At 28.4% G+C, this 230,686-nt stretch carries 234 protein-coding genes, 2 tRNA genes and 1 pseudogene (2 of these 237 cut by a window edge); 119 read left to right on the top strand and 118 right to left on the bottom strand.

What is annotated here, in order from left to right:
* The 24 genes from QML81_RS08255 to QML81_RS08140 form a co-directional block, all read left to right on the top strand.
* Nucleotides 1-1,048: the final stretch of an efflux RND transporter permease subunit gene (locus QML81_RS08255; protein WP_281950956.1), read on the top strand. It extends 2,042 nt beyond the left edge of the window; only the last 1,048 of its 3,090 coding nucleotides appear in the window; its start codon lies beyond the left edge, outside the window; the stop codon is at nt 1,046-1,048.
* 140 nt (nt 1,049-1,188) lie between these two features.
* On the top strand, nt 1,189-1,470 hold the full coding sequence (locus QML81_RS08250; RefSeq protein ID WP_281950955.1) for a DUF2018 family protein: 282 nt from the start codon (nt 1,189-1,191) through the stop codon (nt 1,468-1,470).
* Nucleotides 1,471-1,662: 192 nt separating this feature from the next.
* Complete coding sequence (locus QML81_RS08245) at nt 1,663-2,553, top strand: polyprenyl synthetase family protein (RefSeq protein WP_281950954.1); 891 nt, start codon at nt 1,663-1,665, stop codon at nt 2,551-2,553.
* 2 nt (nt 2,554-2,555) lie between these two features.
* The gene (gene hemA, locus QML81_RS08240) at nt 2,556-3,881 is read left to right on the top strand and encodes a glutamyl-tRNA reductase (RefSeq protein WP_281950953.1); all 1,326 of its coding nucleotides are present in this window, start codon (nt 2,556-2,558) and stop codon (nt 3,879-3,881) included.
* Complete coding sequence (locus QML81_RS08235) at nt 3,868-5,574, top strand: proline--tRNA ligase (RefSeq protein WP_281950952.1); 1,707 nt, start codon at nt 3,868-3,870, stop codon at nt 5,572-5,574. The genes hemA and QML81_RS08235 overlap by 14 nt, the downstream gene beginning before the upstream one ends.
* A 10-nt stretch (nt 5,575-5,584) precedes the next feature.
* On the top strand, nt 5,585-5,977 hold the full coding sequence (locus tag QML81_RS08230; RefSeq protein ID WP_281950951.1) for an FxsA family protein: 393 nt from the start codon (nt 5,585-5,587) through the stop codon (nt 5,975-5,977).
* A complete protein-coding gene (locus QML81_RS08225) occupies nt 5,946-6,791 on the top strand; it encodes a DsbA family protein (protein WP_281950950.1) in 846 nt (281 codons plus the stop codon). Before QML81_RS08230 ends, QML81_RS08225 begins: the two co-directional genes overlap by 32 nt.
* Nucleotides 6,792-6,800: 9 nt before the next feature.
* On the top strand, nt 6,801-7,742 hold the full coding sequence (hemC, locus tag QML81_RS08220) for a hydroxymethylbilane synthase (RefSeq protein WP_281950949.1): 942 nt from the start codon (nt 6,801-6,803) through the stop codon (nt 7,740-7,742).
* 96 nt (nt 7,743-7,838) lie between these two features.
* Nucleotides 7,839-9,644 carry a menaquinone biosynthesis decarboxylase gene (locus QML81_RS08215; protein WP_345741173.1) on the top strand — a complete coding sequence of 602 codons (1,806 nt, stop codon included), beginning with the start codon at nt 7,839-7,841 and terminating at the stop codon, nt 9,642-9,644.
* Between the two features lie 10 nt (nt 9,645-9,654).
* Entirely contained in the window at nt 9,655-10,131 is a 477-nt protein-coding gene (locus tag QML81_RS08210; protein WP_281950947.1) for a methylated-DNA--[protein]-cysteine S-methyltransferase, read from the top strand.
* The gene (locus QML81_RS08205; protein ID WP_281950946.1) at nt 10,110-10,355 is read left to right on the top strand and encodes an RNA-binding S4 domain-containing protein; all 246 of its coding nucleotides are present in this window, start codon (nt 10,110-10,112) and stop codon (nt 10,353-10,355) included. Before QML81_RS08210 ends, QML81_RS08205 begins: the two co-directional genes overlap by 22 nt.
* Nucleotides 10,356-11,549, top strand: a complete 1,194-nt coding sequence (locus QML81_RS08200; protein ID WP_281950945.1) for a cation:proton antiporter — start codon at nt 10,356-10,358, stop codon at nt 11,547-11,549.
* Nucleotides 11,546-12,535, top strand: a complete 990-nt coding sequence (trpD, locus tag QML81_RS08195; protein WP_281950944.1) for an anthranilate phosphoribosyltransferase — start codon at nt 11,546-11,548, stop codon at nt 12,533-12,535. Before QML81_RS08200 ends, trpD begins: the two co-directional genes overlap by 4 nt.
* A gap of 5 nt (nt 12,536-12,540) precedes the next feature.
* A complete protein-coding gene (gene tsaE, locus QML81_RS08190) occupies nt 12,541-12,948 on the top strand; it encodes a tRNA (adenosine(37)-N6)-threonylcarbamoyltransferase complex ATPase subunit type 1 TsaE (protein WP_281950943.1) in 408 nt (135 codons plus the stop codon).
* Nucleotides 12,941-13,663, top strand: a complete 723-nt coding sequence (gene lptB, locus QML81_RS08185) for an LPS export ABC transporter ATP-binding protein (protein ID WP_281950942.1) — start codon at nt 12,941-12,943, stop codon at nt 13,661-13,663. The genes tsaE and lptB overlap by 8 nt, the downstream gene beginning before the upstream one ends.
* A 123-nt stretch (nt 13,664-13,786) precedes the next feature.
* Nucleotides 13,787-14,530 carry a TIGR02757 family protein gene (locus QML81_RS08180; RefSeq protein WP_281950941.1) on the top strand — a complete coding sequence of 248 codons (744 nt, stop codon included), beginning with the start codon at nt 13,787-13,789 and terminating at the stop codon, nt 14,528-14,530.
* Between the two features lie 101 nt (nt 14,531-14,631).
* The gene (locus QML81_RS08175; RefSeq protein ID WP_281950940.1) at nt 14,632-15,312 is read left to right on the top strand and encodes a F0F1 ATP synthase subunit A; all 681 of its coding nucleotides are present in this window, start codon (nt 14,632-14,634) and stop codon (nt 15,310-15,312) included.
* A gap of 8 nt (nt 15,313-15,320) precedes the next feature.
* Nucleotides 15,321-15,584: a hypothetical protein gene (locus tag QML81_RS08170; RefSeq protein ID WP_281950939.1), complete on the top strand. Its 264-nt coding sequence runs from the start codon at nt 15,321-15,323 to the stop codon at nt 15,582-15,584.
* Nucleotides 15,577-16,149, top strand: coding sequence for a thiamine phosphate synthase (locus QML81_RS08165; protein WP_281950938.1), 573 nt, complete (start codon nt 15,577-15,579; stop codon nt 16,147-16,149). Before QML81_RS08170 ends, QML81_RS08165 begins: the two co-directional genes overlap by 8 nt.
* A gap of 222 nt (nt 16,150-16,371) precedes the next feature.
* Nucleotides 16,372-17,802 carry an Asp-tRNA(Asn)/Glu-tRNA(Gln) amidotransferase subunit GatB gene (gene gatB / locus QML81_RS08160; RefSeq protein WP_281950937.1) on the top strand — a complete coding sequence of 477 codons (1,431 nt, stop codon included), beginning with the start codon at nt 16,372-16,374 and terminating at the stop codon, nt 17,800-17,802.
* Entirely contained in the window at nt 17,799-19,391 is a 1,593-nt protein-coding gene (locus QML81_RS08155) for an ion transporter (RefSeq protein WP_281950936.1), read from the top strand. The genes gatB and QML81_RS08155 overlap by 4 nt, the downstream gene beginning before the upstream one ends.
* Nucleotides 19,372-20,094, top strand: a complete 723-nt coding sequence (locus tag QML81_RS08150; protein ID WP_281950935.1) for an NAD-binding protein — start codon at nt 19,372-19,374, stop codon at nt 20,092-20,094. Before QML81_RS08155 ends, QML81_RS08150 begins: the two co-directional genes overlap by 20 nt.
* The gene (locus tag QML81_RS08145) at nt 20,091-20,978 is read left to right on the top strand and encodes an NAD(P)H-dependent glycerol-3-phosphate dehydrogenase (RefSeq protein ID WP_281950934.1); all 888 of its coding nucleotides are present in this window, start codon (nt 20,091-20,093) and stop codon (nt 20,976-20,978) included. The genes QML81_RS08150 and QML81_RS08145 overlap by 4 nt, the downstream gene beginning before the upstream one ends.
* A complete protein-coding gene (locus tag QML81_RS08140; protein WP_281950933.1) occupies nt 20,975-21,721 on the top strand; it encodes an HDOD domain-containing protein in 747 nt (248 codons plus the stop codon). Before QML81_RS08145 ends, QML81_RS08140 begins: the two co-directional genes overlap by 4 nt.
* Here QML81_RS08140 and QML81_RS08135 read toward each other — a convergent pair.
* Nucleotides 21,716-22,675: pseudogene (locus tag QML81_RS08135) on the bottom strand (NAD(P)-binding domain-containing protein). The gene QML81_RS08140 and the pseudogene QML81_RS08135 overlap by 6 nt on opposite strands.
* A 121-nt stretch (nt 22,676-22,796) precedes the next feature.
* On the opposite strand from QML81_RS08135, the gene QML81_RS08130 reads away from it, so the two are divergent.
* The gene (locus QML81_RS08130) at nt 22,797-24,032 is read left to right on the top strand and encodes a glutamate-5-semialdehyde dehydrogenase (protein ID WP_281950932.1); all 1,236 of its coding nucleotides are present in this window, start codon (nt 22,797-22,799) and stop codon (nt 24,030-24,032) included.
* A 39-nt stretch (nt 24,033-24,071) separates the two neighbouring features.
* On the opposite strand, the gene QML81_RS08125 is transcribed toward QML81_RS08130, so the two are convergent.
* Both QML81_RS08125 and QML81_RS08120 read right to left on the bottom strand, forming a co-directional pair.
* Nucleotides 24,072-25,160: an SO_0444 family Cu/Zn efflux transporter gene (locus QML81_RS08125; RefSeq protein WP_281950931.1), complete on the bottom strand. Its 1,089-nt coding sequence runs from the start codon at nt 25,158-25,160 to the stop codon at nt 24,072-24,074.
* Between the two features lie 9 nt (nt 25,161-25,169).
* Nucleotides 25,170-25,580: a c-type cytochrome gene (locus QML81_RS08120; RefSeq protein WP_281950930.1), complete on the bottom strand. Its 411-nt coding sequence runs from the start codon at nt 25,578-25,580 to the stop codon at nt 25,170-25,172.
* 84 nt (nt 25,581-25,664) lie between these two features.
* On the opposite strand from QML81_RS08120, the gene QML81_RS08115 reads away from it, so the two are divergent.
* From QML81_RS08115 to QML81_RS08080, 8 genes are all read left to right on the top strand, one after another.
* Nucleotides 25,665-25,964, top strand: a complete 300-nt coding sequence (locus QML81_RS08115) for an ArsR/SmtB family transcription factor (protein ID WP_281950929.1) — start codon at nt 25,665-25,667, stop codon at nt 25,962-25,964.
* Nucleotides 25,958-26,257 carry a hypothetical protein gene (locus QML81_RS08110; protein ID WP_281950928.1) on the top strand — a complete coding sequence of 100 codons (300 nt, stop codon included), beginning with the start codon at nt 25,958-25,960 and terminating at the stop codon, nt 26,255-26,257. The genes QML81_RS08115 and QML81_RS08110 overlap by 7 nt, the downstream gene beginning before the upstream one ends.
* 117 nt (nt 26,258-26,374) lie before the next feature.
* Nucleotides 26,375-26,683: a PepSY domain-containing protein gene (locus QML81_RS08105; RefSeq protein ID WP_281950927.1), complete on the top strand. Its 309-nt coding sequence runs from the start codon at nt 26,375-26,377 to the stop codon at nt 26,681-26,683.
* A complete protein-coding gene (locus QML81_RS08100) occupies nt 26,680-27,828 on the top strand; it encodes a TolC family protein (RefSeq protein WP_281950926.1) in 1,149 nt (382 codons plus the stop codon). Before QML81_RS08105 ends, QML81_RS08100 begins: the two co-directional genes overlap by 4 nt.
* On the top strand, nt 27,821-28,921 hold the full coding sequence (locus QML81_RS08095) for an efflux RND transporter periplasmic adaptor subunit (protein ID WP_281950925.1): 1,101 nt from the start codon (nt 27,821-27,823) through the stop codon (nt 28,919-28,921). The genes QML81_RS08100 and QML81_RS08095 overlap by 8 nt, the downstream gene beginning before the upstream one ends.
* 9 nt (nt 28,922-28,930) lie before the next feature.
* Entirely contained in the window at nt 28,931-31,966 is a 3,036-nt protein-coding gene (locus QML81_RS08090) for an efflux RND transporter permease subunit (RefSeq protein WP_281950924.1), read from the top strand.
* Nucleotides 31,967-32,006: 40 nt separating this feature from the next.
* Nucleotides 32,007-32,342 carry a zinc ribbon domain-containing protein YjdM gene (locus tag QML81_RS08085; protein WP_281950923.1) on the top strand — a complete coding sequence of 112 codons (336 nt, stop codon included), beginning with the start codon at nt 32,007-32,009 and terminating at the stop codon, nt 32,340-32,342.
* Nucleotides 32,342-32,920 carry an ATP-binding cassette domain-containing protein gene (locus QML81_RS08080; protein WP_281950922.1) on the top strand — a complete coding sequence of 193 codons (579 nt, stop codon included), beginning with the start codon at nt 32,342-32,344 and terminating at the stop codon, nt 32,918-32,920. Before QML81_RS08085 ends, QML81_RS08080 begins: the two co-directional genes overlap by 1 nt.
* Here QML81_RS08080 and QML81_RS08075 read toward each other — a convergent pair.
* From QML81_RS08075 to QML81_RS08050, 6 genes are all read right to left on the bottom strand, one after another.
* Complete coding sequence (locus tag QML81_RS08075) at nt 32,910-33,599, bottom strand: lysophospholipid acyltransferase family protein (RefSeq protein WP_281950921.1); 690 nt, start codon at nt 33,597-33,599, stop codon at nt 32,910-32,912. The two genes, QML81_RS08080 and QML81_RS08075, sit on opposite strands and share 11 nt — an antisense overlap.
* The gene (locus tag QML81_RS08070) at nt 33,577-34,470 is read right to left on the bottom strand and encodes a hypothetical protein (RefSeq protein ID WP_281950920.1); all 894 of its coding nucleotides are present in this window, start codon (nt 34,468-34,470) and stop codon (nt 33,577-33,579) included. The genes QML81_RS08075 and QML81_RS08070 overlap by 23 nt, the downstream gene beginning before the upstream one ends.
* Before the next feature lie 181 nt (nt 34,471-34,651).
* On the bottom strand, nt 34,652-35,323 hold the full coding sequence (gene purQ / locus QML81_RS08065) for a phosphoribosylformylglycinamidine synthase subunit PurQ (protein WP_281950919.1): 672 nt from the start codon (nt 35,321-35,323) through the stop codon (nt 34,652-34,654).
* Nucleotides 35,320-35,562 (bottom strand): phosphoribosylformylglycinamidine synthase subunit PurS, encoded by a 243-nt coding sequence (gene purS, locus QML81_RS08060; protein WP_281950918.1) that lies wholly within the window; start codon nt 35,560-35,562, stop codon nt 35,320-35,322. The genes purQ and purS overlap by 4 nt, the downstream gene beginning before the upstream one ends.
* Before the next feature lie 140 nt (nt 35,563-35,702).
* The gene (gene purC / locus QML81_RS08055) at nt 35,703-36,413 is read right to left on the bottom strand and encodes a phosphoribosylaminoimidazolesuccinocarboxamide synthase (RefSeq protein ID WP_281950917.1); all 711 of its coding nucleotides are present in this window, start codon (nt 36,411-36,413) and stop codon (nt 35,703-35,705) included.
* Nucleotides 36,414-36,415: 2 nt separating this feature from the next.
* Entirely contained in the window at nt 36,416-37,735 is a 1,320-nt protein-coding gene (locus tag QML81_RS08050; protein ID WP_345741143.1) for a S41 family peptidase, read from the bottom strand.
* Nucleotides 37,736-38,086: 351 nt separating this feature from the next.
* On the opposite strand from QML81_RS08050, the gene QML81_RS08045 reads away from it, so the two are divergent.
* The 10 genes from QML81_RS08045 (at nt 38,087) to mnmE (ending at nt 47,938) form a co-directional block, all read left to right on the top strand.
* Complete coding sequence (locus QML81_RS08045; protein WP_281950915.1) at nt 38,087-40,675, top strand: ATP-dependent Clp protease ATP-binding subunit; 2,589 nt, start codon at nt 38,087-38,089, stop codon at nt 40,673-40,675.
* Nucleotides 40,676-40,814: 139 nt separating this feature from the next.
* On the top strand, nt 40,815-42,308 hold the full coding sequence (locus QML81_RS08040) for a DUF1538 domain-containing protein (RefSeq protein ID WP_281950914.1): 1,494 nt from the start codon (nt 40,815-40,817) through the stop codon (nt 42,306-42,308).
* Nucleotides 42,305-42,655, top strand: a complete 351-nt coding sequence (locus tag QML81_RS08035; RefSeq protein ID WP_281950913.1) for a hypothetical protein — start codon at nt 42,305-42,307, stop codon at nt 42,653-42,655. The genes QML81_RS08040 and QML81_RS08035 overlap by 4 nt, the downstream gene beginning before the upstream one ends.
* A 231-nt stretch (nt 42,656-42,886) precedes the next feature.
* Nucleotides 42,887-43,276, top strand: coding sequence for a CBS domain-containing protein (locus QML81_RS08030; protein WP_281950912.1), 390 nt, complete (start codon nt 42,887-42,889; stop codon nt 43,274-43,276).
* 60 nt (nt 43,277-43,336) lie between these two features.
* Entirely contained in the window at nt 43,337-43,471 is a 135-nt protein-coding gene (rpmH, locus tag QML81_RS08025) for a 50S ribosomal protein L34 (protein WP_281950911.1), read from the top strand.
* On the top strand, nt 43,459-43,788 hold the full coding sequence (gene rnpA / locus QML81_RS09210) for a ribonuclease P protein component (protein ID WP_345741171.1): 330 nt from the start codon (nt 43,459-43,461) through the stop codon (nt 43,786-43,788). Before rpmH ends, rnpA begins: the two co-directional genes overlap by 13 nt.
* On the top strand, nt 43,789-44,142 hold the full coding sequence (yidD, locus tag QML81_RS08015) for a membrane protein insertion efficiency factor YidD (RefSeq protein ID WP_281950909.1): 354 nt from the start codon (nt 43,789-43,791) through the stop codon (nt 44,140-44,142).
* Nucleotides 44,135-45,724: a membrane protein insertase YidC gene (gene yidC, locus QML81_RS08010; RefSeq protein WP_281950908.1), complete on the top strand. Its 1,590-nt coding sequence runs from the start codon at nt 44,135-44,137 to the stop codon at nt 45,722-45,724. The genes yidD and yidC overlap by 8 nt, the downstream gene beginning before the upstream one ends.
* Nucleotides 45,724-46,599: a Jag N-terminal domain-containing protein gene (locus tag QML81_RS08005; protein ID WP_281950907.1), complete on the top strand. Its 876-nt coding sequence runs from the start codon at nt 45,724-45,726 to the stop codon at nt 46,597-46,599. The genes yidC and QML81_RS08005 overlap by 1 nt, the downstream gene beginning before the upstream one ends.
* Nucleotides 46,592-47,938: a tRNA uridine-5-carboxymethylaminomethyl(34) synthesis GTPase MnmE gene (gene mnmE, locus QML81_RS08000; protein ID WP_281950906.1), complete on the top strand. Its 1,347-nt coding sequence runs from the start codon at nt 46,592-46,594 to the stop codon at nt 47,936-47,938. Before QML81_RS08005 ends, mnmE begins: the two co-directional genes overlap by 8 nt.
* On the opposite strand, the gene QML81_RS07995 is transcribed toward mnmE, so the two are convergent.
* Both QML81_RS07995 and QML81_RS07990 read right to left on the bottom strand, forming a co-directional pair.
* A complete protein-coding gene (locus tag QML81_RS07995; RefSeq protein WP_281950905.1) occupies nt 47,927-49,324 on the bottom strand; it encodes an FAD-dependent oxidoreductase in 1,398 nt (465 codons plus the stop codon). The genes mnmE and QML81_RS07995 overlap by 12 nt on opposite strands.
* Nucleotides 49,321-49,974, bottom strand: coding sequence for a phosphoglycolate phosphatase (locus QML81_RS07990; protein WP_281950904.1), 654 nt, complete (start codon nt 49,972-49,974; stop codon nt 49,321-49,323). Before QML81_RS07990 ends, QML81_RS07995 begins: the two co-directional genes overlap by 4 nt.
* 97 nt (nt 49,975-50,071) lie before the next feature.
* Here QML81_RS07990 and ruvX point away from each other — a divergent pair, with 97 nt between their 5' ends.
* From ruvX to htpX, 4 genes are all read left to right on the top strand, one after another.
* The gene (ruvX, locus tag QML81_RS07985; RefSeq protein WP_281950903.1) at nt 50,072-50,464 is read left to right on the top strand and encodes a Holliday junction resolvase RuvX; all 393 of its coding nucleotides are present in this window, start codon (nt 50,072-50,074) and stop codon (nt 50,462-50,464) included.
* On the top strand, nt 50,461-50,775 hold the full coding sequence (locus QML81_RS07980) for a hypothetical protein (protein ID WP_281950902.1): 315 nt from the start codon (nt 50,461-50,463) through the stop codon (nt 50,773-50,775). The genes ruvX and QML81_RS07980 overlap by 4 nt, the downstream gene beginning before the upstream one ends.
* A 72-nt stretch (nt 50,776-50,847) precedes the next feature.
* Complete coding sequence (metE, locus tag QML81_RS07975) at nt 50,848-53,106, top strand: 5-methyltetrahydropteroyltriglutamate--homocysteine S-methyltransferase (RefSeq protein ID WP_281950901.1); 2,259 nt, start codon at nt 50,848-50,850, stop codon at nt 53,104-53,106.
* A gap of 123 nt (nt 53,107-53,229) precedes the next feature.
* Nucleotides 53,230-54,108 carry a protease HtpX gene (gene htpX / locus QML81_RS07970; protein ID WP_281950900.1) on the top strand — a complete coding sequence of 293 codons (879 nt, stop codon included), beginning with the start codon at nt 53,230-53,232 and terminating at the stop codon, nt 54,106-54,108.
* Here htpX and QML81_RS07965 read toward each other — a convergent pair.
* Both QML81_RS07965 and QML81_RS07960 read right to left on the bottom strand, forming a co-directional pair.
* Nucleotides 54,105-55,967 carry an EAL domain-containing protein gene (locus QML81_RS07965; RefSeq protein WP_281950899.1) on the bottom strand — a complete coding sequence of 621 codons (1,863 nt, stop codon included), beginning with the start codon at nt 55,965-55,967 and terminating at the stop codon, nt 54,105-54,107. The two genes, htpX and QML81_RS07965, sit on opposite strands and share 4 nt — an antisense overlap.
* Nucleotides 55,968-56,038: 71 nt before the next feature.
* Nucleotides 56,039-57,118, bottom strand: a complete 1,080-nt coding sequence (locus tag QML81_RS07960; RefSeq protein ID WP_281950898.1) for a M20 family metallopeptidase — start codon at nt 57,116-57,118, stop codon at nt 56,039-56,041.
* Between the two features lie 61 nt (nt 57,119-57,179).
* Between QML81_RS07960 and QML81_RS07955 the strand changes: the two genes are divergently transcribed.
* The 4 genes from QML81_RS07955 (at nt 57,180) to purL (ending at nt 64,340) form a co-directional block, all read left to right on the top strand.
* Nucleotides 57,180-58,082 carry an ATP-grasp domain-containing protein gene (locus QML81_RS07955; protein WP_281950897.1) on the top strand — a complete coding sequence of 301 codons (903 nt, stop codon included), beginning with the start codon at nt 57,180-57,182 and terminating at the stop codon, nt 58,080-58,082.
* A complete protein-coding gene (locus tag QML81_RS07950) occupies nt 58,079-59,506 on the top strand; it encodes an ATP-grasp domain-containing protein (protein ID WP_281950896.1) in 1,428 nt (475 codons plus the stop codon). Before QML81_RS07955 ends, QML81_RS07950 begins: the two co-directional genes overlap by 4 nt.
* Nucleotides 59,490-62,066 carry a M14 family zinc carboxypeptidase gene (locus QML81_RS07945; protein ID WP_281950895.1) on the top strand — a complete coding sequence of 859 codons (2,577 nt, stop codon included), beginning with the start codon at nt 59,490-59,492 and terminating at the stop codon, nt 62,064-62,066. Before QML81_RS07950 ends, QML81_RS07945 begins: the two co-directional genes overlap by 17 nt.
* A 66-nt stretch (nt 62,067-62,132) precedes the next feature.
* Nucleotides 62,133-64,340 carry a phosphoribosylformylglycinamidine synthase subunit PurL gene (purL, locus tag QML81_RS07940; RefSeq protein ID WP_281950894.1) on the top strand — a complete coding sequence of 736 codons (2,208 nt, stop codon included), beginning with the start codon at nt 62,133-62,135 and terminating at the stop codon, nt 64,338-64,340.
* Nucleotides 64,341-64,418: 78 nt separating this feature from the next.
* Here the strand turns inward: purL and QML81_RS07935 are convergent, their stop codons facing one another.
* Genes QML81_RS07935 through QML81_RS07865 form a run of 15 tightly spaced genes read right to left on the bottom strand, consistent with a single transcriptional unit; the run spans nt 64,419 to nt 80,900 of the window.
* Entirely contained in the window at nt 64,419-65,378 is a 960-nt protein-coding gene (locus QML81_RS07935) for a 6-phosphofructokinase (RefSeq protein ID WP_281950893.1), read from the bottom strand.
* 1 nt (nt 65,379) lies between these two features.
* Complete coding sequence (gene gap / locus QML81_RS07930; RefSeq protein WP_281950892.1) at nt 65,380-66,393, bottom strand: type I glyceraldehyde-3-phosphate dehydrogenase; 1,014 nt, start codon at nt 66,391-66,393, stop codon at nt 65,380-65,382.
* Nucleotides 66,394-66,404: 11 nt separating this feature from the next.
* Nucleotides 66,405-68,351, bottom strand: a complete 1,947-nt coding sequence (gene acs / locus QML81_RS07925) for an acetate--CoA ligase (RefSeq protein WP_281950891.1) — start codon at nt 68,349-68,351, stop codon at nt 66,405-66,407.
* 12 nt (nt 68,352-68,363) lie between these two features.
* Nucleotides 68,364-69,191, bottom strand: coding sequence for a lipoyl synthase (locus tag QML81_RS07920; RefSeq protein ID WP_281950890.1), 828 nt, complete (start codon nt 69,189-69,191; stop codon nt 68,364-68,366).
* Nucleotides 69,172-69,747, bottom strand: coding sequence for a lipoyl(octanoyl) transferase LipB (gene lipB, locus QML81_RS07915; protein ID WP_281950889.1), 576 nt, complete (start codon nt 69,745-69,747; stop codon nt 69,172-69,174). Before lipB ends, QML81_RS07920 begins: the two co-directional genes overlap by 20 nt.
* Nucleotides 69,744-71,132 carry an MBL fold metallo-hydrolase RNA specificity domain-containing protein gene (locus QML81_RS07910; RefSeq protein ID WP_281950888.1) on the bottom strand — a complete coding sequence of 463 codons (1,389 nt, stop codon included), beginning with the start codon at nt 71,130-71,132 and terminating at the stop codon, nt 69,744-69,746. The genes lipB and QML81_RS07910 overlap by 4 nt, the downstream gene beginning before the upstream one ends.
* 9 nt (nt 71,133-71,141) lie before the next feature.
* Nucleotides 71,142-71,831, bottom strand: a complete 690-nt coding sequence (locus QML81_RS07905) for a 2,3-bisphosphoglycerate-dependent phosphoglycerate mutase (RefSeq protein WP_281950887.1) — start codon at nt 71,829-71,831, stop codon at nt 71,142-71,144.
* Entirely contained in the window at nt 71,828-74,224 is a 2,397-nt protein-coding gene (ppsA, locus tag QML81_RS07900) for a phosphoenolpyruvate synthase (RefSeq protein ID WP_281950886.1), read from the bottom strand. Before ppsA ends, QML81_RS07905 begins: the two co-directional genes overlap by 4 nt.
* Complete coding sequence (locus QML81_RS07895) at nt 74,217-75,155, bottom strand: LOG family protein (protein ID WP_281950885.1); 939 nt, start codon at nt 75,153-75,155, stop codon at nt 74,217-74,219. The genes ppsA and QML81_RS07895 overlap by 8 nt, the downstream gene beginning before the upstream one ends.
* On the bottom strand, nt 75,152-76,093 hold the full coding sequence (locus tag QML81_RS07890) for an L-lactate dehydrogenase (protein ID WP_281950884.1): 942 nt from the start codon (nt 76,091-76,093) through the stop codon (nt 75,152-75,154). Before QML81_RS07890 ends, QML81_RS07895 begins: the two co-directional genes overlap by 4 nt.
* 9 nt (nt 76,094-76,102) lie before the next feature.
* Nucleotides 76,103-77,422: a dihydrolipoyl dehydrogenase family protein gene (locus QML81_RS07885; protein WP_281950883.1), complete on the bottom strand. Its 1,320-nt coding sequence runs from the start codon at nt 77,420-77,422 to the stop codon at nt 76,103-76,105.
* The gene (locus QML81_RS07880) at nt 77,415-78,641 is read right to left on the bottom strand and encodes a 2-oxo acid dehydrogenase subunit E2 (RefSeq protein WP_281950882.1); all 1,227 of its coding nucleotides are present in this window, start codon (nt 78,639-78,641) and stop codon (nt 77,415-77,417) included. The genes QML81_RS07885 and QML81_RS07880 overlap by 8 nt, the downstream gene beginning before the upstream one ends.
* Nucleotides 78,631-79,608, bottom strand: coding sequence for an alpha-ketoacid dehydrogenase subunit beta (locus tag QML81_RS07875; RefSeq protein ID WP_281950881.1), 978 nt, complete (start codon nt 79,606-79,608; stop codon nt 78,631-78,633). The genes QML81_RS07880 and QML81_RS07875 overlap by 11 nt, the downstream gene beginning before the upstream one ends.
* The gene (locus QML81_RS07870; protein WP_281950880.1) at nt 79,595-80,566 is read right to left on the bottom strand and encodes a thiamine pyrophosphate-dependent dehydrogenase E1 component subunit alpha; all 972 of its coding nucleotides are present in this window, start codon (nt 80,564-80,566) and stop codon (nt 79,595-79,597) included. Before QML81_RS07870 ends, QML81_RS07875 begins: the two co-directional genes overlap by 14 nt.
* Nucleotides 80,559-80,900: a carboxymuconolactone decarboxylase family protein gene (locus tag QML81_RS07865; RefSeq protein ID WP_281950879.1), complete on the bottom strand. Its 342-nt coding sequence runs from the start codon at nt 80,898-80,900 to the stop codon at nt 80,559-80,561. Before QML81_RS07865 ends, QML81_RS07870 begins: the two co-directional genes overlap by 8 nt.
* 86 nt (nt 80,901-80,986) lie before the next feature.
* On the opposite strand from QML81_RS07865, the gene purH reads away from it, so the two are divergent.
* The 9 genes from purH (at nt 80,987) to QML81_RS07820 (ending at nt 91,877) form a co-directional block, all read left to right on the top strand.
* Nucleotides 80,987-82,507: a bifunctional phosphoribosylaminoimidazolecarboxamide formyltransferase/IMP cyclohydrolase gene (gene purH / locus QML81_RS07860; RefSeq protein WP_281950878.1), complete on the top strand. Its 1,521-nt coding sequence runs from the start codon at nt 80,987-80,989 to the stop codon at nt 82,505-82,507.
* Nucleotides 82,508-82,545: 38 nt separating this feature from the next.
* Entirely contained in the window at nt 82,546-83,259 is a 714-nt protein-coding gene (locus tag QML81_RS07855) for a DUF72 domain-containing protein (RefSeq protein ID WP_281950877.1), read from the top strand.
* On the top strand, nt 83,246-84,811 hold the full coding sequence (locus QML81_RS07850) for a hypothetical protein (protein WP_281950876.1): 1,566 nt from the start codon (nt 83,246-83,248) through the stop codon (nt 84,809-84,811). Before QML81_RS07855 ends, QML81_RS07850 begins: the two co-directional genes overlap by 14 nt.
* Nucleotides 84,812-84,907: 96 nt before the next feature.
* Nucleotides 84,908-86,722 carry a molecular chaperone HtpG gene (htpG, locus tag QML81_RS07845; protein ID WP_281950875.1) on the top strand — a complete coding sequence of 605 codons (1,815 nt, stop codon included), beginning with the start codon at nt 84,908-84,910 and terminating at the stop codon, nt 86,720-86,722.
* Nucleotides 86,722-87,930 (top strand): amidohydrolase family protein, encoded by a 1,209-nt coding sequence (locus QML81_RS07840; RefSeq protein WP_281950874.1) that lies wholly within the window; start codon nt 86,722-86,724, stop codon nt 87,928-87,930. The genes htpG and QML81_RS07840 overlap by 1 nt, the downstream gene beginning before the upstream one ends.
* Nucleotides 87,920-88,270, top strand: coding sequence for a gamma-glutamylcyclotransferase family protein (locus QML81_RS07835; protein WP_281950873.1), 351 nt, complete (start codon nt 87,920-87,922; stop codon nt 88,268-88,270). Before QML81_RS07840 ends, QML81_RS07835 begins: the two co-directional genes overlap by 11 nt.
* A gap of 61 nt (nt 88,271-88,331) precedes the next feature.
* Entirely contained in the window at nt 88,332-89,204 is an 873-nt protein-coding gene (locus QML81_RS07830; RefSeq protein WP_281950872.1) for a J domain-containing protein, read from the top strand.
* Nucleotides 89,204-89,581, top strand: a complete 378-nt coding sequence (locus tag QML81_RS07825) for a heat shock protein transcriptional repressor HspR (protein ID WP_281950871.1) — start codon at nt 89,204-89,206, stop codon at nt 89,579-89,581. The genes QML81_RS07830 and QML81_RS07825 overlap by 1 nt, the downstream gene beginning before the upstream one ends.
* 64 nt (nt 89,582-89,645) lie before the next feature.
* On the top strand, nt 89,646-91,877 hold the full coding sequence (locus tag QML81_RS07820; RefSeq protein WP_281950870.1) for a sensor domain-containing protein: 2,232 nt from the start codon (nt 89,646-89,648) through the stop codon (nt 91,875-91,877).
* Here QML81_RS07820 and murA read toward each other — a convergent pair.
* Nucleotides 91,866-93,128, bottom strand: a complete 1,263-nt coding sequence (gene murA / locus QML81_RS07815; protein ID WP_281950869.1) for a UDP-N-acetylglucosamine 1-carboxyvinyltransferase — start codon at nt 93,126-93,128, stop codon at nt 91,866-91,868. The two genes, QML81_RS07820 and murA, sit on opposite strands and share 12 nt — an antisense overlap.
* 100 nt (nt 93,129-93,228) lie before the next feature.
* Here murA and QML81_RS07810 point away from each other — a divergent pair, with 100 nt between their 5' ends.
* The 3 genes from QML81_RS07810 to rnz are packed head-to-tail and all read left to right on the top strand — an operon-like array spanning nt 93,229 to nt 95,175.
* Complete coding sequence (locus tag QML81_RS07810) at nt 93,229-93,651, top strand: hypothetical protein (RefSeq protein WP_281950868.1); 423 nt, start codon at nt 93,229-93,231, stop codon at nt 93,649-93,651.
* Nucleotides 93,644-94,204 carry a class I SAM-dependent methyltransferase gene (locus QML81_RS07805; protein WP_281950867.1) on the top strand — a complete coding sequence of 187 codons (561 nt, stop codon included), beginning with the start codon at nt 93,644-93,646 and terminating at the stop codon, nt 94,202-94,204. Before QML81_RS07810 ends, QML81_RS07805 begins: the two co-directional genes overlap by 8 nt.
* Complete coding sequence (rnz, locus tag QML81_RS07800) at nt 94,195-95,175, top strand: ribonuclease Z (RefSeq protein ID WP_281950866.1); 981 nt, start codon at nt 94,195-94,197, stop codon at nt 95,173-95,175. Before QML81_RS07805 ends, rnz begins: the two co-directional genes overlap by 10 nt.
* On the opposite strand, the gene QML81_RS07795 is transcribed toward rnz, so the two are convergent.
* Complete coding sequence (locus tag QML81_RS07795) at nt 95,165-95,794, bottom strand: TetR/AcrR family transcriptional regulator (RefSeq protein WP_281950865.1); 630 nt, start codon at nt 95,792-95,794, stop codon at nt 95,165-95,167. The two genes, rnz and QML81_RS07795, sit on opposite strands and share 11 nt — an antisense overlap.
* Nucleotides 95,795-96,046: 252 nt before the next feature.
* On the opposite strand from QML81_RS07795, the gene QML81_RS07790 reads away from it, so the two are divergent.
* Together QML81_RS07790 and QML81_RS07785 are read left to right on the top strand one after the other, a co-directional pair.
* The gene (locus QML81_RS07790; RefSeq protein ID WP_281950864.1) at nt 96,047-97,111 is read left to right on the top strand and encodes a tyrosine-type recombinase/integrase; all 1,065 of its coding nucleotides are present in this window, start codon (nt 96,047-96,049) and stop codon (nt 97,109-97,111) included.
* 15 nt (nt 97,112-97,126) lie between these two features.
* Nucleotides 97,127-97,420, top strand: a complete 294-nt coding sequence (locus tag QML81_RS07785) for a chorismate mutase (RefSeq protein ID WP_281950863.1) — start codon at nt 97,127-97,129, stop codon at nt 97,418-97,420.
* On the opposite strand, the gene QML81_RS07780 is transcribed toward QML81_RS07785, so the two are convergent.
* From QML81_RS07780 to QML81_RS07765, 4 genes are all read right to left on the bottom strand, one after another.
* On the bottom strand, nt 97,414-98,118 hold the full coding sequence (locus tag QML81_RS07780; protein ID WP_281950862.1) for an OmpA/MotB family protein: 705 nt from the start codon (nt 98,116-98,118) through the stop codon (nt 97,414-97,416). The genes QML81_RS07785 and QML81_RS07780 overlap by 7 nt on opposite strands.
* Nucleotides 98,119-98,126: 8 nt before the next feature.
* Nucleotides 98,127-98,825 (bottom strand): OmpA/MotB family protein, encoded by a 699-nt coding sequence (locus tag QML81_RS07775; protein WP_281950861.1) that lies wholly within the window; start codon nt 98,823-98,825, stop codon nt 98,127-98,129.
* Between the two features lie 2 nt (nt 98,826-98,827).
* Nucleotides 98,828-99,586, bottom strand: a complete 759-nt coding sequence (locus QML81_RS07770; protein WP_281950860.1) for a motility protein A — start codon at nt 99,584-99,586, stop codon at nt 98,828-98,830.
* A gap of 66 nt (nt 99,587-99,652) precedes the next feature.
* The gene (locus tag QML81_RS07765) at nt 99,653-99,913 is read right to left on the bottom strand and encodes a hypothetical protein (RefSeq protein WP_281950859.1); all 261 of its coding nucleotides are present in this window, start codon (nt 99,911-99,913) and stop codon (nt 99,653-99,655) included.
* A gap of 40 nt (nt 99,914-99,953) precedes the next feature.
* Between QML81_RS07765 and QML81_RS07760 the strand changes: the two genes are divergently transcribed.
* Entirely contained in the window at nt 99,954-100,157 is a 204-nt protein-coding gene (locus tag QML81_RS07760; RefSeq protein ID WP_281950858.1) for a hypothetical protein, read from the top strand.
* Here the strand turns inward: QML81_RS07760 and QML81_RS07755 are convergent.
* Both QML81_RS07755 and dksA read right to left on the bottom strand, forming a co-directional pair.
* Nucleotides 100,141-100,641, bottom strand: a complete 501-nt coding sequence (locus QML81_RS07755) for a type 1 glutamine amidotransferase domain-containing protein (protein ID WP_281950857.1) — start codon at nt 100,639-100,641, stop codon at nt 100,141-100,143. The genes QML81_RS07760 and QML81_RS07755 overlap by 17 nt on opposite strands.
* A 4-nt stretch (nt 100,642-100,645) precedes the next feature.
* Nucleotides 100,646-100,990 carry an RNA polymerase-binding protein DksA gene (dksA, locus tag QML81_RS07750; RefSeq protein WP_281950856.1) on the bottom strand — a complete coding sequence of 115 codons (345 nt, stop codon included), beginning with the start codon at nt 100,988-100,990 and terminating at the stop codon, nt 100,646-100,648.
* A gap of 119 nt (nt 100,991-101,109) precedes the next feature.
* On the opposite strand from dksA, the gene QML81_RS07745 reads away from it, so the two are divergent.
* Nucleotides 101,110-101,556, top strand: a complete 447-nt coding sequence (locus tag QML81_RS07745) for a GatB/YqeY domain-containing protein (RefSeq protein ID WP_281950855.1) — start codon at nt 101,110-101,112, stop codon at nt 101,554-101,556.
* A 1-nt stretch (nt 101,557) separates the two neighbouring features.
* Here the strand turns inward: QML81_RS07745 and trpC are convergent, their stop codons facing one another.
* From trpC to QML81_RS07725, 4 genes are read right to left on the bottom strand one after another with little or no spacing between them, the layout of a single operon-like run.
* Nucleotides 101,558-102,346 (bottom strand): indole-3-glycerol phosphate synthase TrpC, encoded by a 789-nt coding sequence (gene trpC, locus QML81_RS07740; RefSeq protein WP_281950854.1) that lies wholly within the window; start codon nt 102,344-102,346, stop codon nt 101,558-101,560.
* On the bottom strand, nt 102,343-103,635 hold the full coding sequence (locus QML81_RS07735; protein ID WP_281950853.1) for a tetratricopeptide repeat protein: 1,293 nt from the start codon (nt 103,633-103,635) through the stop codon (nt 102,343-102,345). Before QML81_RS07735 ends, trpC begins: the two co-directional genes overlap by 4 nt.
* Entirely contained in the window at nt 103,611-103,997 is a 387-nt protein-coding gene (locus tag QML81_RS07730; RefSeq protein WP_281950852.1) for a YkgJ family cysteine cluster protein, read from the bottom strand. The genes QML81_RS07735 and QML81_RS07730 overlap by 25 nt, the downstream gene beginning before the upstream one ends.
* Complete coding sequence (locus tag QML81_RS07725) at nt 103,985-104,677, bottom strand: tRNA1(Val) (adenine(37)-N6)-methyltransferase (protein WP_281950851.1); 693 nt, start codon at nt 104,675-104,677, stop codon at nt 103,985-103,987. Before QML81_RS07725 ends, QML81_RS07730 begins: the two co-directional genes overlap by 13 nt.
* Nucleotides 104,678-104,747: 70 nt before the next feature.
* Between QML81_RS07725 and kdsB the strand changes: the two genes are divergently transcribed.
* From kdsB to QML81_RS07710, 3 genes are all read left to right on the top strand, one after another.
* Entirely contained in the window at nt 104,748-105,461 is a 714-nt protein-coding gene (kdsB, locus tag QML81_RS07720) for a 3-deoxy-manno-octulosonate cytidylyltransferase (RefSeq protein WP_281950850.1), read from the top strand.
* A gap of 286 nt (nt 105,462-105,747) precedes the next feature.
* A complete protein-coding gene (locus QML81_RS07715) occupies nt 105,748-106,101 on the top strand; it encodes a hypothetical protein (RefSeq protein WP_281950849.1) in 354 nt (117 codons plus the stop codon).
* Between the two features lie 283 nt (nt 106,102-106,384).
* Nucleotides 106,385-106,822: a hypothetical protein gene (locus QML81_RS07710; RefSeq protein ID WP_281950848.1), complete on the top strand. Its 438-nt coding sequence runs from the start codon at nt 106,385-106,387 to the stop codon at nt 106,820-106,822.
* A 135-nt stretch (nt 106,823-106,957) separates the two neighbouring features.
* On the opposite strand, the gene QML81_RS07705 is transcribed toward QML81_RS07710, so the two are convergent.
* The 4 genes from QML81_RS07705 to rsmD form a co-directional block, all read right to left on the bottom strand.
* A complete protein-coding gene (locus QML81_RS07705) occupies nt 106,958-107,116 on the bottom strand; it encodes a hypothetical protein (RefSeq protein ID WP_281950847.1) in 159 nt (52 codons plus the stop codon).
* 449 nt (nt 107,117-107,565) lie between these two features.
* On the bottom strand, nt 107,566-108,393 hold the full coding sequence (locus tag QML81_RS07700) for an aspartoacylase (RefSeq protein ID WP_281950846.1): 828 nt from the start codon (nt 108,391-108,393) through the stop codon (nt 107,566-107,568).
* Nucleotides 108,390-109,199 (bottom strand): ABC transporter permease, encoded by an 810-nt coding sequence (locus tag QML81_RS07695; RefSeq protein ID WP_345741170.1) that lies wholly within the window; start codon nt 109,197-109,199, stop codon nt 108,390-108,392. Before QML81_RS07695 ends, QML81_RS07700 begins: the two co-directional genes overlap by 4 nt.
* The gene (gene rsmD, locus QML81_RS07690) at nt 109,192-109,773 is read right to left on the bottom strand and encodes a 16S rRNA (guanine(966)-N(2))-methyltransferase RsmD (RefSeq protein WP_281950844.1); all 582 of its coding nucleotides are present in this window, start codon (nt 109,771-109,773) and stop codon (nt 109,192-109,194) included. The genes QML81_RS07695 and rsmD overlap by 8 nt, the downstream gene beginning before the upstream one ends.
* Nucleotides 109,774-109,876: 103 nt before the next feature.
* Here rsmD and QML81_RS07685 point away from each other — a divergent pair, with 103 nt between their 5' ends.
* On the top strand, nt 109,877-111,094 hold the full coding sequence (locus tag QML81_RS07685) for an argininosuccinate synthase (RefSeq protein ID WP_281950843.1): 1,218 nt from the start codon (nt 109,877-109,879) through the stop codon (nt 111,092-111,094).
* Nucleotides 111,095-111,197: 103 nt separating this feature from the next.
* Here QML81_RS07685 and QML81_RS07680 read toward each other — a convergent pair whose 3' ends face one another.
* A complete protein-coding gene (locus QML81_RS07680; RefSeq protein WP_281950842.1) occupies nt 111,198-111,797 on the bottom strand; it encodes a DUF502 domain-containing protein in 600 nt (199 codons plus the stop codon).
* Nucleotides 111,798-111,850: 53 nt separating this feature from the next.
* Here QML81_RS07680 and QML81_RS07675 point away from each other — a divergent pair, with 53 nt between their 5' ends.
* The 14 genes from QML81_RS07675 (at nt 111,851) to QML81_RS07610 (ending at nt 125,375) form a co-directional block, all read left to right on the top strand.
* The gene (locus QML81_RS07675; protein WP_281950841.1) at nt 111,851-112,582 is read left to right on the top strand and encodes a ferredoxin-thioredoxin reductase catalytic domain-containing protein; all 732 of its coding nucleotides are present in this window, start codon (nt 111,851-111,853) and stop codon (nt 112,580-112,582) included.
* Between the two features lie 110 nt (nt 112,583-112,692).
* Nucleotides 112,693-113,139: a 50S ribosomal protein L9 gene (gene rplI / locus QML81_RS07670; protein WP_281950840.1), complete on the top strand. Its 447-nt coding sequence runs from the start codon at nt 112,693-112,695 to the stop codon at nt 113,137-113,139.
* On the top strand, nt 113,139-113,675 hold the full coding sequence (hslV, locus tag QML81_RS07665) for an ATP-dependent protease subunit HslV (protein ID WP_281950839.1): 537 nt from the start codon (nt 113,139-113,141) through the stop codon (nt 113,673-113,675). Before rplI ends, hslV begins: the two co-directional genes overlap by 1 nt.
* Nucleotides 113,675-115,006 carry an ATP-dependent protease ATPase subunit HslU gene (gene hslU / locus QML81_RS07660; protein WP_345741169.1) on the top strand — a complete coding sequence of 444 codons (1,332 nt, stop codon included), beginning with the start codon at nt 113,675-113,677 and terminating at the stop codon, nt 115,004-115,006. Before hslV ends, hslU begins: the two co-directional genes overlap by 1 nt.
* A gap of 149 nt (nt 115,007-115,155) precedes the next feature.
* Nucleotides 115,156-116,037, top strand: a complete 882-nt coding sequence (gene era / locus QML81_RS07655; protein ID WP_281950837.1) for a GTPase Era — start codon at nt 115,156-115,158, stop codon at nt 116,035-116,037.
* Between the two features lie 178 nt (nt 116,038-116,215).
* On the top strand, nt 116,216-117,733 hold the full coding sequence (locus QML81_RS07650; RefSeq protein ID WP_281950836.1) for a hypothetical protein: 1,518 nt from the start codon (nt 116,216-116,218) through the stop codon (nt 117,731-117,733).
* On the top strand, nt 117,730-118,371 hold the full coding sequence (gene pilO / locus QML81_RS07645; protein WP_281950835.1) for a type 4a pilus biogenesis protein PilO: 642 nt from the start codon (nt 117,730-117,732) through the stop codon (nt 118,369-118,371). The genes QML81_RS07650 and pilO overlap by 4 nt, the downstream gene beginning before the upstream one ends.
* Nucleotides 118,353-118,766 carry a hypothetical protein gene (locus tag QML81_RS07640; protein WP_281950834.1) on the top strand — a complete coding sequence of 138 codons (414 nt, stop codon included), beginning with the start codon at nt 118,353-118,355 and terminating at the stop codon, nt 118,764-118,766. Before pilO ends, QML81_RS07640 begins: the two co-directional genes overlap by 19 nt.
* 16 nt (nt 118,767-118,782) lie before the next feature.
* Complete coding sequence (mshL, locus tag QML81_RS07635) at nt 118,783-120,273, top strand: pilus (MSHA type) biogenesis protein MshL (protein WP_281950833.1); 1,491 nt, start codon at nt 118,783-118,785, stop codon at nt 120,271-120,273.
* A gap of 1 nt (nt 120,274) precedes the next feature.
* Nucleotides 120,275-121,087, top strand: coding sequence for an ATP-binding protein (locus QML81_RS07630; RefSeq protein WP_281950832.1), 813 nt, complete (start codon nt 120,275-120,277; stop codon nt 121,085-121,087).
* On the top strand, nt 121,080-121,841 hold the full coding sequence (locus QML81_RS07625; protein WP_281950831.1) for a CDC27 family protein: 762 nt from the start codon (nt 121,080-121,082) through the stop codon (nt 121,839-121,841). The genes QML81_RS07630 and QML81_RS07625 overlap by 8 nt, the downstream gene beginning before the upstream one ends.
* Nucleotides 121,838-122,389, top strand: a complete 552-nt coding sequence (locus tag QML81_RS07620) for a hypothetical protein (RefSeq protein ID WP_281950830.1) — start codon at nt 121,838-121,840, stop codon at nt 122,387-122,389. Before QML81_RS07625 ends, QML81_RS07620 begins: the two co-directional genes overlap by 4 nt.
* Nucleotides 122,390-122,397: 8 nt before the next feature.
* Nucleotides 122,398-124,134 carry a GspE/PulE family protein gene (locus QML81_RS07615; RefSeq protein WP_281950829.1) on the top strand — a complete coding sequence of 579 codons (1,737 nt, stop codon included), beginning with the start codon at nt 122,398-122,400 and terminating at the stop codon, nt 124,132-124,134.
* Nucleotides 124,131-125,375 (top strand): type II secretion system F family protein, encoded by a 1,245-nt coding sequence (locus tag QML81_RS07610; RefSeq protein ID WP_281950828.1) that lies wholly within the window; start codon nt 124,131-124,133, stop codon nt 125,373-125,375. The genes QML81_RS07615 and QML81_RS07610 overlap by 4 nt, the downstream gene beginning before the upstream one ends.
* Here the strand turns inward: QML81_RS07610 and QML81_RS07605 are convergent.
* On the bottom strand, nt 125,372-127,384 hold the full coding sequence (locus tag QML81_RS07605) for an ATP-dependent helicase (RefSeq protein ID WP_281950827.1): 2,013 nt from the start codon (nt 127,382-127,384) through the stop codon (nt 125,372-125,374). The two genes, QML81_RS07610 and QML81_RS07605, sit on opposite strands and share 4 nt — an antisense overlap.
* Nucleotides 127,385-127,675: 291 nt before the next feature.
* Here QML81_RS07605 and QML81_RS07600 point away from each other — a divergent pair, with 291 nt between their 5' ends.
* Both QML81_RS07600 and QML81_RS07595 read left to right on the top strand, forming a co-directional pair.
* On the top strand, nt 127,676-130,294 hold the full coding sequence (locus QML81_RS07600) for a valine--tRNA ligase (protein WP_281950826.1): 2,619 nt from the start codon (nt 127,676-127,678) through the stop codon (nt 130,292-130,294).
* A gap of 55 nt (nt 130,295-130,349) precedes the next feature.
* Nucleotides 130,350-131,828 carry a SulP family inorganic anion transporter gene (locus QML81_RS07595; protein ID WP_281950825.1) on the top strand — a complete coding sequence of 493 codons (1,479 nt, stop codon included), beginning with the start codon at nt 130,350-130,352 and terminating at the stop codon, nt 131,826-131,828.
* 53 nt (nt 131,829-131,881) lie between these two features.
* Here the strand turns inward: QML81_RS07595 and QML81_RS07590 are convergent, their stop codons facing one another.
* Entirely contained in the window at nt 131,882-133,432 is a 1,551-nt protein-coding gene (locus tag QML81_RS07590) for a PAS domain-containing hybrid sensor histidine kinase/response regulator (protein ID WP_281950824.1), read from the bottom strand.
* Between the two features lie 102 nt (nt 133,433-133,534).
* Between QML81_RS07590 and QML81_RS07585 the strand changes: the two genes are divergently transcribed.
* Complete coding sequence (locus tag QML81_RS07585) at nt 133,535-134,236, top strand: dUTP diphosphatase (RefSeq protein WP_281950823.1); 702 nt, start codon at nt 133,535-133,537, stop codon at nt 134,234-134,236.
* Between the two features lie 48 nt (nt 134,237-134,284).
* On the opposite strand, the gene QML81_RS07580 is transcribed toward QML81_RS07585, so the two are convergent.
* From QML81_RS07580 to QML81_RS07540, 9 genes are all read right to left on the bottom strand, one after another.
* Nucleotides 134,285-134,446, bottom strand: a complete 162-nt coding sequence (locus tag QML81_RS07580; RefSeq protein WP_281950822.1) for a hypothetical protein — start codon at nt 134,444-134,446, stop codon at nt 134,285-134,287.
* Entirely contained in the window at nt 134,443-134,637 is a 195-nt protein-coding gene (locus tag QML81_RS07575) for a hypothetical protein (protein WP_281950821.1), read from the bottom strand. The genes QML81_RS07580 and QML81_RS07575 overlap by 4 nt, the downstream gene beginning before the upstream one ends.
* A 72-nt stretch (nt 134,638-134,709) precedes the next feature.
* A complete protein-coding gene (mog, locus tag QML81_RS07570) occupies nt 134,710-135,243 on the bottom strand; it encodes a molybdopterin adenylyltransferase (RefSeq protein ID WP_281950820.1) in 534 nt (177 codons plus the stop codon).
* A gap of 109 nt (nt 135,244-135,352) precedes the next feature.
* The gene (bioV, locus tag QML81_RS07565) at nt 135,353-135,859 is read right to left on the bottom strand and encodes a pimelyl-ACP methyl ester esterase BioV (protein ID WP_281950819.1); all 507 of its coding nucleotides are present in this window, start codon (nt 135,857-135,859) and stop codon (nt 135,353-135,355) included.
* Complete coding sequence (locus QML81_RS07560) at nt 135,846-137,525, bottom strand: AAA family ATPase (RefSeq protein WP_281950818.1); 1,680 nt, start codon at nt 137,523-137,525, stop codon at nt 135,846-135,848. Before QML81_RS07560 ends, bioV begins: the two co-directional genes overlap by 14 nt.
* Entirely contained in the window at nt 137,482-138,720 is a 1,239-nt protein-coding gene (gene mtaB, locus QML81_RS07555) for a tRNA (N(6)-L-threonylcarbamoyladenosine(37)-C(2))-methylthiotransferase MtaB (RefSeq protein WP_281950817.1), read from the bottom strand. Before mtaB ends, QML81_RS07560 begins: the two co-directional genes overlap by 44 nt.
* A 3-nt stretch (nt 138,721-138,723) precedes the next feature.
* Nucleotides 138,724-140,325 carry a mechanosensitive ion channel domain-containing protein gene (locus QML81_RS07550; protein WP_281950816.1) on the bottom strand — a complete coding sequence of 534 codons (1,602 nt, stop codon included), beginning with the start codon at nt 140,323-140,325 and terminating at the stop codon, nt 138,724-138,726.
* Between the two features lie 8 nt (nt 140,326-140,333).
* Complete coding sequence (gene aroB, locus QML81_RS07545; protein WP_281950815.1) at nt 140,334-141,377, bottom strand: 3-dehydroquinate synthase; 1,044 nt, start codon at nt 141,375-141,377, stop codon at nt 140,334-140,336.
* A gap of 65 nt (nt 141,378-141,442) precedes the next feature.
* Entirely contained in the window at nt 141,443-142,846 is a 1,404-nt protein-coding gene (locus QML81_RS07540) for a COG3400 family protein (RefSeq protein WP_281950814.1), read from the bottom strand.
* Between the two features lie 53 nt (nt 142,847-142,899).
* On the opposite strand from QML81_RS07540, the gene tgt reads away from it, so the two are divergent.
* From tgt to pdxA, 3 genes are read left to right on the top strand one after another with little or no spacing between them, the layout of a single operon-like run.
* Nucleotides 142,900-144,021 carry a tRNA guanosine(34) transglycosylase Tgt gene (gene tgt, locus QML81_RS07535; RefSeq protein ID WP_281950813.1) on the top strand — a complete coding sequence of 374 codons (1,122 nt, stop codon included), beginning with the start codon at nt 142,900-142,902 and terminating at the stop codon, nt 144,019-144,021.
* Nucleotides 144,018-144,800 carry a pyridoxine 5'-phosphate synthase gene (locus tag QML81_RS07530; RefSeq protein ID WP_281950812.1) on the top strand — a complete coding sequence of 261 codons (783 nt, stop codon included), beginning with the start codon at nt 144,018-144,020 and terminating at the stop codon, nt 144,798-144,800. The genes tgt and QML81_RS07530 overlap by 4 nt, the downstream gene beginning before the upstream one ends.
* 3 nt (nt 144,801-144,803) lie before the next feature.
* Nucleotides 144,804-145,745 (top strand): 4-hydroxythreonine-4-phosphate dehydrogenase, encoded by a 942-nt coding sequence (gene pdxA / locus QML81_RS07525; protein ID WP_281950811.1) that lies wholly within the window; start codon nt 144,804-144,806, stop codon nt 145,743-145,745.
* Between the two features lie 150 nt (nt 145,746-145,895).
* Here the strand turns inward: pdxA and QML81_RS07520 are convergent, their stop codons facing one another.
* Nucleotides 145,896-146,204 (bottom strand): MTH1187 family thiamine-binding protein, encoded by a 309-nt coding sequence (locus tag QML81_RS07520; protein WP_281950810.1) that lies wholly within the window; start codon nt 146,202-146,204, stop codon nt 145,896-145,898.
* Between the two features lie 52 nt (nt 146,205-146,256).
* Between QML81_RS07520 and QML81_RS07515 the strand changes: the two genes are divergently transcribed.
* Nucleotides 146,257-147,369 carry a pyridoxal phosphate-dependent aminotransferase gene (locus tag QML81_RS07515; RefSeq protein ID WP_281950809.1) on the top strand — a complete coding sequence of 371 codons (1,113 nt, stop codon included), beginning with the start codon at nt 146,257-146,259 and terminating at the stop codon, nt 147,367-147,369.
* On the opposite strand, the gene QML81_RS07510 is transcribed toward QML81_RS07515, so the two are convergent.
* The 7 genes from QML81_RS07510 to QML81_RS07480 all read right to left on the bottom strand — a co-directional run bounded on the left by QML81_RS07510 (nt 147,355) and on the right by QML81_RS07480 (nt 153,475).
* Entirely contained in the window at nt 147,355-148,122 is a 768-nt protein-coding gene (locus tag QML81_RS07510; RefSeq protein ID WP_281950808.1) for a hypothetical protein, read from the bottom strand. The two genes, QML81_RS07515 and QML81_RS07510, sit on opposite strands and share 15 nt — an antisense overlap.
* A gap of 34 nt (nt 148,123-148,156) precedes the next feature.
* On the bottom strand, nt 148,157-148,498 hold the full coding sequence (locus QML81_RS07505) for a nucleotide pyrophosphohydrolase (RefSeq protein WP_281950807.1): 342 nt from the start codon (nt 148,496-148,498) through the stop codon (nt 148,157-148,159).
* A complete protein-coding gene (locus tag QML81_RS07500) occupies nt 148,488-148,985 on the bottom strand; it encodes an HIT family protein (RefSeq protein ID WP_281950806.1) in 498 nt (165 codons plus the stop codon). The genes QML81_RS07505 and QML81_RS07500 overlap by 11 nt, the downstream gene beginning before the upstream one ends.
* 9 nt (nt 148,986-148,994) lie before the next feature.
* Nucleotides 148,995-150,848, bottom strand: a complete 1,854-nt coding sequence (locus tag QML81_RS07495; RefSeq protein WP_281950805.1) for a TRAP transporter large permease subunit — start codon at nt 150,846-150,848, stop codon at nt 148,995-148,997.
* Between the two features lie 206 nt (nt 150,849-151,054).
* The gene (locus QML81_RS07490) at nt 151,055-152,485 is read right to left on the bottom strand and encodes a Mur ligase family protein (RefSeq protein ID WP_281950804.1); all 1,431 of its coding nucleotides are present in this window, start codon (nt 152,483-152,485) and stop codon (nt 151,055-151,057) included.
* An 8-nt stretch (nt 152,486-152,493) separates the two neighbouring features.
* Nucleotides 152,494-152,763 (bottom strand): acylphosphatase, encoded by a 270-nt coding sequence (locus tag QML81_RS07485; RefSeq protein ID WP_281950803.1) that lies wholly within the window; start codon nt 152,761-152,763, stop codon nt 152,494-152,496.
* A complete protein-coding gene (locus tag QML81_RS07480) occupies nt 152,750-153,475 on the bottom strand; it encodes an alpha/beta fold hydrolase (protein WP_281950802.1) in 726 nt (241 codons plus the stop codon). Before QML81_RS07480 ends, QML81_RS07485 begins: the two co-directional genes overlap by 14 nt.
* A gap of 104 nt (nt 153,476-153,579) precedes the next feature.
* Here QML81_RS07480 and QML81_RS07475 point away from each other — a divergent pair, with 104 nt between their 5' ends.
* On the top strand, nt 153,580-154,755 hold the full coding sequence (locus tag QML81_RS07475) for an OmpA family protein (protein ID WP_281950801.1): 1,176 nt from the start codon (nt 153,580-153,582) through the stop codon (nt 154,753-154,755).
* Nucleotides 154,756-154,793: 38 nt separating this feature from the next.
* Complete coding sequence (locus QML81_RS07470) at nt 154,794-155,585, top strand: DUF4197 domain-containing protein (protein ID WP_281950800.1); 792 nt, start codon at nt 154,794-154,796, stop codon at nt 155,583-155,585.
* A gap of 20 nt (nt 155,586-155,605) precedes the next feature.
* Here the strand turns inward: QML81_RS07470 and QML81_RS07465 are convergent, their stop codons facing one another.
* The 6 genes from QML81_RS07465 to QML81_RS07440 all read right to left on the bottom strand — a co-directional run bounded on the left by QML81_RS07465 (nt 155,606) and on the right by QML81_RS07440 (nt 160,313).
* Nucleotides 155,606-156,760, bottom strand: a complete 1,155-nt coding sequence (locus QML81_RS07465) for a BaiN/RdsA family NAD(P)/FAD-dependent oxidoreductase (RefSeq protein ID WP_281950799.1) — start codon at nt 156,758-156,760, stop codon at nt 155,606-155,608.
* The gene (locus QML81_RS07460) at nt 156,747-157,070 is read right to left on the bottom strand and encodes a hypothetical protein (RefSeq protein ID WP_281950798.1); all 324 of its coding nucleotides are present in this window, start codon (nt 157,068-157,070) and stop codon (nt 156,747-156,749) included. Before QML81_RS07460 ends, QML81_RS07465 begins: the two co-directional genes overlap by 14 nt.
* 79 nt (nt 157,071-157,149) lie before the next feature.
* Nucleotides 157,150-157,755, bottom strand: coding sequence for a trimeric intracellular cation channel family protein (locus QML81_RS07455; protein ID WP_281950797.1), 606 nt, complete (start codon nt 157,753-157,755; stop codon nt 157,150-157,152).
* A 243-nt stretch (nt 157,756-157,998) separates the two neighbouring features.
* Complete coding sequence (locus QML81_RS07450) at nt 157,999-159,033, bottom strand: D-alanine--D-alanine ligase (protein WP_281950796.1); 1,035 nt, start codon at nt 159,031-159,033, stop codon at nt 157,999-158,001.
* A gap of 156 nt (nt 159,034-159,189) precedes the next feature.
* Entirely contained in the window at nt 159,190-159,741 is a 552-nt protein-coding gene (gene ruvA / locus QML81_RS07445) for a Holliday junction branch migration protein RuvA (protein WP_281950795.1), read from the bottom strand.
* A 68-nt stretch (nt 159,742-159,809) separates the two neighbouring features.
* Nucleotides 159,810-160,313, bottom strand: coding sequence for an endonuclease V (locus tag QML81_RS07440; RefSeq protein ID WP_281950794.1), 504 nt, complete (start codon nt 160,311-160,313; stop codon nt 159,810-159,812).
* 95 nt (nt 160,314-160,408) lie between these two features.
* On the opposite strand from QML81_RS07440, the gene murJ reads away from it, so the two are divergent.
* From murJ to QML81_RS07390, 10 genes are all read left to right on the top strand, one after another.
* The gene (gene murJ, locus QML81_RS07435; RefSeq protein WP_281950793.1) at nt 160,409-161,815 is read left to right on the top strand and encodes a murein biosynthesis integral membrane protein MurJ; all 1,407 of its coding nucleotides are present in this window, start codon (nt 160,409-160,411) and stop codon (nt 161,813-161,815) included.
* Nucleotides 161,802-163,199 carry a cysteine--tRNA ligase gene (gene cysS / locus QML81_RS07430; protein WP_281950792.1) on the top strand — a complete coding sequence of 466 codons (1,398 nt, stop codon included), beginning with the start codon at nt 161,802-161,804 and terminating at the stop codon, nt 163,197-163,199. Before murJ ends, cysS begins: the two co-directional genes overlap by 14 nt.
* A complete protein-coding gene (locus QML81_RS07425; RefSeq protein ID WP_281950791.1) occupies nt 163,200-164,915 on the top strand; it encodes an ABC transporter ATP-binding protein in 1,716 nt (571 codons plus the stop codon). It abuts the gene before it with no gap.
* Between the two features lie 9 nt (nt 164,916-164,924).
* The gene (locus tag QML81_RS07420; RefSeq protein WP_281950790.1) at nt 164,925-165,983 is read left to right on the top strand and encodes a quinone-dependent dihydroorotate dehydrogenase; all 1,059 of its coding nucleotides are present in this window, start codon (nt 164,925-164,927) and stop codon (nt 165,981-165,983) included.
* Nucleotides 165,980-167,281 carry a M16 family metallopeptidase gene (locus tag QML81_RS07415; protein WP_281950789.1) on the top strand — a complete coding sequence of 434 codons (1,302 nt, stop codon included), beginning with the start codon at nt 165,980-165,982 and terminating at the stop codon, nt 167,279-167,281. The genes QML81_RS07420 and QML81_RS07415 overlap by 4 nt, the downstream gene beginning before the upstream one ends.
* On the top strand, nt 167,278-168,165 hold the full coding sequence (dapA, locus tag QML81_RS07410) for a 4-hydroxy-tetrahydrodipicolinate synthase (RefSeq protein WP_281950788.1): 888 nt from the start codon (nt 167,278-167,280) through the stop codon (nt 168,163-168,165). Before QML81_RS07415 ends, dapA begins: the two co-directional genes overlap by 4 nt.
* A complete protein-coding gene (locus tag QML81_RS07405; protein ID WP_281950787.1) occupies nt 168,162-168,929 on the top strand; it encodes an enoyl-ACP reductase in 768 nt (255 codons plus the stop codon). Before dapA ends, QML81_RS07405 begins: the two co-directional genes overlap by 4 nt.
* Nucleotides 168,907-169,470: a CDP-diacylglycerol--glycerol-3-phosphate 3-phosphatidyltransferase gene (gene pgsA / locus QML81_RS07400; RefSeq protein ID WP_345741141.1), complete on the top strand. Its 564-nt coding sequence runs from the start codon at nt 168,907-168,909 to the stop codon at nt 169,468-169,470. Before QML81_RS07405 ends, pgsA begins: the two co-directional genes overlap by 23 nt.
* A gap of 151 nt (nt 169,471-169,621) precedes the next feature.
* Nucleotides 169,622-170,686, top strand: coding sequence for an RIP metalloprotease RseP (gene rseP / locus QML81_RS07395; RefSeq protein WP_281950785.1), 1,065 nt, complete (start codon nt 169,622-169,624; stop codon nt 170,684-170,686).
* Nucleotides 170,679-171,356 carry a YggS family pyridoxal phosphate-dependent enzyme gene (locus QML81_RS07390; RefSeq protein ID WP_281950784.1) on the top strand — a complete coding sequence of 226 codons (678 nt, stop codon included), beginning with the start codon at nt 170,679-170,681 and terminating at the stop codon, nt 171,354-171,356. The genes rseP and QML81_RS07390 overlap by 8 nt, the downstream gene beginning before the upstream one ends.
* A 2-nt stretch (nt 171,357-171,358) precedes the next feature.
* Here QML81_RS07390 and QML81_RS07385 read toward each other — a convergent pair whose 3' ends face one another.
* The 4 genes from QML81_RS07385 to QML81_RS07370 all read right to left on the bottom strand — a co-directional run bounded on the left by QML81_RS07385 (nt 171,359) and on the right by QML81_RS07370 (nt 174,637).
* A complete protein-coding gene (locus QML81_RS07385; protein ID WP_281950783.1) occupies nt 171,359-172,165 on the bottom strand; it encodes a ferritin-like domain-containing protein in 807 nt (268 codons plus the stop codon).
* Between the two features lie 8 nt (nt 172,166-172,173).
* Complete coding sequence (locus tag QML81_RS07380; protein WP_281950782.1) at nt 172,174-172,401, bottom strand: hypothetical protein; 228 nt, start codon at nt 172,399-172,401, stop codon at nt 172,174-172,176.
* Between the two features lie 214 nt (nt 172,402-172,615).
* Nucleotides 172,616-173,698, bottom strand: coding sequence for a tRNA pseudouridine(13) synthase TruD (gene truD, locus QML81_RS07375; protein WP_281950781.1), 1,083 nt, complete (start codon nt 173,696-173,698; stop codon nt 172,616-172,618).
* A 120-nt stretch (nt 173,699-173,818) separates the two neighbouring features.
* Entirely contained in the window at nt 173,819-174,637 is an 819-nt protein-coding gene (locus QML81_RS07370; RefSeq protein WP_281950780.1) for a thiamine-phosphate kinase, read from the bottom strand.
* Nucleotides 174,638-174,767: 130 nt separating this feature from the next.
* Between QML81_RS07370 and sdhA the strand changes: the two genes are divergently transcribed.
* From sdhA to QML81_RS07335, 7 genes are all read left to right on the top strand, one after another.
* A complete protein-coding gene (gene sdhA / locus QML81_RS07365) occupies nt 174,768-176,480 on the top strand; it encodes a succinate dehydrogenase flavoprotein subunit (RefSeq protein WP_281950779.1) in 1,713 nt (570 codons plus the stop codon).
* A 12-nt stretch (nt 176,481-176,492) separates the two neighbouring features.
* The gene (locus QML81_RS07360; protein ID WP_281950778.1) at nt 176,493-177,452 is read left to right on the top strand and encodes a succinate dehydrogenase/fumarate reductase iron-sulfur subunit; all 960 of its coding nucleotides are present in this window, start codon (nt 176,493-176,495) and stop codon (nt 177,450-177,452) included.
* An 11-nt stretch (nt 177,453-177,463) separates the two neighbouring features.
* Nucleotides 177,464-178,342 (top strand): CoB--CoM heterodisulfide reductase iron-sulfur subunit B family protein, encoded by an 879-nt coding sequence (locus QML81_RS07355; RefSeq protein ID WP_281950777.1) that lies wholly within the window; start codon nt 177,464-177,466, stop codon nt 178,340-178,342.
* A gap of 51 nt (nt 178,343-178,393) precedes the next feature.
* Nucleotides 178,394-179,278, top strand: coding sequence for a hypothetical protein (locus tag QML81_RS07350; protein WP_281950776.1), 885 nt, complete (start codon nt 178,394-178,396; stop codon nt 179,276-179,278).
* Between the two features lie 86 nt (nt 179,279-179,364).
* The gene (locus QML81_RS07345; protein ID WP_281950775.1) at nt 179,365-179,748 is read left to right on the top strand and encodes a class II SORL domain-containing protein; all 384 of its coding nucleotides are present in this window, start codon (nt 179,365-179,367) and stop codon (nt 179,746-179,748) included.
* A 60-nt stretch (nt 179,749-179,808) separates the two neighbouring features.
* On the top strand, nt 179,809-180,468 hold the full coding sequence (locus tag QML81_RS07340) for a uracil-DNA glycosylase (protein WP_281950774.1): 660 nt from the start codon (nt 179,809-179,811) through the stop codon (nt 180,466-180,468).
* On the top strand, nt 180,465-181,703 hold the full coding sequence (locus QML81_RS07335) for a hypothetical protein (protein ID WP_281950773.1): 1,239 nt from the start codon (nt 180,465-180,467) through the stop codon (nt 181,701-181,703). Before QML81_RS07340 ends, QML81_RS07335 begins: the two co-directional genes overlap by 4 nt.
* On the opposite strand, the gene QML81_RS07330 is transcribed toward QML81_RS07335, so the two are convergent.
* The 4 genes from QML81_RS07330 to QML81_RS07315 are packed head-to-tail and all read right to left on the bottom strand — an operon-like array spanning nt 181,663 to nt 186,573.
* Complete coding sequence (locus QML81_RS07330) at nt 181,663-182,031, bottom strand: YbgC/FadM family acyl-CoA thioesterase (protein WP_281950772.1); 369 nt, start codon at nt 182,029-182,031, stop codon at nt 181,663-181,665. The two genes, QML81_RS07335 and QML81_RS07330, sit on opposite strands and share 41 nt — an antisense overlap.
* A gap of 8 nt (nt 182,032-182,039) precedes the next feature.
* Nucleotides 182,040-184,709, bottom strand: coding sequence for a cation-translocating P-type ATPase (locus tag QML81_RS07325; protein ID WP_281950771.1), 2,670 nt, complete (start codon nt 184,707-184,709; stop codon nt 182,040-182,042).
* Entirely contained in the window at nt 184,696-185,517 is an 822-nt protein-coding gene (locus tag QML81_RS07320; protein ID WP_281950770.1) for a hypothetical protein, read from the bottom strand. The genes QML81_RS07325 and QML81_RS07320 overlap by 14 nt, the downstream gene beginning before the upstream one ends.
* Before the next feature lie 33 nt (nt 185,518-185,550).
* Complete coding sequence (locus QML81_RS07315; RefSeq protein ID WP_281950769.1) at nt 185,551-186,573, bottom strand: bifunctional 3,4-dihydroxy-2-butanone 4-phosphate synthase/GTP cyclohydrolase II; 1,023 nt, start codon at nt 186,571-186,573, stop codon at nt 185,551-185,553.
* A gap of 145 nt (nt 186,574-186,718) precedes the next feature.
* Here QML81_RS07315 and QML81_RS07310 point away from each other — a divergent pair.
* Together QML81_RS07310 and QML81_RS07305 are read left to right on the top strand one after the other, a co-directional pair.
* A tRNA-Gln gene (locus QML81_RS07310) sits at nt 186,719-186,793 on the top strand.
* A gap of 9 nt (nt 186,794-186,802) precedes the next feature.
* Nucleotides 186,803-186,879: transfer RNA gene (locus QML81_RS07305), tRNA-Met, on the top strand.
* Between the two features lie 77 nt (nt 186,880-186,956).
* Here the strand turns inward: QML81_RS07305 and QML81_RS07300 are convergent.
* The 5 genes from QML81_RS07300 to QML81_RS07280 form a co-directional block, all read right to left on the bottom strand.
* A complete protein-coding gene (locus tag QML81_RS07300; protein ID WP_281950768.1) occupies nt 186,957-187,823 on the bottom strand; it encodes a KaiC domain-containing protein in 867 nt (288 codons plus the stop codon).
* Between the two features lies 1 nt (nt 187,824).
* Nucleotides 187,825-188,376 (bottom strand): archaemetzincin family Zn-dependent metalloprotease, encoded by a 552-nt coding sequence (locus QML81_RS07295; protein ID WP_281950767.1) that lies wholly within the window; start codon nt 188,374-188,376, stop codon nt 187,825-187,827.
* Nucleotides 188,369-189,070, bottom strand: a complete 702-nt coding sequence (locus QML81_RS07290; protein WP_281950766.1) for an anaerobic ribonucleoside-triphosphate reductase activating protein — start codon at nt 189,068-189,070, stop codon at nt 188,369-188,371. The genes QML81_RS07295 and QML81_RS07290 overlap by 8 nt, the downstream gene beginning before the upstream one ends.
* On the bottom strand, nt 189,052-189,222 hold the full coding sequence (gene nrdD / locus QML81_RS07285; RefSeq protein ID WP_281950765.1) for an anaerobic ribonucleoside-triphosphate reductase: 171 nt from the start codon (nt 189,220-189,222) through the stop codon (nt 189,052-189,054). The genes QML81_RS07290 and nrdD overlap by 19 nt, the downstream gene beginning before the upstream one ends.
* Before the next feature lie 185 nt (nt 189,223-189,407).
* Nucleotides 189,408-191,537 (bottom strand): ribonucleoside triphosphate reductase, encoded by a 2,130-nt coding sequence (locus QML81_RS07280; protein WP_281950764.1) that lies wholly within the window; start codon nt 191,535-191,537, stop codon nt 189,408-189,410.
* Nucleotides 191,538-191,630: 93 nt separating this feature from the next.
* Between QML81_RS07280 and QML81_RS07275 the strand changes: the two genes are divergently transcribed.
* Nucleotides 191,631-193,319, top strand: a complete 1,689-nt coding sequence (locus QML81_RS07275; RefSeq protein WP_281950763.1) for an autotransporter assembly complex protein TamA — start codon at nt 191,631-191,633, stop codon at nt 193,317-193,319.
* Nucleotides 193,316-196,006, top strand: coding sequence for a translocation/assembly module TamB domain-containing protein (locus QML81_RS07270; RefSeq protein ID WP_281950762.1), 2,691 nt, complete (start codon nt 193,316-193,318; stop codon nt 196,004-196,006). Before QML81_RS07275 ends, QML81_RS07270 begins: the two co-directional genes overlap by 4 nt.
* Nucleotides 196,007-196,153: 147 nt before the next feature.
* Here QML81_RS07270 and QML81_RS07265 read toward each other — a convergent pair whose 3' ends face one another.
* Together QML81_RS07265 and ahbA are read right to left on the bottom strand one after the other, a co-directional pair.
* Nucleotides 196,154-196,507 carry a hypothetical protein gene (locus tag QML81_RS07265; protein ID WP_281950761.1) on the bottom strand — a complete coding sequence of 118 codons (354 nt, stop codon included), beginning with the start codon at nt 196,505-196,507 and terminating at the stop codon, nt 196,154-196,156.
* A complete protein-coding gene (gene ahbA, locus QML81_RS07260) occupies nt 196,500-197,489 on the bottom strand; it encodes a siroheme decarboxylase subunit alpha (RefSeq protein WP_281950760.1) in 990 nt (329 codons plus the stop codon). Before ahbA ends, QML81_RS07265 begins: the two co-directional genes overlap by 8 nt.
* Nucleotides 197,490-197,601: 112 nt before the next feature.
* Here ahbA and QML81_RS07255 point away from each other — a divergent pair, with 112 nt between their 5' ends.
* The gene (locus QML81_RS07255; protein WP_281950759.1) at nt 197,602-198,183 is read left to right on the top strand and encodes a precorrin-2 dehydrogenase/sirohydrochlorin ferrochelatase family protein; all 582 of its coding nucleotides are present in this window, start codon (nt 197,602-197,604) and stop codon (nt 198,181-198,183) included.
* Nucleotides 198,176-198,553: a hypothetical protein gene (locus QML81_RS07250; RefSeq protein ID WP_281950758.1), complete on the top strand. Its 378-nt coding sequence runs from the start codon at nt 198,176-198,178 to the stop codon at nt 198,551-198,553. Before QML81_RS07255 ends, QML81_RS07250 begins: the two co-directional genes overlap by 8 nt.
* Before the next feature lie 214 nt (nt 198,554-198,767).
* Here the strand turns inward: QML81_RS07250 and QML81_RS07245 are convergent, their stop codons facing one another.
* The 20 genes from QML81_RS07245 to QML81_RS07150 form a co-directional block, all read right to left on the bottom strand.
* Nucleotides 198,768-199,238, bottom strand: coding sequence for a nitrous oxide reductase accessory protein NosL (locus tag QML81_RS07245; protein WP_281950757.1), 471 nt, complete (start codon nt 199,236-199,238; stop codon nt 198,768-198,770).
* Between the two features lie 8 nt (nt 199,239-199,246).
* Nucleotides 199,247-200,074, bottom strand: coding sequence for an ABC transporter permease (locus QML81_RS07240; RefSeq protein ID WP_281950756.1), 828 nt, complete (start codon nt 200,072-200,074; stop codon nt 199,247-199,249).
* A complete protein-coding gene (locus QML81_RS07235; RefSeq protein ID WP_281950755.1) occupies nt 200,074-200,529 on the bottom strand; it encodes a hypothetical protein in 456 nt (151 codons plus the stop codon). The genes QML81_RS07240 and QML81_RS07235 overlap by 1 nt, the downstream gene beginning before the upstream one ends.
* Nucleotides 200,516-201,154 (bottom strand): ABC transporter ATP-binding protein, encoded by a 639-nt coding sequence (locus QML81_RS07230; protein ID WP_281950754.1) that lies wholly within the window; start codon nt 201,152-201,154, stop codon nt 200,516-200,518. Before QML81_RS07230 ends, QML81_RS07235 begins: the two co-directional genes overlap by 14 nt.
* Nucleotides 201,151-202,062 (bottom strand): NapH/MauN family ferredoxin-type protein, encoded by a 912-nt coding sequence (locus tag QML81_RS07225; protein WP_281950753.1) that lies wholly within the window; start codon nt 202,060-202,062, stop codon nt 201,151-201,153. The genes QML81_RS07230 and QML81_RS07225 overlap by 4 nt, the downstream gene beginning before the upstream one ends.
* 63 nt (nt 202,063-202,125) lie before the next feature.
* Nucleotides 202,126-202,617, bottom strand: a complete 492-nt coding sequence (locus QML81_RS07220) for a c-type cytochrome (protein ID WP_281950752.1) — start codon at nt 202,615-202,617, stop codon at nt 202,126-202,128.
* Nucleotides 202,614-203,174, bottom strand: coding sequence for a c-type cytochrome (locus QML81_RS07215; protein ID WP_281950751.1), 561 nt, complete (start codon nt 203,172-203,174; stop codon nt 202,614-202,616). Before QML81_RS07215 ends, QML81_RS07220 begins: the two co-directional genes overlap by 4 nt.
* Nucleotides 203,175-203,176: 2 nt before the next feature.
* The gene (locus QML81_RS07210; protein WP_281950750.1) at nt 203,177-203,962 is read right to left on the bottom strand and encodes a 4Fe-4S dicluster domain-containing protein; all 786 of its coding nucleotides are present in this window, start codon (nt 203,960-203,962) and stop codon (nt 203,177-203,179) included.
* Entirely contained in the window at nt 203,959-205,185 is a 1,227-nt protein-coding gene (locus QML81_RS07205) for a nitrous oxide reductase family maturation protein NosD (protein ID WP_281950749.1), read from the bottom strand. The genes QML81_RS07210 and QML81_RS07205 overlap by 4 nt, the downstream gene beginning before the upstream one ends.
* Nucleotides 205,185-205,982 (bottom strand): cytochrome C, encoded by a 798-nt coding sequence (locus QML81_RS07200; RefSeq protein WP_281950748.1) that lies wholly within the window; start codon nt 205,980-205,982, stop codon nt 205,185-205,187. Before QML81_RS07200 ends, QML81_RS07205 begins: the two co-directional genes overlap by 1 nt.
* A gap of 225 nt (nt 205,983-206,207) precedes the next feature.
* Nucleotides 206,208-208,817 (bottom strand): Sec-dependent nitrous-oxide reductase, encoded by a 2,610-nt coding sequence (gene nosZ / locus QML81_RS07195; protein WP_281950747.1) that lies wholly within the window; start codon nt 208,815-208,817, stop codon nt 206,208-206,210.
* 282 nt (nt 208,818-209,099) lie between these two features.
* Nucleotides 209,100-209,837, bottom strand: a complete 738-nt coding sequence (gene cobA / locus QML81_RS07190; protein ID WP_281950746.1) for a uroporphyrinogen-III C-methyltransferase — start codon at nt 209,835-209,837, stop codon at nt 209,100-209,102.
* A gap of 71 nt (nt 209,838-209,908) precedes the next feature.
* A complete protein-coding gene (locus QML81_RS07185) occupies nt 209,909-210,976 on the bottom strand; it encodes a cytochrome D1 domain-containing protein (RefSeq protein ID WP_281950745.1) in 1,068 nt (355 codons plus the stop codon).
* A gap of 127 nt (nt 210,977-211,103) precedes the next feature.
* The gene (locus QML81_RS07180) at nt 211,104-212,207 is read right to left on the bottom strand and encodes a radical SAM/SPASM domain-containing protein (protein ID WP_281950744.1); all 1,104 of its coding nucleotides are present in this window, start codon (nt 212,205-212,207) and stop codon (nt 211,104-211,106) included.
* On the bottom strand, nt 212,207-213,901 hold the full coding sequence (locus QML81_RS07175; RefSeq protein WP_281950743.1) for a cytochrome D1 domain-containing protein: 1,695 nt from the start codon (nt 213,899-213,901) through the stop codon (nt 212,207-212,209). Before QML81_RS07175 ends, QML81_RS07180 begins: the two co-directional genes overlap by 1 nt.
* Before the next feature lie 110 nt (nt 213,902-214,011).
* On the bottom strand, nt 214,012-215,676 hold the full coding sequence (locus QML81_RS07170; protein WP_281950742.1) for a cytochrome D1 domain-containing protein: 1,665 nt from the start codon (nt 215,674-215,676) through the stop codon (nt 214,012-214,014).
* A 57-nt stretch (nt 215,677-215,733) separates the two neighbouring features.
* On the bottom strand, nt 215,734-215,886 hold the full coding sequence (locus QML81_RS07165) for a hypothetical protein (protein ID WP_281950741.1): 153 nt from the start codon (nt 215,884-215,886) through the stop codon (nt 215,734-215,736).
* A gap of 54 nt (nt 215,887-215,940) precedes the next feature.
* Nucleotides 215,941-217,365, bottom strand: coding sequence for a cbb3-type cytochrome c oxidase subunit I (locus QML81_RS07160; RefSeq protein ID WP_281950740.1), 1,425 nt, complete (start codon nt 217,363-217,365; stop codon nt 215,941-215,943).
* A complete protein-coding gene (locus QML81_RS07155; protein ID WP_281950739.1) occupies nt 217,352-218,047 on the bottom strand; it encodes a c-type cytochrome in 696 nt (231 codons plus the stop codon). The genes QML81_RS07160 and QML81_RS07155 overlap by 14 nt, the downstream gene beginning before the upstream one ends.
* A gap of 12 nt (nt 218,048-218,059) precedes the next feature.
* Nucleotides 218,060-218,398: a hypothetical protein gene (locus QML81_RS07150; RefSeq protein WP_281950738.1), complete on the bottom strand. Its 339-nt coding sequence runs from the start codon at nt 218,396-218,398 to the stop codon at nt 218,060-218,062.
* Nucleotides 218,399-218,652: 254 nt separating this feature from the next.
* Between QML81_RS07150 and QML81_RS07145 the strand changes: the two genes are divergently transcribed.
* Nucleotides 218,653-219,291: a Crp/Fnr family transcriptional regulator gene (locus QML81_RS07145; RefSeq protein ID WP_281950737.1), complete on the top strand. Its 639-nt coding sequence runs from the start codon at nt 218,653-218,655 to the stop codon at nt 219,289-219,291.
* 18 nt (nt 219,292-219,309) lie between these two features.
* Here the strand turns inward: QML81_RS07145 and QML81_RS07140 are convergent, their stop codons facing one another.
* From QML81_RS07140 to QML81_RS07095, 10 genes are all read right to left on the bottom strand, one after another.
* Complete coding sequence (locus QML81_RS07140) at nt 219,310-219,840, bottom strand: PAS domain-containing protein (protein WP_281950736.1); 531 nt, start codon at nt 219,838-219,840, stop codon at nt 219,310-219,312.
* Between the two features lie 9 nt (nt 219,841-219,849).
* Nucleotides 219,850-220,200 carry a chaperone NapD gene (locus QML81_RS07135; protein WP_281950735.1) on the bottom strand — a complete coding sequence of 117 codons (351 nt, stop codon included), beginning with the start codon at nt 220,198-220,200 and terminating at the stop codon, nt 219,850-219,852.
* Nucleotides 220,197-221,150, bottom strand: coding sequence for a WD40 repeat domain-containing protein (locus QML81_RS07130; RefSeq protein ID WP_281950734.1), 954 nt, complete (start codon nt 221,148-221,150; stop codon nt 220,197-220,199). Before QML81_RS07130 ends, QML81_RS07135 begins: the two co-directional genes overlap by 4 nt.
* Entirely contained in the window at nt 221,147-221,623 is a 477-nt protein-coding gene (locus tag QML81_RS07125) for a 4Fe-4S binding protein (RefSeq protein ID WP_281950733.1), read from the bottom strand. Before QML81_RS07125 ends, QML81_RS07130 begins: the two co-directional genes overlap by 4 nt.
* Complete coding sequence (locus QML81_RS07120; protein ID WP_281950732.1) at nt 221,624-222,205, bottom strand: nitrate reductase cytochrome c-type subunit; 582 nt, start codon at nt 222,203-222,205, stop codon at nt 221,624-221,626.
* The gene (gene napH, locus QML81_RS07115; RefSeq protein WP_345741140.1) at nt 222,192-223,040 is read right to left on the bottom strand and encodes a quinol dehydrogenase ferredoxin subunit NapH; all 849 of its coding nucleotides are present in this window, start codon (nt 223,038-223,040) and stop codon (nt 222,192-222,194) included. Before napH ends, QML81_RS07120 begins: the two co-directional genes overlap by 14 nt.
* Nucleotides 223,018-223,830 carry a ferredoxin-type protein NapG gene (gene napG, locus QML81_RS07110; protein ID WP_281950730.1) on the bottom strand — a complete coding sequence of 271 codons (813 nt, stop codon included), beginning with the start codon at nt 223,828-223,830 and terminating at the stop codon, nt 223,018-223,020. The genes napH and napG overlap by 23 nt, the downstream gene beginning before the upstream one ends.
* A gap of 47 nt (nt 223,831-223,877) precedes the next feature.
* Nucleotides 223,878-226,685, bottom strand: a complete 2,808-nt coding sequence (napA, locus tag QML81_RS07105) for a nitrate reductase catalytic subunit NapA (protein WP_281950729.1) — start codon at nt 226,683-226,685, stop codon at nt 223,878-223,880.
* Nucleotides 226,686-227,065: 380 nt separating this feature from the next.
* On the bottom strand, nt 227,066-228,391 hold the full coding sequence (locus QML81_RS07100; RefSeq protein WP_281950728.1) for a type IV pili methyl-accepting chemotaxis transducer N-terminal domain-containing protein: 1,326 nt from the start codon (nt 228,389-228,391) through the stop codon (nt 227,066-227,068).
* 9 nt (nt 228,392-228,400) lie between these two features.
* Nucleotides 228,401-229,063: a Crp/Fnr family transcriptional regulator gene (locus QML81_RS07095; RefSeq protein WP_281950727.1), complete on the bottom strand. Its 663-nt coding sequence runs from the start codon at nt 229,061-229,063 to the stop codon at nt 228,401-228,403.
* 78 nt (nt 229,064-229,141) lie between these two features.
* On the opposite strand from QML81_RS07095, the gene QML81_RS07090 reads away from it, so the two are divergent.
* A complete protein-coding gene (locus QML81_RS07090; RefSeq protein ID WP_281950726.1) occupies nt 229,142-229,741 on the top strand; it encodes an FmdE family protein in 600 nt (199 codons plus the stop codon).
* 94 nt (nt 229,742-229,835) lie between these two features.
* Here QML81_RS07090 and QML81_RS07085 read toward each other — a convergent pair whose 3' ends face one another.
* The 3 genes in view from QML81_RS07085 to QML81_RS07075 are tightly spaced (at most 1 nt apart) and all read right to left on the bottom strand, a layout consistent with a single transcriptional unit that may run on beyond the window.
* A complete protein-coding gene (locus tag QML81_RS07085) occupies nt 229,836-230,336 on the bottom strand; it encodes a DUF1858 domain-containing protein (RefSeq protein ID WP_281950725.1) in 501 nt (166 codons plus the stop codon).
* A complete protein-coding gene (locus tag QML81_RS07080; protein WP_281950724.1) occupies nt 230,327-230,557 on the bottom strand; it encodes a hypothetical protein in 231 nt (76 codons plus the stop codon). Before QML81_RS07080 ends, QML81_RS07085 begins: the two co-directional genes overlap by 10 nt.
* Before the next feature lies 1 nt (nt 230,558).
* Nucleotides 230,559-230,686 carry the 3' end of a metal-sulfur cluster assembly factor gene (locus QML81_RS07075; protein WP_281950723.1) on the bottom strand. The gene runs 181 nt beyond the window's last position, so only the last 128 of its 309 coding nucleotides appear in the window; its start codon lies off the right edge, out of view — the gene reads right to left on this strand; it ends in the stop codon at nt 230,559-230,561.

Raw genomic sequence — 230,686 nt, 5'->3', positions numbered from 1 at the left:
AAAAAGTGATATAGAGCTATCTTTAGTTTATCAAAACAATGAAGATGTTTTAAAAGCAATAGAAATTATTGAAAAAAATATGAAAAATATAGATGGAGTTTTTAATATAACAGATGATGCTTATGAAGGAGAAAAAGAGTTAAAACTAAAATTAAATAGATACGCTCAAGAGCTTGGAATTGATGAAAATTATCTTTATCTTTGGTTAAGACCTCTATATTTAAAGGGTGAATTTTCAAAAATGTTTAAAGATGAAAAACTTTTTAGAATACGTTTTGAATCATTAAATAAAGATAAGTTTGAAAAATTTAAGAATCTTGAAATTGACATTCCAAATAGTAATCAAAAAGTATTTCTTAAAGATATAGCCGAATTTGTTTATAAAAAACATTTTTATACATTAATAAAAGAGAATGGAGATAAAATAAGAACAATTTATGCAAGTTTAGATAAGAAAAAGATAACTTCAGATGAATTTTATGACAAGATGTCTCCAATATTAAATGAAGTTAAAAAAATGGGAATCAATATAATCATAAAAGGTGAGCAAAAAGAGAATAAAAAAGTAAAAAGAGAGATAGGTGAAGCTGCAATAATTGCTCTATTTTTAATTTTTATATCTTTAGTTTGGATGTTTAATTCAGTAATTAAATCTTTAATAGTTTTAAGTTCTATTCCTCTTTCCATTTTTGGAGTTTTACTAGGACATAAACTTATGGGTATAAATCTAACAATGCCAAGTTTAATAGGAATAGTAGGATTAGCTGGTGTAGTTGTAAATGATGGTTTGATTATGCTTGATTTTATAAAAAATTGTAAAAATATTTCTTGTGTAGTTGAAAAAGCAAAGTTAAGACTAAGACCAATACTTTTAACATCAATAACAACAATTTTAGGTCTGTCTACTTTGATGTTTTTTGCATCTGGTCAAAGTCTAATTTTACAACCCATGGCAATAACACTTGGTTTTGGACTTGCTTGGGCAACAATTATAAATCTTTATATTGTTCCACTGTTTTTTAGTTCTATTTATAGGATAAAAGGATAAAATACGATAGAATTTTGTTTTAATTAATAGGAAAAGGTGAGTAAAGCATAGAAAGTAAGGGGATAAGTTGTGAAGCTGGGAAGCAGTGAAGTGGCTAATTTCCAATCACGAATAACGAATCACGAATTTAAGGAGGGGAAATGTTTAATGATGTTGATGATTTTATGATGGGTACACCAAGCAGCAAATTTAAAGATATTGTTTTTAATGCAAATAGAAATGTTGTAGAAAATGAGCTAGATAGATTGATTGAATGGATGGCAGCTCTTGAACTTATTTTAGAGAAAGAGTGTGGAGTTGATGATGTTGAAAAAAAGGTAAAATATTTTATAGCAAATGAGGAAAATAAAGATGAATTGGAAAATAAAAAGAATTCATTATATATAGAATCTATGGGAAATATTTTAAGCGAATCGGAGTAAAGTAAAATTGTTATTTGGTTATTGGTGTATTGGTTATTAGTTATTGGATTAAGGTTGAAGGATTTAAGGATATAGTGGATAGTAAAAACTTAGTACTCATTGCTCAGGGCTTAAATCTCATACTCATACTTAATACTAATTTCCAATATATCAATATACTAATTACTAATGTCTAATATATAAGGAGCACTTTTGTTAGATCTTGTTGAAAATAGAATTGAAAAATATATTGATGAACTTCAAGACTCTTATATAAAAGAATTATTTAAAAGATTACCGGTAGGAAAGAGACTTAGGGCAAAACTAATATTAAAAATTGCAAAAAAAGATGAAGCTATTGATTTAGCAGCAATTATAGAGATGATACATGCTGCAAGCTTATTGCATGATGATGTAATTGATGATGCAATGACTAGAAGAGGTGCTCCTTCAATAAATGCTCTTTATGGTAATAAAACTTCTATTATGTTTGGTGATATATTATATTCAAAGGCCTTTTTTGAGCTTGCAAAATTTGAAAGCGAAATTGCGAAGATAGTTTCAAATGCAGTAACTCAATTAAGTATAGGTGAATTATTAGATGTAAATTTGACAAAAAATTTCAATACCGATATTGACATTTATTTAGATATGATATATAAAAAAACTGCATCATTGATTGAAGCAAGTGCAGAATGCGCTGCAATATTATCTGATAAAGATAAGGATGCTTATGCTATTTATGGCAAAAATTTAGGTTTAGCTTTTCAAATAGTTGATGATATTTTAGATATTGTGGCTGATGAAAAAAAGCTTGGTAAACCTACAATGAATGATTTTAAAGAGGGAAAAGTCACTTTGCCATATATATATTTATATAATGCATTAGAAGAAAAAGATAAGGAAAAATTGAAATCTCTTTTTAAAAAAGAGGTAAATGCTCAAGAAAAAGAGTGGATAAAAAATAAAATGATACAAACAAACTCTATTCAAAAGGCTATAAATTACGCTCAAAAATTAGGTAATGAGGCAATTAATGCTATTGATTCTAAAGATGAAGAGTTAATTGAAATTATGAAAAATCTAATTTATAGGGAATATTAAGAATGCAATATTTAGTAGTCAGCTTTTCTCATAAAAATACAGACCTTCAAACTCGTGAAAAACTTGCTTTAAATGATGAAAAAACTAGAGAAGCAGTATATAAAAAACTAATTCAAAATAGTGTAATTAATGAACTTATAATTCTATCTACTTGTAATAGAGTAGAATTAATTGCAAGTGTAAAAGATCCATTTAAATCAAGTGATCTTATATTAGAAGAGTTGTCAAAAATATCTGGTATAGATTTTGATGAACTTGAAGGAAGAGCTGATATTTATGAAGATAATGGAGCAATTCATCATATCTTTAGTGTTGCATCTGCTCTTGATAGCCTTGTAATTGGTGAGACTCAAATATCAGGACAGCTAAAAGATGCATTTAAGGAAGCGTTTGAGAAGGGATATGCTTCTCAAAAATTGGCAAGAGTTATGCATTTTGCTTTTAAATGTGCAGCGGAAGTTAGAAACTCTACTGACATTTCAAAAAGCCCTGTTTCTATTGCAAGTGCAGCTGTAGCACAAGCAAAAGATATTTTTGAAAATTTGGGTGGAATGAGTGCTCTTGTTTTAGGAACAGGAGAGATGGGAAAATTGGCAGCTAAACATTTAATATCAAATGGATGTAATGTAATACTAATTGGAAGAAATATAGAAAAAACAAAAAGAGTTGCAAAAGATTTAGGAGAAAATGTTGAAGCACAATCAATAGAAAATCTTAAAAATCTTATAAATAGATATAGACTACTTTTTAGTGCTACCTCTTCAAAAGAGCCAGTAATAACAAAAGATATGGTAGAGGAAAAAGATTTTAATCGTTATTGGTTTGATATGGCTGTTCCAAGAGATATAGATGATTTTTATATAGAAAATATTAAAGTTTTTGTAGTCGATGATTTAAAAGCTATAGTAAATAAAAGTTTAGCTTTAAGAGAAGCTCAAGCAAAAGAGGCATATAGAATAGTTGGAAAATATACAAAAGAGTTTTTTAAATGGCTTCAAACTCTATCAATTGAGCCAATAATAAAAGGTATAAGAGAGAAGGCAAAAGAAGCAAGTATTAGTGAAATTAAAAAGGCTATAAAAAAAGGGTATATTCCAAAAGAGCTTGAAGAAAATGTAACAAAGATTTTACATAATGCTTTTAATAGATTTTTACACTCTCCAACGAAAAATATAAAAGCTATAGCAGATGATCCTAGCGGAGATACTATAATTGAATCTGTAAAATATCTATTTGATTTAAATGGTGAAGAGTATAATCATTTAAATAGATATAAATGTGAATATTATATGAATATGATTGAAGGAGAAAATAGTGAAATTCAGTAATGCTTTTATTCCAACAACTAAAGAGACTCCAAAAGATGCAGTTTTACCAAGTCACATATATTTAATTAGAGGCGGTTTTATCAATCAAGTAGCAAGTGGAATATACAATTTTTTACCTCTTGGAAAGATTGTTTTAGAAAAAATTAAAAATATAATCAAAGAAGAGTTAGATAGCTCTGGTTGCCAAGAAGTTCAACTTGGATTTATTACTCCATGTGAATTATGGGAAAAAAGTGGTAGATTTTCAAAATATGGAAAAGAGCTTTTAAGATTTAAAGATAGGAAAGAGAACTGCTTTGTACTTGGTCCAACTCATGAAGAGATGATGGTAGAGCTTGTTAAAAATAGAGTAACAAGTTATAAACAGCTTCCTTTAAATCTATATCAAATTCATCTTAAATTTAGAGATGAGGCAAGGCCAAGATTTGGGCTTTTAAGAGGAAGAGAGTTTGTAATGAAAGATGGATACTCTTTTCATGCAGATGAAGAAGATATGAAAAGAGAGTATCAACTTATGGAAGATACTTATAAAAAGATATTTAATAGACTAGGACTAAATTTTAGAGTTGTAGAAGCCGATGTTGGTGCTATTGGAGGGAGTGGTAGTAAAGAGTTTATGGTTTTGGCAAATAGTGGTGAAGATACCATAGTAATTTGCGAGCAGTGTAATTATGCTGCAAATATTGAAGCTGCTAAAAGGAAAAAAAGAGTTCCTCCTACAGAAGCTCCTGAGTTTAGTGGTTTTAGTAAATTTCATACACCAAATGTTACAACTATAGAAGATTTAAGTAAATTTTTTCATATAGACCCATACTATCTTTTAAAAGCAGTTGCTAAAAAGGCAATTTATGATGATAAAGAAGAGATTGTTGTTTTCTTTTTAAGAGGTGATGATGAATTACAAGAGACAAAAGCTGCAAATGCAGTTGGAGCTAATGAATTAGTTGATGCAAGTGAAGAGGAATTAAAAGATGCTGGACTTGTTCCTGGATACATAGGACCATATGATTTAAAAGTAAAATATATTATTGATATTGATTTAAAAGATGAAAAAAATCTTATATGTGGTGCAAATGAAAAAGATTACCATTTAATTGGTTGTGACCTTGAAAAACTTGAAAATGTTATCTATAAAGACATAGCTGCAATAAAAGAGGGAGATTTGTGTCCAAAGTGTGGAGGAAAATTGACTTTAACAAAAGGTATAGAGGTTGGACATATTTTTCAGCTAGGAACTAGATATAGTGAGCCTTTAAATGCTCTTTTTTTGGATGAGAATGGAAAAAGTAAACCATTTGTAATGGGAACATATGGAATAGGTGTAAGTAGATTGATAGCTGCAATTATTGAACAATCACATGATGAAAAAGGGTGCATTTGGCCAAGAAGTGTTGCTCCATATTTAGTCGATATTGTAGTTTCAAATATAAAAGATAATGAGCAGATGGAATTTGCAAAAACTTTATATGATGACCTTTTGAATGAAAATATAGAAGTTATATTAGATGATAGGAATGAGAGATTTGGTTTTAAGATGAAAGATTTTGAGCTTATAGGATTTCCTTTTGCAGTAATTGTAGGTAAAAGCTTGAATGAGGGCAGCGTTGAAATAGTTGATAGAAAAACTTTAGAAAAAATTCAAATACCTAAAGAAGAGGTTTTGGAATATTTATTACACAAACTAAATCGTTAAAGGTAAAAAATTGATCTATTTTTTATTGTATCTTTTTATTGAGACCTTTGTTTCAGTAGAAATTGCAAGTGCAATTGGTCCTATCTGGACTTTTATTGAAATAATTGTTAGTGCAGTTGCTGGTTTTTATATCTTAATGAATTACCAATATAAAATAAATGAATACCTTTTTGCTGTAGCAAAAAGAGAGATAACTCTTGATGAGTTTGAAAGTATGAGTATATATACATTAATTGGTGCGATTTTACTAATAATTCCAGGATTTTTTACAGATATTTTAGGAATTCTTTTACAATTTCATAATGTTGCACTATTTTTTGCTAAAAAGATTTTAAAATTAAAAGAAAAGGAAAAGAAAAAAGGAGAAGAAGATGTCATCGATGTTGAGATTATTGAGCATTAGTACAGCTTTAGCTATATTTAGCTTTGGAGCAACAGATGCTCAAATTATAAAATTTGTAAAAAGAGGATTAAGTAAAAATCCATCTTTAAAAGTAAATAGTGTCAAAATTGTAGATAAACAAATTTTAGATAAACCAAAAGGATGGCAAGCATATTTTATAAAATTCAATTTAACTCTAAAAAGAGGCAATAAAAATATAAATATTTCACAAAGTGATATTATATTTGCAAAAGATGGTTATATTAGTCCTGATTTTATAAATATTAAAACAAATAGAAGTATAAAACATGATTTGTCACCAAAAGTTGATGAGAGTTTTTATGATGATAAACATCTTCTTCTAGGAAATAAAAATGCAAAACATAAAATATTAATTTTTTCAGACCCAAACTGTCCTTTCTGTAAAGAGATAGTACCAGAAGTTATTGAAATTGTAAGTAAATATCCTGAAATATTTGCACTCTATTATTACCATTTACCACTTTTAAAACTTCATCCAGGATCTTTAACATTATGTAAAGCTATGATTTTACTTCAAAAGGATAAAAAAGTTGATCTTATAAAAAAGATTTATGAAGTAGATTTTGATTATGAAGAAAAGGATGAAAAAAAGGTATTGGATGAGTTAAATAAAAAGCTTGGCTTAAATCTTACTTTAAAAGATATAAATCAAGAGTGGGTTAAAAAAGAGCTTGAAAATGATATGAAAAGAGCAGAAGATCTTTTAGTAAATGGTACTCCAACCATGTTTTTAGATGGGAAAAAAGATCCAAGTAGAGAAAAATATAAAGATTTTATTCCAAAGAAAAAGTAAAGGTTTTAAATGAAAAAATTCATAATAGCTACAAGAGGAAGTAAACTAGCCCTTTGGCAATCAAATCATATTAAAAATGAATTAGAAAAGAAATTTGATGGATTAAGTGTTGAATTGAAAATATTTAAAACAAAAGGGGATAAAATCCTTGATACTCCTTTAGCATTGATTGGTGGCAAAGGACTCTTTACAAAAGAGCTTGAAGATGCAATGTTAAAAGGAGATGCTCATATCGCAGTTCATAGTTTAAAAGATGTTCCAACAATATTGCCAGATGGTTTAATATTAGGAGCTATTACAAAAAGAGAAGATCCAAGAGATGCTATTTTAAGTCAGGAGTATACTTCAATCGAGGATCTTCCTCCAAATGCTGTAGTTGGTACAACAAGTCTTAGAAGAAGAATGCAAATTTTACATATAAGGCCTGATTTAAAAATAAAAGATTTAAGAGGAAATGTTGATACAAGAATAAAAAAGTTAAAAAACAAAGAGTTTGATGCAATAATTTTAGCATACGCTGGCCTGAAAAGACTTGGCCTTTTAGATGAAGTAAAATATATAACTCCTATAGATGAAGAGATTATGATACCTGCTATGGGACAAGCTGCTCTTGGAATAGAGTGTATAAAAGATGATGAAGTTTTAAATATAGTTAAATCTTTAAATGATGAAAAAAGCGAAATAGAAACAACAATAGAGAGAGATTTTGTGGATACTCTTCAAGGTGGATGTCAAGTACCAATAGGTGTAAAAGCGACACTTCTTGAAAATGGGGATATTATAACAAGAGCAGTAATAGGCCTTCCAAACGGAAAAGAGCTTTTAAAAGATAAGATTTATGGAACAAAAGAAAATTATAAAGAGCTTGGAAAAGAGCTTGCAGACTCTATGATAGAAGCTGGAGCAAAAGAGCTTTTAAAAAGAGCTGAGGAGATAGCATTTAAAGATTAGTAATAGGCATATAACAAACTTGATATTTGTCAATTAGATGTTTTGAAAAATCACTTATATACAAATTTGATTCCAAATCTTGGAGTAAAAATGAAAATAAAAAATGTTATAGACTTTTTAAAAAAAGAGGGAAATTTAAAAATAATAGAAGATGAATTAGATGTAAATCTTGAGATTCCGCATATTGCTTATATAGAGGTAAAAAAAAAAGATTCACGCCCGCTTCTTTTTACAAATCCAGTAGATAAAAAACTGGGTATAAAATACAGATATCCAGTATTAATGAATATTTTTGCAAATTATGATATTACTACAAAAATACTTGGCAAACATCCCGACTTAATTGCAAAAGAGATTGAAGAGCTTTTGCATCTAAAACCTCCAACAAAATTTAGTGAAAAAATTTCTCTATTTATGAAACTATTTAAACTTAAAAATGTTTTTCCAAAAAGAGTAAATTCAAAAGGGATATCTCAAGAAGTTGAGATAAAAGATCTTGATGAGTTGCCAATCTTAAAGACTTGGGAAGAAGATGGCGGAAAATTTATAACAATGGGTCAGGTTTATACAAAATCTTTAAATGGGAATATCCAAAATCTTGGTATGTATAGATTGCAAAAATATTCAAAAAATAGACTTGGTATGCATTGGCAGATACATAAAGATGGAGCCCATTTTTTTCATGAGTATAAAAAAGCGAACAAAAAGATGCCAGTAACTGTTGCAATAGGAGGAGATCCTTTATATATATGGTGTGGTCAAGCTCCTCTTCCTCATGGAATATTTGAGCTTTTGATGTATGGATTTATAAGAGAAGAGAGATTAAATTTAGTAAAATCATTAACTAATGATATCTATTTTCCAGAAGATGTTGATTTTGTTATAGAAGGGTATGTTGATCCAAACGAGTTTGAAATAGAGGGGCCATTTGGTGATCATACTGGATATTATACATTGCCAGAGCCTTTTCCTGTTATGGAAGTTACAAAAATAACTTCAAAAGAAAATCCTATATTTGCTGCTACTGTTGTTGGTAAACCACCTTTAGAAGATAAATATATGGGATGGGGGACTGAGAGGATATTTTTGCCTCTTTTAAAAACCACTGCTCCAAATTTGATCGATTATCATATGCCAGAAAATGGAGTATTCCATAATCTAATATTAGCTAATATGAAAGTTATGTATCCAGGACATGCAAAGCAGTTTATGCATGCATTTTGGGGAGTAGGGCAGATGAGTTTTGTAAAACATGCAATATTTTTAGGAGAAGACTCTCCAAGATTAACCGATTATGAAAATGTTGCAACATATGTTCTTGATAGATTAAAAAAAGAGGATATTTTAATAAGTGAAGGAGTAGTTGATCATTTAGACCATTCAAGTCCAAAGCAGTTTGTTGGAGGAAAACTTGGAATCGATGCTACAGGAGAGCCTTTAAAAGAGCTTGGAATTGAGCTTTTAAAAGATAATGAACTTCTTGAGAAATTAATTAAGATTGATGAAGATATAACTGGATTAAAACAGTACAAAATAGAGACAAAAAATCCAATAGTTGTTATTAGTTACAATAAAAAAAGATCAGTAAAAGGGCTATTTGAAAAATTGGAGCCTTTGAAAAAATATATAAAAATATTAGTTGTGGTTGATGAAAAAAATAACGATTTAAATAATCCTTATATGCTTATATGGAGAGTTGTTAATAATATAGATGCAAAAAGAGATGTTTTACTTGATCCTTTTATTATGATAGATGCAACAAATAAAGATCCAGATATTGATAATTTTGATAGAGAGTGGCCACCAGATGTAGTTTGTAGTAAAGAGGTGATAGATGATTTAAGAAAAAGAGGACTTTTGGATATTGATGATGAGTTTATTAAAAAGTTTGGTATTTTATAATTAATAAAGAATGTTAGAAAAAGAAAAGATATATATTGATTATTTCCCATCTTTTTTGGGAGATATTGAAATAATATCAAATGATAAATATCTAATAAGTGTTGGTGTAGCAAAAGATAAAAAAGAGATAAAGACAAACAGTATCACCCATTTAACAAAAACATGGTTTGAAAATTACTTTTATGAAAAGAGAGTTACAATAATTCCTCCATTAAAACCTGCAAAAAGTCTGTTTGCCCAAATAGTTAGAAATGAAGTATTAAAAATTGGATTTGGAGAGTGTAAAACATATGGAGAGATTGCTAAAAATATAGGCAAACCAAAGGCATATAGAGCAGTTGCTCAAGTTTTAAAATATAATCCATATATGATAATTGTTCCTTGCCATAGAATTATTTCAAAATCAGGTATTGGTGGATATAATGGTGGTATTGAAATAAAGAAAAAATTGTTGGAGTTTGAAAATTGCGAATTGATAAATTTTTAAATGCTGTAAATATTGTAAAAAGAAGAGCAATAGCTCAAGATATGATTGCAAACAGAGTTGTTTTTATAAATGATAAAGTTGCTAAGGCAAGTAAAGATGTTAAAATTGGTGATAAAATTACCATAAAATATCTTGAATATGAAAAAAATTATATAGTTTTAGATATCCCAAAAACAAAAACAATTCCAAAAAGTAAAATGAATGAATATGTAAAAGAGATTTAGATGCATAGTGAGGATATTTTTTTAATTTTATTAATTATTCTTTTTAGTGCAAGAGTTTTTGGAGAAATTTTTAGAAAACTTTCATTTCCCTCTGTTTTAGGTGAGCTTTTAGCAGGTTTAATTTTAGGTCCTTCTTTATTTGGAATAGTTGAGCTAAATGAAGTTATAAAACTATTAGCTGAAATTGGAATAATTTTGCTTTTATTTGATGTTGGTCTTGAGACAGATTTAAAAAAGCTTTTACATACAGGATGGATGGCTACATTTGTAGCAACTGCAGGATTTATATTGTCTTTTATTTTTGGCTCATTGATATCATATTATGTTTTTGGATTTAATGAAATTGAATCTATGTTTATTGGAGGAACAATAACAGCTACAAGTATAGGAATAACTATTAGAGTATTACAAGATTTAGATAAGAGAAATACTCAAGAGGCTGAAGTTGTTATTGGGGCAGCAGTTTTAGATGATATTTTTGGAGTAATACTTTTGGCAATTTTATATGAATTTTCAAGTAGTGGAAAAGTTAGCTTTATTTATGCTTCAAAGGTTTTTATTTTTATTCTTGGTTTTTTTATTATTGCTCCAGTGGCAGCAAAAATTATTGCAACTCTAATAAAAAAATATCATGATACAAATAAAATTCCTGGACTTTTGCCAACATCTGTTTTTATGTTGGTACTTTTTTTTGCATGGCTTGCAAAAAAAAGTGGTGCTCCTGAAATTGTAGGAGGTTTTGCTGCAGGATTAGCATTATCTCGAAGATTTTTTCTTCCATTTGGCTTAGCTTTATCTTATGATGTAAAATTTTCCCAGAAATTGGAAAATGAGATAAAACCTCTTATATATGTTTTTACTCCTTTTTTCTTTGTTGCTGTTGGATTATCTATGAATTTAAAAGAGATAGCTTGGAATGAAGCTTTTATTTGGTATCTTTTTTTCTCTATATTTTTTATTGCAATTATTGGTAAAATATTAGGAGCACTTTTTATTCCAATAGATTTTAAAAGAAGGTTAATTGTTGGTATCTCTATGGTTCCAAGAGGAGAGGTTGGTCTTATTTTTGCTGAAATGGGAAGAATTTCAAATATATTCACTAATGAAATTTATGCAGCTTTAATTTTAGTAATTGTTTTTACAACAATTATCCCTCCATTTGTAATAAAATTTTTATATAAGGAAAATTTATGAATTTTAATGAAGCTTATGAAAAATTTACAATACTTTTTGAAAATAAAATGAGCGAAGATGAGGCTAAAAATTTTTTAATAGAGCTTTACGAAAAGGGTGAAAGTGCCCAAGAGATTGCAGCTGCAGCAAAAGTTATGAGAGAGTACTCTATAAAACTTCCTGTTTCTAAAGACCTTCAAGAAAAGCTTATAGATGTTGTGGGAACAGGCGGAGATAAAAGCGGAAGCTTTAATATTTCAAGTACAGTAGCAATAATACTTGCAAGTCTTGGAAGTTATGTAGCAAAACATGGTAACAGAAGTATAACAAGTAAAAGTGGCAGTGCAGATATGTTAGAAGCGCTTGGGATAAATTTAAATCTATCTCCTGAAAATCAAGTAAAAATGTTAGAGGTATGCGGTTTTTGTTTTATATTTGCACAAAATTTTCATCCAGCAATGAAATATATTATGCCTATCAGAAAATCTTTGCCACATAGAACAATTTTTAATATATTAGGACCTTTAACAAATCCCGCTGGAGCAAAAAAGTATTTACTTGGAGTATTTGATAAAAACTATATTGAAAAAATTGCAAAGGCGTTAACTTTAATAGATACAAAAAGAGCAATAGTTGTAAGCAGCCGTGATGGAATGGATGAGATAAGTATAAGTGATATTACATATGCATGCGAGGTAAAAAATAAAAATATATATGAATTTATAATCGATCCAAGAGAGTATAATATACCTTATTCTCCATTTAATGCAATATTGGGTGGAGATGCAAAAGAGAATGCTAAAATTACAAAAAATATTTTAACTGGAGAATTAAAAGGAGCAAAAAGAGATATTGTAGTTTTAAATGCAGCTGCTGCTTTGGTTGTTGATGAAAAAGCATCTTCAATTGAAGAGGGAATTGATTTAGCAAATGAAGCGATAGATTCTAAAAAAGCTTATAATAAATTAAATGAAATTATAGAGATTTCAAATAAACTCTCAAAGTAGATAAAATGGAAAAAAAATTTATTTTGTCAGAGAATGAGTTAGAAAAATTAGTTGATTTTATTTTGAAAAAAGATATTAATATTATTCTTTTAAAAGGAAATCTGGGTAGTGGAAAAACTACTTTAGTTAAAGCTTTAGCTAAGAAACTTGGCATTAATGAAGTCTCTTCTCCTACATTTTCAATTTTACAAATTTATGGAGATAAAATTTATCATTATGATCTTTATCAGACTTCATTTGACAAATTTATGACTTTAGGACTTTTCGAAGAACTTGGAAAGAGTGGTTATCATCTTATAGAGTGGCCAGATGAGAATCTTGAAAAGTTTATTCAAAATTTGGGATTTAAATATATGATAATTGAGATAAAACCAGTTGATAGTAAAAGAGAATACAGGATTATATATGCATAAATTAGTTGCTAAAAATTTAAAAAAAGTTATTAAAAATCATATAATTGTTGAAAATATCAATCTTGAAGTAAAAAGTAAAGAGGTAGTTGGACTTCTTGGACCAAATGGTGCCGGAAAAACAACTACCTTTTATATGATTTGTGGTCTTATAGGTGCAACAGATGGAAAAGTTTTTTTTGATGATAAAGATATTTCATCTTATCCTCTTCATAAAAGAGCTAAAATCGGTATAGGATACTTACCACAAGAATCAAGTATTTTTAAAGATTTAAGTGTTGAAGAAAATCTCTACCTTGCAGCAGAAGCTGGAGTTTTAGATAAAGAAAAGAGAGAAAAAAGAGTAGAAGAGTTATTAGAGCTTTTTAATATTGAACCTATAAGACATAGAAAAGGTATTAGTTTAAGTGGTGGAGAGAGAAGAAGATGCGAGATTGCAAGAGCTTTGGTAAATGAGCCAAAATTTTTACTTTTAGATGAGCCATTTGCTGGTGTTGATCCTATTGCTGTTATTGATATTCAAAATATTATACAGCAGCTTATCGAAATAGATATAGGTGTTTTGATAACGGACCATAATGTAAGAGAGACATTAAGTGTCTGTGATAGAGCCTATGTTATAAGAGATGGAAAATTACTAGCTCAAGGTACAAGCGAAGAAATAGCAGAAAATCCTGAAGTTAGAAAACATTATCTTGGAGAGCATTTTAAGTTTTAGAAAATAGTCATTAGTCATTAGTCATTAGTCATTGGGAATTAGGTTTAAGGCTGAAAGAAAAAGTAAATAATAAAAAATCTTAACTCTTAGTACTTAATGCTTAACTCTAATAGAAGGAGAATTTTGAATTTTGATAGATTAAAAGAGTTGCTTGATAAAGAGGTTGAAAAGAGAGACAATTTTTTTGAAGTAAATTATGAAAATCCAGATCCAATTTTAGTAGCAAGAAGATATAAAAATGAAAAAATAGCTCTAATTTGTGCTCTTTTTGCATATGGCAATGCAAAAGCAATTGTGAAATTTTTAGATTCTTTAGATTTTTCTTTATTGAAAGAGAGTGATAAAGAGATATTAAAAATAGATAAATATTACCGTTTTCAAAAACCATTAGATGTGGCAAATCTTTTTTTAACTCTAAAAAGAGTAGACAATTTAGAGGATATCTTTTATGAAGGATATAAAAAAGAAGAAAATGTTCTTGATGGAATAAGTAATTTAATAAAAGCTTTCAAAAAGGAAAATAGTTATTCTTCATATGGATACAATTTTTTAATAGGAAAAGAACCAAAGAAAAAATATAAAGGTGAATCTTGTTATAAAAGATGGAATATGTATCTTAGGTGGATGGTGAGAAAAGATAGTATCGATTTTGGGCTTTGGAAAAAGATTGATAAAAAAAATCTCGTAATTCCATTGGATACTCATACATTTAATGTTTCAAAAAAGATAGGATTGTTAAATAGAAAAAATTATGATCTTCAGGCTGCAATTGAGTTAACACAAAATTTAAAAAAATTTGATCCAAATGATCCTGTTAAATATGATTTTGCGATATATAGGCTTGGACAGGGTAAAAAATATGTGTAAAAAATAAATATATTAAATTTTTATAAAAATTTTTTGAAAAATTAATACACCATTAATCAAAAAAAAGATAAAATTTATCAAAATATTTATTAGGAGATGAAATGGAGGGAATCTTTACTTTTTTAGGTACTATTTCTCATGACCATACATTTATCTTTGTAGCTCATACAATACTTGCAGCTATTATTGTTTTAATATTGGCAAAAGCAGCTACAAAATCTTTAAGAGTAGTTCCTCAAGGTGTACAAAATATAATGGAAGCCTATCTTGAAGGCGTTATTGCAATGGGCAGAGATGTTATTGGTGAAAGTAATGCAAAAAAATATCTGCCATTAGTTGCTACACTCGGACTTTTTATATTTGTTGCAAACATGATAGGTATCATTCCTGGCTTTGAATCACCTTCAGGGAATATTAATTTTACTTTAGCGTTAGCATTAATTGTTTTTATCTATTACAACTATGAAGGTATAAGAAAAAATGGTGTTGTTCACTATTTTGCTCACTTTGCAGGACCTGTAAAATTACTTGCACCATTGATGTTTCCTATTGAGATAGTTTCTCATATTTCAAGAATTATATCTTTGTCATTCAGGCTTTTTGGTAATATAAAAGGTGATGATCTATTTTTATGGGTTCTTTTAATGCTTGCACCTTGGATAGTTCCTCTACCAGCTTTTGCATTGCTACTTTTTAGTGCATTTTTACAAACATTTATATTTATGATACTTACTTATGTTTATCTTGCTGGAGCAGTATTGTTGCATGAGGAATCTTTATAGGATTTAAATTGAAAAAAACTTTGTTAGAAAATGTTATAAGTTTTCTACTTGGAATTTTCTGGGCGCTTTTAATTTTAAGCGCCTTTTTCTTTTTCCAATCTTTTATTAATCTAGGCTTTCTTCCAGCTCTTGTTGCTGTTATATTATCTTCAGTTTTTTGGCTTTTATTTATTGTGTTTTTAGAAATTGCAAATATTCAGGTTGAGAAAATAAAAGAATTAAAAAAACAGACAAGAATTTTGGAGTCTATAAAACATAAAATAAATGAATAAACTTCTCTCCTATCTTATAACTGATCCTAAATTTTATACAGATAATCCAACAAAGCTAAAAAAATTTTTAGAAATTGCTGTCAATAAACATAAAGTAGATATGATATGTTTTAGAGATAAAAAAAGTAAAAATTTTAAATCTTTATCTATCCATTTTTTAAAAAAATCTAAAAATCTAAAAATTTCAAAAATCTTGATAAATTCTAATATAGATATAGCATATAGATATAAATTTGATGGAGTCCATCTTCCTTCCTCAAAGATGAATCTTATCAAACAAGCAAAAAGAAAAAAGCTTTTTGTAATTGCAAGTACACACAATTTTTATGAGATAAAAAAAGCAATTGATTTAGGGGCAGATATGATTACATATAGTCCCATTTTTTATACTCCAAATAAGGGTGAGCCAAAAGGATTAAAAAATCTTAGAAAAGTTGTTTTAAAATCAAAAATTCCAGTTATTGCTTTAGGAGGAATAATTACTAAAGAACAGATTAATAAAATAAAAATAAGAAAAGCTGCTGGATTTGCTTCTATTAGATATTTTGTAAATAAATATTGGTAATTAGTATATTGGTGTATTAGTGTATTAATAATTTTACATTTAACTATAATAAATTTATTCGAATTATTCGAGTTCCGAACTCGAAGTTTTATTAGCAGTGTAATGAAAGTTTCAATTTTAAACATCCAATTACCAATTACCAATTACTAATTACTAATCTCCATTTAACCCTCTTTTTATCAATAATTTTGTAAAATCAAAAGAAAAAATCAAAGGAATTTTATGGAATTTGAGGTAGTTATAGGTTTAGAAGTTCATGTTCAATTAAATACTAAAACAAAAATGTTTTGCTCTTGTCCCACAAGTTTTGCTGATATTCAAAATAAAAACACTTGTCCTACATGCTTAGCTCTTCCAGGTGCTTTACCTGTTATTAATGAAGAAGCTGTGAAAAAAGCCATGATGTTTGGTTGGGCTATAAATGCAACAATAAATAAAAAATCTATTTTTAATAGAAAAAACTATTTCTATCCTGATCTTCCAAAAGGTTATCAAATAAGCCAATTTGAAGTTCCAATTGTTGAAAATGGTTATCTTTTTATTGATAAAGAGGATGGGTCAAAAAGAAAAATAGGCATTACAAGAGCCCATTTAGAAGAGGATGCAGGAAAAAACATTCATGAAGGTGAAATAAGTAAAGTTGATCTAAATCGTGCTGGCACTCCTCTTTTAGAGATAGTAAGTGAGCCAGATATTAGAAGCAGTGAAGAGGCAGTACAATACCTAAAAAAGCTTCATGCAATAGTAAGATATCTTGATATTAGTGATGCAAATATGCAAGAAGGATCTTTTAGATGTGATGCTAACGTATCAATCAGACCAAAAGGTGATGAAAATCTTTATACAAGAGTTGAGATTAAAAATTTAAACTCTTTTAGATTTATACAAAAAGCAATTGATTATGAAGTACAAAGACATATAGAAGCATGGGAAGATGGAGTATATGAAAAAGAGGTGGTTCAAGAGACAAGGCTTTTTGACTCTCAAAAAGGTGTTACAAGAAGTATGAGAGGAAAAGAAGAGAGTGCAGATTATAGATATTTTCCAGATCCAGACCTACTTCCTGTAATTATTCCAGAGAGTTTTTTTGAAGAGACGAAAAATATTCCAGAACTTCCAGATGAAAAAGAGGAAAGATTTATTAAAGAGTATAAGATAAAGCCATATGATGCAGCTTTGATTGCCTCTTCAAAAGAGATGGCAGAGTTTTTTGAAGAGATGATGGAAGAAAATATTGAAGCAAAAAACGGTGTTACATGGCTTACAGTTGAGCTTGCAGCAAGACTCAATAAAGCTGGCCTTGATATAACAGAATCACCAGTTGATGCTAAAAAATTGGCAAAACTTGTAAAAAGAATAGAAGATAAAACAATAAGCGGTAAGGCTGCTAAAGATGTACTTGATTTTCTTATGGAAAATAGAGTTGAGGTTGACGAAGCTATTGAAAAATTGGGACTTAAACAGATAAGCGATACTGGTGCAATTGAGGCTATGATAGATGAAATTCTTTCTAAAAATGAAGATAAAGTAGCTGAATATAAAGCAGGAAAAGAGAAGCTTTTTGGATTTTTTGTTGGTCAAGTAATGAAAGCAAGTAAGGGAAAAGCAGACCCAAAACTTGTAAATGAAATATTAAGGAAAAAACTATCTTGAAATTTTCGCAGATTTTAGTTGATATAGCTTTTTTGCTTGAGGGATCACAAAGATATAAAAAAGTAAAACTTTTTTTTAAAAATTTATTGGAAAATGAAAATTATCCTTTAAAAAGATACTTTGACTATTTTATGATTTTTCTTATTCTCTCAAGTGTTATTATAATAATAGAAGAGGTAAAAACACCTATTTCTAAATGGCTTTATTATTATGATGTATATTTTGTAACTGGTGTTTTTATTGTTGAATATTTGTTAAGGCTTTGGGTTTATAATGATGTTGGAAAAATTATTATAGAGGAGTTTGAAAATTCTGTTTTTTTAGAAAAAGAGTTTGACACAAAGAGTGTTTTAAAAGAGATATTGAAAAAAAAGTTAGAATATATTACTTCACCTTTGGCAATAATTGATCTTTTAGCAATTTTACCAAGTTATAGAGAGTTAAGAATTTTAAGAATTTTCGTGCTTTTTAGAGTATTTAAACTTTTGAGATATTCTCAAAGTGTTACTCATTTTTTACAAGTTCTTGCATCAAAAAAGCTTGAACTATTTACCCTTTTATTATTAGTTGCATTTGTTGTTTTAATATCTGGCATTAGTATATATGTATTTGAAGAGCAAAAAAATCCAAATATTTCTACACTTTTTGATGCCTTTTACTGGGCATTAGTTACAATTTCAACTGTTGGATTTGGTGATATTACTCCAGTTACTAATGAAGGCAGAGGTATAACTCTATTTATTATTTTAACTGGAGTAGGACTTATCTCATTTGCAACTTCAATAATTGTATCTGCTTTTAATGAGAAAATGCATGAAGTAAAAGAGAATAAAATATTAAATACAATAAATAAAATGGATAATGTTTATCTTATTTGTGGTTATACTCACATTTCAGATTTAATTGCAAAAAGATTTAAAAAAGATAATAAAAATTTTTTAATAGTAGATTTAGATGAAACAAAAGTAGAGGAGGCTTTAAAAAAAGGTTATTATGCCATAAAAGAGGATGCTTCAAAAAAAGATTTATTTAAAAAATTGGATTTTGAAAGAATAAAATCTGTTCTAGCAATGACAGATAAGGATATGCATAATATTTTTATCTGTTTAAATGTTAGAAGTTTTAGCAAAGATATATTTTTAATTTCAAGGACTGTTGATAAAAACTCATATAAAAAATTAAAACTTGCAGGAGCTAATTATCTAATTTCACCATATGATACTGCAGGAGTTTATGCTACAAAAATTATTGAGCAACCAATAGCAATAACAGCAATTAATGATATTTTAACTGCTAAAAAAAATGCTTTATGTGATCAGGTAGAGGTTTTAAAAGGCTCTTTTTTGGAAAACAAAAAAATAAAAGATTTGGATTTTGCAAAATATAAAATAATTCTTCTTGGAGTTATCAGACACTTTGAAAAAGAGTTAGAGCCTAAAATCGATAGAAAATTTTATTTTAATCCAGAAGATGATTTTCAATTACAAGCAAATGATATATTAATTATACTTGGTTATAATCTCTCTATCAACAATTTTAAATCACAAATTACAGAAAGTACATTGAGCCATGCAAGAGAAAAAAGATAAAATATTACTTTTTGGATATGGAAGATATGGTGAACAGATAGGTAAATATCTATTAAATAATGGATATGATGTTTATATTGCCGAATCAGATAAAAAAAATTTAAAGCATGCATCTGTAGACGGTTACGAACATATATTGATAGTAGATATTGAAAATGATGAAGATATTGCAAATACTATTTTTGATAATGGAATTAAAAAAGTATTTTGTGCATATGATGATGAAGAGGTAAATATATATCTTACAATTACATTAAAAGCAATTTTTAGCAAAATTGAAATAATTTCAATTTGTGAGTCAAAAGAGACTGAGAGAAAATTAAAACTTGCAGGGGCAGATAAAGTTATTGATACAATGGAAGTTGCAGCAAATAAAATATACTTTATTCTTGAAAAACCTGCTGTAGCAGAAGCTATTGATAATATTTTACAAGACCCAAATATAGCATTTTATGAGATTGAAATTCCAAAAAACTCTTTTTTAGATGGAATTGATATAACTGATGCAAAAATAAAAAAAAGATTTGATATTATTGTAATTGGGATAGTAGATATAGAGCTTGGAAATAGGTTTACTTTTATAACTAAGGGTATAAGACACAAACTTGATGCAGGTGATATATTGGTGGTTATTGGTAAAAAAGATAATATTAAAAAATTTCAAGAAGAACTTTTGAATTCATCTATAAAAGGCAATGAATGAAAATAGGTATAATTGGTGCAGGAAAATGGGGACAGGCATTGCAGTATGCCTTATCTCAAAAAAATAGTGTATATATAACATCAAGACATAAAAAAGAGATTCCAAATTTTACAACTTTAAAATATTTACTTGAAAATTTTGAATATTTAGTTATTGCCCTTCCAGCCCAAGTTACAAGAGAGTGGCTTGAAAAAAATGGACTTGATAGAGATAAAAAAGTTTTAGTTGCTTCAAAAGGGATAGATGTTAAAAGCGGAAAATTTTTAAATCAAATATATGAAAAATTTTTACCAAAGGAGCATATATCCTTTTTAACTGGGCCATCTTTTGCTAAAGAGGTAAAAGAGGGATTACCTACAGCTTTAGTTGTAAATTCATTAAATCAAGAGTTAGCTCTAAAATTTGCAAATGCTTTTCCAGATTTTATTAAAACATATATAAGTGACGATGTAATAGGTGCCGAAATTGCAGGAGCATATAAAAATGTTATAGCTATTGCATCTGGAATATGTGATGGATTGAAACTTGGAAATAATGCAAGGGCAGCTTTAATGGCAAGAGGCTTAGTTGAGATGGAGAGATTTGGAAAATTTTTTGGTGGAAAAACTGAAACTTTTTTGGGTTTGAGTGGAGCAGGGGATCTCTTTTTAACTGCAAGCAGCAATCTTTCAAGAAATTATAGAGTAGGGTTTGGACTAGCACAAGGGAAAAATTTAGAAATAATATTAAAAGAGCTTGGAGAGGTTGCAGAAGGGGTATATACGAGTGAGGCTATTATAAAAATAGCTCAAAAAAATGATATATATACTCCAATAGCAAAAGAGGTATATGAAATATTAAATGGTAAAAATCCACATATCAGCCTAAGGGATTTATTAAGATGAGTATAAAAGATTTTATTATTAATGAAATTGACAAACTTCCTCCTCTTCCAAAGACAGTTCAAGAACTAAAAATATCCTATGAAGATGATAATTCAACAGCTCAAGATCTAGAAAATATAATAAAAAAAGATCCAGTTTTAGTTGTAGATATTTTAAGATTAGCCAATTCACCATATTATGGTTTTTCTCATGAGATACATGATTTAAGACATGCAATAGTTCTTTTTGGATTTGATGAAATTATAAATTTTGCTATTTACTCAGCTTTAGAGAAAAGTTTTGAATTTGATCTATCTCCATATTCTATAAATGAATTAGATTTTTTAAATTTATCTATATTAAAACAAAATATTTCAAAAAAATTTTTTAAAGAAAATAAAAATTTATCAATATTACTAAAAAGCTCTTCTTTTTTATCAGACATTGGAAAAATTGTATTAGCAAAATATGCTAAAGAAAACAGTATTTTAATTGTTGAAGAAGAAAAAAGTTTAAAAGATATTGACAATATTGAAAAAGAGCGTTTAGAATATGATACTATTGATGTATCTTGTTTAATATTTGAAAAGTGGAATTTTGATAAAAAATTTATAGATATAATTTATAATTCAAAAAAATGTTCTCAAAATGAGGTTTCTAACTATTTAAATTCAATTAGAAACATTGTAACAATTAAAGCCAATATTTTAGATACTGAAAATGTGGAGTGCATTGACAAAGAAATTATTGCCAATGCTTTATGATTTTATTTTTTTGGTTATGTAAGAAGCTATTTTATAGCCATGATTTAAAGCAATTGCTATTGAACCTCCAGTTTCTGTAACTATATCTCCAGCTGCAAAAAGTCCAGGAGTTTTGGTTTCAAAATTTTCATCAACTTCAACTTTGCCTTTTTTAACTTCAATACCACACTTTTTTAAAAATTCTGTTGGAGTTGTTCCTCCAATAGCATAAATTATCCTATCATATATTTGGCTTGAGCCATCTGTAAAATTTACTTTTGGTTTTCCATGCTCACTCTCAAGTGATATGATATCAACTCCAAGTTTTAATTTTAATTTTTGATTTTTTATATATTCATTTACAATTTTTTCATTTTCTGGATTTAATCTTGTAAATTTTTCTCTTCTATAATTTAAAGTAACATCGTTAGTATCAGCTAAGAAATAGGCTTATTCGGCTGCAGAGTTTCCTCCACCAACAACTAAAATCTTTTCTCCTTTTGAGCATTTATCAAGATTAAAATTTACAAACTGTTTGATAGATGGTGGGATTTTATATGAGGGCTTATTTGGTTTTCCCATTTTTCCAATAGCTATTACAACATTTTTTGCTAAAAATTTATCATTATTTGTAGTAAATATTTCAAAAAAATCGTTATTTCTTTCAACTTTTTCTACTTCAGTTTTAAAAAGAGTATCTATTTTATGTTTATCAAGAAGTTTATCAAAAAGATCTAAAGTTGTCTCTTTAGTTCCATCCATAAAAATGATTCTTCCTTCACACTCTACCTTTTGGCCCATCCAATCTTTATCTACTCTTTTATTATCTTTGTAAAAATTTCTAATTGTTGCTGAGTGATTATCTGCTTTTTCTATTAATAAAATATTTTTAATTCCAAAAATAAAACTCTCAATAGCTGTTCCAATTCCAGCAGGTCCAGCACCTATAATAGCAATATCATAAATTTTTTCCATATTTATCCTTTATAAAAATTTCTTATATTATTTTATTATTGAACTTAAAAGCCTATTAAATAAAAATTTAATTACATAAAAAGCAGTTTATAGATAAAATAAAATAAAAAAGAGGTGGGTTATGGAGGAGTTTTTAAAAAGAGCTAAAAAAAGTGCTTCAATTTTATCAACAATTAATGGAGAAAAAAAGAAAAAAGTTTTATATGATATGGCTGATGAGCTTGAAAGAAATATAGATACTATTTTAGAAGCAAATGCATTAGATATGAAATATGCTGAAGAAAATGCTTTGTCTTCGGCTTTAAGAGATAGATTACTACTTAATAAAAATAGAGTTACTGCAATGGCTCAATCTATTAGAGAGATTGCTTTGTTAAAAGACCCAGTTGGAAGAGTATTAGATGGATGGGTTTTAGATAATGGTCTTAGAATAGAAAAAGTATCTATTCCAATTGGTGTAATAGGAATAATATATGAATCAAGACCAAATGTTACAAGTGATACTGCTGCTCTTTGTTTTAAAAGTTCAAATGTATGTATTTTAAAAGGTGGCAAAGAGGCAAAAAATTCAAATGAAGCAATTGCTAATATTTTAAGAAATGTTTTAGAAGAAAATGGTCTTCCAAAAGATATTATTTCATTATTACCTAATTATAGTAGAGAAGGAGTTAGTAAACTAATAAAGATGGATAAATATGTTGATTTGATTATTCCAAGAGGAGGAGAGGCTCTTATTAGATATGTTAGTGAAAATGCTACAGTACCTGTAGTAAAGCATGATAAGGGTCTTTGCCATACATATATAGATAAAGATGCAGATTTTGAAAAGGCAATAAAAATAGCTGTAAATGCAAAGGTTCAAAGACCCGGCGTTTGCAATGCTATGGAGACATTATTGGTAGATTATGCTATCAAAGATGAGATGCTATTAAAACTATATGAAGCATTTAAACCTCATTTAACAACTTTAAAGGGTTGTGCACTAACAAGAGAGGTTATAGATGTAGAGGAGGCAACTGAAGAGGATTTTCATACAGAATATCTTGAAAATATTTTATCAATAAAAGTTGTTGATGGAGTTGATGAAGCAATTGAGCATATAAGAAAGTATGGAAGCGGACACAGTGAGGCTATTGTTACAGAGAATTACACAACTGCAGAAAAATTTTTAAATGAAATCGATGCAGCTTGTGTATATGTTAATGCTTCAACAAGATTTACTGATGGTGGAGTTTTTGGTTTTGGAGCAGAAGTTGGAATCTCCACAAATAAACTTCATGCAAGAGGACCAATGGGTATAAATGATTTGACAACATATAAATATAAAATTTATGGAGAGGGGCAGATTAGAGAGTAGCCTCTCTCTTTTTATCATTTTTTAAAAATTTTATATTTATTAATTACAACAACTTTTTTTGGTAAGTTTATCTTTTAAAATATGATATGAAATAAGTATCCATAAAATTATAGAGCTTGCAATCATTAAAATAGATGCTTTCTCTTCTATATGGACAATAGTTTTTACATCTATATCTTTAAATATAAAATCAAGTCCTAACCCAAAAATAACTGAGCCAATAGCTATAACTCCAAGATAAATAAATACTGCTTTATTGCCTAGCATCTTTTTAACAACTCCTATTGTTACTGTATTTGTTGCGGGACCAGCGCTTAAAAATACAAAAGCAGCGCCAGCACTTACTCCATTTAACATCAAAGCTGCTGCTATTGGAAGTGAAGCTGTGGCGCAAACATACATAGGAATAGCAATTATAACAGCTAATATATATGATAGCCACACATACTCACTCAAGAGTGCACTTAAGTTTTGTGGAATTGCTACAGTTATTGCAGCTCCTATTATAAGACCCCAAAAAAGGGGTTTTGCAATATCTCCTAAAAGGGTTATAAAACCATATCTTAAAGCATTAATAAATGAAAATTTTCTCTTTTCTTCTTTGCATTCACAACTACTTGAGCAGCAAGAGTTTTTATCTGAATTAATAGAAAAATTGATTGGATTATTATTGTTAATATTGAGTGTAAATTTAGGTTTTTCTATTGTTGAATTGTTTATATCTTGTTTCTCTTTTTGTATATTTACCAATAATCCTGCAATCATTGCCATAATAATTGAAGTTACTATCCTATATATGGTAAATACCCATCCAAACATACCAAAAGTAGCCAAAATTGAATCGATTCCAGTTATTGGAGTTGATATTAAAAAGCTAAGAACACTTCCTCTGCTTGCACCACTTTTTTGCAAAGCTGTTGCTAATGGTATAACTCCACATGAGCAAACTGGAATGGGAATACCAAATAGTGTAGCTTTGATAACTGAGCCAAATGAGCTTTTCCCTAAATGCTTTTTTATAAAATCTTGCGGAACTATCTCATGTAAAAATCCAGCAATCAACAGACCAAAAAGAATATATAATGCCATTGCATTTGATAGTTCAATCAGTGCTTGAACAAAAGCCATTTTTCTCTCCTATTTTCTCATTTTACAAGCTTGACAAGTAAAATTTAATGTATATATAAAGTTTGCAACTTTTTCTTTCTCTTTATCACTTAAACTTTTTCCAATAGGCGGCATAGTTCCAAACCTTTTATATGCCATAGGCATACAAACTCCCTTTTCTTTAGATGGATTTTGAATATAATCAACAACAAAACGCACAAAATCCTCTTTTTTGGGATAAAACATCTTAACTCTTTTAGATACAGCTGCCATAGGAGGAGCTTTTATATTGTCAAAATGTTGCATTTTTTTATTTTTCATAAATCCCATAGGCGGTTTTAATATATGACAGGAAGCACAATATTTTTTATAAATATCTTTTCCTTCTTGTGCATAAATTAATCCAAATAGCATAAAGGAAACAAATATTAGTTTTTTCATAACAGATCCTTTTCAATATTGACTTATATAACAAAAATGTTATATAATGAAAGTGTTATATATTTTTACTTTGAGGAAGGTTAATTGAAAAAGTTAGTAAAAGTAGCTAAAGCTTTAGGTGATGAGAATAGATTAAAAGTTTTAGCTTTTATAGAAAAAAACAAAGAGGTGTGTGTCTGTGAAGTAAGTGAGAGTTTGGGATTTTCTCAGCCTCTTAGCTCAAAATATCTAAAACAGTTAAAAGAAGCTGGTATAATTGATAGTAAAAAAGTTGGTAAATGGAGTATATATTTTATAAAAGAAGAAAATCCATTGATTAAGCCCTTTTTAGAAGAGCTTAAAAAAGTAAAATTACCAGATATTAAAAAGTGTTTAAAATGTTAAAAAAGATATTAGCTATATTTTTATTACTTGGATTTTTTGTTAATATCACACATGCATATTTTATAGAGCGTGACCATAAACATACAATAAAAGAGTTCTCTATTGAGACTGAAAAACCTACCAAATGTGATGATTTATGTAAATATCATTTTTTCTTCCATCAAAATTTTGTATTAAAAAATAGTTTCTTTCGTATTCAAAATATCTCATATTCTAAAAAAATAGAAACAAAACTTCCTATATATTTCTCAATATATCTTAAATCACCCCCAAAGCCTCCAAAACAGATATAACTTTCCAACTAACAATCTAATATCTTATTTTTAAAAACTTAGTTATTAAAGAGTGGCTTTAAATTTCTAAAGCTTTAGTTGATAAAAAATCAAATTTAAATAATTAAAGGAGACATTATGAAAGTTATATCTGTTATAGGCCTATTTGTAGTAATTTTATATTCATCTGAAATTGAGCATATGAAAATTCATCAATACAATAAGAAAGCAACTGTAAAACTACAAAAAGAAAATCTTATGAAAAAATATGCAAAAGTTGATGAGGAAAAGTTAAAAGAGATTGTAAAAAAAGCTACAAATGAAAAGATAATCTATAAAAAAATAAAGCATCAAAACACAACTATATACTATAAGGTTTTAACAAAAAGTTACATATTAAAAATTGATGCCATAAGTGGGGAGATACTTAAAAAGGAGAAAAGATGAGAACTCTTTTTTTATTGATGATATGTTTTGTCTTCTCATTTGCTATAAGTTTTGATGAGTTTAAAAATGAGGCAATTAAAAATAGTTTTGAATTGAAAAAAAGCGATTTTCAGATAGAAAAAGATATTTTGCAAAAAGATATAGAATTAAGAGGGCTAAATCCTGAAATTGAGGCAAATATAGCAAAATATGAAAAAAATAGTGGATTTGAGACAACTTTAAAAATCCCTTTTAGACTAATAGACTATAAAAATGAATTAAAAAGTAGTTTAGATAAAAAGATTTTAGTTTCAAAAAATTTTAAAAAGGTTCAAAAAGCAAAATTTATAAAAGATTTAGAGACGCTTTATACAGAGTATATATATCAAAAAAATCTTATCTCAAATATCCAAAAAGAGATTGAGATAAATGAAAATCTATTAAATATTGCCAAAATGAAATATGAAAAGGGGTTTGGTAAAAAAATAGATGTTTTAAGGCTTCAAACAAAGCTACTTGAATTACAAAGCTCTTTAGCAAAACAGCAAAAAAAAGCTCAAACTGCTCTTTTTAAACTATATAGATATGCAACAATTAATAAAAAAGTAGATGAGAGTAGATTTTTATACAAAATTGATGATTTTAAATTGGAAAATATTGATTTTTCCTATTTTAACTATTTAGATAGAAAAAAGGAGCTCTTTTTGCAAAAAGCAAAAGTAGATTCAAAAAATTTTACTAAAGTTGATTTTATTTTAAATTATGAAAATGAACCAGAGCAAGATATCTTTAGAGCCGGAATATCTTTTGAACTTCCATTTTTTAAAAAAGATGCTGAGAAAAAGAGAAATCTTGTTTTAGCTAAAGAGGTTGAGGAGAAAAAAAGATATCTGAAAAAAGAGTTAAATATCTATAAGGATGAGTTGAAAAAAAAATATGATCTGTTAAAGAGTAGATATTTTATTTTACAAAAAGCTAAAAATGAGCTTCAAGAGCTTTTAAATCTATATATTCAAAGCTATAAAATTGATAAAAGCTCACTTTTAGAGCTTTTTCAGACAAAAAATGAGCTAATTGGAGTTAATAACAAACTTTTACAAACCATTTATGAAATAAATCTATTAGTTATAGAATCAAACTATTTAAAAGGGAGATATGATGATTAAAAAAATCTTTTTAATAACATTTTTAATTACTCTTTCATTTTCTTATGAAAAGGTTAAAAAAATAGATTTTGGAAAAATATATAAAACAAGCGCAAAGGTTGAAGTTTTTAAAAATCAGACACAAAATATAGTAGCTCAAATCCCAGGACATATAGAGAAATATTTTGTAAAAGAGGGAGATAGTGTTAAAAAAGGAGAGAAAATAGCAAAAGTTAAATCTTTTTATATAACAGAGCTAAGCAGTAATTATTTGAAATTAAAAAAGGAGATAGAGGTATTAGAAAAAAGATTAAAAAATGCAAAAGAGCTGTATAAAAAAGGTTTAATTACTTTAAATGATCTAAACAATATAAAAATCAAGCTTCAAAGCTTAAATTCAAAGCTTTCCTCAATAAAATTAAAACTAAAAATTCTTGGAATCAAAGATATAAAAAAACCTATAGAATATTTTTATATCACTTCTCATGCAGATGGAGTAATACAAAAGATTTTAACACCTCTGCATTCAAATATAGAAAGTTCAACGCCAGTTGTAAAAATTGTAAATCAAAAAAATTATTATGCAATAGCCTATTTAAATGTGGATGACGCATTAAAACTTAATAATGTAAAAGCTTTTTTTAAACTTTCAGATTTTATTTATGATACAGAGTTTATAAAAGTTATGCCTCAAGTAGATAGTGAAACTTTTCAAGCAAAACTCCTTTTTCATATAAAACCATCAAATAAACCTTTATTAATAGGAGCTTTTGGGGATATGGTAATTGAGAGTTCTCCATATAAAAAAGCATTGGCTGTAAAAAAGAGTGCATTAACTATGTTAAATGGGGATTTTGTAGTGTTTGTGCCAAAAGAGGGCGAAGAACATAAAAAAGAAAATGTAGAACATAAACACAACGAACATGAAGAAGAGGGTGAAGAGCATGAGCATGAAGAGTTGAATTTTGAACCAAGAGTTGTAAAAGTTGTTGAGTTTTTAAAAGATTTTGCAGTAGTAGAGGGTTTAGAAGAGAATCAAGAATATATAGATAAAGATGTATATTTTTATAAATCAAGACTTTTAAAGAATAGTCTTGGAGAACATGGTCATTAGGAGAAAAAGATGAAAATTTATGAAATATTTATTAAATATAGGTTTTTAATAATAGCTCTTTTTATAGCTATTGTAGCCTTGGGTTATAAAGCTTATAAAGATATTCCTGTTGATGCATTTCCAGATATTACACCAAAGCAGGTTGTTATATATACAGAAAGTCCTGGAAATAGCCCAGAGATTATAGAAAAACTCATAACCTATCCCATAGAATCAGCAATGGCTGGACTTCCCGGAGTTAAGCTTATTATGTCAAACTCTATTTTTGGACTTAGTTATGTAAGTATATTTTTTGAAGATGATTATGATATCTATTTTTTAAGACAGCTTGTAAGTGAAAGACTAAATAATGTAGATATTCCAAAAGGGTTTGGAAAACCAGTAATTGGTCCAAATACTACAGGACTTGGGCAGGTTTTTTGGTATGCAATTGAAGGGAATTTGCCATTAACTAAATTAAGAGAGATTCAAGATTTTATTATAAGACCAATGTTTAAAACGGTTGATGGTGTTGAAGAGGTTATTAGTTGGGGTGGTTATGAAAAACAGATAGAGGTTTTAATTGATCCTAAAAAACTACAAGCTTTAAAAGTTACCCATGAAGATATTATAATAGCTCTCCAAAATACAAATAAAAGCGCAGGTGGACAGTATCTTGAATTTAATAAAGAGCAGTATTTAATTAGAGGTTCTGGATTTTATGAAAATTTAGATCAAATCAGAAAAACTGTAATTAGATCAAATGAGATAAGATCCATAAAGATTGAAGATATAGCACAAGTAAGAGAGGGGAAAAAACTTAGATTTGGAGCAGTAACAATCGATGGTAAAGAGAAAATGTTTGGAATGGTTTTGCAAAGAAGCTCTACAAATGCAGCTAAAGTTGTAGAGAGGTTAAAAGAAAAGATTAAAGAGATAAAAACTGCTCTTCCAAAGGGTGTGGATATTAAAACGATTTATGATAGAAGCGAAATAACAAAAAAAGCTGTAAATACAATGAGCTCATCTTTAATTACAGGAGCAATTTTAGTCAGTGTAATTTTATTTTTGTTTTTATTTGAGATAAGAAGTGCTTTGATTGTTGTTTTATCTTTGCCAATCTCTCTTTTGATGGCATTTTTATTGATGAGATATTTTGGAATGAGTGCAAACCTTATGAGTCTTAGCGGGCTTGCTATTGCTATTGGTATGATTGTTGATGCTACAATTGTTGTTGTGGAAAATAGTTTTAGACTTATTCATGACAAACCAAATGAGTCTAAAATAGATATAATTTCTCAAGCAGCAAGTGAAGTTACTAAACCTGTAATTTTTGCTATTTTTATTATTGCTGCAACATTTATCCCTCTTGTTAGTTTGCAAGGTTTAACTGGTAAACTATATTCTCCTATGGCGATAAATATAGTTTTTGTAATGCTCTCTTCAATCATTGTAGCATTGATTTTGGTTCCGATTATGAGTTATTATTTTTTAAAATCTGTAAAATTTTCTGATAGTCCTATTATGGTTTTTATTAAAAAGATATATACACCTATTTTAAAATTTGCCATAAAATATTCAAAGAGTGTAGTTACTTTCTCTTTTTTAACATTTTTTGCTCTTAGTTTTTTACTTTTACAGCAGGGAAGAGAGTTTATGCCAAAGCTAAATGAAGAGTCCATTATGTATAGAGTTATTGCAATTCCAGGTACTGCTCTAAGTCAAAGTGTAAATTTGAGCAAAAATATAGAAAATTTGATAAATAAAAAATATTCAAATTATGTAGATAATGTTGTAGCTATGATAGGAAGAAGCGAAAAGGGTGAGACTGCTGGAGCTAACTATATGGAGGTTTTGATAAATCTAAAAAGAAAAGATTTTGATATAAAAAATCTTGAGAGTAAAATCACAAAGGATTTAAAGAAAAATTTTGATTTTGTTCAGTTTGTTCCTACCCAACCTATAGCTATGAGAATAGAAGAGCTTTTAGAGGGGGTAAAAGCAGAACTTGCCGTTAAGATTTTCGGAGAGGATCAAAAGATTTTAAACTCTTTAGCTAAAGAGATAAAAGATGTTTTATCAAAAATTGATGGATTGGAATCGATAGAGATAGAGTCTCAGCTTGGACAAGGAGAGATTTTGATAAAGCCAAACTATCTTGCAATGGCAAGATACTCGATAAAACCTCAAGAGCTAATGGATGTTATAAAATATCTTTTAGGAGAAGAGAGAGTTACAGATAAGTTTGAGGGTATAAAAAGATTTCCTATTGTTGTAAAACCTGATGAAAAAAAAGATATAAAAACTATTCAAAATCTTCTCATTAGAAGTGAAAATGGAAAGGTTGTTAAGTTAAAAGAGATTGCGGATATAAAGATATTGCAAGGTCCATCATTTATAAAAAGAGAAAATCTAAATAGATATATTGTTATATCTTTTGATGTAGAAGGAAGAGATATAGCCTCTTTTGTGAATGAAGCAGATAAAAAGATAAAAAAGCTTATCAATTTTCCAAGCGGATATTATATAAGTTGGGCTGGAGATTTTAAAAATATGCAAGAGGCTTTAAAAAATCTATCTATCATTATCCCATCTACTTTGATTTTAGTCCTTCTTCTATTATATACTGCATTTAATAGCTTTAAAAAGGCAATTTTGATTTTACTTGGAGTTCCTCTTGGAATAATTGGCTCAATCATTGCTTTGCTTTGGGCAGATATATATATCTCAATTGCTGCAATAATAGGATTTATTATAATTATTGCAATTGCCGTTTTAAATGGTATAGTTTTAGTTAGTTTTATAGAGAGTTTACAAAAAAGATTTCCAGATGTTAAAATGGATATATTGGTAAAAGATGCAACTCTACTTAGAATAAGACCTGTTTTAATGACAGCTTTAACCACACTATTTGGAATTTTACCACTTCTTTTTGCAAAAGGAGTTGGAAGTGAAATTGAGTATCCTTTGGCCGTTGTTGTAATTGGAGGGATAATAACATCAACTCTGATTACGCTTTTAGTATTGCCATCACTTTATTATCTTTTTTATAAAAAGAGTAGCTAAGCTACTCTTTTGTATAATAAATAAAAAAATAAGGAAAAGTATGAGTTTGCCAAAATGTCCAAAATGTGGTAGTGAATATGTTTATGAAGATGGAAATTTACTTATTTGTCCAGAATGTGGTTATGAATTTACAAAAGAAGAAGCCGAAAAGAAAGAAGAGGGATTAGTTGTAAAAGATGCTCATGGAAATATTTTGAAAGATGGTGATGATGTTATAGTTACAAAAGATTTAAAAGTTAAAGGTAGCTCTTCTACAATAAAAGCAGGAACAAAAGTTAAAAATATAAGACTTTGTGAAGGTGATCACAATATTGATTGTAAGGTTCCTGGAATTGGTGCTATGAAACTAAAAAGTGAATTTGTTAAAAAAGCTTAATGGAAAAAGTTTTAAAGATAAAAAATTTAACCTTTGGATATACAAAAGATAAACTTTTGTATAAAAATTTTTCTTTAGAGATAAAAAGAGGTGAAATTGTATCTATTGTAGGACCAAGCGGTATAGGCAAAAGCACACTTTTTGAGTTAATTGCTGGATTTTTAAAACCTATTTCTGGAGAAATAGAAGTAAAAAAATTTTCTCAAATTTATCAGGATCCTTATACATCATTTCATCCCACATACAAAATAATAGATCAAATTGCTGATGTATGTGATATAAAAGATATTGAAAAAAATGCTTTAAAAATGAATATTGAAAAAGAGCTTTTATATAAAGTACCTCATGAGCTATCAGGTGGACAGCTGCAAAGATGCTCAATTTTAAGAGCAATCATGATGAAACCAGATCTTATCTTAGCAGATGAGCCAACATCTGCTCTTGACAATATTATCCAGCTTCAAGTTATGAAGTTATTAGTATCTTTACTTGATAAAGTAGGAATATTGCTTATAACTCATGATTTGAATTTAGCAAAATGGTGTAGTGATAATATAATTATGCTGGTCAGAGATTAGCTTTTTCTTTATTTATCTCTTTTTGCATCGTCTCTCTTAACTCTTTAAGCCACTCTTTTTTAGGATCTGGATAAAAACTATCTAAATATTTAACTTTTATAATACCGGGATTTAGTTCTAATTTTTTACTATCAAATCTATCTCTTGCACATATTATTATTACAGGTTGGATTTTCAGTTTTAGTTTTTCAGCAATTATTTTTGCCCCTGGTTTAAATGGTAAAAGTTTTTCTCCTCTTGCTCTTGTACCTTCAGGAAAAATAGCAATAGTTTTATTTTTTGTTTTCTCTTTTGCTTCTTTTAGCAAAAATATTAAAGATTTTCTATCTTCTCTATCAAGTCTAATATTTTCAGGAAGTTTTAGAAGTAGTCCAAAAAAAGGAATATCAAAGAGCTCTTTTTTTGCTATCCATACCATATCATATGGATAAGTTGCTTCTATTACTGGAATATCAATAAAACTTGAATGATTCATTATTATCATCTTTGCTTCTTTATCTGGTTTTCCCTCAGTTACTATTTTTATTCCAATAAGTTTCAATATAATTTTTGTAAAAAATATTTTGATTTTTTTATAATATTTTTTTGGAAAAATTAAAAAAGCAAAAATATTAAATGTAACTAATATAATAATTACTATTGCTGCATATAAACCTCTAATTTTGGCAAATATTTTCATCTTTTACCCATCCTATTTTCCCATTTGGTAGCTCAATCTTAATATATCCATTTACTTGATTTAATTTTTTTGTTTTAAAATTAGCGTCTGTTTTATAAAAAATTGTACTATTTTTGGTAGGTAGAAGTCTTACCTCACTATCTTGCTTTACGCATACCTCTTCTAAAGGTATTGCTAAATAGGTTGCATATCCAGCAAACAAAAGAGCAATAAGTATTGAAAAAATAGATTTTTTAAATATTGCAATTATAAGAAAAATAACCGCAATAGATAAAAGAATAATAATTTTTATATTTTTATGTGAAGATTCATTTGGTTTTATGTCTGATTGAGTACTTACTGTTTCATCTTTTACATTTATAAATTTTTTAAATTTTTCAAACACATTTTTATTATTATTAAAATATGAAAATTCAAAATTTTTCATATCTTTAGGAATTTTAGCAAAATAGGTCATTTTGGAAAAAGTTGCACTTCTATTAAAATCTTCAATTTTTTCATCCTCAACAAAATTTAGATGAAAATCTTCAAGGTTTGATAGATTTGCATCAATATCCATAATTATAAGATTTTTCTCTTTATCATATTGAAGTGCTTGAAAATTTTTAACTTCAAGATTTTTTGCTATTACATTACAGTAATTTTCTGGAGGATTAAGTTTTATTACTTTAATTTTTTTTCCAGATAAAATCTCCTTTTTAATTGGAGAAAAATCATCAATTTTTAAATAAACAACTATATTTGGGATTGTAATATCGGTTGAAAGAGCTTTAAAATAGAAAGTTTTGTAAATATAAATACCTTCGACTTTTTCAGGTTCATCTGTATATATTGGCAAGATATTTTCGCCATTTTCAAAATTGTAAGACAACTCTTCATAATTATCTTCAGTTACTATTATCTTTATTGAAATTGGAAAAATTTGGTTTACAAAAATTTTTTTAGGTATTTTATGATAAGAGAGATAGAGGTATTTTTCATTTGAAGAAAAATCCTCTGCTGCTAAATGATAAATAGATATAATAAATAGTGATAAAAATAAAATAACTCTTTTAATCTATAAATCCTTTTATCATTTTTATTCCATCTTCGCTACCAAGTATCTTTTCACAAGCCCTCTCAGGATGCGGCATTAAACCAAAAACATTTTTGTTTTCATTGCATATACCAGCAATGGAGTCAATACTTCCATTAGGATTATCATAATCTCCATTTTCATCACAATATTTTAATATAATTTGCCCATTATCATACATCTTTTTCAATTTTTCTTCATTAACAAAATAGTTTCCTTCTGCATGAGCAATAGGAATATTTAATATATCATCTTGATTTAGTTTAGATAGAAATTTATTATTGTTATTTACTACTTTTATATATTGAAATTTAGAGATAAAATGTAAATTCTCGTTTCTTTTCATAGCACCAGGTAAAAGATGAGACTCTAATAATATTTGAAATCCATTACATATACCTAATACATATCCACCACTATTGGCAAATTTGCTTACTGCTTTCATAATTGGGCTAAATCTTGCAATTGCGCCACTTCTTAGATAATCTCCATAGCTAAATCCACCTGGAAGCACTACTAAATCTGTATCTTTTGGTAAGGATTCATTTTTATGCCAAATAATCTCAGTTTTTGCACCAATTAATTTAAAAGCATAATCTGTGTCAAATTCACAGTTTGTACCTGGAAATCTAATAATAGCTACTTTCATTTTTCAATCTCTATCTTGTAATCTTCAATTACTGTATTTGCAAGAAGAGTTTCACACATCTCTTCAACTCTTTTTTTTGCCTTTTCTTCATCTTCTTCATTTAAAGTAAGAATTATCTGTTTCCCAACTCTTACATCTTCAACTTCATTAAATCCAAGAGATTGTAAAGCATGATGAACTGCTTTACCTTGAGGATCTAACACTCCAGGTTTTAAATAGATATCTACAATAGCTTTCATATTTATCCTTTAATATAATTTGATATTGGTCATTAGGAATTAGATGCTTTATAGCTTCTTTGCTTTCCTCTTTATAACTTTTCGATATAAATTTTTTAACTAATAATACTAATGACTAATGACTAATGACTAATAACCCTTTACTCAACTATCCTTCTAAGTACCTCTTCATAAGCAACTTTTACATTTCCCAAATCTTGTCTAAATCTATCTTTATCAAGTTTTTCACCAGTTTTTTTATCCCAAAATCTACAACTATCAGGGCTAATTTCATCAGCCAAAATAATTTTCCCCTCTTTGTCTCTTCCAAATTCAACTTTAAAATCAACTAATATTAAATCTCTTTTATCAAAAAAAGATTTTAATATAACATTGATTTCTCTTCCTAATCTTTTTAGTTCTTCAAGTTCAGCTTCATCTTTTGCCAATTCTAAAATTAAAGCATGTTCATCATTTATTAATGGGTCATGAAGTTCATCATTTTTATAATAAAATTCAACTAAAGCAAATGGAAGCTTTTTCCCTTCAGGAATTCCGAGTCTTTTAGTTAATGATCCAGTGGCTATATTTCTTACAACTACTTCAATAGCAATCATATCTGCTTTTTTTATAAGCATCTCATTATCACTAAGTTTTTTAACAAAATGAGTTGGGATTCCATTTTTTTCCAATAATTCAAAAAGTTCTGAACTTATTTGACAATTCAATGCACCTTTTCCCTTTTCAAAACCCTTTTTTGTTGCATCAAATGCTGTTAATTCATCTTTAAATTCAGCTATTAAAAAATTATCATTATCAGTTAAAAATATCTTTTTTCCTTTTCCTTCATATAAAAGCTCTTTTTTTTCCATTTTTATCCTTTTGATTTTAGAATTATTAATGCTTTTAGTATATCAGTTGCCTCTTTTAATTGAGCATCTTTATAAAGATCTTTTTCTAAAATTAAACCATCTTCACTTTTTTTCTTCTCTTTTTTCTTTTTCTTTTTACCTTCAATTTTTTCAAGTTCGCTTTTTAGATGTTTTTTAAGTTCAGCTTCTTTTAGCATAAATTCATCCTCTTTTATTTTTAATTCTCCAGGATGAACGATTACATCTGGTGTAACACCTAAAGCTTGTATTGTTCTGCCACTTGGTAGATAATATCTTGCAATAGTAAGTTTTATCGCTTCATCTTTATCGATTGGCAATATTACTTGTACACTACCTTTTCCAAAAGTTTTTTCTCCAACTAAAATAGCACGTTTGTGATCTTGAAGTGATCCACTTACAATTTCACTTGCACTTGCACTTCCACCATTTACAAGTACTACCAAAGGAATATTTTTGTAAGTTCCAGATTTTGTTGCTTTATACTCTCTATTTTCAGATTTTATTCTTCCTTTTTGTGAAACAATAACTCCTTTATCAACAAAAAGATTAACTAATCCTACAGCTTGATCCAAAAGACCACCTGGATTGTTTCTTAGATCTAAAATTATACCTTTAGTTTTATCTTCATTTTCTTTTATATATTTTTTTACATCATTAACAACTTTTTTGTCAAAAGAGACAACTCTAAGATACAAAATATCATCATTTAATATATGTTTTGCATAAACTGAATCGATTTTAATGATATCTCTTACTATTTCAAATTTTAATGGTTTGTTTTCACCTTTTCTAACTATTGTTAAAACTATTTTTGTACCAGGTTTTCCTCTCATAAGGCTAACGGCCTCATCAAGAGTCATATCAATTGTAGATTTGTCATCTATTTTTAATATTATATCCCCAGCTTTAAGTCCAGCTTTATATGCAGGAGTTCCCTCAATAGGTGCTATTACAGTTAATGCCCCGTCTCTGATACCAACTGTAATACCAAGACCGCCAAATTCACCTTCAGTTTGAATTTTTAACTCTTTATAATGTTTTTTATCTAAAAAAGATGAATGAGCATCAAGATTACTCAATAGTCCAGCAATAGATTTATCTATAATCTCTTCAATTGTTAAAGGATCAACATAATATTTTTCAACTGTTCCAACTACTTTTGTAAATTTTGCAATTGATTGAAGTCTTGAAGTAATATTTAAATCATTTTCACTTTTTGCATGCAAATCTGTTTGAATAAGAGAATAACTTAAAACTAAACTTCCTAAAAAACCAGCTGTTAAATATCTCATTTTTATCATTATTTGTTTCTCCAATATTTAAAAAGATACCTTTAAAAAAGTTTTTATGATTATAATTAATATTTAATAAAAATTGGCTAAACTCTATTATTAGTTTAAAGAGAGAAGGCATAAAGATATAAGAGGATAAGCCGTAAAGCAGTGAAGCTGTGAAGAGGGATAGTTGATAAGTTAACAAGAGCGAAATGAAACAAGTATGCAGTTAGAATTAAAGTATAAAGCTGAAGGAAGCAGAAAGTAAGAAAAGTAAGTGCAAATAAATTTACTATATAACAATACAACTAAATAAACTTGACAACAATAGACTAAAGTTGTATAATAACACAAAACTAAAATTAAAGGAGAAAGGGTATGAGTAATATATTTGAAAAACTTACCCACAAAATGACTGAGACTATTGATAGTGCAGTTAGCTTAGCACTTCACAATAAAAATCCAGAAGTTGATGTTGCACATATGATTTGGGCTATGCTAACAGATAGCTCATCAATTTTAACCCAAGCATTAAATAAAATGAATATTGATAGGGCTCCAATTGAGCTTGAAGCAAAAAGTGTTGCTGATAAACTTCCAAAAGTATCAACTATTACAAAAGAGAATATTAAAATATCAAGAAATTTAGCTGAAAGCCTTCAAAAAGCTGAAGGTCAAATGGTAAAAAATGGAGACTCATATTTGGCAGTTGATACTTGGATAGAAGCAAATATAGATAACTCTACTTTTAAAGAAATTCTTGGAAAATATGTTGATCTATTTGAGCTTAAAAAGACTCTTGAAGCTATGAGAGGTGGTAAAAAGATAGATAAGCAAACAGCTGATGAAACTTTAGAAGCATTAGAAAAGTATGGAATAGATTTAACAAAAAAAGCTGCAGAAGGCGAACTTGATCCTGTTATTGGTAGAGATGAAGAGATTCATAGAGTAATGCAAATTTTAATAAGAAAAACAAAGAATAATCCTATTTTACTTGGTGAGCCTGGTGTTGGTAAAACTGCTATTGTTGAAGGACTTGCTCAAAGAATTGTAAATAAAGAGGTTCCAATAAGTCTTCAAAATAAAAGATTGATTAGCCTTGATATGACAGCTTTAATTGCAGGAGCAAAATATAGAGGCGAATTTGAAGATAGATTAAAAGCTGTTGTTGATGAAGTAAAACAGAGCGGTGATATTATACTTTTTATAGATGAGATTCATACAATAGTTGGAGCTGGAGCAGGTGAGGGCAGTATGGATGCTGCAAATATACTAAAGCCAGCTCTTGCAAGAGGTGAACTTCATACAATTGGTGCAACTACTTTAAAAGAGTATAGAAAATATTTTGAAAAAGATGCTGCACTTCAAAGAAGATTTCAACCAGTAAAAGTTGAAGAGCCAAGTATAAATGAGGCGCTTCAAATATTAAGAGGATTAAAAGAGAGGCTAGAAGCTCATCATAATGTTCAAATACTTGATAGTGCACTAGTTGCAGCTGCAAAACTTAGTGCAAGATATATTACAGATAGATATCTTCCAGATAAAGCAATAGACTTAATAGATGAGGCTGCAGCTGAACTTAAGATGCAAATTGAGTCTGAACCATTTGAACTTAGTAAAGTAAAAAGAGAGATTCAACAACTTCTTGTTGAGAAAGAGGCTCTTTTGATGGAGAAAAACAAAAAAAATGAAGAGAGACTAAACGAAATAGAAAAAGAGCTTGCCAATTTAGAAGAGAAAAAAAGAGCATTAGAGAGCCAGTTTGAAAATGAAAAGAAAGTTTTTAAAGAGATAGCAAAAATTAAAGAAGATATTGAAAAGAAAAAATTTGAAGCTGAAAAGGCTAAAAGAGAGGGTGATTACAATAAAGCAGCTGAAATTGAGTATGGTCAAATTCCAGCTTTAGAAAATAAACTTAAAGAGTTAAATGAACAATGGAATAAGATGCAAGAGGCTGGAACTCTTCTTAAAAATGCTGTTGATGAAGAGATGATTGCTGCAATTGTTAGCAAATGGACAGGAATTCCTGTAACAAAAATGCTTCAAAGCGAAAAAGAAAAAATCTTGCATGTTGAAGATGAGCTAAGAAAATATGTTGTTGGACAAGATGAAGCATTGAAAGCTGTTTCAAGAGCTATAAAAAGAAATAAAGCAGGACTATCTGAACCAAATAGACCAATTGGTAGTTTTATGTTTTTGGGACCAACAGGTGTTGGTAAAACTGAAACAGCTAAAACATTAGCAAGATTTCTATTTGACACTGAAAAATCACTCATAAGAATTGATATGAGTGAATATATGGAAAAACATGCGGTTTCAAGACTTGTTGGTGCACCTCCTGGATATGTTGGATATGAAGAGGGTGGTCAGTTAACTGAAGCTGTTAGAAGAAAGCCATACAGTGTTGTTTTATTTGATGAGATTGAAAAAGCTCATCCAGATGTATTTAATATCTTGTTACAGGTTCTTGATGATGGAAGATTAACTGATAATAAGGGTGTTACAGTTGATTTTAGAAATACTATTATTATAATGACAAGTAACATTGCAAGTGATAAAATTATGGAGTTTCGTGATCCAGAGGATAGAGAAAAAGCTGTTAAAGATGAGCTAAAAAGATATTTTAAACCTGAATTTTTAAATAGACTTGATGATATTGTAATATTTAATCCTCTTGGAGAGCAAGAGATTGTGAAAATTGTAGATATTATGTTTGAAAAAATAAAAGATAAATTAAAAGAGAGAGATATAAAAATAGAGTTAACTGAAGGTGCAAAAAGATTAGTTGCAAAAGCTGGATTTGATCCAGTTTATGGTGCAAGACCATTAAAAAGAGCTCTTTATGAACTAGTTGAAGACACATTGGCTGAACTTATCTTAGAAGATAAAGTCAAAGAGGGTGATAATGTTAAATTTGATGCTGAAGGTGATCAAATAGTGACTATCGTTAATGGTCAAAGAGTTTAATAAAACAACCTACCTTTTGGTAGGTTGTTAATATGTAACAATATTTTTAATCTATCTCTTCTACTATTAAAACTCTTCCTTTTTAAATCATAATTTATATAAAATCTTTCATAGCATAGTTATTAAATGAGGAATTTTTATGGATATTCTCCGTATATTTTTACTTGATTTAAAAAACTCTTTCAAAGATTTATTGCCCATAGTTATAGTAGTGGCTATTTTTCAATTTTTTATTATTGGACAAATTCCTCAAAATTCTCTCTCAATTATTATAGGATTAATTATAGTTGCTTTTGGATTGGCAGTTTTCATTAGAGGCTTAGAACTTGGAATTTTTCCTATTGGTGAAAATCTCGCAATTGAATTTGCTAAAAAAGGTAGTCTATTTTGGCTTTTACTTTTTGCATTTTTAATTGGATTTTCAACAACAATTGCTGAGCCTGCTCTTATCGCTATTGCTCAAAAATCTGAGGTTATTAGTCAAGGTAAAATTGATGCATTTTTTTTAAGGCTTACTGTTGCATTCTCTGTTGGTTTTGCAATAGCTTTGGGAGTATTTAGGATAATTATAGGACATCCTATTCAATATTACATAATTATAGGTTACATTTTAGTTGTTCTTATAACTTTTTTTGCTCCAAAAGAGATTGTTGGGCTTGCATATGATAGTGGTGGAGTAACAACTTCAACAGTTACAGTTCCTCTTGTTGCTGCTCTTGGTATTGGACTTTCATCAAGTATAAAAGGAAGAAACCCAATTATTGATGGATTTGGGCTTATTGCTTTTGCATCATTAACACCTATGATATTTGTTCAAATTTATGGAATTATTGCTTCATATTTTGGCTCACAAACCACTGAAATTATCACAATTGCAAAAGCTATTTCTCAAGAAGTTGTAAGTGAGAGCCATTTTGATATTAAAAAAATATTTTTTGATTTAATTTCTGTTATAAAAGATATTTTGCCAATTCTTGGTGTAATTCTGTTCTTTCAATATTTTATTATAAAAAAACCTCTTCCTCATATTCATAAAATATCTTTTGGAATAATCTTGGTTATTATAGGATTATATGCTTTTATTTTAGGACTTGAGATTGGGCTTTTTCCAATAGGCGAAACATTGGCATTTCAATTAACCTCTACTGGAAAAATCTTTTTAATTTATATTTTTGCCTTTTTAATTGGATTTTCAACCACAATGGCTGAACCAGCTTTATTAGCCATAGCCATAAAAGCTCAAGAGGTAAGCGAAAACAAAATTAACTCTTTACTTCTTAGAGTTTTCGTAGCTTTAGGAGTTGCTATTGGAATAGCTTTAGGTGCATATAGAATTGTAACAGGTGGGCAGTTGCACTACTATATAATTGCTGGATATATAATTGTTATAGCTCTTACATATTTTTCTCCAAAATATATTATTCCAATTGCATATGATAGCGGAGGAGTTACAACATCAACAGTAACAGTACCACTTGTTGCTGCTCTTGGTTTAGGACTTGCGCAAAATATTCCAGAAAGAGATCCTTTGATTGATGGATTTGGACTCATAGCTTTTGCTTCGCTTTTTCCGATGATAACTGTTATGGGTTATGGGATTTATGCAGAATTTAAAAGAAAGGATAAAAGATGAAATTTGTGGCACTTGTTGCAATTATTCCAAATGATATGGAAGAAAAAGGAGTAGAGATTGCTAAAAATGCTGGAGCTGGGGCAGTAACGATTCTTAGTGGTAAAAATATTGGGCTTAAAGAGAAAAAGATATTTTTTGGAGTAACTTTAGAAGAGGCTATGTCAGTTTTACTCTTTATTTTGCCAAGAAAACTATCTTTAAAAGTTATGCGAGCATTAAAAGATGGATTAAATGTTGAAGATACCGAAAATAGCTCTGTCATTTTTACTCTTCCTTTAGAACACGTAATAGGAATAAATAAAGAGGAGTTGCATAAATTTGAAAGTGAAATAAAAACGATACTTTAGGTGAGGGAGGAGTCTTTAGTCATTAGTCATTAGTCATTAGTCTTTAGTCATTAGTCATTTGGTCAGTGGTAGGATTTAATAATAGTTAATTGAGAAATTGAGAGAGTTGGAAAGTTAGAAATTGGAGAATTAAGATAATAAATGGGATAAGAAGTAAAGCAACCAATTACTATTGACTATTGACTAATGACTAATGACTATTGTCTAATGTCAAATTTAAAAGGAGAGATTATGTTAGTAGAAGAGATTATGACACCAAAGGATAAGCTTGTTATAGTGGACCAATTAGCTCCTGTTAGAAAAGCTCTTGAGCTTATGAAAAAATATAATATAAAATCAGTGATTGTTGATAAAAACTCGCCAAATGGAGCTTATGGGCTTTTGACATTTAAAAATATACTTCAAGCTATTGTTGCTCAAGAGGGAGATATTGATCTATTAAATGTTTATGATATAGCAACAATACCAGCCATTAGCGTTACAAGAAAACTGGAAATGAGATATGTCGCAAAAATGATGGTACAACATAGTATAAAAAGAGTTTTGGTAGTAGATGATAATGAATTATATGGAATAATCACAATGAGCGATATTATTGGTGTATTATTGGAAGATATTTAAAAGAATTTAAGCTAATATTTAGTAAACTTTGCCTTCAAAAATATTTAAGAAGGGGAAAGTATGAAAAGAACATATCAGCCACACAATACAAGAAGAAAAAGAACACACGGTTTTAGAGTTAGAATGAGAAGTAAAAATGGAAGAAAAGTTATAAATGCAAGAAGAAGAAAAGGAAGAAAAAGATTGGCAGTTTAAAAAATTTTATAACTTTAAAAAGCAGTAAAGAGTTTAATTATATCTATAAAAATTCAAAAGCTGTTCATTCACAATATTTTGTAATTTTTTATAAAAAAACCAGAGATAAAAAAGTTGGTTTTGTTTCCAGTAAAAAAATTGGAAATGCTGTTAAAAGAAACAGAGCTAAAAGAAGACTTAGGGCTCTGTTTCTTTTATATTCAGATAAAATTCCTACTGGAACATATATATTTGTCGCTAAAAAAGATATATTAGATGCAGATTTTAAAAAATTGAAAAAAGTTTTTGAAAAACTTATTTTTAAAGTAACCAAATAGATGCTAAAAAAGTTTTTTATTTTATTGTTGCATTTTTATCAGCGATATTTATCGATTTTATCGCCAGGTAGTTGTAGATACTATCCTACATGTTCAGAATATGCAAAATGGAGAGTTGAAAACGAAAATATAATAAAAGCTCTTTTTTTTATCATTTTGAGAATTTTAAGATGTAATCAGTTATTTAGTGGTGGGATAGAATATCCGATTGTAATCAGAAAGTTAGAAAGTGAGAAAGTAAAAAAGTTAAAGAGTAAGAGAGTTAAAATAAAATATTGGTTAGTACCTACAAATAAAAAAGACCATTTTTATCTTATTAAAAATATTTATCTCAAAAAGGAAAAAGATGTTTGAAAAAATGGATACCAATCAAAGGGTTATTCTTGCTATAGTTTTATCTTTGGGAGTTTTTTTGATTTATGACTATTTTTTTATGCCAAAGAATGAAAAAAATACAAAATTATCTGAAAAAAATACCACTATTGAAAAATCTGCTCCAACTGCGAAACAATCAACAAATAAAGCCTCAATGGAAAAAGAGAAAGTCCAAGAAAATTTATCAAATAGTAGCGAGTTCGATAAAACTTTAGTAAAAGTTGAATCTAAACATTTTACAATGTTTATTGATAAAATAGGAAGAATTAAACAGATAATATTAAAAGATAAAAGATTTGTTACTGAAAGTGGTGAACATATAAAACTTTTTGATGATAAAAAACTTCCAAAACCACTTGAGATTAGATTTTCTGATGAAAGTTTAAATAGTGAAGCATTTAAAACTCCTTATATTAGTGATAAAACTTCTATAAATATTGATAATACTCCGGTTTCAATAAAACTTACACAAAAGCTATCATCAACAACTGTAAACAAAGAGATAAAAATATATCCTGATGGCCATTACGATTTAAAAGTGAAATTAAGCAGTGATAAAAAATATTTTATTTCACCTGGATTTAGACCAAATGTTAGAGTTGATGGATATACATTTCATGGTGTTCTTATAAAAGAGGCTGATGATACTATTACAATGATAGATGATGGAGATGCAAAAGGAACTGAAAGTTTTAGAAAAGCAAAAATTGCGGCTGCTGAGGATAGATACTATACAACATTTCTTTATGATTTAAAAAATGGCTTAGATGTTATCGTTTCCAAGGATGAAGAGGAAAATCCAATATTATTTGTTGAGGGTAAAAAAGAGTTTGATATAAACGGTTATGTTGGTCCAAAAGATTATAAAATATTAAACTCAATCAATCCAGAATTAACTTCAGTTATAGAGTATGGATTTTTTACATTTATTGCAAAACCTATGTTTAAAATTTTATTAGCTATATATAATGCAGTTGGTAACTGGGGATGGGCAATAGTTATTTTAACTATTCTTATTAGAATTGTTCTGTTTCCTTTAACTTTTAAAGGAATGGTCTCTATGCAAAAATTAAAAGAGCTATCCCCTAAAATAAAAGAGTTACAGCAAAAATATAAAGGTGACCCACAAAAACTTAATGCTCATATGATGCAATTATATAAAAAGCATGGTGCAAACCCGATGGGAGGGTGTTTGCCGCTTCTATTGCAAATTCCGGTATTTTTTGCTATATATAGAGTACTTTTAAATGCTATTGAATTAAAAGGTGCTGAGTGGATATTGTGGATAAAAGATTTAAGTGCAATGGATCCATATTTTATTTTACCAATTTTGATGGGTGCAACAATGTTTATACATCAAAAGATAACACCAACAACTATTACAGATCCAATGCAGCAAAAAATCTTTCAATATTTACCGATTGTTTTTACATTTTTCTTTATTACATTTCCAGCAGGTTTAACTTTATATTGGTTTGTAAATAATATATTATCAATCATTCAGCAACTTATTGTAAACAAAGCATTTGAAAATAGAAAAGTTGTTAAAAAGGAAGCTTAATGAGCAAAAGAATTGAAGCTCCTACTTTAGAAGAAGCTTACAAAAAAGCTTCAAAAGAGCTTGGTTGTTCTATAACAGATTTGGAAATTGAAGTAATACAGCGTCCCTCAAAAGGTTTTTTAGGTTTCGGAAAGAAAAATGCAGTTATCTTAGCTTCATGTAAAGAAAAAGTAGTTGAAGAATCTGTAGAAAAAATTGAAAAAGAAACTATTAAAACAGAAGAAAAGCCTATTGAAAAAGAGGTAAAAAAAGAGATAAAACAGACAATAGAAGAAAAAAAAGAGATAAAAGAAGAGGTTAAAATTCCTAAAGAGGAAAAAATAGAAAAAAAGATAAAAGAAGAGAAAAAAAGTGAACTTCCAAAAATAAAAGAGGAATTCGAAGAGTTTTATACTGAAAAAGAGACAATTGAAGATATTGCTCAAAAAATAGAAGAAGAGATTAATGACCTTTTTAAAGAAGCATGTTTTGATATAGAAAAAATTATTGTAAAGCCATTTGATGAAAATACTCTTTTAATAGAATTTAAAGGACCAGATTCAGCACTGCTTATAGGAAAAGAGGGATACAGATATAAAGCTCTTTCATATATGCTTTTTAATTGGATAAATTCAAAATATAATCTACAAATTAGACTCGAAATAGCTGAATTTTTAAAATCTCAAGAAGAGATGATTAAAAATTATTTAAAGCCGTTAATAGAAAAAATAAAAAAAGAGGGCAGAGGGCAAACAAAAGTGCTTGATGGAGTTTTAGTTCAAATTGCATTAAAAGAGTTAAGAGAAACATTTCCAAACAAATATGTTGCTATTAGAACAACAAGAAATGGAGAAAAATATATAATAGTAAACGAGTTTAACAAAAAAAATGAATAATGACACAATAGTAGCTATAGCCACAAGTCATGGAATAGGCTCAATTGCAATTGTTAGAGTAAGTGGAAAAAAATCTTTAGAAATTGCAAAAAAAATCACTAAAAAAAGTGACTTCAAACCCAGATATGCTACATTATCAACTCTATATAATGAAAAAAATGAAATAGTTGATCAGGCTATTGTTATATATTTTAAAGCACCTTTCTCTTTTACTGGCGAAGATATAGTTGAATTCCAATGTCATGGCGGTATAGTTATTGCAAAAAAAATTTTAGATCTTGTTATAAAAAATAAAGCAAGATTAGCTGAGCCTGGAGAATTTAGTAAAAGAGCATTTTTAAATGGAAAAATTGATTTAACTGAAGCTGAAGCTATTGCAAAACTTATCGAAGCAAAAAGTGAAGATGCGGCAAAAATTTTAGCAAAACAGATAAAAGGTGAGTTAAAAAATTATATAGAAGATATACGAGAGTCCCTTATTAGAATACTTGCATATACTGAAGTAAATATTGATTATGCTGAAGAGGATTTGCCTCAAGATTTAGTAGATTCTATAAAAAATCAATTAAATGATTTACAAAAAAAGCTACAAAATACTTTAAATGCAAGTAAAAGAAGAAGCGGTTTAATTGAGGGTTTTAAGATATCAATTATAGGAAAGCCAAATACTGGTAAAAGCTCACTTTTAAATAAGCTATTAAGTTATGAGAGAGCTATTGTTAGTGAAATTGCAGGAACAACAAGAGATACTATAGAAGAGAATGTAAAGATAGGTACCCATCTTGTTAGGATGGTTGATACTGCAGGAATAAGAGAAGCAAAAGATGTAATAGAAAAAATTGGTATTGAGAGAAGTATAAAAGCAATAGAAGATAGTGATATTATTATTGCTATGTTTGATGCAAGTAAAGAAAAAGATGATGAAGATGAAAAAATAATAGATTTAATTAAAAAATATAAAGATGAAAAAGATTTTATTATAGTTTTAAATAAATCTGATTTGCCTCAAAAATTTTTCGATGAAACTGTTGAAAAGTTAAAACCTATAAACCTAAGTGTTAAAAAAGATATTTCTCCACTTATAAAAGTTTTAGAAAATCTTTTAAATTCTTACTCATCTTATGATGAAGTATTGCTGATTTCAAAAAGACAAACAGATGCTGTTGAAAATGCGCTTATTTCTATTCAAGAAGCATTTTTACCGCTACAAAATGGTGAATTAGAAATTTTTGCATACCATATCAATGATGCAATAAAAGCTATCTCTTCTATTACAAGACCAATGGAAAGTAGCGAACTTTTAGATAAAATGTTTGGTGAATTTTGTTTAGGAAAATAGTCTATTTGAAGTTGTAATATCTCCTAAATCTTGAGGATAACCTCTCCCTTTAGCTATCTCTTTTGCTTTTTTCTTTAGTTTTTTTAAATCTAAATCTTTTAAAAATTTATCTATATTTTCAATCTCCAATCCAAACTCATTTGCTATATTTTTTACCATTTGGATAGCTGATGAGACTTTTACTATTTCACATCTTGCACAATTTTTTTCAAAACTAACTTCTGCAGCTCTTAATTCTGGGTCATTTCCTGGAATTTGCTGTGCTCCAAAAAGAGGCTTTTTTGTGGCTTTTGCTTCATTTGAAAATTTTTTGATAAATTTTTCAAAATGTTTAATCGCATTTTCACCTCTTAGTATTGCTATTTTTTCATCCCACCCTTTTTCAATTTTTTCTAAAAATACTCTTTTTAATTTTGGTTGAGAACTACTCTCTGAGCTTTTAGCTAATCCCTCATTAAATAGAGTTATCTCCTTATTCATTCCATGTAATTGAAAGTATCCATTAGGATATGGGGTAAATTGAGCCATTCCTTTTGGCGTCCCTCTTTTGCCATGAAATATAATCTCAGGCCATTTTATACTACTGTCCCATTTTGTTACATACGCAGCTTTGAATTCTACAAATCTTTCTCTTTTTAGTTTCAATAAATCATCAATCTCTCCACTTCTAAATCCGGCAGCATTTATTATAAAATCAAAAGTTTCAGTTTTTATACTGCCATCATTTAAAAAAGAGACAACAAATCTGTTATCTTTTTGCTTTATATCTATTACTTTTGTATTTAATTTTAAATCTACATTATCTTTTTTCTCTAAAATCATTTTTGTACCGGCAGCTAATCTAAAAATATTTAATCCAAACTCATTAACAATAATTACTGGATATTGTAAATTATCTAAATCTACATATTTTGCAAATGGAATAATCCAATCATCAAAATTTTTAGGATTTTTTACGATCTCTTTTTTGCTTAATTTTTCTAAATCTTTTTTGTGATATAGCTTAAAATACTCTCTTGAATCACCTAAAATACTGTTTTTTTCATCTAAATTTATCAATTTTTTATACTCTTTTTGCAAAATCTCTAATCTTTTTATCTGAAAAGTTGGCTCTTTTTCATAATCTTTTGGAAAAGCAATTATAGTTGGTCTAAAATCTAAACAAAATGGATATGTTTTTGCAAAATCGATAGACTCTTTTAAAAGCTTTATACATTGATTTATAGAGATATCTGGATATAGGTTTCCTCCTGCATGTAGATGGCAAAATGGAGGTCCACTTATTAAACTTTTTTCTTTTTCAAAAAGAGTAATTTTTGCATTTTTAAGTAAAATAGCTGCACTCACCCCTGCAACACCACCACCAATAATGGCAACTTTTTTCAAACTAATTCTCCTATCTTTTTAAATTCATCAATTTTAAATTTTCCAAGATCTTCATCATTATATCCATATGTCAAGGCTAAAAAATCTATATTTGCATTTTTTGCGGCCAATTTATCATTTATAGAATCGCCAACCATCAATGTATTTTGATTTTTTACTTTAAAAAAATCGCATATCTTTATAAGCATTTGAGGATCTGGTTTTTTCCTTTGAACGCTATCCCCTCCAAGATAGATATCAAAATATCTTTTCATATCAAAATATTCTAAAATTGGCTCAATAAATCTTGTAGGTTTATTTGTAGCAATTGATAGCTTTTTATCTTTTTCTTTTAAAATTTCAAGAGTCTCTTTAACATCTGGATAAAGAGTTGTTCTGTTTGTTAGATTTTTTTCATAATATTCTAAAAATATTTCTAAAGCCTCTTTAAAAATTTTCTCATCAACATTTTCATAATCTTTTTTGCCACACAATGCTCTTTTTACCAAAATTTGAGCACCATTACCTATCCATGACCTTATAATATCTTCACTAAAAGGCTCTCTATTTAACTTTTTTAACATAAAATTGACTGAATCCGCTAAATCTAAAGCACTATCTATTAATGTTCCATCTAAATCAAATATAATAATATTTTTATTATAAAACATATAACTCCTATTAAAAAAGATTTAAGTTTTTATCAAATATTTACTTAAAATATGTTTTATTTTTTGATACAATTTCCCAACTAAAAAGAGGATAAATATGAAAATAGCTGCGATAGATGTTGGAGAAAAAAGAATAGGACTTGCAATCTCATTAGATAAAAAAATAGTACTACCTCAAAATGCAATAATAAGAAAAAATAGAGAACAAGCTGCAAATGAGGTAAAAAAGTTTTTAAAAGAGTGGCAAATTGATACTCTTGTTGTTGGTGTTCCCCTTGGTGGTAGCAGTGAAGAGGTAATGAAAAAAAAGATTGAACATTTTGTAAAACTTTTAGATTTTAAAGGAGAAATTTTTTATATTGATGAGAGTTTTACTTCCTATGAAGCAAAAGAGATGACAAAAGGGCAGTTTCGTCATAAAAAAGATGGGAAAATTGACTCAATCGCCGCAAGTTTAATACTTGAGAGATTTCTTGAGAGTAAGAAATGATAGCAACTGGATTTAAGAAAAAATATTTCTCTTTACAGGCAATTACAGCAACTGTAAGTTTTATAAAACAAAAAAAGAGAAAAGTAATAATATGTTCATATAAAAATCCGCTTAAAATATTATCTTCAAATGATGATCCACCTCCTTGTGAAGAGATAAATTTAGATGAAAATAGTAAACCTTGTTATTGTAATATCTTTTTTTCAGTAAGAGCTAAAAGAGTACTTTCATATTCTCGTATTCATAAACCAAAACTTTGTTCTTGCAGATATACAAAATCTGGTCTTGCTCCTCCAAATATATCATATTAAAAAATATTAACTTAGAGTTCCGAACTCGAACAATTTTTAACAAAATTAAATTATATAATGGAGGAGAATATTATGAGTTATGTTATTGGATACCCAAGAATTGGTGAAAAGAGAGAATTAAAATTTGTTTTAGAAAAGTATTGGAGAGGAGAAGTAGATTTTAGTGAAGTTGAAAAAGTTGCAAAAGAGTTAAAAACTCGCCACTGGAATTATCAAAAAAAAGCAGGCATAAAATATATTAGTTCAAACGATTTTAGCTATTATGACCAGATGATAGATATGATTGTTATGCTTGGTTGTGAACCAGATGAGTATAAAGATATTGATGGAATAGATAGATATTTTGCAATGGCAAGAGGAGATAAAAATCATAAAGCTCTTCCTATGACTAAATGGCTCAATACCAATTATCACTATTTTGTGCCACAGCTTCAAAAAAATCAAACTTTTAAACTAAATCTAAAAAAAGTTTTAAATGAATATTTTGAAGCAAAAGAGCAGGGAATTGAGACTAAAGTTAACTTAATAGGTCCAGTTACATTTCTTAGCTTTTCAAGGACTATTGATGGAAGCGATCCATTAGATCTCATTGAAAAACTTGTTGATATATATAATGAAGCCATTATTAAACTTAAAGAAAATGGTGTAGAATATATTCAATTTGAAGAGCCAGCACTTGTAAAAGATCCAACTCCTAAACAGCTTGAGGCTTTAAAAATTGCTTATAATAAACTTAATTTTAATGAAATAAAAAGTTTTGTTATAACTTACTTTGAAAGAGCAAATGAAGCAGTGGAAATTCTGCTAAATAGTTCAATATATGGAATAGGTCTTGATTTTGTTCATGGTCCAAAAAATATTGATAGTGTTGAAAATATTGCAAAAAGCAATAAGATACTGATTGCTGGTGTTGTTGATGGCAGAAATGTCTGGATAAGTGATATTGATAAGAAAATTGCTTTTTTAAATACTCTACCAATAGAAAAAGATAGAGTGATAGTTTCAACAAGTTGTTCACTATTGCATGTGCCATATACATTAAAATATGAAAAAAAGATAGATAAAAATATAAAAAGCTGGCTTGCTTTTGCAAATGAAAAGCTTGATGAAATTAGAATTATTGATAAACTATATAGAGAAATAGAACTTAAAGAGGATAAAGAGCTTTATGAAAAAAATAAAATAGCAAATGCAAAAAGAGTCACTTCTACTCAAATCCACAATAAAGAGGTTCAAGATCGTTTAAAAAATTTAACAAAAGAGCAACTTGAACGTTCAATGCCAGCTTTAGATAGATTAAAAATTCAGCATGAAATATTAAAATATCCAATATTACCTACAACTACAATAGGAAGTTTTCCACAAACTCATGATGTAAGGAAGGTAAGAAAAGATTATAAAGAGGGCATTATCTCTAAAGAGGAGTATGAGAATAAAATTAAAGAGTTTATTGAGTATTGTGTAAAAATTCAAGAAGAGATAGGGCTTGATATACTTGTACATGGAGAGTTTGAGAGAAATGATATGGTTGAATATTTTGGAGAAATGTTAAATGGTGTTACTTTTAGTGAAAATGGATGGGTACAAAGTTATGGAAGTAGATGCGTTAAGCCTCCAATTATATTTGGTGATATAAGTAGGCCAAAACCTATGACAGTTAAATGGATCAAATTTGCACAAAGTTTAACTTCAAAAATTGTGAAAGGAATGTTAACAGGTCCAGTTACAATGCTAAATTGGTCATTTGTAAGAGATGATTTAGATAAAGAAGATGTTTATAAACAGATGGCATTGGCAATTTCTGATGAAGTAAAAGATCTTCAAGAAGCAGGAATAAAAATAATTCAGGTAGATGAAGCAGCTTTTAAAGAGGGCTATCCCCTAAGAAAAGAAAATAGAGAAAATTATGAAAAAGTGGCAGTTACAAGCTTTAAAATTGCAACAGCTCCTACAAAACCTCAAACACAGATTCATACTCACATGTGTTATAGCGATTTTAATGATATTATGCCTACAATTGATGCTATGGATGCAGATGTAATATCAATAGAAACTGCAAGAAATGGCAATAGACTCCTTGAAGCTTTTAGAAAATATAATTATAAAAAAGAGATTGGAGCAGGTGTATATGATATTCATTCACCAAGAGTCCCAACAAAAGAGGAGATTGTAAAAGAGATTGAAGATAGATTAAAAGTTTTACCAGCTAAGCAGCTTTGGATAAATCCAGATTGTGGCTTAAAAACAAGAAAGTGGGAAGAAGTCATTCCATCTCTTAAAAATATGGTAGAAGCTACAAAAGAGATAAGAGATAAAATCTTTAAAATTTAAATAACAAAGGGGATTTTCCCCTTTGATGACTAAAAACTCTTTTAATACTTTTTATTAATACTACATTTGTTGTAAAAATTAACCATTTTTTTCGATAAAATTATAAAAAAATTAGGAGGGGATATGGGTATAGTCCTATTTTTGCTGATGAATATTGCCGTAATGGCATCAATTTATTTAACTATTTTTATACTTGAAGCTGTTTTTGGCTTAAGGCTTGATCAACAAACTATTAGTGGCTTATTGATACTATCTTTTATAGTGGGATTTAGCGGAGCTTTGATAAGCCTATTTATGTCTAAAACTATGGCTAAAATGGGAATGGGAGTTAGAGTTATAGATGAGCCTGCAAATCCAATAGAAGGCTGGCTTGTAAAAACTGTTGAAAAACTTGCAAAAGAGGCTGGTATTGGAATGCCAGAAGTTGGTATTTTTGATGGTCCACCAAATGCATTTGCAACTGGATGGAATAGAAATGATGCACTTGTAGCAGTATCAAGTTCTATGTTTGATCTGATGGAAAAAGAGGAGATTGAAGGAGTTTTGGCTCACGAGATTAGCCATGTTAAAAATGGCGATATGATAACAATGACGCTATTACAAGGAGTTTTGAATACATTTGTATTTTTCTTCTCAAGACTCATTGCACAAATTATTGCACCAAAAGATGAAGAAGGTAATGTTTCACCAATGGCATATATGGCTATAAGTTTTGCTCTTGAGATAGTTTTAACAATTTTTGCAACTATGCTTGCTATGTGGTTTAGCAGATATAGAGAGTATAGAGCAGATGAGGGAGCTGTTAAACTCGATGGTCCTCAAGGGATATATTATGCTCTTGCTAAACTTGGACAAATCCCAAAAGAGCAGGTTGCTCTTCCAGCTAATATGAAAGCATTTGGGATTGTTGGATTTTTAGATCTTTTTGCTTCTCATCCACCTATTGAAAAGAGGCTTGAAAATATAAAAAGATATGCAAGAGAATTAGGCTATAAAATCTAATTCTCTTGTAATTTTGGCTCAGGTTTTCCTATAAAATATCCTTGAGCCAAATCAACATCACTATCTTTTAAAAATTCAAAAATCTCTTTATCAGATACAAATTCAGCAACCGTTTTTAAATTCATACTTTTTGCAAGATCTAAAATAGAATAAAATATTTTTTTCACTTTATCATCATTTAAAATATTTGAAATTATAGACCCATCAATTTTTACATAATCTAAATCAAGCTTTGATATCTGTGAAAAATTTGAAAATCCTGTACCAAAATCATCCAAAGAAATTTTTACTCCGTAATTTTTAATCTCTTTTATAAAATTGTTAATAGTTTTATAGTTTTTAATGGCTTCTGATTCAGTTATCTCAATTGTTAATCTATTTGCAACTTCTGGATACTGCTTTATTAAAGCTTTTAAATAAGAAACAGTGTACATATTTTCTATATCTAAAACAGAAAAATTTACTGAAAATTCATATTTTGTATTTTTAAATGTTTCAAAACTTTTATTTAATATTGTTTTAGTATATTCTGAATAGATTGGCATCTTTTTTAAATCATCTAAAAATTGGCCTGGATTTAATATTTTATCTTTTTCAATAACTCTCATTAAACACTCATATTTATTAATCTTACCTTTTTTATAATCAAATATCGGCTGAAAAAATGGGACAACTGAATCGGTTGTTAAAGATGCTTTTAAAATATTAGTTAAAGAGAGTTCATTTTTGTATTGGTTTATCAAATCTTTTATCTCATCAGCATTAACAAGTTTTTTCTCTTTAGCATTAATTAGAGCATATTCACACTCTTCAAGAGCAGTTTCACTCAATTTTTTATATGCACCATAAAAAGAGACTGTATATCCTATCTCTTTTAAAACAATTTTCTCATCAAGATCATTAAATACTTTTTTTGCGAGTTTATCACTGTCTACAAGAATAGCAAACTCATCTGCAAAAATTCTATAAACTTTTATAATATCTAATGTTTCAATAAATTTAGCAACTATTTTTAATACACTATCTCCAAATCTATTTCCATAAATTGCATTTATTTTAGAAAAATCTCTAATATTTACCAAAAGCAGAGTTGGATTTTTAAAAATTTTAAAATCTTTTTGAAGTTGAAATCTATTTGGAATTTCAGTAACTGGATCAATATATAAAGATAGAAGTTTTTCCTCAAGAAACAGTGAACTTAAAAGTCCTTGCAATTGAAGCGCAAAAGAGAGCATATCAAGATATAACAAAACAAAATAAAAATATTCTTTTTCATGATAAAAAAATATTGCATCCGCAGCTGTATGATGCATTGACGAGCTAAGAGTTATAAAATGTTTTTTTATCTTTTCATCATCAAAATATACACCTTTATACTCTTTTAGCCATTTGCCAAAATCGCTTTTCTTTTCCGAAGTTTCTGGAGCAGGTGTATGATATAAAATATGCTCTATAAACTCTATAAGCCAGAAAGTCAAATATTTTGAGATAATAATTTTATCTTTTGATACAAAAATTCCATTATTGTGAACTTGATTTGTAAAATTTATTATTTCATTTGGAAGTCTTGCATCAATATACCCTTTTGCAAAACTATTTTTGTTTTTATCAAGATTTTTTTTCTCATTTTCACTTAGCTTTTTGGAAAAAATATCTAAAAAAATTGAAATCTCTCCAAAAGGAATAGAGTTTTCATAACACTCTTTACCAAATTCTTCCAGTTCACCTGCTTTTGGCTTATTTTTAAGAAGTGATTTTAACCCTTTATAAAGAAATTTCCAATTTTTCTTTACTATCCAAAATCTAAAATACTCTTTTTTTATCTCTTTTTTTATAAAACCTTTAATATCAACCCCCATTCTGTCCTTCCACGAAAAAAGACTAATACAAAATTATTTAAATATAAATTTTAATAATATATTCTATATTATTAATTTTTTATAAATTCTGAAAATATTTTACTAACTAATTCTATTCTATCAATATAACTTTTTTTGCTTGCTCTTTCATGAATAGTATGATCTCCATCTCCATATGGACCAAATCCATCTAAAGTAATACATCCAGCACTGGCTGCAATGTTTGCATCACTTCCTCCGCCTCTTTTTTCTGTGAGTAGTTTCTTTCCACTCCATTTTTCTAACTTTTTTATAAAATTTAACTGCTCACTAGTTTCTTCCATAACATCTCTTTGAAGTCCGCCACTTAATGTAGAATTTGTATCTTTAATAAAAGATGTGTTAACTATCTCATTTATCTCATCAAAGACTCTATCTCTCTCTTTAGCACTTACAAATCTTGCTTCACAAATCAATTTTGCATATGGACTTATAGTATTTGCTCCAATTCCACCCTCAATTTTCCCAACATTTACAGTTGTATGATTATTTAAATCTGTTAAATGAGAAAGTGCTAAAATCTTATGAGCTGCTTCTTGATTTGCATCTGCTCCTTGAGTATAGCAGTTTCCAGCATGAGCAGCTTTTCCAATTATATCTATATAAAATGTTGCTATTCCTTTTCTTGCGGTAACTATCTCATCATTCTTTCCAGCAGCTTCAAAAACTAAACAGTAATCGTAATTTTTCGCTAAATTATATGTAAGATTTTTTGAATCCTCACTTCCTGTCTCTTCATCACTAACAAGCAAAACATCTATATTAAAAATTTCCTTCTGCCTTCTTAACGCTTCAACCATAACCATATTTCCGCCTTTCATATCGCAAACCCCAGGCCCATAAATCCACTCTTCATCTTCACTAAACTCTTCAAAACTTCCAAGCGGAAATACAGTATCTAAATGACCAAGTAAAAGCATTTTTTTTCCATCTTTTTTTGGAGATTGAAAAAGAAGATGATTTCCAATATTTTCTCTTTTATAAACAGTTGTTTTAAATCCAAGTTTTTCAAACTTTTCTCTCATTATTTGTCCATTTTTATCAACTCCATCTTTATTTTTTGTATATGAGTTTATATTTATAAGTTCAGCTAATTCACTAAAATCATACATACTTTAAACCTTTTTAAATATCATTTTAAGTATTATAAGAAAAAAATCTTAAAGGATTTATATGGCAAATGTTGGCATATGGATGTATCAAAATGGGGGAGGAGATATTATTCAAAAAAAGCTTGTAAATAGACTCCAAGATTATTCTCATAAAGTATTTACAGGATTAAATTTACGATATGCCATAGCGGAAAATGGAAAAATATTATTAAATGGAATAAATATGTATGAGCTTGACTGCTTTTTTAGTTATAACGCAGGTGAGCAGACAAAATATCAAGTATACATGTATGAACAGTTAGATAAGCATATCACATGTATTAATAATTTTAGTGCATTTAGTATCAGTGAAGATAAATTTAAAACAAATGATATATTAAGAAAAAATGGTATTAAAACAGCAGACTATTTTTTATGCCATAGAGAAGATATAGAAACTATTCGAAACAAAGTTTTAGAATGGGGAAAAGCTGTTTTTAAAACTGTTGACGGATGGGGCGGTTTAGGAATGGCTCTTGTTGATAGTAAAGATAAACTTGATATGATTTTACCTTTTTTAAATCAGACAGATTTGAGATTTTTCTATATAGAAAAGTTTATTGATTATGATGGTAGTGATTTTAGAGTAGATTTAGTTGATGGAGAATTTATTGCTTGTTATGGAAGAAAAGCAAAAAAAGGTGATTGGAGAACCAATGTTACAAGTGGAGGAAGTGTTATTGTAAGAGATTGCGATGAAGAGGTAATTAATTTAGCAAAAAGAGCTGCAAAAGCGCTAAATATCGAAATTGCAGGGGTAGATATTATTTATGATAGAGAGCATGAAGAGTATGTTGTTTTAGAGGTAAATGGAATTCCTGCATTTGCAACTCCAGAACAAGAAAAATTGGGTTTAAATTTTAATGATAAAAAAATAGAAAAAATAGTTGAATTGATAAATAAAAAAATAAAGGATAAAAAATGAAAAAGCTTCCTAAAATAGGGCTATTATATCTAGATTATGTGCTTAGATTTTTTGATAGGAGCAACTTTAGAGGTTGGCCGGATAAAATAGAGACAGTTGTCTATCACTGGAAAGGTGATGAAGAGCGATTTATAAAAGAGGTGAAGAAGAAAAAGATTGATGTTTTAATTGGAAATATTCCAGCAACGGCATATGAGACCTTTAGAAAAATTGCTAGAGAGCTTCCAAACGTAAGATTTATCCCAAGCCTTGATGCACAGTTTGCCAATAAAAGTAAAGAAAATGTTACAAGATTTTGTTGGAAATATGATATTCCGGTGCCAAAAACCTATATCTTTTATGATAAAAAAGAGGGGATGGAGTTTTTAAAAAATACAACATATCCAAAAATTATAAAAAGAAGTTATGGTCCAAGCAACTATGGTGGATATTATGTACATAAGGTTGACAGTTTTGAAGAGGCTAAAGAGCTTTTAGAGAGTAAAAAATATTGTCCAATTTATGTTCAAGATTTTGTTCCTATGAGTGCAGATATTAGAGTGATGTTAATCGGACATAAACCGGTTTGCGCATTTTGGAGAAGACCTCCAAAAGGGCACTGGCTGACAAATACAAGCCAAGGCGGCAGTATGGATTATATGGATGTTCCAAAAGGGGTTTTGGATCTGGCTGTAAAGGTTAGCAAAGCTGCAAATGCAGAGTATTGGGCTTGTGATATAGCCGTTGGAAAAGAGGATGGTAAATATAGAATACTTGAGTGTGCTACTGCATTTGCTGCATTTCCATATATTAGAGATTGGATAGGGCAATATTTGATGTGGAAACTAAGTAATGGTAGATTTCCAAAGCCAAATATTCCTGTTTATAACTGGGAAGAGCTTGGAAAGATAGATAGCTCGCTTCTTAGAACAATGAGATATATAACTTTTGGAAGATATACGCCAAGTTTTGATGGAGCATACTTTTTAAATAAACAAAAAATGGATGAGAGCGGAGAGACTCATAAAATATGGGAGCTTGATGAAGAGTATCCTATGCTCAATACTGAAGATAGAGATTATGAAGAGTGGCCAAGTGAAAAGTATGATTTTACAAAAAAATGCAAAGGCTTTTGGAATGAAAAACCAAAAAAAGAAAAAAAAGCAAGACTGCAATCTAGCGAAGAGCATATTTTTGAAGAGGTAAGTGATGAGGAGCCTATAAACTATACTGAAGAAGATATTAAAGAGTTTTTGAAAGAGAGTCTTGGTAAGAAAAAATATAAAAAAATTTTAGAGCAAATTGATGCTTTTAATATAGCTTTTGAACTTGATAATAATCCAGATAGTTTATTAGAGATTAAAGGTATAAAGGATAAAACTCTCTCAAAACTTTTAAAAGCCTGGGAAGAATTTAAAAAGGAGAAAATTGAAACATCAATATAAATCATACCAAGACACTATTGATTTTTTAGAAAAAAAAGTAAAAGAGTATCCACACCTTATAAAAATTCAAAGTATAGGAAAAACTTGGGAAAATAGAGATATTATTTTAGCAACTATTAGCTTAGATGTTGAGTTTGCAGATTTAAAACCAGCCCTTTTATATACAGGAACAATTCATGCAAGAGAGTGGATAGGAAATGAATTGGCGGTTGCTTTTATAGATTATATTTTAAAAAATCATAAAAAAGACCCAAGAGTAATAAGTGCTCTATCTAAAAACACTCTATATATCGTTCCTGTATTAAATCCAGATGGATTTGAGTATTCAAGAAATCATTATTCATTTTGGAGAAAAAATAGAAGAAAAAATCCTGATGGAAGTTATGGTGTGGATTTAAATAGAAATTTTAGTGTAGGATGGGTAAAAAGCACAAACTATTCATCAAATATCTATGGAGGACCTGAGCCTTTTAGTGAGCCTGAAACAAAAGCTATAAAAAAGTTTGTTGATTCTCATCCAAATATTACTATTGCTCTTGATTACCACTCTCAAGGAAATGTGTTTTTCCCAGCTCATAAATTTAACCACGAAGCAGAAATTGAAGGGACAGATTTAAATGTTTTATGTGCAAATATGAATTTTGAAATAAGCAAAGTTACTAAAAGAAAATATGGTATCCACAGAGGAAAACCTCCTGCAAAACTTATAAGTGGAAGTGGAAGAGAGTATTACTATTCAAAAGGGATTTTAGCTAGTGTTGTAGAGGTTGGAACAAGAAATATTCCAGATTTCTTACAAAATATGAGTGAATCGATTGATGAGAATATTCCTGCACTTTTATATGCATTAAATGAGGCTCACAACTACTCAAAAAACGCTCCACCCAGAGTAGAAAATTTTTCAATAAAAGAGGTAATTAGCAACTGTGTTCATTTAAAATGGGATTATGATTTACAAAATTATCCTGATGTATATTTTGAAATATATAGAACAGATGAGCATAAAGAATCATGCCGTGAGCACTCATTGATAGCAACAACAAAAAATTTGGAGTTTTTAGACAGAGATAGAGAGAGTGGAAAACTATATTTTTATTATATTAGAGCAGTTGATAGCTTAACTAAAATCAAAGGCCCTTTTGCTCCTCAAATAAAAGTTATGACAAATTTAGAAAGAGATGAGTTTTTTAGAAACATTTTTCCAAATCCAAACGATATTGGTTATGTTGCTCAAAACTCTACTAAAAATCCTGAACATTTTGGAAAAAACTCTTTATTTGTTGGAGTAAATAAAACGCTTGGGGTTAGTTATGGAGTAATGAAATTCAAATTAAACTCTATTCCAAAAAATGCAATTATTAAAGAGGCAAAAATTAGTTTATACCCATTAAATAGAGTAAATGTAAAAATAGAAAAGTATGGAGAGTGGAGTATAAGTTTTATAGAAGATATAAAAAATTTAAGCGATTTTGAATCTATTCATAATGCAAAAATTATCCAAACACTTGGCGAAACTGTTCCATCACAAAAACTAACTCAAGGAATATGGAATACTTGGAATTTTAATGAATATGAGAGAAAACTATTACAAGAGCAGATAAAAAAAGGCGAAGTAATTTTTAGAATGCAAGGACCAAAAAAGCTGCCTCTTGGAGCTGATTCTCAAATGATGATGTTTGATTTGGGATATGGTCCTTTTGGCGGAGGAATACATTATAGGCCACATCTTGATATAAAATATACAATTCCTTCTACAACCCTTGAAATAGAACCACTCAATCTATCAACAGTTTATGAAAAAGAGATAGTTGTAGATAACCTATCTTGTGGATTTGATAAAGATGGAAAAGTTGTATATGGATATATGGAGTTTGACCTATCAACTCTTCCTGAAGCTGATAAAACAGTTATAACTGAGTCTTATATAAAAATACACAATATAGGAATTAAAAAAAGTGGTGAAGATATAAGATATTTGATAGAGTTTGTGGATCTAAAAGATATAAATTATGAAAATATTCAAAAAAGAAAATCTTTGGGATTTATTGATTATGAAGTAAGTGAAGAGGAGTTACAAAAAGAGAGTACAAGTTACTTTCTTTTTGATAGTGCAAGCAAAATAGAGCTTGAAAACCTACATAAAAAAAACCAAGTTGCATCATCTATAATAAGACCAACAAAAGCATCCTTTACAAAAAATCATATTATAAACTGGTTTGATAAGAATAGTCCAAATGTTGTAAAACTGGTTATAAAATATATTAAAAAGAGAAAAAATCCTGTAGATAAAATTAAAAATCTAAAAGCAAAAATTGAAAAAAATATGGTGAAATTAACTTGGGAAAATCCAAAAGATGAAGATTTTGTTGGAGCTTATGTTGTAAGAAATAGATTTCATCCACCGCGTAATCCATATGATGGTGTAAAACTTTATGCTGGACGTGATAATTATACATATGATAAATTTGGAAATACAAAAATAGCAAAATATTATGCAGTTTTTACATATGATGATGTGCCTAACTTTTCTGAGCCAGTGATTTTATATTATGAGCCTTAAATTGTATGTTTAGCTTAACTAAATATATATTTTTGTAAAATATAGAAAAATTTTTAAGGGATAAAGATGGAAAATATTGATGAGATTTTAAAAGCCCATAAATTAACAAAAGAGGATTACAAACATATAAAAGATATATTAGGTAGAGAGCCAAATCTTGTAGAGATTGGTATATTTAGCGCAATGTGGAGTGAACACTGCTCATACAAATCTAGCAAAAAATATCTAAAAGGTTTTCCTACCAAAGCTCCTTGGGTCATCCAAGGACCGGGAGAAAATGCAGGTGTTATTGATATAGGTGATGGAATAGCTGCAGTTTTTAAGATGGAGAGCCACAACCATCCAAGTTTTATTGAGCCATATCAAGGGGCTGCAACTGGAGTTGGTGGAATTTTAAGAGATGTTTTTACAATGGGAGCAAGACCTGTTGCAAATCTAAATGCTCTAAGATTTGGCGATGTAAAAAGAGATGATAAAATTGGAGCTCATCAAAGATATTTAGTAAGAGGTGTAGTTGAAGGAATTGGCGGTTATGGCAACTGTATGGGAGTACCAACCATTGGAGGGGAAACTACATTTGATGAGTGTTATAATGGCAATATTTTAGTAAATGCTTTTACTCTTGGAATCTGTAAAAAAGATGAGATTTTTTATGGAAGAGCGGAAGGTGTTGGAAACCCAGTTATCTATGTTGGAAGTAAAACTGGGCGTGATGGGCTTGGTGGAGCTGTTATGAGTAGTGATAGTTTTACTGAAGAGTCAAAATCTCTTCGTCCAACAGTTCAAGTAGGAGATCCTTTTACAGAAAAACTTTTACTTGAAGCATGTTTAGAGCTATTTAAGACTGATTTCGTTGTTGGTATCCAGGATATGGGAGCAGCCGGTCTTACTTCAAGCAGTTTTGAAATGGCTGGTCGTGCTGGAAGTGGAATGAAGATGTATCTTGACAGGGTCCCTATGAGAGAAGAGGGGATGACTCCTTATGAACTTATGCTGTCTGAATCTCAAGAGAGAATGTTAATTTGTGCTAAAAAAGGAACAGAAGAAAAAGTTTTAGAGATTTTTAGAAAATGGGATTTAGATGCTGAAGTTATTGGAGAGGTTACTGATACTGGTTTAATGGAGCTTTTTTGGCATGGAGAAAAAGTGGCAGAAGTACCAGTTGTTCCAGTTAGTGAAGAGGCTCCAGAACTTGATCGTCCAACAAAAAAACCGGAGTATCTTGAATATATTAAAGAGGTATCTATTGATACAGTACCTCATATTGATAATCAAGAAGCATTTGAAAAACTTTTTAGCTCTTTAGAAGTTGTTAATAAAGCTTGGATTTATGAGCAGTATGACTCTATGGTTCAAACAAACACTGTAAAACATCCAGGAAGTTTAGATGCAAGTGTTATAAGAGTTAAAGAGAATAAAAAAGCTATAGCAATGAGCAGTAAATGTAATCCAAGATATTGTTATATCGATCCAAAAGGTGGTGCAGCTGCAGCTGTAATGGCAGCTGGTAGAAATGTTGCAATGAGTGGAGCAAAACCACTTGCTATAACAGATTGTCTAAATTATGGAAATCCAGAAAATCCTGAAGTTATGTGGCAATTTGCTCAAGGAACAGAAGGTATTAAAGAGGCTTGTAAAGCTTTGAATACTCCAGTTGTTAGTGGAAATGTGTCACTTTATAATGAAACAAATGGTGTAAGTGTCTATCCAACACCAACAATAGCAATGGTTGGAGTAAATGACTATCAAGAAAAAGTATTGCCTTCTATATTTCAGAAAGAAGAAGATATCGTTTATATAATAGGAGATACCGAAAAAGAGTTTGGAGGAAGTCTTTATTTAAAAGAGCTATTTGGAAAAGTTGCAGGAGTTTTACCAAAAATTGATTATGAAAAAGAGTTAAAACTTTGGCAATTTGTTTTAAAAGCAAATGAAAAAGGATTATTAAAAGCTGCAAAAGATGTTGGAGTAGGGGGGATTGCAATCTCTTTAGCAAAAATGTCTGCAATAAGTGGATATGGATTTTTAGGAAATTTCTGCTTTGAAGATAGCAGAGAAATTTTTAGCGAGACTTTTTCTAGAGCTTTAGTTGAGATTGAACCAAAAAATATGCATGCTATTGAAGAGCTTGCAAATGAGATAGGTATTAGTGCTATTCCTCTTGGAACTATAGGTGGCAATAAATTTACTCTTTGTGATATTGAGATGGATATTGAAAAATTAAAAGATATCTATTTTAATACATTTAAAAAAGAGATAGAAAGAGATTTATAAAACTTATAAATAATCGCAAGGAGATTTTGCTACCCTTGCGGTTACTTATTCTAACTAAATTTTCTGCATTATTTATCTTTATTCCATCATATCTTTTGCTAAATGAATCAATCTTTCATCAATTTTATAGGTATTAGAAGTGACAATTTTTGAATCAATACTATTAAATTTTGAGTTTTTATAAACTACAATTTTTCTTTTTTCTCCTTTTATTGCTAAATCTATAGCACATGAAACAAATTCAAATGCTGCAAGTCTATCAAAAACTGTAGGATTTCCTCCTCTTTGAATATGGCCAAGAACTGTCATGCGGCTCTCAAATCCAATCTCTCTTTCAAACCACTCTTTTATCTCTTTACTTATTTTCAGCCCTTCTGCAACTATTGCTATAAAATATTTTCTACCTTCATTAATCTGTTTTAAAAACTTCTTTTTCAAACTATCAAGATTATAACTAGCTTCAGGTATCAAACACATCTCAGCACCACTTGTTAAAGCAGTAATAAGCGCTAAATAACCACACTCTCTGCCCATAGTCTCAATAACAAAAGCCCTATTGAAACTACTTGCAGTATCTCTAATATCATCAACAGCACTTCTTATAACATTCAAAGCTGTATCAACTCCAAGACAATATTCAGTTCCATAAATATCATTATCTATGGTAGCTGGAATACCTATAAAATTTATTCCAAACTCATCTGATAGTATCTCAAGTGCTCTAAAACTTCCATCTCCTCCCATTACTACTACCGTATCAATGTTATATTTTAAAAGATTTTCATATGCTTTTTTTCTATACTTTTTTTCATAAAATCTTTTAGATCTTGAAGAGCGAATTATGGTACCACCACGATAGATGATTCCTGATACATCAGTATAAGAAGCCTTTTTTATTTTTCCATCAATTAGACCTTCTAAGCCTTCATAAATGAAATATGGGGTTATATTTTTTTCTAAAGAGTACTCAACAAATCTTTTTGTAGCGGGGTTCATGCCAGAACAATCCCCGCCACTTGCCATTAAAGCTATATTCATTTTACATCTTTGAAGCAACCATATCAGCAAGTTCTAAAAGTCTGCCTGCATATCCAAACTCATTATCATACCAAGCTAAAACTTTTACCAATTTTCCGCCAATTACTTGAGTAGATAAACCATCAATAATAGAAGAGTGAGGATTTCCAAGAATATCAGAAGAGACAACCTCTTTATAAGTTATCTCTAAAATACCTTTTAATTCACTGTTCATAGCATTTTCAAAAGCTTTATTAACTTCTTCTTCAGTTGCCTCTTTTTTAATATTTGCAACTATTTCTGTTACTGCACCATCAGGAACAGGAACTCTTAGAGCCATTGCATTCATTTTGCCTTTAAGTTCAGGTAAAACCTCTGTAGTAGCTTTGGCAGCTCCTGTTGTTGTTGGTATAATATTTACTGCAGCTGCACGACCACGTCTATGTTTACCTGGTTTTTTTCTATCTATAGTAACTTGGCTTGAAGTATATGCGTGAACTGTTGTAACTGATGCAAATTCTACTCCAAAATTTTCCTCCAATACTTTCATAGCAGGAGCTAAAGAGTTTGTTGTACAGCTTGCATTAGAGATGATATTATGTTTATTTGGATCATACCAGCTATCATTTACTCCCATTACTACAGTTAAATCAACATCTTTTCCAGGAGCAGATATTAAAACTTTTTTTGCTCCAGCTTCTATATGTTTTGCAGCATCAGGTCCCTTTGTAAATTTACCAGTACATTCTAAAACTATATCTATGCCTTTTTCAGCCCAAGGAAGTTTTAAAGGATCTCTTTCATCAACAATCTCTATTTTTTGATCTCCAACTGTTAAAGAGTTTTCATCATAGCTAATCTTAGTAGGAAATTTTCCATGAACTGAGTCAAACTCAAGCATATATGCTAAATCTTCAGGAGTCCCACTGCCACCATTTGCTATAACTATCTCAACATTTTTTGGCCTATTTGTAATATAGTGCCAAAGAACCATTTTTCCAATTCTACCAAGACCATTAATCGCAACTTTTTTCATTTATGCTCCTATTATATCGGTTTTGCTTCTTTTAATTTCTCAACAATTTCAGGATTTTCAAGAGTCGAGATATCCTGTTTTATCTCTTCGCCTGCAGCTATTGCTCTTAAAATCCTTCTCATAATTTTACCACTTCTTGTTTTAGGTAAAGCTTCAGTTAAAACAATCCAATCAGGTTTTGCAATAGGTCCAATTTCATTAGTTACTACTTCATTAATGCTATTTTTAAACTCTTCTAAATTTTCTGGCCACTCTCTTGGCACTATAAAAGCAAAAATCCCTTCACCTTTTATTTCATGGTGTTTTCCAACTACTGCTGATTCAGCAACATTTGGATGTTTATTTATTGCTGATTCTATCTCCATAGTCCCAAGTCTATGTCCACTAACATTTATTACATCATCTGCTCTTCCCATTATCCAAATATATCCATCTTCATCAACTCTTGCATCATCACCTGTTAAATATATATTTCCTTTGAAACTAAAATATGTCTTTTTATACCTTTGTGGATTTCCCCATACATCTCTTATCATACTTGGCCAAGGTTTTGTAATACATAAAAATCCACCCTCATTTACACCCGCTTTACTTCCATCTTCTAAGAAAACTTCAGCAAAAATTCCAGGAAGAGGTTTTGTTGCTGAGCCTGGTTTCATTGGAGTAGCTCCTGGAAGAGGACTTATCATGTGGCCACCAGTTTCAGTTTGCCACCATGTATCAACGATTGAACATTTTTTATTTCCAACATTTTCATAATACCAAAGCCAAGACTCTGGATCTATTGGCTCACCAACAGTACCTAATATTCTAAGTGAACTTAAATCATATTTTTTTGGCTCATCTGGAGCAACTTTTTTTAAGATTCTAATAGCGGTAGGTGCAGTGTAAAATTTTGTAACTTTATATTTTTCTACCATTTTCCACCATCTACCAGCATCTGGATAAACTGGAACACCTTCATACATAATAGATGTAGTTCCAACAGCCAATGGACCATATACTATATAAGTGTGTCCAGTTATCCAGCCAATATCAGCAGTACACCAAAACATATCATCATCTTTAATATCAAATACCCACTCCATTGTTAAAATTGCCCAAAGTAGATATCCTCCAACTGCATGTTGTACACCTTTTGGTTTTCCTGTACTACCTGAAGTGTATAAAATAAATGCGATATCTTCACTATCAAGTATCACAGGCTCACACTCTTTTTCCATCTCTTTTAGTTCACTATTTATAACTACATCTCTATTATCTATTAATTCAAATTTTTGAATACCTCTATCATAAATCAAAACTTTTTCTACACTATCAAGTGGTTCTTTTAGAGCTTCATCAACAACAGATTTGATATTGTGAACTTTTCCTTTTCTATATCCTCCATCACAAGTAATTACAAGCTTTGCATTTGCATCTTCTATCCTATCTCTTAAAGCATTTGCTGAAAATCCTGCAAATACAACTGAATGAATAGCTCCAATTCTTGCACAAGCAAGCATAGCAATAGCAAGTTCAGGTATCATTGACATATATAAAACAACTCTATCTCCTTTTTTGACTCCATATGCTTTTAAAAGATTTGCAAATTGATTTACTCTTTCATATAACTCACCATATGTAATCTCTTCAACATTTCCCATCTCATCTTCAAACAAAATTGCGACTTTATCTTTTTTTTGAGGTAAATGTCTATCTATGCAGTGTTGAGTTATATTTAATTTTCCATCAACAAACCATTTATAATGAGGAGCTTTGCTATCATCTAAAACTTTTTTATAAGGCTTTATCCAATCTATTTTCTCTTTTGCAAAATGATCCCAAAATCCTTCAAAATCATTTTTTGCCCATTCAACTAACTTTTCATATTCATCCATACTTTTTATTCTTGCCTCTTTTGAAAGTTCTGGATTTGGATAAAAAACTCTTTTTTCCTTTAATACTGACTCAATCATATTTTTCTCCTTTTACATTTTATCTGCATAATAACTGCTTCTAACTAATATACCACTTTGAACTGAATCAAATCCGATATCTAAGGCAATTTCTTTTAATTCATCAAACTCTTTTTTATTATAATATTTAATTACTAAATGGTGCTTAAAAGAAGGGGATAGATATTGTCCTATACTTATTTGTTTTACTCCACAATTGAATAAATCATAAAAAGTTTTTATAAGTTCTTCTTTTTTTTCACCAAGTCCAACCATTATAGATGATTTAGTTAAAATACCGGTTTTTGCGTAATATTCCAAAACTTTCAAGCTTCTTTTATAACTACATCCTGGCATAATATTTTTATATAAAGATTCTACTGTTTCAATATTGTGAGATAATTTATAAGGATTTGAATTGATTATTTTATCCATTAGCTCTTTTTTTGCATGAAAATCTGGAGTTAAAAGCTCAATTTTTATATTTTTGTTGATTTTTTTTATCTCTTTAGTAACTTTTACATACTGACTTACTCCATAATCTGATAAATCATCTCTATCTACTGAAGTTATAACCACATATTTTAAACCAAGTTCATTTATAGCATTAGCAACTCTTTTTGGTTCACTACTATCAACAATATTAGGCTTTCCATGTTTAACGTTGCAAAATTTGCATTTTCTTGTACAAATATCTCCAAGAATTAAAAAAGTTGCACTATTTCTTGAAAAACATTCACTAATATTTGGACAAGCTGATTCTATACAGATTGTATTAACACTATATTTATCAATTATATTTTTTGTTTTATGAATAAGCTCATAAGATGGGGCTTTAACTTTAGGCTTTTGAAAATTCATATTTTATTATCTCAATCAACTCTTTTTTTACTTCTTCAAAAGTTATATGAATATTTTCTTTTCTAAAAGATGTTGCAACAACTCCTTCTAAATTACAGGGCTTTATTTTATTAAAATTTTCAAGATTTGAATTTATATGTATAGCTACTCCATGTTTTGAAATACCTTTTTTATATCTAAACCCAAGTGAAGCAATTTTTCTATTTTCTATATAAAAACCTGGTCTTTTATAATCATAAAATATATTTTTATCAACTTTTTCAAAAAATTTTTTAAATGATTTGACAACTTTTTTATAAAATAGAGCAGGGGAATTTATCTTAAATATAAAATAGACCATTAAAGTCCCCTCATCATGATATGTTATAGAACCTCCTCTATCAGTTTTTAAAACATCTACATCTATATCAATTTTATCACTTCCAACTGTATAAACTGGATAGTGCCTGCAAAAAAACAGTATATTTTCTCTATTTTTTTCAACATCATCTATATATTTATCCATCAAATTTAAAGCTTTTTTATATTCAATCAAATCTAAATCTACTATTTTCATATATAAATTTTCTCTTTTGGCTCAACAATATGAGCTCTTATTTTCATATAATTTTTAATCACCTCTTTAAATATTAACTGTTTATCCTCTTCACCATGAATTAAAAATATCTTTTTTAAATCTTGAATCTCTTCCATCCATTCTAACAACTCTCTTTGGTCTGCATGTGCAGAAAATCCATTTATTGTATAAATTTTTGCTCTAACAATAATATCTTCATCAAAAATTTTTACAAATTTTGCCCCATCTACTATCTCTCTTCCAAGAGTTCCTTTAGCTTGAAATCCAACAAAAATAACACTATTTCTTCTATTCCATAGCCTATGTTTAAAATGGTGAAGAATTCTTCCTCCATTACACATACCACTACCAGCTATAATAATATTACCAGACCATAAATCATTGATTTTTTTAGAGTCTTCAACTTTTGTAACAAGTCTTAACTGTGGAAAATTAAAAGGATTTCCAAAACTTTTGCAATGTTTTGAGAGAAGATTTTTATATTTTTTGTAAACTTTAGTAGTTTTTATAGCCATAGGACTATCTAAAAAAACTTTTACATCTCTTGATAGTTCTCTTCTTTCATCCATCTCTTTTAAGATACATAAAATCTGTTGTGTTCTCTCTATCGCAAAAGATGGAATTAATACATTTCCTCTATTTAGAAGAGTTTCAATTATGGCTTTTTTAAATTCTACTACACTATCTTCATAAGATTTATGAACTCTATCCCCATATGTTGATTCTATAAAAAGATTTTGAGCAGCATCTGGCTTTTTAGGAGGAGGGAGAACACCATTATTTCTGTTTCCTAAATCACCGCTAAATATAACACTATTTTTTGTATGAAATTCTGGATATGAAATTTCAATAAAAGCTGAACCAATTATGTGTCCTGCATCTTTAAAAACAGCATTGATTTTCTTTGATAGTTTTATTTTCTGATTATATTTAACTTTTATTTTTTTAAGTTTGTATATTTTTTTTACATCTTCATCTGTATAAAGAGGTTTTCTTACCTCTTTTTCTTTTCCTTTTCTTTGAGCTTTTCTATATCTTGTCTCATACTCTTCTTTCATAAGCTTTGCACTATCTAAAAGAACTATTTTCATAATATCAAATGTAGCAGGTGTTGCTACAATAGTACCTTTAAATCCCTGTTTTACAAGCAGAGGAACTCTTCCAACATGGTCTAAATGGCCATGAGTTAATAAAAGATAATCAATCTCTTTTGGATTAAAACCAAAAGGCTCAAAATTTCTATCTTCTTCTAAGCCTTGAAACATACCACAATCAACTAAAATTTTTAAACCATTTTCAAATTCTATCAAATGACAGGAGCCAGTTACTGTTTTAGCAGCTCCATGAGAGGTTACAGTTACCATTGTAAGCCTTTAATGTTTATAAATTTTTTTGTTTTTAATATTTAATTCTTGATCCATTTCATAAACTATAGGTGTTCCTGTAGGAATCTCTATCTTATTTACATCTTTGGGGGATACTTTTTCTAAAAACATAATCAAAGCTCTTAGAGAATTTCCATGAGCTGCTATTAAAACTGTATCATAAACAATCATCGATGGAAAAATCTCTTCAAAGAAATACTCAACAACTCTTTCTCTTGTATCTTTTAGTGATTCACTTTTTGGCATTTCAATATTTTCAAATTTTTTATCAACAGGGAGTCTTTTTTCAAAATCTTCATCTGTAGGTTCAATTGGTGGAGGAGGGGTATCATAACCTCGTCTAACTGCCATAAAAAGCTCCTCACCATATTCAGCTTTTACTTCGTCTTTATTTTTACCTTGCCAATTTCCATAATGTCTCTCATTTAGTTTCCAACTTCTAATAACATCAATATGCTCCCAATTTAGAGTATTTAAAGCAATTTGTGCAGTATGGATTGCTCTTTTTAAAAAAGAAGTAAAGCAGATATTTGGATAAAGATTTGCCTCTTTTAAAAGCTCTCCAGCTTTTTTAGCTTCCTCTTTTCCTTTCTCACTTAATTCAACATCTATCCAGCCAGTGAAAAGATTTTTAGCATTCCAGATACTTTGTCCGTGTCTAAGAAGTATTAGTTTCATTTCTCCTCCATTTTTGAAATATCTTTGATTATTTTTAATACACTATCTGGATTTAGACTCATACTTTCTATTCCTATTTTAACCAAAAACTCGGCAAATTCTGGATAATCAGATGGGGCTTGACCACAAAGTCCAGAATATTTATTATTTTTTTTTGCACCTTCAACAGCCATTTTTACCATTTTTTTAACACCTTCATCTCTTTCATCATAATCAAATGAAACAATTTCGCTATCCCTATCAACTCCTAGAGTTAATTGGGTCAAATCATTTGTTCCTATACTTATTCCATCATATATTTTTAAAAATTCATCTATCAAAATAACATTATTTGGTATTTCACACATCATATATATTTTTACATTTTCAAGCCCATTTTCTATCATTGCCGCTTTTACTCTTTTTGCCTCTTCAACTCTTCTACAAAATGGAATCATTAAAACTATATTATCAAATCCCATCTCAAAAATAGCTCTTTTCATCGCTTGACATTCAAGAGCAAATCCATCTGCGTAATTTGGATGTGTATATCTTGCTGCTCCTCTAAATCCAATCATAGGATTATCTTCAATTGGTTCAAAGTGTCTTCCTCCAAGAAGATTTGCATACTCATTTGATTTAAAATCGCTCATTCTAACAATACATTTTTTAGGATAAACACTACTTGCTATAGTAGCAACACCTTCGCTTAATGTTTTTATAAAAAAATCTTTTGCATCACCCTCATAAGCAAAAGCAAGTTCATCAATTAATGCTCTTTCTGTTTCACTTAGTAGTTCTGGATGTCTTATAGCCATAGGATGAGCTTTAATATAGTTATTTATGATAAATTCCATTCTTGCTAAACCTATACCATCAACAGGAAGTTTTGCTAATGAAAAGGCGATATCTGGATTTCCAAGATTCATCATTATTTTTGTTTTTGGGCGGGGAAGTTTTGAGATATCAACTTTTTCTATCTCATATTTAAGTATTCCATCATAAATCTTTCCTATTTCACCTTCAGCACAGCTAACAGTAACTCCTTGATTATCATGAAGTATCTTTGTAGCATTTTTTGCTCCAACAACTGCTGGTTTTCCAAGCTCTCTGCTAACTATTGCAGCATGACAGGTTCTACCGCCAGTTTCAGTTATAATAGCACTTGCTTTTTTCATAACAGGTTCCCAGTCTGGACTGGTTGTCGGAGCAACTAAAATATCACCATCTTTAAATTTGTCAGCTTCAGCCATTGAAAACATTATCTTTACTTTTCCAGCTCCAATCTTTTCTCCAACAGCATTACCTGTTAAAATCACTTTGCCTTTCTCTTTTAGTCTATATATCTCAAACTGGGTTGATTTTTCTTGTGAATGAACAGTTTCAGGTCTTGCCTGAACCATATATAAATTACCATCTATTCCATCTTTTGCCCATTCCATATCCATTGGAGTATATCTGTTATTAACTTTACTGTAATGCTCTTCAATTTTTATAGCCCAATCTGCAAGCTGTAAAATCTCTTTATCTGTTATAGAAAATTTCATTCTTTTTTCTATAGGGGTTTTTATATTTTTTGTAAATTGCTCAGCCAAATTTGCCTTTTCTAATTCTTCGCTAAAAACCATCATTTTATTTTTATCGCCTCTTTTTCTTTTTAATACTGCACGATAACCTTTTTTAAATGTTGGTTTATGAACATAAAAAGCATCTGGATCTATTGTTCCTTGAACGACGTTTTCTCCAAGCCCCCACGCTGCATTGATAAAGACAACATCTCTAAAACCTGTTTCTGTATCTATGCTAAACATAACCCCGCTACTGCCTTTATCACTTCTAACCATTTTCATAATTACAACTGATAGATAAACTTTTAAAGGATCAAATTTATGAGTATATTTATAACTAATACTTCTATCAGTAAAATTTGAAGCTAAACACATTTTATATGCCCAGATTAGATTATCTTCACCTTTAATATTTAGATATGTTTCATTTTGTCCTGCAAACGAGGCAGTAGGGGAATCTTCAGCAGTTGCAGAACTTCTAACAGCAAGGCTAATATCTTCACCATACTCTTTTTTTAGTTGCTTATATCCATTTAAAATCTCTTTTTTCAAATCATCTGGAACTTCACTTTTCATTATCAAATCTCTTGCACTTTTTCCAACAAATTTGAGTCTATCTATATCATCTGGATTAAAATTTTCAAAAAGTTTTTTAAGAGGTTCCCACAAATTGTTAAAATCCAAATAATGTTTATATGCTGTTGCAGTTACTGCAAAACCATTTGGCACATTTACACCAAGTGGTGCAAGATGAGAATACATTTCACCAAGACTTGCATTTTTGCCGCCAACCTCATCAACATCTTTTATGCTTATCTCTTTAAACCATTTAATATATCTACTCATTTCTTTCCTTTTCACTATTTTTAAAAAGAGGTCTTTTTTTCTTTTTGTGCCAATTTAAAATATATTCCCATGCATCTTTTGCATTCTCTTTAATTGTAAAAATTTCAATATCATAACAATCTATAACACCTTCATCTTTTAAAAAATCAAAATCAACTGCTTTTTGCCAATACTCTTTTCCAATTAAAACTATAGGAATAGCTTCTGTTTTTTGAGTCTGAACTAATGTTAGAGTCTCAAAAAGTTCATCAAAAGTACCAAAACCTCCTGGATAGATAACTAAAGCTTTGGCGCGATGCAGAAAATGAAGTTTTCTAATAGCAAAATAGTGAAATCTAAAACAAAGTTCAGGTGAGATATATGGATTTGGATACTGTTCATGCGGAAGGTCAATATTTAGACCAATAGATTTTGCTCCAACATCAAAAGAGCCTCTATTGGCTGCTTCCATTATTCCTGGGCCTCCACCTGTCATTATAACTACTCTACAATCCTCTGGTCCTTTACCACTTTTTCCAACAAGTCTTCCAAATTCTCTTGCATCATCATAATATTTACTTTTTTCAACCATTCTCTCAGCAACTAAGAGTTTATGCAAAAGAATTTTATCAGTTGGATTTTTTTCAACCTCTTTTTGAATCTCTTTTAATTTTTTTATAGCTGTTTTTTGCTCCATGATTCTGGCACTTCCAAACACTACTATAGTGTGTTCTATACCCATTTCTTTCATTTTAAGTTCAGCTTTTAAATAATCAAGCTGAAGTCTAACACCTCTTGTTTCATCTGATTGTAAAAAATCTACATCTTCTTCAGCTAATTTGTAGTTTGGACTATTCATAAGCTCTTTTATTAATGAATGAACTCTTGGTTCTTCTGATTTTAATTTTGGTCTTTGCCAAGGAAATCTTCTTTTAAATATCTTTTTTTTCATTCTGTTTCCTTTGCAATTTCTGCATAAATTTTGTCAAGTTTTTCTGCACTTTGTTTTAAAAGCTCAAATTCTAATTCACTACACTCCATTAAAAGTTTTTTTTCTATACCTTTTTCCCCTAATACACATGGGATAGATAAACAAACATCTTTTCTTATACATCCACATGATTTTTCAATAGGTACCGAAACTGTGAATATCTTTTTCTCATCTAATATAATTGATTTAATAATATTAGCAACACTTACTCCAATTGCTTGTTTTGTAAAACCCTTTTTTTCTATTATTTTATAAGCCCTTTTCTTAACTCTTAAAGCTATCTCTTTTTTGAAATTATCAAAATTTTTGATATTAAAATCTTCAAGTTTTAAGGGGCCAATATGCGTTGCAGACCAGAGTGGAAATTCACTATCTCCATGCTCGCCTATAATATATGCATGTATATTTTTTCTATTTATATCTATTTTTTCTCCTATTGCTTCTCTAAATCTTATACTGTCTAAAACTGTTCCACTACCAAAAATTAAATTTTTATCTCTTTTTGATATATTTATAGCTACTCTAGTTAAAATATCTACAGGATTTGTAACCATTATAATAATTGCTTTTTCATTTATTTCATCAAGATTTTCAACTATATTTTTAATAATTTTTAAATTTTCATTTAAAAGATCCATTCTGCTTTGTCCAGGCTTTTGTTTTATTCCTGCAGTTATAGCTATAATATTACAATCTTTTAAATCTTTTAAATCATCTGTAGCATGAAATTCTATATTATTTTCCAATAGTGGAATACAATCGCTTAAATCCCATATTTCGCCTAATGCTTTATCTATATGTCTATTAAATAGTGTAATTTTTTTACCTATTCCAAGATATGTTAATGCATCAGCGATTCCAACTCCTACATTTCCAGCTCCGATGATTCCTATATGCATAATTTTTCCTTATAATCTTCTAACTACTCTATCAATACTCTCACTAAATGTTGGATGAGCAAAAACAGTTTCTAAAAAGCTGTTTTTATCAAGCTCTGCATTTAGGGCTGTTGAAATAATTCCTATCAACTCTTGAGCATTTGGCATAAAAAGTTCAGCTCCAATTATAAAATCATTTTCATCTGCATAAAGAATAACAACTCCTTCAGTTGTATCTAATAGATGTGAAATAGCAAGAGCTTTTAGTGGAAAAAGTGACTCTTTATAATGTATACTATTTTTATCAAGATATGTCTTAGTTAATCCCACAGCAGCATATTGTAGGGGCAGGGTATAGATAAATTTTGGAATATTCATTAAATTTAATATTTTTTTATTTCCTGTTATATTTTCAACAACATTTAAAACTTGTGCTCTTGCAGCATGAGCAAGCATTAGTTTAGCATTACAATCTCCTATTGCAAAATGATTTTTCAAACTTGTTTCAAAAAAATCATCTGTAACAACTCCTTTTGACGTTTTAATAAGATCTGTTTTTATTACATCAATATTAGGAACTCTTCCTGTAGCAACAAGTAGTTTTTCAAAATCAAAAACACCCTCATTTGTGGTAACTCTTGCACTTTTTTCAAAATCACGTGCTTCTAAAATTGTTGTATTTGGCATAAGTTTTACACCAAGTTTTTTAAGATTTTCTTCTATTTTTTGAATAATTTGAGGATGAATTTTGTTTGATATATGCTCGTGTCTATATATTAATGTGACATCAACTCTATTTGCAGCAAAAAATGAGGCAAATTCAAGCCCAATTGCACCGCTTCCATAAATTGCAATATTTTTTGGAAAATTTTTTAATTTTAAAATCTCATCACTTGTTACAATGCTTTCTTTATTATATTCAATTCCATCTGGAATAAAAGGGTGTGAGCCAGTACCTATTACTATATATTTTGCCTCATATATATCTTTATCTATTTGAACTTGTTTTTTATCTATTAAATATCCCTCTCCCTCTATTAATTCCACTCCAGTAGAACTACACTGAATTTTTATAGATTTTGTAGATTTTCTTAAAACTTCATCTATATGTTTTTGAGCAATTTCAAGTTTTATTTTGTCATTTTTTATTCTAAAAGCCTCATTTTTTAGCTCACAATTAATATCTGCAAGATGCAAAAGATATTTTGAAGGTATACATCCTTCATGCAGACATGTTCCACCAAGATGAAAAAGATCTTTTTCAATCAATGCAACTTTTAAACCTTTTTTTGCTGCAACAACTGCTCCGGCATAATTTAATCCACCACCAATAAAAATAATATCATACATCTTTTTTAAACTCCTCTTTTAAATCATTGACAAACTTCGCAGCCTCTATACCATTTAATATTCTATGATCAAATGTAAAAGTTACATCTATTTTGTTATTTTTTAATGCTCCAAATGCCGCAATTGCTGAGTCATTTTGATAAATCATAGCACTAAATCTTTCAATTCCAAACATTCCAAGATTACTAATGCCAAAAGTTGAACCAACAAGTTCATCAGCACTATATTCTCTTTTTTTAATTCCTCTTACCCAACTATCAATCTCCTCTAAACTCTTTTCCTCAACATTTTTACATACAACCATATATAATTCACTATTTTTTGCTACAGCAACACTAATATTTGAATGTGGGTAGATTTTGTAAGTATCATTTTCTATAATAGCTCTTGTTTTTGGATGCTTTTGCATAACATCACCAATCTTTTTTAAAATAATTGTAGTTAACTTTAATCCCTCATATTTTTTAATATCAAATGTCTCATAAATAAAATATACAGGTTTTTTTGCAGATTCTTCTACACTCTTTTTAACGGCTTTTTCATTTTTAGATAGATAAATTATTTTTGGAATATTATTTTTTAATATGTATTCTTCAATTTCATCTGAATCTATTTTATGATTTAACTCAAAATTTTCTATATTCAAATGATACTCTTTTAAAAGTTTTAAAGCTTTTGGAGTGAAATATCTTTTTAAAACTTCCTCTTGAATATCTTTTAAATGGGCTGGAGTTGGTAGTATTTTTTCTTTTTGAAGTTTTAAAATATCAATATTTTCTTTTTGCGCCAATATTTTAGCTGCAGGTGATGCGCTTCCCTTTGGAAGAGGCTCTTTTTTTGGTTTTTCTAATATCTCTTCTATAACTGGAGGAATCTCCTCTTTTTTCTTCTCTTTCTTTCCTTCTACCTTCAGCCTTCTACCTTCTTCCTCTTCCTCTTTTTTTTCCTCAACCTTCTCCCTTCTACCTTCTACCTCTTCAATACCTGTCTCGATAATGGCAATTGGATTTTTTACAGGGATTTCATCTCCCTCTTTTGCTAAAAGTTTTTTAACTACTCCATTTTTAAATGTTTGAACCTCCATAATAGCTTTATCACTTTCAACATCAGCTATAACATCACCTTTTTTTACAAAATCTCCCTCTTTTACATGCCATTTTATAAGTTTTCCCTTATCCATAGTATCTGAAAGTATTGGCATTTTTATCTCATAATCCATTTTCTCTTCCCCAATCTTTTATTTTTGAGATAATTTTTTCTGGAGTTGGAATAGAAGCAAGTTCTAATCTTCTGTTATATGGAACCGGAACATCCTCTCCTGCAATTCTAAGAGGCGGTGCATCAAGCTCGTAAAACATCTCTTCTGAGATTTTTGAAATAACTTCAGCTCCATATCCCCCAGTTTTATGATCCTCTTCAACCAAAACAACTCTTTTTGTCTTTTTTATTGAATTAAAAATAGTCTCAGTATCTAAAGGTCTAAGTGAATTTAGATCAATTACTTCAATACTAATTCCCAAATCTTTTTCTATTCTTGGGAGCGCTTCTAAAACATCATATCTCATTTTAAGATAGGTGAGAATTGTCAAATCTTTTCCCTCTTTTATAACCTCAGCCTTAAATGGATCAAAATCTTTTATCTCTTTAAAATCCATATCAATTGGATATAAAAGTTCATGCTCTAAAAAAATTACTGGATCATTTATAAAAATAGCCTTTTTCAAAGCATGATAAGCATACGTTGCATTACTTGCAGCTAATACTATAAGACCAGGAATACTTGAGTATAAAGTCTCATAACTTTCACTATGTTGAGCAGCAAGCTGTCTTGAAACTCCGCCTGGCATTCTAACAGTCAAAGGAATAGTCATTTTTCCACCACTCATATATCTAAATTTTGCTGCATGGTTGACAATTTGATCCATAGCAAGGAGGCTAAAATTTACTGTCATAATCTCAGCTATTGGTCTTAGACCAGCTATTGCCATACCTATTGCATTTCCAACAATGCTAAGTTCAGCTATTGGGGTATCAATTACTCTTTTTTCTCCATATTTTGCAAAAAGACCCTCACTTACCCTATAGCTTCCTCCATATCTTCCAACATCTTCGCCTAAAATCACAACACTCTCATCAGCTGCCATTGATTCATCAATAGCTCTATTTAACGCTTCACGGTACAACATTAGCACACTCCTTGCAATATACATCTTTATACAGCTCTTTAATTTCTGGCTCATCTGCATTTGTTGCAAAATCTACTGCATCTTTTATCTCTTTTTGGATCTTTTTATCAATCAATTCAAAAAACTCTTCATCTACTATGTTTAACTCTAAGGCTTTTTCTTTTAATTTTTTTATTGGATCACGAGATTTAAATATCTCCATCTCCTCTTCGCTTCTATATTTACCGCTATCACTCATAGAGTGTCCCTCATATCTATATGTTTCAGCCTCTATTAAATATGGTCCAAGACCATTTTCAATATGCTCTTTTGCTTTTAAAACTGCATCATAAACTTCAAAAACATCCATTCCATCAATTCTTATACTTGGCATATAATTTTTTGTTTTGTTATAAAGTTCTACAAATGGGCTTACCCAATTAATCCTTGTTCCAATAGCATAATAGTTATTTTCAATAAATAAAATCAAAGGCAGTTTCCAAGCACTTGCAATATTTACTGTCTCAAAAAATGCTCCCCCATTTGTTCCACCATCTCCAAATATTGCAAAAACTCCGGCATTTTCACCTTGAATCTTTCTTGCATAAGCACAACCTGCTGCAATTGGCAAATGGCCTCCCACAATTGCATCTCCACCATAAAAATTCAAACTTGGATCAAATAGATGCATTGAGCCGCCTTTTCCTTTACTAACTCCGCTTACTTTTCCAAAAAGCTCAGCCATAATTAGTTTAATATCCATTCCTCTTGCAATTGCCAAAACATGCTCACGATAATGGGTAAAAACATCACCTTTATCAAAAGCTACCATACTTCCAACACTGCAGGCTTCCTGTCCAATATCAAGATGCAAAAACCCTGCAATGTTTCCCTTCATATACTCCTCTTTGGCCGCAAGCTCAAATTCGCGGCCAAGCTTCATTAGATAATAAAATTTTTTCGCAAGCGCACTATTCATTGCCAAACTCCTCTAAAGCTTCTTCAACTGGAGTCATATACATTAAAGCTGGTCCTCCATGCATTAAAACAGCCTGCATTGCAGCTTCTAAAATCTCATCTTTAGTTGCTCCTGCATCTAAAGCACCTTTTACATGCAAAGCAATGCACCATTCACACTGAGCTGCAACAGCTAAACCAACATTCACAAGCTCTTTTTGTTTTGTTGTAAGAGCTCCCTCTTTCTCAACACTTGTCATAAAGGTTAGGAAATTTTTTATATTTTCAGGTTGCTGCTTTTGAAGTTTTCCAATCAATCTTTTAATTTGTTCTAATTTTTCACTCATTCTTCCCATTTTAGCCTCCTTTAGCTTTATTAATCAATTTTACATCTATTTAACTTAAATTAGTTATAATTTGAAAAAAATTTTAAAGGATAGGAATGAGAGCTCTTTTAAGCGTTAGTGATAAAACAGGAATTGTAGAATTTGCTAAAGAGTTAAAAGCTCTTGGATATGAGATAATAAGCACAGGCGGAACCTGGAGAGTTTTGAAAGATGCAGGTATTGATGTTATTGAGATTAGTGAAGTGACAAATTTCCCAGAGTGTTTTAATGGAAGAGTAAAAACATTAAATCCATATATTCATGGAGGAATTCTATTTAGAAGAGAAAAACCTGACCATGTAGATGAGGCAAAAAAACTTGGAATTGAACCGATAGATTTGGTTTGTGTTAATCTATATCCTTTTAAAGAGACTATTGAGAGAACTGATGATTTTGAAGAGATAATAGAAAATATTGATATTGGCGGACCTACAATGGTTAGAAGTGCTGCTAAAAATTTTGAAAGTGTTATTATTGTAACTGACCCAAACGATTATGAAAATGTAATTGATGCATTAAAAAATGATAAAAACAGTATTGAATTTAGAAGAGAACTTATGATTAAAGCTTTTGAGCATACTGCAAATTATGACTCTATGATTGCAAATTATATGAATAAAAGATTTCATGAAGGATTTGGAAATAAACAATTTATTGTAGGAAGTAAAGTTTTTAATACAAGATATGGAGAAAATCCTCATCAAAAAGGGGCACTTTATCAGTTTGAAGATTTTTATAGCAACTTAAATATTTTAAAAGGTGAGCCAAGTTTTAACAATTTAACAGATATCAATTCAGCTATGAAAATAGCAGTAAGTTTAGGAGAGGGGAGTGTAGTTATAGTAAAGCATGGAAATCCATGTGGTGCTGCTATGAAAGAGGATTTAATAACTTCTTGGCAAAAAGCACTTGAGTGTGACCCAGTAAGTGCTTTTGGTGGAGTTGTTGCAGTAAATGGAGTAGTAGATAAAGAGTTGGCTCAAGAGATGAATAAAATATTTGTTGAAGTATTGATTGCTGGAAAAATAACTGATGAGGCTAAAGAGGTTTTTGCTAATAAAAAAAGGATTAAACTTTTTGATTTGGGACAGGCAAGACTTGAGATTAGTGGAGACCTTTTCGATTTTAAACATGTTGAAGGTGGATTTGTATATCAAGATGCAGATATTGTTAAAGATGAAGAGGTATTAAATGCAAAACAGGTTAGCAATATTGGAGTTGAAGATAAAAAAGATCTTTTAATGGCATACAAAATTGCTGCATTAACAAAATCTAACTGTGTTACATATGTAAAAGATGGAGCTTTGGTAGCAATAGGTATGGGAATGACAAGCAGAGTTGATGCTGCAATATGTGCTTTAAGAAAAGCAAATGAATTGGGACTAGATGTAAGAGGCTCATCTATGGCAAGTGAGGCATTTTTCCCATTTAGAGATAGCATTGATGCTGCAGCAAAAGCTGGAGTAAAAGCTGTAATTGAGCCAGGCGGAAGTATAAGAGATGATGAAGTTATTAAAGCAGCAAATGAGCATGGAATTGCGCTTTATTTTACAGGAGTAAGACACTTTCTTCATTAAAAAGCCAAAGATTTACTCTTTGGCCAAAAAGAGTTAACATGATATATATTGGCATTGCAGGATGGAATATACCTAAAGAATATAAAAATTTTTTCCCAAATGAGGGAACTCATCTTGAAAGATATTCAAAAATTTTTAATATAACAGAGATAAACAGAACTTTTTACTCTTTGCCTAAAAAAAGTACTTTGGAAAAGTGGTTTAACTCCACACCAGAAAATTTTAAATTTAGTGTAAAAATGCCAAAAAAAATAACACATATTTCAAAGATTCAAGATATTGATTCTTTACAAGATTTTTTATCATATATATCTATTTTAGATAACAAGCTTCTTTCTATTTTAGTTCAACTGCCTCCATCTTTAAAATATGAAGAAAATATTGCTGAAAAATTTTTTTCTAATTTTAGAAAATCATATAATGGTTATATAGCATTAGAAGCAAGAAGCAGTTCTTGGATAGAAGCTGAAGAACTATTGAAATTCTATAAAATTTCTACTGTAGCAGCAGATCCTAGTAGATTTGATTTTGACAAAAAGCCAGGAGGTTGGAAAGATTTTTCTTATTATAGATTACACGGCTCTCCAAAAATTTACTATAGTGAATATGATAAAAATTTTCTTTTAAATATTGCAAAAACTGTTAAAAAATCAAAAGCAAAAGATACAGTTATAATATTTGATAATACTGCTAGCGGAGCAGCAATAAAAAACGCTTTAGAATTAAAAGAGCTATTTGATGAAATTAAATAAAATTGAAAAATTAAAAATAGAGCTATCGCCTTTTGAATATTACAAAAATATAAATAATTTAAAAATTGAAAATATTAAAGAGAGCGATAGATTTTATTTAAAAAATTTTGGTATCTATAATACAAAGCTAAATCCTGAAAAATTTATGTTAAGAATCAGAATAGCAGGGGGAAGAGTAAAAAATGAATCACTTTTAAAAATTATTCATTTAGCAAAAAAGTATGAAGCAAAGATTTTAATCACAGCAAGAGCGCAGATTGAGCTTCATAATCTATCTTTAGAAAATGTGATAAAAATACATAAAAATTTAGAAGAAAATAAAATTACCACATTTCAAACATTAACCGATAATTTTAGAAATATCATTACTGACCCACTTGATGGAATAGGTAAAGAGAGTGTTTTTGAAGTTTATCCTATTATTTTGAAAATGCAGTCTCTATTTTTAAAAAACCCTGAATTTATAGGAATGATTCCTAGAAAATTTAATACTGCAATAAGTGCAAATATAAAGAATATCTCCTCTTTTTTTGGAAATGATTGCTACTTTGCTTTAGCTAAAAAGAATGGAGTTTTTGGATTTAATATCTATTTGGGCGGGAAAAATACAGAGTTTGCAAAATCTGCTGATATTTTTGTTAAAAAAGAGGAAGTCATTCCTATGTATGATGCAATAATAAAAGCATATAAAAAATATGGTCTAAGAGAAAATAGAACAAAAGCTAGACTTTTTCATTTAATTGAAAAAATATCTATGGAGGGATTTAAAGAAAAGATTGAAGAGTTTTATAATAAAAAATTGCAAAGTAGTGGAGAGTTAATATCAGAAGATTTTAAAACAGATGATGATTGGTTTGAATTAAAGAACAAAAAATTTGCATATAGATTTAAAACAGATTTTGGTGAAATAGATATTGAAACATTTGAAAATTTAATAAAAGAAGCAAAAGATAAAGAGATAAGATTAGGTGTTGATCAAAATATCTATATAATTGGCTTTAGTGATAAAAATTTTTCTATAAAACCTTTATCAAATAATCAAAATATAACTGTATGCGCAGGAAGTAGATACTGTATCTATTCTCTTTTTGATACAAAAAAGGAGTCTCATAATTTAATATTAAAAGAAATTAATAGATACAGGATAAAAGTTGGCTACAGTGGCTGTTTGAAAGGATGTGGAAGACATATATTGGCTGATATTGGATTTGTTGGAATTAGAACAAATCTTTTTGGCAAAGTAGAAAGAGGAGTAAGATTATATCTTGGAGGATTATATACAAAAGGAGAAATCCCAGCAAGACTTATTTTTTGGGCTGTACCACTTAGAAAATTAAATGATGTTTTAAAAATAATAATTGATGATTTTAAAAATAGCGGATATAAAAGATTTGAAGAGTATAGTAAAAATATTCTTTTGAAATTTAATGAGCAAGAAATTGCTTATATGATTTTATCTAAACTAAGAAATGAAAAAATAGAAAAACTACCAGATGATGAAAAGATTTTTGAAAAATTGAAAAATTTGGAAAAAGAGGCTTTTTCTCAATAAATTTTTATTCTTCTAAACTCATTAAATCTTACATAAATAAACTCAACTTTATTAACTATTTTGCTATAATAATAAAAAAATTTTCAAGGAGGCAAAATGGCTAAACACCATTTTGAAGCAGAGGTAAGTAAGTTATTACATTTAATGATCCACTCATTATATTCAAATAAAGAGATTTTTTTAAGAGAGCTTATTTCAAATGCAAATGATGCTATTGATAAATTAAATCTTTTAAGATTAAAGGATGAAAAATTTAAAGATTTTGTATTTGAGCCAAAAATCACAATAACTATCGATGAGATAGAAAAAAGATTGATTATAAGTGATAATGGAATAGGAATGGATGATGTTGATTTGGTTGAAAATCTTGGAACAATAGCAAAAAGCGGAACAAAAAAGTTTTTAGAAAATTTAAGTGGGGATGCTAAAAAGGATGCAAAACTTATCGGTCAATTTGGTGTAGGTTTTTATAGTGCATTTATGGTTGCAGATAGGGTAGAAGTAGTATCAAAAAAAGCTGGTGATGAAAAGGCATGGATTTGGAGGAGTAGTGCAAAAGATGAGTTTGAAATTGATGAAGCTAAAAAAGATTCTCAAGGGACAGATGTAATTTTATATGTAAATGATGAAAACAAAGAGTTTTTAGATGAGTGGAGAATAAAAGATATAGTAAAAAAATATAGCGACCATATTCCATATAAGATATTTTTAAAAAAGGGTGACAAAGAGGAGCAGATAAACAAAGCAAGTGCCCTTTGGAAACTTAATAAATCAGAGATAAAAGATGAAGAGTATATAGAGTTTTATAAAACAATATCTCATGATAATAGTGATCCACTATATTGGATTCATACAAAAGCAGAAGGAACTTTAGAATATACCACTCTATTTTATATCCCATCAGTTAGACCATTTGATCTTTTTAGAGCGGATTTTGAACCGGGAGTTAAACTGTATGTAAAAAATGTTTTTATAATGGAGGATAAAGAGTTAATTCCAATATATTTGCGATTTATAAGAGGTATTATAGATTCAGAAGATCTTCCATTAAATATTAGTAGAGAGATGCTACAACACAATATAGTTTTATCAAAAATAAAAAAAGCTTCTGTAAAGAAAATATTAAATGAGCTAAAAAAACTTAAAGAAAAAGATAAAGATAAATATATAAAATTTTGGGAGCTTTTTGGAAAAGTCTTAAAAGAGGGGCTTTTAAGCGATTATGAAAATAAAGATTTACTGCTTGATCTAATCATGTTTAAAACATCGAAAAGCGATGAATATATCGATTTTAAAACATATATAAATAGGATGAAAGATAATCAAAAATCTATCTATTATTTAGTGGGAGAAAAGGAGCTTAAAAACTCTCCGCTTCTTGATAGATTTAAAAAAGAGGATTTTGAAGTAATATTATTTAATGATGAAATAGATAGTTTTGTTATTCCATCAATTAATGAATATAAAGATAAAAAATTAAAATCAATTAGTAGTACAGAAGTTGATGAGGATTTTGGTGAAATTAAAATTGATGAGGAAAAATACAAAGATTTAGTAAAAGCAATAAAAGATAGTTTAAAAGATGAAGTCAAAGATGTAAAAATTACTTCAAGATTAACAGAAAATCCAGCATGTTTAGTTTTTGATAAAAATGATCCAGAATTTCAGACATATCAAATGATGAGACAGGTGGGAAATTTTGATATACCAGAGCCAAAAGCGATACTTGAAATCAATCCAAATCATGAGATTTTTTCAAAAATGGTTTTGAAAAATGATTTTAGTTTGGCTAAAGATATAGCTATTGTAATTTTTAACGAAGCAAGAATGTTAGAAGGTATGGATATAAAAAATATTAGTGAATTTAGTAATTCACTAAATAAATTAATTAAGAAAGCTTTGGAGAAATAATGATAATAAAGGCAACAACTTTATATGATGGTTTTACAAAAAACAAAAATTTATTTATAAAAATAGAAGATAATAAAATAGTTGATATATTTAAAAGTAAAAAATCAAAATATGATTTTGAAGGGGTTGTTACCCCTGCATTTATTGATGCTCATAACCATATCGGGATGTTTAGAGAAGGGGAGCCCTCAAGTGAGAGCGAAGGAAATGAGCAGCTTAGTCAATTTCAAATTTTAAATGATCCTATAAACTCAATCTATACTGATGATGAATCTTTTAAAAATGCTGTTGATTTTGGAGTTTTATATAGCTGCGTTGTTCCAGGAAGTGGAAACTTAATAGGTGGAAAAGCAAAAATAATTAGAAATTTTTCAAAAAATATAAAAGATATCGAGATAAAAGATTATGGCTATAAAATGGCTCTTGGTTTTAATCCAAGGTCTACAACTTCTTGGAGAGGAGAAAGACCCAATACAAGAATGGGCGCTTATGCCCTTCTTGAAAAAAAATTTGATGAGATTTTAAAAAAAGAAAAAGATGCTAAATTAAAATATGAAAAATCTTTATACGAATTAAATAAAAAAAATATATCCCAAAAAGAGAAAAAAATCGAAAAAGATTTTATAAAAAAAGAGTATGAGTTAACATTCTCTAAAGAAGATAGAGAGTTTTTAAAGCTTTTAAAAGGTGAAAAAATTGCAAAGGTTCATGTTCACAAAATTGATGATATTATATATCTAATAAATTTGAAAAAAAGATACAATTTAAGAGTTACAGCTGAACATACCATTGATGTAAATGATATAGAGATTTTTAATTTATTAAGAAAAAATGATATAGATATAATTTATGGACCTATTGGAAGTTTAGGTTATAAAACAGAGCTTAAAAATTACAGCTACAAAAATGTAAAATCTCTTATAAAATCAAATGCAAACTTTGCTCTTATGACTGACCATCCAGTTATAAATATCCATAATTTAAGAGATTTACTCAAATATTTTTTAATTCAAGGAATGGATGAAGTAGAGGCTTTAAAGCTTATTACAATTAATAGTGCAAAAATATTAAAAATAGAAAATATTTTAGGCAGTATAGAAGTTGGCAAATGGGCAAGTTTACTCGTTTGGAATAAAGACCCATATTATCTTGGTGCATTTCCAAAAGTTGTAATAGGGGAAGGTGAGATATTAAAAAATGAGATATGAGTATCTTTTTGTTTATGGTACTTTAATGAGTAAATTTAATAATAGATACTCAAAATTTCTAAGAAAATATTCTAAATTTATCGGTCCTGGCTATATAAAAGGAGAAATTTTTCAAATTTCATGGTATCCTGGGGTTAAAAAATCTTTATATTTCAAAAATAGAGTAAAGGGAGAGTTATATCTGATAAAAAATCCTAAAAAGGTTTTTAAAATTCTTGATAAATATGAAGATGCATCAAAATTTAATCTAAAAAATTATGAATATAAAAGAGAAAAATATTGTGTAAATATAAATAGAAAAATAGTTAATAGTTGGGTATATTTTTATAAAAATAGTTGATTGACTAAGACTAAACTTTTGTGATATAATTATTGTAACAAAAAGATTATGGAGGGCAAAATTGAGTAAAAGTTTATATGATACTTTAGGAGTAAGCCCTAATGCTTCTGCTGATGAGATAAAAAAAGCTTATAGAAAACTAGCAAGAAAATATCATCCAGATATTTGTAAAGATCCTGAATGCGAAGAGAAATTTAAAGAGATAAATGCAGCTTATGAGATTTTAAGTGATCCTGAGAAGAGAAAGCAGTATGATCAATTTGGTGACTCAATGTTTGGTGGCCAAAATTTCCACGATTTTGCACAACAAAATTTTCAAGGTGGCGTGGATTTAGATGAGATATTAAGAAATATTTTTGGTGGTGGTTTTGGTGGTTTTGAAAGAGCAGGTGGATTTGGATTTGGTGGATTTGAAGAGTTTGCACAGCCAGATTTAGATATTCATGCAAAAATAACTATTCCTTTTAGAACTGCAATTTTGGGAGGAGTTCATTCAATAACAATAAATGGTGAAACTTTTGATGTGAGAATTCCGGCTGGTTTAAAAGATGGCGATACTCTAAGAATTAGAGGAAAAGGTAAAGCTTATCAAGGTAGACGAGGAGACCTGTTATTAAAAGTTGAAGTTGCTCCAGATCCAGAATATGAAAGAGTAGGAGATAATCTTTATAAAACAATTGATATTCCTTTAAAAACTGCTCTTTTTGGTGGTAAAATAAAAGTAAATACTTTAGAAAAAGAGATCACCTTAAAGGTTCCAAAAAATACCAAATGTGGACAAAAATTTAGAGTGAAAGGGCTTGGAGTATTAAACAGAAAAACAAAATTAAAAGGAGACCTTTATTTAAAAGCTAATATTATTTTGCCAAAAGTAGAAGAGCTTGATCCAGAGCTTGCAAAATTGATGGAAGAGAGACTACCAGGAGGTGAATAATGTACGGATATGATGAACCAGTGTTTTTGATAAGTGTTGTTGCAAAAGTTTTAAATATACATCCACAAACTCTTAGACAATATGAGAGAGAAGGATTAATTGCTCCTTCAAGAACCGAAGGGAAAATGAGACTCTATTCTCAAAGAGACATAGATAGAATTAAAATGATATTAAGACTTACAAGAGAGCTTGGCGTTAACTTAGCAGGAGTAGATATAATTTTAAGATTAAAAGAGCAGATTAATGAGATGGAAAAAGAGATAGAAGAGTTAAGAGAAGAATTAAATGAGTGCAAATCTCAAGGTTATGTACCAAAGAATAGGGCAGTTGTTCAAAGAAAAAACAATTATGAAATAATTATTTTTGATGAAGATTAAAAATTTTGGCATAATTCAAGCTTCGTAAGAATTATGATTTAATTTAAAATAAAAGAGTTTGATTTTGTTTAAAGAAAAAATTTTTAAAGAGCAATTAGATGAGCTTTTTCTAAATTTAAAATATTCTCTGCCTTCTCTTGTTATCTTATCTTTTATTGCTGCTATAGTTTTATATTTTTACGAAAAAAAAGAGATTGTAATTTATTGGTTTTTTTTAATTTTAATTATTAACATAATAAGACTTTTATTAAAAAAAGAATATTTTCACTCTAAAAATTACACTAAATTTTTTAAGTCTTTTATATTTTTGACTTTTTTATCTTCAATAGTATTTTCTTCAATATTTTTTATCGCATTTCCAAAAAGTGAGATTTTACAATCTTTTTTAATATTTTTAATTGCTGGAATTAGTGCTGGTGGAATATCTTCACTTTCATATTCAAGAGTTGCTCTTACTCTTTTTCAAATAGGGCTAATTTTGCCCCCTGCAATTAAATTTTTTATTTTAAGCAATGAAATATATAAATTAATGGCTATTATTTTAATAATGTATCTTTTAATGATTTTAAAAATTTCTTTAAAAACTTATAAGCATTATTTAGAGGTAATTAAATTGAAAATAGATTATTTAAATAAATCAAAAGAGTTAAATGTTCAAAATCAGCGTTTCTTTCACCTGTTTAATAATATTCCAATAGGTATATTTTTTTATAATGATAAATTAAATTTAATTGATTGTAATAACTATTTTTCACAAACTCTTAATGTAAATAAGAATACATTAATCGGTTTAAATATGAACAAATTAATAGATAAAAGGATTATTCCTGCACTTAAATATGTTTTTAGAAAGAAAAATGGCTTTTATAGAGGAGAGTATAAATCAACATTTTCAAAAAAAGATTTTTTTATTGAACTTTACACCTCTTTTGTTGAGTTAAACAATAAAGTTATCGAAGGGGTAGGGGTAGTTATTGACTTAACAAAATTAAAAAAGTCACAAAAACAGATAGAAAGGCTTGCTTATTATGATGAACTTACAAAACTTACCAAAAGAGCAATTCTATTTGAAAATATAAAATTAGCTATTAATAGATTAAAAAGAGAAAAAGTTTATAGTGTTTTTTTATATATAGATATTGATAATTTTAAAGATATAAATGATTCTTTAGGTCACAATATTGGAGATATTTATCTAAAAAGTGTAGCCGATATTTTAAAAAAATCTATAAGAGATATAGATATTGCATCAAGAATTGGTGGAGATGAATTTGGTATATTGTTGCAAAATATTTCCGATAATAAACATATAGCTTTAAAAGAAGCTGTTGAAATTGCAAGTAGAATCTCTAAAGAGATATCAAAATCAATTGAAATAAAAGGACACATTGTAAATTCAACTGTAAGTATTGGAATTGTAGTAATAGATGAACATATAAAAAATGTTTATGATATTTTAAAGTTTGCAGATAGTGCAATGTATAAAATAAAAAAAGAGTCTAAAAACAGTATCAAAGTTTACGATTTGAAATTGAAAGAAGAGATAGATAGAATTTATGAAATAAAAAAAGATTTAGAGATTGCTTTAAAAGAAAAACAGTTTATTCTATATTTTCAGCCTCAATTTGATAAAAATAAAAAAATTGTTGGAGCAGAAGCTCTGATAAGATGGAAACATCCAAAAAAAGGGCTTATATATCCAAATGAATTTTTAGATGTTGCTACTGAGTTTAATATGCTTCAAGATATAACCAACGAAGTATTAAGATTAGCAAAAAATGCTTTTCATAAAATTCCTAAAAAAATTCCAATTGGTGTAAATATATCTGGATATGATATTTACAGCGATCAATTGATAGATAGATTGATAAAAATTATAAATAGTTCAGATTTTTATAAATATCTAAATCTTGAAATTACAGAACAGGTATTTATAAAAAATATAGATAAAGCAGTTGAGATAATTTCAATATTAAATAAAAAATATGGAATAGAACTAAGTATAGATGATTTTGGTACAGGTTATTCCTCTTTGCAATATCTAAAAAAACTTAATGTTAATTATTTAAAGATAGATAGAAGTTTTATTAGAGATATGCTAATAGATAATAATGATTATGTTATTGTTAATACCATAGTAAATATGGCAAAAAGTATGAATTTAAAAACTATTGCAGAGGGAGTTGAAACAAAAGAGCAATTTAATGCTCTAAAAAAGATGGGAATTGATTATTTTCAAGGATACCATTTTAGTAAACCTGTTGAATTTGAAAAGTTTGTTAGACTATTCTTTTAATCTCTCTATAGATGCTCCAAGATTTTTAAGTTTTTTCTCAAGATTTTCATAACCTCTATCAAGATGATAAATCCTATGCACTTTTGTTGTTCCTTTAGCTGTTAATCCAGCTAATACTAAAGCACTACTAGCTCTTAAATCAGTTGCCATCACATCAGCCCCATAAAGCTTACAAGGACCATTAATTGTTGCAATATTTCCCTTTAGATGTATATTTGCTCCAAATCTCATAAGTTCACTAACATGCATAAATCTATTTTCAAAAAGTCTCTCTTCAATTATTGATGTACCATCTGCTTTTAGGGATAGAGCCATAAATTGAGCTTGCATATCAGTTGGAAAGCCTGGATATTCAGATGTTATTATCTCTATAGGATAAATTTTTTTTGCAGGCAATATTGTAATTTCATTATCTTTTATTTTTAAATCAAAGCCCATCTGGGTAAATTTTGTTAATATTGCATCCATATGATTTGGATCACATTTTTTTATTGTTATCTTAGAATTTGTTATCGCTCCAGCACAAAGATAAGTTCCAGCCTCAATTCTATCTGGTATAACACTAAAATCTTCAAAATTAAGAAGTTCTCTGTCAGTCCCAACAATTTTTAGCTCATCTGTACCAATTCCTTCTATATCAACTCCGCTCTTTTTTAAAACTTCACAAAGTTGAATAACTTCTGGCTCTTTAGCAGCATTTACAATAGTTGTAGTTCCTTTTGCCAAAGCTGCGGCCATTACAATATTTTCAGTTCCTGTAACTGTTATTTTGTCAAATATTATATGTGTCCCTTTAAGAGCTTTTTTTGCTTTTGTTAATACATAACCATTTTTTATCTCTATTTCAGCACCCATTAAACTCAAAGCTTTCAAATGTAGATCTATTGGTCTTTGGCCTATTGCGCAACCGCCAGGCAAACTTACTTCACAATGACCAAACCTTGCAAGCAAAGGCCCAAGAACAAGAATAGAGGCTCTCATTGTTCTAACAATATCATAAACTGCTGTGGTGCTAGTTATAAAGGAGGTATCAATTTTTGCTCTATTTTTTTCATACCAAAAGTTTGCACCTAAAATATTGAGTAGATTTAAAAGAGTTCTTATATCTTTAACATTAGGAATATTGGAAATATTTACTACATTTTTTGATAGAATTGTTGATGCTATAAGAGGAAGTGCAGCATTTTTAGCTCCAGATATTTCAACAGTTCCACTTAATTTTTTACCACCTTCTATTTGAAGATAATCCATAGATAACCTTTAAGTTTTTATAATACATTTGCAATTATACTAAAACATAATTAAAGATATTTGTTATATTATTTAATATGTATTTTTCAAAAGGATAAAAATGGATTCAAAAATCGAAAAATTAAAAAAACTTACAGATAAATTAATCTCTTTAGAAGTTATTAGAAAAAATAACATTGAGAAATTAAAAAAAATTTATAATGATTTAAAAATTGATGAGAAAGTTAAAAATTTTGATGAAATATTTTTATTTAAAGCTATGAATTTAAGTGGAATTTCTCTAAATGAAAATGAATTTGCAAAAATACAAGAGGGAAAATATGTTCAAATTATAGGAATTAAAAAAGAGGATAAAAAATTAAAAAATATTAATCTAAGATATTTTGGTAGAGCTGAAAAAATAGAAAAGGAGCAATTAGAAAAAATAGTTGAATTTGTTATAAGATGGAGACTTGAAAAAAGTTTTTTGCAAGTTGAACATTATAAAAACTTTTTAAAAAAGTTAGAGGAAAAAAATGTTTGAAGATAAAATTAAATGGGATAAAAAATACAAAAATTTGGTTGACATACCAACTCTTCCTTCTGACATTGTTAAAAATTATTATAATTTAGCTAAAAAATCAAAAGCATTAGATATTGCTTGTGGAAATGGTAGAAATAGCAAATTTTTAGCCAATAAAGGATTTATTGTAGATGCTATAGATATATCAAGCGAGGCACTAAAATATTTAAAAAATACAAAAAATATCAATCCAATAGAGGCAGACCTTGATAATTTTGATTTTAAAAAAAACTGTTATGATTTGATTATATGTGTAAATTATCTAAATAGAAATCTTTTTTATAAAATAGATGAAGCTCTAAAAAAAGATGGTATATTAATTTATGAGACCTTTGTATACGATAAAAATTTAAAAAATAGTATGAAAAGAGAGTATCTGCTAAATTCAAATGAGCTACTTCACAATTTTATAAAATATGAGATTATCTATTATGAAGAAAAAGATATATTAACACATAAAAATGAGAAAGCTAAAAAAGCAAATCTTGTATGTAAGAAAATATCATGCAGATAATTTTTTTAGGAACAAGTGCTGGAAAACCAACAAAAAATAGAAATGTTTCCGCTCTATCTTTAAAATTTAAAAACAGAAAAGATTGGATGCTTTTTGATTGTGGTGAAGCAACCCAGCACCAAATTTTAAAAACCAATCTATCTTTGGCGAAATTAAAAAATATATTTATAACCCATCTTCATGGTGATCATATTTATGGAATTTTTGGATTGCTTGCATCAAGGAGCATGATTGAAGAGTGCTCAAAACTTACAATTTTTGGACCCAAAAATATAAAAGAGCTTATAGATTCTGTATTAAAATATACTCAGCTAAATCTCTCTTTTGAATTAGATATTATTGAGGTTGAAAATAATAAACTGTATAAATTTGATAATTTTTCTATTTATACTCTATTATTGTCTCATTCTATTCCTACTTTTTCATATACAATAATTGAAAAAGATCATGTAGGAAAATTAAATGTAGAAAAATTACTTCAAGATGGAATAAAGCCTGGACCAATTTATAAAGAGATTAAAAATAGAAGTAAAGTTTACTATGAGGGAAAAGTTATTGAATCAAAAGATTATCTTGAAAAACCAAAAAAGGGAAGGGTGGTTATTATTGCTGGAGATAATGATAATCCTTTTTTATTCGATGAAATTAAAAGAAGATTTAAATATATAGATCTTTTAATTCATGAGGCAACTTATACCCAAGATGTATATGACTCTTTAGGAGTTAAAATAAAACATTCAACAGCAAAAAATGTAGCTATTGCTGCTGAAAATTTAAATATTAAAAATCTTATTCTTACACATTTTAGTCCAAGATATACTGAATCTCATGATAAACAAAAACATAATATCAAAGAAATTTTAGAAGAGGCAAAAAAATATTATAAAAATAGACTTTTTCTTGCAAATGATTTTGATATTTATGAGTTAACTATCGATAAAAATCTAATATTAAAAAATATCAACCAATAGAGATGCTTTCCCAAAAGAAATCAACATGTTTTTCAAATATTGTTGAAAGCATTGTTGTATGCTTACCATCAAGTCTAAGCAATGTAACTTGCAATCTATAATAAAAAAGGGGAGCAAAAAATTCTTGAGCCATAAGCATTGGATCAGATGTTCTAATCATACCTTCTTGCATCATAATAAAAAAAGCTTTTGAGAGATTTTTTATATTATCCTCATAAAAATATTTCAAAAACATATCTCTAACATTTTTATTTTGCATTAATTCAATCAATATAATTTTAAAAAATTTCTCATTTTTAACATCAAATGTAATTAATTTAATTGTTGCAGCATACTCAGATAAAAATCTTTTTCCTCTTAAAGCATTTGTTTCTATAGGTTTTTTTTCAAAATACTCATCAAAAGGGGTAGTAAAAAGAGTTTTCATTATCTCTTTAAAAATCTCTTCTTTATTTTTAAAATGGTTATAAATGGCACTTTCTCTAATGCCAACAACTTTTGCAATTTTTCTAACTGATGCACCTTTATATCCATAAACAGAAATTAGCTCCAATGCAGCATCTAAAATTTTCTCTTTTGTTGTCTTTTTATTTTTTACATCTTGTTTTCCCGAATTCATGGCATTCCTTTCTATATTATTAACAATTGTTCATAATAAAAATTCCATAAATTAACAATTGTTCACATTTATTTTTATAAATATTAACAAATGTTCATATTAACTTGGGAGTAATATTAACATCTGTTAACTTAATAAAAAATTTGATTAAAAATTTATCTAATTCTTTTTTTAGTAAAATAGTGTGAAACAAAAAAGATAAAAGTTTGAAAATTATAGTTTTCAATACTTACAATATATTAGGATGAATTAATGAAATATCCATTGGATTTTAAAGAGAATTTTAATGATACGCTTCTATTTTGGATAGAAAGATATATAAGATATAAATTAACTTCTCTGTCAAATAGACAGGTAAAAGATCAAAAAACTATTGCAGAAGTTATTGAAAAATTAACAAAAGGTGTTCAAAATATTGAAGAGTTATCAAATCTTTCAAAAAAAGCAAGAAATGCAGGAATAATTGGAATAAATACATACTATAAACCTTTAGAAAAGCTTTATAACTATCTTACATATCTGGGTCTAGCATCTATGAAAGAGATTGATGAAGAGATGATTATAGACTTTCTAACCTCTTCTACCGGTGGTCTAAGCGATGCAACAAAAAAAAATTATAGAATCTCTATGATAAACTTCTTTAAATATATTGATAAACAAAATATTGAAAATGATGGAAAATCTCATGTATATGGAATTGAATTGAAAAATTGGGGAGGTTTAAGAGGGAAAGCTGGTGTTAAACTACCTGTATATATGACTGAAGATGAAATATCAAAATTTTTAAATTCTATTGAAAATTATCCTTTTAAACAAGATATAGCAGCAAGAAACAGGCTTTTGATAAAAATAATTTTATATACTGGAATACGTGTATCTGAGGCAATTAATCTAAAAATAAAAGATATAATAGATGAAAAAGATGTATATTTATTAAAAATTGTAGGAAAAGGAAATAAATCAAGAATTGTTATGATAAAATCTAAACATATAAATAAGGATTTACAAGAGTGGCTTTTGTTTAGAAGATGCGAAAATGATTTTCTATTTTGCAATAAAAAAGGCACTCCCCTAACCCAAGCTTATGTTAGTAGAATTGTTGAAAAGATATTGATAAATGCAGGCATTAGAAAAGAGAAAAATGGAGCACATATGCTAAGGCATACTTTTGCTACGCTTCTTTATATAAAAAGTAAAGATCTTGTATTAGTACAAGAAGCTCTTGGTCATGCAAGTTTAGATACTTCAAGAATTTATACACATTTTGATAAAGAGAGATTAAAAAAAGCTGCTAGTGTTATGGATGATATTAAATAATATGGAGGAAAAAAAATGAAAGAATGCAAAACACTTGAGGAAGTTAGAAAAGAGATAGATAAAATTGATGAAGAGATAGTAAAACTTATAGCTCAAAGAAGTAAATATGTAAAACAGGCTGCAAAATTCAAAGTTAGTGTAGATGAGATAAAAAGTGATGAAAGAATTAATGATGTTTTAAATCATGTAAGACATTTAGCAGGCACTCTTGGAATTTCTCCAAATTTAGTGGCTGATATTTTTAAAATATTGATTGACAAAATGGTTGAGATGGAGATTGAAGAGTTTAAGCATGGAGGAGCTTATTGAGTTTTCTTCTCTGCTTCAACTTTTATAAATATCTCTACTCTGCTATTTCTTCTTTGGAGCATAGGATGTCTCCATTTATATAATGGTTTTGTATTTCCATATCCTGTAACAGAAATCATAGATGGATCTACTCCATTTGATATTAAAAATTCAGCAACTGCTGTAGCTCTTTTTATAGAAAGATCCCATGAATCTTTTACGCCTGGAATCTTTTTATTTGGTGTAGAAATATCTGTATGGCCTACTACTTTGATTTTAATTTTTTCATTTTTTTTGAGACTCTTTTTTATTGTGATTAATGTTTTACTTATCTCTTTTAGAGCTTTTTTTGCTTTAGGAGTTAATTTATAAGAGTTTGGCTCAAAAATTATATCATCAAAAAGTCTAATTAAAGCATACTCTTTTGTTGCAACTATCTGAAAAGCTGAAACAGGTAAAAGCTTTTTTATTCTTTTTTTGACTTTTAATACAACATTAGTTGAAAAAGGAACTATTGGTGGTATTACTGAAGTTTGTTCTGGAGCAAATTTTGGGTTTTCTCCTTGGAAATATGATAAAAATTTCATTGCTTTTGTTACATCAACTGTACTCATTGCATATAATAAAATAAAAAATGTCAAAAGAAGAGACATCAAATCACTAAAGCTAACAAGCCAACCTGGTATGCTTTTGCACTCTTCTTCTTTTTTTCTAGCCATAATATATCCTAAACTGATAGATCTATTACAAATTCTATTCTTCTATTTTTGGCTCTATTTTGAGGTGTGTCATTTGGAACAATAGGTTCAAACTCCCCTCTTCCCTCTGCAGCCAAAGCCTTTTCATCGTAACCACATTTTATAAACATTCTAAGTATATTTACCGCTCTTGAAGCAGACAGCTCTAAATTGTTACTAAACCTTTTTGATTTTATTGGTGTATTATCAGTATGACCTACAATTATTAAAGGCAAAGAGCTATCTTTTAATTTTTCACAAAATGTCATAATATATGGAATTACATCTTTATATGGAATATCTTTACCTGGAGGAAAAATTTTATCAGAAAATAGTCTTAAAGTTATTGTACTTCCATGAGATACTACTTCTGCTTTAAATCCTGCATTTTCTAGCATCTGTTTTATATCATTTAATTTTTTTTGTACTGCTTTTTTCTTTTTTATTTTTGGATACATAGGAAAATTTAAATTAACCTTTTTCCCTTGAATAATAGTCTCTTTATTTTGTAATGTTCTTCCGCCAAAAGCTTCAGTTAGTCCTCTGATAGATTGATAAAACTTTTCTAAAGATATTGTACTCATAGAGTAAAGAAGAATGAAAAAGGTAAGAAGAAGTGACATTAAGTCACCAAAACTAACTAACCATCCAGGAACACTAGGACACTCTTCTTTCTTTTTTCTTGCCATTTTTATTCACCAACTTCTACTCCATAAAGAGCAGCCAATTTTTGTTGTAATGAGTTTGGATTTAAACCTTTTTCTATTGCTTTAGCAGTAATCAGATAAGACTCTTTAAACATCAATTCTACATCTTTATAATATTTCAATTTTTTAACAATAGGAATACATACAACATTTGCAAGTACTGCACCATATAGTGTTGTAATCATTGCCACTGCCATACCAGGACCAAGTGCTGCAGGATCTGATAGATTTTGAAGCATTTGAATAAGTCCAATTAGTGTACCAATCATACCAAGAGCTGGAAAAAGCTCACCTAATGAATCCCATACATTTACTTCCGTTGATAGTTTTTGATCTATTTGAGCTAAAGCATTATCTACATTGCTCTCTATCTCTTCAATATCTTGGCCATCAATAAGCATTCTCATAATATCACCAAGTAATCTATCTTTTTCATAATATTTATCTATATCAGACTCTAATGATAAAATACCCTCTTTTCTTGCTTTTTTCATAGTTTCTACTAAAAATTCAATTGTTTCCATTGGGTCAGGCATTCCAGGTTTAAAAACTTTGCCAACTGCTTTAACTCCATTTATAAAATCTTTCATAGGAAAACTTGAAAGTGCAGCAGCCATTCCTCCACCAACAACAATTAAAAGTGATGGAGCATTCACAAAAGCCATAGGGCTTCCGCCAATAATTATAGAAACAATAATTAAAAGCCAGGCACCACCCATACCTACTAATGTAGCTATATCCATTTATCTTCCCTAAAAAATTTATATTTTTCAGCTTAATTATCGGAAATAATTTTGAATTTTTTAATTTTATTTTTTAAATTTATCAAATATTGATTTTAGCGCGTTTACCATTTCATTAAAATCATCAAAATAGATATCAATTTTTGTATTATCTTTTTTTACAACTAATATTGCATAAGAATCAATTTTAATTTTATCTTTATTTTGCTCAGCCCATTCAATAGAAATAGGAGTAGTTGAGCCATCTTCTGTTCTTATTATTGCGCTTGGATAGATATTTTTTATTTTTTCTGTTTCTATTTCTTTATCTTTTATTTTTATTGTCATATAATTTCCTATAAATAAAATTATGAATAAAAGGATTTTAATGAAAGTGCCATTAATTATATCTTATAACAATTTTGAGCCTATTAATCTTTACAATGTAGAAAGTTTTTTATTAAAAGATGAAATAATAGTGTTTCATTTTTCAAAAAGAAGTATTGAATGGATATTTGATACAAAAGATGAAGCAAAAACTGTATACGATATTATATGTGAGAGATACGTGCATTTTATTGAAAATGAGTAAATATTTTCTTCATCATTTCTGGGAGCGCTGAAGGATCAGTCGCTGTTATAATGTTATTATCTTTTACAACTTTTGTATTTATATAAATTGCTCTACTATTGATAATATCATCTTTTATAGAAAAATAGCCTGTAGCTTTTTTCCCTTTTAAAATTCCTGCAGAAATCAAAACCCATGGTCCATGACATATAGCACATATTAAAGCATTTTGATAAAAATGTTCTTTTACAAAATTCAATATTTTATTATTTGACCTTAATTTATCGGGAGAAAAGCCTCCTGGAATAAAAATAATATCAAACTCTTTGTTTTCAATCTCATCTATTTTAAAATCTGTTTTTAGTTTATATCCATGTTTTGAAACAATCTCATTTTTTATTGTAGAAATAGTTAAAACTTTATATCCCTCTTCTTTAAATCTATAAAAAGGATAAATTAATTCTCTCTCATCAAAAAGATCTTCTACAAGTATTGCTACATTCATATTATTATTTTGGTTCTTTTTCCATTATTTCTCTACAAACAATGCAATATTTTGCATATGGTTTTACTTTTAATCTAAGTTTTCTTATAGGCTCGCCACACATTTCACATACACCATATGTTCCATCTTCAATCTTTTTTAATGCTTCTTCTATTTCATTTAGCTCTTTTATCTGCTTTTCATTTATTGCATTATCTATCATATTATCTGTACAAATAGAAGCATAATCACCATCATCATTAACTTCAATATTTTTAAGTTCTTCAAGTTCTGAACTTGTCTCTAAAATATTTTTTTCAATCTGTTTTTTTCTATCAAGCAGTAAATTTTTAAAATATTCTAATTCCATTATATCCCCCAAAAATTTTTTGCGTAATGATATCAAATTATTCTTTTTTAAAAATTAATAGATATTCCTTTAATATTATATTTGTTATAATTTTTTATAATTTAAATATAGGAGTTAATATGAGTGATTTGAAAAAAAGGCTTCAAGAAGATCTTAAAAATGCTATGAGAGAAAAAGATAATTTCAAAAGAGATACTATTAGATTTTTAATGAGCGCTATAAAACAGGTTGAAGTTGATACAAGAAAAGAGTTAAATGATGCAGATATTATTAAAATAATTCAAAAAAGTATAAAACAAAGAGAAGAGTCTGCAAATCAATACAAAGAGGCAGGTAGAGAAGATCTTTATGAAAAAGAGATGAAAGAAGCAGAGATTCTCAAAAGCTATTTGCCAAAACAGCTAAGCGATGAAGAGTTAGAAACTGAGATAAAAAAAATAATAGAAGAAGTTGGTGCAACTTCATTAAAAGATATGGGAAAAATAATGGGAGTGGCTACAAAAAAATTGGCTGGCATTGCTGATGGAAAAAGAATAAACCAAATGGTTAAAAAGATTTTAGGGTAGTTTATTCTACCCCTTTTATCTCTTTGACTGCTTTGGCTATATCATTTTGTCTCATAAAATATTCACCTATCAAAAATGCATCAACACCAATTTTATGAAGCTCTACTATCTGTTCATGAGAATTTATTCCACTCTCAGCTACAATTATTTTACTGTTAGGAATTAAAGGAACTAGTTTTTCACTTAAACTTAAATCTATTTCAAAGGTTTCTAAATTTCTATGATTTATGCCAATAATATTTGCTCCAGCAAATATAGCTTTTACTAAATCTTTTTTATCATGTATCTCAACCAAAGCCTCCATTCCTAAATGCCAGGTATATTCCAAAAGCTCTTTTAACTCTTTTCTACTTAATGCTTTTGCAATCAACAAAACAAAATCAGCACCATAAACCAATGCTTCTACAAGTTGATATTTATCAATTATAAAATCTTTTCTAAGTAGAGGCATTGGGACATATCTTCTAACTTGAGTGAGATATTCAATATCTCCTTTAAAAAAATGGGGCTCAGTTAATACTGAAATTGCATCTGCCCCACCCTTTTCATACTCTTTTGCTATTGCTATAGGATCAAAATCCTCTCTTATTATTCCTTTACTTGGACTTGCTTTTTTTATCTCAGCAATTATTCTATATGGATTATCTTCTGTTGACCTTAGGGCTGGCTCAACTGGTCTTGGAACAAAAGGATTATATGCCAAACTTCTTCCAAGCCATTCAAGTGGAAACTCTTTTTTTCTCTTTTCTAAATCCTCTTTAGTTTTTTTAATTATTTTATCTAATATCACTTCTCTCCTTTTGCGCACTCTTTTATTTTTTCAAAATGCAATTTTACCTCTTCATCTTTTAAACCAAGCTTCTTTACCACTTTTTTCATCAATTCAAAAGCTTCTTTGCATTTTTTTAGTTTATAATAGCCCCAAGCTAATGAATCAATATAATAAGGTGATTCAGGATTTTGTTTTAATGCCTCTTTTACAAGTTTTATACCTCTTTTTATATTAATATCATGATCAATATATAAATAACCAAGATAGTTTAGATAAAGACTATCTTTTATTTTAGCAACTACTTTTTCAAGTTTATTTGCAACATCTTTTAAAAGTTCTGGTGTTTTTTCTTTAGCTGATTCATATTCAAACATTGCATTTTGAGCTAAGTAATTTAAATCACCACTTTTTATATACAATGAATAAGCTATTTTTGATGCCTTATCATACATCTTTTTATATTTATATAGTTCAAATAAAAGTTCATCATTTGTTCTATTTTTTTCTAAAAACTTTATAGCTTCACTATAATTTTTGTTAAATATATATATTTCGACTATCTTATTTGCGTAAATATCTTCTTTATATTTGTCATATAATCTTTTATAAACTGACAAAAGTCCATCAATATCATTTACTACACTATAAAAACTTGCAAGCTTATGACACACAGTTTTTGAACATCCATACATTCTGCTGTGAGTTTCTAAATATGCTATGGCATCATTTTTCTTATCAAGATATAAAAACATAATAGTAGCCATTTGATCTACAATTTTATCATCAGGTTTTATAGCATACGCTGCTTGAAAATATTTAAGTGCTAATTCATACTTTTTTTGCATTAAATAAAGAGATGCTAAAAATTCATAATCTTCTACCTTTTTTGCAATCTTTATAGCTTTTAAAATATAATCTTGAGCATTTTTTATATCTTTTAAATGAAAATATATAACTGAAGCAAGTCTTAGAAGTTTAACATTATCTGGATATTTTTTAAGCATTTTTAAAACTTCTTTTTTTGCTTTTTGATAATCTTTTAAAGTTATATAATTTTTAATCTCTTCAATTTTATACTCTAATCTTTTAGTTTTTTTATAAAGAATTCTAAAAAGCTCAGCTGATTGTTTATAAGCACCAATCTGTTTAAAATACAGAGCTGTCATTATATATCTATCTTCATCTTCAAAAAGTTTTGGGCAGCACTGTTTTGATTTAGGTTCTAACTTTTTTATAGAGCATCCTGTAAATAAAACAGAAATAAATAATAAAAACAGAAGAACTATTTTGTAATTATACCTGGACATTCTCTTTTTACCTCTTCAATATTTTTAGGATTTCTGTACTTTTCCCAAAAAGGAAAAGTTCTACACTGTTTTGGTCTAACTGGATATATTTCGCATCTTTTTGTTTTTGGATCAAAAAATAAACAGTTATATTTACCCTCTATTACAACTTCTTTTATTGTATATCTGTATCTAACTTTTTTTAGGTAATTTCTTATAAAATCTTCACTTTTTATTTTTAAAAATTTTGCAATACTTTCGATTTCATCACTATTTAGCCATATATACCCACTCTCTCCTGTACAGCAATTTCCATCACAACTATAACATGCATTTTGATCAAATGAAAAATCAAACCCCTCTTTTTTAATTATATTGCACATTTTATACTATGAACTCCTGCTTTTTTAAAGGCTTCTAAAGCCTCTTTAGTATATTTTGAATCTTCAAAAACTATCAATGGTGGAAAAATTTTTGTTAAAGTTTTTGAACCTTTTTTTGCATAAATCATTACTAAATTTGCCTCTTTCTCTTTTTTTGGATGAACAAATTTTATAGCTTCAATATTATATTTATAATTTGTCAAAAAATATACAATTTTTTGAATCTGTTTTGCATCATAACAAAAAATAAAAGAGCCTCTTGGCTTTAAGATCCTATTTGCTTTTTTTAATATTTCTTCAAATGGAAGATTTTTTGAAAATCTACTTATATCAAGCTCTTTTTTCTTACTTCTTAATACATTTTCATGATAAAAAGGTGGATTTGATATTAAAAAATCAAATTTCTTATCAAACTCTAAATCTAAAAAATTTCCAACTTTTAAATCAATCTCTATTTTATTAGCTTTTGCATTAATTTTTGTATAATTTGCCATAAATTCTTGAATTTCAACTGCACTTAAATTGATTTTTTTATCTTTTGCAACTAAAAGTCCAAGTATTCCTGATCCAGAACCTATATCTAAAACATTCCCTTTAATATTGAAATTTGTCAAAAAATCATACAAAAAAATTGTATCACTATTATAACAATAACCATCAATTGGTTGATAAATTATCATTTTTTACCTTTAAAATAAAAAATAACCTTATTTTGGTTATAATTGTACCAAACTTAGAAGAAGGAAGAAAATGATTATTATTCCTGCTAGACTTGCTTCAACAAGATTTCCTGAAAAAATATTAGAAAAAATTGATGGTATTCCAATGGTTATCAAAACTGCTCAAAGTGTAAAAGATATTGATGAGATTGTTATTGCGACAGATTCTAAAAAAGTAGCATATATTGTAAAAAATTATGGTTTTGAAGCAGTTTTGACAAATAAAAATCATAAAAGTGGAACTGATAGGATAAATGAAGCAGCAGCTATTTTAGGAATTGATAAAGAAGAGATAATTATAAATGTACAAGCAGATGAGCCATTTATTGAAAAAGAGGTTGTAGAAAAAGTATATGAACTTACCAAAAAAAATAGACATAGTGAAGATATATTAATGAATAGTGCATATAAAATAGTTACAAAAGAAGAGGCAAATGATGAAAATTTAGTAAAAGTTGTAACAGATAATTCAGACATTGCAATATATTTTTCAAGAAGTTTGATACCTTTTCCAAGAGATGAATATTTTCATTTTAAAGGTCATCTTGGAATATATGGATATACAAGAAAAAATCTTGAAAAATTTTGCAAACTCTCACCTTCAATCTTGGAAGAGACTGAAAAACTTGAACAATTAAGAGCTTTATCTCATGGCTTTAAAGTTGCTATGGTAGAAGTAAAAACAAAAAGTTTTGGAATCGATACTCCTATGGACCTTGAAAAAGCGTTAAAAATGTTTAGTTAGGTGAAAAGTCATAAGTGATAGTAAAAAGTGATAGTTGAGTAAGATGAGTAAAAAATATAAAAATTGGTAAAGGAAATGAGAATATACTTTTTTAATTTTTATTAAGATATTACAAATAGCAATATTGTAGGGAATAGGCAAACCTCTTAATCTTATATGAAATTTTATGTATAACATAAAAAAAAATATATAATAAAATTCTGAATATTACATAATTTATTTTTTTCTGGTTTAAATAAATAGAGTATGAAAATATAAGTATATATTTATTAAATTAGGAATTAGGATGCGTTTTGCAGATCCATTCTGGACTGATAGTTTTAGAACAGGAACACTGGTTGAAAAAGGAATATTTAAAGATTATGACACAGTGCTTATTGAAAATAATCAGCCAATAGGCACTTTTTTATATCCCTATCGCCTTTTTTTCTTCAAACACGGAGAAAAAATACCTACATTATCATTGAACCTCGAAATTGGATTAATGTTTGATACTGTCTTTTTAGGGGCTTTTACAAGGAATAAACATTTTACTATTAAGTCAGCTGATCCTAACATGTCACTTGAAGATTTTAAAAAATGGGCTTATAAAGAAGCAGAAAGTTGGCTTTTGAAAGCGAAAAAAGATATAGATGATTAGCAATTTATATTTTGGATAAAGATTTGTATTAATAGCTTACAAATATAGCCAATTATATATTGCAAAATACTTTATTTACCTGTGAATAGATATTAATTATTCTTCCAATTTTGAGAAAAATAAAACAGATTTTTATATACTTTAGTGAGAAAGGCCATTTAGATATTGAAAAGCATTTAATAAAAAGGTTTGTATATTAATGGACATAAATATAAAGATAAAACTGCTTTAATGTATGCTTCAAAAATAATCAAATTGCTAAAAAATGGCAAAGGATTAAAATATGGATTTTCAAGAAGTTGTTCAAAAAGTGAAAGAAAAATCATTTGAGCAAGGAAATTTGATTTTAAATAAAAATGAAAATATCAACGAAATAGTAAAAAAAGAAAATGTTCCAAATAAATATGGTGTATATGTAATATATAGTGTAAAAAATGGTCAAAAAGAAGTTATTTATATTGGAAAATCTGGAACTCTTTGTTCTAATGGATTTAGAAAACAAGGCATTAAAAAAAGATTAACAATGAAGCAAAGGAAAATGTCTAGAAAAGAGTTTTTTCAAAAAGTTATTAGTGAAAATGATTATGATTCATTGTATTTCGAATGGTACGTAACTTATGAAAATGGAAAAGGGATATTGCCATTTTTAATGGAATCAGAACTTTTAGCAGCTTATTTTTATACTTATAGAAAACTGCCTAAACTAAATAGATGTATTTAATTTTAATTATAATTATTAAATTTATATTGTTAGTTTCTTAATTGCCATAAAACAAAATCAACTTTCTTAATATTTGATATTTGATCACTTTTGTTTACCATTTGATTAAATGTCTCAATAATTAGTTTTCCTTCCTCAAGTTTTTAGATAATTTGTATACCAATCTCTTAGATTTTGAAAAATCTTTTTTGCTTTTTTAACTCTATTTTCATCAGTATACTTTGAAGCTTGTTGCCCAGTATTTTTAAGAACAAATTGATCCCAAATTGATTCATTTGGATTGATAGTTACCACTGACTTGCTTGAAAATGAAGGTTCGTAACGATCTAAAGTCTTAAATAGATAATCGATTACATCTTCAAATAATATATTATTATTTACGATTTGCTTCAAAATATGAATAATAGGTTTTACGCCTTTTTTGTTTCTTCGAATGCGATAAAAGTGATTAAACTTTGTTTGAAAGTTTTGATCGCACTAACATCAACATAAAGAATTAAATCCATTATTTCAAGATATTTATTAATACCTTGTTTGTGCTTTTTCAACTGCTACAATAATTTCTTGTTTAGTTATTTTCATTCAAATAAACTCATATTTCTTCATATTTATCAATATGGCTATATTTGTATAAGAAAATGTTATGCCATTCTCCTTTAAAATTTAAACCAATTTAAACAAAAGGTATGAATTAGCTAATTCTCAATTTCAAATTCCAAATTACTAATGACTAATGTCCAATATCAAATATACCTCTTTTCACATAGACAAAAAGCCATTTTTTTCTCATAATATGCGGCTTCATTAATAAATACTGCATACATTGGCTCATTTTCATAAAAAATCTCTTTTCCATTAAAATCAACAAAAATAGGATCGCCTTTTTTTAATAAAGAATAATCTTTTCCTATAAGGCTTGGATGAATCATAGCTGAAATTTCACCATTTTCTCTTGGAAAATCAACAATATCAACAATATCATATACTTCAGTTTTATTCAACTCTTTTTTAAAACTGTTATTATCCAACATTTCTATTACTGATTTCACTATTTTTTCTGTTTTGAAAAAAATATCTGCATCAAGAACACCTTGACATATTGGCCCTACTTCCAAAGTAATGCTATGAGGAACAATAGAATTTATAAAATCCCCTTCACTATTTGAAAACCACCTTAAAATATATACATCTTCATGAAGATTTTTTATCTCTTTTGCAATTAAATTTGAAATTTCATCATCTTTTGATAAAACAACACTCATTTTCATATTTGAAGTTGTAGAATGAAGATCAAGTAAAAAATCGCAATTTTTTAATCTCTCTTTTATTACTTTAGCTCTTTCAAACTCATAAAAATGAGAATCTTCTTTTAAAGCATTAATTGAAAATGATCTATTTAAATCATAATCGATATATCTTTTGCACTCTTTAAAAGCTTTAGGGTTGGCTAAAATGTAATCAATATTAATATTTTTTGTTTTTATTGGTCTTTTTTGAAACTTTTTTATCAAATATGCTCCAGTTAACTCATTTCCATGTACCCCACCTGTTATGGCGATATTTTTTATCATAAAACTCTCTCTTTTTTATTTGTAATTGTTTGTAAAAAATCGGAAATATTTATAAGTGAAAAAGTGACTAAAAATATCATAAGACCAGGGAAAAAGCTAACCCACCAAGCAATATCTATAACCTCTTTCCCTTCACTTAAGATTGAACCCCAGCTCATTTGAGGTGGCAAAACACCAAGGCCTAAAAAACTAAGGCCTGATTCGCTCAATATTGCTCCCCCTACTCCAAATGTAAAACTTATAAAAAATATTGGTGCAATCAAAGGTGTAAAATATTTTAATATTATTTTATATGAAGGAACTTTTGCAACTCTCAATATTTTAATAAATGGTTTATTTGCAATAGCAAAACTCTCACTTCTAATCATCCTTGCAGTAGTCATCCAACCAGTTATCGATATAACAATAATTAAAACATAAGCTGAAGCTTCAATATAGCTGACCAATGCTAAAAGTAGGAAAAATGTGGGAAAAGTTAAAAATAGATCAACTAAGATAACAAAACCTTTATCAAATTTTTCTTTAAAAAATCCAGCACTAACTCCTAAAATAAGTCCAATAAAGGATGCAATTATTGCACTACCAACACCAATAATTAAAGAGATTTTACCACCCTCAATAACTCTAGCTAAAAGATCTCTTCCTAATCTATCAGTTCCAAAAGGATGTTCTAATGAAGGAGGAAGTAGTATTGCATATTTATTAAGCTCATATGGTGAAACCTTATAAAATAGATCTCCAAAAAAAGATAAAATTACAACAAAAAAAAGGATTGTTATACTTATATAAGGGATTTTTTTATTCATAATAACTAAGTGAACTTTTCCCAAATTTTTTTCTTTTGATAAGCTTATATTTACCAATACTTTCAGGCATATCCATTTTTGTCATATGTTCAATTATTATCATATGAACCACTTCTTTTGGAATCTTTTTAATTGTCTCAAAAACTCTATCATAAATATCCTCTTTACCCTCTCTTATTGAAAATGGAGGATCAAAATAAAAATAAGCTTTCTCTTTTTTTCTTTTTAAATCTTCTATTACATCAAATATTTTTTCAAATGCATCTCCAAAAATCAGTGTACATTTTTTAAAATCTAATGATTTTGCGTTTTTAGTTAAAATATCAAAAGAATCTCTATCAATTTCAATAAAATAGACATGAGATGCACCTCTGCTTAGTGCTTCAAGACCTACACTTCCGCTTCCTGCAAATACTTCTACAAAGTTTCTATCTATAATATCATATTGAAGTGTATTAAAAAGAGACTCTTTTAAAATATTTTTTGAACTTCTTGTAACATTTAATGATGGAAGTTTAATTTTTTTGCCTTTATATTTTCCAGCAATTATTCTTGTCTCTAAATTTTGTTTCAATCTATTTTCCTTTATTTCACTTTATATAGGGAATCTCTAAACATTATTTTATCATAAACAATTTTTGGATAAAATTCAAAAAATTTTTCAAAAAAGGGATAAAATGAGTAAAAAAGAGGTGAAAAAAGTTGTTTTAGCATATAGTGGAGGACTTGATACTTCTATTATACTAAAATGGCTTCAAGATACTTATAACTGCGAAGTTGTAACATTTACTGCTGATATTGGACAAGGAGAAGAGGTAGAACCAGCAAGAGAAAAAGCATTAAAACTTGGAATAAAACCTGAAAATATTTTTATTGAAGATTTAAAAGAGGAGTTTGTAAAAGATTATGTATTTCCTATGTTTAGAGCAAATACAATTTATGAAGGAGAATATCTTCTTGGAACAAGTATTGCTAGACCTCTTATAGCTAAAAGACAGATTGAAATTGCAAAAAAAGTTGGAGCCGATGCTGTTGCACATGGAGCTACTGGAAAAGGAAATGACCAGGTTAGATTTGAAATAGGATATTTAGCACTAAATCCAGATATCAAAATAATAGCTCCATGGAGAGAATGGGATCTAAATTCACGAGAAAAGCTTTTAAAATTTGCACAAGAACATAACATTCCTATTGAAAAACATGGTAAAAAGAGTCCTTACTCTATGGATGCAAATCTACTTCATATCTCTTATGAAGGTGGAATTTTAGAAGATCCTTGGAATGAACCAGAAGAGGATATGTGGAGATGGACAAATTCAATCCAAGAGGCACCTAATGAGCCAGAATATATAGAGATAGAGTTTGAAAAAGGAGATCCAGTTGCAATAAACAGTGAAGCATTATCTCCTGCATCACTACTTGCAAAACTAAACGAATATGGAAATAGACATGGAATTGGAAGAATAGACATTGTTGAAAATAGATTTGTTGGAATGAAAAGTAGAGGCTGTTATGAAACACCAGGTGGAACAATTTTACTAAAAGCTCATAGAGCAATGGAATCTATTACACTTGATCGTGAAGAGGCTCATATGAAAGATAAATTGATGCCAAAATATGCTGAGCTAATTTATAATGGATTTTGGTTTTCGCCTGAAAGAGAGATGCTACAAGCAGCTATAGATAAAACTCAAACAAATGTAAATGGGACTGTAAGACTTAAACTTCATAAAGGAAATGTTTTCGTTGTTGGAAGAAAATCTCCAAATTCACTTTTTGCTCCAGAATTTAGTACTTTTGAAGAAGATACAGTATATAACCAAAAAGATGCTCAAGGCTTTATAAAACTTAATGCATTAAGATTTATAATAGAAGGACATGTGAGGAAAAAATAGTTATTGGTATATTGGTTATTGGTTATTAGTAAAAAGTTAAACATCTAATATATCAATACACCAATAGCCAATTATCAATAACAACCTTACTCCCCTATTCCACTTATCCACTTAAATCTTTTTTAAGATTATCTTCTGCTACTGCTCCAACTGACACAATCATTTTCATAGCTTCATCAATACCTATATTTAAAAATTTTATATCATCTTTTTTAACTATAAATGTAAAACCTGATGTTGGGTTTGGGCAAGTTGGTACAAAAACAATATAATTTTCTTCATCAATTTTATTAGTAACAAAACCAACTGATTTTAGGTCAGAATTTGGAAAAGGAACTAACACAACATCTCTAAAAACTTCTGATTCTTTTGTTACAAAGACCATTTTTAAAAAATCTTTTACAAAATTATAAATAGTTTTCAATAGAGGAATATTTTGCATTATCCTATCTATAAAAGAAATAAAGATAGATTTTCCATATTTTTCTATCGAATAACCAACAATTATTAAAAATATAAATATTGAAAGGAATATAGAAATTATTAAAATATAATTGCCTTCTGAAATAGCAAAAGCTTTATGAAAATAGTTAATAAGAATTTTTTGCAGCCAAAAAAAGATTTGCAAAACTATAATAAGTGGTAAAATTGATAATGTTCCAAGCCATAAATATCTAAATATCTTTTTTAAAAATCTTCCCATATTTAACCTTTATATTGGATATGCTATTATTTTAACAAACTTTAGGAGAAGTTATGGAAGATAATATTAAAAAAATTGACCCAGAATCAAAAGAGTTTCAAGAAGAACTCAAAAAAACGATTAAATTTACAGATAAAGTAATAAAACAGTTTGGCTGGGAATATAACCCCGATCCTGAAATAAACCAATCTATCCAATTTGGTTTAACAAGAAATAAATTAATTTATGGAAAAAGATATTGCCCATGCTTTTTTGTAACAGGAAATAAAGAAGAGGATAGAATATGCCCTTGTAAACCAGCGATTGAAAAAGAGATACCTCAAGATGGATTGTGTCATTGTGGAATTTTTTGTACTCCAGAATATGCACAAAAACATAAAAAAGAAGAAATCATTGAAGAGATTGTCCATACCCACTCACGAGGACTAAATAAAGAAGAGTGTGAATTACTTTTACAAAAAGAGCAACTTGATGGTGATGAGCTTGAAGCTTTAATTGAAGCTAGAGAGCTTGGAATGATAGATTTTAATCTAGTTGATGTTAGAGAATGGATGGAATATCGTGCCGCAAGAATAAAAGGAACTGACTATCTTGTTCCAACTACATCTTTTTATCAATCTTTAGAACAACTAAATGATCAAAAAGATAAACCTATTATTCTTTATTGCCATGTTGGAAGCAGAAGTGCATATTGTCAAAGGGTTTTAAAAGATTTAGGTTTTAAACATGTTGGTAATCTTACCTATGGTATTGTAAGCTATCCAGGTGAGATTGAGAGAGGATAATTTAGGTGAGTAAGAAAGTTAGAAAGTGAGAGAGAAAAAATTGATTAAGAAAATGCTTTCTAACTTTTTTACTATCTAACTATCTAACTAAAAAATAAAAGGGAGAATCAATGAAAGTATTACTTATAAAAGATGTAAAAGGTCTTGGAAAAGCTGGGGATATAAAAGAGGTAAAAGATGGTTATGGAAAAAATTTTTTAATTGCTAAAGGTTTGGCAAAACTTGCTACTGATGCAGTTATTAAACAGTGGCAAGCAAATCAAAAGAAAAAAGCAGAACAAGAAGCAGCTGAAATAGAAAGATTAAACAGATTAAAAGAAAAAATAGAAAAATTAAAACTAACAATAAAACATAAAGTCGGAGCTAATGGAGCTTTATTTGGTGCAATTACAAATAAAGAGATAAGTGAGCATTTAAAAAAAGATTTCAATATTGATATAGATAAAAAACATATAGAAATCCATCCTCCAATAAAGCAGACTGGCGAATATGAAGTAGATATAAAATTAGGCCATGGTATTCATGCTAAACTTGATTTAATTGTAGAGGGAGAATAATGTTTGAAGCAACAACTATACTTGGATATAAAACTGATAAACTTGCTGTAATAGGCGGCGATGGACAAGTAACATTTGGAAATACTGTATTAAAAAATAATGCTACAAAAATAAGAACACTGTATAATGATAAAGTTTTAGCAGGATTTGCAGGAAGTACTGCTGATGCTTTTAATCTTTTTGATATGTTTGAAGGAATTTTAGAAAATAAAAAAGGAGATTTATTAAAAAGTGTTGTTGAATTTTCAAAAGAGTGGAGAAAAGATAGATATTTAAGAAGATTAGAAGCAATGATGATTGTATTAAATACAAAACATATTTTTATTTTAAGTGGAACTGGAGATGTTGTAGAGCCTGAAGATGGAAAAATTGCAGCAATTGGAAGTGGAGGAAATTTTGCCCTATCTGCTGCAAGAGCTTTAGATAAACATTCAAATCTTGATCCAAAAAGTTTAGTAGAAGAGAGCTTGAAAATTGCTGGAGATTTGTGTATATATACAAACAAAAATATAAAAATTTTAACTTTGGAGGATTGATGAATCTAACACCAAAACAGATAGTAAAATATTTAGATGAATATGTAATAGGACAAAAAGAGGCTAAAAAAACTATAGCAATTGCACTTAGAAATAGATATAGAAGAATGCAACTACCACCTGAAATTCAAGATGAAATAATGCCAAAAAATATATTAATGATTGGCTCAACTGGAGTTGGTAAAACTGAAATTGCAAGAAGACTTGCTAAATCTTTTGATTTGCCTTTTGTAAAAGTTGAAGCAAGTAAATATACCGAAGTTGGTTTTGTTGGTAGAGATGTTGAATCTATGGTTAGAGATTTAGTAGCTGCCTCTTTGATTCTTGTTAAAGAAAAGCATAAAGAGAAAAATAAAGAGTTGATTGAGGATTATATAAATAAAAAAATACTTGAAAAATTACTTCCACCACTTCCAAAAATGGCAAGTGAATCAAAAAAAGAAGAGTATGAAAAAAGTTATGAAAAAATGAAAGAAAAGCTATTAAATGGCGAACTTGATGATTTGAAAATTGAAATTGAGATCCCAAAAACAGCTTTCAATTTAGAAGATACAAATCTGCCTCCAGAAATTGCAAAGGCTCAAGAATCAATTGCTAAAATATTTACAATAGGACTTAGCAAAGAGGCAATAAAAAAAGAAGTTACTGTAAAAGAAGCAAAAGAAATTTTAAAAACTGAAGCAAGTGAAAAACTTCTTGATATGGAGCAGATAAAATTAGAAGCTTTGAAAAAAGCTGAAAATGAGGGAATTATATTTATTGATGAAATAGATAAAATTGCAGTTAGCTCAAGCTCTCAAGGCAGACAAGATCCAAGCAAAGAGGGAGTTCAAAGAGATCTTTTGCCAATAGTTGAGGGAAGTAGTGTTTCAACAAAATGGGGAACTGTCAAAACTGATCATATTTTATTTATAGCAGCTGGAGCTTTTCATCTTAGCAAACCAAGTGATTTAATACCGGAACTGCAAGGTAGATTTCCTCTAAGAGTAGAACTTGACTCTTTAGATGAAGAAGCACTATATAAAATTTTAACCTTAACAAAAAACTCTTTAATTAAACAGTATGAGGCTCTTTTAAGTGTAGAGGGAGTTGAACTAGTTTTTGAAGATAGCGCTCTAAGAGCAATAGCAAAAATTGCTCATCAAGCAAATCAAAAGATGGAAGATATTGGAGCAAGAAGACTTCATACAGTTATTGAAAATCTTCTTGAAGATATAAGCTTTGAAGCAGATGAGCATAAAGGTGAAACAATAACTATAACTGAAGAGTATGTTCATAAAAAACTTGACAATATTATTAAAAATGAAGATACTGCAAGGTATATACTTTAAATGGTAATTAGTATATTGGTTATTAGTTATTGGAGTTATGATTTAATAGTTAAATGAGTAAGAGGACTTAGAGTTTGATGATTATTAAAAACTTAAAACTTAGCTCTTAATACTTAACACTAATGTCCAATATCAATATAAGGAAAAAAATGGATACAAAAGCTGGGTTTGTGGCTATTATTGGAAGGCCAAATGCTGGTAAAAGCTCTCTATTAAATTGGCTTTTGGGTGAAAAAATAGCTCTTGTTAGCCATAAAGCCCAAGCGACAAGAAAAAGATTAAATGCAATTGTTATGCATAAAAATGCTCAAATTATATTTGTAGATACTCCTGGAATTCATGAAAAAGAAAGACTCTTAAATAAATTTATGCTTGAAGAAGCATTAAAAGCCATTGGAGATTGCGATCTTATTTTATTCTTATCTCCTGTAACTGATCCCCTTTCATATTACGAAAAATTTCTTGAATTAAATAAAAAAAATACTCCACATATTGTTGTATTAACAAAAATAGATAAAGTTGATAATTCAAAAATTCTTGAAAAAATTGAAGAATTTAAAAAATATCAGGATAAATTCTTAGAGTTAATTCCTGTTTCAGTTAATAAAAATATAGGAAAAGATGATCTTTTAGACACAATAGTTAAATATCTTCCAAACCATCCATATTTTTATGATCCAGAACTCTTAACTACAGAAAATATAAGAGATATCTATAAGGAGCTAATAAGGGAAGCAATATTTGAAAATTTAAGCGAAGAGATTCCTTATGAAAGCGATGTAATTATAGAAAAAATAGAAGAGCGGTCAGATTTAGATATTGTAAATGCAATGATTATAGTAGAAAAGCCTTCTCAAAAGGGAATAATAATAGGTAAAAAAGGTGCAACTATAAAAAGGATAGGAAAAAGCGCAAGAAAAAAAATGGAAGAATTTAGTGGGAAAAAAATATATCTTGAACTTTTTGTTGTAGTAAAAAAAGGATGGACAAAAGATAAAAAGGCTTTAGAAGATCTTGGCTATCAATTCTAAAATTAAAATATTTAAAATTTTGCCGATAATAAGTTCAATAAATTAATTTTTTCACTATTTTTAAAAATTTTGCCTTAAATTGGCACAATTCAAAAAAAATTTAAGTTAAATTGAGTTAGAATAGAAATATAAAAATAAAATTTAAAATAACTTCTCAATTTTAATATTAGGAATATATATGAAAAAGAGATCATTTAAAAGTATTGTCTCAATCAATCCTTATTCAAATACTTTTTATGAAAGTAGAAACTCTAAGATAAAAAAGCTTCCTTCTCTAAAATTTAGTAAAAGTAATTTTTATGTCTCTTTTTTATCTACTAAAAACTTTATAGTTTCACAAGTTTCCATAAGTAAAAATATTCCAGAAGAAGATTTAAAAGATGCTATAGAAATTAAAGCTTATGAAGACTTAGGACTTGATCAAACCATAGAGTATAAAATTGAATATTTAGAAATTCCTACTTTACCTTCAGATAAAGATAGAAAATTCCATGTATTTGTTGCAGATCCTACTGTTATTATGGAGGATTTTGAAAAAATAGCTGAAAAAATAAAATATATTGATATCATCTACCCTGCTCCTTTACTTTTTAAATATCTTTATCAAAAAGATTTAGTAGATAATGAAGGTAGCCATGTATTTATATATTTTCAAAGAGATGACGCTTTTTTAGCACTATATAAAGAAGGTAGATATCTTTATTCTAAATCTTTAAAATACTCTTTTAATGACATGGCAGAAAGATTTAGCGAACTTTTAGGAGAAAGGATTGATGAAGAGGATTTTATAAATCTTCTTGCTACAGAAGGATTAAGGACATCTAATTTTGAGTATCAACAACATTTAATGAAACTTTTTAGTGAAGTTTTTATGCACCTAAATGATGTTTTAATTTATGCAAAAAGAGCCAATGATATTGATAAAATAGATAAAATCTTTATTAGCAGTGAGTTTGGGCATATATCAGGAATAGATGAATATGCCCAAACCTATCTTGGTCTTTTGTCTTTAGATTTTTCTTTTGATTATGGTTTTCAAACTGAAGAAACTTTTATAGAAGATCTGCATTATTTATTGCATACCGCTGCAATTATCACTTTGGAAAATGAAGAGGAAGTACCTAATTTTACACTTTTTAAAAGGCCTCCTCCTCTTTTACAAAGACCAAGTGGCCAACTATTTGCAGTAACTGCAGCAAGTATGCTATTGGCATTTGCTTATCCATTATATAATTTTGCATACAATTATAAACTTCAATATGATACTTATGTATTAAAACAGGAATATAACAAGCTTCATCCTGAAAGAGTAAGATTAGAGACAACAATAAACTCTCTTAAAAAAGATAAAAAAAATATCTTAGCAAAAATATCAAATGAACAAAAGATTTATAAAACAAGAATGAATATTTTAGATTCTATATATAATAAAAAAGTAAACTATCCAATGAAAGGTAAAATTATTGCAGAGCTTTCACAAGATATTATTAAATTTAAAGTAAATACAAAGTCTGTAAGAACAGATGAAAACAATATGGAATGGGATGTAGTTTCAAAAGATGAAAAAAGAATAACAAATTTTATTAAATATATTTCTCATAAAAAAGGCGATAGATATCATATAGAAACAAATAAAATCGAAAAAGATGAGAAAGAAAAAATTTATAAAAGTACTATAAAGGTAGTTATAAAATGAGAAGATTATCATTAATGGAAAAAATAGACAATTATTTATCTACAAAAAAACCGAGTGAACAAAAAATTATATATTTTTCCATATTTCTTATTCTATTTGTTTTGTCATATCAATATCTATTTCCATATACAGAAAAAATAGTAAAAAGAAGTGAAAATCAAAAGCGAGAAATTCAGAGGAAAATTAATGAAGATAAAAATTATATAGCTTCTATTACAGTAAATGGGGATAAAGAATTTATTATAAAATCTTTACAAAAAGATATTAAAAAACTAAAAAAAGAGTTTACAAATATAAAACATAATAATGAATATCTTGATTTTCAAATACATACTCTATCAAACCTTTTATATAACGAGAAAAATTGGGCAAAATTTTTAGATTCTATTGCAGCAAAAGCAAAAAAACATAATATAAATATAAATTTTATTAGTAATGAATTTGTAAAAAATAGTAAAAATTTTGGACATGTACTTGAAATAGAAATAGGGTGTGATGGAGAATTTAAAAATTTAATTGGTTTTATCAATTCTATAGAACAAAGTGAATTGGTAGTTGATATTTATGGTATGGATTTAACCAGTAAAGCTGATATTGAAACAAATTTAAAGGTGTCTGTATGGGGAATAAATTATTAATATCTATTTTAATCATATTTTTTGGATTTTCCTCTTTATATGCTAATGAAGAGCTTAAAAAAATTGATTCTTTAATTGCAAAAATAAAAGTAAAAAGAGTGGGAATTGATTCCAAAAATATAAAAAAATTAAAAGATCCTTTCTATTATGAAAAAAAGTATAAAGTAGAAAGAATAAAAAAACTCAAAAGAAAATATAAACATTATTATAGACTTTATGCTATTTTAAATGATAAAGCAAAAATAAATAGACGCTGGTACAAAATAGGATCAAAAGTAGGTATTTATAGGCTTTATAAAATATGTGATAATTGTGTAAAATTGAGAAAAGGGAATAAAGTTTTAACTCTTTTTATTCCTAGAAAATCAAGAAAAATTAAAATAAGTGGAAAATAAGATGGAGGCAATTAATATGTATAATTTCAAAAAAAAGTTAATTTCAATAATAGCTGCAGCTACTGTAGCCTCAGGAATTTCATTTGCTAACTGTGATATGCAAGTTTTCAATATCTCTTCTGCTCCTGGGACTAAAATTAATGAATTTATAAACCAAATAAGTGATGAATGTGGTTTTACTGTGCTAATAAAAGATAAAGAAGCAAAAAAAATATTAAATACAAGACTTAGTAAAATTAATTTAAAAGATGCAACTTTAGATGATGTATTAAATATAATTCTAACTGAAAACAATCTTTCTTATGAACTAAAAGATAATATTTTAAAAATCTCCTATCTTATTACAAAAACATTTCATGTTGATTATGTAACAACAAAAAGAACTGGTGAGGCAACAACTGATGCTTCTGTAGATGTAGGTAGTGAAACTGCTGGTGGAGGTGGTGGAACAAAAACAAGAGATGTAAATAAAATAGAGTCAAAAGATGAATTTGATTTTTGGAAAAATACTGAAGAAGAGATTTTTCAGATTATAAATAGACCAGGAGATCCATATAAAGCACCTAAACCTGTTGTTAACCCTGAAGCTGGTCTAATTACGGTTACAGCTACCTTACCGCAAATAAAAAGAGTAGAAAAATATTTAAATAAAATAGAATCAAGACTTCATAATGAAGTAATGATCGATGTATCAATTCTGGCTGTTTCTTTTGATAGCTCTCATACGAAGGGTATTGATTGGAGTCAATTCTCTATTGCTTTGAATGGAAGAATAGATAATAATAATATTTTTACACCAAATGCAGTTCCAATGCTTTCTTATCATAATACAGGAAGTGGAAAAAGCTTTTTAAACTTAAATTCAGATGGTACAGCAAGTACAGTCTTTGATTTTGCATTTAATCTATCTGGACTTATAGATTTTTTAAAAAAAACTGGAGATGTTACTATTTTATCAAATCCTAAAATCCTCACATTAAATAATCAGCCAGCACTTATTACTGTTGGTGAAACTATCAATTATAATGTTCCAACTGAAATAACTATAAGTGAATCAGGAAATCTAGGAACACAAAGTTATACTCCTTCTTCTATATTTGTTGGAATTTTGTTAAATATAACACCTGAAATCACAGAAGATGATGAAATTATTTTAAGAATAAATCCATCGGTTTCAGAATTAAAAGATCCATCACAATTACAACTTGCTCAAGGTCAAAGATTTAGAGAAATTGCCCCAGATACAAAAGAGAAAAAAATATCATCTGTGGTAAAAGTAAAAGATGGTTCAACAATAATACTTGGTGGACTTATCACAAATACAAAAAATTTAAGCATAAATGGTGTTCCTATTTTAAAAGATATCCCAATATTAGGATATGCATTTAAAAGTGAAAAGAAAATTGATCAAAGTATTGAACTTGTTTTTGTAATAAAACCAAAAATTATCAATACTAAAAAAAGATCAATTAGTTTAAAAGATTTAGGTTATAATAGAATAAAATAGTATGAAAAATAGTGAGTCAATATATTCTATTGCCAAAGAGTGTTTTGTTGATACCGAAGATGCAAAAAATTTTATAAATCTTGATAAGTCAATTTATTATCTTGAAAAACTAAAAGAGATTGTAAAAAAGCCTCTTAAAATGGTTCTTCTTTATGGAGAGCCTGGTATTGGAAAAAGTATAATTTTAAATAGATTATATATGGATTTATCTAAGAATGATCCAAATATTCATATATTTTTAAGTCCAATATTAGATGAAAAAAATTTTGAAAAAGCTTTACAAAGAAAAATATTTGGTACCGAAGAGGAAATTGATTTTAATAAATTTGTAGATCTTATAAATGAAAAACTTGAATTTAATTCAACTATTATTTTATTAGACGAAGCTCAATTATACTCTAAAGCGCAGATGGAAAAAATAAGAATTCTTTCAGATACTAGAAAAATAAAATTTGTTATAACTCTTCACAAAACAGAAGAAGAAGACCTAATTGCTAAAGGACATTTTAAAACAAGAATATGGGAAAGTATAGAACTTACTCCGCCCTCTCCTAATGAATTGGAAATTTATATTCAAAAAAAACTTTTAATGAAAAATCTTTTTAATCTTGCAAGCCAAATCAATAAAAAAAATACAAATTTTATATACAAATTTACAAAAGGGAATTATAGAGAAACTAATAAATTTATGTTTAATCTATTTGAAATTTATGAATTTTATGAAAAAAATCGGCCAAGCAAAATAAATTATTCAAAAATTACAAAAAAATTTCTAGAAATGGCTGCTATAAAATTAGGATATATTAATGCATGAAATTGAAAAACTTGAAAAAAGATGGATTAAATATAGATTTAAAAAATTTATAAAAAATATCTCTTTTTTTGTCATTATTGTTTTATCTACTTATGTTTTGCTTAAAATATATTATTTTAATAATACTGAAAAAATTGTTATTAACAAGCATAAAAATATAAATACTAACCATATTTCTGAAAGAAATGTATCAAAATTGCAATCACAGAAAGAATCAAATGTTTCTAAAAAATTAACTTCAAAAGAAATTTCAAAAGAGAAAAAAGAGGTTTTTTTAAAGCCTTCTATTGCATTTTTATCTAACATTAAATCTAAGGAAGAAAAAAAGAAAGAAGAAAAAAGAAAAAAAATAGATAAAAATATAAAAAAAGAAGTCACTAAAAACTCTCAACAAATAAAAAAAATAAATACTCCACAGCCTAAATCAAAAATTGTTATTAAAACTAAGAGTAATGAAGATATCATAGATTCAATTATAAAAAAATTTGAAAAAAATCCTGACCCAAAACTTGCAATTTTTCTATCTAAAACATTTTATAAAGATAAAGATTATAAAAAATCACTTTACTGGGCAATAAAAGCAAATGAGTTAGACAGTTCTAATTACCAAAGTTGGATTTTATTTGCTAAAGCATCTGTAAAACTTGGTAAGAAAAATGACGCAATCAATGCATTAAGAGCCTATCTTAAAAATCATAACTCTTATGAAGCTAAAAAACTTCTTATTCAAATTTCAAATGGAGAATTTAGATGAGATACCTATTTATAATTGCTATTTTTTTAACATCTTTATTTTCCAAAAATATAACTATTAATGATCTTATAAAATATTATAAAGATGAAAATTATAAAAAAGTATGCACAAAAGGAATTTTGATTTTTGAAAAAATTAAAAAAGATGAAAAATTAGTTACTATGTATGCATTATCATGTTTAAAATCTGATTATATTGATAGATTAGCAGTTCCAATTGTAATATTAAAAAATAGTAAAGAAGCAAGAGCAAATGCAGCATATTTTTCAACAATTTTAGCTCAAAAAAAACTATTATATCATGCTTTGATTGATAATATTGATATTTCTGGTCTTATTTTCCCAAAAACTGATCATATTATTTCCAAAATTTTTACTTTATTTGTTGAAAAAAAATATATTTTTTCCGATAATACTTATATATTTAATGAAACAGATGAAAAGGATATAATTTATAAACTATTTTTGGAAAAAGATAAAAAACCTATAAAAATGGTGATTTTAAAGATAAAAAAAGGTAAAATAGTAGAAACACATAAATTTTGGTAGAGGACATTATGGAAAAATTAACTTCACTTCTTTTAGAAAAATCTATTGTTCCTCCTGAAACTTTAAATCATATAAAAAACAGTACTACTACAGAAAAAAATTTATTACATAATTTAATTTCAAAAGGAATAATCTCTGAAAATTTTGTTATAAAATTTTTTGGAGACCTAATTAGAGAAGGTAGTTTAAGTATTGATGATCTTGAACCTCTCCCAAATAATTTAAAAGAAAAAGTTCTAAAATATATTGCAAAAATTTTAAATATAGAGTTCATAGATTTAGATTCTATTGATATAGATTTTAGACTTGCTTCAAAAGTTCCTTTAAGTCAATTAAAAAAATATGAAGCTATTCCTATTAAAGAAGAGGATATAAATATATTAGTTGCTTTTAAAGATCCTCTGGATATGAGCGCTCAAGAATCGATCCAAAGACTTTTTCCAAAAAAACCGATAAAAGTTGCTATTTCACCTGTAAAGCAGATCGAAAGATATTTAAATAAATTAGAGTTAAGTGAGAGTGTTAAAGGACTTATTAGTGAGATTAGAAAAGAGATAAATGCAGGTAATGTAAATGATGCAAGAGAATCCAGCGCGATACTTAGGCTAATTCAAATAGTTCTTCAAACAGCTATTCTTTCTAGAGCAAGTGATATACATATAGAACCAACAGAAAAAAATTGTATTGTAAGAACAAGAATTGATGGAATTTTAACAGAACAGTTTATTTTTGATAAAGATATATATCCCCCTTTATCTTCAAGGATAAAACTTTTATCAAATCTTGATATTGCAGAAAAAAGAAAACCACAAGATGGTAGATTTTCTGCAACAATTATGAAAAAAGAGTATGATTTTAGGGTATCAACTCTTCCTATTATGACTGGTGAATCTATAGTAATGAGAATACTTGACAAATCTAAAGCTATGATAAAGCTTGAAGATGCAGGTATGAGCGATTATAATTATAAAAAATTTGTAAAATCTTTAAAAACACCTTATGGTATTATTCTTGTAACAGGACCAACAGGTAGTGGTAAAACAACTACACTTTATGGTGCTTTAAATATGGTTAGAAGTATAGAAAAAAAGATAATAACTGTTGAAGACCCTATTGAATATCAGATGAATCTTGTACAACAATCCCAAGTTCAGCCTAAAATCGGATATACTTTTGCTACTGCATTAAGATCAATTCTTAGACAAGACCCAGATATTATAATGATAGGTGAGATAAGGGATCAAGAGACATTAAGAATCGCAGTTCAAGCTGCGCTTACAGGACACCTAGTATTATCAACACTGCATACAAATGATGCTATTAGTGCAATTACAAGAATGGTTGATATGGGAATTGAGCCATATTTAGTAAGTGGATCATTAATAGCAATAGAAGCCCAAAGGTTAGTAAGAAAAATTTGTCCATATTGTAAAGCTCCTACAACAATTTTGCCAAATATTGAAAGAGACCTAAAAGAGTACCTGCCTCAAAATTATCAATTTTACAAAGGAAAAGGTTGCAAACATTGCAATATGACAGGATATCTTGGAAGAGAGATGGTTTCAGAAGTTTTAACTGTAGATGATCAATTATCAAGTATGATTGCTCGTGAAGAGAGTAAAGAAAAAATCACAAATTATGCAGTTGAACATGGTTTTATAAATATGCTTCAAGATGGCATCAACAAAGCTCTTGAAGGAGAAACAACTATAGAAGAAGTATTAAGGGTAACGAGATTAACATGAGATATTTTCAATTAGATTTACTACTTAAAGGTAGAAAAGAGTCAATTATAGTAAAAGCAGAAAATAGGGAAGAAGCTTTACATTTAGCAAAGCTTAAAAAAGGTGGAGTGATTATAAGAGTTCAAGAAACTACTCCACCTCTTGAAGAAAGATTAAAAGATATTCAAAATAAAATTCTTTCCTATTTTAAGCAAAAAAAAGTAAAACCAGATAGCTTAATAGCGTCTGTTAGACAACTTGCTGTTATGACAAATGCAGGTATTCCAATATATGATGCTTTAAAAGAGATAGCAAATTCAACAGTTGATAAAACTCTGCAAGAAATTTTGCATCAAATAGCTGAAGATATAAATTCTGGTCTAAGTTTATCTGAATCAGTGGAAAATTTTAGATATCAGCTTGGCTCCCTTACAGTTACTATGATAAAACTTGGTGAACAAACAGGTAATATGCCTGAAGCTCTTTTTACTTTAGCAAATATTCTTGAAGAGATTAGAGAAAATATTTTAAAATTTAAAAAAGCTATAAGATATCCACTTATTACACTAACAGCAATGGCAATAGCTTTTGTCGTTTTAATTATGTTTGTTGTTCCAAAATTCAAAGCTATATTTGAAAGATTTCATGCAGAATTACCATTGCCTACTAGAATTTTATTATGGCTTGAACATGCTTTTTCTACATATGGTATTCAAATATTAGTTGGCTTAATTATTATAGTCTTTGTTATTATTTATCTTTATAGAAACAATGAATCTATAAAATATAATATAGATAAATATCTCTTAAAAGTCTACTTGATAAAAGATATTATATATTATGCTACATTAAGTAGATTTACACTTGTGTTTACAGAACTTGTTGCTGCTGGTATACCAGTCGCTGAAGCATTAGATAGTGCTGTAGCTATGGTTGACAATAGCTTCATAAAAGAAAAACTCGAAACTGTTAAAGTTTATGTTGAAAGAGGTGTCTCTTTGACTGATTCATTTAAAGAGACAGAATTATTTGAAAATATGATTATTCAAATGATTGGTGCTGGTGAATCAAGTGGTCAACTTGATGCAATGATGAGAAAAGTATCAGACTATTATAGAATGAAATTTAACTATATTTTAGATAATATGTCATCATATTTAGAACCTATTTTACTGACAATCATTGCAGCATTAGTTCTATTATTAGCTCTTGGTATATTCCTACCAATGTGGGATATGGCAAAAGCAGTTAAAGGTCATTAAATAAGACCTGCTTCAAAAAGAAATGGAGATGGTTTAAACTCCATTTTTTTTACTCTATCATACTTGGCATAAGATAAAAAAAGTCTATTTTTCGCTCTTGTTGCTGCAACATAAAAAAGCCTTCTTTCCTCTTCTAAGCTTCCAGTCTTACTAATAAGTTTTCTATTTGGAAATCTTCCATCAGCTAAATCTACAATATAAACATCATCAAATTCCAAACCTTTACTTGCATGAACTGTAAGTAAATTAACCCCTACCCCTTCACTTATTTCATTACTTCCTAATATCATAGCATTATAAAATCTCTCTATATCTTTATATGGTTTTGCCAACTCTTTCAAAAGGAGAGTTTTTCTAAAAATTTTATTTATCTGCTCATCATAAAGATTTTTATCAATTGTGCCATCTTTTAATGTTGCTCTTTTTTTAGCAATAACATCTCTTATCTCTATATAAAGATCTGAATCTACTATTTTTGAAACAATACTTAATGGTTGCTTGAATTTTTTTAAATCTTTATAAAGCTTATATAAATCGTATAAAAATTTAGCACCATCAACACTTAGTTTAGGATGTGTTAAAATAGAACTTTTATAAAAATTTTCTTCAAAATTTAGATCTTTAAATCTACTTTTACTTCCCAGTAAAAGAAAATCATCAAAAAGGCCTAACTGATGATTTTTGATTTTTCTCTCGAACGGATTTTTTATCTCAATAGGATCTAAAAGTCCTTTTATTGGATCTCTTTCACCTAATTTTTCTAAACCATCATATATCTCTTTTGCAATTGAAGGCCCTACTCCTTTTGCATATTCAAATATATGGATAAAACTCATTACATCTTTTGGATTTATAAGTAAAGATATCATTTCAAAAACAATTTTTATCTCTTTTGCATCAAAAAAACTAATACTTCCTCTTCTTTTACAATTTATCCCAAACTCTCTTAAACTTGCTTCAATTCCATCTGCACTAGAATTATTTCTAAAAATTACTGCTATCTCTTCATATTTGGTAGTTGAATTTTTAATTCTTTTAGCAATATCTTTATACTGTTCCATTAACTCATCATATATTAAAAGTTTTGGTTTTTCATATTCATCTTTTCTAACAACTTCAAGTTTTTTAGGATAAATTCTTTCATTATTTAATATTACTTTATTTGCCAAATTAAGTATATATTTTGTAGATCTATAATTTTTTGAAAGATTGAAAACTCTTGCATCTTTATATCTTTTTTTAAAATTTGCAATAATATTTATATTTGCACCATTAAAAGCATAAATACTTTGATCATAATCTCCAACACAAAATAGAGATTTTGATTTTAAAGAATCAATTAATGAAGATTGAAGATTATTGGTATCTTGATACTCATCAATTAAAATTTCATCAAACTCTTTTATTTTATTGGCTCTTTTTTTTGCAAATATTAAAAGATCATTAAAACTAACAAAACCATATTTCTCTTTTGTTACCTCAAATTCATCTACTATATCATTATAGATATCAATAAAACTAATATGTAGTTCATTTTTTTTAGCTATCCACTCTCCAAAACTTAAACTACTTACACTATTTTGATAAAGTGAATATAAATCATAAAGATATGAACTTTTATATGGCTTTTCTTCAAAATTTATAAAATTTCTTTTTTCATAAATACTTCTAAATAGGGTTTTTAACTCTTTTGGCTGTTTTAAAACAATATTTTCATCAATATTTTTAAGCCATCTATAACATACAGCATGAAATGTTCCAGATTCGATTTTTTTGGCCTTTTCATTACCAAAAAATTTTGCAACTCTACCTATCATTTCGGCTGCAGCTTTATTTGTAAAAGTAAGAAGTAAAATATTCTCAGGTAAAATATTTTTATCAAGAAGATACCCAATTCTGCCCACTATTGTAGAAGTTTTACCAGTTCCAGCACTTGCTATAACAAGGTTATAACCAAAAGGTGCTGTTGCTGCTTTAAACTGTTCTTCATTTAGCCTTGAAATAGGCATTTATCTCCTTTTAAATTAATGACATTGGACATTAGGAATTGGAATTAGTGATTGGTATTTGGGTGTATTGGGAATTAGGAATTGAAAATTTGGTTGAGTGGTTAAAAAGGTTAAAATCGTTGAATAGTAATAGAATAAAACCACTCAACCACCTACCTAATCTCCTTACCCCTATTCCACTAATCCACTATATACTTAACACTTAATTCTAATATTCCAAAATTAAGAGCTAATTGTACATATATTTGCTATAATTGCGCTAAAAATTTTAAAGTAGAGGTAAAAATTTTTATGGGAAATGAAACAAAATATAATCCAAAAGAGATAGAGAAAAAATTTTATAAAATTTGGGAAAATAGAGGCTATTTTGAAGTAGATGGTAATAAAAACATACAAAAAAAGAATAAAAATTTTTGTATTATGATGCCTCCGCCAAATGTTACTGGTCGCCTTCATATTGGACATGCTTTAACATTTACTCTTCAAGATATAATAGTTAGATATAAAAGAATGGATGGATATAAAACTTTATGGCAGCCAGGAACAGATCATGCTGGAATTGCAACACAAAATGTTGTAGAAAAAGAGTTACTAAAAGAGGGAGTTACAAAAGAGGAGATAGGAAGAGAAAAATTTTTAGAAAAAGTTTGGAAATGGAAAGAAAAATATGGTAATGCCATAGTAGAACAGTTAAAAATTTTAGGTGTAAGTCCTGCTTGGAGCAGAGAACGTTTTACTATGGATGAAGGATTAAAAAATGCAGTAAAAGAGGCATTTGTTACTTTATATAATGAAGGCTTCATAGTTAGAGGTAACTATATGGTTAATTGGTGTACCCATGATGGTGCACTAAGCGATATTGAAGTTGAGTATAAAGAAGAAGAAGGAAAACTGTATTTCATTAGATATCCTATTGTTGGAGAAGATAGATACATTGTTGTTGCAACAACAAGACCTGAGACATTTTTTGGTGATACAGCTGTAATGGTAAATCCAAATGATGAAAGATATAAAGATTTAATAGGTAAAAAAGTAAGACTTCCTCTCATTAATAGAGAAATTCCTATTATTGCTGATGATTATGTTGATATGGAGTTTGGTACCGGAGCCGTTAAAGTTACACCTGCACATGATCCAAATGATTATGAAGTTGGTAAAAGACATAATCTTGAATTTATAAAAGTTTTTGATGAAAAAGGCATTTTAAATGAAAATGCAGGTGAATTTAAAGGGCTTGAGAGATTAGAAGCAAGAGAAAAAATAGTTCAAAAATTAAAAGAAGAAGGCTTTATTGAAAAAATTGAAGATTATAAACATCAAGTTGGCCATTGCTATAGATGTGGAAATGTTGTAGAACCTTATATATCAAAACAGTGGTTTGTAAAAGCCGATATTGCTAAACCTGCAGTAGAAAAAGTTAATGAAGGCAAAGCAAAATTTTATCCAAGCCATTGGATAAACAGTTTTAATGCCTGGATGAAAGAGCTAAGAGACTGGTGTATCTCAAGACAGCTTTGGTGGGGACATAGAATACCTGTATGGTATTGTAAAGATTGTGGAAATGAATGGGCAAGCAAAAGTGAGCATGAAAAAAATTGTCCAAAATGTGGCTCAAACAATATTTATCAAGACCCAGATGTGCTCGATACTTGGTTTAGCTCAGCTCTTTGGCCTTTTTCAACACTTGGATGGGGAAATGGAGATTGGGGAAAAGGAGAAAAATGGTATGAAAATGACCTAAAAGAGTTTTATCCAAATGATCTTTTAATTACTGGATTTGATATTTTATTCTTTTGGGTTGCAAGAATGATTATGATGGGTGAACATTTTATGAAAGAGATCCCATTTAAAGATATATATCTCCATGCTCTTGTTAGAGATGAACATGGTCAAAAAATGAGCAAATCAAGGGGAAATGTAATTGACCCTATCGAAATGGTGGAAAAATATTCAACAGATGCATTAAGATTTACTTTAGCAATTTTAGCAGTTCAAGGAAGAGATATAAGATTATCTCAAGAAAAACTTGAACTCTCAAGAAACTTTACCAATAAGCTATATAACGCTGCAAGATTTTTACTTATGAATCAAGATAAGTTTGATGATTTAGAAAAAAAAGAAATAAAAACAGATTTAGGAAAATATTTTGCAAGTAGATTAAATCAAGCAATAAAAGAGACAAGAGAATATCTAGACAATTATAGATTTAATGATGCGGCAACAACACTTTATAGATTTTTATGGGGCGAGTTTTGCGATTGGGGTATTGAGCTTAGCAAAGCGGATAAAAGCTCAGTAGGTGAACTCGGAGCCATATATAAAGAAGCAATGAAGCTTCTTCATCCATTTATGCCGTTTATTAGTGAATATATCTATCAAATGCTAAGTGGCAGTGATCTTGAATCAAATGAATCGATTATGATAATGGAATATCCACAAGCTAAAGAACAAGATAAAGAAATTGAAGCTAAATTTGCCAAAATTATCGATACAATTGTTACTATCCGCCGCGCAAAAGCTCTTATTGATATGGCAAACAAAAATATTCCAAAAGTTTTGATTAAAGCTGATTTGCAAGAATCAGACAAGGCTTATATCACTAAACTTGCAAAAGTCGAAACAGTAGAGTTTGTAAATAAACCGGTTGAAAATGCGGTTGCTGATATTGGAGAATATGTAGAAGTTTTTATACCTTTAGAAGGAATCGATCTTTCTCCAATTATCAATCGTCTCACAAAACAAAAAGAGAAAATCAATAAAGAGATTGAAAAGCTTAATAAAATGCTCTCAAATGAAAACTTTGTTAAAAATGCTCCTGCACATGTAGTTGAGCAAAACAAAAAAGCTCTCCATGAAGCTCAAGAAAAACTTACTAAAATTGAAGAGGAATTAGCGAGACTCACTCGCTAATCTCTTATCCCTCATACAAATAAATTTATACAATTATAAATCATGAAAGGTATTAATGTCGTTAAAAAAACGCTATAATTTTACAACAAATCCAATAAATGATATTTTAAGTGGCACTGTTGTAGCAGTTGCTCTCATTCCTGAAGCGATTGCATTCTCTCTTATAGCTGGTCTTAGCCCTCAAGTTGGACTCTATACTGCTTTTATCTTAGGACTTATAACTGCTCTCATTGGTGGAAAACCTGGAATGATTAGTGGTGCTACCGGGGCAGTTGCAATAGTATTAGTTGATCTTGTTTTAAAACATGGCGTAGAATATATATTTTGGGCGGCAGTACTTGCTGGTATTATACAGATTCTTATTGGTCTTTTTCGTCTTGGGAAATTTATACGCCTCGTCCCACAACCTGCAATTTATGGCTTTGTAAATGGCCTTGCTATTGTAATTGCAACAAGTCAGATACCTTTGATTAAAGATAGCAATTTGATGACAATCTTTTTGGTCGTACTAACTATGGCAATTATCTATTTTCTTCCAAGATTTACAAAAGCGATACCTGCAAGTTTAGGAGCACTTATCGCCATTACTGCACTAGTTCTTCTATTTCATATCGATACAAAACAGATTAAAGATTTAGCAGACATAAGCGGATCATTTCCAAGCTTTCATATTCCAACTGTGCCTTTAAACTTTGATATACTTAAAACCATTTTACCCTATTCTATCATTATAGCTCTTGTAGGATTGATTGAATCACTTTTAACACTCTCCGTTTTAGATGAGATGAGTGGTGAGAGAGGAAGCGGTAATCAAGAGTGTGTTGCACAAGGGATTGGAAATATGACTTGTGGATTTTTTGGTGCAATGCCAGGCTGTGCTATGATTGGACAATCTATGATCAACTTCACAAGCGGTGGTAAAGGTAGACTATCATCTTTGACTGCGGCAATTTTGCTTATTCTTTTTGTCGTTGCACTTAGTAAATATATCGCTTTGATACCTCTTGCAGCATTAGTAGGAATAATGTTTGTTGTTGCAATTGCAACTTTTAGTTGGAGTAGTCTTGGTCATTTTAAAAGAATGCCTAAAGATGATCTTTTTGTGATGGTAACCGTTACTATTATAACTATTTTTGCTGATTTAGCGATAGCAGTAATTGCCGGAGTAATAATTTCTGCTCTAGTTTTTGCTTGGAAACATGCAAAAATATATACAAAAGTACATATGGAAGGTGAACGTAAAATATATGAACTAGAAGGACCTCTCTTTTTTGGATCTGTACACTCATTTTTAGAAAAATTTGATCCCAAAAATGATCCATTTGAAGTGGTGGTAGATTTCAAAAATGCTCGTGTTATGGATCAAAGTGGTGTAGAAGCTATTGATAAAATCACAAAAAAATATAAAGAAGCTGGAAAATCAATAGTTTTAAGACATTTAAGTCCAGAATGCAAGCAGCTTCTTAAAGAGGCAGGCCCTTACTGCACATGGGAAGAAGATGATCCTAACTATAGAGTAGCAATAGATTTTTAATAATAAAAAAGTTTTAACTTTTTTATTTTATAGTTTGATTTTTCAATAAGAGTTCACTCTTTTAAATATTTTTTTATTAATTTTTTAAATTCAGTAACTCTTATAGGTTTGGGAACATACTCATCAAATCCCAGCCTAAGATATGCCTCTTTTGCTTTTTGCATAGGTGAATAAAAATATCCTGTTAATACAAAAACTGGTGTATCTTTATAATCTTCTTTTAATTTTTGTATAAATTCTACACCATTCATCAAAGGTAGTTTTACATCAGTTAAAATAAGATCAATTTTTTCGTTTCTTAATATCTTTAAAGCTTCTTCAGCACTTTTTGCAAATCTAAGCTTATACTCTTTTAATATTATAGCAATTAATGCCTGATTAATATCGCAGCTATCTACGGAAAGAATAGTATATTTGCTAATTAAGTTGCCAGAGACATCTTTTTTAGGAGTAAATGGTATATTTTTTGATTTTCTAAATTTAATAGTAAAGAAAAATCTACTTCCTTTTCCCTTTTCGCTTTCTACATCGATTTTGCCACCATGAAGTTCAATAATTTTTTTTGTTACAAAAAGCCCTAAACCAGTCCCTCCACATTTTTCATATACTTTCTCATCTTCTTGACTAAACTCTTTAAAAATAGTTTCTATTTTATCTTTATCTATCCCTATGCCTGTATCTTCAACTTCAAAATATATCTCAATATTTTCATCATCTTCAAAATTTTTTTTCACTTTTAACTTTACATATCCATTTTGTGTAAATTTTATAGCATTTCCTAAAAGATTTATTAAAGCTTGCCTCAGACGTCCAGGGTCTCCTATTATATCCTCTGTAAATTCATCTTTATCTAAAATAAGTTCAATATTTTTTGTACTTGCAAGACTTTCCATTGTTTTAAAAATTTTGTCTATTGTATCATTTATATCAAACTCAATTTTGCTTATATATAATTTACCAGCTTCTAATTGAGAATAATCCAAAATATCTGTTACTAAATCTCTAAGTGATTCTGCAGAAAATTTAATAGTATTTAATATCTCCTTTTCCTCTTCATCAAGATCATTTTTTGCAAGCAATATATCAGAATATCCTAAAATCGCATTTAATGGAGTTCTTAAATCATGTGTCATTGATGCAAAAAATAAAGATTTTGACCTATTTGCTTTTATAGCTTTTAGTTTTTCTCTCTCGGCTTTATCTCTTGCCTTAATCAATTCTAACTCAGTTTCTTTTAATTTAGTTATATTATTGCTTAAAACAACATATTCTACAATTTTCCCTTTCTTTTCATCGATAATAGGTAGAATTCTTGAAAAAACCCAAAGTTTTTTTTGATTTTTGGAAACAATTTGAAGCTCACCAAGCCACATTTTTTTATTATTGACTTTTTGCCATATTTCATTATCAATTTTATCTGGAAAATCGTGATGGAAAATCCTATATATGCTTTTTTTAATCAAATCATCTTCACTATATCCAGTAAGCCTACAAAAATGTCTATTTGCATATTTTATAATTCTATTTTCATCAAGAACCAAAAACATATTTGCGGCTTCAACTATAGGATTATTATAATATTTTGCACTTGCCTCTATAATCATTATAGCCTTCTTTATTTATCGTCTATAATTTATTATATATTAATTTTTGAATTTTTACATTCTTTTTTGGTTATAATTTCAAAAAATTAAAAAAGGAATGGTGTGAAAGAAAAAATATTAGAAATGCTTCAATTGCAAAATGAATTAAACAGTGATACAAATGGTCCAAATTGGAGAGAAGATATAACTAAAAACGGAAAAATTATTAACTGGAAAAGATGTATTTATATGGAAAGCGCAGAGTTAATTGACTCTTTTCCTTGGAAACATTGGAAAAATATTGAAGCAGATTTGGATATTGAAAATATAAAAATTGAACTTGTGGATATTTGGCATTTTATTATGAGTTATCTTTTAAAATTTCACTCCCCTTTAGAATTGACAAATTTGATAGATAATCTAAAAGATTCAAAATCTGATATTCATATTCCAAAAAAATGGGAATTTGAAGATAATAAAAAAATTAATGAATATCTTGATATTTTTGAAGAATTGATGGCTCTCGCTTTAATTAAAAATGATAGCGAGCCATATCAAGAAAGCCTGCTTGAAACATTTTTTAAAGCTTGTGATAGTGTTGGTTTAAACTTTGATGATTTATATAAACTTTATATTGGGAAAAATGTTTTAAATAAATTTAGACAAGACCATGGCTATAAAGAGGGAAATTATAAAAAAATCTGGAATAATAAAGAAGATAATGTTATTATGCAAGAGATTTTATATAAAAATGAAGATATAGATTTTAATTCATTATATAATGAGCTTGAAAATATTTATAGCAAAACTGTCCAAAATGATTAAATATCTAGAAAACAGGAGAGTATATAAATCATAAATTAAGATTATTCACTATTTTTTATAAATATACTCTCTTTGGTCCTTTGGTTTTTTACTATCCTCTTGGATTTTATTTATAATAAATACAGGGGATAAGAAAACAAATAAAATTGAAGCTACTAAAAAAGCAATTAATATATACATTGGTATATGTTTTAAATGGACTTTTTTCATTTTTGACTCTCTCTTTCTACCAATTTTAATGCATCAAGAGTATTTAATAAAATCTTTTTCTTGGTTACAAGAGGTTTAGTAGCTAAATTTTTTGCTTTTTTATCCATTTTAGGATTTTCTAAAATCTTCATAAACTCATTTTCTAACTCTTTTATATACTCTTTTACACAATTTTCAAACTTTTTATCCATTTTTTTCTCTTTATTTATATCTTTTGTTTATTCTAAATTACTAATACACCAATAACCAATATACCAATAACTCTATTTATTTTTTGGTCTAAAAGCCTTTATAACCTCTTCATTTGTTTCAATATAAGGTCCACCAATTAAATCTATACAATATGGAACAGCTGGAAAAACTGCATCTAAACACTCTCTTATAGATTTTGGCTTTCCAGGCAGATTTATAATCAAAGAATTTCCTCTAATACCTGCAGTCTGTCTTGATAAAATTGCTGTTGGTACATATTTTAAACTAACTTGTCTCATAAGTTCACCAAATCCTGGCAAAATTTTCTCACAAACGGCCTCAGTTGCCTCTGGAGTTACATCTCTTTTTGCAGGCCCTGTTCCTCCAGTTGTTACAACTAAAGCACAATTTTCTTTATCACATAACTCAATTAAAGCATTTTCAATCTCTTTTTGCTCATCTGGAATACATCTATAAAATATTTCAAACTCATTTTTTAAATAATCTTTCATAGTATCCATTATGGCTTTTCCGCTTATATCTTCATATATACCAGCACTTGCTCTATCACTTGCAGTAACTACACCTATTTTAATTTTATCCATCCATATCCTTTTTGTGAATTAGTATATTGGTTATTGGTGTATTGGTATATTAGATATCTAACTTTTTACCAATAACTAATAACCAATATACCAATAGCCACTCTCGTATCTAAACCAACAGATGTCCAACATTTTTTATAAAGTATACAGTTGCAAAACTTTTAAAAAAATCATATGCTAAATTTGAATTTATTATTTTATCTTTCTCACCAAGATAAACTTCTATTTTTATTCCTCTTTTTATAAGCTCATTTAATTTATCTTGATTCCATTTATAATATAAAAGTTCTTTTAAGTTTTCAAAACTATCATCTTTTTTATATTTTTCAATATATATGTTTGAAGGAAATATTACATTTTCATAAAAATTTTCAAAATATTTTTTAGGATCTTTTTTAAAAAAAATTAGTTGTAGCTTTTTAAATTTTTCATCTCTATCTTGAAAAAAAGCTGGAGATATTAAAATAAGCTTATCAACTCTTGAATTTTCTTTATAAACATATTCAAAAGCTCTTATTGCACCATAACTAAATCCAGCAACTAAAAATTCGCTTTTTTTTAAAAAGGAAAATATTTCAATCTCATCTTTAAAACCAAAACCACTAAAATACTTCATTTACTATATTTTTGACCTCTTCATAAGCAATTGACTCATTTTCTATTAAAAAATCTCTAATTTTTTCTATTTTATTTTTTTGTTTAGATAAAAACTCTTTTACCTCTTTTAAAGAAGAGTCTAAAATTATTGATACATCGCCAATATCACCAACTATTTTTTCTCCCATAGCATATTTTACAACCATCTCTTCAGCTATCTGTTTTGCCTTGCTTAAATCAAATGCACAATTTGAAAACTCTTCATTATAAAAAAGCTCCATTGCAGCATAACCTGAAAGATAAAGCTTTATCTTAGCAAGATATTCATGCTTTGACACTATCTCTTTATCAATATCTTTAAAACCACCACCAAGAATATTTACTTTTTCAAAATCTATCTCATACCAATATGCACAAAGTGTTTTAGCTGCTTGATATGTTGCTTGTACCTCTTTTTCATTTTCACTATATGCAAGAACCCTTTTTTTGCCATATAAAACTTTATCTCTTACCTCTTCAAAATCCTTTAACTCAACAATTTTTTTACCTTTTCTAAGTGCATGCAAAGCAGCTTCATTAACTAGACTTGAAAGTGCAGCCCCGCTAAATCCAACTGTCATTTTTGATAGTTTTTCTAAATCAACAAAATGTGGAACCTTTTTTAAATAAACCTTTAAAATCTCTTTTCTCTCTTTAGCATTAGGTAAAGATACAAAAATTCTTCTATCAAACCTTCCAGGCCTTAAAAGTGCCTCATCAAGCATCTCTATCTTATTTGTTGCAGCCATAACTATAACACCACTTGAATCTTCAAATCCATCCATTTCTGTAAGAAGCTGATTGAGAGTTGCTTCTCTTTCATCATTTCTCATTCCGCCTCTTGCTTTTCCAACAGCATCAATCTCATCTATAAATATTATAGATGGCGCCATCTGTTTTGCTTTTGCAAAAAGCTCTCTAACTCTTTTTGCCCCCATTCCCACATATATCTGAACAAAAGCACTACCACTTTGATAAAAAAATGGAACTCCAGCCTCTCCTGCTACAGCTTTTGCAATTAAAGTTTTACCAACCCCTGGGGGTCCAACTAATAAAACACCTTTTGGAAGTCTAACACCAAAATCAATAAATTTTTTTGGATTTTTTAAAAACTCGATTATCTCTTCTAGCTCTTCTTTAACATCTTCGATTCCAGCAACATCTTTAAATCTTACATCACTGATTATTGGTTTTATTTTTGTAGAAAATTCATCAATTTCTGGCTGAGCAATATTTATTTGATGTTTTATTGTTGTTTGTTCTTTTGATTTTTTTGTATAAAAAATAAGATATCCAAAAAATCCAGCAACTATAATTAAAAGTATAATATCATATAGATATGAATAATCCTCTTTTACTGTAACAGTAGTTTTTTTATAAAGTTCACTAAGATTAATTGTCTCTTTTGGAATTTTATATTTTTTTCCTGCACTCAAAATATAGATATACTCTTTATCAATCTTTGCACTATCAATGAGATCATTTTTTAGCAACGTTTCATATGTACTATAATCAATTAACTGCGCTCTATCTCTAATAGAAGCAAAAATCAAAATAGATATGATTAATATAGCAGAAACAGTTGCTATAATTTTACTCTTTTTAGAAATTTGCAAAGTTGCCCTCTTTTCTTGCTTCATATTCATTAATCTCTATCCAGTTTCCTTTTAAATCTTTGTCACTTTTTATTTTTATTCTATTAAAATATTGATCCAATCCATAAAAATATCCATCTTTATATGATTCAACTAAAACTTGCAAACTATTTTTTCTCTTTCTAAACTCAAAATTTTTTTCATCAATTATCTCTTTTATAATCTTTTGCCTTTTTTTAGCAACATCTCCTCTTACACTCTCTTTCATATTGGCTGCAGGAGTACCATCTCTTTTACTATATGTAAAAAGATGTATATGTGTTAAAGGAAATTTTTTAATATTATCAACTGCTTCTTGAAAAATTTTTTCATTTTCTCCAGGATGACCGACTATAAAATCTGTTCCTATTGCATAACCTTTTTGTGAAATATATTCAAAAAGTTCTAAATCTTCCTCTACACTATTTCTTCTATTCATAATTTTTAGCATATCATTTTGCGTATATTGTAATGCAATATGAAGATGTTTTGCCATCCATGGCTCATTTAATATCTCTTTAAACTCATCATCAATCTGTATAGGCTCAATTGAACCTATTCTAACTCTTCTAACTCCTCTAATTAGTGATATTTTTTTTAATAATTTTGCTAAGGAGCTACCTATATCTTTTCCATAACTTCCAACATTTGTTCCAGTAAGAATAAATTCACCAAAACCATTAAAGGCTAGTTTTTCTATCTGTTTTAATATTAAATCCTCTGGATGGCTTCTTGCATTACCTCTAACATATGGAATTATGCAGTAGCTACATCTAAAATCGCAACCCTCTTGAATTTTTATAAATGCTCTGCTTTTTCCAATAAACTGTTCAACTACAGTTTTATCAATATGATTTAAATCACCAAGTTCAAAAAAATTATCTTTTTTTATTAATTTTTCAATTTTTTCCTTTTCGGAATGTCCAAATACTCCAGCAACTTTTTTCTCTTTAAAAAGTTCTTCTCCTTTTGTAAATGCACCGCAACCTGTAAAATATATTTTTGCTTTTGTTTCTCTTTGAATTTTATTTACATAATTTCTAACACCACTATCTGCTGAATTTGTAACTGTACAAGAATTTACAACTACAATATCAGCATCTTTTTCATTTTCTACTATTTCATAATTTTTTAATTTAGAAATCATTACTTGCGTATCAAATTGATTGGTCCTACAACCAAAAGTTTTAAAAAAAACTCTTCTCAATAGCTATACCTCCAACTCATTTATATTTGGAGTATTTATATTGAATTTATTAAACTTTGTCAAGTTTACTGTTTGAGTTGGATAAGCTATTTTAATATCACTCTCTTTTAGAAAACTATCTATAATTTCTGTAGATATTGTACTTCTTAGAGTCAATGTGGCATAAGAGTTAGTCATAAACCAAACACTAATACAATATCCATACCCTTCTGCAAAAGTATAAACTCTTACATCAACATTAACATTTTTTAGATGAAATGAGCTTCTAAGTCTGTTTAGTTGCTTTCTTGTTATCTCAATATATCCTTTAGCATATTTTCTTGCTGTCTCTTTTGCAATATGGGCGGCTTTTTTGTGATTTGAATCAAAAGTAATATAAAAATTTACATTATCCCAAACAGTTTTTAATCCTGAATGTGTATAGTTTGCTATTAAATCTGTAAAAATATAGTTATTTGGAACAAATATCATTCTTCCACTTCTTATATTTTCTCTGTAACTTGTTAAAGTTACATCTTCAAGTATTGTCATTTTAAGCAAAGATATGTCAACTACATCTCCTACATAAACTTGTCCTTCTCTTTTTACTCTTATTCTATCACCAACATGAATTGAACCTCCAAAAACAATAACCATCCATCCTAAAAGACTCATAAACATATCTTTCATAGCAATAGCTATACCAGCTGATGCAAAACCAAGAATTGTTACAATATATGAAACATTTTCTATATATGCAAAAAGAAGGATTAAAATTACAATTGTTGCAAAAGTAAAATTTATGGCTTTATTAGCCATATAAAATCTTTCGCTATCTTTTATATATCTTTTAATAATCCATTTCAATATAAAACTAAAAATTAATAGTGCCAAAATTATGGCAGCTATTCTTGCAGCTTTTTCACTTTGTTGTTTTATATCTTCTGTAACTTTAAAAACAACCTCTTCAACTCTTTTTTCATAAACATTAATAGTTTGAGTTGCAGTTTTTACTGCTGATTCAAAATCATCAATTTCTGAAGTAAGTGTTTTAATAGTTTTTAATAAATCATCTGTCTTTACAATTTTATATTTTTCAACTAATAACTCTTTTTTCTCTTTCAACAGTTCTAAAGTATGTTTGATTTCTTCCAATTTTGTTTTATAATAATTTTTCTTTGAATTAATCTGTTTTATATATGAAAAGGCACCTATTATTGCAATTGGATTTTTGACAGCTGGTGGTTCTGGAATAGTAGAGGGCTTTAAAAGTTCAACAAAAGGCGACTCTTTGTACTCTTTTAAAAGCTCTAACTGATTTTGAATAACTTTTTTCTGTTCTTCTAATTCTGATATATCTTTTTTATATCTCTTATAAAGTTTTATCTTTTTATTGATTTTTTCAAGCTCTTTTTTAAGTTTGTGATAGGTTATATAGTTTGAATATTTTCTAGTCCAAATATCTTTACTTAACTCTTCATTAATATTTTTTAATCTATTTTCAATTACTCTTAATTTTTCAATTTTTGATATATTCTCATCATTTTTTTCAACAATTGGATTTTGAGCATATAAATAAATATTTAAAAATAAAATTCCAAAAATAAAATATATTAATTTTTTCATTCTTTTACCTATGTAAAAATTTTTAATACCTCTTTTATCAATCCTTCATCAATATCACTTTTAAATACGAAATTCCCTATATGATTAGGTAAAACAAATTTAATTTTTCTATTTTGACTCTTTTTATCAAGATAAAACTGTTCATAAAAATTATCAATATTTTTTATTTTATATTCAACTGGAAGATTATATTTTTTTAATAAATTTTTTATTCTAATAGACTCATCTTCTGATAAAAGACCAAGTTTTTTTGCAAGCTCATTCGCCATGGCAATACCAATAGAAACAGCCTCACCATGTAAAAATCTTTTATATTCTGTTTCATTTTCAATAACATGAGCAAATGTATGGCCATAATTTAAAGCTGCTCTAATACCTGCTTCTTTTTCATCTTTTTTAACTACATCGGCTTTAATTTCTATACTTTTTTTAATAGCATACTTTAGATTTTCTTCATTATCCAATGAGTTTTTTTCAAGCCATTCAAAAAAATCTTTATCAAAAGTTACAGCCATCTTTATAATTTCTGCAACACCGGCACTAAACTCTCTTTTTGGAAGAGTTTTTAAAAAATATGGATCAATATATACAGCTTTTGGCTGATGAAAAGCACCTATTAAATTTTTCCCATATCTATTATTTATACCTGTTTTTCCGCCAACACTTGCATCTACTTGACTTAAAAGAGTTGTTGGAATTTGAACAAAATCTATTCCTCTTTGAAAAATAGAAGCAGCAAAACCTGTCATATCTCCAATTACGCCACCACCAAATGCTATTAAAATTGATTTTCTATCTAATTGATGATCAAACAGTCTATCTAATATAAAATTTAAAGATTCAAAATTTTTATACTCTTCGCCATCTGGCACAGTTATTATATATTTTTCTTTTGCATCAAGATTATTTAAAAGATAATTCAGATGTAATCCTGCTACCTTTGGATTTGTAATAATTGCAACTTTATTATCAAATTGAATTTTAGGTAATTTATCTATAATAATTGGATAACTTTTATTCTCTGTTTTAACTAGTTCTATATCAATCTTCATATTTACCTCTTAATTTTTTATAATTATATTTATTTTTTCCTAAAAAAAGTATTTTATAGGCCATTTTAACCTATTGGAATAAATATCTGATGAAACTTTTTAAGTTTAAAGTATAAAGCTTCTGGATCTGTACTGAAAATTCTTAAAAGATTACTTTTTAACATTTTTTTATTAAAAGGTAGAAATTCAAGTAAATTTTCCTCTTTTAAAAGTTCTCTAATAGGATTATTTTTTGATTTTACTATTTTAATCTTTTTTGAAAATATAGAAGCAAGATTTTCATAATGCTCAATTATATCGCTTTTGTCCTCACTTTCCGGATCGACATCATATAATACAAGATCTAATTGAAGCTGTACAGAGATATCAAAAATAGTTGATGAAATTTGTTCTAAATCTTTGTTTTTTGTTAATAAAATGGCTGATTCTTTTAGATTTTCTATAGAAGATGATGAAAATGTAAAAACAGGAATTTTTAGATTATATAGCAGTTTTCTTATTTTTCTATTTTCAAATAAAGTATTGTATAAAGTTATTAATCCAATTTTATAGTTATTTATATCTCTTTGAATAACATTTTCATCATTATTTAAAGTATAATCTATTCTTATTTCTACACTTTTTGACTCTTTGCTTTTAATTTTATCTAATAATTTTACTGAAGTTGGATTAATAACTCTAATAATTAGCTTTTTATCTTTTAAGATTTTATGGAGCCATAAAGCATCGTGTAAAGATTTTTCAATTTCACTATTTTTTTGTGTTTCCATATTGATAAATAGATAGATATTTGTACCATATGGTATTGGAAATTGACCTATCTCTCTTTTTATAGATTTATATATATTTTTTAATACTTTTGGCTCACCTATTATTAGTAAAAGATCATTTGGCCAAATCATAATTTTTGGATCTGGTAGAATCAATCTATTATTTCTATAAATAGCTGCAATTTTCCAATTTTTTTGTTCAATTGATCCAATGTGTCTATAAACATAGGTACTTCCAAATGGAACTAAAACTTCCATTATTTCACCAAGTCCAAGACCAACATTTTGGGCAATAATAGGTACATTTGGCAGATAGTCCATCAATCTATTTGATAGTATCTCATTAGCATTTAGCAAAATTACATTTTGATCATTGATATCTAAATCCCATTTATCATATATAACAATGCTAATATTTAAATCTAATCTTCTTATATTTTCATATGAAGCAATGGTGTCAATTTTATTTCCCATTACAATCATAACTTGGGAAAATTTTTCATCAAAAAGTAATGAAAGCTTTACAAAACTAGTTGGATCAAATTTAAAAAATCTAAAATTTTCAGTCTTTATTTCAGGTAAAATCTTTTCATCATAATAGACCACAAAATATTCATTATCAGTTACATAATTTTGGACTACTCTTTCTAAAAAATGTTTTGCTACAATACCATCAGCAAGAATTAGAATATTTTTCAAGTTTACCTCTTTTTATAAAGATTAGTGAGAAATTATATCAAAAAGGTTTGATTTTGGAATTTAAAATTGATGCAATTGACAAAAATGCAAGAGCTTGTACAATAAAAACAGCACACTCTACTATTAAAACTCCTATCTTTATGCCAGTAGGAACAGCTGCAAGCGTAAAAGCTCTTGATTCTATAGATATGCTTGATATTTTAAATACTCAAATTATTCTAGCAAATACATACCATCTATATCTACGACCAGGAGATGAGATAGTAGCAAAGCTTGGAGGACTTCATGGTTTTACTAAATATAATAGAAGTTTTTTAACAGATAGCGGAGGATTTCAGGCATTTAGCTTAAGCGATATATCTAAAGCTGATGAAAATGGAATAGAGTTTAAAAGTCATATTGATGGAAGCAGACACTATTTTACCCCAAAAAAAGTTCTTGATATTCAATATAATTTAAAAAGCGATATTATGATGATTCTTGATGATTTAATAGCTCTTCCTGCAACTAAAGAGAGATTAGCTCTATCTGTTAAGAGAACAACAAAATGGGCAATTGAATCGATAAATTATCATAAAAAAATGCAAAATCAAGGTAAAGGCTTAAATCAAAATATTTTTGCCATTATACAAGGTGGAATCGATTTTGAATATAGAAAAATAAGTGCAACAGAGTTAACCTCTCTCGATTTTGATGGATTTGCAATTGGGGGTTTGAGTGTTGGAGAAGAAAACCAAGCTATGTATGATACAGTTGAGTTTACAACAAAGTTTATGCCAAAAGAAAAGCCAAGATATTTAATGGGAGTAGGAACACCAGAAGATATTATTGAGTCTATAGATAGAGGTGTAGATATGTTTGATTGTGTTATGCCTACAAGAAATGCAAGAAATGGCACAATTTTTACCTCTTTTGGAAGAATAAATATAAAAGCTGCAAAATATAAATTAGATAATAATCCAATTGATGAAAATTGTAACTGTTATACCTGTAAAAACTATACAAGAGCATATTTAAATCATCTATTTAGAGCAAAAGAGTTAACATATTATAGATTAGCCTCTATTCATAATTTACACTATTATCTTAATTTAGTAAAAGAGGCAAGAGAGGCTATAATTGAAAAAAGATTTGATAAATTTAAAAAAGATTTTTATGATAGGAGACAAAAATGAAACTTGGTGTCAATATAGATCATATTGCAGTTTTAAGAGAAGCAAGACGTATAAATGATCCAGATCCAGTTGATGCGCTCTCTATTGCCAAAAGAGCCGGAGCTGATCAGATTACTATTCATTTAAGAGAAGATAGAAGACATATAAATGACGATGATGCAAAAAAGATTATTGAATTATCGCATCTGCCTGTAAATATGGAGTGCTCAACAGATGATGAAATAATTGATATTATCTGTTCGCTTAAACCTCATAGAGCTACATTAGTTCCTGAAAAAAGAGAAGAAGTAACTACTGAAGGCGGTCTTGATGTAATTAAATATTTTGACAAAATTAGTGATGTTGTTAAAAAATTAAAAGATAATGAAATTGATGTATCTTTATTTATTGATCCTGATTTTGAAATAATAGCAGCCTGTGTTGACACAGAGGCTGATATGATTGAACTTCACACTGGAAAATATGCAAATATTTATGCAATGCTATATAGCAATCTTAAATATACTCACAACTCTATAAAAGATTTAGAGCTAAGTAGAGCAGAATTAAGAGACAAACTATCTATGGCAATAGGTGATATTGAAAATTCTGCTATATATGCAAATAAAGCTGGGCTTCTTGTTGCAGCAGGTCACGGTCTAAATTATCAAAATGTAGAATCCATTGTAGATATTTCTAGTATAGTTGAACTAAACATTGGACAAAGCATTATCGCAAGAAGCATTTGGGTTGGACTTGAAAATGCTATAAAAGAGATGGTGCAATTAATAAAAAGGTAAGCTGTGCAAGAAAAACCAACCATTGCAATAAGCATAGGAGATATCAACGGAATAGGAATAGAAATAGCGCTAAAAGCTCATGAAAAAATTAAAAAATTTTGCAAACCACTCTATTTTATAAATGATAATATGCTAAAAAAAGCATCAAAATTACTAAATATAGAGATTCCAAAAGATTTTGAAACAGAATATATTCCAGGAGATTTTGAAATAAAACCTGGAAAAGTTGATAAAGATAGTGGAAAATTTAGTTTTGAGAGTTTTAAAACAGCTACAATTATGACAAAAAATGGTATATGTGAAGCTTTAGTAACTCTTCCTATTCATAAAAAAGCATGGGAAAAAGCTGGCATAAAATATAAAGGCCATACAGATTTTTTGAGAGATTTTTTCAAAAAAGATGCAATTATGATGCTTGGATGTGAAGAGCTTTTTGTAGCACTATTTACAGAGCATATTCCATTAAAAGATGTTCCTAAAAATATAAAAACAAAAAAACTTAAAAATTTTCTTTTAAATTTTTACTTATCACTCATCACTCGTAACTCATCACTTAAAATTCCAGTACTTGCTCTAAATCCACATGCAGGAGACAATGGAGTTTTAGGAAATGAAGAGAAAAAAATAAAAAAAGCTATAAAAAAAGCCAATAAAAATATAAAAAGAGATGTTTTTATAGGTCCAATAGTTCCAGATATTGCATTTATTCCAAAAATGAGAGAAAAATATAAAATCTATGTAGCTATGTATCATGACCAAGGGCTTATACCTTTAAAAGCTTTATATTTTGAAGAAAGCATCAATATATCTTTAAATCTTCCAATTATTAGAACATCTGTTGATCATGGAACTGCATTTGATATAGCTTATAAAAAAGATAGAGAGATAAATCTTAAAAGCTATATCAATGCAGTTAAGTATGCTGTTAATATGGTAAAGGAATAATAGTCATTAGTCATTAGTAATTAGTAATTGGTCATTAGTAATTTAAAATTTGAAATTGACCTCTTCACTCCCCTCCCCTTTTACCACCTTACTACCTTATCACTTTACTCCCTTATCTTCCTATTCACCACACTCATCATACTCACCTTACTAACCTATATTCAATCTTTTCTCAACCGATTTAACTTTTTGTTTTAATCTATCTTTTTTTCCAGGTCTTATATCAAATTTTACTACACTATAAACTCGCCCTACTCCCATCTTCTCTAATGCTTCATACATTTTTGGAATTAAATCTGTTAGCTCTTTAATATTATCAGCCTCTATTATTGTAGCCATTGGGGTTAATTGATACTCAAATCCACTATCTTTTATAACTTTTAAAACCTCAGCAACATATCTGCTTTTACTCTCGCCAACATCGGTTGGAAACATTGCAATTTCCATTAAAACACTCATTTTTATCCTTTTAAAAATTATCTTTTAGTTATAATTTTACAAAAGGAGTTTTATGAAAAGATTAAAAAATCTAACACCTTTTATTGTTATGGATATTGTAAAAGAGGCAAGCAAATTTAATGATACTATTCATTTTGAGATTGGTCAACCAGATATCTCTCCATCTCCAAAAGTTATAGAAGCTGCTCAAACAGCTATAAAAAATAAAAATTTCTCATATACACAAACAGAAGGCTTGGAAATTTTAAGAGAAAAAATAGCTTTGCATTATAAAAAAGTTTATGATGTAAAAATAAACCCAGAAAATATTTTAATCACACCTGGAACAAGTGGGGCTTTTTTGCTCGCATACTCTTTGCTTTTAGATATAAATGAAAGAATAGGATTTGCAGATCCAGGTTACCCTTCCTATAAAAATTTTGCATATATGCTTGGAATTGAGCCAGTTTTTATAAATGTTGATAAAGATAGCAACTATTGCATAACCAAAGATATTTTAAAAAAATATAAAATTGATGCTCTTCAAATTTCAAATCCCTCAAATCCAACAGGAAATATATATGAAGATAACAGTTTAAAAGATTTATGCAGATATTGTGAATTAAATGGGATTAATCTTATAAGCGATGAGCTATATCACGGTTTAGTATATGATAAAAATGTTCAAACAGCATTAAAATATAATAAAAATGCAATCATTATAAACGGCTTTTCAAAATATTTTTGTATGCCAGGATTTAGAATAGGATGGATTATCGTTCCAGATAATTTAAAAAGAAAAGCTGTTATGCTTGCACAAAATATTTTCATTTCAGCGCCTACAATAAGTCAATATGCAGCAGTTGAAGCTTTTGATTATGAATATTTAAAATTTGTGAATGAAACTTTTAAAAAAAGAAGAGATTTTCTATATAATGAATTAAAAAATATTTTTACAATTAACAAATTTCCTGATGGAGCATTTTATATCTGGGCAGATATATCAAAATATAGCAATAACAGTTTTGAGTTTTCAAAATTTCTGTTGGAAAAGATTCATGTTGCAGTTACACCTGGTACAGATTTTGGGAAAAACGAAACTAAAAAATATATAAGATTTTCATATACAAGAGATTTAAAGCATTTAGAAGAGGGAGTGAAAAGATTAACCTCACTCCTTTGCTAAATCTTTTGCGAAAAGATAGATACCTGCATTATAAAGACTCAAAATATAAGCAAGTATCAAAACGATTGGCAACAAAATTATAGTTGAAGATAGAAAAACTATAAAAATTCCAAAAATAAAAACTATAATTGACCAAAACAGAATAAGTAAAAAATAGTCTTTTTTAAATGTTTTTTTCCAAAAAGCAGGATTGATTAATAAAAAAACTTTTTTAAAAGCTTCATTAAATCCCTCTGATAATATCACTTCTCCCATCACAGCTGGAAAAATATAGAAAAAAAATCCAGCAATCAACAACATAACAGTTCCAGGAATAGAGTAACTACTCATCATATAAAAAATAATCTGTTGTTCATTCATTCCTTTTATCTCTTCCATAGAAATGGTTCCACTAAAAATTGCAGTTAACAGTGCAAAAGCAAAAATAAAAACTAAAGATATAAAAAATAGAGCCAAAAACGCTCCAGTTGCTTCAGCGATATATTTTGTTAAAAAATCACCTATCTTTGTATCTTTTGCAAAATTTTCCATTTCTTCAATACTTTTTACCTCTTTTATACCTCTTCCAAAATATATCTGAATCGATAAACTCAAAATTGAGTAAGCAAAAACAAAAACTATACCTATTAAAGGTAAAATTGAAAAGAAGCTTATAACAAGCAATATTGCAATTGCAGCTAAAGATAGAGCAATATTTCCTTTAAAAAAAGAAAAAGCAAGTTTTAATGCATTTATATTGGATTTTTCAACCATTTTGACTCCTTAAGTCATTTTACAATATACTTTTTTAACATCCGCTTTTTTTCATACTTTTTGCATACTCTATAGGAAACCTTTTTCTGTTTTTTTCTATTTTTTTAATTGAGGCTTCATAAAGATCAATATCTAATACAGAAGAGAGTCTTAATAAAAAATGAAGTACATCTGCCATCTCTTCGCCAATCTCTTTTCTTTCATCTTCGCTAAATTCATCTGGCTTTTTATCACACCATTGAAAATGCTCCATTAATTCAGCTGCTTCTATTGCAATACTCATTGAAAGATTTTTTGGAGTATGATACTTTTCCCAATCTCTTTCTTTAACAAAATTATCTAAAATTTTTTGAAGTTCATATAAACTACCCTTCAAAATATTCTCCTGAAAACTCTTTTAATTTTTTATAAACTTTTTCAAAATCTGTACTATAAACTCTTGTATTTGCAATAGATGTGATAAAGTTAGTATCCCTTTGCCATCTTGGAACAAGGTGCAAATGAATATGCTCAGCAATTCCAGCGCCCGCTGCTGCTCCAAGATTCATTCCTATATTAACACCTTCAGCTTTAAATTTCTCTTTTAAAAGTTTAACCCCTTTTTGAGCAAGCTCATTCATTCTAAGCCATATCTCTTTATCCAAATTTTCAAGATTATCTATATGAATATGAGGTATTATCATAAAATGGCCAGGAGTATATGGGTATTTATTCATAACGATAAAACATTTTTCATCTCTGTATAAAACATGATGTTTTTCATCAAGATTTGGATTTTTACTTATATGGCAAAAAACGCAACCCTCTATTTTTTCATTTGTTATATATTCGCTTCTCCAAGGGGCATATAAAATATCATACATCAAAATCCTTTATAAAGTTAAGTTTATAATATTTGGAAAAAATATCAATATTAAAAGAGCTATCAATTGCAAAATAATAAAAGGAATTACACCTTTGTATATATCTTTTGTTGTTACAAGTTTTCCAGCTGCTCCTTTTAGATAAAATAGAGAAAATCCAAAAGGTGGAGTTAAAAAACTTGCCTGTAAATTCATAGCTATTAAAATTGCAAACCATATAGGATCAATACCAAATGTTTTGATAATTGGTACAAACAGTGGAACTACAATAAAAGAGATTTCAACAAAATCAACAAAAAAGCCAAGTAAAAATATAGCTAACATTGCAATAAATATAAAAGCCCATTTACTTCCAATATCTTGTGAGAAAAACTGATGGACAAGTTCGCCACCTCCAAACTCATTAAATACAAGACTAAATGCAGTTGCACCTATTAATATCATAAAAATCATTGCTGTTAATTTGACTGTTTCAATAGAAACATATCTAAGCATTGAAAAAGAAAAACTCTTATTTAATATCGATAAAATCAGAGCACCTATCACACCCATAGCTGCTGATTCAGTTGGTGTAGCAATTCCGGCAAAGATGGAGCCAAGAACTGCAAAAATAAGTAAAAATGGAGGAATTATTGAATATAAAATATCTTTTTTTGAAATCTCTTTTTCAATTTTAACTGGAGGCGCAGCATCTTTTTTTATAAAAGAGTATGAAAATATATAAATTAGATAAAGAACTACTAAAAGCAGTCCTGGAACAATTGCAGCTTTAAATAAATCCCCTACACTTATATTCATAACATCACCCAAAATAATCAAAACAATAGATGGAGGTATAATTTGACCAAGTGTTCCACTAGCTGCAATTGTTCCTGATGCTAAAGAGCGACTATATCCATATTTTAGCATTATAGGAAGACTTATAATACTCATCATTACAACACTTGCACCAACAATTCCTGTTGCTGCAGCAAGTATAGCTCCAACTATTACAATACTTGCTGCTAAGCCCCCTCTTATTTCACCAAAAGCTGCCCCAAGATTTTCAAGAAGATTTTTTGCAAGGTTACTCTTTTCTAAAATAAGCCCCATCAATATAAAAAGAGGAACCGCCATTAAAGTAAAATTTTGCATTATCCCATATATTCTCATAGGAAGCATTTTAAATATCTCTAAAGAAAGATCATAATCAATAATAGCAAACAAAACTGCAACCATTCCAAAAACAAATGCCACTCTAAATCCAAGCATTAAAAAAATTAATGATACTATAAACATTAAAATTGAAGGATTTATAACAAAATAGTAATCAGATGTAAAAATATATATAAAAATATAAAAAACAATTAAAGAGATTATTATAAATTTTAGATTTTTTACTTTTTCGTATGATTTAATTATTTCTGAAATTGATTGTATCAATAAAAGAATTGAACCTATGAAAATTGCAGATTTTATTATATATCTACAGCAAAGCCCTCCAGGATCACCAGATGCTTCATGTTGTAAAAAACTTTGCATTGTAAAATCAAAACTATAATAGGCAATAATCAAAGAAAATGGAATTATTAAAAATAGATTGTCTAAAATGTTGATATACTCTTTTGTTTTATTTGAAAATTTCTCATAAAATATATCAACTCTCACATGTTTATCATGTTTTAAAGTATAGCCAAGAGCAAAAAGAAATGTAATATCAAAAAAATGCCACTCAAGCTCTTGAAGTGCAATTGAACCTAAATGGAAAAGATATCTCATAAAAGCATCATAAAATACTAAAAAAGCTAAAAATATTGCTGCAAAGGCACTAATTGAGCCAAAAAATTTATTGATATTATCAAAAAATAAAGAAATCCTATTCACCTCTTTTCCTTTTTAAGATATATTCAAATATCTTCTGCAACCCTACTATTACAAAAACTAAAACAGTTATTGCTAAAAATTCAACTGAAAAATTTTTAATATCTTCCAAAATAATCCTTAAATTTGATATGTATTGGTTAAAATGGTTAAATTGGTTGAGTGGAAAACAACTCAACTATTCAACTACTTAACTACTCAACAAAATTTTACAAATATGCCGGCGTATCGTTGCTAAAAAGTATCAAATCACCAGGCTTTGTGTTTTGGGCTAAAACTTCTTGTAGTTTTGATTTATCTTCTAAGACTATTTTTTTAGCTCTATTAATATTTTTATCCAAAATTTCTCTATTTATTTTTCCTGTTATTATGACTAAATCAAAAACTTCATCAATTTTTCTTGCAAGTTTTTCATTTGCCTCTTTTGTACTTTCAACAATGCCTGGCGTTACAATTACCTTTCTTTTTGGGTAATTTTTTACAAGTTCATATGAGCTTATCATCCCCTCAAAATTTCCATTGAAACTATCATCAATAATTATTTTACCATTAGACTCTATTTTTTGAAGCCTATGCTCTACAGATTTTAAATTTTTTACTATTTTTTGCAGATTTTCGATACTAAAGCCAAACTCCAAAGCAACCATAATAGCAGCAGTAATATTTATAGCATTAAATGCTCCAAGAACAGGAGCTTCAAAATGGTAGAGTTTATTATCAATTTCTAAATCAAAACTAATTCCATCAAGACTACTTTTTAAATTATTTATATTCTTCCCAAACTTTACAAAATTTTCTTTATCTTTTACTGGTATTTCATCATATAAAAATGCTTTTTTAAGTCTATTTGAAGACAAAAGCTCAAGTTTTGTTGCAATAATATTTTCCATAGTTTTGAAATATTCAATATGTTGAGGTCCCAATTTTCCTATAACTACATATTGAGGATTTAAAAATGAAGCTATCTCATAGATATCTCCTCTCTCTCTTGCTCCTGCTTCCACTATGTATATTTGAGTGTTTTTAGGAAGGTCTTGATTGATATCTTTTATAATTCCTCCTAATGTATTTACACTTCTTGGAGTTGCATATGTATTATATTTTTGAGATAATATTTGAAATAAAAAATTTTTTATACTTGTTTTTCCATAACTTGCTGTTACTCCGATAATAGAAGGGTCTATCTCTTTTAATTTTTTAGCAGCTTCGCTTTTATATGCAGTAAATAAAAATTTTTCTATTAAGTTTGAAACTATAAAAGCCAAAATCAAAGGAAGTAGAGTTGGAAAAATTTTACAATTAAATTTTGCAATACATAAAATATCTATAAAAAATGCAAAAAATACTAAAATTAAAAAAAATCTTTTTACTCTTGCAGTAAATACCAACTTTTTATCCAGTTTTTTCTGCCAAAAATATAAATATAGAATATAAATTAATAAAAATGGTAAAAAAAGCTCTCTAAAGGCTATATATAAAAAAAATGGCAATAAGAAAAGATAAATATGCTGAGAGGGTCTGTGATGATGTAATAAAACTCTATCTATTTTATAGTTATACCATTGAAGATTTAAAATAAAATAGTATCCAAGTGACAAAATAAATATTATATGCTCAATAAAATGAAATATTTTTACCATTGTTAACCTTATCTAATAATTTCAAATTCGCCATCATATTTTTCATTTAATTCTTCGATATCTATATTATTAACAATTGCAAGTGGAGGACCTTTCATTAAAGCAGACAAAAAGTCATTAAATTGCTCTTTTTTCATTGTTGCAACTACTTCAACATTTCCATTTTTTAAATTTCTCACATATCCGCTAATCCCCATAGAATCAGCAGTTTCTTTAGTAAACTTTCTATACCAGACTCCTTGTACTTTTCCACTTACAATAAATCTATATGTTTTCATACTCTTTCCTTATAATATCCATTATCTTTTTTGCATTATTAATAAAAAAGTAATGATCGCCCTCAAATTCATAAAATTTGCTTTGCTTTATAAGAGATGCTATTTTTTTCCCACTATCTAATGAAGTTGCTTTGTCATCTTTTCCCCAAAAAACTAAAGCCTTTTTATCATAATTTCTAAAATGCTCGCTAAAATCTTCATTAACTACATTTTTAAAAGTTTCATACATATTTTCACTCATCTTTTTAGCATCATTTGAAACAAAAAAATCTCTTATTTTTTTTCCGCCAAATGGCTTTAACATCTTGAAAATAGTAATTTTAAATCTTACTGAAAATGGCTTTTTTTCCAATATCCCGGCACTACTTAAAAGAACTAAAAGATTTGGATTTAAAAGAGTAGCAACTTTTCCACCAAAAGAGTGACCAACTATAATATCTTTTTTTATATTTAACTCTTTTAAAAAAATTTCTATTATATTTGCATAATCTTTTGTTGTTAAAATCTCTTTATTTATAGACTTTCCAAATCCTGGAAGATCAATATATACAGCTTTAAAATCATTTACATATTTATCAAAACTATTTTTCATAATCTCTTTATTGCTACCCCAACCATGCAAAAATATAATATTTTTTTTCTCTTTTAAATTAGATATATCATAGCTTAATACAAATCTTTTATCTTTATAACTTATCTCTTTTATGGCCAAAATTAACCTTTTTGTTTTTTATATAAAATTTTAACAAAATATATTGGCAATATTTGCAAAATATAAAAACATTTGTGATACAATTGAATAATAAAGGAGAAATCATGAAAAAGAAAATATTAGTTTCACTTGCTCTTGTAAGCTTTTTAAGCGTTGGAAGTTATGCTGATACAAATAAATATGAGGTAGAAGCATTAGGAAATGTTGAATATACAGATAATGATTTAGACTTAGAATCTTCATTAAAAGGGTTTGGTATAAGAGGAAATTATAGGATTGACGATAATTGGCTTGCAGGACTTGGTTATCAAAGATTTAGTGGTGCTGATTATGAAAAAAGCAGTAAAGATGATACAGATATTAATAGATATTTTTTAAATGCTTTTTATCAATTTAACATAAACAAAAGTTATACTCCATATATTATTGCTGGTTTAGGATATCAAGATGTTAAAGATGAAATAGATGAATTTGAAAGTGGAACAATTGCACAAGTAGGTATTGGTTGGAAGACTAAAATAACTGAATATCTCAATTTTCTTATAGAAGGAAAATATATTAGAGATTTTGAAAATAGTGCAAATAATTTTGCTATTTCAGCAGGATTATCAATACCTTTTGGATATGAAACCAAAGAAGCACCAAAACCTAAACCTATTAAAACAGAAGCTCCAAAAGATAGTGATAATGATGGTGTACCAGATGTTGATGATAAATGCCCAGATACACCTGAAGGTCTAATTGTTGATCCTGATGGATGTCCGCCTGATAGTGATGGAGACGGAGTATATGACTATCTTGATAAATGTCCAAATACGCCATCTGGAGTAAAAGTTGATAAAAATGGATGCTGTTTAGATAGTGATAATGATGGAGTCCCAGATTATAAAGATAAATGTCCAAATACACCTGAAGGGTTTCAAGTAGATAAAAATGGGTGTCCAGCAATATTTAATTTTAAAATAAATTTTGATTTTGATAGTGCAAAAATAAAACCTCAATATTTCAAGAAAATCAAAGAGTTTGCTGATTTTCTAAAAAGAAATAAAAAATATAAAGCTGAGATTCAAGGCCACACAGATAGTAAAGGTTCATTTGAATATAACCTAAAATTATCTCAAAAAAGAGCAAAAGCTGTTTATGATGAACTTATAAAATTAGGAATTGAAAAAGATAGACTCTCTTACAAAGGCTATGGCGAAACTATGCCAATTGCCGATAATTCTACTGAAGAAGGAAGAGCACAAAATAGAAGAGTTGAAGCTCATCTATATTATTAATATTCATCTGGCTTTTTTGCCAGATGAAAGGAAAAATTATGAAAAAAATTATTTTAATTTCTGCAATATTATTAACTCTTAATGCTGGTTTTTTTGACTCACTAAAAAAATTTTTTCCATCAGAATCAAAAAATAGCACTATACAAAACTCAAATCTTAGCCAATATGAAATATCCTCAGGATTAAAAGAAGCTTTACAAAAAGGTGTAGAGTATGCTGTTGAAAATCTAGGAAAAACAGATGGTTTTTGGAAAAATACAAAAGTAAAAATTCCTTTGCCAAATAGTTTGCAAAAAGTAGCCACATATCTTAAAAAAGCTGGGTTTGAAAAATATGTAGATGAGTTTGAATTGTCTTTAAATAGAGCAGCAGAAAAAGCTACTCCAAAAACTGCAGAAATTTTTATTAATGTTATTAAAAATATGAGTATTGAAGATGCTAAAAAAATTCTAAAAGGCGGCGATAATGCGGCTACACTATATCTACGAGAAAAAACTCAAGATAAACTATACTCTTTAATTTATCCAATTGTAAAAGAAAACATTGATAAAGTAGGAAGTATAAAATATTATAATCAAATCAAAGAGATATATAATAAATATGCAAAACCATATACAAAAAATCAAACTTTTTCTTCTATTAAAAATATGTTTTTTAATAACAAAAAACAAAAAAATGAATTAGATGAATTTAGCCAAAAAGATATTTATGAATATACAACATCTAAAACATTAGATGGAATATTTAAAATGATTGAAGAGGAAGAGAAAAAAATAAGAAAAAATCCTGTTGAGAGAACAACTACACTTCTTAAGAAAGTATTTAGTTGATTTTAAATAATAAATTCAAATCAATCTTTTTTTATATTACTATTTAAATATCTTGCAACCTTAACTGCACTGCTAAAAGCCCATTGAAAATTGTACCCTCCTAACTCGCCTGTCACATTTACAACTTCACCGATAAAAAATAGATTTTTAATTTTTTTGCTCATAAGATTGTTATCTAATTCATTAGTATCAACTCCGCCTTTTGTAACTTCTGCCCTTTCAAAACCAAAAGTTCCAGCAGGAGCAAATTTATAATTTAAAAGGAGATTTAATTTATTCACATCTTCTTTAGTTAAATCTTTTACTTTTTTATCTTCTGTATTAATACTTTTTAAAAACTCTTTAATAAATCTTTTAGGTAGATTTAGCTGAGTAGAAATAATTTTATTTGGATTTTTTAAATAATTTCTCAAACTTTTTCCATTTAAAAAATCTATCTCAATATTTCCTTTATCCCAATATAATGAAGCATTTAATATTGCTGGACCGCTGATACCTTTGTGAGTAAAAAGAATATCATCACTAAAGATTTTATCTTTTATTTTTACTTTTGCCCTAAAACTTATCCCACTTAGATTTTTAAACCAAAACTGCTCTTTTTGAACTGTAAATCCTACTAATGCAGGTTTTAATGGCAATATCTTATGATTAAATTTTTTAGCAATCTCAAATCCTATATCAGTTGCCCCAATCTTTTTATAACTTAATCCTCCAGTAGCAACTATTAAAATCTTTGAGCTAAATAGATTTTTATCTGTTTTAATTGTAAAAACTCCATTTTTTAAAAAAACCTCTTTTATTTCATGATTTAGAAAAATATTTTTACTTTTTATCTCTTTTTTAAAAATATTTATAAGGTCTTTAGAAGATTTTTCACAAAAATATTGTCTCTCTTTTTTTAAAATAAGATTACATCCTTTACTTTTTACCCATTTTAAAAGATCTTCATTTGAAAATTCGTCTAAAATATTTTTTATAATATCTTTATCTCCAAGATAGTTTTTTGGAGATAAATATCTATTGGTAATATTACATTTTCCACCACCAGAAATTTTTATTTTTTCTCCAATATCACTATTATGTTCAATAATGGCAAAATTACTATTCTTTAAAAAAGAAGCGCACATAAGTCCTGAAGCACCAGCCCCAAGAATTATAATATCATAGTTTTTCATCTAGCGGATTTTTCTCAAATATTAAATAATTTATACTTTTATCATGTGTAAAGGTTTTAAGTTCACTTTTTTCATCGCTTTTTAAGTAGGTTTTAAAAACTGTAGCCATATATTTACCAATGGAATTTTTTAATTTTTCATACTCTTTTTTATTAAAATTTAGATAAGTTGTCATAAATACATCTTGATTTTCTTTATCTTGAATTATAAAATTTAATGCAACTTCTACAAACTCTTTACCGTTTTGTCCTTTTAAAAGTCTTACACTTTTTATCTCTCCAATTGCCCATGTATATATTTTAGAAGACACTTTTAGCCTTTTTTATATTTTTTATTACTTTCTAAACTTTTCAAATCATAACAAAATATATTTTATAAACAATTGACCTTTAGATTTTTGGAAGATGCCATTTTTTAAAATATGCCAATAGTCTAAGAATTAATCCCAAAATAAAAATTGTAGATAAAGTAAAAATATTTAAATATGAAAAAGTATTCATAATATATAAAAATGTTCCTATGATAATAGCTATAGTGCCATAAAATTCAGCTTTTAAAATCATAGGAACCCTATTTAACAATACATCTCTTAATATTCCTCCACCAACTGCAGTTATTAATGCTAAAAGAACTACACCAAAATAATTTAATTTCGCATCCAATCCTATCAAAGACCCAGAAACAGAAAAAGATACAAGACCAATCGAATCGCTAAAAATAAAAATTTTTCTTTTTTTAAAATCAATATTTTTTTGAAGTTTCAAAATCAATGCAATTAAAATTACTAAAATAACTACAATAGAAGGTAAAAAATTTATAAATGAGTATGGGATTTTGTTAACTATAACATCTCTGATTATCCCTCCACCAAGTGCAGTTAAAAAAGAGATTATAAAAAGACCCAATAAATCCAGTTTCTCTTCAACAGCAACCCAAAATCCACTTAAAGCAAATGCTGCAATACCTATAATTTCAGCTATGTCTAAAAAAGTCAATTTTATCTCTTTTTGGTAAATTTCAAATCACTAATGACTAATGACTAATCATGCTCACCTTAATAAATTAATTCAACCAAAAATCTTCGTTCGTATTACTCACTTGATTTTCTTCAAGGTAAATCAGCTATTCGTATGCTCAGACACAAAATTCATTGAATTTTGGCTTCGCATATACTCATAGCTTTCGCTCGGGCACAGACAACAAGCAGTTGTTGTCCTAAAACTTTGTTTTGCCCTCGCTCATTTATTCTTCATTCCATGAATAGAATGGATATAGTTATAATCTATTTTTATCTTTTTCTCTTTTACTAAATTAGAAGATAATCTATTTAAAACTGTATTAAAATCTTCAAATAGATAATTTGCAAGACTTCCTGGAATTGGATTTATCTCATTTAAATATATATCTCCATTTTTTACAAAAAAATCGCATCTAATTAATGCGCCACTAAAAATAGGATCATATATTTTTATAAAAGCCTCTTTTAATCTTTTTTCTAAATCATCTTGAATTTTTGCAGCTTCAACTTTTTCTGACCTTGAAAAATCAAGATACTTTTTCTCAAAATCTAAAAATTCACTTTTTTTTGGCTCTTCTACAATAGAAAATATAAAACTACCCGCTTTACATCCAGCAAGATTGTACTCTTTAATACCCTCAATAAATGGCTCAACAATTACCTCATCATCAAACTCAAATGCAACATCTAAAGCATAACTCAATTCATCATCATCTCTAACTATACTTACACCTATACTACTACCAAGTCTTAAAGGTTTAATAATTACCGGATATTCAAATTTTAAAGGCACAATATTATCTTTATTAATTATTTGATAGTCAATGACTTTTATACCAAGCTCTTCGGCATACATTTTAGTAAAATGTTTGTTATAACTTATTACACTTGCTTCTATTCTTGGCCCAATATAATCTATTTCAAAAAAATCAAAAAGTGAAGCTAATTTTCCATCTTCACCATCTCTTCCATGAACAAGATTTATAGCAACATCAAAATCTACTCTTTTCTCTTTTAAAAGTGCTTTTTGATAAAAACCACCCTTTTTTAAATGTAAAATTGGAGAATTTTTATAATTTTTACTACTAAAATATTTTGCTTTCATATCTTTTTCATCGATAAGATAAAAATTTCTATTTTCATCTATAAAGATAAATATCTTTTTTTCTTTAATTTTCTCTTTTAATACAATCGCACTTACAATGCTAATCTCATGCTCATAGCTACTTCCGCCAAAAATAATTGCATATACCAATTAAACTCCTTTAATATTTAGTTAAAAAAATTAGAATAGTTAAAATGGTTAAAAAAGTTGAGTTGTTGAGTGGTTTAATAGTTAAATTAGTTAAGTAGTTTTATAGCCAACTCACCCACTCATCTATTTAACAACTCAACCACTCAACCAAATTACTTATATCTTTTGTATCTTTTTTAGCGCCTCTTTTACCAATGAAGCGGTATCAGTTGACTCACATTTTTGTAAAACTTTTTGAATTTGGTCTTTTTTAAATCCAAGTGATTCTAAAGCCATTTGTGCTTCAATATGAGAAGATGAGAGAGCCCCTTCTTCTAAAGAGAACTCTCCAAGCTCTACTAATATTCTTTGTGCACTCTTTGGTCCAATTCCAGGAACTTTTTTCAGCATTGATACATTTTTTTCATTTACAATTTTTGCAAAAGTATTTGGTTTGAAAGTTGAGCATATAGCTATGGCTACCTTTGGTCCAACCCCATTAATTTTCAATAATCTATCAAACATCTTTTTTTCATTAATATCTATAAAACCATACAAAGATTCACTCTCTTCTCTTACTATGTGAGAAATATGAAGCTTTACATTTTTATCTTTTATCTCACTGCTACAATTTATAGAGATAAATACTTCATAAATTACACCATTTACATTAATATGTAAAAATGTCGGCTCTTTTTTTTCTATCGTTCCAATTAAACCTACTATCAAAACATACTCCAAAAAATTTTTGTTATTTTATTTAAAAAAGCTTTAAACTCATTAAAACTATTTGATAATTAATTTAAACAATCTTTTGATTCTTTATCTGCTCTTTTTAATAGATTTGGTATTCTAAAATCCCCTTTCATATTTTTTATTATATTCTTGGCCTTTTCAAAATCAATTCCAGCAGAAGTTATATACAAAGGTTTTTTACTTTTTCCTCTATATAATTCAAAATGATTTGAAATTAAAAAATATTTGTTTTTTGCAACACCAATAATTTTTACTATTCTATTTAGTTTATCATATAAATAAGCCCCTAATCCTTTTTGATTAAATCCATCAAGATAGACATATCCATCAATAATAATTATATCTGGATTTAATTTATACTCTTTTATCAATTTTATAATGCAAGGAAGCTCCCTTTTATAAAATTTACCAGGTATATACTCTGCAAAATTTTTGCATTCTATTTTATATATATTCTTTATTTTTTCATTTTCAAAATTTTCAATCTCCAAACCAACTACACAAGCTTTATCTTTTTTATATCCAACATCAACTATTAAAATCACCATTTTCCTATAAATATTTTTTATCTATTTTAACAAACTATTAAAATTTATTCTAAAATTTTTTTGATAAACTTTGAAAAAAACTTGGACATTAAATGTTTAAAAAGATTTTTACAAATAGTTTTGGAATCCTTTTTTCAAGAATACTTGGATTTATAAGAGACCTTCTTACTGCTTCTATATTAGGAGCTAACATATATAGCGATATATTCTTTGTTGCTTTTAAATTTCCAAATCTATTTAGAAGAATTTTTGCTGAAGGTGCATTTACCCAAAGTTTTTTACCCTCTTTTATCTCATCAAAACATAAAAATCTTTTTGCTTTTTCTATTTTTATAAGATTTTTTTCTATTATCTTAATTTTCTCTATTTTAGTAACTATTTTTTCTCCAATATTTACTAAAATGATTGCAATTGGATTTGATGAAAATCTTATCTTACAAGCTGCCCCTTATGTTGCAATAAATTTTTATTATCTTGATTTTATATTTTGTGTTACTTTTTTAGCTGCACTTCTTCAATATAAAGAGCATTTTGCTACAACCGCTTTTTCTACTGCTCTTTTAAATCTATCATTAATAGCTTCTTTGATACTTTTTAAAAATAGTGAAAAAAGTGATATTGTATTAGCTATGAGTATTGCTGTTTTAATTGGGGGCTTTTTACAATTTTTATCCCATCTTTATATGGCAAAAAAATTAAATATTTTAAAAAGGTTAGTGTTAGCGTGTAAAGGTTTTAAAAAAAAGAGTCAAATAGTAAAAAATGATTTAAATAGATTTTATAAAAATTTTTTTCCTGCAATTTTAGGAAATTCAACAGCCCAAATATCTGCATTTTTAGATACTTGGCTTGCATCATTTTTAGTTAGCGGCTCAATTAGTTATCTTTACTATGCAAATAGAGTTTTTCAGCTTCCTTTAGCTCTTTTTGCAATTGCTACTGCAACAGCTCTTTTCCCAACTGTTTCTAAAAATATAAAAAGAAAAGATTATGAAAAAGCTCTTTTTCATATGAAAAAGAGTTTTTGGTTTTTAACTTTTATTTTGTCTATTTCAACACTTGGTGGTATATTTTTATCAAAAGAGATTGTTTGGCTTTTGTTTGAAAGAGGCTCTTTCACTTCTCAAGATACAATAAACACATCAGCAGTTTTATCTATGTATCTCATAGGCCTTTTGCCTTATGGATTAAATAAACTATTTTCATTATGGCTATATGCAAACCATAAACAGCTCATAGCTGCTAAAATTGCAACATACTCGCTGATTACCAATATTTTATTATCAATTATTTTAATCTTTTTTTTAAAAGCTGCAGGATTAGCACTCGCTTCAAGTATAGCAGGATTTGTGCTTTTTATATTTACAATTAAAGAGTTTGGTGTAAAAAAGTTTTTAGATATAATTTCAACTAAAATTGCATTTATTTTGCTTATTTTACTGATAATTGAATCCATTTTTTTATATTTTATAAAAGGTTTTATTGATGCGTATATTTGATAGCTCTTTAAAAAAAGAGGTAGAGTTAATCCCTATAAAAGACAAAGAAGTTAGAATTTATGTATGTGGTCCAACTGTTTATGATGATGCTCATTTAGGTCATGCAAGAAGCTCAATAGTTTTTGATCTTTTAAGAAGATTTCTTATTTTAAAAGGTTATAAAGTTACCTTTATGAAAAATTTTACAGATATTGATGACAAAATTATAAAAAAAGTTAAAGAAACTGAGAAATCTTTAGAAGAGATTACACAATATTACATAAAAAGATATCTTGAAGATATGGAAGCTCTTGGTGTTTTAAGAGCAGATATTGAGCCAAAAGCGACCCAAAGTCTTGATGCAATGTTTGATATGATAGAAAGACTTTTAGAAAAAGGGTGTGCTTATAGAACAGATGATGGAGATATATATTTTGATACATCAAAAGATAAAAATTACTGCTCTCTTTCACATAAATGCGATGAAGAGGGTTTAAGTAGAATTGAGCCAAATCCAAAAAAAAGAAACCCTGCAGATTTTGCATTATGGAAAGCGTGTAAAAATGAAGAGGATATATGTTTTGAATCACCTTTTGGAAGAGGAAGACCAGGCTGGCATATAGAGTGCTCAGCAATGATTTATAAATATCTTGCATATAAAGATGAAGAGTATCAGATAGATATTCATGGAGGTGGTGCTGATCTATTTTTTCCACATCATGAAAATGAAGCGGCTCAAACAAGATGTGCATATAATCAAAAACTTGCAAAATATTGGATGCATAATGGATTTGTAACCATTAGTGGGGAAAAAATGAGTAAAAGTCTTGGTAACAGCTTTTTTATAAAAGATGCTTTAAAAGTATATGATGGCGAGATACTTAGATTTTATCTACTTTCAACTCATTATAGAAGTTCACTCAATTTTAATGAAGAGGATCTTTTAAATTCAAAAAAAAGACTTGATAAACTTTATAGGCTTAAAAAAAGAGTTTTTGATGTAAATGAATCTGAAATAGATGATAGTTTCAAGTTATCTTTATTTGAAGCTTTAGATGATGATTTAAATATATCAAAAGCATTGTCTGTAATAGATGAATTTATCTCAAATGCAAATGAATATCTTGATAAAAATCCAAAAGACAAAAATTATAAAAAAACAGTTAAAGCAAATATCGATTTTATCGATAAATTATTAGGTGTTGGGAATAAAAACCCATTTGAATATTTCCAAATCGGAATCGATGAAAACAGAAAAAAAGAGATAGAAAAACTCATTGAAGAAAGAGCAAAAGCGAAAAAAGAGAAAAATTATGAAAAGGCAGATTTAATCAGAGAAAAACTCTTAAAAATGGGTATATCTATTATGGATACACCTCAGGGAACCTTTTGGGAGAAGATTTAATTGAAAATAGTTTTAAAAAGACTGCTTCCATATTTAAAAGATTATAAATTAGAGCTTTTTTTTGCAATTTTAGGAATGATTGCAGCTGCAATTGGCTCTTCTGCTTCAGCATATCTTGTAAAACCTGTAATGGATGAGATTTTTATAAATAAAGATAAAGAGATGCTAAAATTTCTTCCATTTTTGGTTGTTTTTATGTATCTACTAAAAAGTTTAGGAAGATATGTTCAAACATATTACACCCAATATATTGGTCATGATATTATAAGAAAACTCAGAGATAAAATGTTAAATTCTCTTTTAAATATGGATATGGAATATTTTGTAAAAATAAGAAGTGGAGAGTTAATTTCTAGAATAACAAATGATATCAATAGAATAAGAAGTGTTGTAGCAAATATGGTGCCCTCTTTATTGAGAGAGAGCTTAACTATTATTGCTTTGACAGGAGTTGTGATATATCAAAGCCCAAAACTAGCTCTTTATTTTTTAGTTATTATGCCTCTGTCACTCTACCCTCTTTCACTTCTTGCAAAAAGAATGAAAAGAATTTCAAAAAAATCTCAAGAAAAAATATCAGACATAACATCACATTTAACAGAAATTTTTAATAATATCGAAATTATAAAATCTCATGTTAGTGAAAAAAAAGAGTTAGAAAGATTTAAAAAACATAATAAAAAGTTTTTTAATATAACTATGAAAAGTGTAAAAACAAGCGAAGCTGTTAGTCCATTGATGGAAATTTTAGGTGCAATTGTAGTAGCAATAGTTATAATTGTTGGAGGTAATGAAGTAATTGAAGATAAGATGAGCGTAGGAGCATTTTTCTCTTTTATGACTGCTCTTTTTATGCTTTATGCCCCTTTAAAAAATGTATCAAGAATATATAATAAACTCCAAGATGCAATTGCTGCTGGAGAGAGAATTTTTGAAATAATTGATCTAAAACCTACAATTAAAACAAGTGATAAAAGATTTGAAGAGGAGATAAAAAATATCAAATTTGATAAAGTTTCTCTTTATTATAAAGATAAAAAAGCTCTCGATAATGTTAGCTTTGAAGCAAAAAAAGGTGAAGTTATTGCTCTTGTAGGAGATAGTGGGGGTGGAAAAAGCTCTATTGTAAATCTTTTGGTAAGATTTTATGATCCTAGCAGTGGAAGAGTGCTTTTTAATGATAAAGATATAAAAGATTTTGATGTAAAAAGTTTGAGAGAAAAAATAGCTCTTGTTACACAAAGAATATATATTTTTCAAGATAGCATTGCTGCAAATGTAGCCTATGGCGAGGAAATAGATGAAAAAAGGGTTATAGATGCATTAAAAAAGGCTAACGCTTATGATTTTGTAAAAGAGATGGAAAATGGTATCTATACTGAACTTGATGAATATGGTGCGAATCTAAGTGGCGGACAAAGACAAAGAATTGCATTAGCTAGGGCAATATATAAAAATCCTCAAATTTTAATTCTTGACGAAGCAACAAGTGCTCTTGATACAAAAAGCGAGCAAAAAATTCAAGAGGCTCTAAAAGATATTACAAAAGATAAAATTACATTTATTGTTGCCCATAGGCTCTCAACTATAAAAAATGCTGATAAAATAATTGTTATGAAAGAAGGCAAAAAAGTTTGTGAAGGCAAACATCAAGAACTACTTGAAAAATGTGATGAATATCAAAAATTACATAATATTTATAAAAACAAAGATTAAAGGTAAAAAATGTTTGATTATGAAAATTTCAAAAAAATACTATTCAAATTAGACCCAGAAAATGCTCATAATTTAGTAGAGTTTTCTTTAAAAAGTATCGATAATATTCCATCATTATTTAACCCTTTTATAGAGAAAAATTTCATAGATGATAAAATCCTTAATCAAAAAATTTTCAATAAAACATTTTATAATCCAGTTGGACTTGCTGCAGGTTTTGACAAAAATGCAACAATGATTAGAGGTATGTTAGCTCTTGGCTTTGGATTTACTGAATTAGGAACCATAACACCTCTTCCACAAAGCGGAAATCCAAAACCAAGACTTTTTAGATATCCCACATATGAATCTATTCAAAATGCTATGGGTTTTAATAATGATGGTATGTATAAAATAGAAAAAAGAGTAAAAAAATTCTATCCATTTGCAACACCAATAGGTATAAATATTGGAAAAAATAAAAAAACTCCACAAAAAGATGCTTTAAATGATTATGAAAAATTGATAAAAGGATTCAAAGATTTATGTGATTATATGGTGGTAAACATATCATCTCCAAATACACCAGGCCTTAGGGATCTTCAAAATGAAAATTTTATAAAAGCTCTTTTTACAATGGCAAAAGACATAACATCTAAGCCTATTTTATTAAAAATCGCTCCAGATATGTCAAAAGAGGAAGCTGTAAATTTAACTTCATTAGCTGTTGAAAATGGCGCGGATGGAATAATTGCTACAAATACTACAATTGATTATTCACTTATTCCAAATTCTAAAGATTTTGGAGGAATAAGTGGTAAAGTATTAAAAGAGAAAAGTTTTGAAATTTTCAAAGCAGTATCAAAAGAGCTTTTTGGGAAGACTACTCTTATAAGTGTTGGTGGAATAGACAATGCACAAGAGGCTTATAGAAGAATTAAAGCTGGGGCATCATTAGTTCAAATATATACTGCTTTAATATTCAAAGGACCATCACTTATAAAAAATATAAATGAAGGTTTGATACAATTATTAAAAAATGACGGATTTGAACATATTTCTGAAGCAGTTGGAGCAGATTTAAAATGAAACAGATATTTTTTATACTTATTTTAATAGGGGGATTAATGGGTAGCAGTTTGCCAAAATATTATGAAAAAGATTTGAAAAATGGACTAAAAGTAGTTGCAATTCCTATGCACAATAACTCAAATGTGATTACTACAAATATATTTTATAAAGTTGGAAGTAGAAATGAAGTAATGGGAAAAAGTGGAATAGCCCATATGCTTGAACATATGAATTTTAAATCAACAAAAAATCTAAAAGCTGGTGAATTTGATGAAATTGTAAAAAGTTTTGGTGGTGTTGATAATGCTTCAACAGGTTTTGATTATACACATTACTATATAAAATCTAGTTCAAAAAATTTAGATAAGTCTTTAGAGCTTTTTGCAGAATTAATGGAAAATCTTTCATTAAAAGATGAAGAGTTTCAGCCTGAAAGAAATGTTGTAGCTGAAGAGAGACGCTGGAGAACAGATAATAATCCAGTAGGATATCTTTATTTTAGACTTTTTAATAACACATTTATTTATCATCCATATCATTGGACTCCAATAGGCTTTATGCAAGACATTTTAAATTGGAGTATCGAAGATATTAGAAATTTTCACAAAATTTACTATCAACCTAAAAATGCCATAATTGTAGTAGCTGGAGATATAGATAAAGATGAAGTGTTTAAAAAGGCTGAAAAATATTTTGACCATATAAAAAACTGCTGTGATATTCCTAAAGTTCATATGGTTGAACCTAAACAAGATGGTGAAAAAAGAGTTGTTATTTATAAACAAAGCGAAGTAGAAATAGTTGCAATTGCTTATCATATACCAAATTTTGCTCATAAAGACCAATTTGCCCTCTCTGCAATTTCAGCTCTTTTAAGTGATGGTAAAAGTAGCAGACTCTATAAAAAACTTGTTGATGAAAAGAAGATGGTTAATACCATATATGCATACAATATGGACCTAAAAGACCCAGGAATTTTTCTTTTTATGGCAGTTTGCAATCCAGGAATTAAAGCTGAAGATGTTGAAAAAGAGATTTTAAAAGAGGTTGAAAATTTAAAAATGGGAAAAATTAGCAAAAAAGAGCTAGAAAAAATAAAAATTAATACAAAAGCAGATTTTATATTCTCTTTAGAAAATTCAAGCAATGTGGCTGACCTTTTTGGAAGCTATTTTGCAAGAGGAGATATTGAACCTTTACTAAAATATGAGGAAAATATTGATAAACTAACACCAAAAGATCTTCAAGATGTAGCGAAAAAATATTTTTATAAAGAAAATTCTACAACTGTTATATTAAGAAAGGAAAAGAGATGAGAAAACTAAAAGGTGCTATGACTGCATTAATAACCCCTTTTAAAAACGGAAAAATTGATGAAGAAAAATATGCTAGGCTTATTCAAAGGCAAGTTGATAATATGATAGATGTTGTTGTTCCAGTAGGTACGACAGGTGAGAGTGCAACTTTAACTCATGATGAGCATAAAAGATGTATCGAAATTGCTGTTGAAGTTTGTAAAGGTACTGAAACAAGAGTTATGGCTGGAGCTGGAAGCAACTCTACCCATGAAGCAATAGATCTTGCTTTATTTGCACAAAATGCTGGAGCAGATGCGATTTTAAGTGTATCTCCATACTATAATAAACCAACTCAAGAAGGAATATATCAACATTATAAAGCTATAGCTAATTCTGTTGATATTCCGGTGTTATTATATAATGTTCCAGGTAGAACTTCGGTAGATATTCAACCTCAAACAATTTTTAGACTTTTTGATGAAGTAGAAAATATTTATGGTGTAAAAGAGGCCAGTGGATCTATTGAAAGATGTGTAGAACTTCTTGCAAAAAGACCAGAACTTTATGTTATAAGTGGAGATGATGCAATAAACTATCCAATAATTGCAAATGGTGGAATGGGCTGTATCTCTGTAACTGCAAATCTTCTTCCAGATAAAATTGCCACATTAATTCATGCAGGTATTGCAGGACAGTTTGATACATCAAAAATGGTAAATGATGAGCTATTTGAGATAAATAAGATACTTTTTATTGAAAGCAATCCAATTCCAATAAAAGCGGCAATGTATATAGCTGGTCTTTTAGACAATCTAGAATATAGGCTTCCATTAGTGCCACCAAGTAAAGAAAATATGAAAAAAATAGAAAAAATATTAGAAAAATATGAGGTAGTAAAATGAAAGGAAAAACATTAGTTATAAGTGGCGGAACAAGAGGTATAGGCAAAGCTATAGTTGAGAGATTTGCAAAAGCTGGTGTTAATGTTGCATTTACTTATAATACAAATGAAGAACTTGCAAACTCTTTGGCAAAAGAGCTAGAAGAAAAATATAACATAAAAGCAAAAGCATATAAACTTAATATATTAGAGCCTGATGAATATAAGAGCCTTTTTAAAGAGATAGATCAAGATTTTGATAGAGTTGATTTTTTTATTTCAAATGCAATTATTTCTGGAAGGCCGGTAGTAGGAGGATTTGCTCCTTTTATGAGACTAAAACCTAGAGGGCTTAATAATATATATACAGCAACAGTTTTAGCATTTGTTGTTGGGGCTCAAGAAGCTGCAAAAAGAATGGAAAAAGTTGGTGGTGGAAGCATTATATCTATGAGTTCAACAGGAAATATAGTATATACACCAAATTATGCTGGACATGGAAGTTCTAAAGCTGCAGTTGAAACTATGGTCAAATATGCAGCTGCTGAACTTGGTGAGAAAAATATTAGAGTAAATGCAGTAAGTGGTGGACCAATTGATACTGATGCTCTAAGAGCTTTTCCAAATTATGAAGAGGTAAAAGCTGAAACTATAAAAAGAGCTTCCATAAAAAGAATGGGACAACCTGAAGATTTAGCTGGAGCATGCTTTTTTTTATGCTCTGATGAAGCTGGCTGGATAACTGGACAGACATTAATAATTGATGGTGGAAGCAGTTTTAAATAAAAGGATAATTTTGACTAACATAAACATTCCAAATATTTTAGCCTTTATTAGGCTTTTTATTGCTCCAATTATGTTTATGTTTTTAGTAAATAGGGATCTATTTGCAAATATTCATCCATCATGGCTTGATTTTTTGGCAGCATTTTTATTTGTCTTTGCTTCTTTGACAGATTTTTTTGATGGATATATTGCAAGAAAATTCAATCAAATAACACAACTTGGAAAAATACTTGATCCTCTTGCTGATAAAATGCTAACTCTTGCAGGTTTTTTAGGTCTAATGATGTTAGATAGAGCAAATCCATGGGCAATCTATCTAATACTCACAAGAGAGTTTTTTATAACAGGTTTAAGAGTAGCTGCAGTTAGTGAAAATAAAGAGATATCAGCATCATTTTTAGGAAAAATAAAAACAATAACACAAATGTTTGCTATAGGTTTTTTGATTATGAACTGGCCAGGAGGAACACTGCTTTTATGGCTTGCTGTGTTTATCACACTTTATAGTGGATATGAGTATATCAAAGAATATTTGAAATAGAATTAAAAGTGGTAATTGGTATATTGGTTATTAGTTATTGGAGGTAAGGAAATAGATTTAGGATTTAGTAAAAGTAATATTCATAATCCCCAATATACCAATAACCAATATACTAATAACCAAATGTCCAAATTTTAATTTAAGGAATTTTATGGGAATAATAGTTAGTTTACTTGTTTTATCTTTTTTAATATTTTTTCATGAACTTGGACATTTTTTAGCTGCAAGATTTTTTGGAGTAAAAGTTGAGAGATTTAGTATAGGCTTTGGTCCCATTATTGCAAAAAAATATTTTAAAGGAACTGAATGGGCAATAAGTGCTATCCCTCTTGGCGGATATGTAAAAATGAAAGGTCAAGATGATCTTGATCCCACAAAGAGAAGCAGTGACCCAAATAGTTACAACTCTAAAAAACCTTGGCAAAGAATAGTAATACTTTTTGCAGGACCCTTTGCAAACTTTTTTTTAGCATTTTTACTATATTATATTATTTCAATTATGGGAAGCAATACATTAGCACCAGTTGTTGGAGAAGTTATGAAAAATTCGCCTGCTCAAAAAGCAGGATTGATGCCAAAAGATAAAATAGTAAAGATAAATAATACACCTATAACTAAATGGGAAGATATCAGTAAAGCCATTAGTAAATATCAAGGTGCTTTAAGAGTTGAAATAATAAGAAATAATCAAATAAAAATTGTTATAATTGAGCCAAAAATTTTAGAAGTCAAAAACATTTTTGGAGAAAAAGTAAAAAGAAAAATGATAGGTATATCTCCATCAGGCGATGTAATAAAAGTCTATTATTCACCAATTGAAGCAATCAAAGTTGCCTATGATAAAACAGTTGCGGCAAGCTTAATGATAATAAAAGGAATAGAAAAAATGATAGAAGGAGTTGTTCCTTTAAAAGAGGTTGGAGGAGTAATATCAATAATGGATATTACTGCAAAAGCATCTCAAGTTGGAATAGCAGCCCTATTTTCATTAACGGCACTGATTTCAGTAAACCTTGGCGTGCTTAATCTTTTGCCAATCCCAGCATTAGATGGTGGACATATAGTTTTTAATCTATATGAGCTTATAACAAAAAAAGTTCCAAGTGAAGATATAATATATAAACTAACTCTTCTTGGTTGGATGATTTTACTAATGCTTATGGGACTTGGAATTTATAATGATATAAATAGAATTTTTGGAGTATCAAATGGATAAATATAGATTAAGAGATAATTTTGATGAAATTGTAAATAGAGTGGAAAGAGCAAGACTTAAAATTAGTGAATATCATATAGTAAAAATTGTAGCTGTTAGTAAATATGTTTCAAGTAAAGAGGTTAGAGAGCTATATGATTTGGGTCAAAGAGCCTTTGGGGAAAATAGAGTACAAGATTTAAAACAAAAAATGGAAGAAACAGATGATTTGCCATTAGAGTGGCACTTTATTGGAAGGCTTCAAAAAAATAAGATAAATCATTTAATTGATTTAGATCCATTTTTAATGCAATCATTAGATAGTTTAGAGTTGGCTTTAGAGATTGATAAAAGATTGGAAGCAAAAGGGAAAAAGCTTAACTGTCTTTTACAAATAAACAGTGCCAAAGAAGAGACAAAAGCAGGCGTTTTACCTGAACTAGCATATGATGAATATCTTAAAATTATTGAAAATACAAAACATATAAACTTAAAAGGTGTTATGACAATAGGGGCTCATACAGAAGATGAAGAATTGATTAAAAAAAGTTTCGAAACAACATATAAAATATTTGAAAATTTAAAACCACACGGTGCAAAAATTTGCTCTATGGGAATGAGCAATGATTTTGAATTGGCAATTGCATGTGGCTCAAATATGGTAAGAATTGGCTCACTTTTCTTTAAATAGATTTATATTCCCAAAATTTTTAGAGCACCTTTTATAACCGGAATTGTTAGCTTTTCTATAGTTTTATTTAAATTTAATGGCCTTAAAAGCATTTTGATGGCCATATTATATGGATAATATTTCTTTGCAAATGTTCCAACATTTTTCTTATGCTCTTCATAATATTTATCTTCAAATTTTTTTAGATTTTTTTCTTCATAAATAGCTTTGAATGCAAGCTTAGCATCTTCTCCATCAACCATTTTTAATCTATTATAAATGACTTTTATAATGTCATCTTTTTTTAACTTTTCTATTTTATTATATTTTTGGTAAGCTTCTTCAAAAATATCATAATGATATACTTCATCTTTTGAAATATTTCTTGAGATTTGTGCCAATATAGGAGTATCTAAATCTTTTGAATAGTTTTCTATTGCTCTATAAAAAGTGCTTGTTCCTGTTTCTACTACCATTCTTGCCAACATCTCTTTTGCTTTTGTTGGTTGAAACTCTTCTAAAGTACAATGAGGCAAATAATCTTCTAAAAATCTTTTATATGCACTATCCCAATCAAAATCTTTCCATACACTATTTACGAATTTTTTCAAAGCTTTGCCATGTTGTATCTCTTCTGGCTCCCAAACATTCTCAAGCCATTTTATTAAACTCTCATCTCCCTTATAAAACTCTTTTAAATTTTTTTCATATACATGGCTTGTTATCTCTATAAATGAAGCGCTCGTTATTAAATAAAAAAGAAATTCATTATCTTTTAAAGCTTTTTTATTTATTTTTTCATAATCAATCTCTTTATAATTCCATCTCATTTTATCTCCTATATTTCACATTCAGGAGGCTCAGTATCACATACTCCACCACAATATTTAACCTCAAGCTCACTCAATGCTTTTTGCATTTCAGTTAAAATCAGTCTTGCAGCCAAATTTTGATCAAGTTCTGGAATATCCCATCCATATCTTTTCATCCATTTTTCAAATACTTCTTTTGTATCTTCATGAATTTCATCTGCATATCTACACTCTTCTTTAAATTCTGCATTCATTAAAATCTCCTTTTTAAATATTTGACAATTGACATTGGACATTGGTAATTAGGAATTTGGAATTAGTGTTTAGTTTTTAGCTATCACTAAATCCTTCTACCTTCTACTTTCTACTTTCTACCTTCAACCTTCAACCTTATCCACTATTCCACTATGCCCTATTCCACTAATCAACTTTCTACCCACTTAATTCTTAATTCTTAGCTCTTAACTCTCACTCACTTTTCAATTTCCTATGAGCTATCTCTTCAAGTAAAACTGTAGCATAACTTCCTTTAGGCAAAAAGAAATTTAATTCATACCAAGCTTTTTCCTCTTTATAAATACCTTCTAAATTTTCAGGAAAAATCCAGGCAAATCTTCTATCTCCATAAGTTTTTATATTTTCATCATCAAAATCTCGCTCAAAAATCCTAGCAATTCCATTAGCCCTTTTTGTTTTTATACCTGGAAGCAATCCTGTAATTGAAATATCTCTATTTTGAAATCTTTTTGATTCATCGATTACATTTTCAACTTCAAAAATTTTTCCAAAAGGATAGTGGCTTGCCAAATCTGCTGGTAAAATTTTAAAAAATTGACACTGTTTTTGAAGCTCATCTACTATTCCATTTGGAAAATCAAGCAAAGTTTTTATCTCATTTTTACTAAAATTGCATATAAGTTTTGAAATCTCTACTCTTTTTGATAACCATAAATTAAAAAGATGGCTTTGATATGCATTGATAAATAATCTCTCTTTTTTTCTATTTTTCTCTTTTCTTTTTCCTTCAACTATCTCTTTTCCTAAAATATAATTATCACCGTCAATTCCAAATCTTTGATATCCAAAATAGTTAGGAAACCCCTCTTTTAGTATAATTTTTAGAACCTCTTCTATCTTTTTTGCATCAACAGGCAAAACTTTTTTAAGCCTTATAAAAAATCTATTTCCTTTTAAATGCCCAAGTCTTATTTTATTTTTATGCTTAGTAGTCTCAACTATTTTAATATTTGGATGAGAAAACTTTTTTAAACTCTCTTCATATTTTTTATTTATTGAAATATATTGATAAGTTAAAGCATTTTTATCTTTTAATCCAGCATAACCGATATCTTTAACTTTTACTCCAACTTGCTCGCTTATAGATTGCAACATCTGCCAGGTAGTGAGATTTTTCTTTCTAACTTTTAAAATAAGATGCTCGCCATCACCGCTAAATTCATATAAAGGCACCTCTTCTACAACAAAAGTCTCAGGAGATTGTTTAAAATAAAAATTTATTGGCGAATGGTCTAAAAAAAATAGTCTATCCATCTGTTTCCTTTTTGGTGATTAGTGATAAAGTGATGAGTGATAAATTTGCCGATTATCACTAATTATTTGCTTATTACTGATAATTAATTACTGCTCGCTCATTATACTTTACAAATCATCTTAAAAATGGTGCGGTTTGCAAATATTTTTATATGGTTTTCTTACAGCTTTTGCAAAAACAGTTATTGGTGTTCTTGTAATCTTTGAAATTTGTAAAATCTTTTTTAAATCTCTTTTATCAAAAGCGAATAAAAGCTCATACTCTTCGCCACTACACCCTACTCTTTTATCTATTTTATTAAAAAATTTAAATCCAATTCTATTAAGTTTTGATAGTTTGCCCAAATCATCAAAAAGCCCATCACTTATATCCATTGAAGCTTTTATATATCTACTTGCTTTTTGCATAAATTTATCTCTTAAAATTGGCTTTTTAAATTTTGAATTTTTTCCAACCTTTTTACCCCTAAGTAACTTATCTAAATCTTTTTTTACTCTACCAAGTTCACCTGTATAAGCCAATAAATAGCCATCTTTTATTGGCTTTCTAAAAATTGGCTTTTTTGTTTTTGAAATTATAGTTATCGATATATCAATTTTTTTTCCAGATATGGTATCTCCACCTATTATCTCTATTTTATATCTATTTGCAATATCTTTTATTCCTTTTGCCAGCTCTTCCATTTGATAAGGCTTTATATCTTTTGGTAAAGCAATACTTAAAAGTGCATAAAGAGGCTTAGCATTCATAGCAATAGCATCAGAGATATTTACAATCATAGCTTTTTGGCCAATTTCATAATAACTTAGCCACTCTTTTTTAAAATGTATATTTTCATTAAATGCATCTACACTATATATATATTTATCTAAAAAAGCTGCATCATCACCTACAAATTTATTATTAAATAAACTTATAAAAAAACTCTCTTTATTCACTATATTCCTTATTTTTTTTGGTAAATATTGTAACAAAGTGGCTCTTAAATCAACTATTGTAATATATTTTAATTTTTTTTATTTTTTGAAATGATATAATCAAAAAAATTTCATCATAAGGAAAATTTGGATGGAAATACCTATTATTAAAAAAGATGTTGTAATTGTTGGTGCAGGATTAGCAGGATGTGCTGCTGCAAGAGAATTAAAAAAAGCAGGCAAAGATGTGCTTGTTTTAACAAAACTTCATCCTTTAAGAAGCCACTCTGGAGCTGCTCAAGGTGGTGTTAATGCAGCTTTGAGCGAAGAGGATAGCGTTGATCTTCATATGTTTGATACTGTAAAAGGAAGTGATTATTTAGCAGACCAAAACGCAGTTGAACTTATGTGTTCAAAAGCTCCTGAAACAATTAGATGGATTGAAAGAATGGGAGCTGCATTTAGTAGAAATGAAGAAGGAAAAATTGCTCAAAGGCCTTTTGGTGGACAAAGCAAGCCTAGAGCCTGTTTTGCAAAAGATAGAACAGGTTTAACTCTTCTTCAAACTATATATGAACAAGCTTTTAGAGAAGGGGTTGAGTTTTGGGATGAATGGTATGTAGCTGATCTTTTATATAAAGATGGAAAAGCTTATGGAGTTGTAGCATTTAATTTAAGAGATTCAAAACCAGCTATTTTTAATGCAAAAGCTGTTATGTTTGCAACTGGTGGCTATGCAAGAGCTTTTAGAATAAATTCAAATGCACACGCAAATACTGGAGATGGTCTGAGCATCTTTGCTAGACATGGACTTCCTCTTGAAGATATGGAATTTGTGCAATTTCACCCATCTGGTCTTGCAGGAAGTGGAATATTGATAAGTGAAGCAGCTCGTGGAGAAGGCGGAAGATTATATAACTCTCTTGGTGAGAGATTTATGGAAAAATATGCACCTGAAAAGATGGAGCTTGCTCCAAGAGATGTTGTTAGTAGAGCAATTGCAAATGAGATAAGAGAGGGAAGAGGTGTAGGACCTGATAAAATGGCAGTATATCTTGATCTTACTCATCTTGGTGAGAAAAAAATAATGGAAAGGCTACCTGAGTTAAGAGATTTAGCAATAACATTCCTTGGCCAGGATATGGTAAAAGAACCTATTATGATTACTGTTACTGCTCACTATTCTATGGGTGGGATCCCAGTTGATATTGATGGACATGTAAGAAAAAATAAAGATGAATTAACTGAAGGTTTATATGCAGCCGGTGAGTGTGCATGTGTTAGCGTTCATGGAGCAAATAGACTTGGAGCAAACTCACTACTTGAAGCTCTGTTTTTTGGAAGACATGTAGGTGAGACAATAGCTAAAGATTTAGACAATATCTCTTGTCATGAAGCCCAAAAGCTTGAAGCAAACAGAATGCTTGAAGAGATGGAGTTTGTATTAACAAATAACGGAAATGAAAGAACTGCACAATTAAGAAAAGAGTTGCAAGATAGTATGTTTGAAAATGCTGGAGTTTTTAGAACAGAGGAATCTTTATTAAAACAAAAAGAGATATTAAAAGAGCTTAGACGAAGATATAAAAATATAAGAATAGATGATAAATCAAAAACATTCAATACAGACCTTCAAGAAGCAATAGAGCTAGGACATATGCTTGATTATGCAGCTTTTATTGTTGAAGGAGCAATTGCTAGAAAAGAGTCACGTGGTGCTCATTATAGAGAAGATTTTCCAAAAAGAGATGATGAAAACTTCTTAAAACATACTTTAGCTTATATGGATGAAGAAGGAAATATAAATCTTGATTATATGGATGTGGTGCTTGGTAAATTTGAACCTCAAGAAAGAAAATATTAATAGGGGCAAAAAATGAAAGTAACTTTAAAAGTATTTAGATTTAATGCTGAAACCGATTATCTTCCCCATTACGACACAATTGAGATGGATGTTGGAGAAGATGAAGTAGTATTGGATGTTTTAAATAAAATCAAATGGGAGCATGACGGAAGCTTTACATATAGAAGAAGTTGTAGACACGGAATCTGTGGAAGTTGTGCAATCAAAGTAAATGGAAGAAGCACCCTTGCTTGTAAAGAGAGAATGGTAGATATGATTGAGCTTTTTGGAAATGAGCTTACTTTTGAGCCTGTTTCTAAAAAGAGAGTTATTAAAGATATGGTTGTAGATAAGAGTGATTTTTGGGAAAAACATGACTCAATTATACCTTATCTTGTTGCAGAGATTGATGAACATCCAGAAAGTGAAAATATAGTTTCTCCTGAAGATGCAGAAAAACTTGAAGAAGCTGATTATTGTATTCAATGTGGTTGCTGCTATTATGCATGTCCTGTTGTAAATGAAGCTAATGAACAATATTTTGGACCTGCTGCTTTAGTTAAAGCTTATAGATTTAATGCAGATATAAGAGATAATGATAAAAAAGAGAGACTCGAAATTGTTGATAAACTTGGACAAGGTGTTTGGGATTGTGTTAAATGTTTTGAGTGTACCGAAGCTTGTCCAAAAGAACTTGATCCTATGAGCAAAATAACAAAACTTCATAATCAACTATTTGAAGAAGGCGTAGTTGAACATAATGTTGCAAGTCGCCATGCTGTTGGATTTAAAAAATCTATCGAAAAACATGGTATTTTAGATGAAGGACATTTAGTAGCATACAGTGAAGGATTTGCAGTATTTAAACATATTCCAGAAGCTTTAGCAATGTTTAAGAAAGGAAAAATAGTCTTTCCTTGGAATATGCCTAAATCTAAAAATCTTGATGAAATTAAAAAACTTATAAAAATATCATCTACAGCTAAATTTTAAAAGGAAAAAAGATGAGTTTAAAATATGCACTATATACTGGATGTACGGCAAGAGAAAGTACCCCTGAACTTTTAAAATCAACTTTGGCAGTTGCTAAAAAACTTGGAATCGAGATAGTTTTACTTGACGAAGCAAGCTGTTGTGGAGCAAGCCATCTTCAAGATTTTGATGATTTTTTAAGCCTTGTTTTAAATGCAAGAAATATCTGCTATGCAGAAAAACTTGATCTTCCTATGATTACAATCTGTAATACTTGTCAATTAAACACAGCTTTAACAAAAAAAAGACTTGATGAAAATGAAGAGTTGAAATCAAAAGTAAATGAAAAACTTGCTGAAGTTGGCTTAGAATATAAAGGAACAGTATCAGTTAGACATTTCTTATATGCACTTATTGAAGATTATGGTCTTGATAAAATAAGAGAAAAAGTTGAAAAACCACTTAGTCAATTTAATATTGCACCTTTTTATGGATGCCATAATATTAGACCAAGTGAACTTCATCATTATACAAATAAAACAAAAGAGTCAGCCTATAATCCAACAAGCCTTGATGATTTGATAAAAGCTTTAGAAGGAAACAGTGTTGATTATGAACATAAAAACAAATGTTGTGGATTTCATGTAGATTTACAAGCACCACATACTGCAAATAGATTAAGCGGCAATGCTCTTGTAGATGCTATAGACAATGATGCAGATATGATGGTAACACCTTGCCCACTATGTCATCTAAACCTTGATGTGAAACAGCATGCAGCCTCAAAAGAGGTAGGAAGAGATATAAAACTGCCTATTCTTCATCTTCCTCAATTAATAGGTTTAGCTCTTGGATGTACTCCTGAAGAGTTAGGCTTAAATCATAATGTAACTTCTGTAAATATAGTCTAATTTAAATTTGATGGGATATAATTCCCATCAAATTTAAAAAAAGGACTATAAATGAAAAAAACTACTTTTCTTTTTTTATCTGCAATATCTTTTTTATCTGCTGCTGAATTTGAAATTGGAAAAGGAAACGCTTCATTAGAGGGAGGCTTTTTAGGTTTCAATAAGAAAAAGAGCGACAGTGTTAAAATTTTAACTTTTAAAGAACAACATCAAAATATATTAAAATCAAATATTTTTTACTCTTATAAAATAAGTTATATAAAATCAGACACTATACAAAAAGAAAAACAAAATTTTAATACTGGATATTCGCAAAATATTCCTAATAATCCTTTTGGTATAAATAGCCAAATTATCCCGATGCCAGATATAAATTATGAAATAGAGGGCTTAGATGCTCAAATATCTTTGGGATATGATGTATTAAAAAAAGACAATAGAAATTATTTAGGATTAGGAATAATAGGAGGAATCTCTCTTCCATGGATAGAGAGCGAAAAAAATGACAATAATAATGCTAACGATTTTATAAAAAATGGTTTTGAAAGAAGCAAAACTAAAATAAAAACATTTAAAATCGGTCCAACATTATCATTTCAAAAAACATTAAATAGATATTTTTCAATCTTTGGAGATTTTAATTATGCATATCAAACAGGAAAAATAAAAAATAATTACGCAAATTTTAATAGTAATATAAATGGAAATTTTTATGAATATAATATTGGTATTCGCTTTCAAGTAAAAACTTTTAAAAAGAGTTTTTTAGGAATTATAATATCTCCAAGATTTTTTATACAAACTGGATATAGAAAAAGTAAATGGGAATTTAAAGATTTAGATATTGATATAAGTGGATATGGAGTTTACTTTGATAAAAGTGATCTTAAAATGGATATTGATCAAACATATATAAGTTTAGGATATAAATTTTAAAAAAAAATAAATAAGAGTATTTTTATCCTAATTTAATAATTTAACAGGTAAAATATTGGAGCAATAAAATAATTAAGGAGGCCAAAATGCCAAAAATAAACAGATATGTAGATATCAGTGAAGTAGAAAGAGAGTCTAAAAAAGATTATATCGACAGACATTCACCTTTTGTTCATTGTGAAAGTAGTGCAAAAAAAGGTGAAAAATTTAAAGTAAAAGTAAAAGTTGGAAATGAATATTCACATCCTGATGATTTTGATCACTATATTGCTTATGTTCAACTTTGGGATGGTGAGAGACTACTTGGACAAGCAACTTTTACTCCCGGAACTTTAGGAAATGAAAAAAGCCAAGTAGAAGTTGATTTTTATATCATTCCACAAAAAAATCTTACATTAACTGCAATGAGTTACTGTACAAAACATGGTTTATGGGAAAGCGATCCTGTAAAAGTAGAAGTAACTGAATAATAAAAACGGGCTCTTGCCCGTTTTATACCTATTTAATCTCATATTTGCTAATATCTTCAAATGGATAAAATCAAAAAAGCAAAACTTTTAAAAAATCTTTATTATCAAAAATGGATTGGATATCAATATATTGATCCAATTAATATCGAAAATAATCATAAAAATATCTCTTTGCCAAATTCACTTGAAAAGTTAAAAGAAATTGTTAAAAACTGCCATCTTTGTGACCTATCTAAAACAAGAAAAAATGTAGTATTTGGCGAAGGAAATCCACATGCAAAACTTATGTTTATAGGAGAAGGACCTGGCGCAACAGAAGATGAGATGGGAAGGCCATTTGTTGGTAGGGCTGGGCAACTTTTAACAAAAATGATTGAAAATGTTTTAGAAATCAAAAGAGAAGATGTTTATATAGCAAATATAGTAAAATGCAGACCTCCAAATAACAGAGTCCCTACTGAAGAAGAAGCAAAAACCTGTATGCCATATCTTATAAAACAGATAGAGATTATAAATCCTAAAATTTTAGTTGCATTAGGAAGTACAAGTTATAGATACTTGACAAATGATACCACTCCTATTTCAAAAATAAGAGGAGAAATAGTAAAATATAAAGATAAAATTTTAATTCCAACATATCATCCAAGCTTTTTATTAAGAAATCCTTCAAAGAAAAAAGAGGCATATTTAGATCTATTAAAAATTAAGAGTCTATTATGAAAAAAATATTAAAAATTTTTATAATATTAATGTTTGAATTATCGATTTTTGCGAAAAGCATAATATTATCTCCTTTGCCAATTCCAAACTGTGAAGTATTAGATATAGAACTTCAAGAGTGTGATGATAATTGTTTATTTGACTATTTGGAAAATGGAAAAGTTTTTTCATTTTTATCTAAAGCAAAAAATAGTGAAAATGAAAAAATAAAAGAAAATTATATGCTTCTATCATCAACTTTAAATATCTCTCCACAATTTTTAGCAGTTAAAAAAATGAATATTGCAATGATTCTTCCAACAAAAAAAATTGGAAGCTATGCAATATCAACAACAAGGTCTATAATATCCTATCTTCTATTTAGAAATGTAAAATTTCATCTAAAAACATTTGAAATTAAAGATGAAAATTATGAAACAATTCTTGAGACTATTGAAAATATCAAGAAAGAAAATTTTAACTTTATAATTGCTCCATTGACATTAGAAGGAGCAAATAATTTAGCAAATATAAATACAGAAAATTTAAATATATTCATACCAACAATAAATAAAAATGATGTTTTTCCTTTAGAAAATAGTAACATAATTTTTGGAGGTATTAATTATAAAGAACAAATTGATAAGCTATTAGATTATGCAAATGAAAATATTATTATTTTTTACGAAAACAGAAGTCCATTAGCATATAAATTGACAAAAATAATAGAGAATGAATCGAATAGTTCTAAAATTAAAGAGATAGAAGTTCAAGATGAAGCTGCAAACTTAAAGAAATTTTTTTATAAAAATGAAGATATAAACAGCAGTACTATTTTTTTAAATACCCCAATAGTCAAAAGCTCATTAATACTTTCACAATTAACCCTTTATGATTTAAAGCCTATACAAATTTTATCAACTCAAATAAATTATAATCCATTACTGTTTAATCTAACTCAGCCTATTGATAGAGAAAATCTTATAATAGCAAATTCTATAATACACCCTTCAAAAATATTAGAAGAATATAATTCATTAATAAATAATGATATTGAATTTAACTGGATAAATTATTCAACTTCTATAGGAATAGATATATTTTTCAATAAAGAGACAATGCAAAAAAGAGTATTTGATGAAAATATTGAAAATAATCAAATCAATTATAATGTAATGCTATATAAAGCATTATATGGAAAATTTATTTTAGCTCCTATAATTTTTCAAACAGATTTAGAAAATCCTGAGGAATAGCAGATGGTCTATCATTACAAATAAAAGCTAGTTTTATCTCCATTTCAAAAATTTTTTCACTATTTTTATAAATAATCTGCTTTAATTTTATATATACTCTTTTAATTTCCAATACTTTAGTTTCTACCTCCAAAATGTCTGCAAATCTAGCGGGCTTTATATATTTTGCTTTAATTTCAGTAACAACAAAATGACATCCATCTTTAACAGGAAGAAGATTGTTTTTAAAAAAAATCTCACTCCTTGCTCTTTCACAAAATTTCAAATAATTAGCATAATAAACAACTCCACCAAGGTCTGTATCTTCATAATATACTCTTATTTTCATTTTTTTTCCTAAATTAATATTTTTCTTTTTTTAATATATTTATATGTTTCATTTGTAATAAACAATATAATAGGGAAAGGAAGTAGCACCCATAAATCTTGAATTGGTACATGAGCTGTATTGAATATTTTTTGAACTACAGGCACATTAAGTAACGCCCAAATCCATACAAATACCGCAAACATAGCAAAAAAGAGCAATTTATTTGATTTTAAATCTATCTCCCATATATTAAAATCCCAGCTTCTAAGTGTCCATACATTTGCTAACTGACATGTTACTGCACCAAGTAAAGTCATTGTCATAGCCTGTCTATATAAAATAGGATCACTTATATGAACCTCTCCATAATGCCATCCATGATTTAATAAAAAGGTAATAAATGCAAACATTGCAGCACTAGCTTCAATAACACCTAACATAAAGTAGCCTCTTTTGAATACTTCAAAATCCAAAATTTTCTCTTTTTTTCCAACAGGAGGCCTGTTCATAATATTTTTTTCTGGTTTTTCACTTCCAAGAGCAAGACCAGGTAGCATATCTGAACCCAAATCTATAGATAATATTTGAATAACAGATAGCGGATTTGGAATTTTAAGAAAAAATGATAAAACATAAGGAACAATTTCTGGTACATTAGAAGATAAAATATATGTTACAAATTTTTTGATATTAAAATATACTGTCCTACCCTCTTCTATAGCAGCAACAATAGATCTAAAATTATCATCAAGTAAAATCATATCACTCGCCTCTTTTGCCACATCTGTACCACTTCCCATGCCTACGCCAATATCTGCTTTTTTCAGTGCTGGAGCATCATTAACTCCATCACCTGTCATTGCAACTACTTCCCCATTTTTTTGCAAAGCACTCGCAATTTTTAACTTTTGTGCACTTGCCATTCTTGCAAATATATATACTTTATTTTTTAAAATTTCTTGTAACTTTTCTTCATCAACCTTTTCTATTTCATCACCTGTTAAAACCCCATCAAATTGCAATCCTATCTCTTTAGCAATTGCCTTAGCAGTTATAGCATTATCACCAGTTATCATCATTATCTTTATTTTTGCTTGATAACATTTTTCAACTGCTTCTTTTACCTCTTCTCTTGGAGGATCTTTCATAGCTACAAAACCTAAAATAGTCAAGTTCTCCTCTTTGTCTTCTTTTCCGATTGCTATTGTAAGTACTCTAAAAGCTCTACTCTCTAACTCTTCAAGCTTATTTTCAAATCTTTTCTTTGCAGTTGTATCAAGTTTTATAATATTTTTCCCATTATAAAAATGCGTTGATCTTTCTAAAATCTTTTCAGGTGCTCCTTTTACATATAAAACTTTTTTATTATCAATCTCTACCAAAGTTGACATCATTTTTCTTTCACTACTAAAAGGATTCTCTTTTATCTTTTTACAATTTTTTATATCAATCTTATATTTTTTTGCAGCTACTACTAATGCAATCTCCGTTGGATCACCGATAGCTTTATCTTTTTCAACAATAGCTCTTGAGTTACACCATCCAGCAATCAAAAGATCTTTTAATAATTGTTTATCTGTATATCTATTTTTAAATATAAATTCTCCTTCTATCTCATAACCTTCTCCCGTAACTTCTATATCATCACCATTAGCCAAATAAATCTCTTTTACAGTCATTTGGTTTTTTGTTAAAGTTCCTGTTTTATCAGTACATATTGTTGTTACACTTCCAAGAGTTTGAACAGAAGCAAGATTTTTTATCAAAGCCTTTCTTTTTGCCATTCTTTGAGCTGCTAAAGAAAGAGATAAAGTAATAGTTGGAAGAAGACCTTCTGGGACATTTGCAACAATCAATGAAAGAGCAAAAATGGATGCTATTAAAAATCCTTTATTTGAAAGAATCCCTAAAACAAAAAAGACAACTCCAGCTAAAAGAGCTAAAATTGTCAAAATTTTTGTCATTCTTATAATCTCTTTTTCTAAAGGAGTTAAAGATTTTTGTACATTTTGGGTTAAAGTTGCAATTTTTCCAAACTCTGTTGCCATTGAAGTTGCTACAACAACTGCTTCTGCACTTCCTCTAACTACAACACATCCAGCATAAACCATATTTTTTGCATCAATTTCTCTTTTCGCATCTCCCGGATAAATTTCTCTTTTTTTCGGTTTTGATTCACCATCAATTGCTGATGTATCAATATAAAAATTATTTACTTCTATTAAAACACCATCTGCAGCAATCTTATCCCCTTCTTCTAAAATCATAATATCACCAGGGACAAGCTCTTTTGAGTCAATTTTGAAAATTTTGCCCTCTCTTCTTACTTTTACATATGTAGGCATAAGTTGTAAAAGAGCTTCCATTGTCTTATCTGCTTTATATTTTTGCCAAAAAGTAAAATTTGCATTTATAAAAACTGCACCAAATATTGCATAAGCTAAAATATCATTTCCCTCATTTGGCTGAAAATAGTCTGCTATAAGGGCTAAAATACCAGCAATTATAAGAAGAATGGGGAAAAACTCTGTATACTCTTTCAAATACTCTTTTATATAATTCTTTTTCTTCCTAGTTTGAATAATATTAAATCCAAAATCTTTAAGCCTTTTTTTTACCTCTTTTTTACTCAATCCATTTTTGGATGTCCTAAATTCTAAAAAAAGTTTCTCTTTACTTAATTTAAAAGGCTTCATAATATTTTTCTTTATAAGGAATAAAATATATTGTATTTATTATAGGTAGTGTAAACAATATATCAATAGGATGCCTATTAAAAAAACTCTCTTTATGATGCCCTCCAACAATAGCCAAATCAAAACCATATTTTGCAATATGAGCATTTACTTTTTCTATCTCTTCCATCATTGTAAAATCATGTTTTATGCTTAATTCATATTTCATCAGTTTAGCTAAATTAAAATAGTGCCCAAGATTAAAAATAATATTTTTAACTTTTTTACTTTTTTGATTTTCATCTAAAAAAGCTAGAAAATTTCTTGTAACTTTATCAATTGAATAAATTTGTGCTTTTGCAGAATGTGTTAAAGCAAATGTCATAAAAAAAGTAAATTTTTTTACAGATAATTTATCTTCTCTTATTGGTAAAATAATTTTATCTATATTTTTTATATCTCCAATCTTTACAATTTTGACTATAGCAATATCAGATTTTAAATCTTTTTTTAATAAAGATTTAGCAAACGAACTTTCAAAAATTGTATGTTTATGTTTTGTTGAAGTAAATATTTGAACAATATTCTCTTTTTCTATAAATGATTTTAATTGATATATATCTTCTAAAATAATAAAATCGATTTTAACACTCAAATTATCCGCATAAAGTTTTATATTTTCATAACTTTTTTTTACTTCATCTGTAGAAATTTTCTCTTTTATATAAATTGCATAAACTTTCAAATTCAACTTTTTTGCATATTTTATTGCATAAAAAGAGGAGTTTTCTGAAATTATTGAGCCATTTATAAAAGTTGCTACTTTCATTTTTTTCTTTCAAAGCAATCTTTAAAAAACTATTTAAATTTCAATTTCATCGATTATATCTAAACCAAATCCACTTAAACCAACAAACTCTTTGCCTTTTTTGGATGTTAAAAGTTTTATTTTTTCTATACCTAAATCTTTTAATATTTGAGCACCTACTCCATACTCTTTTGTTTGATCGCTTACTCCCATAGGGTTATCTATAAAAACCAAAACACCACTGTTTTTCTTTATATATTCTATAGAATTTATTAAAGATTTGAATCTATCTTGATTTAATAAAAGATCTCTATCTTTTATAACATTATGAAATTTTACATTTGCAGTTTTTTTCAAATTATAAAAAATAATAGCAGTATGCCTATTTTTAAGATGATCTTCATAAACTATCTCTTTTGCTTTTATATTAAAAAATTCTATATCTTTTTCATCAACCTTTCTTACCAAAGACTCATTTCTTAATCTATATTCAACAAGATCAGAAATATAAACAATTTTTAAATTATGTTTTTTCGCAAATGTCTCTAAATCATCACGTCTTGCCATAGTTCCATTTTCATTCATTATCTCACAAATTACAGCAGCTTCTCTTAATCCAGCAAGTTTGCATAAATCAACTGAACCCTCAGTATGCCCGGTTCTAACTAATACCCCACCCTCTTTTGCAATTAATGGAAAAATATGTCCTGGCTTTACAAAATCCTCTGATGTGCTTAATGGAGAAGCTAGAAGTTTTATAGTTAAATCCCTTTCATATGCTGATATTCCAGTTGTTGCCTCTTTTGCATCAACAGAAACTGTAAAAGCAGTTTCATGTTGTGAATTATTATCTTTTACCATTGGCTCAAGCTGGAGCTTTTTTGCAATATTTTTTGAAATTGCCACACAAATCAAACCTCTTGCGGCACTTGCCATAAAATTTACTTTTTCAGGTGTACTAAAAGTTGCAGCATATACTAAATCACCTTCATTTTCTCTATCTTCATCATCTATCATAACAACCATATTACCTTTTTTTATCTCTTCAATCGCTTCTTTTACTCTCTTGATAGGCATTTAATCTCCAAATTTTTTTTAAGTAATTATACCATTTATATCTGTTATAAAAATGCTATATTTATTGAACATATAAAAACTCTTGACAATATAAAAAATTTGTATTATAATTTCAGCCGAATTTGAAGGAGATACTTCCTAAGATTGGGGTGTCGCCAAGTGGTAAGGCAGCAGGTTTTGGTCCTGCCATTCGGGGGTTCGAATCCTCCCACCCCAGCCACTTCAATGACGCGGAGTAGAGCAGTCTGGTAGCTCGTCGGGCTCATAACCCGAAGGTCGCAGGTTCAAATCCTGCCTCCGCAACCAATTATAAATTTTTTTAATCTTCTCTCCAAAAACATATATCTAAAATTCTTCATATATAAAAGATTAATGTAACATGCTTAATGTTCTACTATTGATTCTCCGATTACAATAAGACCAGTATCAGTTATTTGCATATGGTGGGTATCTGTATCGTGAGCACTTAAGCGGCAACCATCTATTCTAAATAGTCTTATTATTTCTCCAATTTTTTTATGATAAAGATTTGCTTTATAAGAGGAGTTTATAAGCTCTTTTGCTAAAACCAAAGTTCCATCTAAAATATGCCCTACTGCATAACCTCCTGCAGCTTCTGCAGTAAGCTCTTCATGGCTTCCTCTTTTTTGTGAAACAACAAGAGCAGTTTGGAAATTCTCTTTCATAACATTATATAACTTTCTTATTATTGTTCTTGCAGTCATCTCTTTATTTTCGAAAAGCCCTGTAATTGAGTCAATAACAGTAAATTTTGCATCATATGTATCAAAAGCATAGCTCATTGTAGCAATTAAATCTGGAATATTTTCTCGTAAAGCATTATCTGTTGCTACATCTATTAAAATAAGATTTTTATCGATTTTATTAAAATCATATCCAAGAGCAGCAGCTCTAAGTTTTAGAGAATTAATTGTAAAAATTGCTGGAGTCTCAACAGTTATAAATACTACTTTTTCGCCCCTATTTGCTTGAGTAACTGCAAACTGTTCAACCATTATAGATTTTCCTGTATCACTTACTCCAGTGACTTGTAATACTGAATATTTAGGAATTCCTTTAAGTGATTTTTTCTCAATTTTTTTCTTTTTTGTTTCTATTATAAAAAATAGATCATCAAGACCCTCTATACCAGAAGGAACTCCTTCAATTTTTGGAGCTTTTGAAATAAGTTCTTTTCCGATAAATATTTTATCTTTTCTGATCTTTGGAACTTGTGAAGAGGGATACATATCAAACCTTTATACAAAGTTTATCTTTTGCTTTTTCCCAACAGTTATCACAAAAATTATAGCTTTTTTTATCTGTATCAACAATTGAATTTGAAAAATGCATAACACATTTTGGATTTGGGCAGTGTTCAAGACCTAATGTGTGTCCTATCTCATGTATAGCTTCTTTTAAACTTCTTTCAAAAAACAAAGATTTATCTTCAGGTAGGGCATAAAATAAATTGTGAAGTCTTTTTGTAGAAATTATTGCAACAGAGTAAAAAGGAGATGCCATACCAAAAACAAAATTTAGTCCAGGCTCATATAAATCAACTGAAGTAACTCCAAGAATTATTTCACTCTCTTCACTTTTTTCTAAAATAAGATTTTCTAAAAATTTTTCAGCTAAAAACTGCTTTCTAAATCCATCATATGCATCATATGGTAAAGGGGAATTATTAAGATAATAAGCATCTATTTTTAAAACTTCAGAAATCTTTTTTAATAGAAAATCAATAAAATATTTATCATTTAATGAAAAAGTTTTTATTAATACTCTATCAAAATTACACATTTTTAAACTCAAAATTTCTAAATTCTATATCTATTTTTTTTTCTAAAAGTGAACCCTCTATAAATCTTTCTTGAAAACCGATATCTTTTAATGTTTTGTCAATATGAATATAATTTTGAATGAAATATCTCTTTTTATATCCCATATTTTTTAAAATATCAATTATCTCATTTATATCATTTTCATTTAAAAGCAAAGTATGCACAGTTGTTCTAATTTCATACTCAATATCACTTTGTATCAAAATTTCAATACTTTCTAGAGTCTGCTCATAACTATTAATTTTTGCTATATTTTCAAATTTCTTTTTTGGTCCTTTAAAATCTAAAGCAACATAATCAAGATAGCCTTTTTCAATAAGCTTTTTTAAAATATCTGGATTACTTCCATTTGTATCTAATTTAATTTTATAACCAAGTTCTTTGATACTTTTACATATTTTAAAAATATCTTTATGCAGTGTAGGCTCTCCACCACTAATTACTACTCCTTCTAAAACCCTTTTTCTTTTGTTTAAAAATTTTATCACCTCATCAAAATTTAAACTATTTTTACCAAAAACAATATCGGGATTATGACAATATGGACATCTCATATTACATCCAGCAAGCCATATTATAGCTGCTGGAGTATCTGGAAAATCAAGAAGTGTAAATGTTGTTAAATCAAAAACTTTTATATTGTTATTTTGCATTTTTCCTCTCTAAATTGCTTTCTCTCTTTATGCTCTCCTTTTTTACCAATATTAAAACTTTCTACTGGTCTATGATATCCCATAACTCTTGTATACACCATACATTTTGTTCTTTTATGTTCTAACATTTTTAAAATCTCTTCTCTTCTCATTTTGTCTCCTTTTTGTAAATTTGACATTGGACATTAGACATTGGTCATTGGGAATTGGGAATTAATTTTTTTCCTTCACCCTTTTACTTTTATCCTTCAACCTTAACATTTTCTCCACTATCCCGCTACGCCTCTATTCCACTAATCCACTATAAACTCTTAACTAACTTACTCACCCCACTCACCTAACTCAACTCTTTTTCACCTTTCAAATACTCTTGAATTAGCTCTTCATCACATTTTGGGCAATATTCATGCTCCCCACTTATATATCCATGTTTTGGACATACGCTAAATAGTGGCGTTACTGTTATATAAGGAAGTTTATAATTTTCAATAACCGCTTTTACAAGCTTTCTTGCAGCTTCAGCACTACTTACTTTTTCACTCATATATAGATGTAAAACTGTACCGCCTGTATATTTACACTGCAGTTCATCTTGCAAATCAAGTGCTTCAAATGGATCATCTGTATATCCAACCGGTATTTGAGATGAGTTTGTGTAATATATATTTTCTCCAAATCCTGCTTGAATAATATCTGGAAATCTTTTTTTATCCTCTTTAGCAAATCTATATGTTGTTCCTTCAGCTGGTGTTGCTTCAAGATTGTATAAATTTCCTGTCTCTTCTTGATATTTTTTTAGTCTTTCTCTCATAAAATCTAAAATATTTAATGCAAACTCTACTCCTCTCTCATCAGTTATATCATAAGCATCATCAGTAAAATTTCTAATCATCTCATTTATTCCATTAACACCAATAGTTGAAAAGTGATTATTAAAATTTGGCAAATATCTTTTTGTATATGGATAAAGCCCTCTTTCAAACATCTCATTTACAAATTTTCTTTTCTTCTCTAAAGTGGATTTTGCTATATCCATAAGTCTTGTGAGCTCTTTGAAAAGCCCTTTTTTATCTTTTTTAAATCTATATCCGAGTCTTGCCATATTGATTGTTACAACTCCAATGCTACCAGTCATTTCTGCACTTCCAAAAAGCCCATTCCCCCGCTTTAGAAGCTCTCTTAAATCAAGCTGCAATCTACAGCACATACTTCTAACAGCATTTGGTTTGTAACTATCTGGATTTTCTTTTTTTTCTCCTGTAACTGGATCGATAATATATTGACTACCTATAAAATTTTGAAAATAACTACTTCCAATTTTTGCAGTATTTTCAAATAAAATATCTGTATTTTCTCCATACCAGTCAAAATCTTCTGTAATATTTACTGTTGGGATAGGAAATGTAAAAGGTTGTCCTGATTTATCTCCCTCAGTCATAACTTCATAATACGCTCTATTTATAATATTCATCTCTTTTTGAAAATGCTTATATGTTAGAGATGTTAAATCATCTACACCTCTTTCTTTTGCCTTTTGTAAAAGTTTTTCATCATTTTTAACATCTTCAAAAAGATGTCTATCATTTTTTGTAGGAAATTGATCTTTTAAATCTTCTGGAACTGTCCAATCAATAGTAATATTTGTAAATGGGCTTTGTCCCCAACGAGCAGGAACATTTAGGTTATATACAAAACTTCTAATTGCTTCTTTTACCTCATCATAATTTAAATCATCTTTAAAAACATAAGGAGCCAAATAGGTATCAAAAGAGCTAAAAGCTTGCGCTCCAGCCCATTCGCTCTGCAGTATTCCCAAAAAGTTTGCCATCTGACCAAGAGCCGTTCTAAAATGGTTTGGAGGCCTGCTTTCAACTCTCCCTCTTACTCCATTAAATCCTTCATTTAATAAAACTCTTAAACTCCATCCAGCACAATATCCTGTTAAACAGTCTAAATCGTGTATATGAATATCTCCATTTCTATGAGCATAGCCCTCCTCTTTACTATAAACCTTATCAAGCCAAAAATTAGCTATCACTTTTCCAGCTAAATTATTTACAAGTCCAGCATTTGAATATCCAGTATTAGCATTTGCATTTATTCTCCAATCACTTTTATTTATATACTCTTCTACACTTTGAGTAGAATTTATAAAAGTTGTATCATCACTAAGTCCTAAAATATGCTCTCTTTGAATCTTATGTAAAAATCTATATGTTATAAAAGATTTCATAACATCAAAATAACCAGCACGATAAAGTTCATACTCGATAATATCTTGTATCTCTTCAACCGCTTTTACAGTAGAAAATGATATCCTTATCAAAACACTCTCATACACTCTTTTATCATACTCAACCAATACACTATCAAAAGCTGCTTTAATTGCATCTTCAATTTTATAAGCTCTAAACTCTTCAGTAGAGCCATCTCTTTTAATAATAACTTTTGGAAGAGGAAGCTGCATTTAAACTCCTTTTATTTAACCTCTACTAAAATTTTAGCTAATCAATATGATTTTTATGTGACAATAAAAAAGGAAAATATTTGAAAGGAAAAGATGAGGTTTTTAATTATATTTATCTTCTCTTTAACTCTTTTTGCAGCAAAATATAGTATAGATTTTAAAGGTAATAAAACATTTGATAAAAATACTTTATATAAAGAACTTGGTTTTGAAAAAACTTTTTGGCAGATTTTGACATTTAAAAAATTAAAACCAAAAGTGGATGAAAAAATCCTTCCTTCATTAAAAGAAGAGCTTGAACTTTTTTATAAACAAGAAGGGTATTGGCATTCAAAAATTACACTTAAAAAAGATAAAAAACTAAAAAAAGCAATTTTTATTATAGATGAAAATAGACCAGTAATCATAAAAAAAATAGAAATAACCTCAAATTTTCCAATAGAAAAATATATTGAGTTAAAAGAAAATGCTAAATTTAATACAAAAAAATTCATTCAGACCAAAGAAAATATAAAAAAGGCTCTTCTTAAAAAAGGATATTGCAGTTATGAGTTTGATCCAAAAAGCTATCTTTATCTTCAAAAAAATGAAGCTTATGTTGTATTTTATGTTAACAAAGGTGAGATTTGTAAAATTAAAAAAATTAATATTACTGGTAACAAATCAATAAAAGATGATGTAATTTTATCTCATATATATTTTAAAAAAGGGGATAATTTTAGCCTTGAAAAAATAGAGGAAAGTTATAAAAGACTTTATGCTCTTGAATATTTTAGAAGCGTTAATATTGATTATTCAAAAAAGATAAATAACAATATCTTATCCGAAATTAAAGTAAAAGAGAGAAAAAAAAGAAATATCTATAAAACTGGAATAGGATATGAAAGCAAAAATGGATTTCATATAAATTTTTCTTGGAAAAATATCAATATATCTCAAAAACAGATAAAAATAGATACAATCTATTCAAATAATAAAAAAGAGATTTCTACTAAATTTTTTATACCTTCTGTAAAAATCTTATCTAATAGTTATGATATAGTAAATAAAATTCTTATAAATGAAGAAAAGTTTGACTATTTTTCTCAAAAAGTTAAACAAATTGGTATAAATTTTATAAAAGAGTATTATAAACTCTCATATAGTTTAGGTCTATTTCTAGAAAATAGTAAAATTTTTGATACCTCTTCTTGTTATAATGATGGAACTTATAAAATGATATATCCAACTTTTACATTTATATTAGACAATAAAGATTCAAAAATATCTCCTAAAAATGGATTTATTATAAAAAGCAATTTTGAAGGTAGTCTTGAAACATTTTCAGATATTACATATATAAAAAATTTAAATGAAGCTGGGATATATTTTGATTTTGATAAATTCTCTCTTTTTTTAAAAGGTAAAATTGGCATTATCGATTCAAATAAAGATTTAAATCCATCAAAACTTTTTTATGCTGGAGGAATTAATTCAAATAGAGCATATTCATATAACTCTCTATATGCAACAGATTCAAAATGCAAAAGTGGTGGTTATTCTATTTTAGAAACTTCTATAGAGCTCTCTTATCCAGTATATAAAAAAATTTTGGGAATTATTTTTTGGGATAGAACAGTTTTAAGTGTAAAAAAATATAGTTTTTTCAATAAACCAATCAATGGCATTGGATTTGGTGCAAAATATCCAACTAAAATTGGAGATTTAAGATTTTATATGGGATTTGATGCAAAAGATTTTAGAAAAAATGCTCTTAATATTGCAATAGGAGCAACATTTTGAAAAAAGTTTTTTTTATAATAGAGATATTTTTATTAGTGATATTGACTTTTTTTGTATTAGAAAGCAAAGAAAAAATATTGGAAAATTTTATTAAATATGAGCTTTTAAAATATAAAATTTCAACATCTATAAAATGGAATAAAATTGATAATTTTATTTTTGAAAATATTAAATACAAAAAAGATTCATTATCATCAAAAATTGATATTTTTTTAGATTATAGATATTTTTTAAATGGAGTAATTGGCTTTAAATCTATAAAAATTGATAATTTAAATATCAACAATCTATTTAAAATTAAAACACAAAAAAGCTCTTCTAAATTTTTCATACCAATTTTTATAAAAAAGATAAATATTGATTCAAACTACAGATTTAAAAATAAAAACAGCAAAATATTTCTATATGCTACAGATATAAAAATCAAAAAAGATATAGATGCAAAGATTAAAAATATTAAAATTTCAACTTTTTGGTTTGATTTAAAAGGCTCAGGCAAAATCAAAAAAAATGTAGCTTATTTAGACAGTAAAACTTTTTTGAAAAAAAGTCTAAAAATAGAAGAAAATATTTTAGAAAAATTAAATCCAATAATATCAAAAATAGTAATAGATAAAACAAAAATCTCTTTTGATAGCTTCACAAAAATAGAAAATCTTTACAATTTTAAAAAAATTAATGCAAATTTAGCAGGAAAATATATTTTTAAAGATAAAAAATTATCATCAAAATTAAAAGCCAAGTTTTTTAGAAAAAATATAAATATTTTTATAGATTCAAATATAAACTATAAAAATAGTCTAAAATATAATGGGATTTGCAAAATCACTAATAATTATAATTTTGAAAATATAAAAGATAACATTTATAAAAAGATAGAAATTTCATTTTTGGGCAATGAAAAAAAAGTTGAAGGAAAAATCAAAAACCTTCCTATATCTTTTAATATAAAAAAAGAAAAAAATAAATTTGTAGCAAATATAAAATCAGATAAAATTTTTATAAAAGATGTTTTAAAAAAATATCCAAGTGACTTGAAAGAAATTTATCTTTTATTAAATATAGATGCCAAATTTTTCAAAAAAGCAGATATTAAATTTAATATCAACTCAAATATTGCTTCAATAAAAGGAGAATATTTAAATAAAACTATAAAATCAAAAATATTTTTATCAGACAATTTTTCTATGAAATATAATATTAAAAAAGATTTTTCTCCTATTGATTTAAATATAAAATTTCAAAATAGTACCATTTTGGTTTATATTAAAAATAGCTATTTTTCATCAAAAATTAAATATGACAAATTATTACAAGCAGATTTAAATCTTCTAGATACAGTTTTTATCAAAATATATTCAAAAAATTTGAAAGAAAAACTCTATGTTAATTTAGATATACCATCTTTTTTTGATTTTTATAAAAAAGCAAAAGTATTTTATCCTCTACCAAATATGTATTTAGATTCAAAATTAGATATTACTTTAGATTTTAATATAAAAAAATTAACATACAGTGGAAAAATACATTCTCCTTGGCTTGTATATGAATATAAAAAATATAACTATTTTGCATTAACTTATCTTTTAGCCCATTTCAATGGAGATTTAAAAACTTTTATTATTGATTATTATGCTTTGGCTCTGCCAAATCACTCATTTTTTGCTACAAAAAGCTCAAAATTTGAAATATCACAAAATAATATTAAAGTAAAAGAGTTTTGGATTGAAGATAAGATAAAGATAGAAGGATTTTACAATCTTTTTAAAGATGGTAGATTTTTTATAAATGCAAAAGATTATAGATACTCCTCAGTTGAAGGTATAGCAAAAGTAAATACAAATTTACAAGCAGATATTAATAAAAAAAATATCTACATTCAAGGAGATATTTTTATAAAAGATGCTCAAATCACATATAATCCAAGAAGAATAAAAACTATAGAGGATGAAGATATAATAATTATAGATAAAGAAAAACCAGTTAAATCAATGTTTTTTAAAAATTTTGTAGGACTTAATATACATATCTATTCTAAAAAGCCTCTTTTTTATCATATCAAAGATTTAAATGCTTTAATTTTGCCCGATATTACTATATGGAAAGAGTATCAAAAGGATCTTCAACTCCTTGGTATGGTAGAAGTTTTAAAAGGAAAATATACATTTGGAAACAAAATATTTAAAATTAAAAAAAGTGATATAGATTTTTATGGTCCGCCAAAAAATCCTATGTTAAATTTATTAGTTGAATATGAAAAAGATGAATATACGATCTTTATAAAAATTGTAAATAATCTTCAAAATCCGATTATTTTATTTGAATCTGAACCATATCTATCACAAAACGATATCTTATCTTTAATACTTTTTGACTCAAAACTCTCTTCATTGCTATTTAAAAGTGTAGGGTCTGAAAAATTTACAGGTATTTTTAGCAATTTTTTTGTAAAGGATTTAATAGAGTCTTTTGGTCTAAAACTTGATAAATTTTCACTAATTACTTCAGAAAATAGAATAGGTTTTGAAATAGGGAAAAAAATTGCAGAAAAAATCACAGTTCTTTATAAAAATGATCAAATTTCAACAATCGTAATTAGATATAAAATCAAAAAAAATCTCCAAAGTGAAATTACTATTTCACCTGAAGTAAACTCATTTGATCTTTATTATAAAATAGAAAAGTAGTTATATCAAAGACATTTGACATTTGTAATTAGTATATTGGTTATTGGTATATTGGGAATATGAAATTAATTACTTCACTGCTTCCTCTCTTTACTTATCCTTCTCACTTTCTTACTCTATCACTATCTAACTTTCTTACTTTCTAATTCACTCAACTATACATTGTCTTATATTATATCCCCTTGGAAACTCTGGATGTATAAAGGTGTCATCTTTTAGTTTCCATTCACCTTTTTTTACTAAAACACTCCCTATTTTATTTGTTTTATCTATACATAAAATATTTTTACCTTCATTAAAAGCTTTAGCTACCTCTTTTATATGGTTTATTCTATAAAAATAGTGCGCTAAAAGACCCAAAATTAAAAATATAGCTACTATAGGAAGAGCGATTTTACTTTTTTTGGGCATAAATGGCCTTGTTACAATAAACAAAGCTATACCAAAAACAAATAGGGCTATATAGATATAAACTGCTTCCTCTTTAAAAAAATCAAGCATATTTTTTCTCCCACTCTTTAAATTCATCACTAAAATATTTTATTCTCTGCTTTTTAAACTCTCTTGTTGAATAAAGATATTTGTAATCTTTTGGATTTATCTCTTTTTTGATATCTTTAACTACATTTTCTACTTCCTCTTTAGTTTTACCATGTATCATACTAAATAAAGGATATGGCCATTTTGGGTATGTTGGTCTTAGATAGCAGTGGCTAACAGCAGTGAAACTAGCAACTTTCTCTCCAATTTCAAGTGCATTTTTCTCATCAACACTCCAAACTACCATTGCATTTGCATTAAAACCTGCTCTTCTATGATACAAAATAGAGGCAAATCTTCTCAAAATTCCAGCATTTTGTAAATTTTGTGCCTCTTTTTTTAGTGTTTCATAATCAATATTTAAATCCCTAACTATTTTCTCAAAAGGTTTTTTAACAGGTTCTATATCTTCTTGTAATCTTTTTATCAACTCAAAATGAAGTGGTTCTAATTTTAGTTCAATTTTTTTCTTTTTTTCAAGTTTCTCTTTTTTTGCTCTATCACCTTTTACATCTAATTGTACTTTTATTTTAAACATCTTAATTGTAGGAAGTACAATAAAATCTTTTGCATTAACTTTTTTTGCCATTAATTCAACTGTCTTTTCTAAACCCAATTTGCTATCAGGCTCAACTGCTATTGTAAACCAAAGATTAAATTCATTGTCTCTTTCATAATTGTGGCTAACTCCTGGATGGGTATTTATAAAATTTGCTGCATTTTCAATATCATCAACCATAAAAGCCACTAAAGAGGATTTATAACCTAAAGATTTAGTATCAAAAATGGCTGAAGTTTGTCTAATTATCTTTTCATCTTTTAATTTTTTATAAATTTCTATCAATTTATCTTCATCACTATTTAATTTTTTAGCTAAAATCTCAAAAGGTCTCTCTTCAATAGGAAACTCTTTTTGAATTAGATTTAAAAAATCCTTTTCCATACTAAACCTTTTTAATTTTTAAAAATTTTATTTTTATTTTAAAATTATTTCCTTGACACCTATCAAATAGGTTTATAAAAATATATGATATTATTTCTTCCAAAGGAGAATAATGAGTTTTTTCCCAGCTTATATAAAACTTGAAAATAAAAATATATTAGTTATTGGTGGTGGTAAAATTGCAGGAGATAAAATTTCTCATCTTTTAGATTTTACAAAAAATATAACGGTCATATCTCCAAAAGTTGATGATAGAGTAAAAGAGTTTATAACCAAAAATGGCTTAAAATATATAAATAGAGAGTATAAAAAAGGAGATATTGATCAGTTTTATATAGTTATAGTTGCTGCTGATGATATAGAATTACAAAAAAGAATTTATTTGGAGTGTCAAGAGAAAAAGATTTTATGCAATAGTGTAGATAGTATAGAATATTGTGATTTTATTTTTCCATCGTACATTAAAAAAGATGATTTGATTATCTCTTTTTCAACTTCTGGAGCTTCTCCAGCTTTATCTAAATATTTAAGAAGAGCAATTGAAAAGATAATTCCAAATGATATTGGAAAATTTTTAAAAGAGTTAAAAGATATTAGAGAAAAACTCCCAAAAGGAAGAGAGAGAATGAAACTATTAGATACTAAAGCAAAAGAGTATATTCAAAAATATTTTAAAAGGATAGATGATGTTTAGTAAAAGAATAATTTTTGCATTCTTATTTATATTTATTTTCTTAAGTGCAATAGCACTTATAACAAATATGCCACAAAAGAAAAATATTAGAGTATATAATGCCATAATGCCCTACTTTCCTTATAAAATCCAAAAAGAGTTTGGTGGGCTTGATATTGTAGATAAAAGAACAGGAAAAGATTTAGATATTGCAAATGAAAAAGTTTTTTTAGCTTTTGATAATTTACTAAAAAAATGGGGTAAATCTCATCTAAAACTCGAAAATAATACACTCTTAGTATTAGACGATAATGGAAAAATTGTTAAAAAGATAGAGCTAAAAAATGAAAAAGAGAAAAAGTGGGTAGAAACTTTTTTCTTCTCAAAGTAAAAAGTTTGACATTAGTCATTGGACATTAGACATCGGGAATTAGGAATTGGAATTGGGCGCTTCACTCATAATTTACTATTCCGCTATATTCCTATTCCACTGTTCCGCTTCACTCCCTCACAGCTTCCCCGCTCATAAACTACTCACTTAAATCTTAAATCTTAATTCTATTAACCAATACACCAATTACTAATTATCAATGACTAATGACTATTTACGGCATATCTAAATATTTTATAAGTCCCATTCCTTTATGTATGATTTCTGGAAAAGTTAAAACTTTGCTTCCTCCATATTTTAATCTAAAAATATTCAAAGCATCTCTGTTTCTAACAGGAATCAAATCATCACCTTTTGGTCCTTGAAGTTTGCTTCCAAAAACATATAAAGCGCCTTCAGCCTTTATCCACTCTCCACTCAAATAATCTTTAACTAAAATCTTTTTAAAATCAAGTTCACCTTTTATATGATATTCAGGATAATCGGAAGGTCTTAAGTAGACATTAAACATAGATTTAGGACAACAAAAAAGTATCTCTTTACCATTTGCTAAAACAATTTTTGCTTGGAATTTTGGATATTTATTTACATCAATATGATAAACAGGATCTAATATTTTAGTAGAATTTGTATCAGCCAAAAGATAAACTATACTAAAAAATATTACAAATAAAAACTTTTTCATAACCCCTCCTATAATAGATCTCTTTTTTTGAAAAAGTAAAAACCTAAAAGTGAAAAGAATATTCCTAAAAATAGAGGATAAACAATCGAATATGTAATAAAAAGCTTTTGACCAAATGTATCAAGTAAAAAATAGGCTACCGGTCCCATTACTGTTAATTCAGGGTCAAAAAGACTTATTGCTCCTACTCTAAACACTTCCATTGGATTTAAAAGAGATAGAGCAATTATAAAATTATCATTAAATCTATTTTGAAGCATAAGTCCAATTAAAGCAATATCAATAAAAGCCAAAAGTGTTATCCAAACAACAAAACTTGCTCCTAAAGCAACATCATGAGATTTGACAATAGTAGAGATAAAAAAAGCTATTCCTAAAAAAACTGCACACAATGAAAAAAGAAGTGCGCTATAAATAAAAAGCATATTCCATGGAAGCTCTCCACCTTTAAATATTCCCCAACCAATACCTAAAATTAGAGCTAATAGTACTGGAAAAAATACAACTGTAAATCTTCCAACCATTTTACCCCAATAGTAATCTCTTAAAGATATAGGAAAAGAGAGCATATATTCTAAAATTGCACTTTCTCTATCTACCGAAATTGATTTTACAGTGGTAATTAAAATAAAAATAGGCAAAATTACAATTGTTACTTGCATATAGATTAAAAGAAGGCGGCTAAGTCCAGTAAAACCCATAACAACACTATCTGTTATTCCAGTTATGAAAAAAAGTGCCATTAAACCACCAAAAACAAGTAAATAGACAAAAAACCATTTACTTCTTGCTGATTCAGCGATATCAAGTTTTGCAATTAAAAAAAGATTTTTCATTATCTTCCTATTTTCTCTATTATTTTTTTAACATCATCAAATGAATATATTTTTTTATTTTTTGGAGCAGTCCCTTTTTTGTGCGCTCCAAATCCATATCCCATCGGTGTTATATAATCTCTTGTATACTCTGCTTCTTTTGCATCTATCCATTCACCACTTTTTGCATCAGTTATCCATATTTTTTTAAAATGTATTTCAGGATGTTCTTTTTTTTGCCAAAGGATTAAGCAACCAATATCGTCAAATTTATATACTTTACCATTTTCATCTATAGCTTGAACAGCAAATTTTCTCTCACTTATTGCCATTTTGCACCGTTCACACATATCTCTATCCCAGTGCATTGTAGCTGGCTCTTTTGTATAATCTTTTTTCTCACATCCTAAAAAAGCCAAAGAGATAAAAAATAAAAATATCAAATGACTAATGACTAATGACTTATATCCTTTCATCCTCAACCACTTTTCCTAAATCCATATAAATTTTTCTATTAACCAAACCCTCTATCTCTTCAAGTCTATGAGTAATATAAATAGTAGAGCAATTTTTATCAATTGATTCTAAAAGATTATAAAATTTTTCTCTTGCTTTAGGATCAAGATTTGCTGTAGGCTCATCAAAAATTAAAATCTTACTATTTCTTGCTAAAGCTATTGCAATTAATAGTTTTTGTTTCATTCCTCCACTAAGCTTAAAAAAAGGCTTATTTAAATTTTTCTCAATATCAAGATCCATTTTTGAAGACTCTTCTTTAATTTTATTAATTTCAATATGTGAACTTTTGGCAACAAATTCAAGTAACTCTTTTATATTAAGCTTTATAGGAGGTGGGGTTTGAGGTATAAAACTGATATTATTTAGTACTTTTGTTCTATTTTTTATAGGGTCAAATCCCTCTACTTTTATTTCACCTTTAGTTAAATGATAAAAACCCAAAATTGATCTAACAAGGGTAGTTTTTCCAGCACCATTTGGCCCCATTAATGCAATTTTGTCACCATCATTTATAGTTAAATTAACATTATCTAAAACAAAAACATCAAAAAATTTTTTGTATGCATTTTTTATCTCTATCATACTAAGTTCTTTAACCTAAATTCAAAGTTATATGCATCTTCATGACAAACATCAAAACATCTTGCACACATTATACAATCACCATCTTTAACAAACTCTTTTGTTATACCTTTTTCTTCACGTTCTTTGTCATATTTAGATTTAAATCTCTCTAATACATGCTCTTCAGGACATGCTATAAAACAGGCCGCACAATGGTCACACTTTTCCATATCCCATTGAACTTTCATTGGACTTATCCAACCTATAAAACTATAAGTAGTACCTATAGGACAAACATATTTACACCATGCACGTCTTGAGAAAAAAATCTCAATAGCTAAAATAACAACAACCCAAACAATTGCCAAACTCCAACCATAAACAATAAATCTACTTAAAATTCCAACAGGATTTATAATTTCAAAAACCAAATATCCATCAATAGCAGCAGCTGCAAGAAAAATTACCCAAAAAACATATCTAACTCTAGGGTCAAATCTTCTCTCTTTTATTATTCTTTTATTTACTAGTTTTTGATGAAAATATTCACCTATTTCACTAAGGAGTCCATATGGACAAACCCATCCACAAAATGCCTTTCCTCCAACTAAAAAATAAAAACCAACTATAGTTGCGGTTCCAATAATTATATTTGTATGAATATGATGTTCTGATGCTAAAATCTCTAATGCTGCAAAAGGATCGATTAGATGAAAACCAAGAAGCCTTGAACCTGTTAAAGTTCCTTCTAAAAATTGAATGTCAACAAAATATGAAAGAAAAAAGGCTAGATTTATAACTATTACACTAAGCCATCTCCAAAAACGCCATGTAGGCCTAATTTTTCCTTGTTTAGTTCTATAATAAAGTGTTGATAAAATAGGTGCATTTACAAGTTCTTTTACACTCCAATTATATCTATCCAATTTCCCCTCCTTTTAAAATTTAGGAGGTGATAGTAGCTAACTACTAAGATCACCTACTGTTTATTATTCTGAAGCTTTAAGTTTTTGTTCAAAAGTACCAATTTCAGTTGCCAAACTCTCTAAATCTTCATCTTTCATATTATTTAAAAGACCAAACATTACATAATTTTTTCTCTTACCGCTTTTAAAATCTTTCAATGCATTTAAAACATCTTCTTTAGTTTTTCCTACAAGTTTAGGTCCTACTGCTCCTTCACCATTTATACCATGACACGAAGCACAATTTCTTCTATAAAGTGGACTAACTTCAAAAGCACTCATTCTTCCAGCTTTCTCTTTTAAAACCTTTAATTTCTTCTCTTCTTCACTCTCTTCTTCTTTTTGAGGTTGTGCTTGTTCAACTTTTTGTTTAGAAACAGGTACTTCTAATTTTGATTTTTCTATTATCTCTTTTATTTTTTGAAATTTTTGTGCTTCTTTATCTAAATTTGCCATATAAACAATCGCAGCAACTGTTAAAGCACCAGCTATAATAGCAATGATATGTCTAATCATTTTTTATCCTTTAAATTTTCTTTTATTTTTTTTACTTTTTTATTAAATTCTGCAATCTCATCTGCTAAAGCTTTCAGTTTTTTATCATCTAAACGTCTAACAAGTTGGACCATCAAAACATTTTTTCGCTTACCGCTTTTAAAATCTTGCAGTTGCTTATATATATAATCTCCACTTTTATCTAGTAGTGATGGTCCAATTATTCCATTTGCATAATCATCATGACAAGCTGAACAGTAAATCAAAAAATCTTTGCTTAATTTATTTGCAAGCAGTGAAATTTGCACTTTTTGATAATTATTTAAAACATGTCTATATGCCCCAAGTCTTGTATATTTTCCCTCATCTTCAATCTCTTCTTTTTTCGCTTCTTTATAAGAGTAATAAAATTGTCCTTTATCTACCTCTTTTTCTTGAGCCTTTTTCTCTTTAACTACACCCTCAGTAATTTTTATCTGAGAAGGTTTAGCAGCAACCTCTTTTTTTTCTTCTTTCTTCTCACATCCAGAAAATATAACTAATATACTGATAACCAATAACCAATAACTAAATTTCATAATTAAGCCTTTTTCCCATATATTTGCTCATAAGTAGCTCTAGGGACAATTTTTAATACATCTGTTGGACACAATTCTACACAAGCACCGCATCCTACACATTTTTCTCTAATTTCTGGAAGATATCCACCATTTTTTGCAACCATTCCTATAGCAAGTGAAGGATCTGGATGATAAGGACACAAATCAGCACAGATTGTACAATCTTTACCTCTAAATTTTTCAAGTTTTTTCAGTAATTCTACTTGTAATTCTCTTTTTTCACTAGGATTTGGTAAATCCTCTATTTTTCTATTTTTTATCTCTTTTTTAGTCAAAGCAGGCGAATGATCATATATAGCATCAATTGCACTATCTGGAACTTTTTTATTATGAAGTGCCAAACATGCATTCTCATTTACAATAACAGCCATCCCCATATGCACTAATTTAATATCATCTTTTTCATGATCCAAAGCACCACTTGGACAAGCCAATATACAAGGAAAGGCTTTACATAAATAACATCCCCTTTTTTGAGGATCAATATAAGCTGTGCCAACACCAGCTTTTCCATCAACTCCTTCTAAAAATATAGAATCATATGGACATACTTGAAGACATTGGCCACATTTGATACAAAGGGCTAAAAACTCATCTTCAGGTACTGCTCCAGGTGGTCTTAATCTTAATTCATGATGCTTATAATATTTTGCACCATAAATACCAGCTGCTGCAGCCAATCCCAATACACCTAGACCAGCCATTTTTTTAATAAAATCTCTTCTTTTTTTCTCTTGTGGTGTCATGATACCTCCCCTTCATGCATAAGTGGCTTTGGATCAGTTAATAGTTTTATAGGTTCTGAAATCGGTGCCAATTTATATAAAAAATTCAAAATCGATATAACAGGTGATCCATAAAAAAATCTTATATTAGGATTTAATAGCCACAACTTATCTGCATAATAATAAAGATTATATGGAATATCACCTATGCCATCTCCATCTTTGTCAAAACCTTGATAATCATCCCAATAATTCTCACTCCAAGTGTTCATTACTGAATGAATTCTTCCTTGTCCAGAATCATCATAAACATTTTCCATATTACCTTTAAATATGTTTCTTTTAATAATATTATTTGTACTTAATGAATGAAAATGTATACCTATTGAATTATAAAGTATGCTGTTGTTTTCGATAAAATTTTTTTCATCTGGCTGGAATGGGGATCTATCTATATATAATCCTTTAGCACAATAAAGTATTGTATTATTTTTTATAATAAAATTTGAAGCATCTTTTAATCCTATTCCAATGCCAGTAGTTCCTAAAGAACTAATAACAACATTTTCATAAGCTTCTGTATCTCTTGAATACATAAAAAATATTCCAACACTATTATGTTTATATACATTTTTTTTAACTATATTTTTGCCTGCATACATAAAATGAAGCGAATATCTGCCATATTCTCCTCTGTTTTCTTCAATTAAATTTCCATGGCTATACCATACAACAAAATCTCTACTTTTATATAGATAATTTTTTCTTAAAATATTATCATTGCTATACCAAAGTCTTATACCATCACCTCTTATTCCTAATGGAAAAGGTTTTGATGTAATATAATTTCCGATAATTTTAGAGTTATGTACATTTTGCAAGTCTATTCCAAAAAGACAATTTTTAATGCTACAATTATTAACTTCACAAAATTTGGCATCTTTTATAGAAATGCCTGCATCTACTTTCTCATGTTCCTTACCACTATTTACAATAGTTAAATTTTTTATGGTAACATTTGAACTTCTAATTTTGACAACTGTACCTTTTCCATCTCCCTTGATTACAGTTTTTTCTCCTTTACCTACAATCATTAATGGTTTATTGATGACAATATTCCCTTCAAAAACTCCCTCTGGCAATTCTATTTTTGATCCTGCTTTTGCTTTATCTATCACCTCTTGCAGTGTCATAGCAAACATTGGTAATGTCATAAAAACTAAAAGCAAAATCAGCCTTTTCATTATGCAGCTTTACTCTTTAAATATTTATTTTTTGAAATTATTGCCAAAAGTGTAAATACACTAATAGCAATTAAAAGCCAAAAACCAATTGTTGGATATGAATGAGTTGTAAATTGAGCAACTTTTCCATCTCCAAACACGGTTGGCATAAATGGCTTAATCTTAAATGCACCCCAATCATGCATATGATGGCCAAACCAATATAACCAATATGCATAAAAACCTAAAAATATTAATGGAAGTGCTACAGCAATCCACATTATATAATTTAACCATTTCCAATCATATAAGATAAAGAGTACATATGCAAATGCAAGTAAAACTAATACATATGGAGCAATAGCACGCAAATATGGAGCGCCTCTTTCCATTGGATCCATACCTATAAAGTGATTGATAGTATTCATTTCATGGACATCACCGCTAAATCCATCAAAATGATAATAAACCGGAATACCCTCAGGAAAAGCATCTTTAGGATAATTTGGTGCTTCTAATGAAACATACCATATTGGCGCACTTGCCACACCTATCTCTGCATTATATTCTATCATTTTCTTTAAAATTGGATTTTTGTTTTTATCTAATGCTTCTGGAGGAGTATTTGGACTTACATATCTTCCTTTTTGATAATAATCCCATACTTTATATGCAATTGAAGGTATTTTATCAGCTTTACCAGCCTTTGCTAAATCTGGAACATCGTGAGTAATAACTGCTGGAATTACAAACCAATACAGCAAAATTGCTAATGCAATAAGTGCAAACACTCTATATTTTACACTTGAACTGTTCATATTTATTCCTTTTAATATTTTTTTTATTTTACTCTCTTTTTTACAACTATACATTGATTTTAATCAATCATAATTTATATTTATATTTATTATTTGATATATTTATATTTATTAAGAGAATATTATAGTTTGTTATTTTTTTGTCATAAAAAATTAAAAAATAACATTATTAAATATAAATTATGATTGATTATAAAAGAGGGGAAGATCCCTCTTTTATATTAATTAGAAGAGATGAGCGTTTTCATCTACCCATTTTAGGTATTCGATGATATCTTTTATCTCTTGATCACTCATATGTTGATTTGGCATTCTTAGATTGAAGTAATCAATCATAGCTTTTACATATGGATCATTATATTTGCTTGATGGGTTTTTGATAAATTCAGCTACCCATTTTTCACCGTTCTCATGTCTTTTTAGAACACCAACTAAGTCTGGTCCAGAGCTAACTTTACCAATAACGTGACAACCATTACATCCACCTTCAGCAAATGCAGCTTCACCTCTCTTAGCAGCTTCACTCATTGGTGTTGCAAGTTTTTTAACAAGTAAATCTTTTGCTCTGATACCAACATCAGCAGTTTTTACAAGATATTGCCATGCTTGATATTGGAAGTTAATAGCTGTATCAATATCACCTTTTTTAAGTGCTTCTTCAGCTTTTTTCTCTTCAGCAGGAACTTTGTTGAACTGATCCATTGCATCATCTACAAGCTGTTTTACAACAGGATATTTTTCATAGTGATTTTCTTTTAAGAATTTAACTACACTTTGAATAACTTTTTTGGTAGCCTCATTAAGAGCAACTGTTTTTTTGTACTCTTTCATTAACTGTTCTTTGCTCATTTTTTTGAGTTTGATTTTTCTTACAGATTTATATTTTTTATTTGGATCTTTTACAAGCAAATATCCCATCATCTCTAAGTGAAGTGCAGAACAGAACTCTGTACAATAGTATGGGAATACACCTTCACGATCCGCTTTAAAAGTAACTGCAACAGTTTTTCCTGGCTCTAATGATGCATGAACATTGTACCAGTCAACAGTAAATCCATGTGTTTCATCTTCTGCTCTTTCAAGGTTTGTTAGATAGAATGTTACAATATCTCCTTTATTTACTGTTACATGTTCAGGGTTTATATGACTTCTAACAAGAGTACCATAAACATATACATGATTTCCTTTTCTAACAATTTTCTCTTGTCCAGCTAGAGTTTTACCTCTATGAATTTTGCCTGTAAATGGATTTGTACCCATAGGATATCTAACTTCTGGATGAAGTTTGCTTGCTCTAATAGCTACAGCTTGGTGAGGTTCTCCTAAAGGTACTGGCATATCATAAAGAAGTTTCATTTTTTTACCACTAATATCAATTAATTGGTGGTTTTGTGGATGAAGAGGTCCAATTGGATTAAATCTATCAATTGCAAGTTTATTAAGTGCAATTATATATTCTCCTTGTGGGTCTCTAGTTTTACCTTCCATTCCACATAGGTGACCAATGTTATAGTTTACATTTACTCTATCTTTTACTTCACAAGTTAAATAGCTCCATTTTACAACTTGGCTATCAACATATAGTGATGTATAGATTTCGCCTTCAGTTTTCCATTTAGGACCATATTGGTTATGAAGTGGCCCAAGACCAAGTTCAGCTTGACAATGCATTGCTTTTTTCATATCAATAATTGGAATACCATATGGGTCTTTTCCAACAAAATCATGATTTTTAATAGCTTTCATGATCTTTTTGAAATCATATACAGTAGCATGTGTATCAAGCTTACCACACACAACTATATATCTACCATCAGGACTAACATCAACACCATGCGGTGATTTTGGCTCAGGAATTAAAAATAGGCAATCATTTTTAACTGCAACTTCAATAGGAACAACCTTCATTCCGTTTATAACTTTTACATTTTTAGGATCTTTTGCAAGTTCAGCAAGTTTTCTCCAGTTATATACATGAAGATAGTCTGTATCATTTCTACTCATACCAGCTTCAAATGGAGGTAAACCTTTTTCAATACCGCCTGTATACATTTCTGAGTTAAATGAGTTTGTAAATCCCCATCCATAACTCATCTCTTTACCTGCATCACTTAAATCTTGCATATATGGTGGCATCTCAATTGTAAAAGATTGATCAGGTAAAATTTTTCCATTTTTATGATCAAATTTCCAACATGTCACTCCGCCTCTATAAACATCAGCATACTCTTCCATAGGATGGTATTCAAGATCATACGGAGCCCCATATTGGCAAGCTTCAAGAATATATTCACTATTCGGTGTAAAAAAAGCACCACCATGATCAGATTTAAATACAGGGTTTACAACAATTTGTTTGGTAACAAAATCTTTTAAATCAATTACCGCAATTCTTGGGTTAGCTTTGTCGTTAATTACAAGCCATTTTCCATCATATACACCATTTGTTTCAGAAATTGCTGGATGGTGCGTATCTCCCCAAGTTATAGGCTTTCCAAACCAATGACCTTCTTTTAGAACTTTTTTGGTATCATCGTCATATCCCCAGCCTTGCCAAGGCTCTGGAGTAAATACACCAATAAATTTCAAAATTCTCATTGATGGTACGCCATAAACCATTATTTGGCCTGACTGACCACCTGAACTAAATACTATATATTTATCTCTACCACCAGATGGTGTATAGGTCTTAGCAGCTGCTAAAATGTCATCTTGGGTTAACCCTCTTTCTTTCATTATTTTTTCAAGTTCGCTTTGTGCAGTAGCAAAACTTGAAACCATACAAAGAGCCGCAGCAGTACTGAGCAGCTTCTTAAACATATGACTAACTTCCATATTGCCTCCTTTCTTATGTTAAATAAGTGTTAATTAAATTATAGATTAGATACTCTTATTTATAGCTTAATTTTTTAAGATTTAAATAAAATATTTTTAATATTTAGAGAGTTTTTTATAAATTAAAATTTCTTTTCTTAAATTAAGTGACAAGATAGTGACATTTTTTATATACAACTTAAATATTAAAAATTTCCTATTTTATCGAATAAATACAATCATACTTATAATATAAAAATTTAATAGTTAAGAATACTATCTTATAAATTAAAATTAATTTTATTAATTTTTTTCAAACCAAGATAGGTCTTCTCGAAGATTAACTACTTTTCCAACTACAATTAATGCAGGAGTGGGAAGATTTTTAGCTTTTTCATATATATTTTCTAAAGTTCCAACTACAGTCTTTTGTTCAGGTGTTGTTCCTTTTGAAATAACAGCAACAGGAAAATCTTTTGGTTTTCCAATTTCAATAAGTTTTTGAGCAATATTATTTAAATTGTGTAAACCCATTAAAAATACTATAGTATCATCTGTTTTAAAATTCTCCCAAGGAATTTGACTTGTCTCTTTATTTGGAGCCTCATGACCAGTAACTACTCTAAAGCTAACACTGATTCCTCTATGAGTAACTGGAATTCCAGCATATGCTGGAACACTTATTGCTGAAGTTATTCCTGGTATTACTTCAAACTTTATACCTCTTTCATGTAAATATTTGCCCTCTTCTCCTCCTCTTCCAAATACAAAAGGGTCTCCTCCTTTTAATCTTACTACAACATCAGCTTTTAATGCACTTTTATAGATAACTTCATTGATTTCATCTTGTGGAAGTATATGTTTTCCATCCTCTTTTCCAACATAAATAAACTCACATCCATTTTTTGCCATTTTTAAAATTTCTGGATTGGCAAGCCTATCATATATAATAATATCTGCTTGTTTTATAACTTTTGCAGCTTTTAAAGTTAAAAGTTCTATATCTCCAGGCCCTGCACCTGTTAGATATACTTTTCCCATAAATTTTTCCTTTAAAATATTTAAAAAATTATATTAAACTAAAAAAAATATTTAAATGATTTTAATCAATTCTATTTTCTAAATATAAAAATACCAGATGGTTTTGGAACACTTATTTTAAATACTTCTTTCCAGGTATTTGTATCAATTCCTAAAACTTCACTTTTTTGGTTATTTGATATATATAATAGTGGTTCTTCATTACTCCATCTAACATGCAAGACCATTCCGCCAAAATCAAATCTTTTTATTATTTTTAAAGTATTAGTATCTATTATTTGAACAATTGGAAACTTTTTTCCACTAAAAGTAACAGCTAAATATTTTCTTTTTGGGCTAAGAGATGTAAATACTGGATTGCCTTCAACTTCAATAGCTTTTATATAATTAAAATCTTTATCAAAAACAAAAACTTTATTATCACCAACAGCAGGTATAAAAAATTTATCTTTCATTATAGACCAAAATCCAAAATGAGGAACCTTTAAAACGATATTTTTATGTTCAAGTTTTAATGGAACCTGTTTATATTCAAAAGTATCAAGATTTAAAACGCCAACAAAAGGTGAATTAAAAAAACCAACAACATAAAGGTTTTTATTTATCATTGCATCAAATGGAACCTCTCCAGCATTTTTAATAACTTTTTTCAATTTAAATTTTGGAGTATTTTTACCAACATTTTCCATAACCCATAACTCATCACTATCCATACAGGCAAAAACTAGATAGTTTTTGTAAACTTTTATACCAACATTTTTTGAATTAGTATCTATAGTTTGTAAAAGATTTAAATCTCTATCAAATATTTGAACATTTTTATTAGCATAATTAGCTACTGCAACATAATCTTTAGTAAGCGTAAAACCTATAGCACTCTCACTTGCTTTAACCTCTTTTATCTTTTTTTCTTTTATTGGATCAAATTTGATCAAATAGCCATCTCTTGTAATAACATATCCATCATTTTCAATAAACTTAACCACTGCATGGTTGAAGTTATGCATATTTTTTATCTCATTTATTAGTTTATGATCCTGGATTACAGCTAAAGCACTATTTTCTCTCTCTACAACAAAAACTTTTTCAGTAGCAAACAGAGAAACAATTATAAAAGCTAATAAAACTATTTTTTTCATTTTCATCCTTTGATATTAGACATAGGTTATTAGTTATTGGTGTATTAGTATATTGGAATACTATTTTTTATCAATAACTAATAACCACTTTCTCACTCATCTTACTCACCTAACTCACCTTTAATAACTATTTGATATAACAACTTGGATCTTCTTGCCAAAGATCTCCATATATAGCCCATGCTCTTGGGCGACTACCTCCATTACATATTTCAATCCATTCACAATTTTCACATTTTCCTTTAATTTTTCTTGGATGCTCTCTTAGTTTATTTAAAAGCTCGTTGTTTTTATCAAGCCAAATTTTCTCAAAATCTTTTTTTAATATATTTCCTATTGTAACTGGAAAAAATGGATCAGGTTTTACATCACCTTCACTATTAATATTTAACAAATTTTTCCCAGCACTATTTCCGCCCCATTTTAATAATCTATTTTTAAGTTCATCACTTTTTTTTGGATATTTTTTTGAAAATCTATCCAAAAATAAAATTGCATCCATCTCCATATTTCCAGTAACTATATCAATATCGATATTTTTATCATAATATTCAAATGCTTTATCTATAATATAGTTAACTGCTTTTACTCTTTCTTCCTTATTTAAATCCATTTTTAAATTATCAAGTCCTCTTCCACTATATACAAGGTGAGAAATATATACTTTATCAATATTTTTACTTTCTGCTAAATCAAAAATATGCATTAATGACTCTTTTGTCTCTTTTGTAATGGTAAATCTTATACCAACTTTCCCGCCATTTTCATGAATTAAATCTATAGCTTGCAATGATTTTTTATATGATCCAATAAGTCCTCTAAATCTATCGTGGGTTTTTTCGTCACCATCAATACTAATTCCTATATATCCAAAAGTATCAATGATTTTTTTTACATTTCCTGGATTTATATATAAACCATTAGTTGATAGATATGTCATAATACCTTCATCTTTAAAAGCTTGAGCAATTTCAAAGATATCTTTTCTTGTTAATGGCTCACCTCCACTAAAAATAACAAATTTTATCCCAGCTTTTTTTAATTTCGGAATCGTTTCTAAGATATCTTGTGTAGTCAAAGTATCTTTTTCATCTAATGAAGATTTGCTATAACAGTGCAAACATGAAAGATTGCATCTATTAGTAAAATTCCATATTAATATAGAGCCATTTAACTCTCTTTGTTTTTTATTTTCAAGAGTTGATTTTAATAGATTAGATAATCTAAACACTATTTACCTTTAAATGATTTTATATAATCTACTATAGATTTTAACTCTTTTTCATTAAATTTAAAAGCTGGCATAGAATTTCTTTTATATCCTAACTCTTTATAAGTATGATTTGGATCAACTATTTGGCTTATCATTTCGCCTTCATTCCTTTTTTTGGCAATCTTACTAAAAGGAGGTCCAAAAGCTTCAGCACTCTGATGGTGACATCCCCAACATTTCTCTTTAAAAATGCTAAGCCCAAATAGTCTTGGATAAAAAACTCTATTTTTATTAATAAAATTATATTTCCCAACGGGAACATCTGCTTTGTAATCTTTTATCTCTTTAAATGTATCTGTTTGCCAGACTAAAAGGTCTCCATCATTTTCATAAATACTAAGGTAAGCATATTTCCCATCACCACTAAATTCGGTATGAATGTATCTTTTATCTTTTCGAGGAGTCAATTTTTTAATAGAAAAATCTTCTTTATTAACTAATACAAGCTTATCTGAGCCATTATCTACCCAAAGATAATCGCTTTGAGGATGTGTTTTTACAAAAAATCCATCTCCTCCTACATCAATTTTTTTAATTAGTTTCCAATCATACATCTGCCAAATTGTGATATACGGTTTTCTTAAATGAGGTGTCGCAAAATAAAATTTTCCATCTTTATACCAATATGTAGCACTAAATAGATGAGGCATTCCTTCAATTGATGCGAAAAATTTTTCTTTTAAAGTTTTTATATCGTAAACTCTTAAATCTTTTCCATGCCTAGTAGTCCCAATAATATACTCTTCAAATGGATCAATAAAAAAATCTTCGATTGGCTTATCAAGTTTATACTCTTTAAATTTTAATGTTTTTGTATTTACTTTATAAAGTTTAGGTTTATCTCTAAAAGTAAAAATTGCTTCATCTTTACTATAAAGTTCATATAATGCACTAATTTTCCCATTAACTTTTTTAATTTTTACTGGTTTTAATGTTTTTCTATCAAAAACAACAACCATTTGTGGAAGTAAACAAGTTGCAAATAGATATTTTCCATCATGACTCAGACTAACATTTCTTAAGTTTATACAAGCTCTAACTTTATCTTCTAATCTCCCATTTTCTAAAGAATAATGACCTATCCAACCATCTCTTGTAGGGACATAAAAATTTTTCCCATCAAGGGTATATTTTAATCCTCCATGAACATTTCTAAAATCAAATCTATCCAAAATTTTCTCATTTTCCATTATCCATACTCTATTTGCACCTCTTTCTACAACTAAAGTTACATTATCGATATCCTTTATATTTAAATCTTTTTTATTGTTATTATATTTTTTATATGAATTTATTATATTAGCTTCATTCCATTTTATGTCTCTTTGAGGCTTTCTTAAAAATTTTATAATCTCTTTTATTTCGTTATCATTTAAAAAGTCAAATTTGGGCATTAATGTCTGAGGGAGAGAATTTTTTATAATTGTATATATTTTCTTATCACTTTTTCTTTTTAAAAATTGTGGAAGTAAAGGAGGAGCAGAAATACCCTCTTTTTGTTTTCCATGACAGAGTGCACAATATTTTAAATAAAGATTTTTACCATCTATTTTATTATTACTTTTTGATTCTAAAGAGTGTATATAGAAGCTATCAAACTCTTTTGAAAAAGATAAAGAAATAAATAAAAGAAAAATTAAGATTTTATTCATATCACCCCTCCATCTGAGGAGTGAGAAATAGCAAGCTCTCTTGCCACTTCTCACTCATCATTATAGTAATAAAAAAAAGATTTAGCCTGGCTTAATGCCAGGTCTAAATCTTAATAGATATCATATTTTGTATTGAATACATTGAATTTACCAGTTGGGGTTCTTACCCAATCACCTTCAATTGCTTTTTTAAGTTTAAGTGTTTCTGCATCATATACTAAGATTGCAGATGGAACAAGTTTATTACCCCAAACACTTACCCAAAATTCATCACCTTCTTTGTTAAACTCAATATGAACTGGACCTCTTGGTTTAACTTTAACTTTTTTACCTTTAACTTTTACAGTTCTTTCTTTTATATATTTTTTTGGAATTTTGATAGTTTTTACAACTTCAAGAGTTTTTTTATCAATAACATATAGTTGTGTTTGAAGTTTTCTATCTGGATTAACCGGTCTATCAGCAATGATATATTTACAAGCTGGATGAGTTTTTATAAATAGGTTACCACCACCAACTCCTGGTAAAGATATTTTTTTAACAACTCTCCATGCATATTGTGGATGGTAAGTTGGATCAGTACCAATAAAGCTTATATCATTAGATCCAATATGTCCAGTTGCCCAAAGTGGACCATATTTTGGATGGTTAACATTTGCACCTCTACCTGGATGTGGTTTAGTACCACCACTTGGAATAATAGCAGCAACTTCACCCTCTTCAGTATCAACTGCTACAACTTTGTTTCTTGCATTTGCTGCGACTAAGAAATATCTCTTAGTTAAATCCCATCCACCATCATGCAGATATCTTTCAGCTTCAAGCATAGCAATTCTTGGATTGTTTGGATCAGCATAATTATATAGCCATACTTGACCTGTCTCTTTAACATTTATAACCCATTCAGGTTTATGGTGATTTGCAACAATTGAAGCAACCCTTGCTTCTCTTGTGAACTCTTCTGTATCATAAGTATAACTTGCTGTTGAAACTATTTTTAATGGCTCAAGAGTATCACCTTTTAATGTAACAATTGAAGGTGGCCAGTAACATCCAACAACTGCATATTCATCTTCATAACCTTTTGCTTTAGATGTATCTATACTTCTTGCATCATTACATACTCTAATTTCTGCTACATTTTTAGGTTTTTTCATCCAAAGGTCAATAACAGTAGCTTTACCATCTCTACCAATAGCATACATATATCTACCAGATTTACTTGTTCTTAAGATATGAGTAGCAAATCCAGATGGAACTATACTTACTAATTCTTTAGTATCACCATCAATAATAGCAACTTTACCCACATCTCTTAAAACTACACCAAAATAGTTTTCCCAATTTCTTTTAGTTTCTGGCTTTTTAGGTCTTTTATCTACTGGTACAAAAACTTTCCAGCTTTTTTTCATATCAGCCAAAGATTTTTCTGGAGGTGATACAGGTTCAGTTTGAATAAACTTCGCCATTAATTTTGTTTCAGCTTTAGTAAGCTCACCACTCGCACCCCAGTCAGGCATACCACCAGGAGTACCATTGTAGATAATATATTCAAGAGTTTTTGTTCCCATCTCTCTTGTTTTTTTAGGAAGCAAATTTGGACCTAATGCACCCTTTCTAAGCATACCATGGCAACCCGCACATCTATCAAAATATATTTGAGTAGCCTTTTTCATCTCCTCTTTTGATAGTTTTACACCTGCATTAGCAGTTGTTGAAACTGTACCAATCAAACCCACTGCTAACAATGCACTTAGACCAATCTTTAATTTCATCTTAATCTCCTTTTGAGGTATTGGTTTTACCCCTCACCCTCTATGAAAGCAAAGAGGTTATTCACCTCTTTGCAACTTTTTCTTTTCATCAAAATAGATCCAAACCATTGGCAGAACTATCAATGTGTGAAGTATAATTGTTAGCGTCATTGGTCCTTGATTTAACATTGACCAAAAACTACATACCACATCATGACAAGGCTCTATCATAACTCCTCCTTTTATTAATCAATTTTACTAAACTTTATATTCAATTTTTCTTAATTAAGCTGTTGCGGCTGCTGCCTCAGTTACTTCAGCTGGCTGTTTTTTAGCAACAGTTAATAGATCATATACTAAAAATCCATATCCAACAACTACTGCAAGACCAGCTGCCAATCTCCATCCCATACCTTGTACAAACCATTGATTAGCTTGAGCTATAAAATATCCTTCCCAAGTAGCACCATACATACCTCTTTCTACCATTGTTTGAGTGTATGCTGCAAGAGTTAAAGAAACACTCATTAATAAAACACCAGTTGTAATTAGAGAAATTGCCCACCATCCAGCTTTAGTCATTCTCATCTCTTTTAGTCCAGCTTTTCCTTGAACTCCAAGATATATAGCTGCTATCATAATAGCAACATATGCTCCAAAGAAAGCTAAGTGACCATGAGCTGCTGGCCATTGTGTACCATGTGTGTAAAGATTTATTTGTGGCAATGTATGCATAAATCCCCAAACACCTGCACCTAAAAAGTTACCAAAAGTCTCAACTGTAAGCCATGCAAATGCTGGAGTATTTTTTATATTGTTTCCTTTACCTCTCTCTTTACCCCAATCATAAAGAACATGAACAAATAGACCAACTAATGGAACTGGTTCAAGTGCTGAGAAAAGTGCACCAATTTCCCACCAATATTCAGGTGTACCAATCCAGAAATAGTGGTGACCTAGACCAAGTATACCTGATCCAAACATCATAGCTACTTCTATCCATAGCCACATTTCAACAACTTGCCTATTTGCATTAAGAGTTTTTATAAGAATATAACCACCAACTGCTGCAACATAAACTTCCCAAGTTGCTTCAACCCATAGGTGAACAACCCACCACCACCAATATTGATCAACTGCAATATTATCAGTATAAAACATTCCAGCAAGATATAAACCTGCAAGTGCAATTAAGTCAGCCATCAATACTGCTAAAATACCAGTATGCTTACCTTTCATTACTGTTGCATATACATTATAAAGGAATATTAAAACAACAACTACTATACCAATATCAGCCCATCTTGGAGCTTCTATATACTCTCTTCCTTCAGTAATCAACCATAAAGTTGTCTCATTTCCTGGTCCAACTTGAATGAAAAGATATACAAGTACTACAACAGCAACTGCTGCAGTTAATACATAAAATGCTAAATTACCAAGTTTTACTCCAACAACTTCTACACCTGCTTCATCAGGTAAAAGCCAATATACTGCACCTATCATTGCATATAGTAACCATACCACCAAAGCATTTATGTGTAACATTCTTGCAATAGAAAAATCTAAAGTATTAAATAGAAAATCTGGATATAAAAATTGAATAGCTGCTACAAGCCCAAATAGTAACTGGGCACCAAAAAGAACTATTGCCACAAAAAAGTATTTTAGAGCTAATTTTTGTCCCTCATACAATCTATTTCCTTGCATCTACAGCTCCTTTTATCTTACCAAAGTTTCTTGGAAATCCATTTGTATCAATTGCTGACATAAATTTTAAATAAGCAACAACAGCTTTTGCTTCTTCAGCTGTAATTCCTAAATTTGGCATCATTCTTTCATGAGTAGGATATTTATCAGGATTTTGTAAAAATGTTGCCATAGCCTCTTCTTTTGAACTAGCTCCTGTCATTGCTTGCATTGAACCTTCAGGTCCCCAAGCTGGATCTAACCATGCTTTTGTTAAATCTGGAGCATAATATGCACCATTACCAAGAAGTGTATGACAATCCATACAGTTTTTAGCTTGAATTGTTAATTTTCCTTTATGAATTAAAGCTCTTGCTTCTTCTTCACTATAATCATCTCTTCCAAAAAATTTCTCTTTTTCTTCATATTTACTTTTACCATTTGCATCCATGCCACCAATAATTGGAACTTCATGTCCTCTTATTTTATTTAATTGGTAATCTATTTTATAATTTATTACCAATGGAGATGGTATTCTTTTATCCACCTTATTTTTAATATCATCGGCAGTACCCATTTGCATTTGACCCATTGAATCAAATGTTAAAAAAACTAAAAGAACAGATGCAACTCCAGTTACCCACGTCGCAGACCTACGCCAAAAACGGTTACTAGTCCAGACAGATGTTGGTCTATTTTCCATTTTACCTCCTTATCAGATTTGATTAATTTCTGTTTCTTTTTCATATCTATTATGGACTTGTTCAAGTATAAAATAGACAATATGTGGAAAAATAAGATACCCAATCATTGCTCCAACAAGCACTTTTTGAGTATAAGGCTCAACCTTTAAAAGATATCCTAAATAATACATACATACTGCTTGAATACTCCAAGAAATATATGCAAAAATCATTTGATATCTTTTAACTAACTTTAATTTAACTAAAGTAAAAAAGCCAGCATATCCAGTACCAAATAATATTACCAATGCTGCTAAAACAAAAATTGATAAAAAATCAGTATATGGAATATCTGGCATATAATATTCCATGACTCCTCCTTTTTAAATTAGGTTTAATTTTTTATTAAACCTTTACTGTAAAAAATTTTATTATTTAGTTTCAGATTTTTCTTTGACATTAGTCAAAAAACTTAATTAAATTGCTTTTTTACATAAAAATTAAAATTAATTTTATTTTTTTGTCACTTTTAAGTCACAAAAATTATATTATCTATTTGTGATAATAAGTTTTTAAATAAAAAATATATATAATCACTCTCTATAATAAAATATATGAGGAACATATGGAAACTTTAAGTAAATTTTATCTCTTTGAAAATTTAAATAGCGATCAACTTGAAAAGCTTCATTCAATATCTAAAACAGTTGATTTTAAAAAGGGAAGTATTCTTTTTTTTGAAGGTGAAAAGCCAAAATCTTTGATTTTACTAACAGATGGAGTTCTTCAAATTTACAAAACAGATCAAAAAGGTAATAAGATAGTACTTCATAATTTTTTTCCAAACTCCTTAATTGCTGAAATTGTAAATCTTGAAAAAATACCATATCCTGCAAGTGCAGAATTCATAACTGATGGGCAAGCAGTTTTAATTGATTATGAAAAGTTTGAGAAAAATTTTTTAAGAAATCCTGATTTTTGTTTTATATTTATAAAATCTTTAACAAAAAAGATAAAATATCTTGAAGATGTTATTACAAATAATGTAGTAATGAACTCAACCTCAAGAGTTGCAAAATATATTTATGAACATGAACATGAATTTGCAAAACTCAAAAAAAGTCAAATTGCAGAAAAACTGCATATGGCCCCTGAAACGCTTTCAAGAATTTTAAAAAAATTAAAAACTATGAAACTTATTGAAAAAAGTGAAAGTGGCTTTAAAATAATAAACAAAGAGGGGTTGAAATCTATTTATGAGTAAAAGGACAAAAAAGTCCTTTTATAAGTTTTTAATAAGATTTTCTAACCATTTTGTAGGCTCAATATTTTCTTCTTTTGCTTTACTAACCATTTTATAATAAACATCATATGAAATATAAGAAACTTCACGTATCTTCTCTTTATCTTCAAGTCTCATTTCATCATAAATTTTTTGCATTTGAATTCTTTTTTCTTTTGGTACAAAACTTCTCATTGATTTATACTCTACAAGTTTTCCATCTTTATATACTCCGCTTACTTCTGCATATACCCAATAATATCCTTTATCTTTCCTTAAGTTTTTAACATATCCTCTCCAAATCTTTCCATTTTTTATAGTTTCCCAAAGGTCTGTAAAAACCCTTTTGGGCATATCTGGATGTCTAAGTATACTATGAGGTTTTCCTATAAGTTCATCAGGTGTATATCCTGAAATTTTTGCAAATGTCTCATTTGCATAAGTTATTATTCCTTTTAAATCTGTTCTTGAAATAATTAATTCATCTTTAGGAACTTCAGTCTCAATAAACATATCATAAGTTATATCCATGATATACCTTTATATATATTTTTTCTTTAAATCACCATGATAGACTATCTCTTCAGCTTTTACATCTTTTTCCAAAATTTCTGGAATTGGCTTTTTTTGAATCTCTAAATCTTCTCTTAATGCATCAAGCTCCTCTTCACTATATGAATAGATTAAATCTGCACTTAAAACTCCCTCTAAAAATTGTAAAGTTTTAAGTTTATTTATCTCTTCTTCAGTATTTTCACCTTCAATGGTAACAACTATATATCCTTTTTCATCTACTATATGAATATCACATACATTTGACTCTTCTACTCTTTTTTTTACATCTTGTAAATCATTTGGATTACATCTAATTACACAACTACTAAGCGTCATTTTAACCTCCATAATATAATTTCCCCAGTTTCACTTCCGGTAATCATTAAATTTTTATCTAAAAACCTTATAACATTTACAATATGAGTATGACCTATAAATCTATATTTTAAATCATATGATGAAGTATCTATACCTTTTAATATAAATTTCTCATTATCTCCATATATCGCTAATCTATTATCTGGAGATAATCCAACTGCATATATAAAGAATTTAGGATTTTTAATAGTTTTATAATTTCCAGATTTTATATTATATAAAGCAAATGTTTTGTCAGCCCTACTTCCAGCAGCTACTAAATCTTTATTTATAAAAATTGATAATATTTTATCTTTATTTATATCTTTGAAAACTTTTACATTTTCTAAAGTTTTGGTATCTACAACAATTACCTCTCCTCCCTCATCACCAATAGCAAAATATTTTCTATCTCTTTCAATTGAAGAAACTGAATAAAAATATTCTCCTGCCCTTTTTCTTTTTAAAACTTTCTTGTTTTTTATATCATATAAAACTACTTCATCGCTCATCAAAACTAAAATAGCTTTTGTTTTATCTACAAATTTTGCAGCCTTTGCATACATCATCGCTGATTTATCTAAAACTTTTTCTTTTTTCCCATCTTTATATATAAAAAGCTCACTATATCCCTCTTCTGCTTGAGCTAAATATAAAACAGTATTATCTAAAACATCAATTGAGTATATATCAGCATTATTAAGTTCACCCATAAAATCTTTTACTTTTCTAACTTTTATCTCTTTTAATCTATTTAAATCTTTATCTAATATCAATACTTTACTTGCATCAGTTGCTACATAAATTTTACTATTTTCTATCGCTATATCAAGGACAGCAGCACCTATATCTATCTTTTTAAAAGGTTTAATATCTACAGCAAAAGCAAAAGCAAAAATAGATAAAAGTAAAATAATTATTTTTTTCAAATTTCCCCTCCGATTTCAATTGCAAATGTAGGACAAACTCCTATACAAAATCCACATCCATTACACTTTTCATTTATTTCAGGATTAAAAAGAGCCATAAAATCAATAGCATTTACATCGCATATATCTTTACACATACTGCATATTGTTTTATTCCAAGCCACACATTTTAAAATATCAATCTTTACTTTTGGAAGCTCTTTTTTATATTCAACCTTTAATACATCTTTTTCACATACTTTTGCGCACTCATCACAAAATGTGCAACCAGATTTTGAAAAGTCTAAAGATGGTTTATCATTATTTAAAATAATTATCTCTTCCTCACAAGCTTTTATACAAGGTTTATTTTCACACTCTTTACACTTTTCAAAATCAATTATTTCATTAAAATATGGAGGATAGAGGTGTATATCCTCTTCCTCTCTTTTTGTTGGGATTAATTTTTTAAAAAAATCCCTTCTATTTTCCACCTATTTTACTCCCTCATTTAATTTATCAAGTAGAGTAGATTTATGTTTATTTGTTGGATCTCTAAATTCAGGCTTAAATGTATTTGATACTAAAGGTTTTACATTTGCCTGTGGTGCATGACATTGAGAACAGTTAAATCTTTGTGGAGCAATATCATTTGGATTACTATGAACTTTTGATGCTCCAGCATATTTATGCAACTTCTCTTTATTAGATGCAAAAAAGTCTTTAAAATGTGTTGGTGAAATTGGAGTAGCACCCACACTTGATGCAACATTTGGCATATGACAATCTAAACAAGCATTATGCTCTTTTGTAATAGGAAGCAATCCTTCCACACTATGAGGAATCAATGGTGGAGCATTTTCATAACTTCTTTCAAATCTTTTTGCAGTACCAGGAGCTGCTTTTGTATATTCTACAGGTGGTGGTGTAATTTTGCTTTCATCAGTCAATGGAACATTTCTATAGCTAATTTCAGTCTCATCAATGGCTTTTTGTGAAGCAGCACCACATCCTGCAGCTAAAAGTGCAGCTGCCAATAATGAAAAGCCAATACCTTTCAATTTATTTAGCCTCATTTTCTTCTCCTTTTTTTATAAAGTCTCTTATACCAAAATTTAGGGCATCATCATCGCACACCTCTACACATCTTCCACAAAGTGTACATTCACCCATATTTATGCCCATACTTTTTTTTCCTATCATAAAAAGGACCTCTTTTTCTGGACAGACATCTTTGCATTTCATACATAAAGTACAGTTTGGCTGGTTGTGTTTTACTCTGAAAAGACTAAATCTTCCAATAATTGAGTAAAATCCACCTAAAGGACATATGTGTCCACACCAACCATTTTTTAAAACAAATAGGTCAAATAAAAATATGGTAACAATTGCTGCCCATCCAAATCCCATCCCAAAAGCCAAGCCTCTATGTGTCATAGAGACTGGACTAACCAGTTCAAAAGCAGCAGTCCCAAGTAAGAAAGAGAGAATAAATGATAGACCAATAGCCCAATATCTTATATTCCTACTTGCCCACCATTTTTTCTCTACTTTATCTAAATTAAACTTTCTTCTTATCCAGTTAGCAAGGTCTGTTACCATATTTACTGGACATACATAACTGCAAAATGCACGCCCACCTATTACCATATAAAATAGAGTTATTATTATTGCTCCTAATATTGCATCCATTGCAACTATTGAACCTGTTGCAAATATTTGTAATACTGCATATGGGTCAGCTAAAGGCACTTTTTCTAATAATAGGGATGAACTTAAATTTCCTTGTAAAATTTTCCATCCCCAAATATTAGCGCCAATATATAGGATGAGAATAGATATTTGAGTGATTCTTCTAAAGATTAAAAATCTATATTTTTTCCATATTCTACTCAAAATCAATTCCTTCATTTAAAGATTCTACTGCACTCTTTTTGCTTCTTGGAGTAACAGTAGTTTGAATACCTTTGCTACCTTTTAATCTTGATTCATCACTCTTTTCCCATCCTTTAACATAATGCTCTCCTACCTTTCCTAGAGCTACTTCTCTTGGTAGAACCCTTATTGCAGCTTTTTCAGTAACACATGCATGTTCGCAAAGCCCGCATCCTGTACAATAATCTGGATCAACAACAGGAAGCAGTTTTGCGTGTTTTCCTGTTCTTTCGTTTCTTCTTAGCTCCATAAAAATTGCTTGGTCCAAAAGCGGACATGCTCTATAACATGCATCACACTGTATTCCCCAATAGGCAATACAGTTTTTAATATCAACAATTGCAACACCCATTTGCATCTTTGTAATGTCAAAGACCCTCTTGCCATCTTTTACAACAGAAACACTTTCTTCATCCAATGCTCCTGTTGGGCAAGGTGGAACACAAGGGATATCCTCGCACATATAGCAAGGAATATCTCTTGGAATAAAGTATGGAGTACCAGTTGGCTTATTGTCTCCTGGCTTTGCCAACATTAATGTATCATATGGACAAGCCTCAACACATAAACCACATTTGATACACAAACTTATAAAATCTTCTTCTTTTTTAGCACCAGGAGGTCTAAGAATTAATGGAGCTGCTTTAACTTCTTCAACATAAGCGCTCCAAAGTAGACCTCCAACTGCTGCTATTGCAACATTTTGTGCCATCTGGACAAGAAATCTTCTTCTCTCACTTATTTTAGGAGCTTTTTTCTCATCCATCCCCACCCCCTTATTTACTTTAGAATTGTTCAAAACAATCCCTTCCTTTATGCTTTATAAATTTTAACTGCACATTTTTTATAGTCAGTTTGTTTAGAGATAGGACATGTAGCATCTAAACAAACTTTATTGATATAAACCCTTTCATCAAACCAAGGAACAAAAACAAGACCTTTTGGCGGTCTATTTCTTCCTCTTGTTTCAACTCTAGCTTTTACTTTACCTCTTCTACTTTCTACCCAAACGAGATCACCTCTTTTTACTCCACGTTTTTTAGCATCTTCTGGATGCATATAGCATAGAGCTTCAGGAACAGCACGATAAAGTTCTGGTACTCTCATTGTCATAGTACCACTATGCCAATGCTCTAGTACCCTACCAGTACATAGCCAAGTATCATATTCATTATCTGGAGTTTCAGGTGGCTCCATATATGGTCTTGCAAATATTTTTGCTTTATTAGGTAGATGAACTTTTGGTTTTGATTTATCTGGACCAGTTAAGCTACCTTGTGGTATAGCTTTAAGTGCATGTCCATAAAATGCAAATTCACCTTTAACATGTCCTTTATCTTTTTCTCTTTTTGCATAAGGGTCATAATTAACATTAAATCTCCAAGGTGTATCTTTACCATTTACAACTGGCCATCTAAGACCTCTTACTTTATGGTAAACATCAAATGGAGCATAATCATGGCCACGGCCAGCACCAAATTTTCTATACTCTTCCCAAAGAGCTTTTTGGATAAAGAAACCATATCCTTTCCATGGTTTACCATCAGCTCCTATAACATTTCTTTTATCACCTTCAGCTTCAGTATTTTGGAAACCTTCTCCAATTGGATCAGGCCATTTGAAAGATTTATAATAATCATTTGCAAATAGTACATCATACAGAGTATCATCAGGGCTATATCCCATTTTTTTAGCTTCATCAAGAACATTTGGAAGAACTGTTCCATCAGGAAGCTTCCACTCTTTCCAAACCTCTTTTAATTTAAATCTTTTTGAAAATTCAACATATTGCCAAATATCAGGCATAGCATCACCAACAGGAGTTACTTGTTGTCTCCAGTGCTGAGTTCTTCTTTCTGCATTACCATAAGCTCCCCATTTTTCATAAATCATTGCACTTGGTAAGATTAAATCAGCTACTTTTGCAGAGATTCCTGGATAACCATCACTAACAACAATAAAGTTGTCCATTGTTCTTGCTGCTTTTATCCAGTGATTTGCATTTGCTGTATCTTGCCATGGATTACATACATGAACCCAAGCAAATTTAATCTTTCCATCTTCTAGGTCTCTCATTATTTTTACAATATGGCTTCCAACTTTAGGATTTAGAGTTCCTTTTGGTAATTTCCAAATTTTTTCACTAATTTCTCTATGTTTAGGATTGAAAACAACCATATCTGCTGGAAGTCTGTGAGCAAATGTACCAACTTCTCTTGCTGTACCACAAGCACTTGGCTGACCAGTTAAACTAAATGCGCCACTTCCAGGTTTTGCTTGTTTTCCAACAAGAAAATGAACCATGTAGCTTTGCTCATTTACCCAAGTACCTCTTGTATGTTGGTTCATACCCATTGTCCAGAAGCTTACTACTTTTCTTCCTTTTTCTACATAATAATCTTTTAATCTTACAAGTTTTTCTTTGAAACTCTCTAAGCTTTCATCTGGATCACCTTTTGCAACTCTTGCAACATAATCAAGAGTATAAGGCTCTAAAGCTTTTTTAAACTCTTCAAAGCTGATAGCCCAATGTTTACCTGCAGCTTTTGCATGTTTCATTTTCAAAACATCAACATCTTTTCCAAAAGGTTTAAGAGCTACTTTTTCATCTTCAGTTAGTTTTTTAGCTGCTTGATGAGAAACAGTTTCCATCTCTTTAGAAGAGTATCCAAGCTCTTTAGCATGTTTTGGATTTCTCATACCATAACCGATATCAGGAAATCCTGTAGCAAAAACAGTGTATTCTTTTACAAAATCCCAATCTATTGCGTCTGGATGATCATAAACTATACTTCTTGCAATATAGTTCCAAATAGCAAGGTCAGTACTTGGTTTAAATATGATAACATCATCTGCTAAGTCACATGTTCTATGAACATATGTTGATAAAACAACTACTTTAACTTTGTCTGGGTTAGATAGTTTTCTATCAGTACATCTTGCCCAAAGAATTGGGTGCATTTCAGCCATATTTGAACCCCAAACAGCGATCGTATCAGTTAACTCTATATCATCATAACATCCAGCTGGCTCATCTATACCAAATGTTTGGATAAATCCTGCAACCGCACTTGCCATACAGTGTCTCGCATTTGGGTCAATATTGTTACTTCTAAAACCAGCTTTCATAAGTTTTGCTGCTGCATAACCCTCTTGAACAGTATATTGTCCTGAACCAAAAAATGCAACACCAGTTGGTCCAAGCTCATTATAAGCTTTTTTAAACTGCTCTTCCATTACATCATAAGCTTTTTTCCAGCTAACAGGTCTAAATTTTCCTTTTTTATCAAATTCACCTTTATCATTCATTCTAAGTAGTGGTTGAGTTAACCTGTCAGCGCCATACATAATTTTTGCAGTAAAATAACCTTTGATACAGTTAAGTCCCCTATTAACTGGTGCTAAAGGGTCACCTTTTACTGCAACAATTCTATCATCCTTTGTTGCAATCATAATACCACAACCGGTACCACAGAAACGACATACTGCCTTATCCCATCTCCAACCGGCTTCTGCAGCTTTACTTGCAGCTTCCATCTCTTTTGGAACTGAAAGTCCCACTGCACTTGCTGCAGCTGCAGCCGCACTGCTTTTTAGAAAATCTCTACGACTAAGTGCCATATATGCCTCCTCTTAAAATTTTGCCTATCAAGGCAATATTAGATTAACGTTAAAAATTTTATATATTTTTATTTGATTCATCATTGACTTGAGTCAAAATAATAAATAAAATTTAATATCTTAATTAAGATAATTTATATCCTATTTGTTAGACATCGGACATTGGACATTAGACATTAGTCATTGGAAATTAGAAATTAGCACTTGAAACTTAAAACTATTTTGGCATTTGATGTTATATAATAGATATAAAGTTATTGGTAAGAATTAATAATAATTGATAATGTTAATTGAATTGAAAAGTTAAAGGGAGAAAATAAAATGGATAAGCTATGAAAGAGTGAAACAGCCAATATCTAATGTCTAATGACTTAATGACTCTATTTCTTTGTTTGTTCTAAAATATTAGAAAGATTTTCATGAAGTTTTTGCAGTAGTTTTGCACTCTTTTCTAAATCTTCAAGTGACTGTATTGCTATATCTTCACTTGTATCAAGATATTTTTCCAACTCTTTTTTTTGAGTTTTATCTATATCTTTGGCATTTTTTTCTAAAAGTTCACTAACATCACTTAACTCTTTAGTAAGATATTCTGAAGTTTTTATTGCATTTTGTGCATCTATAATCATTCTATCAACTTTTTGTATAAAATTTTCAAGTCTTTTAGATGCTATTGTTAATTCATCAGTATGTTCACATATTTTAGATTCATCTTTATCAAAAGAGATTAGAGATTTTGATTTTTTCATAAACTCTTCAAAATGTTTTTGAATATTTATAATTAAAAAGAATGAATAAAAAATTATAACTATTGCTATCATTGCTAGGATATATTCTATATTTTCAAGAAGAGTCCTTTGTCTTTCTGAATATATTGTATACATAGAAACAGCTTGGTCCATTCCATTTAACAGTATATTGTTAAACTCTTTTATATAATCTACTGTATCATTTAATTTACTTTGCATCTCAATTAGATTTTTGGCATGTAAAATATATTCATTCCAAAAACTATAATTTTTCTCCAAAATATCTTTTAACTCTTTAATTTCTATTAAATCTTTATCGTTATAAAACTGTTTTAGTGTCATATCATAAAGATGAAGCGTCTCATAAAATATTCTATAATATCTTGGATCTGATTCGTTTAAATACAAAAGTAAAAAATACATCATTCTTTGACTAAGCATTCTTTGTCTTCCAGCTTTATCAATATAATATCCTTTAACATTTGTTTTAACCATAGTTTTTACCACTTTATCAGATATATTTAAAAGATAATCATTATTGTCAAAAACAAAATTTTTTTCATTTTCTATTTTTAAAATAATTTTCTTAAAAATCTCAATTTTTTCTTTAAAAGGGAGCCATAACTTTTCAACCCTTAAAAGCTGCTCTTTTATCTCCAATGTAGGAGGTGGATAAATACCTCTTTTTTTATCTCCATTTAATAAAGAGTATAAATTTATTTCAAAAAGATTTTGTGCATCATTTAACTCTTTTAACTCTATTATCCTTGCCGTTTTTAATCTAAAAATCTCTTTACTAATTTTTTGAGTAAGCATTCTCTCTTTTCCAGCAATATTAATAACTATAGAATCGTTTTTACTTTTTTGATTTATATAAATAACAGAAGCCACAATTGCTATAATTGTAAGGGATAAAGCACCGCCAATGAATTTTATTTGAGATGTAATTTTTTTCATAAATTTTCCTTACTCAAAAATCTCTCTTAGCCCTTCTTCATCTAAAATCTCAATAATTCCATGTTCACTTTTGATAAGTTCTCTTTTTATAAGTTTTTTTAATATTCTTGATAGAGTTTCTGGCTGAATATTCAATCTATATGCTATTTCTTGTTTTTTTAATTTGTTAAAACTATCTATATCATTTACTAATGTATAAGCAACTTTTGCAACACCATCATAAACAAGTTCTCTATTTATAAGGCACTCTAACAGTTGATTTCTTTTTGCAAAAATCTCAACTACCTTTAATAATATTTTAGGATTTTTCAAACAAAAGTTTTTGAAACTTTCATAATCAATTATCAAAATTTCACAAGGTTTAACACACTCTATATTTCCAAAACAATTTATTGAGTTTTCTTCTAAAGAGCTAATCTTTGTAATCATATTATCGCTTTCAATATCATACAGAAATATCTCATTATCAAATCTATCCACTTTATAAACTTTTACATGGCCAGATTTTAGATAATAAAGCTGCTTTTTTAAATCATTTTCATAATATACAATCTCTTTTTCATTGTAATGTTTTATTTTAATAAAAGAAGATAGTTCTTGTAGCTGATTTGAGTCAAGGTCTTTAAATAAAAATAGGTCTTTTAAATCTTCAGGTTTAGCTTTTTTTATCATATTTCACCTTTTTGATGAATGTCATTATATCAAAATATATTTTTAGATAAAATTGGCAAAAATTTTTAAGGATTATATATGAGATATCCAGATTTTTTTGATAAAGTTGAACCTATAAAGTTATATGACCCACTTTCAGATTTTCTAGGGGCTTTTGAAAATGGTGAGTTAGAAATAACATATTTAGATGTTGTTAAATTTGCAGGCCATTCTTGTCCAACAGTAGCAGGAGCCTTTTTAATGGCAAAATTAGGACTAAAAAATCTTTTTGATGGTAATCTGCCAACTAGAGGAGAAGTAAAAGTATTTATCAAAGGGAAAAAAGATGAAGGTGTTGAAGGGGTTATTGGAAATACAATAGCTTTTATATGTGGAGTTACTGATGAGGCTGGCTTTAAAGGTATAGGTGGGAAATTTAATAGGGCAAATAAGCTTTTTTTTAATGCAGATATTCCAAAAGAGGTTAGATTACAAAGAGTTGATAATGAAAAATTTGTTGATATTAGCTATGACCCATCAATTGTTCCTCCAAATCCAGATATGAAAAATCTGATGCAGCAACTAATGATGGGAAATAGTTCTGTTAAAGATGAATTTGGTAAAGTTTGGCAAGAAAGAGTAGAAAAGATACTTCTATCTAAAGATTTATGGGAAAAGATGATAAAAATTAATCATTAGACATTAGTCAATAGTCATTAGACATTGGTAAAATAAACTTAATGACTAATGACTTAATGACTATTGACTTTTTAACTAAAAAACTCCAAACTCCCTACGCTTTTATATATGTTAAATACTCTTTATCACTCTCTTTTACACAATAAACTTCATCACCTTTTTTCCTAAATTCTTCTATTAAAGGTTCAGGTTTAAAGTCTGTTTTTAATAATATAATTTCACCACTTTTTAGATTTTTAATAATCTTATTTATATGAGCTAAAGGATTTTTGCCTTCTTCTAATAGTTTATTTCCATCTAAAATTTCAACAGGCTCTTTTGTAATCCAATCTGGAATCTCTTCACTTTTTTTGGTTTCAATTTTTATATCTATAGGCTCTAATCCAACCTCTTTTCTTATTTTATTTAGCAAATCAACTGGATCCATTCCTCCAACTATAGCAGCTTGCTTAATAGAAGCTATCCTAGCAACTGTTCTTCTAAGAACTGGATTTTTTAATTTTTTAAATTTTGGATTTATTTCAATAAGTTTATCTTCCATAAATGGGTACTCTTTTAAAAGATCATATATTTTTGTCTCAAGAGTTATTTCCATATTTTTTCACCTTTTTTATATCTTCTTGCCATCTCTACAAAATCCTTAACAATTAAAATTACACACCATATCCATAAAATATTTAAATATATATTTTTTTTAAATCCTAAATATTCATACATTAAAGGAACACCAATAAAAACTGGCCATTTAATATAATAAAAAAAGAGAATTGCTGCACCATATAGATGGCGCAATTCTCTTTTGATACTTTTTAACATTTTATCCAGCCCCAAGAGCTTTTTTAACATTTTCACTTGCCATAGAGATATTCCAAGGTGGATCCCAAACAATTTCTACAGTTACCTCTTTTACATCAGGAATTCTTTCAACAGCTTCTTTCACCCATT

The organism is Nitrosophilus kaiyonis (genome assembly GCF_027943725.1).
GTDB lineage: Bacteria > Campylobacterota > Campylobacteria > Campylobacterales > Nitratiruptoraceae > Nitrosophilus_A > Nitrosophilus_A kaiyonis.
The sequence above is the reverse complement of the archived record's forward strand: the minus strand, read 5'-3'. Positions and strand labels throughout refer to the sequence as shown.

Bases quoted from the DNA above. Each gene is read 5' to 3' on its own strand.
- QML81_RS07885 (WP_281950883.1), bottom strand. From the start codon at position 77,422: ATGTATGATATTATTTTTATTGGTGGTGGATTAAATTATGCCGGAGCA.
- QML81_RS07330 (WP_281950772.1), bottom strand. From the start codon at position 182,031: ATGAAAATAAGAGTATATTATGAAGATACAGACCTTGGTGGAGTTGTT.
- QML81_RS07620 (WP_281950830.1), top strand. From the start codon at position 121,838: ATGAGATACCTATTTATAATTGCTATTTTTTTAACATCTTTATTTTCC.
- era (WP_281950837.1), top strand. From the start codon at position 115,156: ATGGATACAAAAGCTGGGTTTGTGGCTATTATTGGAAGGCCAAATGCT.
- QML81_RS07560 (WP_281950818.1), bottom strand. From the start codon at position 137,525: ATGAATATGAAGCAAGAAAAGAGGGCAACTTTGCAAATTTCTAAAAAG.
- QML81_RS07890 (WP_281950884.1), bottom strand. From the start codon at position 76,093: ATGCATATAGGAATCATCGGAGCTGGAAATGTAGGAGTTGGAATCGCT.
- bioV (WP_281950819.1), bottom strand. From the start codon at position 135,859: ATGAAGTATTTTAGTGGTTTTGGTTTTAAAGATGAGATTGAAATATTT.
- QML81_RS07360 (WP_281950778.1), top strand. From the start codon at position 176,493: ATGAAAGTAACTTTAAAAGTATTTAGATTTAATGCTGAAACCGATTAT.
- purS (WP_281950918.1), bottom strand. From the start codon at position 35,562: ATGAAAGCTATTGTAGATATCTATTTAAAACCTGGAGTGTTAGATCCT.
- purL (WP_281950894.1), top strand. From the start codon at position 62,133: ATGGAAAATATTGATGAGATTTTAAAAGCCCATAAATTAACAAAAGAG.
- QML81_RS07250 (WP_281950758.1), top strand. From the start codon at position 198,176: ATGTTTAGTAAAAGAATAATTTTTGCATTCTTATTTATATTTATTTTC.
- QML81_RS07965 (WP_281950899.1), bottom strand. From the start codon at position 55,967: ATGGGGGTTGATATTAAAGGTTTTATAAAAAAAGAGATAAAAAAAGAG.
- QML81_RS08210 (WP_281950947.1), top strand. From the start codon at position 9,655: ATGTTAGAAAAAGAAAAGATATATATTGATTATTTCCCATCTTTTTTG.
- nosZ (WP_281950747.1), bottom strand. From the start codon at position 208,817: ATGGAAGTTAGTCATATGTTTAAGAAGCTGCTCAGTACTGCTGCGGCT.
- QML81_RS08125 (WP_281950931.1), bottom strand. From the start codon at position 25,160: ATGGCTTTTGTTCAAGCACTGATTGAACTATCAAATGCAATGGCATTA.
- QML81_RS08225 (WP_281950950.1), top strand. From the start codon at position 5,946: ATGTCATCGATGTTGAGATTATTGAGCATTAGTACAGCTTTAGCTATA.
- ppsA (WP_281950886.1), bottom strand. From the start codon at position 74,224: ATGAGTAGATATATTAAATGGTTTAAAGAGATAAGCATAAAAGATGTT.
- QML81_RS07165 (WP_281950741.1), bottom strand. From the start codon at position 215,886: ATGATAGAGCCTTGTCATGATGTGGTATGTAGTTTTTGGTCAATGTTA.
- kdsB (WP_281950850.1), top strand. From the start codon at position 104,748: ATGATTATTATTCCTGCTAGACTTGCTTCAACAAGATTTCCTGAAAAA.
- napH (WP_345741140.1), bottom strand. From the start codon at position 223,040: ATGAAGGAATTGATTTTGAGTAGAATATGGAAAAAATATAGATTTTTA.
- QML81_RS08145 (WP_281950934.1), top strand. From the start codon at position 20,091: ATGAAAATAGGTATAATTGGTGCAGGAAAATGGGGACAGGCATTGCAG.
- tsaE (WP_281950943.1), top strand. From the start codon at position 12,541: ATGGAAAAAAAATTTATTTTGTCAGAGAATGAGTTAGAAAAATTAGTT.
- QML81_RS07760 (WP_281950858.1), top strand. From the start codon at position 99,954: ATGAAAGTGCCATTAATTATATCTTATAACAATTTTGAGCCTATTAAT.
- QML81_RS07135 (WP_281950735.1), bottom strand. From the start codon at position 220,200: ATGACGCTTAGTAGTTGTGTAATTAGATGTAATCCAAATGATTTACAA.
- napA (WP_281950729.1), bottom strand. From the start codon at position 226,685: ATGGCACTTAGTCGTAGAGATTTTCTAAAAAGCAGTGCGGCTGCAGCT.
- QML81_RS07320 (WP_281950770.1), bottom strand. From the start codon at position 185,517: ATGAAAGTAGCAACTTTTATAAATGGCTCAATAATTTCAGAAAACTCC.
- mshL (WP_281950833.1), top strand. From the start codon at position 118,783: ATGTATAATTTCAAAAAAAAGTTAATTTCAATAATAGCTGCAGCTACT.
- QML81_RS07215 (WP_281950751.1), bottom strand. From the start codon at position 203,174: ATGAAATTTAGTTATTGGTTATTGGTTATCAGTATATTAGTTATATTT.
- QML81_RS07730 (WP_281950852.1), bottom strand. From the start codon at position 103,997: ATGTGCAATATAATTAAAAAAGAGGGGTTTGATTTTTCATTTGATCAA.
- QML81_RS08030 (WP_281950912.1), top strand. From the start codon at position 42,887: ATGTTAGTAGAAGAGATTATGACACCAAAGGATAAGCTTGTTATAGTG.
- QML81_RS08105 (WP_281950927.1), top strand. From the start codon at position 26,375: ATGAAAGTTATATCTGTTATAGGCCTATTTGTAGTAATTTTATATTCA.
- QML81_RS07170 (WP_281950742.1), bottom strand. From the start codon at position 215,676: ATGAAATTAAAGATTGGTCTAAGTGCATTGTTAGCAGTGGGTTTGATT.
- mog (WP_281950820.1), bottom strand. From the start codon at position 135,243: ATGGATAAAATTAAAATAGGTGTAGTTACTGCAAGTGATAGAGCAAGT.
- QML81_RS07485 (WP_281950803.1), bottom strand. From the start codon at position 152,763: ATGAAAACATATAGATTTATTGTAAGTGGAAAAGTACAAGGAGTCTGG.
- QML81_RS07230 (WP_281950754.1), bottom strand. From the start codon at position 201,154: ATGATAGAGATAAAAAATGCATACAAAAAATTTTTTGATGTTTTTGTT.
- QML81_RS07765 (WP_281950859.1), bottom strand. From the start codon at position 99,913: ATGACAATAAAAATAAAAGATAAAGAAATAGAAACAGAAAAAATAAAA.
- QML81_RS07680 (WP_281950842.1), bottom strand. From the start codon at position 111,797: ATGGGAAGATTTTTAAAAAAGATATTTAGATATTTATGGCTTGGAACA.
- QML81_RS07210 (WP_281950750.1), bottom strand. From the start codon at position 203,962: ATGACACCACAAGAGAAAAAAAGAAGAGATTTTATTAAAAAAATGGCT.
- QML81_RS07960 (WP_281950898.1), bottom strand. From the start codon at position 57,118: ATGTATGATTTTAGTGAATTAGCTGAACTTATAAATATAAACTCATAT.
- QML81_RS07870 (WP_281950880.1), bottom strand. From the start codon at position 80,566: ATGAATAGTGCGCTTGCGAAAAAATTTTATTATCTAATGAAGCTTGGC.
- QML81_RS07700 (WP_281950846.1), bottom strand. From the start codon at position 108,393: ATGATAAAAAATATCGCCATAACAGGTGGGGTACATGGAAATGAGTTA.
- ruvX (WP_281950903.1), top strand. From the start codon at position 50,072: ATGAAAATAGCTGCGATAGATGTTGGAGAAAAAAGAATAGGACTTGCA.
- QML81_RS07980 (WP_281950902.1), top strand. From the start codon at position 50,461: ATGATAGCAACTGGATTTAAGAAAAAATATTTCTCTTTACAGGCAATT.
- QML81_RS07175 (WP_281950743.1), bottom strand. From the start codon at position 213,901: ATGAATAAAATCTTAATTTTTCTTTTATTTATTTCTTTATCTTTTTCA.
- QML81_RS07280 (WP_281950764.1), bottom strand. From the start codon at position 191,537: ATGCAGCTTCCTCTTCCAAAAGTTATTATTAAAAGAGATGGCTCTACT.
- QML81_RS07910 (WP_281950888.1), bottom strand. From the start codon at position 71,132: ATGGTAACTGTAACCTCTCATGGAGCTGCTAAAACAGTAACTGGCTCC.
- aroB (WP_281950815.1), bottom strand. From the start codon at position 141,377: ATGAAGATTGATATAGAACTAGTTAAAACAGAGAATAAAAGTTATCCA.
- QML81_RS08250 (WP_281950955.1), top strand. From the start codon at position 1,189: ATGTTTAATGATGTTGATGATTTTATGATGGGTACACCAAGCAGCAAA.
- trpD (WP_281950944.1), top strand. From the start codon at position 11,546: ATGAATTTTAATGAAGCTTATGAAAAATTTACAATACTTTTTGAAAAT.
- hemA (WP_281950953.1), top strand. From the start codon at position 2,556: ATGCAATATTTAGTAGTCAGCTTTTCTCATAAAAATACAGACCTTCAA.
- gap (WP_281950892.1), bottom strand. From the start codon at position 66,393: ATGAAAAAAGTTGCGATTAATGGTCTTGGTAGAATTGGAAAAATGGTT.
- QML81_RS07610 (WP_281950828.1), top strand. From the start codon at position 124,131: ATGAGATATTTTCAATTAGATTTACTACTTAAAGGTAGAAAAGAGTCA.
- truD (WP_281950781.1), bottom strand. From the start codon at position 173,698: ATGGATAGACTATTTTTTTTAGACCATTCGCCAATAAATTTTTATTTT.
- lptB (WP_281950942.1), top strand. From the start codon at position 12,941: ATGCATAAATTAGTTGCTAAAAATTTAAAAAAAGTTATTAAAAATCAT.
- lipB (WP_281950889.1), bottom strand. From the start codon at position 69,747: ATGAAAATAGTAGATTTAGATTTGATTGAATATAAAAAAGCTTTAAAT.
- QML81_RS07780 (WP_281950862.1), bottom strand. From the start codon at position 98,118: ATGGCTAGAAAAAAAGAAGAAGAGTGCAAAAGCATACCAGGTTGGCTT.
- QML81_RS07825 (WP_281950871.1), top strand. From the start codon at position 89,204: ATGTACGGATATGATGAACCAGTGTTTTTGATAAGTGTTGTTGCAAAA.
- QML81_RS07220 (WP_281950752.1), bottom strand. From the start codon at position 202,617: ATGATTAGACATATCATTGCTATTATAGCTGGTGCTTTAACAGTTGCT.
- QML81_RS07100 (WP_281950728.1), bottom strand. From the start codon at position 228,391: ATGAAAAAAATTACATCTCAAATAAAATTCATTGGCGGTGCTTTATCC.
- QML81_RS07515 (WP_281950809.1), top strand. From the start codon at position 146,257: ATGAAAAGATTAAAAAATCTAACACCTTTTATTGTTATGGATATTGTA.
- mnmE (WP_281950906.1), top strand. From the start codon at position 46,592: ATGAATAATGACACAATAGTAGCTATAGCCACAAGTCATGGAATAGGC.
- hslV (WP_281950839.1), top strand. From the start codon at position 113,139: ATGTTTGAAGCAACAACTATACTTGGATATAAAACTGATAAACTTGCT.
- QML81_RS08100 (WP_281950926.1), top strand. From the start codon at position 26,680: ATGAGAACTCTTTTTTTATTGATGATATGTTTTGTCTTCTCATTTGCT.
- rnz (WP_281950866.1), top strand. From the start codon at position 94,195: ATGCAGATAATTTTTTTAGGAACAAGTGCTGGAAAACCAACAAAAAAT.
- QML81_RS07790 (WP_281950864.1), top strand. From the start codon at position 96,047: ATGAAATATCCATTGGATTTTAAAGAGAATTTTAATGATACGCTTCTA.
- QML81_RS07265 (WP_281950761.1), bottom strand. From the start codon at position 196,507: ATGCTTGATTTTTTTAAAGAGGAAGCAGTTTATATCTATATAGCCCTA.
- QML81_RS07465 (WP_281950799.1), bottom strand. From the start codon at position 156,760: ATGAAAAACTATGATATTATAATTCTTGGGGCTGGTGCTTCAGGACTT.
- QML81_RS07855 (WP_281950877.1), top strand. From the start codon at position 82,546: ATGATATATATTGGCATTGCAGGATGGAATATACCTAAAGAATATAAA.
- QML81_RS07420 (WP_281950790.1), top strand. From the start codon at position 164,925: ATGTTTGATTATGAAAATTTCAAAAAAATACTATTCAAATTAGACCCA.
- napG (WP_281950730.1), bottom strand. From the start codon at position 223,830: ATGGATGAGAAAAAAGCTCCTAAAATAAGTGAGAGAAGAAGATTTCTT.
- QML81_RS07840 (WP_281950874.1), top strand. From the start codon at position 86,722: ATGATAATAAAGGCAACAACTTTATATGATGGTTTTACAAAAAACAAA.
- QML81_RS07315 (WP_281950769.1), bottom strand. From the start codon at position 186,573: ATGCCTATCAAGAGAGTAAAAGAAGCGATTGAAGAGATAAAAAAAGGT.
- QML81_RS07350 (WP_281950776.1), top strand. From the start codon at position 178,394: ATGAAAAAAACTACTTTTCTTTTTTTATCTGCAATATCTTTTTTATCT.
- QML81_RS08005 (WP_281950907.1), top strand. From the start codon at position 45,724: ATGAGCAAAAGAATTGAAGCTCCTACTTTAGAAGAAGCTTACAAAAAA.
- QML81_RS07160 (WP_281950740.1), bottom strand. From the start codon at position 217,365: ATGCAAGGAAATAGATTGTATGAGGGACAAAAATTAGCTCTAAAATAC.
- dksA (WP_281950856.1), bottom strand. From the start codon at position 100,990: ATGGAATTAGAATATTTTAAAAATTTACTGCTTGATAGAAAAAAACAG.
- QML81_RS07640 (WP_281950834.1), top strand. From the start codon at position 118,353: ATGGGGAATAAATTATTAATATCTATTTTAATCATATTTTTTGGATTT.
- QML81_RS07530 (WP_281950812.1), top strand. From the start codon at position 144,018: ATGAAACTTGGTGTCAATATAGATCATATTGCAGTTTTAAGAGAAGCA.
- QML81_RS07865 (WP_281950879.1), bottom strand. From the start codon at position 80,900: ATGGGAAGAATGAGTGAAAAATTAGAACAAATTAAAAGATTGATTGGA.
- QML81_RS07920 (WP_281950890.1), bottom strand. From the start codon at position 69,191: ATGAATTTTCAAAAGCCTAAAGTTAAAGCCCCATCTTATGAGCTTATT.
- QML81_RS07120 (WP_281950732.1), bottom strand. From the start codon at position 222,205: ATGAGGCTAAATAAATTGAAAGGTATTGGCTTTTCATTATTGGCAGCT.
- QML81_RS07625 (WP_281950831.1), top strand. From the start codon at position 121,080: ATGCATGAAATTGAAAAACTTGAAAAAAGATGGATTAAATATAGATTT.
- QML81_RS07745 (WP_281950855.1), top strand. From the start codon at position 101,110: ATGAGTGATTTGAAAAAAAGGCTTCAAGAAGATCTTAAAAATGCTATG.
- htpX (WP_281950900.1), top strand. From the start codon at position 53,230: ATGGGTATAGTCCTATTTTTGCTGATGAATATTGCCGTAATGGCATCA.
- QML81_RS07090 (WP_281950726.1), top strand. From the start codon at position 229,142: ATGAGATATCCAGATTTTTTTGATAAAGTTGAACCTATAAAGTTATAT.
- QML81_RS08200 (WP_281950945.1), top strand. From the start codon at position 10,356: ATGCATAGTGAGGATATTTTTTTAATTTTATTAATTATTCTTTTTAGT.
- QML81_RS07340 (WP_281950774.1), top strand. From the start codon at position 179,809: ATGGATAAAATCAAAAAAGCAAAACTTTTAAAAAATCTTTATTATCAA.
- cysS (WP_281950792.1), top strand. From the start codon at position 161,802: ATGCGTATATTTGATAGCTCTTTAAAAAAAGAGGTAGAGTTAATCCCT.
- QML81_RS07245 (WP_281950757.1), bottom strand. From the start codon at position 199,238: ATGAAAAAGTTTTTATTTGTAATATTTTTTAGTATAGTTTATCTTTTG.
- QML81_RS07575 (WP_281950821.1), bottom strand. From the start codon at position 134,637: ATGGATAAAAAGTTTGAAAATTGTGTAAAAGAGTATATAAAAGAGTTA.
- QML81_RS07600 (WP_281950826.1), top strand. From the start codon at position 127,676: ATGGGAAATGAAACAAAATATAATCCAAAAGAGATAGAGAAAAAATTT.
- QML81_RS07150 (WP_281950738.1), bottom strand. From the start codon at position 218,398: ATGGAATATTATATGCCAGATATTCCATATACTGATTTTTTATCAATT.
- QML81_RS07325 (WP_281950771.1), bottom strand. From the start codon at position 184,709: ATGAAGCCTTTTAAATTAAGTAAAGAGAAACTTTTTTTAGAATTTAGG.
- QML81_RS07880 (WP_281950882.1), bottom strand. From the start codon at position 78,641: ATGGATTATGAGATAAAAATGCCAATACTTTCAGATACTATGGATAAG.
- QML81_RS08040 (WP_281950914.1), top strand. From the start codon at position 40,815: ATGGATATTCTCCGTATATTTTTACTTGATTTAAAAAACTCTTTCAAA.
- QML81_RS07810 (WP_281950868.1), top strand. From the start codon at position 93,229: ATGGATTCAAAAATCGAAAAATTAAAAAAACTTACAGATAAATTAATC.
- QML81_RS08075 (WP_281950921.1), bottom strand. From the start codon at position 33,599: ATGAAAATATTTGCCAAAATTAGAGGTTTATATGCAGCAATAGTAATT.
- QML81_RS07770 (WP_281950860.1), bottom strand. From the start codon at position 99,586: ATGGATATAGCTACATTAGTAGGTATGGGTGGTGCCTGGCTTTTAATT.
- QML81_RS08045 (WP_281950915.1), top strand. From the start codon at position 38,087: ATGAGTAATATATTTGAAAAACTTACCCACAAAATGACTGAGACTATT.
- QML81_RS07710 (WP_281950848.1), top strand. From the start codon at position 106,385: ATGGATTTTCAAGAAGTTGTTCAAAAAGTGAAAGAAAAATCATTTGAG.
- sdhA (WP_281950779.1), top strand. From the start codon at position 174,768: ATGGAAATACCTATTATTAAAAAAGATGTTGTAATTGTTGGTGCAGGA.
- rplI (WP_281950840.1), top strand. From the start codon at position 112,693: ATGAAAGTATTACTTATAAAAGATGTAAAAGGTCTTGGAAAAGCTGGG.
- QML81_RS07590 (WP_281950824.1), bottom strand. From the start codon at position 133,432: ATGATTATAGAGGCAAGTGCAAAATATTATAATAATCCTATAGTTGAA.
- acs (WP_281950891.1), bottom strand. From the start codon at position 68,351: ATGATTGAGTCAGTATTAAAGGAAAAAAGAGTTTTTTATCCAAATCCA.
- QML81_RS07385 (WP_281950783.1), bottom strand. From the start codon at position 172,165: ATGAGATGGAATTATAAAGAGATTGATTATGAAAAAATAAATAAAAAA.
- QML81_RS08165 (WP_281950938.1), top strand. From the start codon at position 15,577: ATGAATAAACTTCTCTCCTATCTTATAACTGATCCTAAATTTTATACA.
- QML81_RS07875 (WP_281950881.1), bottom strand. From the start codon at position 79,608: ATGTTGTACCGTGAAGCGTTAAATAGAGCTATTGATGAATCAATGGCA.
- gatB (WP_281950937.1), top strand. From the start codon at position 16,372: ATGGAATTTGAGGTAGTTATAGGTTTAGAAGTTCATGTTCAATTAAAT.
- QML81_RS07140 (WP_281950736.1), bottom strand. From the start codon at position 219,840: ATGGATATAACTTATGATATGTTTATTGAGACTGAAGTTCCTAAAGAT.
- QML81_RS07550 (WP_281950816.1), bottom strand. From the start codon at position 140,325: ATGAAAAAATTAATATATTTTATTTTTGGAATTTTATTTTTAAATATT.
- QML81_RS07835 (WP_281950873.1), top strand. From the start codon at position 87,920: ATGAGATATGAGTATCTTTTTGTTTATGGTACTTTAATGAGTAAATTT.
- pilO (WP_281950835.1), top strand. From the start codon at position 117,730: ATGAGAAGATTATCATTAATGGAAAAAATAGACAATTATTTATCTACA.
- QML81_RS07235 (WP_281950755.1), bottom strand. From the start codon at position 200,529: ATGAAAGGATATAAGTCATTAGTCATTAGTCATTTGATATTTTTATTT.
- QML81_RS07905 (WP_281950887.1), bottom strand. From the start codon at position 71,831: ATGAAACTAATACTTCTTAGACACGGACAAAGTATCTGGAATGCTAAA.
- QML81_RS07990 (WP_281950904.1), bottom strand. From the start codon at position 49,974: ATGTTTTATAATAAAAATATTATTATATTTGATTTAGATGGAACATTA.
- QML81_RS07755 (WP_281950857.1), bottom strand. From the start codon at position 100,641: ATGAATGTAGCAATACTTGTAGAAGATCTTTTTGATGAGAGAGAATTA.
- QML81_RS08095 (WP_281950925.1), top strand. From the start codon at position 27,821: ATGATTAAAAAAATCTTTTTAATAACATTTTTAATTACTCTTTCATTT.
- rpmH (WP_281950911.1), top strand. From the start codon at position 43,337: ATGAAAAGAACATATCAGCCACACAATACAAGAAGAAAAAGAACACAC.
- QML81_RS08050 (WP_345741143.1), bottom strand. From the start codon at position 37,735: ATGATAAAAATGAGATATTTAACAGCTGGTTTTTTAGGAAGTTTAGTT.
- QML81_RS07155 (WP_281950739.1), bottom strand. From the start codon at position 218,047: ATGGAAAATAGACCAACATCTGTCTGGACTAGTAACCGTTTTTGGCGT.
- QML81_RS07615 (WP_281950829.1), top strand. From the start codon at position 122,398: ATGGAAAAATTAACTTCACTTCTTTTAGAAAAATCTATTGTTCCTCCT.
- QML81_RS08140 (WP_281950933.1), top strand. From the start codon at position 20,975: ATGAGTATAAAAGATTTTATTATTAATGAAATTGACAAACTTCCTCCT.
- QML81_RS07255 (WP_281950759.1), top strand. From the start codon at position 197,602: ATGAGTTTTTTCCCAGCTTATATAAAACTTGAAAATAAAAATATATTA.
- QML81_RS07520 (WP_281950810.1), bottom strand. From the start codon at position 146,204: ATGAGTGTTTTAATGGAAATTGCAATGTTTCCAACCGATGTTGGCGAG.
- yidC (WP_281950908.1), top strand. From the start codon at position 44,135: ATGTTTGAAAAAATGGATACCAATCAAAGGGTTATTCTTGCTATAGTT.
- QML81_RS07605 (WP_281950827.1), bottom strand. From the start codon at position 127,384: ATGCCTATTTCAAGGCTAAATGAAGAACAGTTTAAAGCAGCAACAGCA.
- QML81_RS07290 (WP_281950766.1), bottom strand. From the start codon at position 189,070: ATGCAAAATAACAATATAAAAGTTTTTGATTTAACAACATTTACACTT.
- QML81_RS08090 (WP_281950924.1), top strand. From the start codon at position 28,931: ATGAAAATTTATGAAATATTTATTAAATATAGGTTTTTAATAATAGCT.
- QML81_RS07775 (WP_281950861.1), bottom strand. From the start codon at position 98,825: ATGGCAAGAAAAAAGAAAGAAGAGTGTCCTAGTGTTCCTGGATGGTTA.
- QML81_RS07895 (WP_281950885.1), bottom strand. From the start codon at position 75,155: ATGAAAAAAAAGATATTTAAAAGAAGATTTCCTTGGCAAAGACCAAAA.
- purH (WP_281950878.1), top strand. From the start codon at position 80,987: ATGAGAGCTCTTTTAAGCGTTAGTGATAAAACAGGAATTGTAGAATTT.
- QML81_RS07955 (WP_281950897.1), top strand. From the start codon at position 57,180: ATGGCAAATGTTGGCATATGGATGTATCAAAATGGGGGAGGAGATATT.
- QML81_RS07805 (WP_281950867.1), top strand. From the start codon at position 93,644: ATGTTTGAAGATAAAATTAAATGGGATAAAAAATACAAAAATTTGGTT.
- QML81_RS07650 (WP_281950836.1), top strand. From the start codon at position 116,216: ATGAAAAAGAGATCATTTAAAAGTATTGTCTCAATCAATCCTTATTCA.
- QML81_RS07335 (WP_281950773.1), top strand. From the start codon at position 180,465: ATGAAAAAAATATTAAAAATTTTTATAATATTAATGTTTGAATTATCG.
- QML81_RS07735 (WP_281950853.1), bottom strand. From the start codon at position 103,635: ATGTCCAGGTATAATTACAAAATAGTTCTTCTGTTTTTATTATTTATT.
- hemC (WP_281950949.1), top strand. From the start codon at position 6,801: ATGAAAAAATTCATAATAGCTACAAGAGGAAGTAAACTAGCCCTTTGG.
- QML81_RS08175 (WP_281950940.1), top strand. From the start codon at position 14,632: ATGGAGGGAATCTTTACTTTTTTAGGTACTATTTCTCATGACCATACA.
- QML81_RS07685 (WP_281950843.1), top strand. From the start codon at position 109,877: ATGAGTAAAAAAGAGGTGAAAAAAGTTGTTTTAGCATATAGTGGAGGA.
- hslU (WP_345741169.1), top strand. From the start codon at position 113,675: ATGAATCTAACACCAAAACAGATAGTAAAATATTTAGATGAATATGTA.
- pgsA (WP_345741141.1), top strand. From the start codon at position 168,907: ATGGTGGAAGCAGTTTTAAATAAAAGGATAATTTTGACTAACATAAAC.
- dapA (WP_281950788.1), top strand. From the start codon at position 167,278: ATGAGAAAACTAAAAGGTGCTATGACTGCATTAATAACCCCTTTTAAA.
- QML81_RS07185 (WP_281950745.1), bottom strand. From the start codon at position 210,976: ATGAAAAAAATAGTTTTATTAGCTTTTATAATTGTTTCTCTGTTTGCT.
- QML81_RS08080 (WP_281950922.1), top strand. From the start codon at position 32,342: ATGGAAAAAGTTTTAAAGATAAAAAATTTAACCTTTGGATATACAAAA.
- QML81_RS07085 (WP_281950725.1), bottom strand. From the start codon at position 230,336: ATGGAAATAACTCTTGAGACAAAAATATATGATCTTTTAAAAGAGTAC.
- QML81_RS08110 (WP_281950928.1), top strand. From the start codon at position 25,958: ATGTTAAAAAAGATATTAGCTATATTTTTATTACTTGGATTTTTTGTT.
- QML81_RS07675 (WP_281950841.1), top strand. From the start codon at position 111,851: ATGGAAGATAATATTAAAAAAATTGACCCAGAATCAAAAGAGTTTCAA.
- QML81_RS08130 (WP_281950932.1), top strand. From the start codon at position 22,797: ATGGAGGAGTTTTTAAAAAGAGCTAAAAAAAGTGCTTCAATTTTATCA.
- rseP (WP_281950785.1), top strand. From the start codon at position 169,622: ATGGGAATAATAGTTAGTTTACTTGTTTTATCTTTTTTAATATTTTTT.
- QML81_RS08085 (WP_281950923.1), top strand. From the start codon at position 32,007: ATGAGTTTGCCAAAATGTCCAAAATGTGGTAGTGAATATGTTTATGAA.
- QML81_RS07380 (WP_281950782.1), bottom strand. From the start codon at position 172,401: ATGAATGCAGAATTTAAAGAAGAGTGTAGATATGCAGATGAAATTCAT.
- QML81_RS07405 (WP_281950787.1), top strand. From the start codon at position 168,162: ATGAAAGGAAAAACATTAGTTATAAGTGGCGGAACAAGAGGTATAGGC.
- QML81_RS07950 (WP_281950896.1), top strand. From the start codon at position 58,079: ATGAAAAAGCTTCCTAAAATAGGGCTATTATATCTAGATTATGTGCTT.
- QML81_RS08120 (WP_281950930.1), bottom strand. From the start codon at position 25,580: ATGAAAAAACTAATATTTGTTTCCTTTATGCTATTTGGATTAATTTAT.
- QML81_RS07510 (WP_281950808.1), bottom strand. From the start codon at position 148,122: ATGGTTGAAAAATCCAATATAAATGCATTAAAACTTGCTTTTTCTTTT.
- QML81_RS07095 (WP_281950727.1), bottom strand. From the start codon at position 229,063: ATGATAAAAAAAGCTAAACCTGAAGATTTAAAAGACCTATTTTTATTT.
- QML81_RS07795 (WP_281950865.1), bottom strand. From the start codon at position 95,794: ATGAATTCGGGAAAACAAGATGTAAAAAATAAAAAGACAACAAAAGAG.
- murA (WP_281950869.1), bottom strand. From the start codon at position 93,128: ATGGATTATCTTCAAATAGAAGGTGGTAAAAAATTAAGTGGAACTGTT.
- QML81_RS07580 (WP_281950822.1), bottom strand. From the start codon at position 134,446: ATGAAAAAAGTCCATTTAAAACATATACCAATGTATATATTAATTGCT.
- QML81_RS07295 (WP_281950767.1), bottom strand. From the start codon at position 188,376: ATGTGTAATTTTGATAGAGTATTAATAAAAACTTTTTCATTAAATGAT.
- QML81_RS07695 (WP_345741170.1), bottom strand. From the start codon at position 109,199: ATGAATAAAAAAATCCCTTATATAAGTATAACAATCCTTTTTTTTGTT.
- QML81_RS07345 (WP_281950775.1), top strand. From the start codon at position 179,365: ATGCCAAAAATAAACAGATATGTAGATATCAGTGAAGTAGAAAGAGAG.
- QML81_RS07080 (WP_281950724.1), bottom strand. From the start codon at position 230,557: ATGTTAAAAAGTATCAAAAGAGAATTGCGCCATCTATATGGTGCAGCA.
- htpG (WP_281950875.1), top strand. From the start codon at position 84,908: ATGGCTAAACACCATTTTGAAGCAGAGGTAAGTAAGTTATTACATTTA.
- QML81_RS07240 (WP_281950756.1), bottom strand. From the start codon at position 200,074: ATGAAAAATCTTTTTTTAATTGCAAAACTTGATATCGCTGAATCAGCA.
- QML81_RS07470 (WP_281950800.1), top strand. From the start codon at position 154,794: ATGAAAAAAATTATTTTAATTTCTGCAATATTATTAACTCTTAATGCT.
- ahbA (WP_281950760.1), bottom strand. From the start codon at position 197,489: ATGGAAAAGGATTTTTTAAATCTAATTCAAAAAGAGTTTCCTATTGAA.
- QML81_RS07275 (WP_281950763.1), top strand. From the start codon at position 191,631: ATGAGGTTTTTAATTATATTTATCTTCTCTTTAACTCTTTTTGCAGCA.
- QML81_RS07390 (WP_281950784.1), top strand. From the start codon at position 170,679: ATGGATAAATATAGATTAAGAGATAATTTTGATGAAATTGTAAATAGA.
- QML81_RS07205 (WP_281950749.1), bottom strand. From the start codon at position 205,185: ATGAAAAGGCTGATTTTGCTTTTAGTTTTTATGACATTACCAATGTTT.
- purC (WP_281950917.1), bottom strand. From the start codon at position 36,413: ATGGAAAAAAAAGAGCTTTTATATGAAGGAAAAGGAAAAAAGATATTT.
- QML81_RS07715 (WP_281950849.1), top strand. From the start codon at position 105,748: ATGCGTTTTGCAGATCCATTCTGGACTGATAGTTTTAGAACAGGAACA.
- QML81_RS07725 (WP_281950851.1), bottom strand. From the start codon at position 104,677: ATGATAATTTATCAACCAATTGATGGTTATTGTTATAATAGTGATACA.
- cobA (WP_281950746.1), bottom strand. From the start codon at position 209,837: ATGGGAAAAGTATATCTAACAGGTGCAGGGCCTGGAGATATAGAACTT.
- QML81_RS07630 (WP_281950832.1), top strand. From the start codon at position 120,275: ATGAAAAATAGTGAGTCAATATATTCTATTGCCAAAGAGTGTTTTGTT.
- QML81_RS08035 (WP_281950913.1), top strand. From the start codon at position 42,305: ATGAAATTTGTGGCACTTGTTGCAATTATTCCAAATGATATGGAAGAA.
- yidD (WP_281950909.1), top strand. From the start codon at position 43,789: ATGCTAAAAAAGTTTTTTATTTTATTGTTGCATTTTTATCAGCGATAT.
- QML81_RS07935 (WP_281950893.1), bottom strand. From the start codon at position 65,378: ATGAATATAGCTTTAATGGCAAGTGGCGGGGATTGTTCTGGCATGAAC.
- QML81_RS07500 (WP_281950806.1), bottom strand. From the start codon at position 148,985: ATGTATGATATTTTATATGCCCCTTGGAGAAGCGAATATATAACAAAT.
- QML81_RS07475 (WP_281950801.1), top strand. From the start codon at position 153,580: ATGAAAAAGAAAATATTAGTTTCACTTGCTCTTGTAAGCTTTTTAAGC.
- nrdD (WP_281950765.1), bottom strand. From the start codon at position 189,222: ATGAGAAGAGAAGAGATTTTAAAAATGTTAGAACATAAAAGAACAAAA.
- QML81_RS07850 (WP_281950876.1), top strand. From the start codon at position 83,246: ATGAAATTAAATAAAATTGAAAAATTAAAAATAGAGCTATCGCCTTTT.
- QML81_RS08150 (WP_281950935.1), top strand. From the start codon at position 19,372: ATGCAAGAGAAAAAAGATAAAATATTACTTTTTGGATATGGAAGATAT.
- metE (WP_281950901.1), top strand. From the start codon at position 50,848: ATGAGTTATGTTATTGGATACCCAAGAATTGGTGAAAAGAGAGAATTA.
- QML81_RS07145 (WP_281950737.1), top strand. From the start codon at position 218,653: ATGGAAACTTTAAGTAAATTTTATCTCTTTGAAAATTTAAATAGCGAT.
- QML81_RS07415 (WP_281950789.1), top strand. From the start codon at position 165,980: ATGAAACAGATATTTTTTATACTTATTTTAATAGGGGGATTAATGGGT.
- QML81_RS07355 (WP_281950777.1), top strand. From the start codon at position 177,464: ATGAGTTTAAAATATGCACTATATACTGGATGTACGGCAAGAGAAAGT.
- purQ (WP_281950919.1), bottom strand. From the start codon at position 35,323: ATGAAAGTAGCTATTATTAGATTTCCAGGTACAAACTGTGAATTTGAC.
- QML81_RS07200 (WP_281950748.1), bottom strand. From the start codon at position 205,982: ATGAACAGTTCAAGTGTAAAATATAGAGTGTTTGCACTTATTGCATTA.
- QML81_RS07595 (WP_281950825.1), top strand. From the start codon at position 130,350: ATGTCGTTAAAAAAACGCTATAATTTTACAACAAATCCAATAAATGAT.
- murJ (WP_281950793.1), top strand. From the start codon at position 160,409: ATGTTTAAAAAGATTTTTACAAATAGTTTTGGAATCCTTTTTTCAAGA.
- QML81_RS07785 (WP_281950863.1), top strand. From the start codon at position 97,127: ATGAAAGAATGCAAAACACTTGAGGAAGTTAGAAAAGAGATAGATAAA.
- QML81_RS07490 (WP_281950804.1), bottom strand. From the start codon at position 152,485: ATGGTAAAAATATTTCATTTTATTGAGCATATAATATTTATTTTGTCA.
- QML81_RS07300 (WP_281950768.1), bottom strand. From the start codon at position 187,823: ATGTATCCCTCTTCACAAGTTCCAAAGATCAGAAAAGATAAAATATTT.